235 protein-coding genes and 8 pseudogenes (2 of these 243 running past the window's edge) are annotated in these 217575 nt (G+C 63.9%); 142 read left to right on the top strand and 101 right to left on the bottom strand.

Annotated features, from left to right (window positions below):
• The 4 genes from ACSQ9A_RS39400 to ACSQ9A_RS39385 form a co-directional block, all read left to right on the top strand.
• Nucleotides 1–68, top strand: the final stretch of a protein-coding gene (locus tag ACSQ9A_RS39400) for an ISNCY family transposase (protein WP_436308250.1). It extends 1345 nt beyond the left edge of the window; 68 of the gene's 1413 nt are visible here — the last part of the coding sequence; the start codon falls outside the window, past its left edge; the stop codon is at nucleotides 66–68.
• A 184-nt stretch (nucleotides 69–252) separates the two neighbouring features.
• Entirely contained in the window at nucleotides 253–564 is a 312-nt protein-coding gene (locus ACSQ9A_RS39395) for a DUF1090 family protein (protein WP_436308108.1), read from the top strand.
• Nucleotides 565–713: 149 nt separating this feature from the next.
• Complete coding sequence (locus tag ACSQ9A_RS39390; RefSeq protein ID WP_436308107.1) at nucleotides 714–1973, top strand: putative Na+/H+ antiporter; 1260 nt, start codon at nucleotides 714–716, stop codon at nucleotides 1971–1973.
• A 57-nt stretch (nucleotides 1974–2030) separates the two neighbouring features.
• Nucleotides 2031–3074, top strand: a complete 1044-nt coding sequence (locus ACSQ9A_RS39385) for a serine hydrolase (protein ID WP_436308106.1) — start codon at nucleotides 2031–2033, stop codon at nucleotides 3072–3074.
• Between the two features lie 521 nt (nucleotides 3075–3595).
• Here the strand turns inward: ACSQ9A_RS39385 and ACSQ9A_RS39380 are convergent.
• From ACSQ9A_RS39380 to ACSQ9A_RS39370, 3 genes are all read right to left on the bottom strand, one after another.
• Nucleotides 3596–4048 carry a DUF302 domain-containing protein gene (locus ACSQ9A_RS39380; RefSeq protein ID WP_436308105.1) on the bottom strand — a complete coding sequence of 151 codons (453 nt, stop codon included), beginning with the start codon at nucleotides 4046–4048 and terminating at the stop codon, nucleotides 3596–3598.
• Nucleotides 4049–4060: 12 nt separating this feature from the next.
• The gene (locus ACSQ9A_RS39375; RefSeq protein WP_436308104.1) at nucleotides 4061–4783 is read right to left on the bottom strand and encodes a haloacid dehalogenase type II; all 723 of its coding nucleotides are present in this window, start codon (nucleotides 4781–4783) and stop codon (nucleotides 4061–4063) included.
• 319 nt (nucleotides 4784–5102) lie between these two features.
• Nucleotides 5103–5639 carry a peroxiredoxin-like family protein gene (locus ACSQ9A_RS39370; RefSeq protein ID WP_436308103.1) on the bottom strand — a complete coding sequence of 179 codons (537 nt, stop codon included), beginning with the start codon at nucleotides 5637–5639 and terminating at the stop codon, nucleotides 5103–5105.
• 85 nt (nucleotides 5640–5724) lie between these two features.
• Here ACSQ9A_RS39370 and ACSQ9A_RS39365 point away from each other — a divergent pair, with 85 nt between their 5' ends.
• From ACSQ9A_RS39365 to ACSQ9A_RS39335, 7 genes are all read left to right on the top strand, one after another.
• Nucleotides 5725–6549 (top strand): AraC family transcriptional regulator, encoded by an 825-nt coding sequence (locus ACSQ9A_RS39365; RefSeq protein ID WP_436308102.1) that lies wholly within the window; start codon nucleotides 5725–5727, stop codon nucleotides 6547–6549.
• 389 nt (nucleotides 6550–6938) lie between these two features.
• A complete protein-coding gene (locus tag ACSQ9A_RS39360) occupies nucleotides 6939–7382 on the top strand; it encodes a hypothetical protein (protein ID WP_436308101.1) in 444 nt (147 codons plus the stop codon).
• Nucleotides 7383–7439: 57 nt separating this feature from the next.
• Nucleotides 7440–8849 carry a TolC family protein gene (locus ACSQ9A_RS39355; RefSeq protein ID WP_436308100.1) on the top strand — a complete coding sequence of 470 codons (1410 nt, stop codon included), beginning with the start codon at nucleotides 7440–7442 and terminating at the stop codon, nucleotides 8847–8849.
• A gap of 2 nt (nucleotides 8850–8851) precedes the next feature.
• A complete protein-coding gene (locus ACSQ9A_RS39350) occupies nucleotides 8852–10516 on the top strand; it encodes an efflux RND transporter periplasmic adaptor subunit (RefSeq protein WP_436308099.1) in 1665 nt (554 codons plus the stop codon).
• The gene (locus ACSQ9A_RS39345; protein ID WP_436308098.1) at nucleotides 10513–13683 is read left to right on the top strand and encodes an efflux RND transporter permease subunit; all 3171 of its coding nucleotides are present in this window, start codon (nucleotides 10513–10515) and stop codon (nucleotides 13681–13683) included. The genes ACSQ9A_RS39350 and ACSQ9A_RS39345 overlap by 4 nt, the downstream gene beginning before the upstream one ends.
• Nucleotides 13684–13700: 17 nt before the next feature.
• Entirely contained in the window at nucleotides 13701–14033 is a 333-nt protein-coding gene (locus ACSQ9A_RS39340) for a hypothetical protein (protein WP_436308097.1), read from the top strand.
• Nucleotides 14021–14404, top strand: coding sequence for a hypothetical protein (locus ACSQ9A_RS39335; protein ID WP_436308096.1), 384 nt, complete (start codon nucleotides 14021–14023; stop codon nucleotides 14402–14404). The genes ACSQ9A_RS39340 and ACSQ9A_RS39335 overlap by 13 nt, the downstream gene beginning before the upstream one ends.
• A gap of 227 nt (nucleotides 14405–14631) precedes the next feature.
• Here ACSQ9A_RS39335 and dsbD read toward each other — a convergent pair whose 3' ends face one another.
• From dsbD to merR, 16 genes are all read right to left on the bottom strand, one after another.
• A complete protein-coding gene (gene dsbD, locus ACSQ9A_RS39330; RefSeq protein WP_436308095.1) occupies nucleotides 14632–16611 on the bottom strand; it encodes a protein-disulfide reductase DsbD in 1980 nt (659 codons plus the stop codon).
• Between the two features lie 19 nt (nucleotides 16612–16630).
• On the bottom strand, nucleotides 16631–17182 hold the full coding sequence (locus tag ACSQ9A_RS39325) for a PCYCGC motif-containing (lipo)protein (protein ID WP_436308094.1): 552 nt from the start codon (nucleotides 17180–17182) through the stop codon (nucleotides 16631–16633).
• A gap of 40 nt (nucleotides 17183–17222) precedes the next feature.
• A complete protein-coding gene (locus ACSQ9A_RS39320) occupies nucleotides 17223–17702 on the bottom strand; it encodes a TlpA disulfide reductase family protein (protein ID WP_436308093.1) in 480 nt (159 codons plus the stop codon).
• 47 nt (nucleotides 17703–17749) lie between these two features.
• Nucleotides 17750–18460, bottom strand: coding sequence for a DsbC family protein (locus ACSQ9A_RS39315; RefSeq protein ID WP_436308092.1), 711 nt, complete (start codon nucleotides 18458–18460; stop codon nucleotides 17750–17752).
• 3 nt (nucleotides 18461–18463) lie between these two features.
• The gene (locus ACSQ9A_RS39310; protein WP_436308091.1) at nucleotides 18464–20044 is read right to left on the bottom strand and encodes a multicopper oxidase family protein; all 1581 of its coding nucleotides are present in this window, start codon (nucleotides 20042–20044) and stop codon (nucleotides 18464–18466) included.
• Nucleotides 20045–20086: 42 nt separating this feature from the next.
• Nucleotides 20087–20221 (bottom strand): hypothetical protein, encoded by a 135-nt coding sequence (locus ACSQ9A_RS39305; protein WP_436308090.1) that lies wholly within the window; start codon nucleotides 20219–20221, stop codon nucleotides 20087–20089.
• Entirely contained in the window at nucleotides 20214–20420 is a 207-nt protein-coding gene (locus ACSQ9A_RS39300; protein WP_436308089.1) for a hypothetical protein, read from the bottom strand. The genes ACSQ9A_RS39305 and ACSQ9A_RS39300 overlap by 8 nt, the downstream gene beginning before the upstream one ends.
• Before the next feature lie 52 nt (nucleotides 20421–20472).
• Complete coding sequence (locus ACSQ9A_RS39295) at nucleotides 20473–21066, bottom strand: SCO family protein (protein WP_436308088.1); 594 nt, start codon at nucleotides 21064–21066, stop codon at nucleotides 20473–20475.
• Nucleotides 21067–21069: 3 nt separating this feature from the next.
• Nucleotides 21070–21648: a TlpA disulfide reductase family protein gene (locus tag ACSQ9A_RS39290; protein WP_436308087.1), complete on the bottom strand. Its 579-nt coding sequence runs from the start codon at nucleotides 21646–21648 to the stop codon at nucleotides 21070–21072.
• Complete coding sequence (locus tag ACSQ9A_RS39285) at nucleotides 21645–22322, bottom strand: c-type cytochrome (protein WP_436308086.1); 678 nt, start codon at nucleotides 22320–22322, stop codon at nucleotides 21645–21647. Before ACSQ9A_RS39285 ends, ACSQ9A_RS39290 begins: the two co-directional genes overlap by 4 nt.
• A gap of 15 nt (nucleotides 22323–22337) precedes the next feature.
• Nucleotides 22338–22934 carry a ubiquinol-cytochrome c reductase iron-sulfur subunit gene (gene petA, locus ACSQ9A_RS39280; protein WP_436308085.1) on the bottom strand — a complete coding sequence of 199 codons (597 nt, stop codon included), beginning with the start codon at nucleotides 22932–22934 and terminating at the stop codon, nucleotides 22338–22340.
• Between the two features lie 45 nt (nucleotides 22935–22979).
• On the bottom strand, nucleotides 22980–23234 hold the full coding sequence (locus ACSQ9A_RS39275) for a DUF2933 domain-containing protein (RefSeq protein ID WP_436308084.1): 255 nt from the start codon (nucleotides 23232–23234) through the stop codon (nucleotides 22980–22982).
• Nucleotides 23235–23294: 60 nt separating this feature from the next.
• Entirely contained in the window at nucleotides 23295–23636 is a 342-nt protein-coding gene (locus tag ACSQ9A_RS39270; RefSeq protein WP_436308083.1) for a P-II family nitrogen regulator, read from the bottom strand.
• Nucleotides 23637–23782: 146 nt separating this feature from the next.
• Nucleotides 23783–24232 carry a hypothetical protein gene (locus tag ACSQ9A_RS39265; RefSeq protein ID WP_436308082.1) on the bottom strand — a complete coding sequence of 150 codons (450 nt, stop codon included), beginning with the start codon at nucleotides 24230–24232 and terminating at the stop codon, nucleotides 23783–23785.
• A gap of 184 nt (nucleotides 24233–24416) precedes the next feature.
• A complete protein-coding gene (locus tag ACSQ9A_RS39260; protein WP_436308249.1) occupies nucleotides 24417–24758 on the bottom strand; it encodes a MerR family DNA-binding protein in 342 nt (113 codons plus the stop codon).
• Nucleotides 24759–25248: 490 nt separating this feature from the next.
• The gene (gene merR / locus ACSQ9A_RS39255; RefSeq protein WP_436308081.1) at nucleotides 25249–25653 is read right to left on the bottom strand and encodes an Hg(II)-responsive transcriptional regulator; all 405 of its coding nucleotides are present in this window, start codon (nucleotides 25651–25653) and stop codon (nucleotides 25249–25251) included.
• A 66-nt stretch (nucleotides 25654–25719) separates the two neighbouring features.
• Between merR and merC the strand changes: the two genes are divergently transcribed.
• Both merC and ACSQ9A_RS39245 read left to right on the top strand, forming a co-directional pair.
• The gene (gene merC / locus ACSQ9A_RS39250; RefSeq protein WP_436308080.1) at nucleotides 25720–26142 is read left to right on the top strand and encodes an organomercurial transporter MerC; all 423 of its coding nucleotides are present in this window, start codon (nucleotides 25720–25722) and stop codon (nucleotides 26140–26142) included.
• Nucleotides 26139–26414: a GDCCVxC domain-containing (seleno)protein gene (locus ACSQ9A_RS39245; RefSeq protein WP_436308079.1), complete on the top strand. Its 276-nt coding sequence runs from the start codon at nucleotides 26139–26141 to the stop codon at nucleotides 26412–26414. Before merC ends, ACSQ9A_RS39245 begins: the two co-directional genes overlap by 4 nt.
• A gap of 95 nt (nucleotides 26415–26509) precedes the next feature.
• Here ACSQ9A_RS39245 and ACSQ9A_RS39240 read toward each other — a convergent pair whose 3' ends face one another.
• Nucleotides 26510–27121 (bottom strand): phosphatase PAP2 family protein, encoded by a 612-nt coding sequence (locus tag ACSQ9A_RS39240; protein ID WP_436308078.1) that lies wholly within the window; start codon nucleotides 27119–27121, stop codon nucleotides 26510–26512.
• A 260-nt stretch (nucleotides 27122–27381) separates the two neighbouring features.
• On the opposite strand from ACSQ9A_RS39240, the gene ACSQ9A_RS39235 reads away from it, so the two are divergent.
• Nucleotides 27382–29454 (top strand): VTT domain-containing protein, encoded by a 2073-nt coding sequence (locus ACSQ9A_RS39235; RefSeq protein ID WP_436308077.1) that lies wholly within the window; start codon nucleotides 27382–27384, stop codon nucleotides 29452–29454.
• Between the two features lie 172 nt (nucleotides 29455–29626).
• Here the strand turns inward: ACSQ9A_RS39235 and ACSQ9A_RS39230 are convergent, their stop codons facing one another.
• The 5 genes and pseudogenes from ACSQ9A_RS39230 to ACSQ9A_RS39210 form a co-directional block, all read right to left on the bottom strand.
• Nucleotides 29627–30010, bottom strand: a complete 384-nt coding sequence (locus ACSQ9A_RS39230) for a YkvA family protein (RefSeq protein ID WP_436308076.1) — start codon at nucleotides 30008–30010, stop codon at nucleotides 29627–29629.
• 19 nt (nucleotides 30011–30029) lie between these two features.
• Nucleotides 30030–30287: pseudogene (locus ACSQ9A_RS39225) on the bottom strand (YkvA family protein); the annotation flags it as partial.
• 339 nt (nucleotides 30288–30626) lie between these two features.
• Nucleotides 30627–31811 (bottom strand): FAD-dependent monooxygenase, encoded by a 1185-nt coding sequence (locus ACSQ9A_RS39220; RefSeq protein WP_436308075.1) that lies wholly within the window; start codon nucleotides 31809–31811, stop codon nucleotides 30627–30629.
• 320 nt (nucleotides 31812–32131) lie between these two features.
• Nucleotides 32132–32440 (bottom strand): DUF2917 domain-containing protein, encoded by a 309-nt coding sequence (locus tag ACSQ9A_RS39215; protein WP_436297549.1) that lies wholly within the window; start codon nucleotides 32438–32440, stop codon nucleotides 32132–32134.
• Between the two features lie 130 nt (nucleotides 32441–32570).
• Entirely contained in the window at nucleotides 32571–33665 is a 1095-nt protein-coding gene (locus ACSQ9A_RS39210) for an alpha/beta fold hydrolase (protein ID WP_436297550.1), read from the bottom strand.
• 263 nt (nucleotides 33666–33928) lie between these two features.
• On the opposite strand from ACSQ9A_RS39210, the gene ACSQ9A_RS39205 reads away from it, so the two are divergent.
• Nucleotides 33929–34375: a DUF6966 domain-containing protein gene (locus tag ACSQ9A_RS39205; protein ID WP_436308074.1), complete on the top strand. Its 447-nt coding sequence runs from the start codon at nucleotides 33929–33931 to the stop codon at nucleotides 34373–34375.
• A gap of 74 nt (nucleotides 34376–34449) precedes the next feature.
• On the opposite strand, the gene ACSQ9A_RS39200 is transcribed toward ACSQ9A_RS39205, so the two are convergent.
• Together ACSQ9A_RS39200 and ACSQ9A_RS39195 are read right to left on the bottom strand one after the other, a co-directional pair.
• Nucleotides 34450–34998, bottom strand: coding sequence for a hypothetical protein (locus ACSQ9A_RS39200; RefSeq protein WP_436308073.1), 549 nt, complete (start codon nucleotides 34996–34998; stop codon nucleotides 34450–34452).
• Nucleotides 34999–35010: 12 nt separating this feature from the next.
• On the bottom strand, nucleotides 35011–35361 hold the full coding sequence (locus ACSQ9A_RS39195; RefSeq protein ID WP_436308072.1) for a hypothetical protein: 351 nt from the start codon (nucleotides 35359–35361) through the stop codon (nucleotides 35011–35013).
• Between the two features lie 311 nt (nucleotides 35362–35672).
• Between ACSQ9A_RS39195 and ACSQ9A_RS39190 the strand changes: the two genes are divergently transcribed.
• Both ACSQ9A_RS39190 and ACSQ9A_RS39185 read left to right on the top strand, forming a co-directional pair.
• Nucleotides 35673–35951: a GIY-YIG nuclease family protein gene (locus ACSQ9A_RS39190; RefSeq protein WP_436308071.1), complete on the top strand. Its 279-nt coding sequence runs from the start codon at nucleotides 35673–35675 to the stop codon at nucleotides 35949–35951.
• A 427-nt stretch (nucleotides 35952–36378) separates the two neighbouring features.
• Entirely contained in the window at nucleotides 36379–36951 is a 573-nt protein-coding gene (locus tag ACSQ9A_RS39185) for a hypothetical protein (RefSeq protein WP_436308070.1), read from the top strand.
• Between the two features lie 47 nt (nucleotides 36952–36998).
• Here the strand turns inward: ACSQ9A_RS39185 and ACSQ9A_RS39180 are convergent, their stop codons facing one another.
• The 5 genes from ACSQ9A_RS39180 to ACSQ9A_RS39160 all read right to left on the bottom strand — a co-directional run bounded on the left by ACSQ9A_RS39180 (nucleotide 36999) and on the right by ACSQ9A_RS39160 (nucleotide 40460).
• Nucleotides 36999–37595 (bottom strand): hypothetical protein, encoded by a 597-nt coding sequence (locus ACSQ9A_RS39180; protein ID WP_436308069.1) that lies wholly within the window; start codon nucleotides 37593–37595, stop codon nucleotides 36999–37001.
• Between the two features lie 308 nt (nucleotides 37596–37903).
• On the bottom strand, nucleotides 37904–38365 hold the full coding sequence (locus ACSQ9A_RS39175; RefSeq protein ID WP_436308068.1) for a hypothetical protein: 462 nt from the start codon (nucleotides 38363–38365) through the stop codon (nucleotides 37904–37906).
• Between the two features lie 51 nt (nucleotides 38366–38416).
• The gene (locus ACSQ9A_RS39170; RefSeq protein ID WP_436308067.1) at nucleotides 38417–38722 is read right to left on the bottom strand and encodes a hypothetical protein; all 306 of its coding nucleotides are present in this window, start codon (nucleotides 38720–38722) and stop codon (nucleotides 38417–38419) included.
• 2 nt (nucleotides 38723–38724) lie between these two features.
• Nucleotides 38725–39114, bottom strand: a complete 390-nt coding sequence (locus tag ACSQ9A_RS39165; protein WP_436308066.1) for an HU family DNA-binding protein — start codon at nucleotides 39112–39114, stop codon at nucleotides 38725–38727.
• Nucleotides 39111–40460 (bottom strand): replicative DNA helicase, encoded by a 1350-nt coding sequence (locus tag ACSQ9A_RS39160; protein ID WP_436308065.1) that lies wholly within the window; start codon nucleotides 40458–40460, stop codon nucleotides 39111–39113. Before ACSQ9A_RS39160 ends, ACSQ9A_RS39165 begins: the two co-directional genes overlap by 4 nt.
• A 271-nt stretch (nucleotides 40461–40731) precedes the next feature.
• Between ACSQ9A_RS39160 and ACSQ9A_RS39155 the strand changes: the two genes are divergently transcribed.
• The 12 genes from ACSQ9A_RS39155 to ACSQ9A_RS39100 all read left to right on the top strand — a co-directional run bounded on the left by ACSQ9A_RS39155 (nucleotide 40732) and on the right by ACSQ9A_RS39100 (nucleotide 50527).
• Nucleotides 40732–41619 carry a hypothetical protein gene (locus ACSQ9A_RS39155; RefSeq protein WP_436308064.1) on the top strand — a complete coding sequence of 296 codons (888 nt, stop codon included), beginning with the start codon at nucleotides 40732–40734 and terminating at the stop codon, nucleotides 41617–41619.
• Nucleotides 41616–42221 (top strand): hypothetical protein, encoded by a 606-nt coding sequence (locus ACSQ9A_RS39150; protein ID WP_436308063.1) that lies wholly within the window; start codon nucleotides 41616–41618, stop codon nucleotides 42219–42221. The genes ACSQ9A_RS39155 and ACSQ9A_RS39150 overlap by 4 nt, the downstream gene beginning before the upstream one ends.
• A 3-nt stretch (nucleotides 42222–42224) precedes the next feature.
• Nucleotides 42225–42614 carry a hypothetical protein gene (locus ACSQ9A_RS39145; protein ID WP_436308062.1) on the top strand — a complete coding sequence of 130 codons (390 nt, stop codon included), beginning with the start codon at nucleotides 42225–42227 and terminating at the stop codon, nucleotides 42612–42614.
• Nucleotides 42615–42724: 110 nt separating this feature from the next.
• Nucleotides 42725–43285, top strand: coding sequence for a DotI/IcmL family type IV secretion protein (locus ACSQ9A_RS39140; RefSeq protein ID WP_436308061.1), 561 nt, complete (start codon nucleotides 42725–42727; stop codon nucleotides 43283–43285).
• Between the two features lie 94 nt (nucleotides 43286–43379).
• Nucleotides 43380–43622, top strand: coding sequence for a hypothetical protein (locus ACSQ9A_RS39135; protein ID WP_436308060.1), 243 nt, complete (start codon nucleotides 43380–43382; stop codon nucleotides 43620–43622).
• 381 nt (nucleotides 43623–44003) lie between these two features.
• Entirely contained in the window at nucleotides 44004–44864 is an 861-nt protein-coding gene (locus ACSQ9A_RS39130) for a DotH/IcmK family type IV secretion protein (RefSeq protein WP_436308059.1), read from the top strand.
• A gap of 14 nt (nucleotides 44865–44878) precedes the next feature.
• Entirely contained in the window at nucleotides 44879–46252 is a 1374-nt protein-coding gene (locus tag ACSQ9A_RS39125) for a DotG/IcmE/VirB10 family protein (RefSeq protein ID WP_436308058.1), read from the top strand.
• An 89-nt stretch (nucleotides 46253–46341) separates the two neighbouring features.
• Nucleotides 46342–47379, top strand: a complete 1038-nt coding sequence (locus tag ACSQ9A_RS39120; RefSeq protein ID WP_436308057.1) for a hypothetical protein — start codon at nucleotides 46342–46344, stop codon at nucleotides 47377–47379.
• A gap of 11 nt (nucleotides 47380–47390) precedes the next feature.
• Nucleotides 47391–47885, top strand: a complete 495-nt coding sequence (locus tag ACSQ9A_RS39115; RefSeq protein WP_436308056.1) for a hypothetical protein — start codon at nucleotides 47391–47393, stop codon at nucleotides 47883–47885.
• A 78-nt stretch (nucleotides 47886–47963) separates the two neighbouring features.
• A complete protein-coding gene (locus ACSQ9A_RS39110; protein WP_436308055.1) occupies nucleotides 47964–48371 on the top strand; it encodes a DUF6750 family protein in 408 nt (135 codons plus the stop codon).
• Nucleotides 48372–48548: 177 nt separating this feature from the next.
• The gene (locus ACSQ9A_RS39105) at nucleotides 48549–49244 is read left to right on the top strand and encodes a hypothetical protein (RefSeq protein WP_436308054.1); all 696 of its coding nucleotides are present in this window, start codon (nucleotides 48549–48551) and stop codon (nucleotides 49242–49244) included.
• 20 nt (nucleotides 49245–49264) lie between these two features.
• Nucleotides 49265–50527 carry a hypothetical protein gene (locus ACSQ9A_RS39100; RefSeq protein ID WP_436308053.1) on the top strand — a complete coding sequence of 421 codons (1263 nt, stop codon included), beginning with the start codon at nucleotides 49265–49267 and terminating at the stop codon, nucleotides 50525–50527.
• Nucleotides 50528–50541: 14 nt separating this feature from the next.
• Here ACSQ9A_RS39100 and ACSQ9A_RS39095 read toward each other — a convergent pair whose 3' ends face one another.
• Complete coding sequence (locus ACSQ9A_RS39095; RefSeq protein WP_436308052.1) at nucleotides 50542–51588, bottom strand: RNA-guided endonuclease InsQ/TnpB family protein; 1047 nt, start codon at nucleotides 51586–51588, stop codon at nucleotides 50542–50544.
• Between the two features lie 28 nt (nucleotides 51589–51616).
• Here ACSQ9A_RS39095 and tnpA point away from each other — a divergent pair, with 28 nt between their 5' ends.
• The 3 genes from tnpA (at nucleotide 51617) to ACSQ9A_RS39080 (ending at nucleotide 56082) form a co-directional block, all read left to right on the top strand.
• Nucleotides 51617–52033, top strand: a complete 417-nt coding sequence (gene tnpA, locus ACSQ9A_RS39090; RefSeq protein ID WP_436308051.1) for an IS200/IS605 family transposase — start codon at nucleotides 51617–51619, stop codon at nucleotides 52031–52033.
• 64 nt (nucleotides 52034–52097) lie between these two features.
• The gene (locus ACSQ9A_RS39085; RefSeq protein WP_436308050.1) at nucleotides 52098–52922 is read left to right on the top strand and encodes a hypothetical protein; all 825 of its coding nucleotides are present in this window, start codon (nucleotides 52098–52100) and stop codon (nucleotides 52920–52922) included.
• Nucleotides 52923–52986: 64 nt separating this feature from the next.
• A complete protein-coding gene (locus ACSQ9A_RS39080; RefSeq protein ID WP_436308049.1) occupies nucleotides 52987–56082 on the top strand; it encodes a hypothetical protein in 3096 nt (1031 codons plus the stop codon).
• 4 nt (nucleotides 56083–56086) lie between these two features.
• Here the strand turns inward: ACSQ9A_RS39080 and ACSQ9A_RS39075 are convergent.
• Nucleotides 56087–56254, bottom strand: a pseudogene (locus tag ACSQ9A_RS39075) (TIGR02391 family protein); the annotation flags it as partial.
• Between the two features lie 481 nt (nucleotides 56255–56735).
• Here ACSQ9A_RS39075 and ACSQ9A_RS39070 point away from each other — a divergent pair.
• The 7 genes from ACSQ9A_RS39070 to ACSQ9A_RS39040 all read left to right on the top strand — a co-directional run bounded on the left by ACSQ9A_RS39070 (nucleotide 56736) and on the right by ACSQ9A_RS39040 (nucleotide 61507).
• Nucleotides 56736–56909 carry a hypothetical protein gene (locus ACSQ9A_RS39070; protein ID WP_436308048.1) on the top strand — a complete coding sequence of 58 codons (174 nt, stop codon included), beginning with the start codon at nucleotides 56736–56738 and terminating at the stop codon, nucleotides 56907–56909.
• 196 nt (nucleotides 56910–57105) lie between these two features.
• Nucleotides 57106–58686 (top strand): glycoside hydrolase domain-containing protein, encoded by a 1581-nt coding sequence (locus ACSQ9A_RS39065; RefSeq protein ID WP_436308047.1) that lies wholly within the window; start codon nucleotides 57106–57108, stop codon nucleotides 58684–58686.
• A gap of 232 nt (nucleotides 58687–58918) precedes the next feature.
• Complete coding sequence (locus ACSQ9A_RS39060; protein ID WP_436308046.1) at nucleotides 58919–59425, top strand: SHOCT domain-containing protein; 507 nt, start codon at nucleotides 58919–58921, stop codon at nucleotides 59423–59425.
• Between the two features lie 40 nt (nucleotides 59426–59465).
• Nucleotides 59466–60011 carry a gamma-glutamylcyclotransferase family protein gene (locus ACSQ9A_RS39055; protein ID WP_436308045.1) on the top strand — a complete coding sequence of 182 codons (546 nt, stop codon included), beginning with the start codon at nucleotides 59466–59468 and terminating at the stop codon, nucleotides 60009–60011.
• A 128-nt stretch (nucleotides 60012–60139) separates the two neighbouring features.
• Complete coding sequence (locus tag ACSQ9A_RS39050; protein WP_436308044.1) at nucleotides 60140–60475, top strand: hypothetical protein; 336 nt, start codon at nucleotides 60140–60142, stop codon at nucleotides 60473–60475.
• Nucleotides 60476–60518: 43 nt separating this feature from the next.
• Nucleotides 60519–60857, top strand: a complete 339-nt coding sequence (locus ACSQ9A_RS39045; protein WP_436308043.1) for a hypothetical protein — start codon at nucleotides 60519–60521, stop codon at nucleotides 60855–60857.
• A gap of 152 nt (nucleotides 60858–61009) precedes the next feature.
• Entirely contained in the window at nucleotides 61010–61507 is a 498-nt protein-coding gene (locus tag ACSQ9A_RS39040; RefSeq protein ID WP_436308042.1) for a hypothetical protein, read from the top strand.
• Nucleotides 61508–61576: 69 nt separating this feature from the next.
• Here the strand turns inward: ACSQ9A_RS39040 and arsH are convergent, their stop codons facing one another.
• The 8 genes from arsH to ACSQ9A_RS39000 all read right to left on the bottom strand — a co-directional run bounded on the left by arsH (nucleotide 61577) and on the right by ACSQ9A_RS39000 (nucleotide 66385).
• Nucleotides 61577–62311, bottom strand: a complete 735-nt coding sequence (arsH, locus tag ACSQ9A_RS39035; protein WP_436308041.1) for an arsenical resistance protein ArsH — start codon at nucleotides 62309–62311, stop codon at nucleotides 61577–61579.
• Complete coding sequence (locus ACSQ9A_RS39030; RefSeq protein ID WP_436308040.1) at nucleotides 62292–63023, bottom strand: aquaporin; 732 nt, start codon at nucleotides 63021–63023, stop codon at nucleotides 62292–62294. The genes arsH and ACSQ9A_RS39030 overlap by 20 nt, the downstream gene beginning before the upstream one ends.
• Before the next feature lie 9 nt (nucleotides 63024–63032).
• Nucleotides 63033–63527 carry an arsenate reductase ArsC gene (locus tag ACSQ9A_RS39025; RefSeq protein WP_436308039.1) on the bottom strand — a complete coding sequence of 165 codons (495 nt, stop codon included), beginning with the start codon at nucleotides 63525–63527 and terminating at the stop codon, nucleotides 63033–63035.
• Nucleotides 63528–63530: 3 nt separating this feature from the next.
• The gene (locus tag ACSQ9A_RS39020; RefSeq protein ID WP_436308248.1) at nucleotides 63531–64028 is read right to left on the bottom strand and encodes an arsenate reductase ArsC; all 498 of its coding nucleotides are present in this window, start codon (nucleotides 64026–64028) and stop codon (nucleotides 63531–63533) included.
• Nucleotides 64029–64037: 9 nt separating this feature from the next.
• Nucleotides 64038–64514, bottom strand: coding sequence for an ArsI/CadI family heavy metal resistance metalloenzyme (locus tag ACSQ9A_RS39015; RefSeq protein ID WP_436308038.1), 477 nt, complete (start codon nucleotides 64512–64514; stop codon nucleotides 64038–64040).
• A gap of 22 nt (nucleotides 64515–64536) precedes the next feature.
• A complete protein-coding gene (locus tag ACSQ9A_RS39010) occupies nucleotides 64537–64863 on the bottom strand; it encodes an ArsR/SmtB family transcription factor (protein ID WP_436308036.1) in 327 nt (108 codons plus the stop codon).
• Between the two features lie 295 nt (nucleotides 64864–65158).
• Nucleotides 65159–65659, bottom strand: coding sequence for a hypothetical protein (locus tag ACSQ9A_RS39005; RefSeq protein ID WP_436308035.1), 501 nt, complete (start codon nucleotides 65657–65659; stop codon nucleotides 65159–65161).
• Between the two features lie 18 nt (nucleotides 65660–65677).
• Nucleotides 65678–66385 (bottom strand): hypothetical protein, encoded by a 708-nt coding sequence (locus ACSQ9A_RS39000; RefSeq protein ID WP_436308034.1) that lies wholly within the window; start codon nucleotides 66383–66385, stop codon nucleotides 65678–65680.
• 389 nt (nucleotides 66386–66774) lie between these two features.
• On the opposite strand from ACSQ9A_RS39000, the gene ACSQ9A_RS38995 reads away from it, so the two are divergent.
• The 18 genes from ACSQ9A_RS38995 to ACSQ9A_RS38910 all read left to right on the top strand — a co-directional run bounded on the left by ACSQ9A_RS38995 (nucleotide 66775) and on the right by ACSQ9A_RS38910 (nucleotide 85935).
• A complete protein-coding gene (locus tag ACSQ9A_RS38995) occupies nucleotides 66775–67518 on the top strand; it encodes a bactofilin family protein (protein ID WP_436308033.1) in 744 nt (247 codons plus the stop codon).
• 217 nt (nucleotides 67519–67735) lie between these two features.
• The gene (locus ACSQ9A_RS38990) at nucleotides 67736–68137 is read left to right on the top strand and encodes a hypothetical protein (RefSeq protein ID WP_436308032.1); all 402 of its coding nucleotides are present in this window, start codon (nucleotides 67736–67738) and stop codon (nucleotides 68135–68137) included.
• Nucleotides 68138–68140: 3 nt separating this feature from the next.
• Nucleotides 68141–68722: a hypothetical protein gene (locus ACSQ9A_RS38985; protein ID WP_436308031.1), complete on the top strand. Its 582-nt coding sequence runs from the start codon at nucleotides 68141–68143 to the stop codon at nucleotides 68720–68722.
• Nucleotides 68707–69204 carry a lytic transglycosylase domain-containing protein gene (locus tag ACSQ9A_RS38980; RefSeq protein WP_436308030.1) on the top strand — a complete coding sequence of 166 codons (498 nt, stop codon included), beginning with the start codon at nucleotides 68707–68709 and terminating at the stop codon, nucleotides 69202–69204. The genes ACSQ9A_RS38985 and ACSQ9A_RS38980 overlap by 16 nt, the downstream gene beginning before the upstream one ends.
• The gene (locus tag ACSQ9A_RS38975) at nucleotides 69096–70724 is read left to right on the top strand and encodes a secretion/conjugation apparatus DotM-related subunit (protein ID WP_436308029.1); all 1629 of its coding nucleotides are present in this window, start codon (nucleotides 69096–69098) and stop codon (nucleotides 70722–70724) included. The genes ACSQ9A_RS38980 and ACSQ9A_RS38975 overlap by 109 nt, the downstream gene beginning before the upstream one ends.
• Nucleotides 70725–70754: 30 nt before the next feature.
• Nucleotides 70755–71852: a thioredoxin fold domain-containing protein gene (locus ACSQ9A_RS38970; RefSeq protein ID WP_436308028.1), complete on the top strand. Its 1098-nt coding sequence runs from the start codon at nucleotides 70755–70757 to the stop codon at nucleotides 71850–71852.
• A gap of 39 nt (nucleotides 71853–71891) precedes the next feature.
• Nucleotides 71892–72644, top strand: a complete 753-nt coding sequence (locus tag ACSQ9A_RS38965) for a hypothetical protein (protein ID WP_436298140.1) — start codon at nucleotides 71892–71894, stop codon at nucleotides 72642–72644.
• A 71-nt stretch (nucleotides 72645–72715) separates the two neighbouring features.
• Nucleotides 72716–75925, top strand: a complete 3210-nt coding sequence (locus tag ACSQ9A_RS38960; protein WP_436298141.1) for a TraM recognition domain-containing protein — start codon at nucleotides 72716–72718, stop codon at nucleotides 75923–75925.
• 179 nt (nucleotides 75926–76104) lie between these two features.
• Complete coding sequence (locus ACSQ9A_RS38955) at nucleotides 76105–77265, top strand: hypothetical protein (protein ID WP_436298143.1); 1161 nt, start codon at nucleotides 76105–76107, stop codon at nucleotides 77263–77265.
• Nucleotides 77234–78268: a hypothetical protein gene (locus ACSQ9A_RS38950; RefSeq protein ID WP_436298144.1), complete on the top strand. Its 1035-nt coding sequence runs from the start codon at nucleotides 77234–77236 to the stop codon at nucleotides 78266–78268. Before ACSQ9A_RS38955 ends, ACSQ9A_RS38950 begins: the two co-directional genes overlap by 32 nt.
• Nucleotides 78269–78279: 11 nt before the next feature.
• Complete coding sequence (locus ACSQ9A_RS38945) at nucleotides 78280–78963, top strand: hypothetical protein (protein ID WP_436298145.1); 684 nt, start codon at nucleotides 78280–78282, stop codon at nucleotides 78961–78963.
• A 15-nt stretch (nucleotides 78964–78978) separates the two neighbouring features.
• Nucleotides 78979–79470, top strand: coding sequence for a hypothetical protein (locus tag ACSQ9A_RS38940; RefSeq protein WP_436298146.1), 492 nt, complete (start codon nucleotides 78979–78981; stop codon nucleotides 79468–79470).
• A gap of 625 nt (nucleotides 79471–80095) precedes the next feature.
• Nucleotides 80096–80395 carry a hypothetical protein gene (locus ACSQ9A_RS38935; RefSeq protein WP_436298148.1) on the top strand — a complete coding sequence of 100 codons (300 nt, stop codon included), beginning with the start codon at nucleotides 80096–80098 and terminating at the stop codon, nucleotides 80393–80395.
• Between the two features lie 75 nt (nucleotides 80396–80470).
• Complete coding sequence (locus ACSQ9A_RS38930) at nucleotides 80471–80818, top strand: hypothetical protein (RefSeq protein WP_436298150.1); 348 nt, start codon at nucleotides 80471–80473, stop codon at nucleotides 80816–80818.
• A gap of 684 nt (nucleotides 80819–81502) precedes the next feature.
• Complete coding sequence (locus ACSQ9A_RS38925; protein WP_436298151.1) at nucleotides 81503–83806, top strand: DotA/TraY family protein; 2304 nt, start codon at nucleotides 81503–81505, stop codon at nucleotides 83804–83806.
• 122 nt (nucleotides 83807–83928) lie between these two features.
• Complete coding sequence (locus tag ACSQ9A_RS38920) at nucleotides 83929–84291, top strand: hypothetical protein (RefSeq protein WP_436308027.1); 363 nt, start codon at nucleotides 83929–83931, stop codon at nucleotides 84289–84291.
• A 14-nt stretch (nucleotides 84292–84305) separates the two neighbouring features.
• Entirely contained in the window at nucleotides 84306–85589 is a 1284-nt protein-coding gene (locus ACSQ9A_RS38915; RefSeq protein WP_436298153.1) for an RNA-guided endonuclease InsQ/TnpB family protein, read from the top strand.
• Complete coding sequence (locus ACSQ9A_RS38910) at nucleotides 85582–85935, top strand: hypothetical protein (protein ID WP_436298154.1); 354 nt, start codon at nucleotides 85582–85584, stop codon at nucleotides 85933–85935. The genes ACSQ9A_RS38915 and ACSQ9A_RS38910 overlap by 8 nt, the downstream gene beginning before the upstream one ends.
• Before the next feature lie 28 nt (nucleotides 85936–85963).
• Here ACSQ9A_RS38910 and ACSQ9A_RS38905 read toward each other — a convergent pair whose 3' ends face one another.
• Nucleotides 85964–86677, bottom strand: coding sequence for a hypothetical protein (locus ACSQ9A_RS38905; protein WP_436298155.1), 714 nt, complete (start codon nucleotides 86675–86677; stop codon nucleotides 85964–85966).
• Nucleotides 86678–87050: 373 nt separating this feature from the next.
• On the opposite strand from ACSQ9A_RS38905, the gene ACSQ9A_RS38900 reads away from it, so the two are divergent.
• The 10 genes from ACSQ9A_RS38900 (at nucleotide 87051) to ACSQ9A_RS38855 (ending at nucleotide 99936) form a co-directional block, all read left to right on the top strand.
• Entirely contained in the window at nucleotides 87051–87644 is a 594-nt protein-coding gene (locus ACSQ9A_RS38900) for a TcpQ domain-containing protein (RefSeq protein WP_436298156.1), read from the top strand.
• A gap of 53 nt (nucleotides 87645–87697) precedes the next feature.
• Nucleotides 87698–89272, top strand: coding sequence for a type II secretion system protein GspD (locus ACSQ9A_RS38895; protein WP_436298158.1), 1575 nt, complete (start codon nucleotides 87698–87700; stop codon nucleotides 89270–89272).
• Between the two features lie 71 nt (nucleotides 89273–89343).
• Nucleotides 89344–90783: a hypothetical protein gene (locus ACSQ9A_RS38890; protein ID WP_436308026.1), complete on the top strand. Its 1440-nt coding sequence runs from the start codon at nucleotides 89344–89346 to the stop codon at nucleotides 90781–90783.
• A gap of 5 nt (nucleotides 90784–90788) precedes the next feature.
• A complete protein-coding gene (locus tag ACSQ9A_RS38885) occupies nucleotides 90789–92078 on the top strand; it encodes an RNA-guided endonuclease InsQ/TnpB family protein (RefSeq protein WP_436298160.1) in 1290 nt (429 codons plus the stop codon).
• Between the two features lie 109 nt (nucleotides 92079–92187).
• Nucleotides 92188–92949 carry a hypothetical protein gene (locus ACSQ9A_RS38880; RefSeq protein WP_436298161.1) on the top strand — a complete coding sequence of 254 codons (762 nt, stop codon included), beginning with the start codon at nucleotides 92188–92190 and terminating at the stop codon, nucleotides 92947–92949.
• Between the two features lie 228 nt (nucleotides 92950–93177).
• Nucleotides 93178–95031, top strand: coding sequence for an ATPase, T2SS/T4P/T4SS family (locus ACSQ9A_RS38875; RefSeq protein ID WP_436298162.1), 1854 nt, complete (start codon nucleotides 93178–93180; stop codon nucleotides 95029–95031).
• Complete coding sequence (locus tag ACSQ9A_RS38870; RefSeq protein ID WP_436298163.1) at nucleotides 95032–96141, top strand: hypothetical protein; 1110 nt, start codon at nucleotides 95032–95034, stop codon at nucleotides 96139–96141.
• Nucleotides 96142–96238: 97 nt separating this feature from the next.
• Nucleotides 96239–97513, top strand: coding sequence for an RNA-guided endonuclease InsQ/TnpB family protein (locus ACSQ9A_RS38865; RefSeq protein WP_436298164.1), 1275 nt, complete (start codon nucleotides 96239–96241; stop codon nucleotides 97511–97513).
• Between the two features lie 140 nt (nucleotides 97514–97653).
• Nucleotides 97654–98247 (top strand): type 4 pilus major pilin, encoded by a 594-nt coding sequence (locus tag ACSQ9A_RS38860; RefSeq protein WP_436298165.1) that lies wholly within the window; start codon nucleotides 97654–97656, stop codon nucleotides 98245–98247.
• 75 nt (nucleotides 98248–98322) lie between these two features.
• Nucleotides 98323–99936, top strand: a complete 1614-nt coding sequence (locus ACSQ9A_RS38855; RefSeq protein WP_436298166.1) for a type II secretion system protein — start codon at nucleotides 98323–98325, stop codon at nucleotides 99934–99936.
• 532 nt (nucleotides 99937–100468) lie between these two features.
• Here the strand turns inward: ACSQ9A_RS38855 and ACSQ9A_RS38850 are convergent.
• The 3 genes and pseudogenes from ACSQ9A_RS38850 to ACSQ9A_RS38840 all read right to left on the bottom strand — a co-directional run bounded on the left by ACSQ9A_RS38850 (nucleotide 100469) and on the right by ACSQ9A_RS38840 (nucleotide 103702).
• Nucleotides 100469–101413, bottom strand: coding sequence for a helix-turn-helix transcriptional regulator (locus tag ACSQ9A_RS38850; RefSeq protein WP_436298167.1), 945 nt, complete (start codon nucleotides 101411–101413; stop codon nucleotides 100469–100471).
• Nucleotides 101414–101659: 246 nt separating this feature from the next.
• Nucleotides 101660–102474, bottom strand: a pseudogene (gene dkgB, locus ACSQ9A_RS38845) (2,5-didehydrogluconate reductase DkgB).
• Nucleotides 102475–102499: 25 nt separating this feature from the next.
• Nucleotides 102500–103702 (bottom strand): MFS transporter, encoded by a 1203-nt coding sequence (locus ACSQ9A_RS38840; RefSeq protein WP_436298168.1) that lies wholly within the window; start codon nucleotides 103700–103702, stop codon nucleotides 102500–102502.
• Between the two features lie 103 nt (nucleotides 103703–103805).
• On the opposite strand from ACSQ9A_RS38840, the gene ACSQ9A_RS38835 reads away from it, so the two are divergent.
• A complete protein-coding gene (locus ACSQ9A_RS38835; protein WP_436298169.1) occupies nucleotides 103806–104687 on the top strand; it encodes a LysR substrate-binding domain-containing protein in 882 nt (293 codons plus the stop codon).
• A 488-nt stretch (nucleotides 104688–105175) separates the two neighbouring features.
• On the top strand, nucleotides 105176–105463 hold the full coding sequence (locus ACSQ9A_RS38830; RefSeq protein ID WP_436298170.1) for an AraC family transcriptional regulator: 288 nt from the start codon (nucleotides 105176–105178) through the stop codon (nucleotides 105461–105463).
• A 21-nt stretch (nucleotides 105464–105484) separates the two neighbouring features.
• Here ACSQ9A_RS38830 and ACSQ9A_RS38825 read toward each other — a convergent pair whose 3' ends face one another.
• A complete protein-coding gene (locus ACSQ9A_RS38825) occupies nucleotides 105485–106402 on the bottom strand; it encodes a LysR family transcriptional regulator (protein WP_436298233.1) in 918 nt (305 codons plus the stop codon).
• A gap of 161 nt (nucleotides 106403–106563) precedes the next feature.
• On the opposite strand from ACSQ9A_RS38825, the gene ACSQ9A_RS38820 reads away from it, so the two are divergent.
• The 11 genes from ACSQ9A_RS38820 to ACSQ9A_RS38770 all read left to right on the top strand — a co-directional run bounded on the left by ACSQ9A_RS38820 (nucleotide 106564) and on the right by ACSQ9A_RS38770 (nucleotide 116105).
• Entirely contained in the window at nucleotides 106564–107283 is a 720-nt protein-coding gene (locus ACSQ9A_RS38820) for a pirin family protein (protein WP_436298171.1), read from the top strand.
• 129 nt (nucleotides 107284–107412) lie between these two features.
• Complete coding sequence (locus ACSQ9A_RS38815) at nucleotides 107413–108066, top strand: hydrolase (RefSeq protein WP_436298172.1); 654 nt, start codon at nucleotides 107413–107415, stop codon at nucleotides 108064–108066.
• An 11-nt stretch (nucleotides 108067–108077) separates the two neighbouring features.
• The gene (locus ACSQ9A_RS38810) at nucleotides 108078–108383 is read left to right on the top strand and encodes a XapX domain-containing protein (RefSeq protein ID WP_436298173.1); all 306 of its coding nucleotides are present in this window, start codon (nucleotides 108078–108080) and stop codon (nucleotides 108381–108383) included.
• Between the two features lie 100 nt (nucleotides 108384–108483).
• The gene (locus tag ACSQ9A_RS38805; protein WP_436298234.1) at nucleotides 108484–110373 is read left to right on the top strand and encodes an amidohydrolase; all 1890 of its coding nucleotides are present in this window, start codon (nucleotides 108484–108486) and stop codon (nucleotides 110371–110373) included.
• Nucleotides 110373–110786 (top strand): DoxX family protein, encoded by a 414-nt coding sequence (locus ACSQ9A_RS38800; protein WP_436298174.1) that lies wholly within the window; start codon nucleotides 110373–110375, stop codon nucleotides 110784–110786. Before ACSQ9A_RS38805 ends, ACSQ9A_RS38800 begins: the two co-directional genes overlap by 1 nt.
• Nucleotides 110783–112378 (top strand): MFS transporter, encoded by a 1596-nt coding sequence (locus tag ACSQ9A_RS38795; protein ID WP_436298175.1) that lies wholly within the window; start codon nucleotides 110783–110785, stop codon nucleotides 112376–112378. The genes ACSQ9A_RS38800 and ACSQ9A_RS38795 overlap by 4 nt, the downstream gene beginning before the upstream one ends.
• 25 nt (nucleotides 112379–112403) lie before the next feature.
• A complete protein-coding gene (locus ACSQ9A_RS38790) occupies nucleotides 112404–112931 on the top strand; it encodes a Dps family protein (protein WP_436298176.1) in 528 nt (175 codons plus the stop codon).
• Nucleotides 112932–112975: 44 nt separating this feature from the next.
• A complete protein-coding gene (locus tag ACSQ9A_RS38785; protein WP_436298178.1) occupies nucleotides 112976–113797 on the top strand; it encodes an alpha/beta fold hydrolase in 822 nt (273 codons plus the stop codon).
• A 164-nt stretch (nucleotides 113798–113961) separates the two neighbouring features.
• Complete coding sequence (locus tag ACSQ9A_RS38780) at nucleotides 113962–114111, top strand: hypothetical protein (RefSeq protein ID WP_436298179.1); 150 nt, start codon at nucleotides 113962–113964, stop codon at nucleotides 114109–114111.
• Nucleotides 114108–114545 carry a hypothetical protein gene (locus ACSQ9A_RS38775; protein ID WP_436298180.1) on the top strand — a complete coding sequence of 146 codons (438 nt, stop codon included), beginning with the start codon at nucleotides 114108–114110 and terminating at the stop codon, nucleotides 114543–114545. The genes ACSQ9A_RS38780 and ACSQ9A_RS38775 overlap by 4 nt, the downstream gene beginning before the upstream one ends.
• 144 nt (nucleotides 114546–114689) lie before the next feature.
• On the top strand, nucleotides 114690–116105 hold the full coding sequence (locus tag ACSQ9A_RS38770) for an alginate export family protein (protein ID WP_436298181.1): 1416 nt from the start codon (nucleotides 114690–114692) through the stop codon (nucleotides 116103–116105).
• 615 nt (nucleotides 116106–116720) lie between these two features.
• On the opposite strand, the gene ACSQ9A_RS38765 is transcribed toward ACSQ9A_RS38770, so the two are convergent.
• The 3 genes from ACSQ9A_RS38765 to ACSQ9A_RS38755 form a co-directional block, all read right to left on the bottom strand.
• Nucleotides 116721–116933: a hypothetical protein gene (locus tag ACSQ9A_RS38765; protein ID WP_436298182.1), complete on the bottom strand. Its 213-nt coding sequence runs from the start codon at nucleotides 116931–116933 to the stop codon at nucleotides 116721–116723.
• 365 nt (nucleotides 116934–117298) lie between these two features.
• On the bottom strand, nucleotides 117299–117727 hold the full coding sequence (locus tag ACSQ9A_RS38760; RefSeq protein ID WP_436298183.1) for a hypothetical protein: 429 nt from the start codon (nucleotides 117725–117727) through the stop codon (nucleotides 117299–117301).
• Between the two features lie 99 nt (nucleotides 117728–117826).
• The gene (locus tag ACSQ9A_RS38755) at nucleotides 117827–118339 is read right to left on the bottom strand and encodes a hypothetical protein (RefSeq protein ID WP_436298184.1); all 513 of its coding nucleotides are present in this window, start codon (nucleotides 118337–118339) and stop codon (nucleotides 117827–117829) included.
• A 289-nt stretch (nucleotides 118340–118628) separates the two neighbouring features.
• Here ACSQ9A_RS38755 and ACSQ9A_RS38750 point away from each other — a divergent pair, with 289 nt between their 5' ends.
• The gene (locus tag ACSQ9A_RS38750; protein WP_436298185.1) at nucleotides 118629–118904 is read left to right on the top strand and encodes a hypothetical protein; all 276 of its coding nucleotides are present in this window, start codon (nucleotides 118629–118631) and stop codon (nucleotides 118902–118904) included.
• A 783-nt stretch (nucleotides 118905–119687) separates the two neighbouring features.
• Here the strand turns inward: ACSQ9A_RS38750 and ACSQ9A_RS38745 are convergent.
• Nucleotides 119688–120023: a hypothetical protein gene (locus ACSQ9A_RS38745; protein ID WP_436308025.1), complete on the bottom strand. Its 336-nt coding sequence runs from the start codon at nucleotides 120021–120023 to the stop codon at nucleotides 119688–119690.
• Between ACSQ9A_RS38745 and ACSQ9A_RS38740 the strand changes: the two genes are divergently transcribed.
• Nucleotides 119926–120213 carry a transposase gene (locus ACSQ9A_RS38740; RefSeq protein WP_436308024.1) on the top strand — a complete coding sequence of 96 codons (288 nt, stop codon included), beginning with the start codon at nucleotides 119926–119928 and terminating at the stop codon, nucleotides 120211–120213. The two genes, ACSQ9A_RS38745 and ACSQ9A_RS38740, sit on opposite strands and share 98 nt — an antisense overlap.
• A gap of 139 nt (nucleotides 120214–120352) precedes the next feature.
• A complete protein-coding gene (locus tag ACSQ9A_RS38735; RefSeq protein WP_436298187.1) occupies nucleotides 120353–120814 on the top strand; it encodes a hypothetical protein in 462 nt (153 codons plus the stop codon).
• A gap of 588 nt (nucleotides 120815–121402) precedes the next feature.
• Here ACSQ9A_RS38735 and ACSQ9A_RS38730 read toward each other — a convergent pair.
• A complete protein-coding gene (locus ACSQ9A_RS38730; RefSeq protein WP_436308023.1) occupies nucleotides 121403–122056 on the bottom strand; it encodes a helix-turn-helix domain-containing protein in 654 nt (217 codons plus the stop codon).
• 431 nt (nucleotides 122057–122487) lie between these two features.
• On the opposite strand from ACSQ9A_RS38730, the gene ACSQ9A_RS38725 reads away from it, so the two are divergent.
• From ACSQ9A_RS38725 to ACSQ9A_RS38715, 3 genes are all read left to right on the top strand, one after another.
• Nucleotides 122488–123357, top strand: a complete 870-nt coding sequence (locus ACSQ9A_RS38725; RefSeq protein WP_436298189.1) for a fumarylacetoacetate hydrolase family protein — start codon at nucleotides 122488–122490, stop codon at nucleotides 123355–123357.
• Nucleotides 123358–123368: 11 nt separating this feature from the next.
• Nucleotides 123369–124151 carry an alpha/beta fold hydrolase gene (locus ACSQ9A_RS38720; RefSeq protein ID WP_436298190.1) on the top strand — a complete coding sequence of 261 codons (783 nt, stop codon included), beginning with the start codon at nucleotides 123369–123371 and terminating at the stop codon, nucleotides 124149–124151.
• A gap of 61 nt (nucleotides 124152–124212) precedes the next feature.
• Nucleotides 124213–125553: an amidohydrolase family protein gene (locus ACSQ9A_RS38715; RefSeq protein WP_436298191.1), complete on the top strand. Its 1341-nt coding sequence runs from the start codon at nucleotides 124213–124215 to the stop codon at nucleotides 125551–125553.
• 141 nt (nucleotides 125554–125694) lie between these two features.
• On the opposite strand, the gene ACSQ9A_RS38710 is transcribed toward ACSQ9A_RS38715, so the two are convergent.
• Nucleotides 125695–126234 carry a 2'-5' RNA ligase family protein gene (locus tag ACSQ9A_RS38710; RefSeq protein ID WP_436298192.1) on the bottom strand — a complete coding sequence of 180 codons (540 nt, stop codon included), beginning with the start codon at nucleotides 126232–126234 and terminating at the stop codon, nucleotides 125695–125697.
• Nucleotides 126235–126664: 430 nt separating this feature from the next.
• Between ACSQ9A_RS38710 and ACSQ9A_RS38705 the strand changes: the two genes are divergently transcribed.
• Nucleotides 126665–127105, top strand: a complete 441-nt coding sequence (locus tag ACSQ9A_RS38705; RefSeq protein WP_436298193.1) for a hypothetical protein — start codon at nucleotides 126665–126667, stop codon at nucleotides 127103–127105.
• Nucleotides 127106–127166: 61 nt separating this feature from the next.
• Here the strand turns inward: ACSQ9A_RS38705 and ACSQ9A_RS38700 are convergent, their stop codons facing one another.
• The 4 genes from ACSQ9A_RS38700 to ACSQ9A_RS38685 form a co-directional block, all read right to left on the bottom strand.
• Nucleotides 127167–127784: a LuxR C-terminal-related transcriptional regulator gene (locus ACSQ9A_RS38700; RefSeq protein ID WP_436298194.1), complete on the bottom strand. Its 618-nt coding sequence runs from the start codon at nucleotides 127782–127784 to the stop codon at nucleotides 127167–127169.
• 88 nt (nucleotides 127785–127872) lie between these two features.
• Entirely contained in the window at nucleotides 127873–129042 is a 1170-nt protein-coding gene (locus tag ACSQ9A_RS38695; protein ID WP_436298195.1) for a CAP domain-containing protein, read from the bottom strand.
• A gap of 298 nt (nucleotides 129043–129340) precedes the next feature.
• Nucleotides 129341–130231, bottom strand: coding sequence for a metallophosphoesterase (locus ACSQ9A_RS38690; RefSeq protein WP_436298196.1), 891 nt, complete (start codon nucleotides 130229–130231; stop codon nucleotides 129341–129343).
• A complete protein-coding gene (locus ACSQ9A_RS38685) occupies nucleotides 130231–130686 on the bottom strand; it encodes a hypothetical protein (protein ID WP_436298198.1) in 456 nt (151 codons plus the stop codon). Before ACSQ9A_RS38685 ends, ACSQ9A_RS38690 begins: the two co-directional genes overlap by 1 nt.
• A 359-nt stretch (nucleotides 130687–131045) precedes the next feature.
• Here ACSQ9A_RS38685 and ACSQ9A_RS38680 point away from each other — a divergent pair, with 359 nt between their 5' ends.
• Nucleotides 131046–131417, top strand: a complete 372-nt coding sequence (locus ACSQ9A_RS38680; protein ID WP_436298199.1) for a hypothetical protein — start codon at nucleotides 131046–131048, stop codon at nucleotides 131415–131417.
• Nucleotides 131418–131421: 4 nt separating this feature from the next.
• Entirely contained in the window at nucleotides 131422–132156 is a 735-nt protein-coding gene (locus ACSQ9A_RS38675; protein WP_436298200.1) for a hypothetical protein, read from the top strand.
• 22 nt (nucleotides 132157–132178) lie between these two features.
• Here ACSQ9A_RS38675 and ACSQ9A_RS38670 read toward each other — a convergent pair whose 3' ends face one another.
• The 7 genes from ACSQ9A_RS38670 to ACSQ9A_RS38640 form a co-directional block, all read right to left on the bottom strand.
• Nucleotides 132179–132832, bottom strand: a complete 654-nt coding sequence (locus ACSQ9A_RS38670; RefSeq protein ID WP_436298201.1) for a hypothetical protein — start codon at nucleotides 132830–132832, stop codon at nucleotides 132179–132181.
• 105 nt (nucleotides 132833–132937) lie between these two features.
• Nucleotides 132938–134050, bottom strand: coding sequence for an ATP-dependent DNA ligase (locus ACSQ9A_RS38665; protein ID WP_436298202.1), 1113 nt, complete (start codon nucleotides 134048–134050; stop codon nucleotides 132938–132940).
• A gap of 14 nt (nucleotides 134051–134064) precedes the next feature.
• Nucleotides 134065–134451 carry a hypothetical protein gene (locus tag ACSQ9A_RS38660; protein ID WP_436298203.1) on the bottom strand — a complete coding sequence of 129 codons (387 nt, stop codon included), beginning with the start codon at nucleotides 134449–134451 and terminating at the stop codon, nucleotides 134065–134067.
• Nucleotides 134448–135053 (bottom strand): VRR-NUC domain-containing protein, encoded by a 606-nt coding sequence (locus ACSQ9A_RS38655; protein ID WP_436298204.1) that lies wholly within the window; start codon nucleotides 135051–135053, stop codon nucleotides 134448–134450. The genes ACSQ9A_RS38660 and ACSQ9A_RS38655 overlap by 4 nt, the downstream gene beginning before the upstream one ends.
• A complete protein-coding gene (locus tag ACSQ9A_RS38650; RefSeq protein WP_436298205.1) occupies nucleotides 135050–135367 on the bottom strand; it encodes a hypothetical protein in 318 nt (105 codons plus the stop codon). Before ACSQ9A_RS38650 ends, ACSQ9A_RS38655 begins: the two co-directional genes overlap by 4 nt.
• 46 nt (nucleotides 135368–135413) lie before the next feature.
• Nucleotides 135414–136070, bottom strand: a complete 657-nt coding sequence (locus tag ACSQ9A_RS38645) for a hypothetical protein (RefSeq protein ID WP_436298206.1) — start codon at nucleotides 136068–136070, stop codon at nucleotides 135414–135416.
• Nucleotides 136071–136093: 23 nt separating this feature from the next.
• The gene (locus tag ACSQ9A_RS38640; protein ID WP_436298207.1) at nucleotides 136094–136393 is read right to left on the bottom strand and encodes a hypothetical protein; all 300 of its coding nucleotides are present in this window, start codon (nucleotides 136391–136393) and stop codon (nucleotides 136094–136096) included.
• A gap of 129 nt (nucleotides 136394–136522) precedes the next feature.
• On the opposite strand from ACSQ9A_RS38640, the gene ACSQ9A_RS38635 reads away from it, so the two are divergent.
• Nucleotides 136523–136969 carry a hypothetical protein gene (locus tag ACSQ9A_RS38635; protein ID WP_436298208.1) on the top strand — a complete coding sequence of 149 codons (447 nt, stop codon included), beginning with the start codon at nucleotides 136523–136525 and terminating at the stop codon, nucleotides 136967–136969.
• A 16-nt stretch (nucleotides 136970–136985) separates the two neighbouring features.
• On the opposite strand, the gene ACSQ9A_RS38630 is transcribed toward ACSQ9A_RS38635, so the two are convergent.
• Together ACSQ9A_RS38630 and ACSQ9A_RS38625 are read right to left on the bottom strand one after the other, a co-directional pair.
• On the bottom strand, nucleotides 136986–137624 hold the full coding sequence (locus ACSQ9A_RS38630) for a hypothetical protein (RefSeq protein ID WP_436298219.1): 639 nt from the start codon (nucleotides 137622–137624) through the stop codon (nucleotides 136986–136988).
• Nucleotides 137625–137679: 55 nt separating this feature from the next.
• Nucleotides 137680–138774 (bottom strand): hypothetical protein, encoded by a 1095-nt coding sequence (locus ACSQ9A_RS38625; protein ID WP_436298220.1) that lies wholly within the window; start codon nucleotides 138772–138774, stop codon nucleotides 137680–137682.
• A 1130-nt stretch (nucleotides 138775–139904) separates the two neighbouring features.
• On the opposite strand from ACSQ9A_RS38625, the gene ACSQ9A_RS38620 reads away from it, so the two are divergent.
• Nucleotides 139905–140507, top strand: coding sequence for a hypothetical protein (locus ACSQ9A_RS38620; RefSeq protein ID WP_436308022.1), 603 nt, complete (start codon nucleotides 139905–139907; stop codon nucleotides 140505–140507).
• 251 nt (nucleotides 140508–140758) lie between these two features.
• Here ACSQ9A_RS38620 and ACSQ9A_RS38615 read toward each other — a convergent pair whose 3' ends face one another.
• Genes ACSQ9A_RS38615 through ACSQ9A_RS38595 form a run of 5 tightly spaced genes read right to left on the bottom strand, consistent with a single transcriptional unit; the run spans nucleotide 140759 to nucleotide 142673 of the window.
• Nucleotides 140759–141049 carry a helix-turn-helix domain-containing protein gene (locus ACSQ9A_RS38615; protein ID WP_436298223.1) on the bottom strand — a complete coding sequence of 97 codons (291 nt, stop codon included), beginning with the start codon at nucleotides 141047–141049 and terminating at the stop codon, nucleotides 140759–140761.
• A 28-nt stretch (nucleotides 141050–141077) separates the two neighbouring features.
• A complete protein-coding gene (locus ACSQ9A_RS38610; RefSeq protein WP_436308021.1) occupies nucleotides 141078–141689 on the bottom strand; it encodes a hypothetical protein in 612 nt (203 codons plus the stop codon).
• The gene (locus ACSQ9A_RS38605) at nucleotides 141686–141949 is read right to left on the bottom strand and encodes a hypothetical protein (protein ID WP_436308020.1); all 264 of its coding nucleotides are present in this window, start codon (nucleotides 141947–141949) and stop codon (nucleotides 141686–141688) included. The genes ACSQ9A_RS38610 and ACSQ9A_RS38605 overlap by 4 nt, the downstream gene beginning before the upstream one ends.
• Nucleotides 141950–141975: 26 nt before the next feature.
• Nucleotides 141976–142464 carry a hypothetical protein gene (locus tag ACSQ9A_RS38600; RefSeq protein WP_436298227.1) on the bottom strand — a complete coding sequence of 163 codons (489 nt, stop codon included), beginning with the start codon at nucleotides 142462–142464 and terminating at the stop codon, nucleotides 141976–141978.
• Nucleotides 142461–142673: a hypothetical protein gene (locus ACSQ9A_RS38595; protein ID WP_436298228.1), complete on the bottom strand. Its 213-nt coding sequence runs from the start codon at nucleotides 142671–142673 to the stop codon at nucleotides 142461–142463. Before ACSQ9A_RS38595 ends, ACSQ9A_RS38600 begins: the two co-directional genes overlap by 4 nt.
• A gap of 588 nt (nucleotides 142674–143261) precedes the next feature.
• Here ACSQ9A_RS38595 and ACSQ9A_RS38590 point away from each other — a divergent pair.
• The 3 genes from ACSQ9A_RS38590 to ACSQ9A_RS38580 all read left to right on the top strand — a co-directional run bounded on the left by ACSQ9A_RS38590 (nucleotide 143262) and on the right by ACSQ9A_RS38580 (nucleotide 146190).
• Nucleotides 143262–143657, top strand: coding sequence for a hypothetical protein (locus ACSQ9A_RS38590; protein ID WP_436298229.1), 396 nt, complete (start codon nucleotides 143262–143264; stop codon nucleotides 143655–143657).
• A gap of 165 nt (nucleotides 143658–143822) precedes the next feature.
• Nucleotides 143823–145010, top strand: a complete 1188-nt coding sequence (locus ACSQ9A_RS38585; protein WP_436291898.1) for a hypothetical protein — start codon at nucleotides 143823–143825, stop codon at nucleotides 145008–145010.
• A 187-nt stretch (nucleotides 145011–145197) separates the two neighbouring features.
• Nucleotides 145198–146190, top strand: a complete 993-nt coding sequence (locus tag ACSQ9A_RS38580) for a S1 family peptidase (RefSeq protein WP_436308019.1) — start codon at nucleotides 145198–145200, stop codon at nucleotides 146188–146190.
• A gap of 164 nt (nucleotides 146191–146354) precedes the next feature.
• Here the strand turns inward: ACSQ9A_RS38580 and ACSQ9A_RS38575 are convergent, their stop codons facing one another.
• Nucleotides 146355–146582, bottom strand: a complete 228-nt coding sequence (locus tag ACSQ9A_RS38575; protein ID WP_436308018.1) for an autotransporter-associated beta strand repeat-containing protein — start codon at nucleotides 146580–146582, stop codon at nucleotides 146355–146357.
• Nucleotides 146583–146823: 241 nt separating this feature from the next.
• Here ACSQ9A_RS38575 and ACSQ9A_RS38570 point away from each other — a divergent pair, with 241 nt between their 5' ends.
• The 4 genes and pseudogenes from ACSQ9A_RS38570 to ACSQ9A_RS38555 all read left to right on the top strand — a co-directional run bounded on the left by ACSQ9A_RS38570 (nucleotide 146824) and on the right by ACSQ9A_RS38555 (nucleotide 151769).
• A complete protein-coding gene (locus ACSQ9A_RS38570) occupies nucleotides 146824–148605 on the top strand; it encodes an IS1634 family transposase (protein WP_436308017.1) in 1782 nt (593 codons plus the stop codon).
• 231 nt (nucleotides 148606–148836) lie between these two features.
• Nucleotides 148837–149481, top strand: coding sequence for a glutathione S-transferase family protein (locus ACSQ9A_RS38565; RefSeq protein WP_436308016.1), 645 nt, complete (start codon nucleotides 148837–148839; stop codon nucleotides 149479–149481).
• Between the two features lie 40 nt (nucleotides 149482–149521).
• Nucleotides 149522–149626, top strand: a pseudogene (locus ACSQ9A_RS38560) (hypothetical protein); the annotation flags it as partial.
• Nucleotides 149627–151091: 1465 nt separating this feature from the next.
• On the top strand, nucleotides 151092–151769 hold the full coding sequence (locus tag ACSQ9A_RS38555) for an EAL domain-containing protein (protein ID WP_436308015.1): 678 nt from the start codon (nucleotides 151092–151094) through the stop codon (nucleotides 151767–151769).
• Between the two features lie 358 nt (nucleotides 151770–152127).
• On the opposite strand, the gene ACSQ9A_RS38550 is transcribed toward ACSQ9A_RS38555, so the two are convergent.
• The 7 genes and pseudogenes from ACSQ9A_RS38550 to ACSQ9A_RS38520 form a co-directional block, all read right to left on the bottom strand.
• Complete coding sequence (locus tag ACSQ9A_RS38550) at nucleotides 152128–152748, bottom strand: response regulator transcription factor (RefSeq protein WP_436308014.1); 621 nt, start codon at nucleotides 152746–152748, stop codon at nucleotides 152128–152130.
• 177 nt (nucleotides 152749–152925) lie between these two features.
• Nucleotides 152926–153384 (bottom strand): annotated as a pseudogene (locus tag ACSQ9A_RS38545) (transposase); the annotation flags it as partial.
• Nucleotides 153385–153667: 283 nt separating this feature from the next.
• Nucleotides 153668–154204 (bottom strand): annotated as a pseudogene (locus ACSQ9A_RS38540) (IS5 family transposase); the annotation flags it as partial.
• 452 nt (nucleotides 154205–154656) lie between these two features.
• On the bottom strand, nucleotides 154657–155664 hold the full coding sequence (locus ACSQ9A_RS38535) for a Csu type fimbrial protein (protein ID WP_436308013.1): 1008 nt from the start codon (nucleotides 155662–155664) through the stop codon (nucleotides 154657–154659).
• Nucleotides 155661–157979, bottom strand: a complete 2319-nt coding sequence (locus tag ACSQ9A_RS38530) for a fimbria/pilus outer membrane usher protein (protein ID WP_436308012.1) — start codon at nucleotides 157977–157979, stop codon at nucleotides 155661–155663. Before ACSQ9A_RS38530 ends, ACSQ9A_RS38535 begins: the two co-directional genes overlap by 4 nt.
• 53 nt (nucleotides 157980–158032) lie before the next feature.
• Nucleotides 158033–158896: a fimbrial biogenesis chaperone gene (locus ACSQ9A_RS38525; protein WP_436308011.1), complete on the bottom strand. Its 864-nt coding sequence runs from the start codon at nucleotides 158894–158896 to the stop codon at nucleotides 158033–158035.
• Nucleotides 158893–159393 carry a Csu type fimbrial protein gene (locus ACSQ9A_RS38520; RefSeq protein WP_436291876.1) on the bottom strand — a complete coding sequence of 167 codons (501 nt, stop codon included), beginning with the start codon at nucleotides 159391–159393 and terminating at the stop codon, nucleotides 158893–158895. Before ACSQ9A_RS38520 ends, ACSQ9A_RS38525 begins: the two co-directional genes overlap by 4 nt.
• Before the next feature lie 433 nt (nucleotides 159394–159826).
• On the opposite strand from ACSQ9A_RS38520, the gene ACSQ9A_RS38515 reads away from it, so the two are divergent.
• From ACSQ9A_RS38515 to ACSQ9A_RS38505, 3 genes are all read left to right on the top strand, one after another.
• Nucleotides 159827–160207, top strand: a complete 381-nt coding sequence (locus tag ACSQ9A_RS38515) for a hypothetical protein (RefSeq protein WP_436308010.1) — start codon at nucleotides 159827–159829, stop codon at nucleotides 160205–160207.
• Nucleotides 160208–160318: 111 nt separating this feature from the next.
• Complete coding sequence (locus tag ACSQ9A_RS38510) at nucleotides 160319–160651, top strand: hypothetical protein (protein WP_436308009.1); 333 nt, start codon at nucleotides 160319–160321, stop codon at nucleotides 160649–160651.
• A gap of 248 nt (nucleotides 160652–160899) precedes the next feature.
• Nucleotides 160900–161103 (top strand): hypothetical protein, encoded by a 204-nt coding sequence (locus tag ACSQ9A_RS38505; protein ID WP_436308008.1) that lies wholly within the window; start codon nucleotides 160900–160902, stop codon nucleotides 161101–161103.
• 79 nt (nucleotides 161104–161182) lie between these two features.
• Here ACSQ9A_RS38505 and ACSQ9A_RS38500 read toward each other — a convergent pair whose 3' ends face one another.
• Nucleotides 161183–161731, bottom strand: a complete 549-nt coding sequence (locus ACSQ9A_RS38500) for a hypothetical protein (protein ID WP_436308007.1) — start codon at nucleotides 161729–161731, stop codon at nucleotides 161183–161185.
• Nucleotides 161732–161814: 83 nt separating this feature from the next.
• Here ACSQ9A_RS38500 and ACSQ9A_RS38495 point away from each other — a divergent pair, with 83 nt between their 5' ends.
• Entirely contained in the window at nucleotides 161815–162102 is a 288-nt protein-coding gene (locus ACSQ9A_RS38495) for a hypothetical protein (protein WP_436308006.1), read from the top strand.
• 422 nt (nucleotides 162103–162524) lie between these two features.
• The gene (locus tag ACSQ9A_RS38490) at nucleotides 162525–163016 is read left to right on the top strand and encodes a hypothetical protein (protein ID WP_436308005.1); all 492 of its coding nucleotides are present in this window, start codon (nucleotides 162525–162527) and stop codon (nucleotides 163014–163016) included.
• A gap of 1198 nt (nucleotides 163017–164214) precedes the next feature.
• Here ACSQ9A_RS38490 and ACSQ9A_RS38485 read toward each other — a convergent pair.
• Nucleotides 164215–165096, bottom strand: coding sequence for an ATP-grasp domain-containing protein (locus ACSQ9A_RS38485; protein ID WP_436308004.1), 882 nt, complete (start codon nucleotides 165094–165096; stop codon nucleotides 164215–164217).
• Between the two features lie 210 nt (nucleotides 165097–165306).
• On the opposite strand from ACSQ9A_RS38485, the gene ACSQ9A_RS38480 reads away from it, so the two are divergent.
• The 9 genes from ACSQ9A_RS38480 to ACSQ9A_RS38440 all read left to right on the top strand — a co-directional run bounded on the left by ACSQ9A_RS38480 (nucleotide 165307) and on the right by ACSQ9A_RS38440 (nucleotide 171684).
• Nucleotides 165307–165660, top strand: coding sequence for a hypothetical protein (locus tag ACSQ9A_RS38480; RefSeq protein ID WP_436308003.1), 354 nt, complete (start codon nucleotides 165307–165309; stop codon nucleotides 165658–165660).
• Between the two features lie 5 nt (nucleotides 165661–165665).
• Nucleotides 165666–166421, top strand: a complete 756-nt coding sequence (tmk, locus tag ACSQ9A_RS38475; RefSeq protein ID WP_436308247.1) for a dTMP kinase — start codon at nucleotides 165666–165668, stop codon at nucleotides 166419–166421.
• A 71-nt stretch (nucleotides 166422–166492) separates the two neighbouring features.
• Nucleotides 166493–167095: a hypothetical protein gene (locus tag ACSQ9A_RS38470; protein WP_436308002.1), complete on the top strand. Its 603-nt coding sequence runs from the start codon at nucleotides 166493–166495 to the stop codon at nucleotides 167093–167095.
• Nucleotides 167092–167316, top strand: a complete 225-nt coding sequence (locus ACSQ9A_RS38465) for a hypothetical protein (protein WP_436308001.1) — start codon at nucleotides 167092–167094, stop codon at nucleotides 167314–167316. The genes ACSQ9A_RS38470 and ACSQ9A_RS38465 overlap by 4 nt, the downstream gene beginning before the upstream one ends.
• The gene (locus ACSQ9A_RS38460) at nucleotides 167313–167930 is read left to right on the top strand and encodes a hypothetical protein (RefSeq protein ID WP_436308000.1); all 618 of its coding nucleotides are present in this window, start codon (nucleotides 167313–167315) and stop codon (nucleotides 167928–167930) included. Before ACSQ9A_RS38465 ends, ACSQ9A_RS38460 begins: the two co-directional genes overlap by 4 nt.
• A 575-nt stretch (nucleotides 167931–168505) precedes the next feature.
• Nucleotides 168506–169999, top strand: coding sequence for a hypothetical protein (locus ACSQ9A_RS38455; RefSeq protein WP_436307999.1), 1494 nt, complete (start codon nucleotides 168506–168508; stop codon nucleotides 169997–169999).
• Complete coding sequence (locus ACSQ9A_RS38450; RefSeq protein ID WP_436307998.1) at nucleotides 169996–170340, top strand: hypothetical protein; 345 nt, start codon at nucleotides 169996–169998, stop codon at nucleotides 170338–170340. The genes ACSQ9A_RS38455 and ACSQ9A_RS38450 overlap by 4 nt, the downstream gene beginning before the upstream one ends.
• Nucleotides 170304–170720, top strand: coding sequence for a hypothetical protein (locus ACSQ9A_RS38445; RefSeq protein ID WP_436307997.1), 417 nt, complete (start codon nucleotides 170304–170306; stop codon nucleotides 170718–170720). Before ACSQ9A_RS38450 ends, ACSQ9A_RS38445 begins: the two co-directional genes overlap by 37 nt.
• 334 nt (nucleotides 170721–171054) lie before the next feature.
• Nucleotides 171055–171684 carry a hypothetical protein gene (locus tag ACSQ9A_RS38440; RefSeq protein ID WP_436307996.1) on the top strand — a complete coding sequence of 210 codons (630 nt, stop codon included), beginning with the start codon at nucleotides 171055–171057 and terminating at the stop codon, nucleotides 171682–171684.
• A 31-nt stretch (nucleotides 171685–171715) separates the two neighbouring features.
• Here ACSQ9A_RS38440 and ACSQ9A_RS38435 read toward each other — a convergent pair whose 3' ends face one another.
• A complete protein-coding gene (locus ACSQ9A_RS38435) occupies nucleotides 171716–172396 on the bottom strand; it encodes a hypothetical protein (protein ID WP_436307995.1) in 681 nt (226 codons plus the stop codon).
• A gap of 352 nt (nucleotides 172397–172748) precedes the next feature.
• On the opposite strand from ACSQ9A_RS38435, the gene ACSQ9A_RS38430 reads away from it, so the two are divergent.
• The 11 genes and pseudogenes from ACSQ9A_RS38430 to ACSQ9A_RS38380 all read left to right on the top strand — a co-directional run bounded on the left by ACSQ9A_RS38430 (nucleotide 172749) and on the right by ACSQ9A_RS38380 (nucleotide 184968).
• A complete protein-coding gene (locus ACSQ9A_RS38430; protein WP_436307994.1) occupies nucleotides 172749–174776 on the top strand; it encodes a DNA gyrase/topoisomerase IV subunit B in 2028 nt (675 codons plus the stop codon).
• Nucleotides 174777–174808: 32 nt separating this feature from the next.
• Entirely contained in the window at nucleotides 174809–177280 is a 2472-nt protein-coding gene (gene gyrA, locus ACSQ9A_RS38425) for a DNA gyrase subunit A (RefSeq protein ID WP_436307993.1), read from the top strand.
• Nucleotides 177277–178158 (top strand): NADAR family protein, encoded by an 882-nt coding sequence (locus ACSQ9A_RS38420; protein WP_436307992.1) that lies wholly within the window; start codon nucleotides 177277–177279, stop codon nucleotides 178156–178158. Before gyrA ends, ACSQ9A_RS38420 begins: the two co-directional genes overlap by 4 nt.
• A 48-nt stretch (nucleotides 178159–178206) precedes the next feature.
• Nucleotides 178207–178878, top strand: a complete 672-nt coding sequence (locus tag ACSQ9A_RS38415; protein ID WP_436307991.1) for a hypothetical protein — start codon at nucleotides 178207–178209, stop codon at nucleotides 178876–178878.
• 4 nt (nucleotides 178879–178882) lie between these two features.
• Nucleotides 178883–179836, top strand: a complete 954-nt coding sequence (locus tag ACSQ9A_RS38410; RefSeq protein WP_436307990.1) for a hypothetical protein — start codon at nucleotides 178883–178885, stop codon at nucleotides 179834–179836.
• A gap of 2 nt (nucleotides 179837–179838) precedes the next feature.
• On the top strand, nucleotides 179839–182325 hold the full coding sequence (locus tag ACSQ9A_RS38405) for a helix-turn-helix domain-containing protein (RefSeq protein WP_436307989.1): 2487 nt from the start codon (nucleotides 179839–179841) through the stop codon (nucleotides 182323–182325).
• A 52-nt stretch (nucleotides 182326–182377) separates the two neighbouring features.
• Nucleotides 182378–183207: pseudogene (locus ACSQ9A_RS38400) on the top strand (thymidylate synthase).
• A 10-nt stretch (nucleotides 183208–183217) separates the two neighbouring features.
• Nucleotides 183218–183487, top strand: coding sequence for a hypothetical protein (locus tag ACSQ9A_RS38395; protein WP_436307988.1), 270 nt, complete (start codon nucleotides 183218–183220; stop codon nucleotides 183485–183487).
• A complete protein-coding gene (locus tag ACSQ9A_RS38390) occupies nucleotides 183484–184122 on the top strand; it encodes a hypothetical protein (RefSeq protein ID WP_436307987.1) in 639 nt (212 codons plus the stop codon). Before ACSQ9A_RS38395 ends, ACSQ9A_RS38390 begins: the two co-directional genes overlap by 4 nt.
• Nucleotides 184119–184472, top strand: a complete 354-nt coding sequence (locus ACSQ9A_RS38385; RefSeq protein WP_436307986.1) for a hypothetical protein — start codon at nucleotides 184119–184121, stop codon at nucleotides 184470–184472. Before ACSQ9A_RS38390 ends, ACSQ9A_RS38385 begins: the two co-directional genes overlap by 4 nt.
• Before the next feature lie 7 nt (nucleotides 184473–184479).
• The gene (locus ACSQ9A_RS38380) at nucleotides 184480–184968 is read left to right on the top strand and encodes a hypothetical protein (protein ID WP_436307985.1); all 489 of its coding nucleotides are present in this window, start codon (nucleotides 184480–184482) and stop codon (nucleotides 184966–184968) included.
• Here ACSQ9A_RS38380 and ACSQ9A_RS38375 read toward each other — a convergent pair.
• The gene (locus tag ACSQ9A_RS38375) at nucleotides 184965–185570 is read right to left on the bottom strand and encodes a DUF6036 family nucleotidyltransferase (protein WP_436307984.1); all 606 of its coding nucleotides are present in this window, start codon (nucleotides 185568–185570) and stop codon (nucleotides 184965–184967) included. The genes ACSQ9A_RS38380 and ACSQ9A_RS38375 overlap by 4 nt on opposite strands.
• Entirely contained in the window at nucleotides 185551–185859 is a 309-nt protein-coding gene (locus ACSQ9A_RS38370; RefSeq protein WP_436307983.1) for a hypothetical protein, read from the bottom strand. Before ACSQ9A_RS38370 ends, ACSQ9A_RS38375 begins: the two co-directional genes overlap by 20 nt.
• A 51-nt stretch (nucleotides 185860–185910) precedes the next feature.
• On the opposite strand from ACSQ9A_RS38370, the gene ACSQ9A_RS38365 reads away from it, so the two are divergent.
• Nucleotides 185911–186045: a hypothetical protein gene (locus ACSQ9A_RS38365; protein WP_436307982.1), complete on the top strand. Its 135-nt coding sequence runs from the start codon at nucleotides 185911–185913 to the stop codon at nucleotides 186043–186045.
• A gap of 131 nt (nucleotides 186046–186176) precedes the next feature.
• Here the strand turns inward: ACSQ9A_RS38365 and ACSQ9A_RS38360 are convergent, their stop codons facing one another.
• Entirely contained in the window at nucleotides 186177–186416 is a 240-nt protein-coding gene (locus ACSQ9A_RS38360) for a hypothetical protein (RefSeq protein WP_436307981.1), read from the bottom strand.
• 159 nt (nucleotides 186417–186575) lie between these two features.
• Complete coding sequence (locus ACSQ9A_RS38355) at nucleotides 186576–187499, bottom strand: SOS response-associated peptidase family protein (RefSeq protein ID WP_436307980.1); 924 nt, start codon at nucleotides 187497–187499, stop codon at nucleotides 186576–186578.
• A 111-nt stretch (nucleotides 187500–187610) separates the two neighbouring features.
• Between ACSQ9A_RS38355 and ACSQ9A_RS38350 the strand changes: the two genes are divergently transcribed.
• Together ACSQ9A_RS38350 and ACSQ9A_RS38345 are read left to right on the top strand one after the other, a co-directional pair.
• A complete protein-coding gene (locus ACSQ9A_RS38350) occupies nucleotides 187611–188069 on the top strand; it encodes a hypothetical protein (protein WP_436307979.1) in 459 nt (152 codons plus the stop codon).
• Between the two features lie 9 nt (nucleotides 188070–188078).
• Nucleotides 188079–188267 (top strand): hypothetical protein, encoded by a 189-nt coding sequence (locus ACSQ9A_RS38345; RefSeq protein ID WP_436307978.1) that lies wholly within the window; start codon nucleotides 188079–188081, stop codon nucleotides 188265–188267.
• Nucleotides 188268–188438: 171 nt separating this feature from the next.
• On the opposite strand, the gene ACSQ9A_RS38340 is transcribed toward ACSQ9A_RS38345, so the two are convergent.
• From ACSQ9A_RS38340 to ACSQ9A_RS38330, 3 genes are all read right to left on the bottom strand, one after another.
• Nucleotides 188439–188750, bottom strand: coding sequence for a hypothetical protein (locus ACSQ9A_RS38340; protein WP_436307977.1), 312 nt, complete (start codon nucleotides 188748–188750; stop codon nucleotides 188439–188441).
• Between the two features lie 131 nt (nucleotides 188751–188881).
• Nucleotides 188882–190237: a type II toxin-antitoxin system HipA family toxin gene (locus tag ACSQ9A_RS38335; protein WP_436307976.1), complete on the bottom strand. Its 1356-nt coding sequence runs from the start codon at nucleotides 190235–190237 to the stop codon at nucleotides 188882–188884.
• Entirely contained in the window at nucleotides 190227–190559 is a 333-nt protein-coding gene (locus ACSQ9A_RS38330) for a helix-turn-helix domain-containing protein (protein WP_436308246.1), read from the bottom strand. Before ACSQ9A_RS38330 ends, ACSQ9A_RS38335 begins: the two co-directional genes overlap by 11 nt.
• Nucleotides 190560–190731: 172 nt before the next feature.
• Here ACSQ9A_RS38330 and ACSQ9A_RS38325 point away from each other — a divergent pair, with 172 nt between their 5' ends.
• Nucleotides 190732–193920 (top strand): error-prone DNA polymerase, encoded by a 3189-nt coding sequence (locus ACSQ9A_RS38325; RefSeq protein ID WP_436308245.1) that lies wholly within the window; start codon nucleotides 190732–190734, stop codon nucleotides 193918–193920.
• Here ACSQ9A_RS38325 and ACSQ9A_RS38320 read toward each other — a convergent pair.
• Together ACSQ9A_RS38320 and ACSQ9A_RS38315 are read right to left on the bottom strand one after the other, a co-directional pair.
• Nucleotides 193869–194255: a hypothetical protein gene (locus ACSQ9A_RS38320; protein WP_436307975.1), complete on the bottom strand. Its 387-nt coding sequence runs from the start codon at nucleotides 194253–194255 to the stop codon at nucleotides 193869–193871. The genes ACSQ9A_RS38325 and ACSQ9A_RS38320 overlap by 52 nt on opposite strands.
• 68 nt (nucleotides 194256–194323) lie before the next feature.
• Nucleotides 194324–194707, bottom strand: coding sequence for a hypothetical protein (locus ACSQ9A_RS38315; RefSeq protein ID WP_436307974.1), 384 nt, complete (start codon nucleotides 194705–194707; stop codon nucleotides 194324–194326).
• A 214-nt stretch (nucleotides 194708–194921) separates the two neighbouring features.
• Here ACSQ9A_RS38315 and ACSQ9A_RS38310 point away from each other — a divergent pair, with 214 nt between their 5' ends.
• The gene (locus ACSQ9A_RS38310; RefSeq protein ID WP_436307973.1) at nucleotides 194922–195311 is read left to right on the top strand and encodes a hypothetical protein; all 390 of its coding nucleotides are present in this window, start codon (nucleotides 194922–194924) and stop codon (nucleotides 195309–195311) included.
• Nucleotides 195312–195323: 12 nt separating this feature from the next.
• Here ACSQ9A_RS38310 and ACSQ9A_RS38305 read toward each other — a convergent pair whose 3' ends face one another.
• Together ACSQ9A_RS38305 and ACSQ9A_RS38300 are read right to left on the bottom strand one after the other, a co-directional pair.
• Complete coding sequence (locus ACSQ9A_RS38305) at nucleotides 195324–196280, bottom strand: HNH endonuclease (protein ID WP_436307972.1); 957 nt, start codon at nucleotides 196278–196280, stop codon at nucleotides 195324–195326.
• A 42-nt stretch (nucleotides 196281–196322) separates the two neighbouring features.
• Nucleotides 196323–196586 (bottom strand): hypothetical protein, encoded by a 264-nt coding sequence (locus ACSQ9A_RS38300; RefSeq protein WP_436307971.1) that lies wholly within the window; start codon nucleotides 196584–196586, stop codon nucleotides 196323–196325.
• A 146-nt stretch (nucleotides 196587–196732) separates the two neighbouring features.
• Here ACSQ9A_RS38300 and ACSQ9A_RS38295 point away from each other — a divergent pair, with 146 nt between their 5' ends.
• Complete coding sequence (locus ACSQ9A_RS38295; RefSeq protein ID WP_436307970.1) at nucleotides 196733–197866, top strand: hypothetical protein; 1134 nt, start codon at nucleotides 196733–196735, stop codon at nucleotides 197864–197866.
• Between the two features lie 27 nt (nucleotides 197867–197893).
• Here ACSQ9A_RS38295 and ACSQ9A_RS38290 read toward each other — a convergent pair whose 3' ends face one another.
• Nucleotides 197894–198421, bottom strand: coding sequence for a hypothetical protein (locus ACSQ9A_RS38290; protein ID WP_436307969.1), 528 nt, complete (start codon nucleotides 198419–198421; stop codon nucleotides 197894–197896).
• Between the two features lie 51 nt (nucleotides 198422–198472).
• On the opposite strand from ACSQ9A_RS38290, the gene ACSQ9A_RS38285 reads away from it, so the two are divergent.
• Together ACSQ9A_RS38285 and ACSQ9A_RS38280 are read left to right on the top strand one after the other, a co-directional pair.
• The gene (locus tag ACSQ9A_RS38285; protein ID WP_436307968.1) at nucleotides 198473–199216 is read left to right on the top strand and encodes a hypothetical protein; all 744 of its coding nucleotides are present in this window, start codon (nucleotides 198473–198475) and stop codon (nucleotides 199214–199216) included.
• Between the two features lie 166 nt (nucleotides 199217–199382).
• Nucleotides 199383–200120: a hypothetical protein gene (locus ACSQ9A_RS38280; RefSeq protein ID WP_436307967.1), complete on the top strand. Its 738-nt coding sequence runs from the start codon at nucleotides 199383–199385 to the stop codon at nucleotides 200118–200120.
• A gap of 93 nt (nucleotides 200121–200213) precedes the next feature.
• Here the strand turns inward: ACSQ9A_RS38280 and ligD are convergent, their stop codons facing one another.
• Nucleotides 200214–202685, bottom strand: a complete 2472-nt coding sequence (gene ligD / locus ACSQ9A_RS38275; RefSeq protein WP_436307966.1) for a DNA ligase D — start codon at nucleotides 202683–202685, stop codon at nucleotides 200214–200216.
• A gap of 416 nt (nucleotides 202686–203101) precedes the next feature.
• Here ligD and ACSQ9A_RS38270 point away from each other — a divergent pair, with 416 nt between their 5' ends.
• Nucleotides 203102–203359, top strand: a complete 258-nt coding sequence (locus tag ACSQ9A_RS38270) for a hypothetical protein (RefSeq protein ID WP_436307965.1) — start codon at nucleotides 203102–203104, stop codon at nucleotides 203357–203359.
• A gap of 200 nt (nucleotides 203360–203559) precedes the next feature.
• Here the strand turns inward: ACSQ9A_RS38270 and ACSQ9A_RS38265 are convergent, their stop codons facing one another.
• On the bottom strand, nucleotides 203560–203862 hold the full coding sequence (locus tag ACSQ9A_RS38265) for a hypothetical protein (protein ID WP_436307964.1): 303 nt from the start codon (nucleotides 203860–203862) through the stop codon (nucleotides 203560–203562).
• A 309-nt stretch (nucleotides 203863–204171) separates the two neighbouring features.
• Between ACSQ9A_RS38265 and ACSQ9A_RS38260 the strand changes: the two genes are divergently transcribed.
• Both ACSQ9A_RS38260 and ACSQ9A_RS38255 read left to right on the top strand, forming a co-directional pair.
• Nucleotides 204172–204447, top strand: coding sequence for a hypothetical protein (locus tag ACSQ9A_RS38260; RefSeq protein ID WP_436307963.1), 276 nt, complete (start codon nucleotides 204172–204174; stop codon nucleotides 204445–204447).
• Between the two features lie 371 nt (nucleotides 204448–204818).
• Complete coding sequence (locus ACSQ9A_RS38255) at nucleotides 204819–205262, top strand: hypothetical protein (protein WP_436307962.1); 444 nt, start codon at nucleotides 204819–204821, stop codon at nucleotides 205260–205262.
• 25 nt (nucleotides 205263–205287) lie between these two features.
• On the opposite strand, the gene ACSQ9A_RS38250 is transcribed toward ACSQ9A_RS38255, so the two are convergent.
• Entirely contained in the window at nucleotides 205288–206040 is a 753-nt protein-coding gene (locus tag ACSQ9A_RS38250; protein ID WP_436307961.1) for a tetratricopeptide repeat protein, read from the bottom strand.
• Between the two features lie 108 nt (nucleotides 206041–206148).
• The gene (locus ACSQ9A_RS38245) at nucleotides 206149–207072 is read right to left on the bottom strand and encodes a Ku protein (protein ID WP_436297917.1); all 924 of its coding nucleotides are present in this window, start codon (nucleotides 207070–207072) and stop codon (nucleotides 206149–206151) included.
• 182 nt (nucleotides 207073–207254) lie between these two features.
• On the opposite strand from ACSQ9A_RS38245, the gene ACSQ9A_RS38240 reads away from it, so the two are divergent.
• Nucleotides 207255–207518: a hypothetical protein gene (locus tag ACSQ9A_RS38240; RefSeq protein WP_436307960.1), complete on the top strand. Its 264-nt coding sequence runs from the start codon at nucleotides 207255–207257 to the stop codon at nucleotides 207516–207518.
• Between the two features lie 973 nt (nucleotides 207519–208491).
• On the opposite strand, the gene ACSQ9A_RS38235 is transcribed toward ACSQ9A_RS38240, so the two are convergent.
• Both ACSQ9A_RS38235 and ACSQ9A_RS38230 read right to left on the bottom strand, forming a co-directional pair.
• Nucleotides 208492–208833 (bottom strand): hypothetical protein, encoded by a 342-nt coding sequence (locus ACSQ9A_RS38235; protein ID WP_436307959.1) that lies wholly within the window; start codon nucleotides 208831–208833, stop codon nucleotides 208492–208494.
• A complete protein-coding gene (locus ACSQ9A_RS38230; protein ID WP_436307958.1) occupies nucleotides 208818–209288 on the bottom strand; it encodes a helix-turn-helix domain-containing protein in 471 nt (156 codons plus the stop codon). Before ACSQ9A_RS38230 ends, ACSQ9A_RS38235 begins: the two co-directional genes overlap by 16 nt.
• Before the next feature lie 19 nt (nucleotides 209289–209307).
• Between ACSQ9A_RS38230 and ACSQ9A_RS38225 the strand changes: the two genes are divergently transcribed.
• The 6 genes from ACSQ9A_RS38225 to ACSQ9A_RS38200 all read left to right on the top strand — a co-directional run bounded on the left by ACSQ9A_RS38225 (nucleotide 209308) and on the right by ACSQ9A_RS38200 (nucleotide 216020).
• Nucleotides 209308–211218: a phospholipase D family protein gene (locus ACSQ9A_RS38225; protein ID WP_436307957.1), complete on the top strand. Its 1911-nt coding sequence runs from the start codon at nucleotides 209308–209310 to the stop codon at nucleotides 211216–211218.
• A gap of 100 nt (nucleotides 211219–211318) precedes the next feature.
• Entirely contained in the window at nucleotides 211319–212074 is a 756-nt protein-coding gene (locus ACSQ9A_RS38220; protein ID WP_436307956.1) for an ABC transporter ATP-binding protein, read from the top strand.
• The gene (locus tag ACSQ9A_RS38215; protein ID WP_436307955.1) at nucleotides 212071–212784 is read left to right on the top strand and encodes an ABC transporter ATP-binding protein; all 714 of its coding nucleotides are present in this window, start codon (nucleotides 212071–212073) and stop codon (nucleotides 212782–212784) included. Before ACSQ9A_RS38220 ends, ACSQ9A_RS38215 begins: the two co-directional genes overlap by 4 nt.
• Nucleotides 212785–212810: 26 nt before the next feature.
• Nucleotides 212811–213689: a branched-chain amino acid ABC transporter permease gene (locus ACSQ9A_RS38210; protein WP_436307954.1), complete on the top strand. Its 879-nt coding sequence runs from the start codon at nucleotides 212811–212813 to the stop codon at nucleotides 213687–213689.
• A 3-nt stretch (nucleotides 213690–213692) separates the two neighbouring features.
• Nucleotides 213693–214709, top strand: a complete 1017-nt coding sequence (locus ACSQ9A_RS38205) for a branched-chain amino acid ABC transporter permease (RefSeq protein ID WP_436307953.1) — start codon at nucleotides 213693–213695, stop codon at nucleotides 214707–214709.
• Between the two features lie 132 nt (nucleotides 214710–214841).
• Entirely contained in the window at nucleotides 214842–216020 is a 1179-nt protein-coding gene (locus tag ACSQ9A_RS38200) for an ABC transporter substrate-binding protein (RefSeq protein ID WP_436308244.1), read from the top strand.
• A gap of 118 nt (nucleotides 216021–216138) precedes the next feature.
• Here the strand turns inward: ACSQ9A_RS38200 and ACSQ9A_RS38195 are convergent, their stop codons facing one another.
• Entirely contained in the window at nucleotides 216139–216531 is a 393-nt protein-coding gene (locus tag ACSQ9A_RS38195; RefSeq protein WP_436307952.1) for a helicase SNF2, read from the bottom strand.
• Between the two features lie 249 nt (nucleotides 216532–216780).
• On the opposite strand from ACSQ9A_RS38195, the pseudogene ACSQ9A_RS38190 reads away from it, so the two are divergent.
• Nucleotides 216781–217575 (top strand): annotated as a pseudogene (locus tag ACSQ9A_RS38190) (ABC transporter ATP-binding protein) (its annotated part continues 846 nt past the right edge of the window); the annotation flags it as partial.

Raw genomic sequence — 217575 nt, 5'->3', positions numbered from 1 at the left:
GACTCGGCGTCATCGCCGACAACCTGATCAACATCGGCATCGCCCTGGCATCGCCGGCCGCGCCATAGACGGCGTCATCGCACCGCCCCCCAAACAATCCCGACTCCCGATGCAGCCCTCAGATGGCTGCCTTCACCTGCGCCCGCTCACCCCCTCAGCGCCCGCTCGGATTTTTGCGCCGCAAAGTAGCTAAGCTAGCAAACTCCAGGCCGCATCAGGTCTACGTCTGGCATGTTCGTGAAATCAAGCTTGATGATCGTCCCGCTGGGATTGACCGTCGCTGCGTTCGCGCGACCGATCGGGCAGATAGGCGAATCCGATTGCAAGGTCGAAGAGGCCGCTCTCGAGCGGAACATCGATCTCGCGCGCTCCAAAGGTCAGCTGCTCGGGCGACGGCAACTTGCCGAAGTGTTGAGCGCGCTGCGGGCCCGCTGCCAGACCCTCGCTCCGCCGCAGACCCGCGCGGCCGGCGTCGAGAAGCTGGAGCAGGAGATCCGTGACCTGCGGCTCGAACTCGATCGCGCAGAGGAATTGCTGCGCAAGCTGAAGGCGCAGGGGCCGTGACGGCTCGCTTCGCCGTCGGGCAGAACTCCGCCAGACGGAGCCGCTGGTTTCTCAACGTCGTTAAACTGCCCATGGGTGTCCGCATGGGGTGGTCGGACAGGTTCAGCGCTGGTCGGGCCGCCGCGCGGCCGTTCTACGCCTGAGAACCGATGCCTCAACACACGATTGAGCTGATTGCCGCCGGCCTCTTTGCAGTCGCGCTCATCCACACCTTCGCAGCCAAGCAGTTCGAGAAGCTGTCGCACAGCTTCCCCCGCCATGCAGGCGTTTTCCATCTCTTGGGCGAGGTGGAGGTTGTCTTTGGCTTCTGGGCTACCGTCCTGGTGCTGGCCATTGCCGTCATCAGTGGCGGCGACCAGGCATTGGCGTATGCCGAATCGCGACAGTACACGGAGCCCTTGTTCGTCTTCGTGGTGATGGTGGTTGCGGCCTCTCGGCCGATCCTGCAGGCTGTGGTGAGCGCCGTAGACCTCGCCGCTCGCCGTCTGCCGGTGCGCACATCAGTGGCCACAGCCTGGCTCGGGCTGGCCGCCGTCCCTCTGCTGGGGTCCGCTATCACGGAGCCGGCGGCCATGACCATTGCAGCGCTGATGCTCGCCCCGCAGGTTTTCAGGCCCGACGTCCCCGAGCACGTCAAGTACCTTGCCTTGGGGGTGCTGTTCGTGAACGTATCGATCGGCGGCACGCTAACGTCCTTCGCAGCGCCGCCGGTGCTGATGGTCGCTTCGACCTGGGATTGGGACTCCTCCTTCATGCTGGTCACCTTCGGCTGGAAGGCGGCCATTGCCGTTGTTGTGAACGCGAGCGTCGCGACGGTGGCGCTTCGCCGCCACCTTGATGCCAAACTGGCGCCGCCCAATCAATCCAAGCAGGAAGCGATTCCGATGGCAGTGGTTGCCGTACACCTGGGTTTTCTTGTCGCTGTCGTGGCGCTGGCTCACCATCCAGTCGCGTTCCTGGGACTGTTTCTGTTGTTCCTCGGCTTTACCCAAGCCTACGAGCGTCATCAGAATCCGCTCATCATCAAGGAAGCGCTTTTGGTGGCTTTTTTCCTCGCAGGTCTGGTGGTGCTCGGCGGAATGCAGCAGTGGTGGCTTCAGCCTCTCGTGTCGAGCATGTCGCCCCAGGTGCTCTTCTTCGGAGCGACCGCTCTCACCGCGGTGACCGACAACGCGGCATTGACGTACCTTGGCTCTCTCATCACGGGAATCCCCGAGGAGGCGAAGTACAGCCTGGTGGCTGGCGCGGTAGCCGGAGGCGGATTGACCATGATTGCGAATGCGCCAAACCCCGCCGGGGTGGCGCTCCTGAAGCGAGGGTTTTCCGACGAGACGATTGGCGCGGGCGGGCTATTTCTGGGAGCTTTGCTTCCGACGCTGGTCGCAGTGGCTGCGCTTATCCTCCTGTGATCCGGCAGAACTGGCATGGCCTTGTCGAATCATTGCCGCAGTCGCTCAGGGCGGAGCATGTCGCAATTCCTCATGGCTGCAGTTCTCACGCTGGCGGCCGCGGGCTCGGCGCATCCGCAGTCGCGCAAGGAAGTGCGAGACGGTTGGCAGCTGTCGTCGCCGAGCGAGCAGGGACTCGACGTTGAGCATCTGAACGAGCTGGTGCGTGGGCTCGAATCGAAAGAAAAAGCTATCAGGAGCGTGGTCATCGTGCGTCACGGTCGGCTTGCCTTTGAATACTACCGAGCCGGCCTGGGACCCTCGAGCTTGCATGACATGCGCTCCGGGACCACGAGCGTGGTGTCAATGCTGGTGGGCGTCGCACTTCAGAAGGGGTTCATCAGAAGCGTCGACCAGCCTATTGCTGACTTTCTGCCGGAAGCGCTCGACGAAGGCGTCGACGTCAGGGTGCGGACGATGACCCTTGCGCACATTCTGACCATGACAGCCGGGTTCGACCCTGCGATCAAGCAAGTCGGCAAGTGGGCTTTTCCTGTGGATTTCGCTCTTCAACGACCTTTGGTCAGCGACCCCGGTACCACGTTCAGCTTCAACGCGGGCACGGCTCATTTGGCGGCAAGGGTGTTGGTCAGCGCAACGAGGACGAGCGTTTCGCAATTCGCGCGGAAGGAGCTCTTCGGACCGCTTCGGATCCAGCGCTACTTGTGGCGAATCGATCGGCCAGGCGGCGAACTCGGCTACAGCGGTCTGGAGCTCACTGCGCGCGATATGGCGAAGCTCGGCCAGTTGCAACTGCAGATGGGTTCTTGGGAGGGCGCGACACTGATGGCACCCGATTATGCCGAGGCAGCTACCCGCAAACAGTCCAACGGGGGGCCGCCGATCAACTGGGGTTACGGCTATGCATGGCGGGTCGCGCCTACGCTCAGCCTCCCGGCGCCGTACATGGCGGGAGCAGACGACGGCCAGCGGATCTACGTGAATCCGGGCATGAGACTGGTAGTCGTCGTGACGTCAGATTCGACGGAGCAGCGTGGAAAGAGCCAAGGTCAAGCCGATGACGCCATCACCGACATTGTTCTTCGTGCGGTCAAACGGTGAGCGCCCGTTCAGGTCCGATGCTTCTCGAATGGAGATCCCGATCAGGCGCCGGCCCCGACGGTTGCAGAGACAGCAGCGAATGCCTCGCGCAGCTCACTCGCGACGATCGACGCGTGAACTCGGCGGGGCAGACTGTACGCCTGGGCTTGCAGGTCTCCGAAGACATGTGGCCGCCGCCGCACCACGCGGATCGCTGACGCTTGCACTCAAGGCCGAGAACTTGCGTATCGGCTACGACCTGCCGCTCTCGAAGGCGCGGGAATGGGGCCTGTACATCAGCACCTCGCGCGGCACGACGTCCATCGGGATTGAGGAGCCTGCGCTTTTCGCCGAGCCTGGCGTCTTCATCGTGCGAGCCGACGGGACGCTGTATTACGCTTCGGTCCAGACCATGCCCTTTGCGCGCCCCGCATTTCGACGACTTGCTCGGCGCGCTCGACTTCGCGCTTGCGAAGAACTACCCGGCTCGCGGCGAGTACGTCGGCGCCGTCTGACCGCGCAGCAGCATCGAACGGTGATGCCTATGGTGTCGTGGCCGCCGCGCCCAGGCCCGACAAGGCCTTGGTCAGGCCCTCGACCGACGGGCAGGCGTCCGCCCCATGCCGTCGGGCGAGCCAGGCAGGGTCGTTGTAGCCGAACCAGGTCTGCTGGTTCGCGTCCTGCCAGATCAAGGCCTTGAGCGGGAGGTCGATCCCCACTGTTTGCTGGCACGCCATGAATGGCGTACCTGCCTGGGCGCTGCCGAAGATGAACACCTCGGTCGGGCGCAGCGTCTTTCCAACCGCTGATGCACCTGTGGCGTGATCGATACGCGCAAACACGGTCAGTCCTCGTTGCTTGATCGCAGCCTCGAAGCGCGACGCGGTTTCTGCGGGCGAGTGCGGGCTCTTGATGGCGATCAGGCCCTCTGCAGCCAAGGCGGCGAAGGCGCAGAGCGCACACGCGGCAGCGGCGGTGATACGAGCGAGCTTCATGTTTTCCCCTGCTTATGGGCCAATTTCCGGCTCGCCGAGTGCGCGCAGCACGCTGCGCGACAACCCCTCGAACCCGTCCTCCACGAAGTCGTAGTCCATGTTCGGATGCGGGTCCGGCGGTCCTTCGGGTCCCCATTCATCGGGTCGTCTCACGAAAGCGGTTCGATAGCCCGCCGCGTGGGCGGCGTTGAGGTCGAAGTTGTGGCACGCCACCATGAGAATCTCGGAAGGCGGAAGGGCCAGCCATCGCGCGGCGGTTTCATACGCCTGCGCATGCGGCTTGTAGACGCCGATCATTTCGCACGAGATCACCGCATCCCAGCTCAGGGCGTTCCTGCGAGAAACATCGATCACCAAGGACGTGGGCAACATCGTGAACGACACGACGGGCAGGACCTCGCGCAATGTCGCCATGGCAGCGGGAAGGTCGGGCCAGGCGTCCAGTTCATGCCACGCACGCCAGACGTCGTGTCGCTGCGCCGGTGTCAGCGCCTGCAGGCCGAAGTGAGTCAATGACTCGTCGAGGGTCCGGCGATGTACGTCGTCCATATTGAAAGTCGGCCGGTTGAGCCCGACGATCGCGGCCATGGTGCGTCTGCGCCAGTCGTTGGCAATGGCATGCCAATCGGCTTGCGAACCCTGTTGGGGAGCGACCCGGCGGAGAGCTCGCACGACACCGCTGTGCCAATCGAGCACAGTTCCACCGGTGTCGAAGGTGATGGCACGAAGTTTCATATGGGCTCGGTGTCCTTGAAGGTTCGCACGGCCGCTGCGATCTTGCTTGTCGGATCCGTAAGCGCGCTGCCGAGTTTCTTACAGATACGCAGCCCATGCCGTAAGAACGGCCATGCGCACCGTCAGAGCTGCCCCCCGCGCAGTTCAGGATCTGTTGGACGGCGCGCCGAGAAAGCCAGCAGCACTATGCAAGTGGGCGCTTAGGCGGCGAGCGCTCGACGTGAACTTGCTCGGCCACGATGTCTTCGGAGGCGCATGGTATTCCCGCGCCGCGCTTAGCGAACTTGATCGCGTCGGTTCAGCTACTCCAAGACATGGATCACACAGCGCCGACATACTCGCCGCGCGCCGGGTAGTCGTTCTTGATGATGAAATCCAAGGCCTGCACCATCTCGGCAAAGTTCGGGCGTACGAATGGCATCGACTGCACGGACAGGTAGTAGATGGTGCGATCGGGTCGGATTAGGAAAACACCAGGTTCAGAAAACAGGGCCGGTTCCTCGATGCCAATGGACGTCTTGCCGCGGGATGCGGAAATGTAGAGACCCCATTTCCTCGCATCGGCAAGAGCGAGGCCGTATCCAATGCGCAGATCCTTGGCGCCCACCTTTTCCGCCATCGCCCGTGCGCGCGCTTCATCGTCTGAACTGATCGCGATCGTCGTGACCCCGCGCTCCGCAAACGCAGCCGTCTGCCGCTCCAGTTCCTTCAGATAGTTGGCACAAATCGGGCAATGCAGCCCTCTGTAGAAGCAGACGAGCGTCATGAGGCCTGGGCGTTCTTCCGCCAGATCGAAACGTCCGTGCTCGAGCGTGTCGAGCGCCAGCGCGGGGGCTTGTTGTCTGGGTATGAGCATCAGTTTTCCCTTCAGTGCCTGGTCGCAGAAGTTGCAACCGAACCCATAAGATCCCATACTTTGGGAAACGAATGTTCCTTGATTCATGATCCAAAGTCCGAATTCGCTCCGAAAAGTTGACCGACTAACGGCCTTCGTCCAGACGTTCAAGCTGGCGGCCGCGGTCGTCCCGCTGCCGACGGTGGTGAAAGGGCCGACGCTCATCGTCGCCGGCACTGCGGACGGGCTCGCGGGCCAGGTGGTCTTCCGCTCCGTAGGGTTCGACCGGTATCCGCAGGACGTGCTGGTCGCGGCGCAGGTCGAATTCGATAACGACACGAATCCGTTGATGATTGCGATGCCCGAGGAACTGTCGATCCAGTTGGATGAGGTGCCTGCGCTTCGGGCCACCGTGGCTGCTTTCCTGGCTGAAGCGTTCGACCGCCGGTGCGGACGTACCGCCGCCCTGGACCGTCTGGCCGAGGTCATCGTGCTGATGGTGCTGCGAAAGGCGATCGACGCCGGCACAGCCGAATCGGGCCTGCTTGCCGCGCTCGCCCATCCAGCACTGCATCGAGCGCTCGTCTCGATCCACGATATGCCGTCGCGCGCCTGGAGGGTGGACGATCTCGCCATGCGGGCCGGAATGTCCCGCAGTCACTTCATGGCGCTCTTCCGTGCAGTCGTTGGCACAACCCCGATGGCCTACCTATCTGCTTGGCGCCTGACCTTGGCACGTCGATATCTGCAGTCCGGCGACACCGTCAAGTCGGTGGCCCGGCGCACGGGCTTCGGTAGCGCGGCTGCGTTTTCACGCGCGTACTCTCGAACGTATGGGTCTGCGCCCGCAGCGGTGAGATCGAGCGAAGTACCAGGAAAACGAGGTGATGCGCGCAGCACATCGGCACGGGTCCAGCCTGCATCTTCTTAGGCTCCCGCGATGACCAGGACGGCGACCTGCGCGATGGTGGTCTCGGCCGACGGGTACACGCCAAGCACCACAACCCAGAAACAAACGTCCCATGCATCTGCATCCCACGATCGAAATGACAACGATTTCTCGGTCATCAGATCGACATTCGGTAGCGGCCGGGAACCGGTCAATTGGCAACTCGCGAGAATGCCTCCCAGTATTCTGAGAACCTACGAGCCTCAGCCGGCCCAATAGATTTGATCGAGAATTGAACTTTGCCGGCTCGGGCCCCTCAATCTCCCGCCACCTATGTTTGCCAGTTCAGTCACCGCCCACCCGCTCGTCAGCGCATCTCGCGCTGACGATGCGTTGCCGCTGGTTTGCCGGGCTGCTCTGGAGGCGCGTCCATGAAGCGCCGATGGCTGCATAGGGTAGGTCGCGCGCTGATCGGCGTGCTTCTCTTTGCGCAAATGGCCATTGCGGCCTACGCCTGCCCCGGACTCCTGCCGGGCACTTCGACCGAGATGCAGATGCTTTCGGGCAACGCGGCGACGCTCGAGGTCAGCAACACCGCCATGTCCACGGCGGCTTCTCAGGCCACCAGTCCCTGCGCCGACATGGCCGGGGCGACGGACCCGTCCCCCAATCTCTGCGCCGAGCATTGCCGCTATGGCCAGCAGAGCGACCATGCCCCGACGCTGACGGTGCCCGTCGTACTGCTTACAACCCTCTTCATCACCCCGTACGCGACGGATGTCGCGATGCGGCCGCGCCCTGCGGCAGCTGCGTCGAGTGCATTGGCTTCGGTGGATCCGCCGCACGCCATCCTGCACTGCTGCTTGCGAACTTGATCTCTCAGACGACGCTGCGCTGACGACCCTCAACGGGGTCGGCTCGGCGCATCGGTCGTGTCCGTCTGCGCCGGTGAGTTCCTGCTCGCCCTGGCGCAGCGGGCGCTACACGAAGCCATTGTTTCGTTGTCTGGAGATTTCATGTTCATCGTTTCATTCCTAGCTGCGCCACGGGGAAGGCGACCTCGCCTGTCGATCGCGACAGCCGCGTTGTGTCTGACCCTCACAACCCTGAGCGCGTACGCGGAGCCCGCGCTGACGCTAGCCCGGGCACTCGAGCTGGCGCAACAACGCTCGCGCCAGCTCACTGCACAGGATGCCGCCGCGTCAGCCTCGCGCGAGATGGCAGTCGCCGCCGGGCAGTTGCCAGATCCAACGCTCAAGGCCGGAATCAACAACCTGCCCGTCAACGGTTCCGACCGATTCAGCTTGACGCGCGACTTCATGACCATGCGCTCGATCGGCGTGATGCAGGAGTTCACGCGCGGTGACAAGCGCCAGGCCAGGTCGACCCGCTTCGAGCGGGAGGCGGAGGCGGCCGAGGCAGGACGCGCCGTCGCACTCGCCAGTCTGCAGCGGGACACTGCAGCCGCCTGGCTGGAACGCCACTACCAGGAACGTGTGCGTGCCATTCTGGTCGCTCAGCGTGACGAAGCCGGCCTTCAGATCGAGGCTGCCGACGCCGCCTACCGGGTGGGCCGCGGCTCGCAGGCCGATGCGTTCGCCGCGCGTTCGGCCGTCGCACAGATCGACGACCGCATCCGGCAAGCCGACAGGCAGATCGCGACGGCCAAAACGAAGCTTGCGCGCTGGGTCGGCGACGACGCCAACCAGGAACTGGCCGCGCCGCCGGATCTGGCCGATCTCCATCTCGATGCATGGAGCCTCGAAAGTCAGATCGCGAATCACCCGCAGATCGCCATGTTGGCCAGGCAGGAGGAAGTCGCGCGCGCCGAGGCCGAGGTGGCCCGAAGCAACAAGCACTCCGATTGGAGCGTGGAGCTGATGTACAGCCAGCGCGGCTCCGCCTACTCGAACATGGTCTCGCTCAATGTCTCGATCCCGCTGAAAGTCGACCCGGCGAAACGGCAGGATCGCGAGCTTGCCGCCAAGCTGGCCCTGGCGGATCAGGCACACGACCAGCGCGAGGAAGCCATTCGCGAGCGCCTGGCAGAAGCGCGCAGCTGGCTGCAAGAGTGGAAGAGCAACCGGGACCGCCTGACTCAATACGACAAGACGTTGATCCCACTTGCCTCAGAGCGCACGCGCGCCGCGATGGCGGCGTATCGGGGAGGCGGGCTGCTCGGCAGTGTGCTCGAGGCCCGGCGCATGGAGATCGACACGCGCATGGAACGGGTTCGTCTCGAGATGGAGACGGCTGGCCTCTGGGCGCAACTCAACTATCTGATTCCGACCGAACGCCGTTCGCCTCTGCAGGGTCGTGCATCTGAAGTGACGGAGAAATGAACATGAAGCTCAAACCCCTCTTGATCGGCTTGATCGCCGCCGGCGTCCTCGGCGCGGCGGGCTTCGGCTTGTACACCCTGGGCATGCAGCGCGGCATGGGCTTGGCGGGGTCGCCGGCCGCACCTGGGAGTGCAGCGACTGCTACCGCGCCGCCTTCCGCAGCACCGGCGGCACCGAGCAATGAGTCGGGCGAGGACGCCACTCGGCGCCATATGGCCGCCGGCCTCAAAGCCGGCGATACCGACCCCGCGAACGGCAAGAAGATCCTCTACTACCACGACCCCATGGTGCCGGGAAACAAGTTCGACAAGCCGGCCAAGTCGCCCTTCATGGACATGATGATGTCGCCGGTCTATGCCGGCGGCGACGGCGACCAGAACAAAGTGACCGTCAGCCCGCGCGTCCAGCAGAACCTGGGTGTGCGCACCGCAGTCGTGTCGGAAGGCACGCTGTCCCCGCAGGTCGCGGCGGTCGGCAGCATCGCTTTCAACGAGCGCGATCAGGTCATCGTGCAGGCGCGAGCGACCGGGTACGTCGAGCGCCTGCATGTGCGTGCCACGCTCGACCGCGTGGCCAAGGGACAGGCCCTCGCCGAACTCTACGTTCCCGATTGGATTGCAGCCCAGGAGGAGTTCCTGTCGGTTCAGCGCATGCGCGGCACCGACCTGGCCCCATTGGTCGATGGCGCTCGCCAGCGCATGCGGCAGGTGGGCATGAGCGAGGGGCAGATCGAGCTCGTGGCACGCACCGGCCGCACGCAGCCTCGCATAACGCTGATTGCGCCGATCGGCGGCGTCATCACCGAATTGACGACGAGAGAGGGGATGACCGTGATGCCGGGCGCCACGCTGTTCCGCATCAACGGGCTTTCCACCGTTTGGGCCAACGCCGAGGTGCCGGAGAGCCAGGCTGCCTTGCTGCGACCCGGCGCCAAGGTGCAGGCAAGGAGCCCGGCTGTTCCCGGCGAAGCCTTCGACGGCAAGGTGCAGGCCATCCTGCCCGACGTCAACCCGACGACGCGCACCTTGAAGGCGCGGCTGGAGTTGGCGAACCCGGACGCGCGGCTGGTGCCGGGCATGTTCGTGTCGATGCAGTTCATGGACATGCGCGCCGACAAGGTGCTGCTGATTCCGACCGAGGCCGTCATCCAGACGGGCAAGCGCACCGTGGTCATGCTGGCCGAGGAGAACGGCCGCTTCAGCCCGGTGGATGTCGAAATCGGTATCGAGAGTGGTGGCCAGACCGAGGTCAAGCGTGGGCTGCAGGCCGGCCAGCGCGTTGTGGTGTCTTCCCAGTTCCTGATCGACTCGGAGGCCAGCCTCAAGGGTGTCGAGGCGCGCTTGAACAGCGTGCCAGCATCGGGCGCTACGCCTTCCAGCGCCGCCACGGCGAGCGCTCCAAGGCATGTGGGCGAAGCCAAGGTGGAAAGCATCAGCAAGGACGCGATGACCTTGTCGCATGGGCCCATCGCCACGATGAAGTGGGGCCCAATGACGATGGACTTCAAGCTGCCGGCAGGCGGCACGCCGCGCAACGTCCAGGTCGAAGACCGCGTGACCTTCGAGTTCTTCATGGACAAGGACGACCTGCCGCAGCTCACCCGGGTGACGCCGATGGCGCCCGAGCCCAGGGCGGCAGCGCCCGCTGAAAAGGGAAGCAAGCGATGATCGCGAGGCTCATCCGATGGTCGATCGCCAACCGCTTCCTGGTGTTGCTGGCCACGCTGTTGGTCAGTGCCTGGGGCGTGTACTCGGTGACGCGCACGCCGCTGGATGCGCTGCCCGATCTCTCAGACGTGCAGGTCATCATCCGCACCACCTACCCGGGCCAGGCGCCGCGCATTGTCGAAAACCAGATCACCTATCCGCTGACGACGACGATGCTGTCGGTGCCGGGCGCGAAGACGGTGCGCGGCTATTCGTTTTTCGGCGACTCGTTCGTGTACGTGCTGTTCGAGGACGGCACCGACCTGTACTGGGCGCGCTCGCGCGTGCTCGAATACCTGAACCAGGTGCAGTCGCGCCTGCCGGCCGGCGCCAAGGCCTCGCTCGGCCCCGATGCCACCGGCGTGGGCTGGATCTACCAGTACGCGCTGGTCGACCGCAGCGGCACGCAGGACGCCTCGCAACTGCGCGCCCTGCAGGACTGGTTCCTGAAGTACGAGTTGAAGACGGTACCCAACGTCGCCGAGGTGGCCTCGGTGGGCGGCATGGTGCGCCAATACCAGATCGTGCTCGAGCCCGACAAGCTTGCGGCCTACAGGATTCCACACACCAAAGTGGTCGAAGCGATCCGGAAGGCCAACCAGGAGACCGGCGGCTCGGTGCTCGAGCTCGGCGAGGCCGAGTACATGGTCCGCGCCTCGGGCTACCTCCAGAGCCTGGATGATTTCCGCAAGGTGCCGCTCATGACGACCGACGCCGGTGTGTCGGTGCATCTGGGCGACGTGGCGCGTATCCAGGTGGGGCCCGAGATGCGCCGCGGCATCGGTGAACTCGACGGCGAAGGCGAAGCGGCCGGCGGTGTGATCGTGATGCGCTCGGGGAAGAACGCGCTGGAAACCATCGCAGCCGTCAAGGAAAAGCTCAAGACCTTGCAGGCCAGCCTGCCCAGGGGCGTGGAGATCGTGCCGACCTATGACCGGTCGAGCCTGATCGAGCGCGCGGTCGAGAACCTGAGCCACAAGTTGCTGGAGGAATTCCTCGTCGTCGCGGTCGTGTGCTTCGTCTTCCTGTTCCACCTGCGCTCGGCCTTCGTGGCGATCGTTTCGCTCCCGATCGGCATCCTGGCCGCCTTCATCGTGATGCACTACCAGGGCGTCAACGCGAACATCATGTCGCTCGGCGGCATCGCGATCGCCATCGGCGCGATGGTCGATGCGGCGGTCGTGATGATCGAGAACGCCCACAAGCACATCGAGCAGTGGAACCACGAACATCCGGGCCAGACATTGCGCGGCGAGCCCCATTGGCGCGTGATCGCCGATTCGGCGGCCGAGGTGGGTCCGGCGCTGTTCTTCTCGCTGCTCATCATCACGCTGTCCTTCATTCCGGTGTTCACGCTGGAGGCGCAAGAGGGGCGGCTGTTCTCGCCGCTGGCCTTCACCAAGACCTACGCGATGGCGGCGGCGGCCGGCCTCTCGGTGACCTTGATCCCGGTGCTGATGGGCTACCTGATCCGGGGCAGGATTCCCGACGAGAAGACCAATCCCCTGAATCGCTTTCTCATCGCGGCCTATCGGCCGTTGCTGAACGCGGTGCTGCGCTGGCCGAAGCTGACGCTGGTGGGCGCCGCAATCGTGCTGGTGCTGAGCCTGTGGCCACTGCAGCACATCGGCGGCGAGTTCATGCCGCGGCTGGACGAGGGCGACCTGCTCTACATGCCTTCGGCACTTCCGGGCCTGTCGGTGGGCAAGGCCGGCGAGCTGCTGCAGCAGACCGACCGCCTGATCAAGACCGTGCCCGAGGTGGCCAGCGTGTACGGGAAGGCGGGGCGTGCAGAGACGGCCACAGATCCGGCACCGATGGAGATGTTCGAGACCACGATCCAGTTCAAGCCTCAAAACGAATGGCGTGCCGGCATGACGCAGGACAAGCTGGTCGAGGAACTGGACCGCATCGTCAAGGTGCCGGGCCTGAGCAACATCTGGGTGCCGCCGATCCGCAACCGCATCGACATGCTGGCCACCGGTATCAAGAGCCCGGTGGGCGTCAAGGTGGCGGGCACCGACCTGGTGACCATCGACCGCATCACCGGCGAGATCGAGCGTGCGCTGAAGGATGTTCCAGGCGTGTCGAGCGCGTTGGCCGAGCGGCTCACCGGCGGACGCTATGTGGACGTGAACATCAAACGCGACGAAGCCGCCCGCTTCGGCATGAACATCGCGGACGTGCAGTCCGTCATCGCTTCGGCGGTGGGCGGCGAGAACATCGGCGAGACGGTCGAAGGCCTGCAGCGCTTCCCGATCAACATGCGATATCCGCGCGAGACGCGCGATTCGCTGGAGAAGCTGCGGACCCTGCCGATCGTCACGGAACGCGGCGCGCGGCTGGTGCTGTCCGACGTCGCGGATATCCGGATTACCGATGGGCCGCCGATGCTGCGCAGCGAAAACGCGCGCCTGTCGGGCTGGATCTACGTCGATATTCGAGGGCGCGACCTGCGCGGGGCGGTGCAGGACATGCAGCGCGTGGTCATGAAGGAGGTGAAGCTGCCTCCGGGCTACTCGGTCTCCTGGTCGGGGCAGTTCGAATTCCTCGAGCGCGCCACCGCGAAGCTGAAGGTGGTCGTGCCGTTCACGCTGCTCATCATCTTTGTGCTGCTGTACCTGACTTTCAAGCGCTTCGACGAGGCGCTGCTGATCATGGCCGCGCTGCCCTTCGCCCTGGTGGGCGGCATCTGGCTGCTGTATCTGCTCGGCTACAACCTGTCCGTCGCCGGGGCGGTTGGATTCATCGCGCTCGCAGGGGTGTCCGCCGAGTTCGGTGTGATCATGCTGCTGTACCTCAAGCACGCTTGGGAGGACCGCATCGACGAGGGGCGCACCGAAAACGCCGACCTGCTGGATGCCATCCGCGAAGGAGCGGTGCTGCGCGTGCGACCCAAGGCGATGACGGTGGCCGTCATCCTGGCCGGCCTGTTCCCGATCATGTGGGGCAGCGGCACCGGCTCCGAGGTGATGCAGCGCATCGCGGCGCCGATGGTGGGCGGGATGATCACTGCGCCGCTGCTGTCGATGTTTGTGATTCCGGCGGCGTACTTGCTGATGCGCCGGCCGCGTGAACGGCACGCACCCGGGTTTGCGTTCTGGAGAAGGCGCCATGGCACGAGCTGAATGCCTCCGACGATGGCGTGCACGCTTTTGGCGTCGCGCTGTTCCTGTGTCTGGCGCTGCTCGGCGCGGGAGCGCGGGCATCGATCCCCGTGATGCAGGAGGCCGGGCCGCAAGCGATCTCGGTCATGGCCTCGGAGTCGATGCCGATGGCCTCGGACCGCATGCCCTGCGCGCGCTGCTACGTCGCTCCGGCACCAGCATCGCACGGCTTCAGTGGCGAGTGCAGGGAGCATGAAGCGCCGATTTGGCGGGTTCATGCCCCGTCGATTCTTGATGCAGAGTATTTCGACACGGGAGGCCAGCTTGTACGGTTGCCAGTGCGCATCCTGTACTGCCGGTGGCCGGATTGATCGGTAGCCGCGAGCTTCATCGCTCGCGCTCGCTTTGTACCGATCAACTTCAGGAGCTCATCATGAAAAGGCTACTCATCACCATCATCGGCGCTCTTGCGCTGGGGGCCACTTTGCCGGCCTTCGTCGGCCCCGACTTCCAGGCCATCGAGCAAGCACGCAAGGCGAAACAGGTCGCGCAGATCGAACGCCGAGCTGACCTCCAAATGGCCCAGAGACCCGTCGGGGTGAGCTCCCCGAGCCGCCCGCCCGCGCCGCTCGTGCTGCCGCTGGACCACGGCCCGCGCGCGCAGACCAGATCTTCCGAGAACCAATCGCGCAAGAACCGCTACGCGGCGCGGTTGAAGGCGTGCAACGAGGCGACGAAGTGAATCCAGTGCGCCGACGATCAACCTTGAGGTCGGCGCTTGCCGCGGTCGCTACCCCCAGGCCCTCGCTTCTCTCAAGCCATCCGGAATGCGTGGGGTGATGGCGACCAGCGACGGTCACATGGTGGTACAGGCCGTGGCGAGCCGGCTTGGGATCAACGAAGTGCACGGCGAGGTCGAGCCGGCGGACCAGCTCGCGCTTGTCGAACGCCTGCAACGAGAGTTGCCGATCACGGCGAAAGCGCCCGGTTTAACGATGCGAGGAATTCTTCAGGTGGCTGGTATCCGATCACGCGGAAGTTGATGGCGCGCCCCTGCGGGTCGAAGAACACGATGCCCGGTGGCCCGAACAGCGAAAAGCGCTCGAGCAAGGCGCGATGGTCCGCGGTGTTGGCGGTGACGTCGGCGCGAAGCAGCACCGTGTCCTTCAATCGGGCCTGGACGCGCGGGTCGCTGAATGTGAACCTGTCCATTTCCTTGCACGACACGCACCACTCGGCCCAGAAGTCCAGCATGACCGTTCGGCCTTGCGCCGTGCGCAGGCGGCTCTCCAGTTCGGCGACGCTGTTCACGGGCTGGAACGCGAGTTCCCGGCGCTCCACGCGATCCGCACCACGGAAGCCGGCCAGCGGCTGCAAGATCTCGCGATGGCCCGACAGCGCGCCGACCAACAAAGCGATGCCCGTTACCAGCGCCAGCACGGCTGCGCCTTTGAACAGGCGTCTATGGCCCGGCGAGTCGGCGGGCAACGGGTCGAGAGCGTGCAGGTAGATGGCGGGCACGATCAGCAACGCGGCCCAAAGCAGCTGCTGTACAACAACCGGAATGACTGGCGACACCGTGTAGACGGCGACGGCCAGCATGATCCCGCCGAAGACCCGTTTGACCGACGCCGTCCACGCGCCGGCCTTCGGCAGCAGGGTACCTGTCGTTGCCCCCACGACGAGCAGCGGCAGGCCCATCCCGAGGGCCATCGCAAACAGCGCCGTGCCGCCCAATACGATGTCGCGCGTTTGACCGATGTACAGCAAGGCCCCCGCCAGCGGGGCGGCAACGCAGGGCCCCACGATCGCCGCCGAGAGCACGCCCATCAGGAATGCACCCGCCACCCTGCCACCCTTGTGCCGGCTGCCAACGTTGGCCAGCCTGCTCTGTATCGCAGCAGGCAGCTGCAGTTCGTAAAGGCCGAACATCGACAGTGCCAGCAGCACAAAGATGGCTGCAAAGCTGCCCAGCACCCACGCGTTTTGCAGATAGGCCGAAAAAAGTGTGCCGGCGAGCCCGGCCGCCACGCCGGCCAGCGCGTAGGTGATCGCCATCGCCAACACGTAGACCGCTGACAGGCCGAGGGCGTGGCGCCGTGTCAGTTGCTGCCCCTGGCCCACGATGATGCTGGACAGGATAGGAATCATCGGCAGCATGCACGGCGTGAACGCGAGCAGAACCCCGAAGCCGAAGAACGCCGCCACCAGGGCCCAGGTGCCGCCGCGCGCGAACAGCTGGCGAATGCGGCCTTCGTCCGACGTATCTGCCGCTGGCAAAGCCGTTGCACCGGCAAGCTGCGCTGTCGAAGGGCCGCCGACGGCGGTCGCGCCGGACAGCGCCACCGTCACGGTGTTCTCGATCGGCGGATAACAGACGCCCAGCGGCTCGTTGCAGCCCTGGTAGGTGGCGCGCAGCTGGACCTGGTCCGCCTGCCCCTGTGCGTGCCGCAAGGCGATGATGGCCTCGACGGGGCGGTGGAACACCTCCACCGTCCCGAACGTCGGATCGGCCTTCGGGTCGCCCTTCGGCAACGACACGCTGGCGACGGACACCGTCGGCGGATCCGCGATGCTGAAGCTGATGCGATCGCGGTAGAGGTAGTAGTTCTTGGCTGGCGTCAATTCGGCGACGAGCGTGTTCGCATCCTTCGCCCGCACCGCAAGGCGGAACGCCTGCTCCGGTGGCAGCAGCTCAGGCTGAGCGCCGGAGCCGCCCAACCACTTCCGGATCGAATCCAGCGTGCCCGGTGCTGCTGGCGCCGTGCTGGACTGCGGCGCCGGACCGGGGCCGGGCGTATCGCCTTGCGCGAACGCGATGGTGGACCCGGCAAAAATCAACCAGACTAGGCCACGCATCGCACTTGCCCAAGCACCGCGGAATAGCGGTGCAGAGGGTGCCGGCGGCGCGATCGAGTCTGCGCAGTGCCGATGTGTGCCGGTCGTCATGCCACTATCGTCATCGAGTTCACCGGTTCGGTCCCCAGTGGACGTCGACTGCGGCCTGAATCTTCGCGGCATCGGTGATGCCCTTTTTGGTCATGTCGTACGCGATCTCGGCGGTCCCGAGACACACGGGGCAATCCTCGGCCATCCGATCCTCGAAACACTGGAGGTTGGACCGGTGGACGCCGCGGTTCTCGCAGCCGCACCAGCAATACAGCTTGTTCAACACCGCCGGGATCTGGGTGGCGATCCAGTAGCCGTGGCGGACCTCCGCCTGCGAGAAGTGTTGCGGGTCGAGGACCGCCGACGCGTCTTCCCGTCCGGTCGGAATGATGCGCAAGCCGTCGGGACGCAGCATGCCCACGGTCCAGCCCGACTCGACCGATGTCTGTGCGCGGTCGGTATTCGCAGCCTGTTGCGGCGCCGGCCGGACCGGAACCAGCCAGATCACCAGCAACAGAACACCGGCCAGTCCCAGCATCATGGCCGCGATGACCGCGCGGTGGCGTCGAGGTCGCTGCGTAGCGCGCGGTTCTGGTGATCGAGCCTTGGATAAATTGCGGCGATGTTTCATGGGGTCGTCTCCTTCATGAGGTTCTGTGCCGGGGGTGACCTCAGCTGGCCAGCTCGCGCTCGATTGCGGCGTGGAGCGACGCAAAGTCGGGCTCGCCCACGAATCGGCTCAGGATCGTGCCGCGCTTGTCGATAAGCACTGCGGTGGGCGTCAGGTTCACGCCGCCGAACGCCGCGGCGATCGAACCGTCCTTGTCGAGCACCACCTTGAAGGGCAGCCCGTGCTTGCGCGTGTAGTTCGCTACATACTCCGGCGGGTCGTATGCCATCGCGACGGCGATCAACTCGAAGCCGCGCGGCGCATACCGTTCGTACGTTTTCACGAGGTCCGGCATTTCCTTGATGCAGGTGGCGCAACTCGTGGCCCAGAAGACGACGTACACGACCTTGCCGCGCAGACGCTGCGTGCTCGTCGCTTCGCCGTCGAGCGTGACGTATCCGACCTCCGGCGCCAACGGCCGGGACAAGAATACGTAGGCAGCGCCGGCCACCAATGCGATGCCGAGCATGATCGCCAGCACCCTGCGGCTCATGGCAAACCCGTTCATCGACTGCTCCTCGTCATGGCTCATCGTTTCGCCGCCTGCTGCAGCTGTGCTTCCAGCTCGGTGCGAGGGACAGCGCCGACCAGTCGGCGCCCGTCCGCAAGAATCGTCGTCGGTGTGCCGGTGATGCGGTGCCGCTTCGCAAATTCGACGATCTTCCCGATCGGGTTGTCGCAGTCCGCGGCGGCGGGCGCGATGCCGGTGCGCATGACCTCGTCCCATGCCTTGACCCGGTCTCTGGCGCACCAGACCGCCCTGGACCTCGCGGTCGCGTCCGGATGGATCTGCTCGATGGGATACAGGAAGACATACACCGTCATGTTGTCCATACTCGCTAGCGTCTGCTCCAGCACCTTGCAGTATGGACAGTCGGGATCCTCGAAGATGGCGATCCTGCGCGCGCCACTGCCCTTGACCCGCTTGATCGCCCACTCGAGCGGGAGGCTGTCGAAGGGAATCGCATTGATCTGTTCGAGCCGGACTTCGGTGAGGTTGCGGTCGGCTCTGACGTCGAGCAGCGGGCCGCCAAGAATGTACCGGCCGTCCTCCGTGATGTAGAAGACCTGGCCCTCGATCGCAGCTTCGAGCACGCCGGGGATCGGCGTCTTCGAAATGCCCTGGATAGGGCTTCGCGGAAATGCGCGCTGCAAAGTTGCGCGCGCTGCGGTGTCGTCGGCGCGCGCTGCCGTGACCACGGTCGCCGCCGCGATGATCATCAGCAGGCGCTCCATCATGGTCTACGCCTTCACGAGGTAGTTGCGCATCATGCCGGTGTCCTCGTGCTCCAGCATGTGACAGTGGTAGAGGAACAGCCCCGCATAGTCCGCAAAGCCGAGCAGGATGCGAACGCGCTCGCCCGGCATCACGAGCACCGTGTCCTTCCAGCCTTCGTCGACAAGGCCGGCCTTGACGGTGTCGTGACTGCGTGCGAATCGGCTCGAGACCGAGCGCCCGATCACGCGGAACTGCAACCCGTGCACGTGCATCGAGTGCGGCATCGCCATGCCCATCATGCCCGCCTGGCCCTCGTTGCGGAACTCCCAGACCTCGTGCGTTCCCAGCTTGACAGTCTCGAGCGGGCTCGCGCCGAGCATGTCGAAGCCTTCGCCATTGATGCCCCAGACCATCATGCCCATCGTGAGCTCGAACACCTTGGGGCGCGCTGCGTTGACGGCCATTCGCGGCTGCGGCGCCGGCAGCGTCGAGAGGCGCCGCGGCAGCGTGGCGCCCATGGCCGCGCCGTCCCGCACCCTCAGCCGGAGCACCGAGAACGGCGCGCCATCGGGCAACGCAGCGGCGCCTCCCATCATGCCGCCCATGTCCATGCCGCCTTCGAAAGCCAGGCTTCGCAGCGCGAGCTCGGTGCCGACCTGCCGGCGGCCGAAGTCCACCCACAGGTCGACCCGCTCGGCGGGCGCGAGCATGACGTAGTCGCGTTGCACGGGCGCAGCCAATAAGCCGCCATCGGTGGCGATCACAGTCAGCGGCGAGCCGTCGCTCCACGCCAGCTTGTACATGCGTGCGTTCGAGGCATTGAGCAGCCGCAGGCGATACGCCCGCCGATCGACCTCGAGGCTCGCTTGCGGCCTGCCGTTGACGAGGACCTCGTCGCCGAGCACGCCCATCATGCGGGCCATCATCGAGCCCATCCCGCCGCCCATCATCCCGTGGCCCTGCGTGCCCGCACCGCCGCCGTCTGCCTCGAGATAGACGAACTGGTTGTCGTTGTCGAAGTTTCGATCCTGGAGGACCAGCGCAAGCTCGTGCGGACCTGTGGGCAGGTCGAGCGCAGCCTCCTCCTCGTCGCTCACCAGGAACAGTCCCACCAGCCCGGCGTAGACCTGCTTGCCCGTCCTGCCATGCGGGTGAGGATGAAACCAGTAGCTGCCGGCGCGATTGACTACGGTGAACTCGTAGACATAGCGCGCGCCCGGCGCGATCGCGTGGCGCGGATGGCCGTCCATGTCCTGCGGAACATGCAGCCCGTGCCAATGAATGATGGTGGACTCCGGCAACCCGTTGATGAGATCGATGCGTACGCGCTGGCCACGGCGGACGCGGATGATCGGCCCCGGGAAGGAGTCTGCCGACGCGTCGAGCGCGTTCGTCTCGCCGCGCAGCAGCCTGCCGCGGTAGCGCCACACGCGCGTCTTGGCGCCCGGACGAACGGCAACCTGGTCCGGCACCGCGTGCAGTTCGATGTGGACATCGATGTCGCGCTCGCTGCCGGTTCCGGCCCTCACGCCAGGCAGGCCGAGCGCGGCCGCAGCCGCAGAAGTCGCGGCACGGATCAGGATGCGGCGCCGTTGAGGGTTCACGGTGGCTCTCCGATGTAGCGTGGCGGCGGGGACTCTGGCCCCTCAGCAGACCAGACCACCCATCATTCCGGTATGCATCAGCGCCATGCCGATGACGCTCAACACCGCGATGCCGCCGATGACGGCAAGCACGTTCACCACGATCTTCATCGCCATACCATTCTTGGAGTCATTCATGGGTCACTCCGTTCTGCGCAAGCTGCGACCAGGTGCGGCCCTGGTCCTTGCTGAGAAACACGCTTCGCTTGAAGGTGGCCATCGCGATTTCGCTGCGCCGCACGGGGTTCTGCGCGATGTACGCCACCGCGTCCTCGGTCAGGGCCGGGATCGGCAGCTCTTCCGGTTTGGAGCCGGCCTTCAAGGCGATCCGCGCCAACGTCGCCTTGCCGGAATACGTGCCGAACCACAGGTGCTGTCCATCGCGTTCGTCACCCCCGCAGCAGCCGCGCGACGTCGGCCGCCATGGTGTCGACGGTCCTCTCGGCGCCCATCAGCAGGCGCAAGCGGCCGTGGGGGTCGTAGACATAGATGGCGCTTCCGTGCGTGACCGCGTAGTGGCCCTGGGCGTCCGCGGCCTGCGCGTCGTGGAAGAACTTGAACTCCTGGGCCAGCGACGCGGTCGCGCCCGCGTCGCCGTAAAGGCCAAGAAAGCTCGGGTGGAAGACGGTCACGTAGCTCGCCAGCACCTGCTGCGTGTCCCGCGCGGGATCCACGGTAACGAACAGGCCTTGCACGCGCTGGCCGTCGGGGCCGAGCTTGTCGACCACGCGTGCCATGTCGGCCATCGTCGTCGGGCACACGTCCGGGCAGTGCGTGAAGCCGAAGAACAGCAGCACCACCTTTCCCCTGAAGTCGGCGACGCTCCTCGGCTGGCCGTTGTGGTCGGTCAGGTGAAAGTCCTGTCCCCATTCGACCTTCGAAATGTCGGTCGACTTGAACGGCGATGTCGGGCCGCTCGCGCGCTCGCCACAGGCAGCAACAAGTAACGCGAGCACGACAATGAGAAATGCTCTCAGGACCATGGCCTACCCTCGCGCTGGTTGCGATGGCGCTGAATCAGCCGCCATGCGGCCGCGTATCAGCTCGACCATCCGCGGGTCGTCCCACGCGGCCGGACCGGATTTGCGGCCTATTTCGCGCCCCTCCCGATCGATGAAAAGCGTCAGCGGCACACCGGCCACGGCGAGATTCGACAACGTGTCGCCGAACGTGTCCATGTACGGCTGCAGGTGCTTGATGCCCGTGCGATCGAAGAAGGCCCGCACGACCGGCAGACCGCCGCGATCGACCGAGAGTGCGACGACTTCGAAGCCCGGCCCGCCCAGCGTGGCCTGCAGGCGATCCAGGGTCGGCATTTCTTCCACGCACGGCGGGCACCAGGTGGCCCACACATTGAGCAGCACGAAGCTGCCGCGGAAGGCGGCCAGGCTCGTCGGCCTTCCCGCGCCGTCCGAGAAGCGCAGGTTCGCCACCTCCCTCGGGTGCGCGTGAAGCACGAGGTCGGGATCGGCGGGCCGTGCATCCCGCGTCAAGCGCAGCGCTGGGAAGGCACCGAGGGCGGCCGCCAGCGCGGCGAGCACGAACCATCGCTTTCGGATCATCATGGGCACTCCCTGCGAATGAACGCCGAGATCTCCTCGGGGCGCGAGAAGACGACCGCGGCCCGGTCTCCCTGCATGCCGCTGGCGACGATGACTGGCTTGCCGGCCGACGGGCCGTCGGGGCTGCCGTCCGTCTTGAAGCGCAGGTTGAATTCCCACCAGATGCGGCTCTTGCCGTCGCCGGTGACGACGCGGTAGGCATCGCCGCAGTAGCGGATCGCGGCAACCTCGCGGGACGCGTCGACGCGCTTGAGGTTCGGCAGCCCTCGGTCCGGCGCTGGCACCCGGCCTTCGGACACGGCCTGCAGATAGGCCAGCAGATCGTCGCGCGTGCCGCGGTCCGGGATGCCGGCGAAGAGCATCGTGTTGTTCGGAATCAATGCGGCCGGGTTCCGCAGCCACGCATCCAGGGTCTTCTCGGTCCAGACGATCTCAGAGCGCTTCAGCTCTTCCGAATAGCGGCCGAATCCGGAGACGGTGCCGGCCCTGCTGCCCCACACGCCGGCGAGGCTCGGGCCAGTCAAGTGGCGCCCTGGCGCGAATGAGTGGCAGGCCATGCAGGCACGCGACGCCCGAGCGCCGCGCTCGACGTCTCCGGCGCCATGCGACGGAGCGACCCATGAGAAGCCCCCGACGACTCCCAGAAGAACAACGCGGCCGAAGCTGGCAAGCATCATCTGGCACCTCCTCGATCAGGCCACCGGGCCCTCGCCGATGCGCAGGCTCGAGTCGCCGGTGTAGTGATGCGGCGGCACTTCGAGATTGCTGGGCGCGGGCACGTTCTTGAAGACGCGGCCTGCGAGATCGAACTTCGATCCGTGGCAGGGGCAAAAGAAGCCGCCGGGCCATGCCGCGCCGATGTCGGGCGCGCCTGGTTCCGGTCTGAAGGTCGGGACGCAACCCAGGTGGGTGCAGATCGCCACCAGCACGGCGATGTCGGGCTTCACCGAACGCAGGTCATTGCGTGCATAGTCCGGTTGCTGCCCCTGCCGGGTCGAACGCGGGTCGCTCAAGAGGCCGTCGTGGCTGCGCAAGGCTGCGAGCATGTCCGCGTTGCGGCGCAGCACCCACACCGGCCTGCCGCGCCACTCCACGGTCCTTAGCTCGCCCGGCTTGACGGTTCTGACGTCCACCTCCACGGGCGCGCCGAACGCGCGCGCGCGCTCGCTGGGGGCCATCGAAGCGACGAAGGGCACGCTTGTCGCGACAATGCCAACGCTGCCGGCCGCGGAGCAGGCCGTGACCCACCGGCGACGTGCAGGGTCGCTGGGGTTTGCCGTCTGTGGCATCTGGGGCCTCCAGGGTGGGCGCGAACGCGCACTCCGACGCGCTCGCTAAGCCCTGTCCGGGTCGGCATCGCCGACCCCGGAATTCATCTTGCTTTCGTCGAGCTTGGACCTCTCATCGTTCTTGCTGCCGTTCATGCCCTTCATCATGAGGATCATCGCAATGGGACAGACAAGTGCGAGCAAGAGCGGTGCACTGGCCAGAATGAATGCGTGGGCCGCGGGTACCGCGAAGTAAGCCACCGCGAGCGCAGCGCCCAAGCCGACAGCGATCTTGATCATCGTCTTGAAATCGCAGTTCATGATTGAATCCTTTGAGATGGGGCGTCGCAGTGAGGGATTGAGCCTCTTTGTGTTCGCCGGTTAGAGGGCCTTTGGAGCAGACCGGACTGGCAAGACCTCGGTCCCGGTGCGAAGGTGGAGGAACCTGTCCACCGGCATCACCGCCACGATGCCTGCGCCGGGAATATCGGCCTTGCCAACTTCCAAAAAGGTGCCGAGCAGCGACTCCACCTTCGAGTCCTCCGTGAAGATCTCGATCTTGATGTGCTCGCTGAGCAGGTCATCGGTAAAGAAATTCTTGTACTCGCCGAAACCCTTTACCTTCGTCAGCGTGATCCCTTCGACGCCAATGCTCCTGAGCTTCGCGCTCAGCGACTTCATCGCCTCGGGCGGGACGATTGCCACGACATACTTGAAATTCATGATTTCCTCGCTGTTTTCGGCTGTCTGATCGACAGCAAGAAGTGGCGGAAATTCGGATGGGCCAATCGACCCTCGCCGGCCCGAGCATCGTACGGACGCGCGTGCCGACGACCGGTCAGGTCGCCAGCACACGCGTCAGATGCGGGTCAAATGCGCCAGCAGCAGTGCAAGATGGCGTGCGGCGGCTCCGCCGCGGCAGGTGCACGCCACAGCCCAGGGGGAAGTCCTGCGTTCACGGCAACCTCACCGAGCGGTGGGAGCGTGTAGAGATAGGTTGCCAGAACCGCAGGCATGGCAAGCACTTGGGCGTGGTCTGCACTCTGTGGTCCGTATTGGCAGTGCGCGACGCAAAGATTCGACAGCTTGGGGTCCATGCCGTCGCCCTGATCTGCAGCGGCGCCGAGGTCCGGCGTACTCATGCCGCCGACCATGCCACTGCCGGCCATCGCGACGGCGGCATCGGCGTTCCGGTCCCGCGCAGGCATGTCCATGCGCGACAAACCGACGCAGGCATGGGCGGCGATCGCCAGCTGCGTGAGCATCAGCACACCGATCAACAGCCGACAGATCGAGCGCCAGGAGGGCAGGGTGGTCATGACGATCATTTGAGCAACGGCAAGGGGAGCAGTTCCCAGCCTGCAACGATGTTGCACTGCGTCAATCCGCGGAATGGAAGCGCCACCGGCGAATAAGCCCAAAAGCGACGGCGACAGCGACGATCTCCACCACCACCACCACCACCACCACCTCCGCGGCGCGCCCACATCCACCGACGCTCGCTCATTCGGCGCGTTCATCGAGGATCGGACACGCTGGCCGCTCGATGCCATGACAGGATGCGGCCAAGGCCTCGAGCGCACGCTTCATCGACTTCAACTGATCCACCCGGCACTCGAGCTCGGCGATGTGGGCCAGAGCGATGCGTCTGACATCGGTATTCGCTCGGCGATGGTTCTGCCAGAGCTTCAGCAACTCGGCAATCTCATTCATGGCGAAACCGAGATTCCGGGCCCGGCTGATGAAGTGCAGCGTATGAACCTCGTTGTCCCCGTACAGCCGGTAGCCCGCCTCGGTGCGGGCCACCGGGGGCAGCAGGCCCATGGACTCGTAGTAGCGGATCATCTTGGCCGTCACGCCGGAGCGTGCGGCCGCCTGACCGATGTTGAACCGCTTCGCGTTGGTTGGTGCCGGCGCTCGGTGGCGGTGTCCCCCTGACCAGCTTGCGGCCCGTTCGCGCCGCGGTGCGCTGTTATGCATCAACATGGTCGACCTCCTTTCCAGCGCGGCAGCTTCGCCGAACAAAGTCTGAGCCTCGCCACCATGGGAAAGTCAAGACGCACCGAGTCAAATCCATGGGTACCTTGTGGGAGTTGTTCGCACTGTTGGATAAGTTCGCCGACAGCAAGGACGTTGAGTTCGAATTTGCCAAGGAAGGCAAGACCTACGTCGTCAAGTCCGTGAAGTAGGCCGGCCATTCGGCCAGGCATCGCGCCGAGGTGCCTGCGATACCGGTCTGCCGCGGCGCGCCGCGAGGACCGGTTCGATCGGGCGTGGCGCCCAGGAATCGAGGTCCGCAGGGGGCCGCAGCGTAGCCGATCGTTGCCCGCTATGGCTATTCCTGCAGCGCGGCGATCAACGGGCAGGACACCCTGGCACGGCTCGCGCAGCAGTCGTCAATCAAGGTGGCCAGGACCGACTCGATGCGATGCAGGTCCGCCAGCTTGGCACGTACATCGGCGAGTTTTTGCTCCGCGAGTTGGCGCGCCTCGTCGCAATGCGCGCCATCGTCCAGGGTGAGCAATCCGGCGATCTCGTCGAGGCTGAAGCCCAGGCGCTGGGCAGACTTGACGAATCGGACCCGCGCCACATCGGCCTTGCCGTAGCGCCGGATGCTGCCGCATGGCTTCTCTGGTACCGGCAGCAGTCCCTTGCGCTGGTAGAACCGGATGGTCTCCACATTGACGCCGGCGCTCTCAGCGAAGGCGCCGATGCTCAGGGTGTCAAGCTCCTGTTCCATACCGCTTGACTCCGTACTTGAGTACGGGAGTATTGTGGGCTCATCGAAGAGACAAGGAGTCGATCAATGGAATGGATCATGCGTGCGGCCGACAAGGCCGGCGCTCTGGGCAGCGTTGTCTCGGCGGCCTCGTGCCCGGCCTGCTTTCCGGCCCTGGCGAGCCTCGGCGCCGCCGCAGGCCTTGGCATCTTCAGCGCGTACGAGGGCCTGTTTCTCAGCACCCTGCTTCCACTGTTCGCGGCCGTCGCGCTGGTCGCCAACGCCGTCGGCTGGTTCAGCCATCGTCAGTGGCATCGCAGCCTGCTGGGCATGATCGGCCCGGCGATGGTGCTCGCGGCCATGCTGCTGTTCTTCGGCCAGTGGTGGACCGCCAGGCTGCTGTACACGGGGCTGGCCTTCATGGTCGGCGTCTCGCTGTGGGATCTTTTGTCGCCCGCGAACAAGCACTGCAGCACAGATGGCTGTGGGACCGGGCAGGCGCGCCCATGACGGGAGGACAGAACTCGCGCAGCGCCTTGGTTCTCGACTCGGTGCTGACATGCCCGCACTGCGGCCACGCGAAACGCGAGGACATGCCCGTCGACGCCTGCCAGTTTTTCTATGAATGCGAGAACTGCAAGACCCTGCTGCGACCGCAGCCCGGCGATTGCTGCGTGTTCTGCTCATTCGGCTCGGTGAAGTGCCCGCCGGTCCAGGCGCGGAGGCAATGTTGCGGGGAAGGCCTGCTCGCCATCCCCGCAGGTCGCGCCCAGGTTACTTGATTGCCGTCACGAGCATAGCCTCTGGGCGCGGTCAAGCGGGTGCGCTTCATAAGTGCGCGCAGATGCTCGGACCTAAGGCCAATTGAATGAATTGTTCATGGCGAATCTCCACGCGAGGGGCCGGCCGTTTCGACCTCCGAGGCCAGCGGGCCTTCACGGCAGTCATCGCGCGCGATGAACCGGGCGATGGAGCGGCGACCCAGCCACTGAACGACGGAGAAGGCCGTACCGACCGCCACGGCGACCAACAGACCCGCAGCGATGTCCAAGGGAAAATGGACGCCGACGTACACCCGCGCCCATCCGGTGATGGCGGCTGCAGCGACCATCGCAAATCCCAAGACCCGAAGTCGAGGGCGCAGCAGAAAGATCAGTGCGACAGTGAACATCACGGCTGCGTGCGCACTTGGCAGCGATCCGCGAGCACCGTGTGCGATGTAGACAGGGCTCAGGCCCAACATGAAAGGGCGTGGCAGGTCGAGCAACCCCGCGATGGCATGCGCAATGGAGGCGGTTGCCGCGGAAACCACCAAAGCGGCTATTACATAGACGCGCTCTGAAGGACGCTGCCATACCGCCCACCCCATCAGGCCCACGGTCACCCAGGCCCCGCCGAGCGCGATGGCGGAGGCGAGAGGCAGTAGCCAGGGATTGGGGTCATAGCCCGCGGCGATCCACTGGAACAGGGCGAGATTCACTGCCCTCATGCGGCCTCCCGCATTCGGTGCGCACGCAAGCTGCATAAGGTCACGGATAGCACCCCGCGAGGGCCGCTCGACGCTTCACCCAAGCACCCCGGACGGCGGCGATTCACGTCAAAACCGAGGTGGCGTGGGAGCAGATGGTGGAAACATGAACCCAAGGCTTCAAAGTCAGCATGGCGCGATGTTCGGTTTCGCTTATGAACGCAAGCTGAACCTGGTACTCAATTTGATAGTTTTGTGATCGACGCCAAGCTACTGCCGCAATGACGGCCAAGTCCAATCACGACGTTCGATCACCCGTAAACGGTCCGGGCGCCGACAATGGAGCGCTGGTGGAATCACATCTTCAAGCGCTGATCGGCTATTTCTCCGAGCACCCGCAATTGGCGCTCGCTGCGGTGTTCGCGGCGGCCTTGCTCGAGGCGCTGGCCTTGATCGGTACGGTTGTTCCGGGCAGTTCGATCGTCTTCGTCGGCGGCATGCTCGTCGGCCTCCAGGCACTCGACCCGGCGTGGACGGCAACTGCGGCAGTGAGCGGTGCGGTCGCTGGCGACAGCATCAGCTACTGGCTCGGCCGGCGCCATCGCGATCAGATTCGCGCGCTGTGGCCGATGAAGGCCTATCCCGCCCTTCTCGATCGAGGGCAAGCGTACTTTGCGAAGAATGGCGGCAAGAGCGTTTTTCTCGCACGCTTTCTCGGCCCGCTGCGAGCCATCGTGCCCATCATCGCCGGCATGTCGGGCCTGCCGGCCCCGCAGTTCTACGTGTTCAACGTCCTGTCGGCGTTGGTATGGGCGGCGGCTCACCTCGCTCCCGGTTTCCTCTTTGGCGCCTCGCTTCAACTGGCCGGCGCCGTGAGTTCACGGCTCGCCGTCCTGGTGCTCCTCGTCGCCGGCGCCCTGTGGCTCGTTGCTTGGGTCGTCGCCCTCCTGCATCACCAGGCACGGCCGCGCATCGAAGGCTGGCGAGATCGCGCCGTGGCCTGGGCCAGCACAAGATCGAACCTGCCCGCCCGCATCGTGCTGTCCCTGTTCGATCCCGCCCGAGCCGAGTCCAAGGTGCTGCTGGTCACCGCGTTGATGCTGATCGGCAGTGCCTGGCTGTTCTTCGGCGTGCTGGAGGACGTGCTGTCCAACGACCCGCTGGTGCAGGTCGACCGCACCGTCTACGCGATGCTGCAGGCGCTTCGCACGGCCTGGGGCGACAGCGTCATGGTGGCCGTCACCGAACTGGGCAGTGCCCCCGTCGTGATTTCCGTCATCGCCGCTGTCTCGTTGTGGCTGGCAGCAAAGCGCTGCTGGCGCACACTGGGGTATTGGCTGGCGGCCGCCGGTTTTGCCCAGCTGCTCGTCTGGACGCTGAAGTTCACTCTCGGGCGCGCGCGACCGACCGAGATCTACAGCGGGATCGATCCCTTTTCGTTTCCAAGCGGCCATGCCGCGATGAACATCGTGGTCTATGGCTTCCTGGCCTTCCTGCTGGCGCGTGCCAAACCGGTCGGAACGAAGATCGCCATCACGCTGTCGGCCGCGATGGTGATTGCGCTGGTCGCGTTCTCACGGTTGTACCTGGGCGCTCACTGGTTCTCGGACGTGCTGGCCAGCTTGAGTCTGGGCCTCGCCTGGGTGGCGTTGCTGGGCATCGCCTACCTCAACCACGTGCGACATGAGAAGGTGTCTGCCTTGCCGCTGTCGATGGTGGTCGGGATGACCTTGGCGCTCGTCGGTGGTTGGGTTGTCGGCGAATATCACCGCGCCGATCTGGCGCAGTACGCCTACCGCCCACGAAGCGACACGGTACCTGTCGCCGACTGGCGAGCGGAGGGATGGCGTGGTCTTGCCTCTGCCCGAACCGACCTCGGGGGCGACGCCGAAGAGCCGTTTTCGGTTCAATGGGCAGGCCCGGCGGAGGACGTTGGGGGCGTTCTGAAGCGGGCGGGCTGGCATGTCCCACCGCCCTGGGACGCGAAGACGGCGCTGCTGTGGTTGTTGCCGAACACGCCCATCGAACAGCTCGCCGTGCTGCCAAAGCTCGACCATGGCGAAGCGCAAGGGATGACGTTCATGAAAGCGCTGAACGCCGACGAACGCATCGTGCTGCGCCTGTGGCCGTCGCCCTATGTCGTCGAGAGCGACGGGGCAGGTCCGCCGCGCCCGTTGTGGATCGGCATGGCGACCACCGAGCGCCTGCGGCACCCTGCCGGCTTGATCACGCTCGCCGCAACGCAACACGACTTCACGACGCCGCTGCGGCGGCTGGCTCAGGATGTTCGCGCTCAACAGGGCTCGGCGCACCTGAGGGAACGGACCGGTCGGGTCGTCCTGCTGGTCTGGTGAGCTGCGCACTCGGAGGCGTTGCCGAAGCGACCGCATTGATCGTGGAGAGCCCAAGCGCCAGGACATGCGAGCTCATGTGCCATGCGTCGCCAGCAAGACCGTCGAGCGAAATCAACGTCCTGGTCGAATGATCCCTCTGGCGTGCCCACCGCGGCCGCCCTGCGGCGTCGCGTCACCCTCCGAACCAGAACCTTAACCACAGGGCGAGCGCTGCGAGAACGATGCACAGAATCACATCGTCGTTTCTGACTTGGACCCACGCGATCGCGTGTCTCAGCCAATGATCCCCTTGGACGCAACTTGCATCCCAGACGTTTGCAGGAACCAGGTGGATCGCCGCCCAGGACAATCCAGCCAACATGACCAGGTCGTCCAGATAGCTCGGCAGCGGCAGCAACTCCGGTGTCAGGTCGACCGGCAGCGCTGCATAGAGGACAACGACAAGCGCGATGGCCTTGGCCGATCGCGGCGTCTCCCGGTGAAATCCTGCCGGCCACAGCGCAATGAGATTGCGTGCCGAGCGGAAGGCCCATGTTCTGATGCGCTCGATGTTCATCGCCGCCGCATTTTGCGCGTTACCGCAGCCACTGCCAAAGGGCCACTGCGAAGCCGATCCAGATCGCGACGATGAGCACGGCGCCCCATACGCTGCGCGGTTTGCCGTTGTCCCGGCTCATCCACGCCGCCGCTTGTGCGCGGCAATCCTCGACAACGTCCGGGGGCAGCATGCGGATCGCCACCCAGATCAACGCGGGCAGCAACAGCGCATCGTCCACATAGCCGAGGATGGGGATGAAGTCCGGGATCAGGTCGATGGGACTCAAGGCGTAGGCGGGGCGGCCTTCTGCATGATTGCATTCGTGGGATTGGCTCGGCAACCGGTCGAGGGGGCGGCCAAGGCCTGATGGGAGATTTTTGCGGGCTGGCGATCGGCGCTGAACAGCCTATATTGACCAGGCGAAAGGAAAAGGGGCAACACCATGCAGAGTTCTCACCGACTACGGCATCGGGGTCCGCGTAAAGCGCCGCAGGGCGCCATCCGTGGCATGGCCGTACTGCTGGCGATAGCGGGCGTTGTGGCCTTGGGCTGGGTGGCAGTGCAACTCTATGTCTTGGTGGTGACGGCCGTCATCGGCAGATCAGCATCGCATCCCGCAGGCGCCGAAAGAAATCTATTGCAGCAGCGCGGCCGCGGCGGCGCGCGCATCCGCCACCACGTCGTAGGCATAGAGGCGCTTGCGGAATTCGGCGTGCGCGGCGAGCGCCGCGTCACGGGCACTGAGATCGATGTCGGTCGAGTCGAGACGCAGTCCATTCTGTCGGGCACCAAGCTGAATCTCCGCCACGCGCTTGCGACGCAATCGCTCGTAGGCAAGCAGCGACGCCGGTACTCCCGATGTGTCCACCTGGGCCAGGATCGTGGCGAGCGCCATGCCGTCCTCGATTGCCTGGTTGGCCCCCTGACCCAGATGCGGAAGCATCGGATGTGCCGCGTCGCCGAGCAGCGTCAACCGGCCCTTGGTCCAGGTCGGTAACGGCTCGCGGTCGTAGAGTGCCCAGCGAAATGTCTTGTCGACCTGCTGAAGGACATTGGCGATGCGCGGGTCCCAGCCTTCGAACTCGCGGCGCAGCACCGCTGGATCGCCGGGCGCGGACCACGATTCCTTCATTTCCTCATCGGTTGGCACGAACCCGACATAGTTGACCATCGTTCCGTGACGAACAGGGAAGACCAGGAAATGCCTGGACGGACCGGCCCACATTTGCCAGCGGTCCATCGGCCAGTTCGGCAGGCGCTCGCGCGAGACCAGACCTCGATAAGAAATGGTGCCGTGAAAGACGGGCTTCGAGGGCGGAAAGACGTAGGAACGCAGTTCGGAATGTATTCCGTCGGCGGCAACCACAACGTCGGCCTCGGCGATGGCGCCGTTGGCAAATTCGACGCGGGCTACGTCGTCGGTCTGCTCGAAGGCAATAGCACGATGGCTGGTATGGACGATCCCGGCGGGCAGGTTGGCAGCGAGGAAATCGACAAAGTCGGCGCGGTGCATGCCAAAGGTCGCGTTCCAGCCGGAGGCATCCGACACCTGCACCGGGGCGATCGGCGTACCGTCGCGGCGAAAGTAGTAGGAACCGGGACCGACTCGCGCGCCCCATCTTTCGACGGCGGGCCCGAGACCCACACGCTCCAAGTGACGCACCGCATTGGGTGTCACAAACACACCAGCGCCGATCTCACCCAGTGCGGACGCCTGTTCATAAACAGAAACGCGCAGCCCCTGTCCGATCAGCGCATTGGCGGCGAACAAGCCGCCAATTCCGCCTCCGATGATCACCACGTTTGGTCGAGATGCCATTTCAACCCAATCGAAAATCCTTCAACAGGGCATTGTGCGAGCGTGACGGGCAGAGGGCAACGGCAATTGACGAGGAGCTGATTCTCGCTATGCCGGGTGAGGGCGACTGAAGTGGGTCGGGAAGATCGCGAATGGCCGCTGATCCGCCGCCCTTGACTGTTTTGGGCCCCGACCGGCTACAGTCGGCCACTAACGGACATTCGAGATCTGCTGCAAGCAAGTCTGTCGCTGAGCTTGCGACATGGGATGCTCCTCAATATCGAGCATCCGCCGTGTTGGGCCGGACTGGGCCGTGCGCTCGAAATCGACGCGCCGACGCCTCATCCCCCGCGCGCCAAGCGCACCTGCGCCTCATCCAGTGCATGCACGAGCATGCGCGCAACGCGGTCGGGCCGGTACGTCTCGCCGGCCACGAGGATCACGTCGCGGGGATCGCCGTCCTGCGTGATCCACACGATGCCGACGAGGCATTCGACCCGGAAGGGTCGCGGATCGTCGATAGTCCAGGTGGCGTGTCGCGCGAGCGCCCGGGTAGTCGGCGGCTGTGCGGACGCGACGCGCCCGGACGCCCGCGATGGGCGATGCATGGTGCGATCGAAGAAAAACCAGGCGTCGAGGGCGATGCTCATGTCGGCTGCTCCATCCGTTGAAGACGCCGCCAGTCTCACCGACGCGCGCTCGTCGCGAAAGACGGTCCACTACGGGCCCGGGATCGCAGGCCCCCCCGTAGAACTACGGTAGGGTCCTTGCAGACCCGGCTCATTCCAGCATGCCGCGCTGCAGGGCCTGCCGCACGGCTTCAGCGCGCGAGCGGCATCCAAGCGACTGCATTGCGTGCGCGGCATGCATCTCGACCGTGCGCGGACTCAGGCCGAGCGCCTTGGCGACCTGCTTGTCGGTGTGGCCATGGCTGACCAGACGCAGCACCTCGATCTGGCGCGCCGTCAGCGTCGCGGTCGGCGCGGTGCGCAGCGGCGAGCCCGGGTGTACGCCCTCCGTTCCGCCCCAGCCGAAGAACGCGCTGAGTTCGGCCGCGACCGCAGGCCAGTTGGCGTCGGTTTCGAGCGGTAGATGATGATCACTTTCGAAGGGAACGAAGCGCGCCTGCGGCGCTACGGCGGCGAGTCGGCTGCCCTGCTCGAAAGGCACGACGAGATCGTTGCGTGCGTGCATCACCAACACCGGACAGCGAAGGTCGTGCGCGGGCTGTTCGACGTCGGCGTCGAAGCTCATGCGCGTGTAGGCCGTCGCGGCTGCGCGGGCGATGCGATCGATGACCGAGGCGTCCACCAGGTCCATCTGCTGCGCTGTGGCATGGGGATAGATGCGCGAGGTCATAGCGCGAAGGAAAGCCGTGCTATAGGGCACCCGTTCGCCGAAGACGACCTCGATCGCGTCGAGCACGGCCTGTGTTTCCTTGAGGTGCGCGGCATCTTCATTGCGCCGCAGACGGCCGTGGAGGTAGCCGCCGTAGACGAACAGCCGGCTGACGCGCTCCGGGTGACGTGCCGCATAGGCGATCGCCAGCGGCGCACCGTGCGTCAGTGCACACAGTGACACCGGTGCAGAGGGCTGCGCAGCGACCACAGCTTCGAGGTCCTCGATGCAGGCATCGAAGCTCAATCGCTCGGGTTCGCGCGCCGACAGGCCGCACCCACGCACGTCGTAGCGAACGAAACGGCCGTGCTGTGCGAACAGGCGGATCCAATGCTCGGTGCCGACGGTCGGCGCGTCCATCCAGTCGCCCAAGTGCATCGAGACGCAGACCGTCACCGGCCCGCTGCCCCACGTCGCCATTGCGAGCCGTGTGCCGTCGAGACTGCTGACGTAGCGGATGTCCGGCTGCGTAGGCATGCGAGGCTCTCCTTGATGGCGTGGACAGGGAGATTTTGCACCCTGGGCTATGGAACTTCTCGTAGGGATGAGCACCGCAGCGCGAACCAGGAGCAGCCCGGCCGGCCACGCCGGGGACGCCTGTCATCGAGGTCATCGATCCGTCGAAAACGGCCAAGAATTTGACGACGACCCGCGGCTAACTTCGGCGCATGACCTCCTCGCGGCTACAGTCGGCCAGATGCGGTCATCGGGGCCTCGCCACGACCAAGCACTCTACGTCTATGAAACAACCTCCCGAGACCGAAGTCGCAGAGTTCCTGTCCCAAGTTGACCGGCTCGTTTCTCTTCTTGATGCGGAGGGAGAAACCTTTTGGCGCACGCGTATTGCCGGCGCCGCTTCCAAGGTCCGGAACTCCGACTGGCAGGGCTTCGACGATTTCTTGTCGGGGTATGGAACCTCCGGTTCCTTCAACGAATGCTCAATCCGCACGGGCGAATGGCAAGGCGACAACCATGTCTGGAAGCCCGACGACAAGTTGAGATACCAGGAGTTCGAAGACTTGAAGGGCTCCGCATACGGTCTAGCTCGCAGTCTCTCCCGCCTTACCGCCCCGTCTGTCGGCGAGTCGCTCGCCGGTGTATATCGCCTTGCATCCATTCGGACAAAGGCACTTTTGTGGCTGATGTTGTTGCTATTGCTCGGCGCAATTGTTCTCGGGCGCCCCTGACGCACCGCACAACCCTGTCGGTCCGCTATGGAGAAATCCGTACAGCCGGGCCCTAAGCCGACCTCCAGATTTCTCTAGAGCAGCCGCTCGTTCCAATCTCGTAAAAGCTCCGCGTCGATGCGAAGCATCACCAAGCCGCCGCGATTCGGGTTGCTCACGCGCCACCAAGAACCGTCATGTCCCTCGTAGTAGCCCATCAGGTGCTCACCGTCTCGCTGCCCGAGGTAAGGCGAAGGATGTCGGTCGGAAATACGAGATGGGTCAACCTGTCGCAGGTGATGACGAATCAGCCACTGCACTCGGTAGTAGTCAAGGATGCATCTCTCGTCAGGCGACGGCGGTAGCTGCGGCTCCTCAAGCCGAGCAAGGCGCTCGGCCGCCGACGGAGGAAGAGTTCCATCGTCGACATAGGTAAAAAACCCAGCCCAGCTCCGCGGTGCGGGCCACGAAGTCTGATAGACGCTACGTTCGCCTGAGGGAAGTGCTCGATAGAAGGCAAGCCAGCGTTGCATATACGGCTCGCCGTGGCCCATGCGCCAACCGGCGCTACCCATCGGAATATCGGGAAATTCAACCCAAGGCGGATTCATAGCGCGTGATGAAGGTCTGGTGATGGCCGGCAAGCGCTGTACGCCCTACTGCCAAAACTTCCAGGACGGCTTTGAGACCTGAGGGGCCTTCTCAGGCCGCTTGTAGTTCGCATTGAACTTCCACGTTCCCCCTTCCTGATAGAACTCGACAGTCGATTCCAACCAAGCGTCGCCGTGCTCCTGAAAGACCGCCCAGTACTGCTCGCAGAGCTGCGCTAAGCCTTGAGAGATGTTCGCCCTTTCGTTCGACTTGTCGTTTTTGAGGCCGTAGTTGATGCGATGACCATCGCACTCAATCGTAAGCACGCCCCGGGTCCACGACTCGGGCGAACAGCGAATCGCCTCATGCAGAAGTGCCGTGAGAGCGTCGTTGTATTTGTCTAGCTTGTCCGCCATGCTTCGATTTCCACGAGGTGGGGTGTTGGTTGCTATCGACTGAATCTAGCTGCCGCCCGGGCCGGTCGAGCTATCAGAGCGCTGAAAGCCGCGTGCGACGTGACGAAGTTCCGCTTTCCGCCAGATTGGGCGCGAGCTCCGACCGTCCGGTTCTGGCCGACATGAGTCATCGGTCGGCGCGCGCCTCAGGAGTGCTCCCGCTGCAACTGAGACACTCGTGACCACCTGCGGCAGGCAACTGAAAAGATGATGATCCGGAGCCCGGCTACTGCAATTTGACTGAAAACTTGAATGATTGACTGAAAAGTTCGATGAGTTCCTACACCTGGTGTCTGTATCTGCTCGAATGCAAGGGTGGAGTCATGTATGCGGGCATCACAAATCGGCTCGCTGAGCGTTTCGCAGCTCACCTGGCCGGAAAGGGCGCCAAGTTCACGCGTGCGAATCCACCGCTGCGAATCCTGGGCGCGAAGCCCTTCGCAGATCGTTCTGAGGCCTCCCGGGCCGAGTACGCGATCAAGAGGTTGCCTCGTAACCGCAAGCTTGCGTTCCTGGCTGCGGCCGTACCTCTCTGCGCCGCCGCGGCATAGCGGCGAGGCGGGACAATTGGGCGATGAAAACCTGGACACTTGGGAAGAAGATCGCGGTGGGCGTCGCGTGAGCGGCCGAGCCGCCGGCGCATCCGTTGGGGTAGGGCGGTGGGCAGGCGGCTCGGCCGCTCACGCGACGATCAGGCGCTTGAGCGTTCTCTGGCCGAACGTCATGGAGATGCCCCAGGACGACCGAGCTTTGCTCGCCTGGCTGTCCATCAAGTGCGAGCTCCTTCGCCAGCCAGAAAACGAAGGCTCAACCGTTCGATGCCTGCGCCAGGCAGCCGCCAGCGACACTGCCAGCGAAGCGTTCCAAGCTCCGGCCGCGCAGCTCGAGCACCTGCTTCGCAAGGCGCAACGTGTGCCTGGCGCTTAGATCGGTCCTGCGGACGCGATCGACAATCATTGGAATCGAGGAGGGAAGTACATGACGAAAACCCAGGCATCAGGCAAGAAACCTGTGAGATCGAACCCGTCCCAGCCGAAAGGGCCCAAGGCGGCGGACTCCTCCTCGCGTACGGCCCTCTGGGCGGGCGCAGGGGCGCTACTTCTCGTCGTTGCCGTCGGCCTGTTCGTCTATATGGCGAACAAGCGCGGCGCGGAGATTGCCGCGGAGCGGGCCAAGGTCGAGCAGGCGGTCGCAGCGGGGAAGCTTGTCAAGGCGTTCAAAGCGTCGAGGACTCCGCTCGTCATGAAGGATGGCTCTCGCGAGCTGCTCGAGGGCGCTACGTCCGTTCTGCTCTCAACGAAAGCGGTTGCTGGAGAGCCGGCAACCTGGTTCGCACTGGGGCGCACGAGCGGTGGCGTCTACTTCGGACAGCGCTTCGGACAGGGCCCGGGTGGGGCGATGAAGCCGCTCGCCGAGGCGCATGAAGTCTCTTCGGACGTCGCGCTCGGCGAGCTCCGTTCGCAAATCGCTGCCAGCGGTGCCGAAGGGGCGGACGCCCAGGCATTTCTGCGAGCGGTGAGCTCCGGGCATCCCGTCGCTGTAAGCCGCTGAGCCGCTGCCACATGCTCTGGGCAACACGGACTTGAGTTCTCGGTTCGTCAGCGGCACTTCTCGCGAAGCTTCTCCACGACGCTGTCCTTGCTGAGCAGGTAGTCGTCGATGTACAGCCTGCCGTCTCGACCGTTGTCGTACAGCACGTCTTTCATGCCGTATCCCGAAAGATCGCCGTAGATGCCGTCGCCCTGACTCGGATCGTGACCTCCATACCATTCGAGAAGGTAGTAGCCCTGTGGACCGTCCGCCACGAAATAGTCACAGCTCCGAGCGCGCAGCGCGACGGTGATCGGGGCCCTTGTTGCTTGCCGGCTCTCCCGCGCCCTGTCGCCGTTCTTCATTCCTTCGAAAGGTGCGGATCTGCGAGGCGCTGGCTGCATGGCCACTACGCCGACGGTTTTGCCTTGGATCAACATTTTTCCCTGCCCAGGGCAGATGGTGACGCTGGGGTAATAGGCATAGAGGTATTCGTAGGATCCCACGACCTCGAAGAGGGCACCCTGCGCCGTGCGAAAGACCTCGCCGTGATTGCCCATCAACGGGCTTGGTGACATTACGGAAGTCGTGAAGCACGCCTGCGCGTTCGCTGCTCCGCATACAAGCAATAGAGCCGACGCCAAGATTGATTTCAGGCGAGTCACACGATCGCTCTACGGTTGAATTGGTCCGGTGCAGTGTCTGCTGCCGATCCTGCATTCTGACGCAGCCTTGCTCTGGCCGGGACGAGACTGCCCTCACGAGTGCGATGTCCCTGGGCCAGGCGGCTCCGGTCAGGACGATGTCATGAGCTTAGGCGAGAGAATGGCGCCACCATCGGCCGCGATGGCGCTCCCTACGACGCTTTGACTGGCGGAGCTGGTGTCGCCGCGGACCACTGATCGCACGAGCTGTATCAGCTTCTGCGGGTCGAGGAAGCGCCCCGGCTGGCAAAGGCCCGGGTGAAGCGCGCTCAACCAGACCGGCCGGGTGATGATCGCCTTGGCGTTCTTGGTGCGGTAGGCGATGTAGATCCAGTGGCCCGCCAGGCGCGGGCATGGGTCTTCGTCTCGTGGAAGGCAGCAACCGTCATGCTGATTGCCGCCGCCACCTCGGGAGCCGCAGCGTTCGCTTGAGCAGCACCGCACATGCAGATCGCCCTTCCAGCGACATCCGCCAGGTTGAGGGAGCCGTGGGTGAGGATGGAGTCCTGATCCTCCAGAATGGATCGAGACGCCGCGAGGATCCTGGCTGCGTCGATAGTGTTCGTCGCGCCGGCGCCGAACCAGCCATTCGCGACGTCGACGACGTAGATGAAGGAGTGGTTGCCCGACAGATTCGCGGTCTGCCCGGAAGTCAGGGGGTCCACGCGGATGGTCCAGCCGGGATTGATTGCGCTCGTTACGTCCTGCCAGAATTGCTGTTCGTGTTTCATCTGGTCAAGATAGCGGCCAGGTGCCGAGCCGCGCAAGGTGCGTATGCAGATTCAGCTTCGGAACGGCGTTGGCCCGCCCGCGAGCACATAGCCCGCAACGACGAGCCCGACCACGAACGCGACGATTGTCCAGAGGTAGGCGTCGGTGAGCCGGTCGCCTAGGTCGTCGAGATCTGTTCGGAAGAAGTTCATGACCGACCGCCGGAATCCGAGCGACAGCGCCATTCCCAGGCCGGCCGCAACGGCCATCCTCGTTGCGTCCGCAGGCCTGTTGATCCCGGCCAGGGAGAACGTCCAGAGCCAGCCGGCGCCGATCAGCAGCAGCTCCGTGCGTGTTTTGATGGTTCCGAAGGTCATGGCTACTTCATCCTGTGCACTGAGGTCGCGCCGGGCTGGGCGCGCTTGCGCGCGCGCGGGGGCGGCCCTTCTTCGGCAGTTTTGACCGGGGCCTTCGGCTTCCGGGGCTTGATGGGGTGGAACGTGACCTTTTCGCCGCCCGGGATCAGATCGATGCTGCCAGTGCGAGGGTTGTGCCGCCGGCGTGCGGCGTACTCGGTTCGCTTGAACGTTCCGATTCCCTGCACCCAGCACTCTCCGTTGACCATCGCGCTGCTGACGACGCGGTTCATGAGGTTAAAGAAGAACGCGACGCTGAACTCCGGCGAGATGTTGAGCAGCTCGGCCTCCTTCCGAACCACGGCGTTCGCGCTGTAGCGCAGGCGTCGCTTGCGAGGCGTCGGCGCCGTCATTGCAGGTGGTCCTCGTACAGCGACGATGCCAACTGGTGGGCAAGCTTGACGGTACCCGTCGCGCCTTCGCGCTGCTTGGCCACGATCACTTCGGTAATTCCGGGCTCAGGTGTTTCGGGGTTGTAGACCTCGTCGCGGTACAGAAACATGATCACGTCAGCGTCCTGCTCGATCTGACCGGATTCCTTCAGGTCCGACATCATGGGCCGTTTGTTCGCGCGCTGCTCGACTGTCCGGCTGAGCTGCGCGAGGGCGATCACGGGGCATTTCAGTTCGCGAGCCAGCAGCTTCAGGCCCTTCGAGGCCTCGCCCACGATCACGCGGGCGTCGGTGCCGGGCTTGGCCGCGGCGCTGGCGGCGATCAACTGCAGGTAGTCGACGCCAATGATCAGTTTCTTTCCTGGATTCTGTGCCTTGAAGAGGCGGGCGCGTGTGCGGATCTCCGCCAGCGATAGGCCTGGAGACTCGTCAATGAAGATGGCCTGGTTGCCCAGTTTTTGCGCTGCCTCGTAGATCGAGTCGAGACGCTCGCCCAACTGCTCGGCGCTCGTGAAGACCGAACCCGGTATGCGGCCTGCACGCGAGATCATGCGCTTGGCCATCGAGGTGCCGCGCATTTCCATCGAGAAGAGGAGGGCGGCGCGGCCCGCATCCGCTGCGCCCAGCATGAAGTTGACCTCGATCGCGGTCTTGCCCATCGAGGGGCGCGCGGCCAGGACGATCAGATCTTCGTCAACGAACCCACCGCCCAGCAGATTGTCCAGGCGCGGGAAGCTGGTGGTCACAGCGGATTCCACTTCGTGCCCGTCGAGTCGACGCTCGATCTGCTCGAGAAGGACCGAGATGTAGCCAGCCACGTGTTCAGGGCCGGACCGCGAGGACTTTGACGACGTGCGCGCATTCCCCGCTGCGTCTTCCAGCATGGTCGTGAGCGCCTCGACAGACGTCTGTCCGAGTGCGGCCTTCTCTACCACTAGCTTGGCCGATGCGAGAACCGTGCGCGTCACGCTCAGCTCCTTGATGCGGGTCGCGGCGGCCTGAATGGCTTCGACGCTCGCAGTCAGGTAGGTCGGATTGGTCGCGAGATTGATCAGGTAGTCCTCGCCGCCCGTGAACAGGTTGTGCGTGCGCGAGGCGTCCACCAAGGCGGCAAGGTCGCGAGCGTGGCCGGCCTGGCCGAGGGTCTGCCAAAGGCGAAACAGGTTGACGTGGATTTCCTCGCCGAAGTCCTGCGCGTTCAGGATTGCTGAGATCTGCCCGGAAAGGTCGTCGCGCCCGTCTTGCATGACGGAGCACAGCACGGTGCGTTCGCTGATCTGCGATACGAGCGGGTCATTCGCGGCCACCGGAGCCACTGCTGCCTCATTGGCTGCCTCATTGGAGGTCTGTTGGTGTTGCGCACGTGGGAAGCCAAAAGGTGCGTTTGTTGCTGACATCGAAAGTTTTCTTCCTCAACTTTTTGAAACCGAAACCTAAAGATTCTGTTTTTCGAAAAACTGACCTTACGGATCGCGTTTCGTGTTGATATTCTGGAGACAACTTGCAGCAACCGTCAATGTAAAAGCAAAAAGATTCTCGGATTGCACCGGAACGGACTAACATCGCGGACGAAAAAATATGATCAATTCGCTCACACACTCAGCGCTCGATATCCGATGGATGACAGAGGCCATGTGGTTCCACTCGGACGATGCTTCGGTCGTCCGGGCTGGAGTGCTCCTTCTCGAAGCAGCGTTTCGATCGACACAGCCGGCGACGCTTCCGGGTGACCCGCTGATCCTCTCGCGTTTGAGCGGGTTGAGCGCAAATGTTTGGGCTGAGAAGGGGCGTTCCGTGCTCCAGGGCTTCGACGAGGTGGAGGGCGGCGCTTGGCGCCACCGCGCGATGGCCGAGTTGTTCGACGCCGTGAACGACCGGTTCGGCGGCCAAATCCAGGAACTCGTTGGATCGTCGGTTCTGGCGAGCCTGGCTGTGGAAGAGTTCCCCCTCGTCGGCGAGATCAAGCCGGCAGGTCGAAGCAAGGGGAAGCGTGCACTTGCCAAGGACTTCCAGTTCAACGACGCGCTCCTCAAGAAGGCGGAGGCTGCGGGCTATATCACTGACGAACACAAGGCTTGGCTGCTGGAGAAGTTCAAGGACTTCGCCACTTCGAGCACGCGCCTCTATTCGAACTGGGACGCGACGGCGAGAAACTTCTTCTCGAGCTCGATCACGCAGCGTGACTTCCTGACCTGCTTCGGATACTGGCCGCGGGACAGTCGCGCGCGGCTCACGCCTGCCCAGGGCGCGCCGGCACCGGTGCGCTCCGGTCCGCAGTCGTTCGAATCTGCAGCGCTGAACGGAAGCAAATCCTCCGTGGACCGCGTGCTCGCGAAGCGGTTCGGTACTCAGAACGAGGTGCAGGACGCGGAGGCAAAGCCGGTCACACGGGCGGCGCCAGGCGGTTTTCCTCCTCGCGGGTTCGGATTCAGCCGCGGCGCCGGCGCGCCGGGAGCTGCAGCATGAGCCGACCGCAAGCCGAGATGACCGCCCAGGAGGAGATCGCCAGCGTCCTCGAAACGGCCGTTCAGGCTTGCGCCGCGTGCCGTCACGAACTCAACGACCTGGAGGTCACTGCGTGGCTTGCCGCGATCGAGGCGTTTGGACCCACCGCGACCACGAAGTTCTTGCTGAACTGGGTCTCGACCAACAGCCGTAAGGCGCCGACTGTCGCGGATCTGCGCAAGGCGCTCGACCCCACGTTCGTCGAGGAGGAGACGGCCCTGGAGCGCCTCTACCTCCTGGTGTCCCGCGTTGGACCGTACGACGCCCCGAATCTGGATGCGACGGGCCCGATGCTCTGCCGCGCGATCGAGAACATGGGTGGATGGGCTCGCGTGAACGAGATCATGCCGGACCGTGGAGATCGTTTCGCCTGGAGCGCGTTCGCCGACAGGTTTGCGACCGCTTTCGGGACGGCCCGCACCCAGGAGTTCCAGGACTCGCTGTTGCCCCCCGACCGCCGCACCGCGCTGCCGTCGCCCAAGGGGATCCACCAGATCAGCGTGAGGTCCGCGCATACCGATGGCGACCTTCTCCTCACGGATGGCACTGCGCCACGAGGCTGAGTGATGGACATTAGGACCCTGAACCCTATGGGCTCGGACGCGCTCGCGCTGGCCGACGTGATCGCCCCGCAGATGACCGCGACGCTCACAAGGATCGCCGAACGGGTCGGAATCGCCGTCGCCGGAATGTCGGTTGCGGTCCTCGTCGCTGTCGTTTGGGCGGTGCAACTCGACTACGAGGTGGTCGCCGTCACGCCAGGCGGGGCCATGGTTCCGTTGATCCAGCTCGACAAGAAGAACGAACGGGCGCAGCGGGCACTTCTCGCGGCAAATGCGCCGGCCGCCCAGGCTAGTCCCGAGGCGGCTGGTGCTGACAAGACGGGGACGTCAAACCCGAGCCCCGGTAAGGCTTCCCCAAACGCAACGACCCCCAAACGATCGACCCACGAATGAGTACAGCAGCATTGAAGAAAGCCGTGGCCACAAAGGCAGCGGCAGTGACCGGAGCGTCTGCCAGCTCGGGCGGAAGCGCTGCGGCCCAAGTCGCCAAGCTCACGCGCCTGGTGTTCTGGCTCGGCATCTCGGTGGTTGCGCTTGCGATCGCCATGGTCATCGCCATCGTTTTCATCACACGCACCCATCGCGAGGTCATTGCCGCGACGAACGATGGGCGCGTGGTCCCCGTGATCCCACTCGACAAGCCCTATGTGAGCGATGCGCGGGTGCTCGGCTATGTCGACGAGTGCGCCCGTATGGTCTTCAGCCACGACTTCCTGCACTGGCGCACCACGCTCCAAGGCTCGAAAACCTGCTTCACCGAGAAGGGCGGTGATGCCGTGGAGGAAGCGTTGGCGCCATGGGTACAGGACATCGTAGACCGTGAACTGACGATGTCCGTGAGCCTGGCGGACACCCCCGTGATCGCCAAGCGAGGCGAGTTCAACGGGGCATTCGCATGGCGCGTGCAGGCTCCGATCTCACTGTTTCGTCGGGGTACGAAGGTGAAGGACACGCCGCGACCCTTCCTGCTGCATGTGGTGGTGCGTCGCGTCGGTCTGGATCAGAACCCGCGCGGCATAGCAATCGACAGCCTGCAGCTCGTTCCGGACGGATCAAGAAGCTAGCAGGGGTTAACCGGCGATGGGCCGTACCCACAACCAACCTATTTTTCAAGCAAAGAGCAAGAGGCGAGAAGCAATGAGCGCGAATCAACCCCAAATGAACATCGACCCGGAAGCGATCGGAATGGCTTCTGCCACGGTCGAGATGGACGCCCTGGAGGCGAAGTACCCCGACTGGATGGCAACCTACAACGAAGTGCTTCCCGACTCTCTGGCCACCCGCGCCGAGCTTTCAGAGCTGTGGGCGACCGCGCCGACTCCTTTCGCGCAAGGCCTCATCTACGGCAAGTTCGCCATGCGGCTCGAGATCGCCGCGCACACCGGTATCCCATTCGTCTAATTTGCGCCACGCCGTTCTGAGGCTGTGAATGATCAAAGTATTAGTTTGCAGCACAATACTAATATGAACGAAAAAAGCGATGCCGCCACGCTGTCGAAAACGCGAGCGGCCCTCTGTCTCCGGCCGCGAACGGCTGCGGCCGCCGTGGTGTTTCTCGGCTGCGTTGTGGCCAGCGCGGTCCACGCACAGGGCGTAGCCCGCGTCTCCAATCCGGCGGCACCAGGCGGCCCAGCGCTGTCGCAGCAGGCCCAAGGGCCCGCGCCCGCTGGCGCGCTACCTCAGAACGGTCCGTCTCCACTCGGAGCGCCTGGGGCAGCAGCGTTGCCCTCGCCGGCCACTCCGCCCACGCAGGCCAGCGCCGCCGCCATGCCGACACCCTACGTGGCGACTTCGCAGGCGGTGCTCGACAAGGTCGCCCCGCTCACACCCAAAGAGATCGTGAATCTGCGCAAGCAGATAGATGAGCGCAAGGACGCCTTCACGGAGAACATCACAGGTCGCCCGCCGGCGCGTCCGACGAGTACTCAGACCACGATTGACCTCTCGCCAGGAGGCACGCCGCCGATGTTGCGCGTGTCAATGCGTCAAGGCGCAACGATCATGTTCGTGGATGCGGCTGGCCGTCCTTGGCCCGTCGAAGCCGCAGACAACTTCAACGATGCCGGCTATGCGGTCTCGCAGATGGCGGAGCATGTCTTCTCCGTGGGCATGAAGCAGCCGCAGATCGGCAACATCGCCTTCAAGCTCAAGGACATCGCACGTCCGGTCACCGTGACCGTGATGCCGGCGCAGGATTCGACGGACTACAACCTTGACCTCGTGGTGCCCAAGTTCGTGGGGGGCGTGCCGCCAACGGCCATGGCAAGCGCCGCACCGGCGCCGTCGCACATGTCCGATGAGCTCATGGCCTATCTGTACCGCACGCCACCGCGCGAGGCGCGTCGCCTCACCATCGGTGGCAGTGGTACCGACGAGATCATGGCGTGGCAGATCACGCCCACAAGCATGGCCGTTCGCACGTCCGCCCAGATTCTTTCGCCCGCATGGATGCGCCGACAAGGCTCGTCCGATGGCGTTTTCGTCTATCAGCTGCCGATCACCCCCGTGGTCGTTATCTCGCAGGGCGGCGAGCTGCGCAATGTGGCGCTCGGTGGCATCAGCGTCGAGCCGGCCGGCTCGAACGCGACCTCAGTTTCAGGAGCCATGTTGTCGAGCGCGCGGCTTCAAGGATCCACCAAGTGACGGCAGAAGCGCACATGAACGACGAGCAACAGCAACACGGCCCCAGCGGGCCCGAGTTCGACGGAACGGACAGCCACGAGATTGCAGCTGAGCCCGCCGAGGGCGGAAAGGGTTCGCGCCTGGATCCGGGCGCCAAGCGAGTGATCAAATGGGTCGCGGTCGCCTTCGGCGTTGCGTTCGTTGCCGTCGTAGGCCTCGTTCTGATGGCGACCGGCAGGAAGGACCAGAGCGCCAACGTCGCGCTGCCGGCGCGCACCACTGGCACGCAGGCGGATGTCGTGCAAACCGACTACGAGAAGGGCCGCCTCGCGGAGCTTCAGCGCCAGAAGGCGGAGGAGAGCAAGAACAAGGGTGGCGTGTACGTGCCGCCGCCGGCGGGCGCGCCTGAGTCCCAGGACAAGCTCGCAGGCGCTCTGGGCCCCGGGGCAGGTTCGTATCAAACGTACGTGACCCCGCCTCAAGTTGCCGTTCAGCCCGGCACCTACCAGGATCCCGCCCGTCAACAGGCTATTCAGGAGGGTCTGAATCGCCAGCTGGGACAGCTTCTCGCGGACACTCCCTCGGGGGCTGCCATCGTTCGTGTGCAAGGCTTCGAAGACAAGAAGGCAGCTGCAGCGCAGATTCCTCAGGCCGGCGGGCAGGGCGTTGCCGCGACCAACGTCGCGTCCGAAGATCTGGACCTTCCTGGCCCGCTCACGATCCAGGTCGCCCGGACCACCTCGCCGATCGATACCGCGAAGTCTCCTTACGTCTCTGCTGAGATCGTGGGCGGCAAGTTCGCGGGCGCGTTCCTGAAGGGAACCGCTGTCCTGAATCAAGGCGAGGGCCTCCAGGTCACCTTCACCGACATCCGCTTCAACGGAAAGGTTGCGAAGATCAATGCCGTTGCGCTGGACGAACAGACGTCGGCTGACGCTCTGGCCGGCAACATCGACCGCCACATCCTCTCGAAGTACGTGCTGCCGATCACGTTCGCCACGGTGAGCGGCGCGGCCGGCGCTATCGCACAACGCAGTTCGCAGGTGGTAACCAACGGGCTCACCTCGTCGGTGGTGGTTCCAGAAGCCACGAATCGTCAAGCCGCCGCGGCGGGCCTCTCTTCGGCCACCCAGATCGGGCAGCAGGTCGTGCAGAGCCTTGCGCAGCAGCCGAACACGGTGACGCTGGCTGCGAACACCACCATCGGGATCCTCTTCAACACGGTGCAGACGCCGACCTCCTCCGCAGGTGGTGGCCAGCAGCAGACGCAGCAGCAACAGCAGCGCGCCCCGCAGGTGGTTTACGTGCCACCTCAGCAAGTGCCCTCGGTCAACTTGAGCACTGGCATGAACTACGGCACGTTTGCCCCGACGGTGACCCCGATGAACCAAGTGCAGGTGCGCTACTGATGAGCAATCACGAACACGAGCGCGACGAACGCGCGGGCGAGCCGTCGCTCGAAGACGCGTTGTGGGGCGCCGAGGGTGGGGGCGAATCCTTGGTCCACGACGCCGACGAGCCGGGCTTCGACAACCGAGAGGCGCGCGATACCCTGAGCGAGTCTCTCGATGACCCGATCGATGTGGACCCGAAGGAGGGGCTCGAGGGCGAGGCGGCTCCGACGAAGAAGTCGACCATGCCGTTCTACGCCGCTGTCGGTGCGTTCGCGGTCGTCGCTTTGGGCTTGGTCGGCTACAAGTCCGGCTTGATCGGTGGCTCGGCGCGCAAGCCCATCGAGCCGACGGTTGCGATGGCCATGGCCGAAACCCCGAAGAAGCCTGATTCGCTGATGGGTGCGACTGGTGCCAGCACCGGCGGACGCCCCGATCTGCTTGGAGGCGACGCAAAGCCGCGGTCGGACTTCGATGTCGAGGCAGACCTTCTGTCCGGGAAGGGGCCTGGCTCAGGGTCGGCACCATCTGCCGCTGCGGCTCCGGTCGTGGCAGTGGTAGAGCCCGCGAAGCCGGAGCCGGTTGTCCAGGCTGCCGCAGTTCCTGCGCCTGCGCCAGCGCCAACGCCAGCAGCTCCTGCCGTCGTGGAAAAGCAGAAGCCAGTCGCCCCGCGAGTCGAAGTCGCCAAGTCGGAGCCTGTGACGCCCGCGGCCGCGGCGCCGGTGCGGCCGGCACGCACCGAAACGAGTGAAGCTGGCGCGGCAGCGGCCAATGCAGCACCTGGGGCCGCCAAGCCCACGCGCATCGCGGCCGCGCGCGACGGAGTTCCGCGAACGAAAGTCGCAGTTGCGCGCAGCGTGGCGGCAAAGCCCGTCCGCGTTGCCGAGGTTCGGAAGCCTTCAAAAGGCAAGCGCGCCAGCCAGGTCGTCAAGGACGCGACACCCGAGTCAACAGAGGTGCTGGCCGGCTGGAAACTGCGAGGAACCTGGCCAACCCATGGCCCGAGTCAGTTCGCCTGGATCGCGGACGAGAACGGCCGTCTCTCAACGGTGTCCGTGGGCACGCGCGTTTCGGGCGCGCGGGTCGTGTCGATCGGCAAGCGCGGTGAAGTGGTGCAGACCACCGCCGGCCAGATTCTTCCCTGAGTCGCTGAGCCATGCCAGACTTCGCCGCATTCCTGAACGAGTTCGCTGCGCTCGGCAAAGCGTTCGTTCCGCTCGTCTATTGGGGCGCGCTTCTCGTCGGGGTCTTCTTCACTGGTTCCGCGCTGCTCAAGATTGCCAAGATGGGGCACGACTCTCCGGGTGGGAAGCCCCCAACCTGGGCCGGCGTCGGTGGCAACCTGCTCGTGACCGTCGGCTGCACGATGCTCTCGGCGTGGGTGGATTCCTTCACCAAAGACTTCGGAGGTCTTGGCGAGGGCGTGGCCTCGCAGATGGCATACATGCGCGACGCGAGCTCGGGCTCCCTGAAGCCCTTGTGGAACGCCATCTACGCCTGGCTCTTCCTGCTCGGCATATGCGCGATCTTTCGCGCCTTTCTTCTCTTCAACCGCGCCGCTCAAGGCGATGCCCAAGAGGGCGACGGCTTCTGGCGCGGGTTCTGGCACATCGTCGGCGGGGCGATTCTTTTGAACATCGCCTCCCATTGAGCCGCCCGCCTTCAGTTTTTTGATTTTCCCCCAACCCGTTCATTCACCACCACCCATCACCAGTCCCGAGGAGCTATCTTGAAAAAGCTGATTTCCAATCTGAACGTCCGCATCGCCGTGGGCCTTGCCAACACGAACGGCTTCGGCCGCAATGTGGCTGTCGCGGTTGCCACCTCCGTTCTCGCGAGCCAGGCCTTCGCGCTCGATGCGAACACCTCGGTGCAGGGCCTGATCAATCTGTTCAAGTCCGGCGTCCAGCTGTTCCAGTGGGCCATGGTCCTTGCGGGCATGGCATCGATCTGCTACGGCCTGCTGAAGTGGAAGAAGAAGGGCCAGGACAACGGTGGCGACCAGGTCGAGGCTCGACAGATCTGGATGCCCATCGCAGCAGGCGCCGCGATGATCTGTATCTGGGCGATCGTGGAGTTCGCAGTGACTGCAGCTGGCGGCAACACTTCCGACATAGGTAGGGTCCAGAGTTTTTAGGACCGAGTTTTCTGCGAATTTAAATCCGCAGAAAACTACTGCTACAACGGATAAACTGTAGTAGCGCGTAGCGAGTTCCTCGCACTCTTCGGAGTGCACCATGCTGGTCGACGTCGGGGAGGGCATTCGCTCTCCTGGCGGTCGGCCATTTTTGTGCGCGAAGTGGCAACCTAGAACATGTTCAAGCTGATCCCTGGTATCAAACGCAGCGTCTTTCGAGACAACGACCCGCGCGCTACGCAAGCCGATGCGGTCTTCGTCGCGCGCCGCCCCCAGGTGCTTGAGAAGTCCAAGTACACGTGCCAGGGGTGTCTGTACCGTTCGATGCAGACCCCGAAGAAGCCGACGAAGCTGCAGGTCCATCACCAGGACGATGACCACCACAACAACGACGACAGCAACCTCGCGCCGATCTGCGGCCTCTGCCATGGGTATCCGCACCTGGGCTGCAAGACGACGTCTACCGGCGGCGGTGGAGGCCTGGCGTCAGACGCGCAGCTCGCGGCGATCCCCGAGTTGTCTGCGGCCGACCTGAACAACCTTCTGCGCGCGATCGGCGCGGCAATGGCCGACCCGAACGAGGCAGCGGCAGCCAAGCAGATCTACGAGATGCTCTGTGAGCGCGTGCGGCCCGTGCGCGCAGCCTTCGGCACGTCTCACGCGCTGGATTTCGCCGGCGCCATGTCGAAGCTGAACTCGATCGACTATGCGAACCGCGGCGACGCCGTGTTCGACCTGCGCCTCGTGTGGAAAGCCGACGTCCTGAAGAGGGCGGGCGCTGACATGCTCGAGGATCACCCATCGATGAAACCGAGCTCCTGGGCCGCCTCGTACGGCGACCTGGTGGACGAAGCGCTGGCCGCGCAGGTCTGAAGCGCAGAGAGAAGCTCGACATGGCAATCATCACTTCCCGTCCAGGTTCGCACCGGAACGCCACCCCCACCGAGGAGGAGCTGCCCACGGCCGTGGGCACCGCGCCGGACTTCGGCGTCGCTCACTTCGACCTTCAGGACGTGACCTCGGGCGGCGTGTGCTACTCGACCAAGGGCGGCTTTCGGCGCTTCCAGTCTGGTGGCGACCTCATGAACCTGATCTGGGTGACGAACCTGGACATGGTGCCGAAGCAACTGCCGAGCCTGCGCTCGAACAAGTTCCTTCAGACCAAGCTCACGACGCTCGCCGAGGATCTCGGCGTCGAGCTCACCGGCTTCAAGCAGGTGAACGGCGTCGACAAGGGCGGGATGGTGGACGTCGCCCGCGTGCTGAACCACACCCGCGACCTGGTCGTCGCGGCCTATCCGTGGAAGGCTCCTGATCGCGAGTGGAACAAGCCCCGTCTGAGCGAGTGCATTTCCGAGCTGTTGCCCTCGGTGGAGCGACCGGTGCCCCAGATCGAGGTGGCGCTGCGCGGGGCGTACCAGTCCTGGAGCAGCCCACAGATGCAGCAGAAGATGATGTACGACCGTGGATCTCGGATGATCTACTTCCGTCGCAATCGTCTCCAGCACGCATTGGACATCATGCGCACGCCGCTTCCGGCGAACGGCTGGTCTATCGCATCGACCTCGCTCGACAGCCTTCTGGACCCTGGGCAGCCGACCTTGGCCGAAGTGGCCATCGAATGGCGCCATGCAGATGCCGACCTGGTGTCGCTCATTGCGTTCGGCGCAGACGCCTCGAACACCCTGATCCGGCGGTGGGTCTCCCAGATCGAGCTGACGTGGCTTCTGCAGTACGCCCGCATCACCGTCCTGTCCGCGTACGCGGCGAACGCGGCCGCGCAGCTTCCTCCCCAGCTTCAACTGCCGAACGTGATCGCCGGCGACCCGGTCTACCAGCTTTCGATCCCTCACGGGCTTGTCGCGGAGGCGCACTGGGCCGGCCTGGCCAGGCCCGTCTACAACCGGGTGAAGCGGCAAGCCGAGATCACAGCGACATCCGTCTGGTATCGCGCCATGGATCGCGCAATCTCGTTCCAGATGGCCCTCGCGGCCAAGGAGCTGGGCGGCAACGTCACGGGCTATGGCTCGGGTGGGGTGCAAGTGCGCCTCGAAAATCTTTCTGTACAGCAGCTACTCGAAGTGTCCGATGCAGTCGGAGCCAGCCACCCGTGCCTGGCTTCGGAGATCGTGGGCCGGGAGAGGGGGGACACTTGACATCCTCCCACACCCTAAAGGGCGAGGATTCCCTCTGCAGGGGTTCCATGTCCGGAACCGCGCAACAGGATATTGCGGGCTGCGTTCACGTCGCGATCGTGCTCCGCGCCGCAACCACAAATCCAGTTGCGCTCATTCAGTCCTGCACGCCCTTTCGGGCCGGCGATCACGCCACATGCGTTGCAGGTCTGGGTACTCCACGCTTCGTTCACTTCCTCGTAACACGCGCCATTCGCAATCGACTTGTACGCGAGCATTTGACGGAAGGACGACCAGGATGCGTCGTTGACGCTTTTCGCCATCTTGGTCTTGGCGAGCTTCTTGGACGACACATTGCCGACCGCGATGTAATCGAACTGTCCGACGATGCGCGTCGACAGCTTGTGCAGGAAGTCGCGCCGCGCGTTTGCGATCTGAGCGTGGACATTGGCGGCTTGGCGCTTCTTGTTTGCGCGCTGCGCGATGCCAAGCGCTTCTTCGAGGCGGCGGAAGTGACGTGGGTTGTCGATCACCTCACCTGTGGACATGGTCGCAAAGGACTTCAGGCCCAGGTCGATTCCCACGCCGGTGGCGATCTCACGCGGCGCAACGTCGGGCAATTCGATGCAGACGTTCAAGAACCAGTTGCCACGCGCATCGCGCGAGAAGTTCGTGCCGTCCTTGATCTTTGCGCTGACCGGAAGGTCGCGGCTCTTGAACACCTTGAACTCGCGTCCGTGGAAATGGAAGCCGTTGGGCGTTTCCTTCACGTCACGGCCCTTCATCGGCACCCAGCCGAGGGACTTCTTTCCGCGCCAGCGCAGGTAGGGACGCTTGAACTGGCTGCGGGACTTGGCGTATTGCTCGCAGACGGCGTTGACGGTTCCGGAGTGCAAGCCGAGCTCCTTGCTGCTGCCGGCCGTCAACTTGTTGAGATCGAACCCCGATGGCCAGCGCTTAGACCACTTGAGCGCATGCCTCTGCGTCTCGTTGCAGAAATTGAAGACGTAGTTCACCGCTCGGGCCTGCTTGTTCAGCAGCCCGGCAAGGGACTTGACCCTATAGCGGTAGATGACCATCATGTGCCTAATTCTATATTGGTCTGCACCTATGTCCGAAGTGAAGCCGCGCAGGGAAAGACATTCAGTCTCCCGACTTGTAGTGCATTTGGTCTGCGTCACGAAGTACAGGCGCAAGTTGTTCGACGCGAAAGCGTTGGGCTGGCTGCAGCTGCACTTCGCCAAGGTGTGCAAGACGATGCAGGCCAACCTACTGGCCTGCGACGGAGAGGCCGACCATGTGCATCTTCTGATCGAGTACCCGCCGAAGCACTCGGTGTCGGTGCTGGTCAACGCACTCAAGGGGACGTCCAGCAGGTTGCTGCGTGTGGAGCGCCCCGACATTGCCGAGCGCTATTGGAAGGGCGTGCTGTGGTCGCCGTCGTACTTCGCGGTCAGTGCAGGCGGGGCACCGCTCGAAGCCATCAAGCAGTACGTCGAGAACCAGCGCGCCAGTTCAACCCCTTGAACGGCTCCTTCGGAGCCGCCATCTACCTCCGCGGCCTGCAGGCCGGGGTATCACGGGAGTTCTGATGAACGACACGATGACCATTCGCGAGTCTCGACTCGCGGATACTTTCGCTAAAGCGCCCGCCGCGGCTGGCCCTGACTTCATCAACTGGCTGACGATGTGGTCTCAGAGTGGCGTGCGCGAGGAGGGCGGTCCGAGGAAGCCCTTCGCGTTCGTTCCGTTCAAGGAGCGCCAGAAGCGCGACATCCTGGACGAGGACAACACGCACCCCATGCGCAGGATGCTGTCACATCATCCAGGCGCTCCCATGGCGTTCGCCGAGATTTGCCGGCAGCCGTCGGCATTCCTGCGCTTGCGCGCGCTGATCGAATACCTGAAGGTCCAGTCCGATCGACCCTCGGTGACGAACGCGAGCGACGAAGGATCTGTGACGGCCTACGTGAGCCCTCTGCACATCAACGAAGTGATGCGTGGATTCGACATCGAGGATTCCGACGAGGCTGAACAGGAGATCACGCGCCTGCGCGCGATCGCGCGGGAGCGGGTGATGCAGGACCTGTTCGGGATTGCGGGCTCGACCTCCGAAGAGGCGTTCACCGCGGCGGCGGGCACCTGGCTGCGGAAGGAGTACACGCGGCGCCAGGCGGCCGAGAAGCAGCTGCGCGGGGGCGCGGCGGCCGCGTCGTCGTCCAGTACCGCCGGTTCGAGCCGTGAGCGGGCGAACGACCAGGCGATTGCCCTTCCCACTGAGCGGCCGGGGCACCTCGCTTTCCGCGGGGCGCCGACCCCGGAAGACCGGCAACCCAGCGAAGCAGCGGCGGCGAGCGCAGGCCCTCCTGCTGCTGAGCGACCGCTTGGCTTCGGCTTCCGGCGGCCTGCTGGCTGACGGGCATTGCTCGAGAAGTTCCAAACCTTCCACGCGCACCAAGCGCACCAGACGTCAGGACATCATGTCGCTCATCAATGCAATCGAGGCGTTCATCTACTGGGCTGGTTCCCAGCTCACCATCGGGGATTCCGACCTCGCATGCGACTGGCGTGCGCCGGTCCAGACCGAAACAGACGTGCCAGCCGAGGTCATGGCGCTCAAAAGCGGCAGCGTGGTCTCGTTCATCGAGATCAAGGGCATCCGTCGCTACGTCGGCGCCCATGAGTTCGAAAGGCTTGCCGAGAATCTGGCCACGATCCTGTCGAACCGGATGAAGGCCGGCAACGGTCGGAACCACAGCATGACGTTCTGCTTCCGCAGCGACCCTGCCGGCTCGGTGCGCCTGGCGCGAGAGCTGATGGCTCCCATGTCCACGACCGCCAAGCGCCTCGGCATGACCGAAACGGCGTTCTTCGATGCGCGGGTGGACGAGCTGGCGCGGGCTTGCACGGATGAAGCGGTGTACCTGGCCGTGTTCACCCACCGCGCAGGCATGAACGCGAACGAGCAGACCAACCTGGTCGAGCGTCAGAAGAAGGCGGCCGCCGAGCTCCGCAATCGCAAGGTCACGGTGGCCTACAACGACACGTTCTCCCAGTCGCTCGCGCAGCCCTCCAATCTTCTCGTGACCCGGCACAAGTCGATGGTCGAGAACCTGGTGAAGGATCTCTCGGTGGAGATCAACACCGGCGGCACCTACCTGCTCGCCAACACGATGTCGGTTCGCGAGGCCGCGAACATGGTGCGCCGCGTATTCGATCACACCGACTTTCCGTCGACCTGGGCACCGCGGTTCCTCGGCGACAAGGGCGCCATGGGGGCCAGCCCGATCAAGCGCGCGGACGAGGCCACCGTGATGCCGGTCGCACTGTCGCGCCAGATGATTCCCGCCAGCTTCAAGGAGGAGTTCAAGGCGTTTGAGTTCGCGCGCCAGGGCTCCAACCTGATGGCCAGCGTCGTTGTCGAGGTGCTGCCGGAGGAGGGATCCCAGCCCTTCAACAAGCTCATGGAGAAGCTAGGCCGCACGTTGCCGCTGGCGTATTCGCAGGATGTGTTGCCGTCTGGCCTCGAGTTTCGCAAGGCCGACCAATTCTTCGGCAGCTTCATGGCCGCGATGGGTGATTTCAACAAGGGCATCAAACGCGGGTGGGATCAGTTGAAGAACCTCGAGAAGGAGGGCGGGTACGTCGCGGCGACGCGCATGACGCTGACCACTTGGGCGAAGACGGAGGAGCAACTGCAGTTCCAGGTCGAATACCTGCGAAGCTCCATCGAGGCCTGGGGCTCGACCGTGTGCACCAACGAAACGGGCGAGCCCGCGCTTGCGGCCATCTCCACTGCGGCCGGCTTCTCGCGCGCCAGCTCTGCCCCCTACTTGCCGGCGCCGATCGGCGAGATCACCCGCATGTCGCCAGTTGTGCGTGCAGCCTCGATCTGGAAGACGGGCCAGCTGATCGCGTCGACCCTCGAGGGCCGGCCGTACCCGATCGCGCTGGGCTCTGGCCTGCAGACCTCCTGGGCGACGGTAGGCTTCGCGCCGACTGGTTCGGGCAAGTCCTTCTTCATGAACCTGCTCAACTCGGGCCTCCTCATGGCGCCAGGCGCGCAGGACGTTCCCTATGTGACGGTGGTCGACGTTGGCCCGAGCTCGAGGCTCATCATGGACCTGTACCGCGCGATGCTGCCGGCGAGCAAGCGCGACCAGGTCGTTTCCATTCGAATCAAGAACTCACCCGAGTACACGGTCAATCCCTTCGACACATTCCTTGGACTCGACCAGTGCACCGAGCAGGACCGGGACTTCATCGTCGCGGTCCTGGGCACCATCTCCCCCGGCCTGGGCGCGGAGGCCGACAAGTTCTTCCAGAAGCTGATCGCCGCGGCCTACGAGCGCTTCTCGCGCGCGTCGGCGGATGCGAAGCCCTGGCAGAACGCCATGGATCCCGAGGTGGGTGCGCTCTATCAGCAGCTGGGCAACGAGATCATCGACGGTCGCACCCGCGTTTGGGACGTGGTCGACGCGTTGTTCAAGGCCGGACACACCGTCATGGCCGAGCGCGCGCAGCGCTATGCAATGCCGATCCTGAAGGACCTGTCGAAGGTGGTGTCGCAGCCGGACATCATGCTGATGTACGGCGAGGCCCTCGCTGCCAACGGCGTGGAGACCATGGTCAAGGTGTTCCAGCGCAACCTGAGCGCAGCCTCGACGGGAACCTATACCTTGCTGAGCAGCTATACCCAGGCGAACCTGGGATCGGCGCGTGCCATCTCGATCGACCTCGAGGAGGTCGTGGGCTCGACGACCTCGGAGGAGGGCCGCCGGCGCTCCGCCCTGATGTTCCTCTTCGCGCGCCGCCTGGGTGCCAAGAACTTCTTCGCGCGCTGGGAGGAGATCGCGCCGCTGGTTCCGGATCTGTACCGTCGCTACCAGAAGGACCGCGTCGAGAAGATGTGGGAGCAGATGAAGTTCCTGGAGTACGACGAGGTGCACTACGCCTCCGGCGCCGAGTCGTTCCAAATGTTGCTGCAGCAGGACTTGCGGGTGGGCCGCAAGTTCAACATGGTCACCATGATGATGAGCCAGCTGATCTCCGACTTTCCGGAGGCGATCATGGCCAACTCGACCAATTTCTACGTCTTCGGCCTGGGCGACGGCAGCATGGCCGACCAGGTGAAGGCCGCGTTCAAGCTGAGCGATGCGGAGATGCAGGCGATCAGCACGCATTGCCGCCGGCCCGGCACGCTCTTCGCGCGCTTCGCCACCACCGAGGGCGTGCTGGCGCAGGTGCTGAAGACCACCGCCAGCCCCCTGGACAAGTGGGCTTTCACGACCAACGCCGCGGACGCGCCGGTGCGCGCCGCGCTCGCCCTCAGGCTGGGCGGTACCGACGACAGCTACTGGCAGGCCCTCCAGCTCCTGGCGAGGATGCTGCCGGCCGGCACGGCCAAGCCGATGATCGCGGCGCTGATGGCGGAGAAAGGCGAGTTCGACGTGAACGAGGAGTCGGTGTCAATGGACGTTGCGGCACGTCTCATCGTGCGTGCACAGAACGAGGGGCTGCTGTCGAGCGAGGGGCTTGCTGAGAGGCGAGAGACTGCTGAGGAAGTTCCAGCCTAAGCCGTCAGACCTTGTGGCCGTGTCCAGCTTGCGATGGACGACAGGTGCAAACGCGAAGAATTTCCATCGCGTCTTGCTCAGGCATCGGCCAAACGGTCTTCGGCGCATGAGCAGTTGGGTTGCGGACCGCCCCGAAGAGACCGATCAGCAAACTGGCGATTCGATGCCCTTCTCCTCGCTTATCCTCGGACCATGTCTAGCGTCTTCATCGTCATCCTCTCGTTCCTGGCCGCAATCGTTCTCCCCTGGTTCATCGGGGTCCCGTTGGGGCTCATTGGCCTCGCCTACGTGATGTGGCCGCGAGGCAGCAGGGAGCGGCCCCTGCCAGATGCAGCGCAAACCGGTCCAGGAGACGCGAACGGCCAGTAGCCGATACCACGTAGCGCGGTAGCGATCTCTGGAGTGAGGTGCTAACCGGGCGGGTTCATCCGCCCGCTGTAGGCCTTGCCAGGCTCATGAGCGGCACTCTTGCGCCGGTCTCCACTTTGCAGACGCCACTGCAGAACCTGTCTACTTCTTTGTCAGCAGCAGTTGTCCCATTTTCTACAGCCTTTCCTTGAGGCCGCTGGCGATCACGCGGAGGACATCGGGCAGCTCAATTTCCATCGTTACTGTGGCGTCGAGCACCTGGATGACGCCGGAGACAGGTGGGCATGGCTATCAAGGTCATCGCAAATCAGGCCATTGCAAGCAAGGATGAACCCATTCGTCTTGCGCGTGGTGAACTACGGATCATTAACCTAAAAAATCTGCACCCGGTACTAGCTTCGGCTATCAAGGGCGACATGCTCAAAGGCGCGCAGTTGAACCGGGAACTGTGTCAATAGCTCGTACCTTGAGCCAGCGTTTCGCTAGCCCGATCGTAAGATCTAGCCGCCGTTGGAGACTTCAGGCGTGGTCGTCACTCAGAATGTGCCGTGCGGGTGCCACGATGGATGTATCTCGTATGGCCAATGGCTGTGAGCCTCTTCGCGTGGCACTGTGCACTTCCCCAAAGGGTGCGCATACGCGAGGAGATCTCTCATGGCGATCAATGGCATCTCGACAAACCGGCTGTGCGAAAGCTCAGGCGCTTGCCTGAAAGCGCAAGGTAAGAACTTCGTCTTTCGCTACTACTCGCGGACCACCCAACAACCTGAAAAGCAGCTTCGCCCCCGTGAAGCGGCCGAGCTAGCGCGCGCGGACATCGATATCGCAGTCGTGTATCAAGACAACGCGCGCGAAACAGGAGACTTCGGATTCGGGCGCGGGAGGCTCGATGGAGCGAGTGCGTTCGCGGCTGCCGGGCAAATCGGGCAGCCCGCCGGCACTGCGATCTACTTCGCGGTGGACACCGACTTCAGCCAAGCCGAAGTAAGGCAGTTCGTGGTTCCCTATTTCAAGGGCGCCAAGGAGGCGATGGATGCGGCATCAGGCGGCACCTCGATCTATCGCATGGGTGTTTATGGTTCCGGCCTCACTTGCCGGCTGCTGGATGAAGCGAAGCTGGTCGAGTTCAAGTGGCTTGCCGAGGCAACCGGATGGCGCGAATCCAGGAACTACAACGACTGGGACGTAAAGCAGTTCGTTACCGACCAGAACCTCTGCGACATCAGCAATCGTTGGCAGCGCTGTGAGGCGAAAGGGGACTTCGGAGGGTTCAGGCCCGTCGGCTTCGAGCTGCGCGCCGGCGAAGGCGTCTCAATGCGCGTTTCCGCCTCTGTCCTCAATCTCCGGTTCGTTCCCACATCTGACGGCAACGAGCCGATTGCCCGGGTGCCGCATGGAACGCTTGTTCGTGTTCTGGGCGATTCTGCCCCGGGCTGGGTTCGCGTCCGGGTGGTGCTGAATGGCGCGACCTTTATCGGCCATGTTCGCTCTTCTTTCTTAGAGCCGGCCGCCACCATCCCGCCACAACCGCCGGCGGCATCCGCACCGGCGCTCACCGCAATTCCGGCGGCGCATTTTCGGGAAGGAAATCCGAATGCCAAGCGCAGCGGTCTCGGCGGTATGGCTTCGCCGATTGGTGAGGCCGGAAGACCGGCACGGAGCGCGGGTGGTGACGCGGCGGCACAAGTTGCCGAGCTCACCGCTATCGGCGACTGGCTCGAGGTCAGCCAAAGCGCTCGCTATGCGCCGAGGGACGGCAAGACTTACTGCAACGTCTATGCCGCAGATTACTGCTACCTGGCCGGCGTATACCTGCCCCGCGTATGGTGGACGGGAGGCGCGATCGCACGGATTGCTCGCGGCGAGCAGGTGCCTGTCGCGCCGGACGACACGGTTCGCGAGATGCGCGCGGACGACCTCTACCGCTGGCTGTTGGATTTTGGCAGCGTGTTTGGATGGCGCCGCGTGTCAGATGCGACAGCGCTTCAGAACACTGCGAACGACGGAGGAGTCGGTATCGTCTGCGCCGATCGAGAGGCCGCTGGGCGCCCTGGTCACATCACGGTGGTGGTACCAGAGGACCCCAATCATTCGGCAGTGCGCGACGCGGCCGGCAATGTTGACCAGCCTTTGCAGAGTCAGGCCGGTAGCACAAACTTCCGCTACGGTAGCGCCGGTCGCAATTGGTGGAAGGGACAGCAGTTCATCGGACACGTGTTCTTCGTGCACGATTGACCACCATCAGCATCCGGACGTCGCTAACACCAACCGTTGCGTAATTCAGGAGGAAGAGCCGCTACGCTTGGGGGCCAACGGCTCAGAACGGCCAATACCGGAAGTACGTCACAGCCGCTCAATATTCATGAGCGGCAACCTTGAACTCCTACTTCATGCAGATACATTCGTTCCGAGCGGCTGTTCGGCCTGGACGCGGGCAGCCCCAACAACTCGAACATAGAGGTGCGAAGTGCTACCTACGATAGCAAGGGTCGCGGTTGCGACCTTCATCGCGATAGCCCTGGCCGCGTGCGGGCAGACGTCAGCCATCCAGGCGACGGACAAATCGAAGTCGCATTTCGCCGATGCAGCCTTCAAGGGAGAGACTGTCGTACTGAGCCTGCCAACCAAAGGCAACGAGCAGTATCGCCTGTTCCAGCAAGGGGCCACCGGCTACGTGTCGCTTCAATCGGTCAGGGATGATGTCGAACTGCGAGCCGGCCAGTTCTGCGAGCGAAAGGGCCAATCGCTGAACCCGTTGCAGGAAACCACCTCTACGCCCCCACACATCTTGGGTAACTTCCCCCGAGCCGAACTCGTCTTTGAATGCGTTGCAAAGGCTGCTTCGCCTGGAACGCCGCCGACGGAGGATGTCAAGTTCACGAAGTTGAGCAACCTGAAGAAGCTCCTCGACAGTGGGGCGCTGACGCAAGCCGAGTTTGAGCAGGAGAAGAAGAAAGTGCTGAGCCAGCCATAGCATCGTTCTCGAGCCAGCCAACAATTCACATTTGCCGCTCATGACGGACACCCTTCCTATCGACCCCGTTGTCTATTGCGTCGCCTACGGCTCAAACCTCCATCCACTTCGAATTCAAGAGCGAGTACCCTCGGCGCGCGCTTTGGGTGTCGTGGAGTTGCCGGGGTTCGATTTGGCGTTCCGGAAGCGAAGCAACGACCAGTCGGGGAAGTGTTCCTTGCACGCAGCGCCTGCGACCAGCAAGGCTTATGGGGTGCTGTATCAGTTCAATCCAGGTGACAAAGCTGGACTGGATGTCGCTGAAGGCAGCGGAAAGGGTTACTTCGAACAGCAGGTGAGCGTGCCGCTCAAGGGGGCGAACTACAACGCCTACCTGTACATGGTGTCGTCGACACATCTAAATTCCGGTCTGGCTCCGTATCATTGGTACAAGAACCTAGTGGTTGCCGGTGCGCAGTTTCACGGTCTGCCAAGCGAGTACGTGGCAGCTATTCAATCTGTTGTCTCGGTTGAGGACTCAAACTCTCAACGGAGAGAAGAAAACGAAGCGTTGCTTCGTCGGATGGGTTGGTACGACGTTGGATGAACCTGGCAAAAGATGGGCGTGAGAAACTGTTCAAGGTGCGCCGCTGCGACCACCGCCAATTATTGAGTCGAGGTCGCGAGTACGCACGATGTCGGCGAAGCTGCACTTGAAGGAAACACGAGGTGACGATGAAGCTTCGAGACGGCTTTCACAGTCGTGACGCACAGCCAGACAAGCGCTTGTGGAAGAACCTTGGATACGGCGGCAAGACCGCTAACGAGGACACGTGGAGGTACTGGCCACAGTCGGGGCTCGGTCCTTGGACAATCGCCGCGCCCCTAGGCGCCGCCGAGTACACCCAGGACAACCTGCGCCTTTTCTACGAAGGCGAACTTATCTACGAGGCGAAGGACGGCGAGGGGCAGTGGGACGTCACATGGCAAGCGCTCGCGCATTTCTATGGTGTTCTTGCTCGAAAGGTCGCAAGGGACATTCCGTTGAGCGATGCGCCGACCGGCGCATGACGGCCAGAACCAGACCTTCGACCTCTGGCCCAGAAAGTTGAGCATGAAGCCTGACCCGCGTGACGACGAATGGCAAACGCTGTATCGCTCCCTAGGCGCGGCGCTATCGCAGTTTGGCGAAGAGGATGCCTACGGCAACGGTGACTACTGGGTCGTCGACGACGACTATGGCGATACATCCCACAAGGTTTGTGTGTCGCGGCTCGCGTTCATCACGCCAGAGCTTGTTGCAGCGGTTCAGCGCTCGCTCGCTGACATGCCGCACTGGAGGGTGCTGCTGCAGCTTGACGAGGAGGTCAACGGCTCACCTGCCTCATCGACCGGCCTGACAGTATGCTTTGACAGCGTTGAGCCGCACCCGAGTTCTCGAACTCGCTCGTAGTTCAGAATGCGGCCAAAACCGGAAGTTCGTCACAGCCGTCCAAAATTCCCGCGGCAGTGCCTCGAAGGCGCTCACTCGCTGGTTACAGTCGCCAGAGCATCGGCTCAGGTCCAGCCGGCAACCCTTAAAACTGAAGCGCGAGGTATCGCAAGGTGAGCATCCCGCAATCAATTCCCGAACTCACGGCTCTCTTCGAGCGGCTGGGAGCTCGCGACGCAGAGAGTTGGGCGACCTCCCAGGTCACCGAGGGCATTTCTCAGCTACACCGCTTTCTGTTCCTGCGCCAATGCTGGGCTCATGTCATTGGAGAGGAGCAGGTGGGCTGGGTCGACTATCACATTGAGCAGGCCGATGAACACCCGCGAGACCCCTTCGCAGGCATGGGCGCTGCACTGAAGCGCGCAGTCGCCGCAGGAGTCACGCGCGAAGACCTTTCACAAATCGCTCGTGGAGTGCAGGCGGAACTCCTGTGCCAGCTCTGCTACATGCTTGAGGACAACGGGCTAAGCGAACCCGAACTCAAGGGAGTTGGTTGGGGCTTGTTCCAAACTGACGAGGACGGCAACGCCGTTGCACCAATCTATTCGCTCCACGAGTCAGTTCTCGACGCGGACCCTAGTGGGAGGGAAATGAGGCCGAAGGTCGGGTAGCCGACCGACTACAGACGGCCAACTCCGGACGTTTCGTGAAGTCTGCTTTGGAGCTCCGAACTTGCAACGCTAGATTGCGCGCTGATTCACCCGTTTGGACAGCTCTTCAGCGCTTTCCTTGCGCTCGCTGTATCTATCTACCAGGTATGGGCTGATGTCGCGCGTGAGCAGGGTGAACTTGAAGAGCTCCTCCATCACGTCGACGAGGCGGTCGTAGTAGCTCGATGGCTTCATGCGGCCGGCATCATCGAACTCGAGGAAGGCCTTCGCCACGGACGACTGGTTCGGTATGGTCAGCATCCGCATCCATCGGCCGAGCACGCGCATTTGGTTGACCGCGTTGAACGATTGCGAACCGCCGGAGACTTCCATGACCGCAAGGGTCTTGCCTTGCGTAGGCCTCACAGCGCCCAACGCCAGTGGAATCCAATCAATCTGCGCCTTCATGATGCCGGTCATCGCGCCATGGCGCTCGGGCGAGGTCCATACCATCCCTTCAGCCCACTCAGCGAGGTTGCGCAGCTCCTGAACCTTCGGGTCTGTGTCCGGAGCGCTGTCGGGTAGGGGTAATCCTGCCGGGTTGAACACCTTGACTTCGCCACCCATGGCCTCAAGAAGGCGCGCGGCCTCGAACGTCAGTAACCGACTGTATGAGCGCTCGCGCAGCGAGCCGTAAAGCATGAGGAAACGTGGCCGATGAAGGGACGGCTCACGTGCGGCCAGGCGGTCCGATGTGGGGACGTCGAACAGCTCCGCGTTGAGTGCTGGGAAGGTGGGCGGATTCTCAAACACGGTGCGCCCCATCGTCGACCACGATTCCTCCGTCTGGCGTCGAGGCCTCCTGCGACGAGGGCACAGGGACCGCAACCGCCGCTGGGCTCAACGCCCTATGGATGGCGACGCCGATGCCCGCGCCGATGAGCTCGGCGACCACGAAGCCCGGCGCGCTGGCCGGGGCAATGCCGGCGAAGCTGTCGCTGAACATCCGGCCGAACGCAGCCGCAGGGTTGGCAAAGGACGTCGACGCCGTGAACCAGTAGGCCGCACCGATGTAGCAGGCCACCATGGCGGCGACGCGGCTCGCAGGCGCTCTCAGGATGACCAGGAGCAGGCCTGCGGTTGCCACCGCCTCGGCGATCCACTGGCCCATGCCGCTGCGGACCTTCGTCGAGAACTGGAAGATCGTCGCGTCGAACATCGCATGTGCAAGCCAAGCGCCGAGCATCGCACCCGCGAGCTGGGCAACGATGTAGGGGGCGGCCAGGGCCCGGGGCATCGCGCCGCGCGCTGCCATGACCAGCGACACGGCGGGATTGAAGTGCGCGCCGCTCACGGGTCCGAACACTTCGATGAGGATGTACAGGCCGCCGACCGTCGCCAGCGTGTTGGCCAGCAGGGCGATGGCCACGTTGCCCCCCGCCAGGCGCTCGGCCATGATGCCCGAGCCGATGACCACGGCCAGCAGCAGCGCGGTACCGAGGGCTTCGGAAAAGAGCTTGCGAGATGTGTCGCCCAAGTTGCTCACCTAGTTCCTGGAGATGTCTTCAAGAGCCTGCTGCAGTTCCGCATCGCTCAGCCCACCGAGAGGCAGTTGCAGGAGCTGGAGCATCCGGTAGCCCACCGCCTGCCGCGTGAGCTCGAAGGCCACGCGCTTTCCTTCATCGCCGCCGGCGGCGTTGGAAGGATCCGGGTAGCCCCAGTGCATCTTGACCGGGCTCCCCGGCCAGTACGGGCAGACTTCTGCCGCCGCGCTGTCGCACACTGTGATGACGATGCGCATCTCGGGCGCGTCCGGCCCGGTGAACTCGTCCCAGCTCTTGCTGCGGTAGCCCGCGATATCGACGCCGGCGTTGCCGAGGGCCTCCAGCGCGAAGGGGTTGATGCGCCCGCTCGGTGCGCTGCCGGCGCTGTACGCGCGGACGTCCTTGCCCAAGGCGTTCGCCCAGTGATTGAGCATGCCTTCGCTCAGAACGCTGCGTGCTGAGTTGTGCGTACAGAGGATGAGAACGTTGGTCGTCATGGCTCAGCGCGTTCCGATGTCCTTGATTTCACGGTGGATGGCCATGGCATCCAGGCGCGCCAGAGGCAGGGAGAGCATGAGCTCGATGCGGCGCTTGAGTGTGATGGCCGCGTCGCGGAACTGCTGCCGCTTTGCGTCGTCTGTGCCCTCGAATGCTGCCGGGTCCGCCACGCCCCAGTGGGCGGACATCGGCTGGCCTGGCCATACTGGGCACACCTCGCCTGCGGCCTTGTCGCAGACCGTCAGGACGAAGTCCATCTGTGGGGCGTCGGGCTTCGCGAACTCATCCCAGTCCTTGCTTCGAAAACTATCCGTGGGGATGTGGAATGACTTGAGTGTTTCCAGCGCAAGTGGATTCACGGTGCCGTTGGGATGACTCCCGGCCGAGTACGCCTGGAAGCGTCCCTTGCCAAGGTCGTTCATGAGCCCCTCGGCAAGGATGGAGCGGGCGGAGTTTCCGGTGCAGATGAACAGCACGTTGTAGGTTTTGTCAGCCAAGATGGTCTTCCTTCAGCAGCAGGATGAGGCGGGTTTGACGGCAACGCCCACTGGCTTGCCGCGCGTCGTGGGAGCGCAGCAGGCGGAAGCCTGTGCTTCGGGCTGCCGGGTGCCCTCGCCAAACACCGGGATGTTGTCGAGGGTGTGAAACTGTTCCCAGGCGATGCCCTGCGGGTCGGTGACCCAGTGCTTCTCGCTGCGTGCATAGCAGCAGTTGGTCTCGCCCTGGTCGAGGAGCGCCATGTCTGCGTCTTGGGCGCGCGTCTTCAGCTCGGCCAGTTCTTCCGCGTCGTCGGTCTGGAATCCCAGGTGGTCGACGCCTGCGGCATCGCCCCGCGTCGAGATCGCAAAGTTGATGCGCGGGTCCTCGAGCATCCACTTGGCGTAGTCGGCCTCGACGCGGGTGGGCTCGGCGGCAAAGAGCTTGGAATAGAAGGCGATGCTTGCCTTCAGGTCGTTGACGTGCGCGTGGACGTGGAATCGCTTCATCGTGGGCTCCTAGTGGTGAGGGTCAGCACTTGCAGGCATCGCCAGTGGTCTCCACCTCGCAGGCGGCACCCTGGCAACAGTTATCGGTGAGATATCCGAGTAGCGCGTTCATGTTGTCGTACGCAGCTCGGTATATGAGGTTGCGGCTGGCGCGCTCCTGCGTCACCAAGCCTGAGGTCGTCAGCTCCTTGAGATGGAATGACAAGGTGGCGGGGGGGACGTCCAGAGCGGCTTGCATCACGCCTGGGGTCAGCCCGCTCTGACCTGCGACGACCAACGCACGAAACACCTCGAGGCGCAGAGGATGTGCGAGTGCGGCGAGGGCTTGAACAACTTCTTTTGATTCCATGTTTCGAGAATACTCGAATCAATGAGGCGGCGCAAGCCACGAAGCTGAACTAAGGGTTTCCTGCTCGCTCCGTCTGTCGAGCAGCACAGCGAGAACCAATGGGCAAGGGAACGGCCGCTTTGCGCCGATCAATCTCGACAGCTCAATGTCGGTTCAGGGCCCATAGGCGTCATCCTCACCAAACGCGTTGAGCGCTGAAGCATGGATGCCCATCCAGTCCTGACCGTTGACTGGAGCAGACCGGATACGCTTACATGCTGACAGTATGGGGAGAGCAAGGGGCTGGCGCGCTATGTCACCCTGGCAAAGACTGGCGCCGGAGGCGCCGGAGCATGTCGCTCAGCCCGAACGTGTAGCGGTCAAGCACGCCGGCGCGCAGGAGCGTGAAGCCCCATTCGAATGACTGCTGCACGGCATCGGCCGCGCCGATCGAGCCGTCGTTGTGCATGATCGCCAGCGCGCGCACAAGCACCGTCGCGGTCAGCTCCTCCTCCCGGGCGATCCTGAAGAGGGTTTGCAGCTCGGGTCCGATGGAGGTGTGAAACTCTTCGCAGAGGTATTCCTCGACGGTCCCGAGATCGCCGTGGCCTTCCATCGAACGCACCGGAACCAGGATGGGGTCGTCCTGGTCGATTCCATCGATCCATCCCAGATCCACGCCGTCCACGTTGATGACCGAGAAGATGCAGTCCACCTGGAGCAGCTGCTGCTCGATCGGCAGGGTGAAGTCGTTCGCGTAGGGCGAGTAGAGAGCGCAAGCGACGCGTGTGGCGTTGCGAGAGTGAGGTGTTCCCAAGGTTTGCTCCTTCCTACCTCAGCGGGGGGCCCTGGGGGGCCTGTCCCTGAGCATGCTGTTGAGGCCGATGCGCCGCCCCTGCACGGAGCCGGCAAGCTGAACCGCCCGTGCATTCGAGGCTTCGAACTGCTGGCGCGCGGCCGCGGCGAACTGCTCGGCGCCGTCCGCCTGCAGCTCGGCAACACTGTCCTGTCGCGGCATCACTTCCTCTCGATCCTCAAACCGTCGGCTTCGGAGTTCGACGCTCAGACCTTCAGCCTCGTTCAGCCGTGCCAAGGCCCCCATCGCTTCCCCATGGGCCTCCGCACAGAGCTCGAGCAGGGCCTCGCGTTGAAGAACTGCACGATCCCGGGCCGCACTGGTCATGGGGCGATCGGGATCTGAGCCCAGCGGTGCACTGCCCTCGTCTGGCAAGGGGGTGTCGGCCTGCCAGACCTCGACGGGAGGATCGTCGCGGCGCCGCTGAATGTCTTCCGGGCGCGTGCGTGCGAAGCGTTCCTCGGAGGCGTCCTTCGGCTTGCCTTTGGTTGAGACGGCCGCCTGGCTGAAGTGCGCCCGCTCCACGTCACGCTGCATCTGTTGAAACAGCTCAAGGCCGACCGCGTCGAGGCGAACGCTGCGGCGGTCCCCGCTTCGACGGGCTGACTGCTGAACCATGACATGGTTGCGCTCTCGCAGCTGGACCAGCTCGACCATGTTCAGGGCGTTGCCGGGTAGGTGCTTCATGTCCGCATGGCGGCTGCCGTCCCGTCCAGCGCCCGCCAAGGGATCCACGTACTCGTCTACGCCGAGACCCGCCGCTGCCTCTTCTGCGCCTGCCGCGCCCGCCGAGCCCGCAGCACCAGAAACGCCGGATGCCCCGCTGGTTGAGGTGGCGCCCGTCGAGCCAGCTCCGGTGGCGGAACTCCCGCGCCCCAGGTTCAGTGCGTCTTTGAGGGAGGGGCGGAAGGGGGGGGTGTGACTGTCCATCTAGTCCGGCCAGGTCGGTTGATCGTTCGCAGTGAGCCGTATCGATTGCGCCTCACATGCGTGTAGAAGTTGCGGGTTACATTGACGTTTTAAAGTTCGCGCCGATATCATAGTGCGGTGTAAATAATTTCAACGAGGGTTTGAGCATGAACAGCAGCAACAATTCGCATTCGAGCGACACCGGTGCCATCCCGGCATTCCTGTCGAAGGGCGAACCCACCCGGACCGTGATCGGTGCGGAATCCAACTTCATGGGCGACGTCAGCATTCGTGCCGGCCAGGACCTGCACATCGAAGGGTGCGTCCTGGGCAACGTTTTCCACGGTGGAAGGGTCGTGATCGCCGATACCGGCATCGTGATCGGGTCGATCTTTGCGGCGCATCTGGAGATCCACGGCGTCGTCGACGCGCCCGAAGGCGAGATCCTGGCTGCGAACCTGGTCGTGCACGGCACCTCGCGCGTCACTGCGAGCGAAGTGACCGTTACCGCCGGCTGCATGAACTACGAGCGCGGCGGCTACATGAGCGCACAGATGGGCATGCTCACGGAGTCGGAGGTGAGTTCGCGCATCGAGACGCTGCTCCAGAAGGAGCTCGATCGCGCACAAGAGCGCCGAGTCGCCATCGAGCAAACCCGCAACGCGGCGCGCGATCTTCGTGAAGCACGTGTCGCCGCTGCACCTCAAGCCGCTCCGGCCGCCGCAGCATCTGCCGCGGCGGAGCTCACTGACCAAGCAGTCGTGTCCGAGTCGGCTGTAGCCCAGGCTCCCGCTGCCCCCGCACCCGTCGCAGCGCCCTTGGCCCGCCCGGCGATGGCTCTGGTGCCGTCGATCGTCGAGCCCGACGATTCCGATGAAGCGCGAGAGCCGGCGCGCGCGTACGCCGGCTGAGCGTTCCGCATCCTTTGCCACCTAACTGTTAGCGAAGGCTCGGGGCAGTTGTCCACAGTCGCAGGGGAAAAGTGCCCCCCAATTCGCGCCCGAGCCATTGCCCATGCGGGGCCGGCTGGGTTGCTCGCGCAATAAGCACCTTCCCCGCGGAGGGCACGCTGCTTTACCACGACTTCAAGAGATTTGACGGCCGCCGATGCATTCAACGATCACCAACATGCCCAAGGGCACCTTCGAGCGCGAACTCGCGAAGTTGGTGTTCGGCGACGACGTCACGCGACAGCGCGGTCCGATGACCGATGCGGAGCAGAAGGACTGCTCGGACAAGCTCTTGCGCTGGCTCAACGACACCCCGGTGCTCGTTGTTGCCCAACATGCGCGTTCCATCGATCGCCAATGGATCTCGAAGCTGCACGGTGCTCATCTTCGGGTGGTGGTGCAGTGGTTCGCAGAGAACGCGCCGACTGTCGTCCGCCTGATGCCGAAGGTGACCCGGTACACGGAAGCCATGGTGCGAGCTGTTGGCTACAACGCCCTGTACCAGCCCGGGCCGCTCCTGCGATTCCGCCTCGCGCTCGAGATGGACAACCAGAGCGGTGCGACCGCCACGAAGGGCTGAGGAATGGGCACACCTGTGAACGGCAAGATCAGCACCGAGCAGCCTCGCGGGCGGTTGCGCCGTGCTGCAAAAGTGGCCAACACGGTCCTGGTGCCCAAGGGCGTCGGCCTGGCGCTGGGGCAGTTCGGCAAGTCCAAGCAGAACCTCGGGGAGGCGCTGGAAGCGGCGCGCGAGACGCGTCGACGCTTGCTTGCCGATTCGAAGCTTCCCGTTAGTACGGTGATCCTCAAGGACGGGACGGAGCGTGCGCTGCCTGCCGATCCGGCGGAGCGCTTCGAGTTCCTCTACCAGGTGATGGACTGGAATCCGCAACACCACACGAGCCAGATCCGCGCCGCGCGCCGCGCCAAGTTCGGCTCGATCGTCATGACGGCACTCTCGTTCGCGCTGGTCTGTTTCATGATCTTCGTCGTGCCGATGTGGATCGCATTCATCCTGATCCCCACGAGCCTCACTGTCCTGGCCGTCGGTGCTGCCACCACCTTCCGATGGGCGCTGGTCGAGCACCAATACACGAAGCGCTCCCTGATCAACTTCAAGACGTTCCTCGTCCAGCCTGACTTCTTCCGATGGATTTTCTGCTGATCACCGTCATGGCCGGGTCGCTCGGGATGGGGCAGCCGGCCCAGACCAGCCAGGTCAAGGTTTCCTTGCCCGCGCAGCTGCCAGCAAACTGCGTCCAAGCGGCGGCTGATCGCTACAGCGTGCCGGCGATGCTGCTCCTGGCCATCGTGAAGTGGGAATCACGAGGCAAGCAGGCGGTGAACTGCAACAACGCTGGAGGTGGCTGCGATCTGGGAATCGCGCAGATCAACACGAAGTGGTGGGCGCCGCATCTGATGAAGAACTACGGCATCGTTCCGGAGCGCCTCCTGAATGACAACTGCCAGGCGCTGATGGCGCAGTCGTACATCCTGCGCAAGGAATCCCGCGCTGCACAGTGCAAGGGCGACCTCTGGTGCGCGGCTGCCCGGTACCACTCGCCAAACTCGGCCGAGCTTCAACAAAAGTACATCGCCAAGGTGTGGGACGCACACGTTGGCATCTTGCAGCGAGGGGCCTTCTGATGGCCAGAGGAAACAGTGCGAGCTCGAATGCCGCGAACGCGGAGAGCCAGGCCATTCAGATGGTGCTCGGCATGGGCCTTGTCGTCCTGATTCTGGGCGGCGCGCTCTGGTTCACGGGGTCCAATCGGATCGTCTACTACTGGTCTCCGGTTTTTAAGGCTTGCGGCTGGCTCTACAACCTGATCCCTGGTGGCGGGGAGGCGTGGGGACGCGTGAGCTACCTGTACGACGCATTCCGCGCGCGGCCGAAGGACGTGCCGTTGATCGAGTTCCTTCGATTCGCCGACCTGGCGCTTTCCCCGCTCGTCGTGCTGACTGCGGTCGTCATGGCCGGCGCAGTCGCCTGGACCTTCACGCGCAGTGCGAACAAGCTCGCGCGCAGGCCCGCCCCGGAGACACTGACCCAGATCCTCTCGCGGCGCTTCTCGGGCGTTGTTCCGGTGATGCACCTGGGGTCGCAGCTGATCATGGACAAGCTCCCCAAGTGGCGGCGCCAGGTGTGGCCTGAAGAGGTCCTCATGAAGGAGAAGATCAATGGAAAGCCGATGTTGACGGACAACAAGGTCAACCTCGACCAGGTCCGCCTGTACTTCCAGGGCGAGCCCAAGCTGATCAAGGGCACGAACCGACTCAAGAGCCACATGCTCGGTATCCAGCTCGTCTCGATCCTCCACGATCGGGGCAAGAAGGTGGTCTATCCGGATCGCATGAGCCCGGCCGGCAAGGTGATGTACGCGCTGCTGGTCGCGCACGCCTTCGGCGGGAAAGAAGGCAAAAAGGACTACGAGCGCGCGATGAACGAGCTCAACTACTCGTGCATGAACCACGCGCAGGGCCTGCCCAACCTGAAGGTCGCACAGTGGATCTTCGACAAGTATCGGTTGCATGAGCGGGCCGCCAACCTCTTCGCTGTTCACCACTGGGAGTACACCTACCTGTACGCGCTGTTCTTCATGGCAAAGCGGCAGGGCAAGGTCACTCACCGTCAATGGATCTGGCTCAAGCCCCAGGACCGCATCCTGTTCTACGTGCTGAACACGGTCCTGCGGAAGGTGCCCCATACGGAATCTGCTGCGGTGTGGTGCCAGTTCGATTTCGAGCGCAAGGCGGCGAAGGCTGGCCTTGTACCGGTGAGCCCCCAGGGCCACCCGCAGATCGTCGTGCAGCCGGCCGAGGAGGCGATGGTTGAAGCGTGGAACCACCACGTCAACGGGACGGACGACGACGAAGACCAGTGGTGGGCTGACGGGCAGATCTGGCTCCGCGCGAACAACGTGAAGCTACAGGCTCCACCGCTGCCGCCGGCGGAAGCGCTACACGTCGCCAACGCGGACACCCGCTTCGACGACGAGGCCCGCGGCGAACGCGAGGAGTCGTCTCGCCGATTCAACAGCAAGGCCCGCGATGGCGCCCAGTCCCTGATGGGCACCGGCGAATCCATGGCGGACTTCGCCGCGTTGGCAGCCGCGGCTGGCGGAGCAGGCCGCGGTGCCTTCGGCACTGGTGCAAGCGACTTTTGACCAACTCAGCCCCCCTTTCGAGAAGAACCCATGCAATCGCGACTCATGACCAGTCACCAGACCCATTCGTCGGCAGTGCCGTCGGCCCCAATCCTGGACCTCGCGGGCGCTGGCGCCTTCAATTTGACATACGGTGACGAGCCGTTGCCTTTGGAGCGACCGGCTGCGATTGCAGCCCTCATGGTTGCCATCCGCGGCGTGGACGTTTGGAGGATCGTTTGGCTTGGCCCCGAATCGTCGCTTGTGCTGTACCAGGGCGAGAAGGAGATCTGGCGCGCTGAGATGAACGTCAACGCGGAACTGGCTTCCCTGAAGCTGACCGCGCCGTTCAAGGTGGTGGCCGGGCAGTTCCGCGATCACAACGAGCGGAGCGCACTTCACATCTACAGGGCGTGGCCAAGCGTCGCCGCTCGACTGGTTCGCGGTCTCAAGGCAAGGGTCTCCAGCCCGGCCGCAGTTGGCCGCTCCCTTCTCGTACTGGGGCGCTGGTTCCTGATGCTCATGGGCTTCGTGCTGTGCTCGACGATGTTGGCGCAGTGCATGGGCAGAGACACTGCAGCAGGCCCGGCGAAGAGTGCGCAATCTGCGGCCGCGGGAGCTGTGCCTCCTGAGCTGCGCGACCGGACCCTCGGTGAAACGTTGTCTCCCACCGAGATGCAGGTGGTGGCGAATACGACGCGCGAAATGGGCATCCAGATGCGCCCGTCGGGGCAGCCGTTCGTGATCTTCAGCGATCCGAACTGCCCGTCGTGCAAGGACCTCGAGGCGAAGCTGTCGCAGGTGGACCCGCGCTTCGTTCCGGTGATCGTGCCCGTGTCGTTCAAGCCCGGCTCGGAAGATCTGGTCAAACGCGTGCTGTGCGCCAAGGACACTGTCTCGGCCTGGTCTGCCGCCATCGGCGCCTACGAACCCTCGGGCGACGCCGCGAGTGACGGCAGCTGCGCGGGTGCTGCGGACAAGATGGTGAAGGCGAACGCCGCCTTCGTCGCACTGAACTTTTCGGGCACGCCGACCCTCGTGTCGGCCACAGGCAAGGTCGTGGCCGGTTCTGGCTCGCTCGACGACATCAACAAGTGGCTGGTGGCCAACGGCGGCTTGAGGGCCGACGCTCCCCCGGCGGCTCGCTGAAGCAACGCGCCCCAACTTCCCTCGCCTGTGGACCTTCGCATGTCAGCAAACCCCTTCAGCGGCTTTCTCGCGCGCATGCGCGGCTTGGTGAATCGCTCGCCCGCACCGGAGCCCGCTCAGGGCGATGTGCCATCAGAGCTGTCGCCGGAGGTGGCTGATTGCGTGACCGCATTCGACGACGGCCTGCGCGCTGCGGCCAAGGCCTGGGCGAGCGGCGCTTTGCTTCCGAAGGTCAACCCACGTCGGGTCGAGCGCGTCCTCGAGGCGTTGGAGTCGCGCGAGACGCTTTCGATCGCGTCGCTGATCGTGGAGATCGCCGCGCCTGACAACGCGGTGTCTGCCGTCGCTGTTCACACGTCCACGAACAACGTCATGCGCGAGCAGTTCGTGCGCGGGGTGATGGGTGCTGTCATGGCGGCGATCGTGGACGTCGAGAAGGCTCACCAGGCTGGAACACTCCAGGCCGGCGCGCTGCTCGAGCGCACCCGCAACTGGATCGCCCATCCGCTCCACCGTCAGAAACCAGGTTCTGGTACGGCGGATGCGAAAGAACTGGAGGACGCGAACGACGTTCTCTGCAGCATCGCAGCTGACATCCTCAAGGGGAGCGACGAGCAAGTAGCTGCCATGGTTCGGGTGGGCATGGTCGGGCCGCTGGGGGTTGCGCTGCAGATCACGCAGAAGCTCCAGGAAACGCCGCCCTCGGTGCTCGGCCTGCAAGTGGCGGGGTTTGAGTTCGCCTCGAGCACCGCCGACCCCGAGGATCCCGGCAAGGCCGGCGCCGCGGTGTAGCCGCCGCGTTGCTGCGACAGACGCCTCCTCTTCACCTTCACGTCCAGCGCGCGCGCTGAATCGGACCGCACATGGCTCTCATCGAACAGCACCAGGAAGTAAAGCTCTCACGCAACATTGCGGACGTCCGCTCGTGGGGCGAGAAGTACGCTGAGAAGCTTTCCAAGCCCTCGTTCCTGGCGGTCAATGTCGGATTCCTCCTTCTGGCGATGATCGCTCTCAAGCCTCTCTGGATCATCTGGGTGGTGGCTTTTCTTTTCCTCTTCTTCACGCACCTGAGCTATCGCGTGATCCTGCCGCTGCGGTACCCGCCGGACGGCCAGGACGAGAAGGGCAAGGAGGGCGACGGGATCATGTACGTCGGGCATGTGCGGTCGACCAACCCATACGAGAACTTCCGCGAGGTGTGGATGGCGGACTCGGACCTGCGCACCCACTTCTTGATCCTGGGCTCAACCGGTTCGGGGAAGTCCGAGACCCTCAAGGGCATGTTCTACAACGCCCTCTGCTGGGGCTCTGGCTTCTTCCTGGCCGACGGCAAGGCCGATAACAAGATGCCGCTGGACCTCATGGCCATGTGCCGCATGCTGGGTGCTGACGATGACTTTCTCGCGCTCAACTTCCTGATCGGCGGCAGCTCGCCGGAGAAGATCCGCGCGTCGCGGCGCCGGCGGACGAACATGATCAACACGTTCTCGGACTCGGACGCGGACACGCAGATCCAGATGGGTGCCAACCTGCTGCCGAAGGCGGAAGGGGATGGCAAGAGCTGGCAGGAGAAGGCGCTGAACTTCTGGCGGTCCCTGGTGGCTGCCCTCTGCTACAAGCGCGACACCCAAGGCTTCGAGATCTCCGTCGGCACCTACATCGACTACATGGGCTTGCCCAAGGTCGAGGAGCTTTACGCGGAAGGCTACAAGGAATACATCGCCAAAGGCGAGTGGTCCTACGGCTTCGTTGGCATCAAGAGCTACTGCGAGTCAGGCGGCTGCCCGGGCTTCATGGTCGATCGCGTGATTGCCAAGTACAACCTGCCGCCCGATCCGAACTCGGCAAGCCGCACCGGTCTCCCGAGTGATCGTGGCGTGGGGGGGCGTGGAGCGCCGACGGCGGCGGCCGGCAAGCCTGCCCAGAAGACCGAGCAGGACCAGGCGACCTACGACCAGCACGGCTACCGCATCGGCCAGCTCATGCCGGCGCTCAACCTGCTGGACAAGACCTACGGCCACATCTTCCGCGCGAAGTACTCCGAGATCGACATGGTCGACGTGGCGCTGAACAACCGCGTGCTGGTGATGATGATCCCGTCGCTGGAGAAGTCGGCCTCCGAAGCCGAGAACCTGGGCAAGCTCGCGATCGCGTGTCTGCGGGTGATGATGGGACGTAACCTCGGCGCCGATATCGAAGGTGACCGGTCCCTGGTGCTCGACTCGAAGGCCACCGAGGCGAACTACCCGTACCTGGTCGCACTGGACGAGCTGGGCTACTACTTCTCGGACGGCATCGCGGTGATGTTTGCGCAGGCCCGTTCGCTCGGCATGTCGATGATCGCTGCGGCCCAGGACATCGAGAAGCTCACCGAAGGCAGCAGGGCGGCGGAAGCCGGCGCGATGCTGGCCAACGCAGTGGCCAAGTACTTCATGCGGATCGACGATGCGCAGAAGACCCAGAAGCTCATCTCCGACTACGTGGGCAAAGCGCGCGTGGCCGTTTACAACCAGTACGAGCTCAACGCCGGCGGATTCCGACGCGACAAGGCTGTGTCGGTCGAGACCGTCGAGCGCGTGACGATCGACGACATGCAGAGCATGAAGACCGGGCAGGGCCTGATCAACACGCGGGGCAAGTCCTTCGGTATCGCCGGCTTCTATGTGGGCGACTACCTCGACAAGTACAAGATGAAGACGTTCCGGCTGAACCGGTTCCTTCAGGTGCGCCCCGTTTCGATGGCGGAGGTCGAGGCAAATGCAATCAAGGCGGACGCGCTAGACGACAAGGTATCGCGCGGGTTGAAGCTCATCGACATCCTGACCTACAAGACGAGCCCCAACCTGCAGGTCGAAGACGACATGTTGATCGGCCGGGTGTCCATGGTGGCCCAGGGCCTGCCTGCGAGCATCACTGGCGCTGAGCGCGGCGCTGCACTGTACGTCGCCGCTCGCAGGGCCGCAGAGGACCTGGGCATCATCGTCGGCGGAGCAGCAGGTGCTGGCGGCTCGCTCGGCGGCGGCGACCGCCCCCTTACGGACGCGGGCGTCGGCAACACCGCTCAGCCAGGCGCCGGCCTGCCCGGCGGCCAGGCGGCGGCATCCGGTGATCCTGAGGAGAGCGTCGGCCTTCCGTCTTCGGGCGAATTCGCATCGTTCAGCCGGCCGGCCGGGGCGCCAGCAGCGCCGCCGGCCTCGGCCGACAGCGCCGCGCCGCCGCCCGCGGGGCCCCCGGCGCCACCGGCGGCCGCTGCCGAGGTGAATGACGACCCCTTCTCCTACCTGGACGATGCGATCTTCGAACGCAGGCCGGTGGAGGAGGTAGCTTCGCCAGTTCGCCGCCCGCCGCCCGCGGTGCCCGCCTTCCCGGTTGCGCCTGCGAAGGCCGCTGCACCTGTGGCCGCGTCAGCACCGGTTCGTCCGCAGCCCGTGGGCCTCGATGTCGACGCATTCATCGACGGCGCCATGGAGCCTTCGGGAGCCGTGCCGCCAGTGCCCGAGCCGCAATCAACGCCGGTCGATCCTTTGGCCCTCTTCGCGGAGCTCGACGGACAGACCTCCTCCGTCGCGCCGACGCCGCGCCCGACCAACGCTGAGCAGCGGGTGTCGGCTGGCGACATCTTTGCCCCGGACATTTTGTCGTCAGCCGTGAAGGCAACGATCGTGGCGATGTTGTCCACGGGGAAGGTCGTGCACGAACAAAACCATGGCGCTGGTAGCGGAAAATCGCCCCATCCCACGCATAATGGCGCCGCCGGCGAAGGAGCACCTCCGAAGGTCCCAGCCTCAGCTACCCTGGGGCAGAATCAAGGTTGGGTCTCCAACGCCTTGGCGGGCGCGGAGACGACGCTCAAGAAGGTGGGGCCCGATGCGATCGGGTTCGACGATCGCACTCGTAACCTTGTGGTTTCGGTCGAGGCGGCACTTGGCGGGCCAGACCCCGTCGCCGCAGCGCAGATCACCGAGCGTATTGTTGCCGCGCAGGTGACGCCGGTCGAGGAGGACGAGCTGCCGACCGATGGCAAGGATCAGAGCGTCGATGAGTTCCTGGCCAGTCTGGGTGACGGCATGTAGGCATGGCTTGATTCGTGCTGTAAGTTCTGTCGCTTCCTGGCGATACGACAGAAATCCCTAGTTGATAAAATCTGGCGTAGTGCATATATTCGTTTGTGCAGCACTTATTTCGTGGAAAATTGGAGGGAGCCGCGTTGGATTTCTGATGCGGTCTTTGGAATGACAATAATCCACGCGCCATGACCGCACTGAAAACCGCTTCGAATCTGTCCTTCGCAAAGAGCGCCGTGGCCGCAGCCGCTGGCGGCCAGGCGCACGCTGGCGACCCGGAGCTGGCGCACGGCCTGCAGCCCAAAAACTCAATCTCGCTCGAGGATGCCGCGCGCCTCATTCGGGAGACGGCGGAGAAGCTCTGGCGCGGTTCAACCGCTTCAGTGCAGTCGCTGATCGACATGCTGCTGAACTTCTTCAGGTGGATTACGCGCCCGTTTCGGGTTGGCCTTTCCGGAAATGCGCCTGCGGACGGCACCACACATTCAGATTCGAATGGTCCGAAGTCAGCAGTTCTCGATCGCAACAACGTGATGTCGCCGGCCCACGGATCGCCTATCGAGCCTGTGGACGCATCCGGCAGTGGTCTTGACGACGACGACAGGGTGCCCTCGTCACCTGAAGAAGGCGGCCCCTCGCCGGTGAAGCTGAAAGGGCCTTTTGGCTTCCCGAAGTCCTACGTCGGCCCGAAGACGGATGGTGGCCAGCTCCCGCTGGACGCCGACACCGTCCGGAGCGTGATGCAGGACGTCTCCAACGAGTTTCCGGACCCTGAGGATATGGATCTTCACGAGGCGCCTACTACGATGGCGGTTTCCCTCCTCAAGAACCTCGTCTCCAAGGTGGCCGAGTCCGAAGCAAAAGCACGCGTCATTGACGAACAGATTCAGACCCAGCTGGTCGCGTTGGCTGCGGTGGGTGACAAGCCCGCCGATCAGCTGCTCGACCAGGTCCTTGCAAGTCCCGATGCGGGCGGTTTGCCGGGCGCCGAGATTCGCCGACTCCATGTGGAGCGCGGCGCCCTCGCGCTGAATGCCGCCGCGCTGCGAGGAGAAATCGAGAACTCTCTCCTGCACCTCAAGCAGCAAGGCATGGACGTCGCCAGCATCGCCGCTCGCGCGCAGGTTGTTGACGCATTGCCCGACTGGCCTGCCAGGCTTGATCGCGTGGCGACGGCGGAACCCCCAGCGCCGACTGCGGCCGAGCGCCATGCACTTGCCATCGAGGTTGAGCCCGATTCCGGCATTGACCTACCGAGCCCCTCGCCGGAGCGCATCGCCCGACTGAAGGCCGCACTGATTTCAAAGAATTCGAACGATGAGCATGAACAAGACCGCCCTCGCGGCTAAAAAGGCCCCCGCCAAGTCCGCTGTGAAGCCTCGGGCAAAGGCGGCGGTCAAGAAATCCCGGGGCGCTCCAGCGAAGAAGGGCCTCCGGAAGCCTCGTACCCTGTCCGAGATGAAGTTGCTCGCTCGCACACAAGCGCGCGAGCAACGGGAACAGGAAAGGGCGCAGCAGCGCGCCGAGCGACTCCGCGAGCAGGAAGAAGAGCGCGCGGCTCGAAATCTGGAGCGAGCGGAGAAGAAGAAGGCTCGCGAAGCCGCGAGGGATGCCGAGCGCCAGGCCAAGAAGGAAGCCAAGGCCCAGGCGAAAGCATTGCGCGGTCGACCAAAGCGGCCGGGCCTTCCCACGATCAAGAAAGACATGGAGATCGATCATTCCGAGCTCCTGAAGCCGTGGACGGATCGGCCTTTCACCGGGCGCGACCTGGACATCCTGGGCAAGCGCTTCGGCCTGAACGCCGCGGAGTTCGCGTCTGCGCTTGGCCTGCAGAACCGCTTCGCATTCACCGTGCTACTGCGCTCCTCGAAGGTCGTGCCCTTTGACGTCGAGCTGCTCGCCCGGCTGTATGAGATCAGCCCCTCGCCGGCGCCGTGGCGCCCGTACACCGCGGACGAGGTCTTCAAGACGTTGTACGAGCCGTTGATCAAGAAGTTCGGCACGAGCGAGACCGATCGTGCCTTTGCGGAAACGCACTACTCGGTCCGCTTCACCGCCGCGCTTGATCGCTCTTCGTCTACCGCCTACCGCTGGATGGACAAGACCGAAGGAGGTTCGCGCATGGTGGTGGCCCTCCTGTTGCGAAAGGTGATGTCGATGCCGCACCCGAGAGAAACCCTCGAGCGCGTGTCCGCGATCGTTCACCAGGTTCGCGGCGGCGATTTCGAGAAGCGCGCTCCCGTGCCTGTGCCAGGCATGCAGCACAACCGTCGCGGCCGCGTTCCTGGCGCGTCGCGCACGGCCGCTCGTGGAGCTGCAATGCCACAAGTAATCCGTCCCTTGACACTCTGATCTGCGCCGAAATGAAGCATCCATTTGTCCTCCCGTCGAAGATGGAGAAGCGCATCGGGCGCGCGCAAGGCGCGACCTTCTTCCGGTCCTTCTATCTGGCTGACCAGCGTCCGACTGTTGTCGACTACCGTGATACGTTGGTGCACATCGAAGGCACCAACCCGAAGGAGCTGCCCGACGAGTTCTCCTGGGGAATTCACGGGACGCGATCGATTGCCGATGCGAGCATCTATTTCTCCAAGGCCTCGATCGACGAGGGCAAGCTCCTGTACGAGCTGGACCTTTGGATGTTCTTCGACAACCTGAAGGAGTCCACGACCTCCGTGACCGAGGAACTCGTTCGTAGCTCGGGAATTCTTTCGTCGGGCCGCATGCGCGCTGACTACGAAAAGGAAGTGAAGGACATCGTGCTCTCGTACCTGGAAGGTCGCGTGACTTCGAAGGAGTACAAGGCGGCGACAGAGCTGAGCCTGGAGTGGCTACTCATGAAGTACCCGTCCGCGGTGTGGCGGTTCATGCGCGAGCGCCCCTATGTCAAGGCCTTCGTCCACTATGCGATGGTTCGGGTTGCGCCAAAGACGAACAAGCGGGAGGCGGTGGTTGCGAAGCTGAACGTCATCACCTTCCGTCCCGACCCCAAGAAAATCGTCGAAGCTGCTGTGCGGCAAGACAATGAGATCAAAATCACGTTTTAGGCTGCGAGAGAGATGATGCTGGACTTCGCCATGATGAGCGCCGACGAGGCGCTGGGACAGACCTTGGTGCTGGCCGCCAAGGCCAAGGAGGTGCGTCGGCTGGGCGCGCCGCCCGCGCGCGAAATCTCGCTGTCGAACGAAGATCTCGAGCGGCTTCGCGACTGTCTCCTCGCGCACGTGGAAAACATGGGCCGAGTGGAGCTCTCCTCGCCATCGATGATCGACGTCTACCTCAACACCGCGGCGCGCGCCTTGATCGAAGAGGCGCAGGCCGCAGGTGTCTGCAGTTCGCCCGGCGCGCACTGGATCATGCGGCTGGGCGACGTATGCATGGCGCTGTTTGCCGACGAGGCGCGTCTCCCGTCTGTCGGCGCCGACTTCCTGGTTGCACTGGCCCATGAGCAGGCGATTCGATCGGCGCAAAAGGCTGGCCAGCCGTTCAACAGCCAGGCGCTTGCAGCGTACGAGGCTCGCGCCAGCGCGAATCAGGGCGAGCGGATCGCCTGATCTCCCCACGCCGCCTACCTCCTGCATTCAATGTCTGGTCAGCGGCGCGGGTGGCGGATCGTCGACTGACGCGTACACCTCCGTGAAGGCGTAGACGGCGCAAGGGTTGCATGCGCAGGGCGCGGCAGCGCCTCCGCAATCGCACCCGCCATCGGACACAAGCGCGGATGGCCGGCCTGGGTGTTCTTCGCAGACCCACCCCGACCCCCGACATCTGCCGCACTTGATGCGCAGTTGGTGCTGGCCGTCAACAGTCTTCTCGTCTGGCATGGTGGTGTCCCCCTGGTCTGACAGGGCAATGGGTGCTTATGCTTTATAACGTTCTCGGCCTTCGTCTGAGCGAAGCGTCGGCTACGAGGACGAACGAAACGCATGAGACGTCAGTCCTTCTTCACCGCCGCGTCGGCTGTCGAATGACTGGAATTTGACCCCATACTGTGACCTTTGAACAGCTGCACCTCGCGGGGCAGGACCTATCAGAATACGAACTGGGCGAGCTCATGCTCGTCTACGACGAGGTCGCCTTCTTGGCATCCTGGATCCGGTCGAAGTGACCTCGGATGGGTCGGAAGTTCGCATCAGTCGCTTTCGACCATCGCCTTCATTCGGGAGGCTCAATCGCATCTTGGGTCCCCTCCTGCTGGTCGAAGTCACGATGTTCCTGACGTCACGATTTCCGCGAACCGAACTGCTCAGGAGCATCGGTGCCACTAATGTGCATGCGCGACCGAAGCCCGACGTGAGCATGCCAGGCAACTTCGTCGTGCAAGGTGTATGGGCGTACACGGAACACAATCTCGGCGCGCTGCGGGGCGCAGTGGCCACGCAGCGCGCGCTCTATCGTGAGCGGCTCGACCGCATCAAGGAGGAGGAGGGTCCCATGCGCTTGCTGCGCCGCCTGAAGCAATGGTGGACGCAGTGGTGAGTCTGGGCTGGGCTCTCCCGAAAACGACAGCCCCCGCGGTTGTGTTGCACCTCGCTCACTGTTCAAATGGCTCGGATGGATGAAACAGTCTTTACGGGCGACGCGCCGACAAGCGAGGCCGGCAAGGAGATCCGCTTTCCGAGCAGCGATATATGGGTCGCCCTGCACGAATGCATCACATCCGACGTGTACCCCGACCTTCCCTTCTATCCGCTCATCGACGCGAGGGATGCAGAGATCTTGGCCACCGCCATCCATGGCGCGCTGGCTGACGGCACTTGCGAGCGGCACTTTGAGGAACAGGCGCTCTTGGATGCCGTGGGCACGCCGAAAGAGGAGAAGCTCGCCGCGGAGAAGCACCTCGCTTGGATGAAGCGTTTTGCGGCCTTCCTTGAAGGCTGCGGCGGCTGCCGGCCGGGCTGATCCCTTGCCTTAGAGGCGCTCGACTTGGGGAGGCTCGACCAGCTCATCGGTGGCCGAGGGCGGCGTCCGCAGTAGGAAGGCAAGTGAAACAACGAGAGCGCAGAACAACACAAAGGCTGTGACCCAGAGCCGATTGATGATCTTCCACAGCCTGGCGTTCTCTCTCAGAAGGTGGACGCGCTCTGACAGATGCGCTGCGATCTCAGCTTGCCGATAGCTCGATGAGGACTCGACCGGGGTGTGTCGACGGTGGAAGGCTTCATAGGCGGTACTCGAGTTGCTGCGGACGAAAGAATGCCACAGGCGGAGGACCTGCGCCTCCGGGTACCCAACCGTTGGCTGTTGCGCGGCCCCAGCACCGAGTTCTAAAAATCCGGTCTCTTCGTAAAACCCACTGATACCATCGGCAAGAGCCCGTTCGTCCGTGACAGTAGTGCTGTACGGATTAAAACGGCAGGCAATCGACGTCCGAGGTAGATCACCAGTCGCGCCGAAGATGCCGAATCCCGACGTGAGTCGGCAAGAACAACGGTTGAGTCAGGATCCTCTATGCGTTTCGCCCACGCTGCCATCCCAGTATCTGCAGGTCCGAAATCAAGCCGGGCCGGCCGGATGATGCACCGGCGCGTTCGATCGCGATCGGTGGCGCAAGTCCTCGGAGGGTTTCTCGCGGTCCTGGGCTCCATGCTCTTCGCCGGCATCGCCGCGGCGCAGAGTAGCGGTACCGGCCAGCTGACTCAGCCTTACTTGGACGCGACCAAATCGTCGGACATGTCGACGCAGGCATTCACGGCGCTCCTGGGCACCTTCTTCACGAACCCCTTCGCGGCGATCGGTAGCGCGTCGACGCTGTTGGGATCCATGTTCCTGGTGTTCAACACGTTCATCCTGGTGGCGGGCACCATCTGGGCTACCTACGGAATCGGCGTGGCGATCGTCCAGACGGCTCACGAGGGCCAGCTGATGGGCAAAAAACTCTCCCAGGTGTGGCTGCCGATCCGGATGGTGACGGGCGTGGCCAGCCTGATTCCCGCCTTCGGCGGCTTCTCGCTCTCCCAGGCTGTCCTGGTGTTCGCGACCACGCTCGGAATTGGCGCTGCCAATCTTGGCTTCGATGCCATGGTGAACGGTACCAACAACATGACGACGCTCGTGTCGCCGTCGTTCGTCAGTCCCAAGGCTCAGGGCGGCGCATCGTTGGAAGAAGCTGCGTTCGCCGTTTTCCGCGCGCGCATCTGCATGAACGCCCAGAACGACTACGCGGCCGCCCAGGAGGCGAACGGGCTGGATATGACGGCTGAGCGAGTGACCGCGACCACACCGGGCGGGATCACGGGTGTCCAGTATGGCAAGCCCGATGCGCGCGACTTCTGCGGTGGCGTCAAGGTGACCGCCACAGTCAGTGACGGCAGCCGCTCGGGGAGTTCCGCGGTCGGCTACCGTGTTGCCTCGGTCGACTACGACGGAATCGCGCAGGCGATGCAGGCGCGGGCGACAGGGAACTTTGGCAACTACGTGAACCAGATCGCGACGCTGGCAGATCAGTGGTATCGCGACTACAAGACATATCAGACCACCGGTGGCGCGCGGCCTGTGGTGCCCGTCCTTCAACTGGAAGGCATCGCGACGACCTACTACACCGCGATCCAGCCTCAAGCAGGGGAAGCACAGCAGGGAGCCAAAGCACTCTCTTCCCAGGCGGTTGAGTCAATGAAGAAGTTCGGTTGGTTCGGCGCCGGCGCCTGGTACGCGACCCTTGCCGAGGTCAATGCTGCAGTTGCTCAGGCAGCTCAGTCGGTGAGCTTCGCGCCGATCCCCATGGGCATGAAGAACACCGACGGGGGATTTAACACGGCGCTGGAAGCCGTTCTCACGGGGCTCAACACGTCGAGCGCCGCGGCGTCATCCGATGCGTCCAACGCAAACTCTGCCGCCGGCGAGTCGTCCTGGCAGGGGCTGTGCCGGATTGTCGCTGGCGCTATCACGCCGCCCGGCTATCGCCCGACCGGCAACTGCAGCCTGGGGCAGACCTTCGCCATGGATCTGATCGATATGTCCACCGCGGGTGCTGGTGGCGCGACGTCGACGGCAAATGGCGGCATGAGCACCAACGGCGAGCTTCGGATGATCGATCCGATCATTGCCATGAAGAACATAGGGGACTACCTGATGGTCGCAGCCGAGTCCCTCTTCACCGTGTACTCGTACGTCAACGAGCTCACGGACAGCAGCACCGGCACCAACATCATCTCCAGCACGGTGATGAAGATCGGCGGGAGCACCATCGGCAAGGTCCTCGCCCCCCTCAAGGCGCTTGGTCCGCTGCTGCCCGCGATCGTGGGTGGCCTCTTCATCGTCGGCATGATCATGAGCCTGTGGATCCCGATGATTCCGTTCGTAAACTGGTGGGGCGGCCTGGTCCAATATCTGACGATCTTCTTCGAAGGCGTCGCAGCGGGCCCGATCTGGGCCTTCGTGCACTTGGATGCCAACGGGGAGGGGATGGGCCAGCGGACGGAGACCGGCTACTTGTTCATCATCAATATGCTCTTTCGCCCGTTCCTAATGCTGCTAGGGTTCGTCGCCGCGGCCGCGCTCATCATGGTCATGGGCAGCTTCCTTTTCTGGTTGTATCCCTCAGTGATGTCGAATGTGCAGGGCAACTCGATCACGGGCATTTTCTCGGTCATCGGGTTTCTGTTCATCTTCTGGATCCTGATGCATACGCTAGTTACCACCCTGAGCAACTTGTCGGTGATGTTGCCCGACCAGGCCTTGGCCTGGGCCGGCAAGGCGATCGGGGCGCAGCTCGGACGCGAGGCGGAACAGAACACCCGCGGCCAGTTCATGGCGTTCGGTCGGTTCGGGCAAAACGGTATGTCTGGTGCGATGGGGCCGAAGCGGGGAGCTGCGGCGGACGGCCCTCAGCTGCCACAGGTGGGATCAGTCGGTAAGAAACCACGAAGGCCGAAGCCGGAGCAGGAGTAGTTCATCCGAGGCGGTCTAGATGAACCTAGCGCGGAAACTGTTGCTTTCGGCATACTGACAAGTAATTGCTCTGAGCACCCGGTTCGGGGCGGCTACGCTTACAAGATAGAAGGACGATCACCGTGGCTGGAATGGATGACTTTTACGCAGATATGCACCGCGGGATCGAGCGAAACCGCAACGCGGCAGACCAAATCGAGACGGCGGCCAGGTATCAACAGGCAGTCAACCAGATAGCGGCCGAGCGCGACGAGATTCAGAAGGATTACGACACCCTCATTGGTCAGAATGCGGGCAACTTAGCACTTCGGTATTCGTATGCGGCCGAACTGGCAAAGTATGTGCCCGATCACCCCTTGGTCAGGGACGCCGCCTTGCGAGACCGTATCGTTCGCCACGCAAAAGACACGATCAGGGCGACCAACGGAAACTGGGACGCTGTCCGAGAACTTGGCGCGACGTTCACCATGCCCCGCCGTTCCTAATTTGCCGTTCTCAGATGCCCGACACCCTCCGAGCGTATCGCTTCCAGCTTCGCCCGCGCCCAGCGCAGGAGAAGCAGCTGGCCCGCTATGCAGGCATGCTGCGCTGGCTCTGGAATCGTGCGTTGGTAGAACAGCAGGCGAGGCGGGAACGCGGTGAGCCCTATGCCAACTACGTGGCCATGGCCAAGTGGCTCACGGCCTGGCGCAACGCCCCAGAAACGCGGTGGCTGGCCGAAGGCCCCGTGCATCCCCAGCAGCATGTCTTGAAGCGATTGGAAGCGGCGTTCCAGAGGTTCTTCGACAATGCGAGGGCGAGGAAGACGGGGAAGGCGCCCGGCTATCCCCGCTTCAAGAAGCGGGGCGATGAGTCGGGCATCCGGTTTCCGGACAACCAGAAATTCAAACTGGACGCGAGCAACGCTCGCATCCAGCTGCCCAAGCTCGGCTGGGTGCGCATGCGCATGAGTCGGCAAGTCGAGGGCGAGCTGCGCAATGCCAGCGTCACCCGTGAGGGGGAGCGCTGGTATGTGGCCATCCAGACGCTGCGGCCGGGCGTGCTGCCTGGTGCTGGCGTCGCGCCGACGCTCGGCATCGACCTTGGCGTCGCGAACTTTGCGGGCCTCTCGGATGGACGGCTGATCGCACCGCTCGCGGCCCTGGCCGCGCAGCAGCGGCGCCTGCGGCGCTATCAGCGCAGCGTCAGCCGCAAGGTGAAAGGCTCGTGCAATCGCAAGAAGGCGGCGGTCAAGCTGCGGAAACTGCACAGGCGTATCGCGCAGCAGCGCAACGACTGGCTGCACAAGCTCACGAGCGGCCTGGCGGCCGAACATCCCGTCATCGTGATCGAGGACCTTCATATCGCCGTGATGAGCGCCTCGGCGCGTGGCAACGCAACGCAGCCGGGCAGCAAGGTGCGCCAGAAGGCGGGTTTGAATCGCTCGATCCTCGACCAGGCCTGGGGCGAATTCGGGAGACAGCTCGACTTCAAGACGGCGGCCGCCGGCGGCGCTGTCGTCAAGGTCGCGCCCGCTTACACCAGCCGCACGTGCCGTATATGCGCCCACGAAGCGGCCGAGAACAGGAAGACGCAAAGCATCTTCGCCTGCGTGGCCTGCGGGCACGTTGAGCATGCCGACGTGCATGCGAGCAAGAACATTCTGGCCGCGGGGCACGCGGCCTGGGCTTCTTTGACGAAGCCCGATGCCTGTGGAGGGGTGGTCAGACGCGCAGCTTCCGCAAGGACGAAGCGCGCAGCCCCGGCGAAGCAGGAACCCTCCGAAGGAGTGGCATGTGCGTAAAGCGCAGTCTGCCTCAGCAGGAATCCTCGTCCTTCAAGGGCGGGGAGGATGTCAAGGGAAGCTTCCTTTTCTCGCATTGAACGGCAGGGCGAACAGACCTTCCCAGGCGGGTTTCATCGCCCTGATTCGGCATAAGTACCTGACGCTGGATGGCGAGGCCGGCCTGTCCATCGCCGAGGTTTGCGACTACCTTGGCTTCGAGGCATTCGCGCACAGCACAGGCAATTCGCCGCCCGACTCGAGCCGTCGTCCCAACCTTGCGGCGATGGCGCCGAATGACGCGATCGCGCGGGAGCATATCCAAGGCCTGCCCACCAAACTGGGCACGGCCACCGCGAGCGCCTAAGCGTCCTGGTTCGACCAGGCCGACCGCGTCAGCCGCGCGGCGCCGCCGCGGCTTCCTCGGGCTGCTGTTCCAGTTCGAGCTGCTCGAGTTGCGAGTGGCGCTCGATCTCGTAGCTCGCTATGACCGCCTCCTCTGCGGACAGATCTCCGGTGTGAAAGACCAGGTGGAAGGTCATCGGTGAGGTACCGGCCAGGTCGCGGATCGGCAGATAGACCATGGGGCTGTCGCCAATGCGGAAGTCCTGCAGGCCCGAGCGCACTCGTTGGACGAAGGCGTCGAGGCTCTCGCCCACGGCGGCCATCTCCGGAGCGTGCCGGTAAATCCGGGCGATGAATCGGCGGAACTCGGTCGAGTCGTCGTCCAGAAGTGTCGGCTTGTCCCGTCGCCCGAATCCGGCTTGCACCCGGACAGGTGTTGCCAGGAAGGCGAACTCCTCTTTGCTCATCTCGCTGACCGGCCGCGCCGACAGGAGCGCGAACCGGGCGTCCTTAGCCGCCTCGCGCTTGCCATCGGCCTGGCCAACGACCTTTCCTTGCGGATCGACGCAGTACCACACAGCGATCGCGCCTGACCTGCTCGAGCTCACCTTGAAGGCGTGCCCAACCAGGTCGGGATAGAAGTCAGTCGGTTGTTGGGAGTGATAGCGCAAGGCGATCTCTGCCGACGCCGCAGCATGGGCTTCGCTGGGCCCGGAGCCCAGGACGCGATAGCCATAGCGCTCGTAGATCTCGTCGGTCGCCATCACCAGAAACTGCTCTTCCGGATTGCGCAGGGACGTGGATCGTCCGCTTGCGCCCAGGTCAGCGCCTCGATCTCGGGGGAAGGCCTAAGGCGGCCGGGATGTGCGGCACTCCGAGCTCAGCGTCCCTGAGAGGTTGTCATGCGCAGATGGCCCTCTGTGGGGGATCGGCCGACTCAATACGTTCGTAACGGAAGTCGGGCGCGGATTTGCAAAATTGCATCGCCAACATCGATCGTATCCTTGCAACGCAAAGAATGACCATGTTTTAATCCGTGCACATTCTTTTGTAGCGACCTTCTTACGGGGAACAAAAAACGGATCAAAAATGCTCGCGAGACAGATGACACAGCCGCAAGGCCGTCCAGTCGCAGCCATGTTCTCCATGTTCTCGGGCCATCTCCGCTTCCGTCGTTCCCCCATCCACCCGCAGCCGATCGGCCTCCTTCCTCCTCAAGCAATGTTCATGACCGCACCTCGACGCGCCTCGGCGCGGGCAACGACCAGCGCACATCGCGCGATTCTTCTCGCACTCGTCCTGGCGGCCTCGACGGGAAGCGCGCTTGCTGGCTTCGTGGACAACCGGCCAGCGCCGGCCCCTGTCGCCCCCAAGGGCGCCGCCGCGGGGGAGGGTGCGGTGGCAACTCCGGTGGGAGGCGCCGTACCGGCGGCACCAGCAGCTGCGGTGGCGCAACCCTTCACCATCTCTCGAAGCGACAGGACGATTCGTGAGGCGCTGGTTAGCTGGTCCAAGCGTGCTGGCTGGACGCATGACGCCGAGCACTGGACCGTCCCCTTCGATCTGCCGGTTCTCTCCTCCGCCGATCTCGGCGTCGACTTCAAAGGCGCCGTCCGCGCGCTGCTGTCCAGCACGGACCTGACAAACATGCCCCTTCAGCCCTGCTTCTATTCGAACAAGGTGCTGCGCGTCGTTCCCAGGGCCGAGCTCTGCGATCGGATGAGCAACTGATTCGCGCGCGAAGCCGCCCATCCCGCACAACGATCGCTCAGGACTTACAGAACATGATCTCCATTCGCCTCACACTTCTTCCTTTGGCTGTCGCCGTCCTTGCAGGCTGCGCGTATCAGAAGAGCGTTCAGGTCGACGCCGGCGTGGCCGACAAGGACATTGCCGCCAAGCGCAATCCTTTGGTTGACCAGATCCGTGATTCAGAGCGTGTGCGAATCGCTGCCCAGGACGTGCAGCGTCCCTTCATCGCTGGCAATCAGGAGCCCCTTGCGCGCGAGATCAAGATGCCTGCGGCGCTGCGCCGCTCGGTGCCGATCACGGCCAATTTCCAGCGCGGCTCGGTCGACCTGCAGACCGCGCTGAACCAGGTCGCCGAGGCCTCAGGCCTGATCATCACGGCAACGCCTGATGCGCTGCTCCCGCCCAGCATGTTCGCGCCAAAGATGGCCGCCAAGGATGCGCCGATCCTCGGTCCGTCGCGTGTGCAGCTCCAGGCGTCGAACGTGCCCTTGTGGCAGTTGCTCGACGACATCGCTCGCCAGGCCGACGTCTCCTGGCGTCCGGTGACCACCGGAGCCGAGTTCTATCGAGTCGAGACCAAGATCTTCCATCTCGCAGCCATTCCGCAGGTGGCGACCACGTCCGCGACGCTCGGTCGCAACGGTGGCTCGAACAATGTGTTCGAGTCGCAGAGCAAGACCGGCTTCACGACCAAGGATCAAAACCTGATCACGGGCATGAAGGACACGATCGACGCGCTGCTCAGCGCCAGCGGCAAGGCCGTGATCAGCCAGGAAAGCCAGACCCTCGTGGTCACCGATACCGCGCCGGCGCTCGTGCGCGTCGGGAAGTACGTCGAGGACCAGAACAAGCTGATGTCGCGTCGCGTGCGGGTCCTGATCGAGTCCATCGAAGTGACCACGAAGGATGACAACGACTACGGGATGGACTGGAACCTGATCTACAAGGCGGCGAACAGCGCGATCTCGGTCACCTCGCCGGCATCCCTTGTCGCATCCCAGGTCGGGACCACCGGCTGGGCCCGCACGACCGGTTCACTCACGGGAAGTGACGCGGTGGTCCAAGCTCTGAACGAGGTCGGCACCGTGGTGAACCGTCGCTCGTTCCCTTTCACGACCACTTCGGGCCGCCCTGTGACCCAGGCCATCCGCACGACCTTCAACTACGTCGACCAGGTGCAGGCGACGGCCGTGAGCTCGTCGATCATCAGCACGAGCGCCCAGGCGCCGACGGTGACCCAAAAGGAAGAGACGGTGGGCACGTTCGTGACCCTCGTGCCGACAGCCAAGGCTGACGGAACGATCTTCCTGTCGGTGAGCTTCGACGTGACGAGTGCGCAGCCGCTGAAGGCCTTCACCGTGGGCTCGGGCGATTCCGCTGTGACCGTTCAGCAGAAGACCATCGACGGCCAGGGCGTGATTCAGGAAGTGCCGGTGCGCTCGGGCCAGACCGTCGTCATCGGCGGCATCGAATCCAACTCCAACTCGGTCACGAGCCGCCGCCTCGGCGCAAACCTGCCGCTGATCATGGGTGGCTCTGATCAAGGCCGCCACACCAAGAGCCGGATGGTTCTGCTCGTGACAGCGATCGCGGAGGAAGGCATCTGAACGCATGTGAGCGCGACGTTTGTCGCCGCCTCGCCTGACTGACCAGACCTCCAGCGAACCAGGAATCCTCTGTGGACTTTTTCAAGAAGAAGACGAGATCGAATCAGGACAGCGGCCGTGCACCGCTGGTGGTTGCGGTTGACGAAAACGAACCGAAGGCGATCGCCTTCGGTGTGAGCTGGCGCGCGGTCGCGTCCCGTTCTTCCGGTCGTCAGGACGCAATCAAGATCGCGCGCGGGGGTGGTGCGACCCACCTGATCTCCACGCTGCAACAGTTCGGCTACGGCTTGGTGCCGGCGAGCGCTGCGCCGGAAGGAACCACGGTTTTCGCAGCAGCTCGCGTCGCCGCGCGCCAGCACGGCGGCGATGCGATCTACGCTCTCAAGCTCTTCTCCGACAGCAACGAATACTGGTTCGCAGTGATCCGGGGCGGACAGCCGTCCTCGATCGATCGCATCATCATGTCCGACAACGACATGGAGCTGATCGAGGCTGCTCGGCAGGAGATCGAGAACGGCGTTGAAGACAACGTCGCCTACACGATCTTCACGAACCTTGAAGATCACGACCTGAGCGATAAGGCCCGCAGCCTGACTGCCGCCGATCTCCTGCTCGCCGCGACAGGGGAGGAGGACGTACTCCAGCCGCTGCCCAAGAAGAGTGGGCAGATCCCGACGCCGGTGATCGCAGTCGTCGGCGTGGCCGTCCTGGTCGCCTTCGGCAACAAGGGTTCGAGCCTCTACAAAGAGAAGGAACGCCAACGCCTTGCGCGCCTCAGCCAGAGCGCAGAGGAGCCGCCTGAGCAAGCCTGGGCGCGCGCTACCAAGGCATGGGCCGATGCGCACCGTGCCGCCGATCCGCAAGGGCTCGCCGCCGTGCGGGTGTCGCTCGGCTCCGTGCCGCTGGTTTGGGGCGGATGGGACCTGCAGAGCGCCACCTGCAATGCAGCTCCGCCGGTGGTGCCGCAGCCCGGCGCGGCTGCCCAGGGGGATCAGCGCTGGGGTTGCGCTGCGACCTACACCCGGAGCCAGGTCGGTCACCTGAATCGCGAGATGAAGGAGAACATTCCCGCTGGCTGGACGGTGCAGTACCGGGGCCTGGACACCATCGTCGCGAGTTGGAACGCCTCGCAGGCGTCGCAACCCTTCAAGTACGAGGCGCTGCGCTCGATCGAGACCCACATGGTGGAGACGGTCAGCCGCCTACAAAGGCTTCAACCCGCTTTCGGCCAGGTCGGCGACCTGACGTTCGTGCCGGTCGAGATCACGCCGCCTCGCAAGGGCGATGGCACCGCGGTGCCCATGGTTCCATCGGTGCCCCAGTTGCGCGCCGCCACGTTCACGTTGAAGGCCCCGCTACGGAGCGTCGACGCCCTCATCGATGCGGGTGTCGAGGCGGACTGGCAACAGATCAGCATGTACTTCAAGCGGGCTGACGGCGAGAAGGTGGATCTCAAGTCCTCTGCTTTGACCGCGGACATCAAGGCCGTGATCTACGCCAATGCGCGGTGACCAGAATGACCGTCGAACCGTCCCTCCGAGCCTACCGTTTTCAGCTTCGCCCTCGCCCGGCGCAAGAGAAACAGTTGGCCGGCTATGTTGGCATGCTGCGCTGGATCTGGAACCGAGCTTTGAGCGAGCAACAGGCCAGGTGCGAACGCGGCGAGCCCTACGCGAACTACGTGGCCATGGCCAAGTGGCTAACGGCTTGGCGCACGGCGTCGTCGCAGACCCAGTGGTTGGCCCAAGGCCCCGTGCATCCCCAGCAACAGGTTCTGAAACGCCTCGACACGGCATTCCAGAGGTTCTTCGCCAATGTCAAGGCGGGGAAGAAACCTGGCTACCCGCGATTCAAGAAGCGGGGAGACGAGCCAGGCATCCGATTTCCTGACAACAAGCGATTCAAGCTGGATGCGAGCAACGCTCGCATCCAGCTGCCCAAGCTTGGCTGGGTGCGCATGCGCATGAGCCGAGCGATCGAGGGCGATCTGCGCAACGCCACCGTCATCCGAGAAGGGCACCGCTGGTTTGTAGCGATCCAAACGCTGCAGCCTGGCGTCCTACCGAAGGGCGGCGTCGCACCGACTCTCGGGATCGACCTGGGCGTCGCGACTTTCGCGGGCCTGTCGGACGGACGCCTCATCGCACCGCTCGCGGCGATGAAGACGCAGCAACGACGGCTTCGGCGCTATCAGCGAAACGTGAGCCGAAAGACGAAGGGTTCGTGCAACAGAAAGAAAGCCGTCGAAAAGCTGCGCGCGCTGCACAAGCGCATTGCGCAGCAGCGCAGTGACTGGCTGCACAAGCTCACGAGCGGCCTGGCAGCCGAGCATCCCATCATCGCGATCGAGGACCTGCGAGTCGCGGCAATGAGCGCCTCGGCGCGCGGCAGCGCCGCGCGGACCGGCAACAAGGTGCGCCAGAAGGCGGGATTGAATCGTTCGATTCTGGATCAGGCTTGGGGCGAGTTCGCGCGCCAACTCGAGTACAAGCTCGCTGCCGTGGGCGGCGCTGTCGTACGGGTCGATCCGGCATACACGAGCCGCACGTGCCGAGTCTGCGGGCATGAGGCGGCCGACAACCGGAAGACGCAAAGCGTTTTCGCCTGCGTGGTCTGCGGCCATGCGGAGCATGCCGACGTGCATGCGAGTAAGAACATTCTGGCCGCGGGGCACGCGGCCTGGACCTCGGACGCAAGTCCCCGATCCTATGCCTGTGGAGGGGTGGTCAGACGCGCGGCGTTCGCAAGGACAAAACGCGCAGCCCCTGCGAAGCAGGAACCCACCGAGGGAGTGGCCCGTGCGTAACGCCCAGCCCACCTCAGCAGGAATCCTCGACCTTATAGGCCGGGGAGGATGCCAACTACGCCAAGCAGTGATCAGCCCCCGACCTCAATCTCTCAAAGGCACCTCTTCCATGCAAATCCTTCGTCTTCGTCACGTTGCAGCGCTGGCCGCAACCGCGCTCGCCGGCCTGGCGCTTACTCACGTCGCACATGCTGCCGATGGCCCCGCCGCGCTGGACAAGGCGCCGCAGACCCCAGCGATGCGCGACAGCGTGATCACCGTGGATTCGCTGATCACGAGTGAGAACCGGTTGGCACTCGCTCATTCCAAAGAGCAGTCAATCGCTGCTGGCCTGACCCAGCCGGCGCCGAAAGCAGCGGCGCCGGCGGGACCACCGCCGGGCAGCATCAGCGTCGTATCGATCTATGGCATCGAGAACGATTTGCGGGCGAACATCAACTTCAACGGCGAATCGTATGAGCGAGTGCGCGCCGGCGCTCGGCTTGGAAGCTGTGTGATCACCGCGATCAACGGCCGCTCGGTTGTTCTGAAAGCCGCCCGCAAGGGCGTACCAGCCGCAGCATGCCCCAGCGGCAAGTGGACCGGAGTCACCCCGGTTCCCACCGGCGAACAGATGGCAGATAGGGTTAGGGCCACTTTGGGCGCTATGCCGTCGCCCGCCCTCCCGACGCCCTTCAGCTCGGTCGGTAGCCCGACCTTGCCCCTGCAAGCCAGCGCTCGTGGTCCGGCCCCACTGAGGGTGAACCAGCCGACAGTGCAGCTCATTCCGGGCGGACCGCTGGCGCCTGGCCAGACCTCCATCCCCTTGATCCCCCGCCAGCTCGAGCCGGTGCTGGACGAACGTCTGCAAACGCCCCCCGCTACCAACTGACCAGGATCGGACCCACATCAGATGTTCGGACTCGGCAAATCGAAGCAAAAGGCTGCGCCAGCAGCGCGTACCGTCGCGGGCACCCGGTCGGTGGCAAAGCCGGCGCCGGCCGGCGGCGCTCCTCGTCGCATCGCTACGCCTGGACAGCCGGCGGGTCCTGCGGCCGTGACGGAAGGTCCTGACGTCGCCAACTGGGGTGGCGTTCGCTTCAGCCGCACGCCAATCGCCATGGCAGACGACCTGGCGAAGATCGTTTTCGAGAAGGTCGTGAACGAGGAGGTGAAGCTCGCGCCTCACCTGTACGCCTCCATCGCGGTCGCCAAGGTGCGCGCCACGGACAAGATCGTCATGCTCTTCGTCGACAAGGAAAAGGCGAAACGCGAGGAGGTCGAGGCGGTTGTCCAGCAGCTCGCCAAGCGCGACTACCGCCTGACCGAGACCCCCGTGCAGGGGCACTTCGCCAGCTCAGGCCTGGTGATGGCACTGTCGCAGGGCGACATCACGCAGTCGAGCCTCCAGTTCGAGCGCGACGTATCGCGCGATCCAACGAAGAACGCGCTCATGTCCGCGTTCACCGACGTTGTGTCCTGGGCCTACGCGAACAAGGCGGACGACATCGACTTCGCCGTGGACCGCGAAGCCGCGAAGAGCCAGATTTGCTTCAAGATCGGCGGCCGGTACATTCGCCCGGAACGGTTCCTACTGCCGACTGACACGGTGATCGCCATGCTCGGCATTGCTTGGCAGAAGTCGGGCGGCGGCGCGTCGCCGCAGTTCGACATGAAGGTCGAGCAGCAGGCCCTGGTGAAGATCAATCTGCCGCGCAGCCCAGCCATCCCCGACGGCGCCCGCGTGCGCCTGCGCTGGAGCGGCATGGCCATCGACAAGGGTGTTGTGGTCACCACCCGGATTCAGCGCCTGGGCGAGTCGGCTGCGATCCGCTCTCTGGACGCCGCCGGCTACCTGGACAGCCAGCTGGACATCATCCGCCGAGTGATCAACTCCGAAGGCGGAATGGTCGTGCTCGCCGGCGTGGTGGGCTCGGGCAAGTCGACATCCCTGGTGCAGATGATCAACATGCTGCCCACGGACATCAAGATCCAGTCGTTCGAAGATCCCGTCGAATTGGAGCTGAAGAACGCCTACCAGAAGACCATCACGCGCGATCTGGCGCAGGCAGGCGACGACAAGTCCTTCCTGTCGGCCACGCGGGCTCTGTATCGCTCGGCGCTCGACGCGCTCTATCTCGGTGAGATCCGTGACCGCGAGACGGGCCTGGTTGCCCGCCAAGTGGTCGAGTCGGGCCACAGCGTCTATACGACGACCCACGCCCGCTCCAGCCTCGGTATCGCCGAGCGTTTCGCGTCGCCGGCGATCGCAATCAACCGCGAGGTACTGGCCACGCCGGGCATCCTGAAGCTGTTGGTCTACCAAGCCCTCCTGCCCACGAATTGCCCGCATTGCGCGCTGTCACCGAATGACTATGCGCACGCCTTCACGCTCAATGCAGAGAAGCTCGAGGAACACAACCGCTACTTCGATCGGTTGGAGCGCCTCTACCACATCTCCCGCGACGTGTATCGCCTGCGCAGCTCGCGCGGCTGCAAGTTCTGCATCAAGGAAGAACTGCCCGAACTGAACGGCTTCTCCGGCCGCACGGTGGTCAGCGAACTGGTCGAGCCCGACGAGCAGATGCTCGAATACATCGGAGCGGCCGATGGCGCGCTGAAGCTCTACAAGTACTGGCGCTCGATGGCATCGGACAGGTTCGACGACCCCAACCTGGTGGGCAAGAACACGATGGAGTGCGCGATCTACAAGGGAGTCCGGGGCACCACCGAGGACGGAAAGTCCGTCGGCTTGATCGACCCTCGCGAGATCGAGCCGCGATTCATGAGCTTCGAGACGGTGGAAGGCCGGCGCGACCATGAACGAGCTGTCGCCGCGCGCCGTAACACGAGCCATATCTCCGTGCCGGAGAACTACGTCGCAGATTCGCCTTCGGCTGCTTCGCTCCTGCGTGCGCCCTCGGCCGCTGTGGTCCCGCTTCACACTGCCGCGGCCGTAAGGGAGGGTGCGTAAATGACCGTCAAGGTTCCGTTCGGTATTCGCCAGGCGGCGGCGAAGTTCGGGCGCCAGCGCGCGGACTACTACACCTACATCGCCGACAAGCTCGAGGGTGGAAAGGGTGACATCAAGCTCCTCGGCATCTTCGAGAAGGATGCCGATCGCTACGGCTCGACTGCGCGCGCAAAGCTCTCCACCTATTGGGCCGAGCAGTACTCGACCAACGGGGCAAACCTGTCGGCCGCATGGCGCGGGACGCTCCCGGACGACGAGGTCGCGATTATCGACGTGGCCCAGGACGCCGGAGCAGGGGCTCTGCTGGCCGCGTTGCGCGACGTCTCGCGCATCGCGCGGCTCTCGGACCAGGTGCGCAATGAGTCCGTGGGGACGCTGGCCGCCGCCGCCGTGGGCCTGACGATTGCAATCGGGATGCTGACGATCTTCCCGTGGTTCTCAGCACACAAGCTGCAGGAGATCTATTCGTTCATCCCGCTGGATCAGTGGGGCCCCAAGGGCACGTTCTTCAACAACTGGGCTGCCAACGTCCAGGGCTATGGGCTGTACCTGGTCCTGCTGCTCGTCATCGCGATCGTGACGATCCACTGGACGGTGAACAACCTGACCGGCCAGGTGCGCGATTGGCTCGATGAGCACGTGGCGCTCTACAGGGTGGTGCGCGATGTCAAGGGCGCTCTCTTTCTGGCCACGATGGCGACGCTGACCCGCAAACGGGGCAACACGATGTTCACGTTGAGTGAGTCGCTCAGCACCTTCGCGCGCTCCGTTCGATCGCCCTGGCTGCGTTGGCGCGTCGAGCAGATCGCCGAGGGTGTTGACGCTACGGGTGCAGTTGGTACCGAGGCGTTCCGGACGAATTTGCTCTCGATGGAGATGTACTACTTCCTGCAGGACATGCAGGAGGCACGAGGCTTCTCCGAGGGCTTCGAGGAGACAGGCCGCTACGTCGAAAAAACGATGCTGGAGAAGATCCTGAAGCGCATGGCCATCTATCGCTGGGTGCTGCTGATCTCCGCCGTCTGCATCGTGATCGGCGTGATGGCGACTCAGTTCGGCGTCATCTACGAGATGAAAGGCGTCATGTCTGCCTACTACAGCACGAAGTGACCGCGTCATACATCGTCTTTTAGGCGGCGAAGGCAAGCGTGAATTTCTCATGGCGACCTAGCGCAATGAGTCCCTGCTTCTACATACTAGTTTTCACATGCCCGACATCCTTCGAGCTTATCGCTTCCAGCTCCGCCCGCGCAAAGCGCAGGAGCGGCTTCTTGCCCGCTACACGGGCATGATGCGCTGGCTCTGGAACCGCTCGCTTGCCGAACAGGAGGCTCGTCGCGAGCGCGGCGAAAAGCACGCACGATACGTCAGCATGTGCGCTTGGCTCACGGAGTGGCGTAACGCGCCAGAGACGTCATGGCTGAGCGAAGGCCCCGCGCACGCACAGCAGCAGGTGCTGAAGCGACTAGATGCGGCATTTCAGGCGTTCTTCGCGAACGTGAAGGCGGGAAAAAACCCGGGCTACCCCCGCTTTAAGAAGCGAGGCGAGGAGCCTGGCATTCGCTTCCCGGAACGCAAGCAATTCAAGCTGGACGAGCTCAATGGCCGCATCCATCTTCCAAAGCTTGGCTGGGTGCGAATGCGCAATAGCCGGCAGATCGCAGGCGAGGTGCGCAATGCGACCGTCACCTGCGAGGGTGACCGCTGGTATGTGGCGATTCAGACGCTGCAGCCTGGGGTGTTGAAGGAGACTGGGGTCGCACCGACGCTCGGCATTGATCTGGGCGTCACGAACTTTGCCGGGTTGTCGGATGGACGACTCATCGAGCCGCTCGGTGCGATGAAGGCGCAGCAGCGACGTCTGCGACGCTACCAGCGCAGCGTTAGCAGGAAGGTCAAGGGCTCGAATAACCGCGAGAAGGCGGTCGTAAAGCTGCGAGTGCTGCACAACCGCATCGCGCAGCAGCGCAACGACTGGCTTCATAAGCTCACGAGCGGGCTGGCGGCGAAGCATTCGGTGGTCGCGATCGAGGACCTGCGCGTGGCTGCGATGTGCGCCTCGGCGCGCGGGAGCGCGCAGAGGCCGGGCACGAATGTCCGTCAGAAAGCCGGCCTCAATAGGGGCATCCTTGATGCTGCTTGGGGCGAGTTCAGGCGCCAGCTCGAATACAAGCTTGTTGCCAATGGCGGTGCGCTTGTCGCGGTGAACCCGGCCTACACCAGCCGCACGTGCGCTGCTTGCGGCCACGAAGCGGCGGAGAACAGGAAGAGCCAGGCGCTCTTCGCCTGCGCGGCCTGCGGCCACACAGACCATGCGGACATCAATGCCGCAAAGAACATTCTGGCCGCGGGGCACGCGGTCTGGGCTTCTTCATCGAAGCCCGATGCCTGTGGAGGGGTGGTCAGACGCGCGGCGTTCGCAAGGACGAAGCACGCAGCCCCGGCGAAGCAGGAACCCACCGAAGAGGCAGGCGGTGCGTAACGCGCAGCGCGCCTCAGCAGGAATCCTCGTCCTTCAAGGGCGGGGAGGATTTCAATACAGCACCAAGTAGCCGTTCTGCTCGACCTCGACCAGAACAAACCCAATCCAAACCCGATTCCAACCTGAAGGAACCATCCGAAATGCAAACTCGCACCAACCGCACCGTTTCCCTGAAGAAGGCCAAGGGATTCACCCTGGTGGAGCTGATCGTTGTGATTGCCATCGGCGCGCTGCTTGCGCTGTTCGCGGTGCCCTACGCCCGCGGCGTGATCATCAACGGCAAGGTCGAGCCCACGGCGAACGACATCAACAAGACCGTGACGTCCATCCGTGGCAACTTCGCCGGCCAGGGCGTCACCCCCTACAACAACCTGGGCGTCGGCGCCGCCGCCACCGCGATCTTCGCGAACACCGCGCGCGGCCTTTCGTCGGCGCTGACCGTAGCTGGCAATGGCGCAGCTGCCACCGTGCAACACGATCTTGGCGAGACAGGGTCGCAGATCACCGTCGCGGCCGCCACGATCACCACGCCTGGCGACTCTTTCACTGTCACCCTGCCGACCGTGAACAACGCGGCCTGCCCCGGCCTGGCCGCGCAGTTGTCGCGCGTTGCAGAAGTGATCTCGATCAACGGCGCGGCAGCGAAGGCCGTCGGCGGCACCTACAACGGCGGAATCGCGCAGAACGCGTGCACGGAAGGTGACACGAACACCTTCATCTTCACGTTCCGCTGATCTGCTTGGCCGGGCTCCCCGGAGCCTGGCGCGGCGGCGGAAGCCGACCAGTCCTGCCCAACCCTCTCTCGAACCATGACCCATCGCACTTCGCCGCTGACCGGGCGTGCGCGCCGCGCGCAGCAGGGCTTCACCCTCGTCGAGCTGATTGTCGCGATCAGCATCGCCGCGATCCTCTCGATCTATGCCCAGGCCCAACTCGCGAAGCTTTCCGAAGAGCAGATCGGGGTGTCCGCAGGGAGCTATCTCAAGCAGGTTGCCGGTGCCGCCGAGCAGTACGCGCTCAGCCATTTCGACGATCTGGGCAACGGCGTCGACATTCCTGGCGTGGCAAACGACATCGCTCCCACCATCGCGGAGCTGGTGACGGATCAGAAGCTGCCGAGCGGGTTCCCCACTACGGCCGGCGCGATGCCGACACGTCAGAGCCTGCGCATCGATGTCGAGAAGACAAACTGTCCTGGTGCCGGCTGCAACATCGTCACACGGGTCTGCACGACGACCGGCGTGACGCTTGGCGGCCCGAACGTTCGCTACGACCTGGCACAGGTGATGGTCGACCAGCAGGGTGGTACGGGCGGGCAGTCCTCGTACACGACCCCCGCCGTGATTCGAGGCCCCTCGCTGAACGTGGCGAACCCGAACGGGGCGGTGCCGGGCACGGTCTGCGCCAGCGCCACTCTCAATACTGCGATGTTCCAGCAGTTCGTGCGGGTCCGCGATACCCGCAATCCCGACCTGCGGGGTGACCTGAGTGCGGTGGGCAACCTCGCAATCACGGGGCAGTCCACCCTGACTGGCAACGTCGCTGCGGCCGGAAATGTCAGTGTGGCCGGCAGCGGCGGGTTTGGGGGCGCAGATCCGGTGGCCGTGCCCGCGGGTCTGACGGGCGTCAACACGTCGGATATGGTCGCCAGCGGAAACATTGTGGCCACCGACCTCGGCGCTGGATTCACTGGCAATAACGGCAATTTCGTGGCGATGACCACAAACAGTGGTGGTGAGGCGGCCGTCGTGACCTCAGGCCGTATGTCGGGCCGGCGCCTGATTCCGACCGGCAGCTACACGAAGGGGACAGCGTGTGTCGAAGCCGGCGCGCTGGGCCTGTCGGCAACGGAGGCTTCCGGGTCGCTCGTGGTGTGTTCGTCCGGGCGATGGACGCCGCTCACCACGGCAGCCGTCGATGGCGGCGCGTGTGCACTGGAGGGTCAGGGCGCATCCGATCCCGATGGCCTCACCCTCTACTGCACTGGCGGACGTTGGACTTCGATGAAGCAGTATCTCGCGCCGGCGGTCGACAACACGGCGTGCACGACCCCTGGTCAGGTCGGCTTCTCGGCACTGATTGCCGGCTTCAAGAAGGCGATGCTATGCCGCGTGAACCCGCAGGGCGGTGGTGCGGTGTGGAAGCGGATGGAGGACATCACGACGAACCTGGTATTTGTTCGGTCGGTTGAAGTAGTCGACACGCAAAACGTCCCTAAGCCGACCTGCGCGAATCCGGGGAACCCGACCGCGACTCCGATTATTCAGCTCATCCCGAAGACCGAATCCACGAGCGACGGTGGCCTGGCCCGCTTCGCCAATGATCTGGGAGCCGTCTGGCAAGTGAGGCTGCTGACGGGAGCATCTGGGCCGATGCCGGCCGGATCGGCCGCAATCGCGCACGTGTTCTGCTACTTCCCCTGAAAGGCCACACAAAAATGACCGTAGGTTTCCTAAAGTTGTGGTCAATTTCTCCCTGTGAGGCCCCCCAGATTTACTAAAAAAATGAGTTGTGGTCATTTTTGACTAAGAGAACTGGGTTGTGCTCGTTCCGCCAAGGAAAGGGTCGTCCGCTCAAGCAAAACCAAGTCGGAGTTGGCTCCGGGGCAACACGCGTGGAACGCTCGGACTGCCATAAATTAAAAGCGGGCCTCAGGTAACCAAGCGCCTGCTGTGATGCCGTAGCTACTTCGCGAACCAGGTCAGGCCCATCATTGCTAAGACGCTCGCTAATGCTGGGTCGCTCCGTGGGAGCAACAACAAGCAAGCAACAAGGGGCCATCGTGGTGGCGCTAATGACCTATGTCCTGATACCCCGGGTCACGCGCCGCGCCCGGCTGGCTGTACCGCTGACGACTCGGCGCGCCGACGGCAGCATTCGGGACGATGCTCAGCTCAGAACGTCGACTTGCGTGTTGAAGACGTAGCCGGCACCACGCTCCGACTGCCGTTCCTTCTATTCGCCGAGCCGTATCGCTCTGCGCCAATGGCCCGGCGGCATGCCAACGTGGCGGGTGAAAACGCGCGTGAAGTGGCTCTGGTCCGCGAACCCGCAATCGGCCGCGATCTCCGCCAATGGCCGTTCTAAGTCCCTGAGCAGCGCGCGCGCGCGCTCCAGCCGTTGCGCGATCAGCCATTGGTGGGGTGTCTGGCCGGTAGTTTCGCGAAAGGCATGGATGAAATAGCTTCGCGACAGGTGGCAGGCGTCGGCGATGTCGAGGATGGAGATGCTGCCGTCGATCCTGCTGCGCAGCAGCTCCTTCGCCCGCGCCTCTTGCGAGCGCGAAAGAATCCGCTGCTTCCTGGGCTCTGTCCGCACGGCTTGGCCATAGTTCTCGACGAGATGGGTTTCGACGGCGGCGCACACCTGATCGACAAAAAGCATGCTGGTTTCGCCCAGACGTTCGAGCGCCGGGGCCAGCGCGCACGCAAGATGGGAGAGCACCTTGTCGCTAACGCCTGTGACAGGGTCGAGGCCGCCGACTTGCCTGCCCGCCTTTTCTTTGATGGTGCGCTTAAGGACATGATGCGGTATCTCGAGGAGCACGAAATCGAACGGGCTCTTCATGTCCGCTCGATAGCTGTCGGAGAAATCGCGGATGTAGATCGAACCTTCGGCGAAGTCATGGCATGACGCATGGTGCGCATGCAGGATCCGCCGCCGGTGGCCGTCGCGCATCGAGATGCCGAGCAGCATGCCGCGTCCGGTCGCTTCAGTCGCCACGTGATCGATCTGCGCGCAGTCGGAGGTTTTGCGGTAGATCTTGACCCCGTTTGCACTGAGCCCCTGGTTCTTTTGAAGTTGGCTGGACACGCAGCCCAGCGTGTCCTTCGCCGCGGGCGAGAGAACACGGCAGGCAAGTGGATCCTCGAGTGGCTGAAGGGCGTTACTCTTCTTCATGGGGAGGCTGCTTTCGGCGCGCATGGGGATTGTCGGGGCAGGAGCCACGGTTATCGGGATCCGGGGAGTACGGCATCTTCATCGGCGCCGACGGCCACCTGCTCGGGCTCACCGTTGGCACCGGCTCCCCCAAGATCACGGCAATGCTGCATCCGCAGCGCCCGGAGCGTTTCGTCGACGCGGCCATCGGTGCAATCGTGCGGGGCCTGCACGCTGGCGCCAGATGAAGGAAAGGGAAGGCCTGCATCAGTCCCACTGCGGTGCAAGGCCTTCGGGGCTGGTGAGCCGCTCGCCGCGGTATCGAGCGCGGCGATCTGCGCCATCTCGGCATCGCCCAGCTTCAGGCGCTGCGCCTCGAGGTTGCTCGCGAGGTTGGCGCGCTTCGTCGACGACGGGATGACCGCGTAGCCGAGTTGCATCGCCCAGGCCAGCACCACCTGTGCCGGCGTGGCTTTGCGCGCGGCGGCGATCGCCACGATCACCGGATCCTTCAACACCTTGCCGTAGGCGAGCGTCATGTATGAGCTGATCGCGATGCCCTGGCTTCTTGCGAAGTCGGCCACCTTGCGGTTCTGGAGGTAGGGGTGCAGCTCGATCTGGTTGGTCGCGATCGCTCCGGCGCCGGCGGCTGCGATCGCCTCCTTCATCAGCGCGACGGTGAAGTTCGACACGCCGATCTGCCGGGTCAGGCCTTGCGCCTTCGCTTCGGCGAGCGCGCCCATGAGTTCGGCGACCGGCACCGCATCGCCCGGCGAGGGCCAGTGGATCAGCGTGAGATCGACGTGAGGGGTGCGCAGCTTCGCCAGGCTCTCCTCCAGGCTGGGAATGAGCTTGTCGCGCGCGTAGTTCGCCGTCCAGATCTTGGTGGTGATGAAGAGCGCATCGCGCGGCACGCCGCTTTCGGCGATGGCCTGGCCGACCTCGGCCTCGTTGCCATAGATCTGCGCGGTGTCGATGAGGCGGTATCCGAGGTCGAGCGCGTTCTTGACGGAGTCGATGACGGTTTGGCCCTTGAGGCGGAAAGTGCCGAGGCCGAAAAGCGGAATGTTGTGCGTAGTCATGTGAAGGTCCTAGCCAGTGAGTTGTTCAGTGGCCGATCGGAATGGGCCCGTCGGCGCGTACGGGGATGCCGCTGCGCCGGTCCAGCACGCCGCTCCACTGCGTGAGTGCCAGCGAGACCAGCACCACGAGCGCACCGATCCACGGCGTGTGCATCAGGCCCAGGTGCGTGACGATCAGGCCGCCAGCCCAGGCCGCACCGGCGATGCCGAGGTTGAAGGCCGCGATGTTGAGGCCCGAGGCCACGTCCACCGCCTGCGGCGTGAAGCGTTCGGCCTGCTTCACCACATAGACCTGCAGGCCCGGCACGTTGCCGAAGGCGACCGCGCCCCAGGCGAGCACCGTGGTGAGCGCGAGCCACTTGTGCGGCGCGGCGAAATTGAAGACCAGCAGCACGGCGGCCAGCAGCGCGAAGATGATCCTGAGCGCGGGAATAGGGCCCATGCGGTCGGCCAGCTTGCCGCCCCAGATGTTGCCGGCCGCGACGGAGAGGCCATAGACCAGCATGACCCAGCCCACGGCGCCGGCGCTGAAGCCGGACACCTCGGTGAGGATCGGCGCGAGGAAGGTGAACGGAATGAACGAGCCGCCGTAGCCGATCGCCGTCTTGGCGTAGACCAGCAGCAGCCGCGGCTCGGCCAGCACCTTGGCCTGCTGCGCGAGCGAAGCGGGCGGCGTGTGGCGGATGCTGGCGGGCACGAAGAGCCAGCTGCCGACGAAGGCGACCACGCCCAGCGCCGATACGGCGAGGAAGGTCTCGCGCCAGCCGAAGTGCTGGCCGATGAAGGTGCCGATCGGCACGCCGGTCACCAGCGCAACCGTGAGGCCGGTGAACATGATGGCGATCGCGCTCGCCGCCTTTTCCTTCGGCACCAGGCCGGTGGCGATGGTCGAGCCGATCGAGAAGAACACGCCATGCGCGAGGCCGGTGAGCACGCGCGCGGCGACCAGCGTTTCATAGCTCGGCGCCTGCCACGCCAGCAGGTTGCCGGCGGTGAAGAGCGCCATGAGGCCGAGCAGCAGCGCCTTGCGCGGCACCTTGCCCGTGAGGGCGGTGAGCACCGGCGCGCCGACGGCGACGCCGACCGCGTAGAGGCTGACCAGCAGGCCGGCCGAGGGCAGGCCGATGCCGAGGTCGGCCGCGACGGTGGGGAGCAGGCCGACGATCACGAATTCGGTCGTGCCGATGGCAAAGGCGCTGAGCGTCAGCGCCAGGAGGGCGATGGGCATGTGGGAGGTTTCCTGTTGAGGCAGGGCTCGAGTGTGAGTCAGCTCTTCTTGCAGAAACAGCGCATAGTCATCACTACACTATTGAATCGAAATCAAGAATGCCATGAAGACCACCCTCGAGGAACTGCAAGCCTTCGTTGCTGTCGTCCATGCCGGCTCCATCACGGCCGCGGCGGAGCAACTGGAGCAGACCGTCTCGGGCGTGAGCCGTGCGCTCGGCCGGCTCGAGAAGAAACTCGAGACCACGCTGCTGCGCCGCACGACGCGCCGCATCGAGCTCACGGAAGAGGGCGCTGCATTCCTCGCGCATGCGCGCGCGATCCTCGCGTCGATCGACAACGCCGAGGAGCAGATGGCCGCGCGCCGCCAGCAGCCCGCGGGCCAGTTGCGGGTGAACGCCGCCACGCCGTTCATGCTGCACGTCATCGTGCCGCTGGTGCCGGAGTTCCGGCGCAGCTATCCCCTCATCACGCTGGAGCTGGACACCGACGAGCTCAACATCGACCTGCTGGAGCGCCGCACCGATGTCGCCATCCGCATCGGCGAGCTGCGCGATTCGACGCTTCATGCGCGCCCGCTCGGCACCAGCCGCATGCGCGTGCTCGCCAGCCCCGGCTACCTGGAAAAGCATGGCCGGCCCCGCAGCGTGGTGGCGCTGGCCAAGCACACGCTGCTGGGCTTCACGCAGCCGGATTCGCTCAACCGCTGGCCGCTACGCGGGGAGCATGGCGACGAGTGGCAGATCGCACCGAGCATCAGGGCGTCGAGCGGCGAGACGCTCAGGCAGCTGGCACTCGAGGGTGCAGGCGTTGTGTGCCTCTCCGACTTCATGACCGCCGGCGACCGCAAGCGCGGCGACCTGATGCAATTGCTCGTGAACGACACCGCGGACGTGCGCCAGGGGATCAATGCGGTGTACTACCGAAATACGAAGCTGGCGGCGCGCATCGCGTGCTTTCTGGACTTTCTGGCTGCGCGTGTATGAGGGCCGGAGTCAGCGCGACCGCGGCGACCGATGGCATGCGCCTCAGCGCGTTGCCATGCCGCTCTTGCGGGGTTGCCAGCCCCGCATTGCATACTTCCCGCACATTTCAACCGCCCTTCGCTCCGACTGCTGGCTCGGCCGACGGCTGGAATCTCAGTCCGGACTCAGTGTTGTCCAGTCACTCGTAAGCACGTCGCGCTGGGGTTCCGAACTCGGTGTTGCGCGAATGCACTACGAGCTTCCGCATCTGCTCGTGCTGGCACCGCTTCCGACCGAAGATGCGTTCCTGCTCAGCGTGGAGATCACCGCGGGCGGCACCCGGCGCATTGTCAGAGATGGCAGATCGTTCCAGTTGGGTCTGCAGCAGGAGGGCTCCTTCCACATCGCGGATCTGTCGCAGCGCGCCTCGGCGTATATCTGCGGCCCCTTCCACTGGATGTTCTTTCACCTGCCGCGCGCAACGCTCGATTCATTCGTAGGCCTTCCTGATGGAGCACCTCGCAGCCGATGTATCGCTGGCCGATGTCGCGCGCGAATGCACGCTGTCACGCAGCCACTTCAGTAAGGCCTTCAAGCAGACCACCGGGCAGACGCCGCATGCGTGGTTAGTGGGCCAGCGCGTCGAGGCGGCGCAGCGCCTGCTGCGCAACCCCGAACTGTCCATTGCGCAGGTGGCCTCGGCTTGCGGCTTTGCCGACCAGAGCCACCTGACGCGGGTGTTCTCGGCGCGCACCGGCACATCGCCGGCACGCTGGCGCCGCAGCCGAGCCGATTGATCCACCCGCCGCGCCGCGGCGTCAGGAGATCCAGCCGGACCGTGGAAGCAGCGCGGGCACCAGCGGGCGGTTCAGCTGCTTCACCCACCATTGCAGCGCCTGGCCCTTGGCGCCTGTCCTCCAGGCGAGCCAGAAAGCCTCGGGCGCGCGGGGCTCTTCCGTGGCGAGTTCCACCAGTGTGCCGCGCGCCAGTTCGCCCTGGATGCAAGCGCGAGGCAGAAAGCCGTGTCCCAGGCCGGCCATCTGGCAGGCGATTTTCGCGGCCATCGACGGCACCGCGATGCGCTGTTGGCCGGAGAGCAGTCCCACCGTGCGGTCGGACAGGGTGCGCGCGCTATCACTCACCACGATCGCGTTGTGCTCCAGCAAGTCGCCGCGGTGCAGCGGGCGGTCGAGCCGGGTCAGCGGATGCGTCGGGGCGACGCAGAACGCGAACTCGAGGCTGCCTACCATGACGCACTGGTAGCCACCGCCGGCAGGTCCTTCGCCCGCGGCGATGACCACGTCGGCTCGCCCCTCGCGCAGTGCCTCCCAGCTTCCGGTGAGCGCCTCGCAGAAGATGCGCAGCCGCGTGCCGCAGCGAAGGTCCTCGAAGGCTCGCACGTCGTCGATGAGCGCCTGCGTCGGGATCAGCGAGTCGTGCACCAGCCGCAATTCCGATTCGAAGCCGGTGGCGATCTGCCGCATGCGCGATTCCAGATCGCTGGCGGCGCCGAGCAGCCAGCGTCCCTCCTTGAGCATTTCCTCGCCGGCCGCGGTGAGGGTCACGCGCGGCCCGTTGCGCTCGAACAGCAGCATGCCCAGTTGCTCCTCCAGCTTGCCCACGGCGTACGAGATCGTGGAGGGCACCTTGTTCAGGCGCGCGGCGGCGGCGGCGAAGGAGCCGTGGCGCGCGATGGCGTCCACGACCTCGATGGCTTCCAGGCTGAGCTTCAGCACGCGATACCTCGAAAGCTGATGATCGAAAACTTCGATCATAGACTGCGAAAAGGTTCGCCATCCGGTGTCGCGAAAAGAAAGAAGATTCAGCCATGGCTCGGGATCTCGCTTCGAAGCCATCATGAATCCCATCGAATCACCGAACCAGAAAGGAATGAATCATGTTGGAAGTTCGCAGTGCCAACGACCGGGGAAACGCAGATTTCGGCTGGCTGAAGTCTCGCCACACCTTTTCCTTCGGCCACTACCGCGATTCCGCGCAAGAGGGCTTTTCGGACCTGCTGGTGATCAACGACGACCGCGTGCATCCCGGCCGCGGCTTCGGCACCCACCCGCACCGCGACATGGAAATCTTCTCGTACGTGCTCGACGGCGCGCTCGAACACAAGGACTCGATGGGCACGGGCTCCGTGATCCGCCCGGGTGATGTGCAGATGATGAGCGCGGGCACCGGCGTGCGGCACAGCGAGTTCAACGCGTCGTCCACCGAAGCGCTGCACTTCCTGCAGATCTGGATCGTGCCGAATGCAAAGGGCGTCGCGCCCCGCTACCAGCAAGTGCACTTCGCCACCGAAGAAAAGCGCGGGCGCCTGCGGCTGATCATTTCGCCCGAAGGTACCGAGGGCTCGCTCGCCGTGCACCAGGACGCCCGCGTCTACGCCGGCCTGTTCGACGGCGAAGAGGCCGCGTCGCTGAAGCTCGGAGCCAAGCGCCACGCCTACGTGCACGTGGCGCGCGGCAGCGTCGAAGTCAACGGACAGCGCCTGACCGCGGGCGACGGTGCGCGCGTGCGCAACGAACAGCGCCTCGACCTGGCGCGCGGCGACGGTGCCGAGGTGCTGGTATTCGACCTGCGCCCGAACGAACTGCCCTCGTTTTGAATCATGCGCCGCCGACGCAGGCGGCAAATGTCCAAACGACCTCAAAAATCGACAAGACGTGCATCTGCCCCGAAGCGAAGATACACGTCGCGGCTCCCCCTTTTTTCCATCGTCAACACGGAGTACTTCATGTCCCTCAAAGCCACCCCGACCGCCGGCGCCAAACTGCTCACGCCCACTGACCACACGCTGGTCATGATCGACTTCCAGTCGCAGATGGCCTTTGCCACCCACTCGATCGACGCGGTCTCGCTGCGCAACAACGCTGCGCTGGTGGCGCATGCGGCCGCCGGCTTCGGCGCCTCGACCATCCTCACCACGGTGGCCGAGAAGAGCTTCTCGGGCCCCATGTTCGAGGAGATCACGGCCGCCTTCCCCGAGCAGAAGATGATCGACCGCACCTCCATGAACACCTGGGAGGACGCCGCCGTGATCAAGGAGGTCAACCGGATCGGCAAGAGCCGCATCGTGCTGGCCGGCCTCTGGACCGGCGTGTGCATCGTCGGCCCGGCCCTCTCGGCGCTCGACCAGGGCTTCGAGGTCTACGTGATCGCCGATGCCTGCGGCGACGTCTCCGCCGAGGCCCACAACCGCGCCATGGACCGCATGGTGCAGGCCGGCGCCCGTCCCATGACCTCGCTGCAATACCTGCTCGAGCTGCAGCGCGACTGGGCCCGCACCGAAAGCTACGACATGACCACCGGCATCGCCAAGAAGTTCGGCGGCGCCTATGGCCTGGGCATCATCTATGCCAAGACCATGTTCGGCGCCCACGAGGGCTGAGGGCCCGCGCGATGAAGCCTTACATCGTTTCCCTGGCGGTCGGCCTGCTGGTCGGCGCGATCTATGCGCTCTTCAGCGTGCGCTCGCCGGCGCCGCCGATCATTGCGCTCGTCGGGCTGCTCGGCATCCTTGCGGGTGAACAGCTGCCGCCGCTGGTCAAGCGGATGTTCGACCGCAACCCCGCGACCACCTCGTGGCTGCACCACCAGGTCAAGCCGCACATGTTCGGCGAGCTGCCGCAATGCGCGAAGCCGACCGAGCTCGCGGCAGCCAAGCCGGTGGCGCCCACCCGCGCCTCACCTCATGACGCCGCCTGACGTCGATCTGCAACGCCGCCAGCTGTGCCTCGGCACGCTCGGCGCCGCCATCGCCGGGCCGGCGATGGCGCAGCAACCCCATACCTCAAGGACATCCCACATGGCCGATGCCCAGCCGCCCGAATTCATCCTGCACCACGGGCTCATCACCACCCTCGACCGCGCCAATCCCACCGCCAGCGCGGTCGCGATCAGCGGCGGCCGCTTCACCCATGTGGGGCGGGACGAGGACATCCTGCCCATGGCCGGCCCCGCGACCAAGGTCATCGACCTGCTGGGCAAGCGCGTGCTGCCGGGCCTGATCGACAGCCACACCCACATCATTCGCGGCGGCCTCAATTACAACCTCGAGCTGCGCTGGGAGGGCGTCAGGAGCCTGGCCGATGCGATGGGCATGCTCAAGCGCCAAGTGGCCGTGACGCCGGCGCCGCAGTGGGTGCGCGTGGTGGGCGGCTTCACCGAGCACCAGTTCGCCGAGAAGCGGCTGCCGACCCTCGAGGAGCTCAACGCCGTCGCGCCCGATACGCCGGTGTTCATCCTCCATCTCTACGATCGCGCGCTGCTCAACGGGGCGGCGCTGCGCGCGGTGGGCTACACCCGGGACACGCCGGCCCCGCCGGGCGGCGAGATCGTGCGCGACGCCAGCGGCAACCCGACCGGGCTGCTGCTGGCCAAGCCCAATGCGGCCATCCTCTATGCGACGCTCGCCAAGGGACCGAAGCTGCCGATCGAGTACCAGTTCAATTCGACGCGCCACTTCATGCGCGAGCTCAACCGGCTCGGCGTCACGGGCGCCATCGACGCCGGCGGCGGTTTCCAGAACTATCCCGAGGACTACCAGGTCGTCCAGCAGCTCGCCGATGCCGGCCAGCTGACGATCCGCCTGGCCTACAACCTCTTCACGCAGAAGGCCAAGCAGGAGAAGCAGGATTTCCTGAACTGGACCGCGACATCGAAGTACAAGCAGGGCGACGACTACTTCCGCCACAACGGCGCCGGCGAGATGCTGGTGTTCTCGGCCGCCGACTTCGAGGACTTCCGCCAGCCGCGGCCGGACATGGTGCCGGAGATGGAAGGCGAGCTCGAGGAGGTGGTGCGCATCCTGGCCGAGAACAAGTGGCCCTGGCGCATGCACGCGACCTACGACGAGACCATCACGCGCGCGCTCGACGTGTTCGAGAAGGTGAATCGCGACATCCCGCTTCAAGGCCTCAACTGGTTCTTCGACCACGCCGAGACCATTTCCGAGCAATCCATCGACCGCATCGCCGCCTTGGGCGGCGGCATCGCGGTGCAGCACCGCATGGCCTACCAGGGCGAGTACTTCGTCGAGCGCTACGGGCCCGGCGCTGCCGAGGCCACGCCGCCGGTCAAGCGCATGCTGGAGAAGGGCGTCAAGGTCTCGGCCGGCACCGACGCCACGCGCGTGGCTTCCTACAACCCGTGGGTCTCGCTCTCCTGGCTCGTCACCGGCAGGACGGTGGGCGGCATGCAGCTCTATCCGCAGCGCAACTGCCTGGATCGCGAGACCGCGCTGCGCCTGTGGACCGAGAACGCCACATGGTTCTCCAACGAGGTGGGCAAGAAAGGGCGCATCGAGGTTGGGCAGTTCGCCGATCTCATCGTGCCGGACCGCGATTTCTTCGCCTGCCCCGAGTCGGAGATCGCCGACACCACCGCGCTGCTCACGATGGTGGGCGGCAAGGTGGTCTATGGCGCGGGCGCGTTCGCGGCGCACGACGAGGGCAGGCCGCCGCCGGCCATGCCCGACTGGTCGCCGGTGCGCGCCTTCGGCGGCTACGCGGGCTGGGGCGACAAGGAGGGCGCGCCGTTGCAGAAGACCTTGCGCCAGGCCGCGATGTCCTGCGGCTGCGCCAACGACTGCAATGTCCACGGCCACCGGCACGCGACGGCGTGGAGCAGCAAGCTGCCTATCGCCGACCTCAAGAGCTTCTGGGGCGCGCTCGGCTGCGCCTGCTGGGCGGTGTGATGGCTGCGATGCGCAATCTCTTCACCGCGCCCTGGGTGCGATGGCTCGCGTTGCTGGGCCTGTGTGCGGCCTACCTGCAAGGGGGCTTGAACAAGGCGATCGATTTCCCGGCGGCGATCGCCGAGATGAATCACTTCGGCCTGTCGCCCGCGGCGCCGCTCGCCATCGCTGTCATCGTGCTCGAGCTCGGCGCGTCGGTGCTGATCCTCACGGGCTTCTATCGCTGGCTGGGCGCGTTGGCGTTGGCCGGCTTCACGCTGTTCGCAACCTTCGTAGCGCTGCGTTTCTGGGAGATGGCGCCGCCGGAACGCTTCATGGCCGCGAACTCCTTCTTCGAACACCTGGGGCTGGTCGGCGGCTTCGTGCTCGTTGCATGGCATGACCTGCAGCAGCGGCACGAGGGGCGCGCATGAGCTCGCCCGCGTCCGCCGCCGCCAAGCCCCCAGGCAGCTTCGCGCCCTTGCGCCAGCCCGTGTTCGCCGTGCTGTGGGCGGCCACGGTGCTCGGCAACATCGGCAGCTTCATGCGCGATGTCGCCAGCGCCTGGATGGTGACCGAGCTGTCGCCCAGCCCGACCGCCGTCGCGCTGATTCAGACCGCCGCGACGCTGCCGATCTTCCTGCTCGCGATCCCCGCGGGCGTGCTGTCGGACATCCTCGACCGCCGGCGCTTCCTGATCTTCGTGCAGTTGGTGCTGGCCGCGGTCAGCGGCACGCTGCTGGTGCTGGCGCAGACCGGCACCCTCACGGTCGGCTACCTGATCGGCCTGACCTTCGTCGGCGGCATCGGCGCCGCGCTCATGGGGCCGACCTGGCAGTCCATCGTGCCGGAGCTGGTCCCGCGCGCCGAACTAAAGAGCGCCGTGGCGCTGAACTCGCTCGGCATCAATGTCTCGCGCGCCATCGGCCCGGCCGCCGGCGGCCTGCTGCTCGCGAGCTTCGGCGCGGCGCTGACCTATGGCGTCGATGTGCTGAGCTACGTGTTCGTCATCGCAGCGCTGCTGTGGTGGCGCCGGCCCGCCGCCACTGAAGCGAACGGGCTGTCCGAGCATTTCCTCGGGGCCTTCAAGGCCGGCCTGCGCTACACGCGTGCCAGCCGCGAGCTGCACGTGGTGCTGCTGCGCGCGGCGGTGTTCTTCCTGTTCGCGAGCGCCGTGTGGGCCCTGCTGCCGCTGGTGGCGCGGCAGATGCTGGGCGGCTCGGCCGGCTTCTACGGGCTCCTGCTCGGCGCCGTGGGCGCCGGCGCCATCCTGGGCGCGGTGCTGCTGCCGCGCCTGCGTGCGCGCCTGGATGCCGACGGCCTGGTGCTGCTGGCCTCGCTGATCGCCGCTGCGGTCATGGGCGCCCTGGTCCTTGCCCCGCCCCAATGGGTGGCCGTGGGGCTGCTGTTGCTGCTCGGCGTGGGCTGGATCATCGCGCTCACCACCCTCAACGGCGTGGCGCAGGGCATCCTGCCGAACTGGGTGCGCGGCCGCGGGCTGGCGGTCTACCTCACCGTGTTCAACGGCGCCATGGCCGCCGGCAGCCTGGGCTGGGGCCTGGTGGCGCAGCAGATCGGCGTGCCGATGGCGCTCGGCGTCGGCGCGATCGGGCTGGTGGCGGTGGCCATCGTCTTCCATCGGATCAAGCTGCCGGCGGGCGAGGCGGACCTGCAGCCCTCCAATCACTGGCCCGAACCGCTGCTCGCCGAACCGGTGGCGCACGACCGCGGACCGGTGATGGTGCAAGTCGAGTACCGCGTGCGCAAGGAAGATCAGCCGGCCTTCGTGCAGGCCATGCAGCGCCTGTCGCTCGAGCGGCGGCGCGACGGCGCCTACGCCTGGGGCATCACCGAGGACACGGGCGACCCCGAACGCCTGATGGAGTGGTTCCTGGTGGAGTCATGGGCCGAGCACATGCGGCAGCACCGCCGCGTGTCGCACGCCGATGCGGATCTGCAAGCCGAAGCCATCCGTTTCCACATTGGGCCGGGCAAGCCCGAAGTGCATCACTTTCTCGCTCTCTAGTCTCTGCCAATCCAAAAGGAAAAACATGGCCGACCCCACGACCGTCAACACCCCCAAGAAGCGGCGCCTTGCCCCGCTGCACACCCCGAGCGACCTGGGCGCGGACGCCACGCGCGACATCTCCGCGGGACTCAACGTGCTCCTCGCGGACACCTTCGCGCTCTACTTCAAGACGAAGAACTTCCACTGGCACATGTCGGGCCCGTCGTTTCGCGACTACCACCTGCTGCTGGACGAGCAGGCCGACCAGATCTTCGCCACCGTCGACCCCATTGCGGAACGCGTTCGCAAGCTGGGAGGCACTACGCTGCGCTCGACCGGCCATGCCGCCCGCTTGCAGCGACTCTCGGACAACGATGCGGACTTCGTGACACCGATCGGCATGCTGGCCGAGCTGCGCGAAGACAACCAGCGGCTGGCCGGCTTCATGCGCACCACTCATGCGCTGTGCGACGAGTACGGCGACGTCGCCACCGCCAGCGTGCTGGAGAACTGGATCGACGAGGCCGAGCGACGCACCTGGTTCCTGTTCGAGTCGGTGCGCCAGGGCTGATGCCATCCACCTTTTTGCCTTCCCTTCATTCAACTGTAAAAACCATGACCACACTCACCTTGCGCGACGGAACAGAGCTCTACTACAAGGACTGGGGTTCGGGCCAGCCCATCCTCTTCAGCCACGGCTGGCCGCTCAGCGCGGACATGTGGGACGCCCAGATGCTGTTCTTCGCAGAACGCGGCTACCGTGTGATCGCGTTCGACCGCCGCGGGTTCGGCCGGTCGAGCCAGCCGTGGACAGGCTATGACTACGACACCTTCGCCGACGACATCGCCGAGCTGGTCGAGAAGCTCGATCTGAAGGAAGTGATCCTCGCGGGCTTCTCGATGGGCGGCGGCGACGTGACGCGCTACATCGCGCGCAAGGGCAGCGCCCGCGTGGCCAAGCTCGCACTCATCAGTGCCGTGACGCCGCTGTTCATGAAGACGGCCGACCACCCCGTGGGCCCCGACGCATCAGTGTTCGCAGGCATCCGCGCCGGGCTGGCTGCCGATCGTGCGCAGTTCCTCGATGACTTCAGCACGCTCTTCTACGGCACCAACCGCCCCGGCGCCAAGGTGTCGCAGGGCATCTTCAAGCAGACGCTGCAGATTGCGCTGCAGGCCTCGATCAAGGCCACCCTCGACTGCGTGACCGCGTTCTCGGAAACCGACTTCCGCCCCGACATGGCCAGGATCGACGTGCCCACGCTCGTGATCCACGGCGACGACGACCAGGTCGTTCCCATCGAGGCCACCGGCAAGCTTGCGGCCGAGATGATCAAGGGCAGCCAGCTCAAGGTCTACGCCGGCGCGCCGCACGCCACCTGCACCACCCACAAGGACCGGGTGAACGCTGACCTGCTCGCGTTCATCGAGGCGTAGGCGTTTCGCCGGCCGCACGTATGCAGCGCGCCTATGGTGAGCGACTGGGACGGTACTTCGGTTTGCCGTCCCCCACTGGAGGTCGAAGGTCTCACTGTTGGCGAAGGTACGCGTAAGGGGCTAGCAGAGTTGTCCCCAGCCTTGGACGGATGGTGGGCTGCGCAATGGTTCGCAGCCTCCCCACGCTTGGCTCCAAGAGCGTGCGCCGGTCGAACGGGATGACGTCCATTCCGGCTTCGGTCCTCAACGTTGCCCGCGCCGATCTCTTCATCATGAAGGCTGGTCCCGGAACGATGGCGCAGGTCTTTTTTTGAAACTACTGGAGTTCGATATGAAAACATTTTTCTGGGCATTTAGCACCGTGATCATGCAGCTGGCCGCGTTCGGCGCCAATGCGCAAACGGTAGCGCCCGTGCCAACGGACAAGGCAGCCGCGCGCGCAGAACGCCAAGCCCAGGGCACCCAAGCCGCACGCGAGTTCACTCCGGGCGAGGGCAATCCAAAGCCCGAGCCGAGGGCCAAGGTCTCTAGTGCGGAGCGCGCCGCGGCAAGGCAGGCGAGGAAGCCGGAAGGTGCGGAGGCTGCGCGTGAGTTCAAGCCCGGCGAGGGCAACCCCGAGCCGGAGGCCAGGGCGAAGGTGCCGCGCGCCGAACGCACGGCTGCGCGACAGGCGCGCCGCGCCGAAGTCGCGAAGGCGAATAAGTCGAGTCAACTGCCCTCATATGGTGAAGGCTACGGCGGTAAGTAGAAATCCCCGTCGGGCGCGCGACGATCGCCATCGGGATGACATGGCTTGTCGTGCTGGCGCTTGCCTTCGCATCCGACTCGGTGCTCTGGGTCGCCATTCCCACCGTTGGGGCTCGGTCGAGGGTGAGCTGATTCCGAGAAATTGATGGCCTCTGACGTAAAACCGTCCGCGCGAGTGGCGCTGTTGCTGGCAGCGCTGTCGATGGGCTTCGGCCCATCGGCAGTGGCGCAGGATCCAGACTCGCGTCCAACCTACACGAGCTCCCGGTTCGACGAGGATTGGACCGCGATGCGCGATCCTGCCAGACGCACTGGTGTTCTCGACCGCTTCAAGTGGGTGCCCTTGAACCACGAGGGAACATGGTATGCGACCTTCGGTGGAGAATTGCGCGCAGGGTACGAGTACTTGCGGAACCCGGTTTTCGGCCTCGAGTCGCCGCCACGCGATGGCTACTTCCTTTACCGGGCATTTCTGTTCGCCGACCTTCACCTGGGCCCGAACTTTCGAAACTTCATTGAGCTCGCGAGCGGTTCTGCACCGGGGTGGGCCGGCACGCCGCCACCCACGCAGGAGGACGATCTCGACCTTCTGCAAGGATTTGGCGAGCTCACGCTTCCACTCGATGGAGCACAGGTTGTGCTGAGAGCAGGGCGCCAGGAGATGAGCTTCGGATCTTCGCGGCTCGTTTCTGTCAGAGAGGGCCCGAACATCAGGCGCTCCTTCGATGGGGTGCGTGTCTCATGGGTTGGGTCCCAAGATTTCCGGGTCGACGCCTTCGCGGTGCAACCCGTTGCGCCTCGATCCGGGACATTCGACGATCGCCGCGATCGGAATCAGGACTTCGGAGGTGTCTACGCCACGACGGCGATCCCCGCCGTCCCTGGATTGAAGGCGGACTTTTACTACCTCGGGCTCGATCGCAAGAATGCCCGTTTTGCACAGGGAACCGCAACGGAGCGTCGTCACACCATCGGCGCTCGTTTGTTCGGGCATCAAGCTGGCTTCGATTGGAATGTAGAGGCGGCTTTTCAGTTCGGGTCTTTCGGCAGGTCCGACATTCGCGCCTGGACCATCTCGTCGGACACCGGCTACACCTTCGCGAATGTGTCTCTATCACCCCGGCTGGGGCTGAAGGCGGACGTCATCAGCGGCGACAAGAACCTACGTGACGGAACGCTCGGCACCTTCAATCCGCTCTTTCCGAAACTTCCCTACTTCTCCGACGCGAATGTTGCAGCGCCTGCAAACCTCATTGACATCCAGCCGAGCATCGCCTTGTCGATGACGCGCACCTTGAGCCTGACGCTCGGCTGGAATCCACTGTGGAAGCAGTCGAAGGCCGACGCGTTCTACGCGCCACCCTTGTCTCCGGTGGCTGGAACCTCGGGGACGCGAGGACGCTTCATCGGGCACCAGTGGATCGCCACGATCGGGTGGTCGCCGACGCCGCGTCTTGCGCTCTCCGCGGCGTATGTCCACTTCGTGCCTGGGGAGCCGCTGAAGGAAGCCGGTGGTCGCTCCGGGGACTTTGTGGGGGCGTACGTGCAGTACAGGTTCTGAGCGCTCACTGCGCGTTGTGACGGCCCGACCGAAGGCCCAAGCGGCGGCTCACGTGGCAAACACCTGCGGAAACGCAACGGCGGGGTGCACCGGTTTAGTCAAAAATGACCACATCTTTAGGAAACCTACGGTCGCCGTAGGTTTCCTAAAGATGTGGTCATTTTCTCCCTGTGAGACCCCCCAGATTTACATTAAAAATGAGTTTTGGTCATTTTTGACTAAGAAAACTGGGTTGTGCTCGTGCCCGCGGCGGAAGGGGCGTTCGCATAGGTTTGGCCAAAGGAACTGGTGGAGGGCCCGGGCGCTTTGCAACTGGACAACCCACGCTGGACCTCGTCGCTCTCATGAGCGCGTCGAAGTAGGCAATCTCGGCGGCCGGCCCTTCCTGGTGGGTTGCCATCGCATGCCTAGCACCATGTCCTTGATCAAGCACTCTTGGGCTCCTTCACGAACTGGTCAATCAGCTCCTCGGGGATCGACGGCAACGCCGCCGCGGCGGCCGCTGCCGCCTTCGTCGTCTTCCTGCTCGGCATACATGCTCCTGGTCGTCATGCCATGCCTCGCACAAAAAATTACGGGCAGGCTCGCGTTGCCGCAGCCAGTAGTTGCCCGCACCTATTTCTTGGGGACCATGATGCCGAGCATCAGCTCCGTATTGAGCGAGGCCAATTGCTGCACCAGCCCCCACTGCTTCGTCATGAGAGCCACGAATTCAGGGTTGGCAGGTACAGCTCTGGCCGAGAGCGCCAGCTGGGACATCGACTGCGCGAGGCTCTGCTGCTCCGCATAGATTTTCTTCGCTGCTTCCGTGTACTCATCGAGCGTCATGCAATGTCTCCATGTGGTGGTGTCCAAATCTTAGCCGCATAGAAGCTTGGCGCAAACGCTGGGCTGCCACTATAGGCCATGAACAACGAAGGTGTCATTCGAGGTGGGTACGAATAGGGACGTCTCCCCGACTCGGCTGAATCGATGTTCTTTGCCGTTAATCACAATGGATTTCATGTTCGTCCATACCCGGTATTCGTAGCCGCCCGCGATGGGCGCCGCTTGAAGGACGCTGAACGCCGGTGGCACATTCACCTGAAAGCTGAGATGGCCTGTTGCACGACCTGCTCTCACGCTCGACTCCGCCGCGCAGAGCATGGGCAGCAGGAGCATTGTGAAAACAATCTTCCTCACGTCGGCATAGCCTATGCACCGCTCGGGGGCGCACTGTCTTGACCTCCGGGGCCCTCATTCGCAGCAGGATCTGAAAGAACGAGCGCCGCGCGGTAGGCGGTGCGACCTGCTATCTTGGCATCGGAGGCCAGCTTCTTCCACCGCCGTTCGCGTTCGCGCGGCGACTGGGTCGTTGGTTGCTCAATCAGTGACTGGCAAATGGCAAGCATTGCCATGGACGATGTCAGGCAGAAATGGATGGCCGACAGCGTGGGCCGTGTCCGATAGCTTGCCTCCTCCTTGCTGCGGATCCGCTCTCCTTCATTCGGGCTAAGAGAAAGCAGATCGGTCGATGCAGTGAACGGTACATCGGGCTCGCTGTCCAAAATATCTTGGGACGCCTGCTCAATAGCATTTACCGCCTTTTCCAACAAATCCAACGAGCTCGAGGATGTAGCCATGAGTTCCTTACCCTTGTTCGTCAAGGTATCGTGAGCCCTTGATCGGGTCCACCGCAACCGCTAGTACTCCCAGGATTTTGCGAAGCGCCCTTTCAGTGCCTACTCCAACTCGATGAAATTGCTCTCGATCCAGACCTTGCCTTCTTCATTCAAGGCGAAGGAGAGCGCCTTCTCTCTGGAGAGCTTGTTTTCGCGGATGGCTCGCGAAAGTGGATTCTCATACGAGGAGTCTTCGCGCCTGTGGTTGTAGACGTGCTCCTTGCCAGCTTCGTCGCTGTAGGCGTACGAGACCGTGATGCCGTCCAAATCGGCAAGGGGCTGCAAAAACGCGATGAACTCTGAGGCCGTGACGCCGTCGGCGTTGATCGCGTCCCAGTGCCTGTAAAGGATCGACTTCGACACTGTTTGCTCGCGCTGGACGAACTCCGGTGCCCGCCCAGATGGCAGGACCGTGGCGACCATCGATTCGCGAGTGTCCGCGCTGCCGTTCGTGCGGAAGAAGTTGGCCACGGTGTTCGCGAACGTCCTCGCGTCCGTTTGGACTCTAGGCCCCGAGGAGTAGGCATCCAAGTCGTGGGGCACCGTCTCCAGCTCTTCGCTGCGTTTGCTCATGCTTCAATCCCTCCGCGTTCTCATTCGAACTTAGGTCTTATCGTACGGTTGTGATGGGCGGCGCATCTGTATTTGGGGTTCGGTCCTACACGAAAACGTGCGTTTCTGGCGAAATTGGCCATGGTCAGCGCGCATGCTGGGAGGGCTGCATGACGGCATGAAGTCCAAAGTCTTCAGATCACCCGACTCCAGCCGAGGAGGGCCATTGAGTGGCTCAAGCCGCAGGTTGCGCTGAGTAGAGAAGCCTGCAGAATGAGTTCCCTGAGCACCAGAGTGAGTTCTGCCGACCATGACCATTACGAGTTATGAGATCACGGCTCTGAGAGCTGACTTCAAGCGATCACACCGCCGGCCAGCGCGAGCCTTGGCTGAGCTCTTGATGCTCGGGAATGCCGTTCTGGAAGATCATGAGATGCTTGAAGGCGAGGTGGGAAATGCTTTCGAGCGGTTTGTCTTGGAGTCCTTAAGCCAGCAAGGCGTCGAGTCAGGCGAGTTCGCAGCGGCGGTGCTGGCGCTCGGCAAGCTTCGCACGACCCTTGCCGAGCTTCAGAGCATTCCCGACTAAGTGCAACCATGGCCGTCCTAGTCGGCACAGCATCCTGGACCGACGAGACGCTGACAGCGCGCCGGCTGGGCGACGATATCGCAGGCCACGGAGACCGTGCGCGTGTTCCTACATACAACATTGAGCTAATGGCGCTTACTGCGATGAACCTTCAGCCACTTGGCTTTCTCCCCTAATTTCAGATGCAAAACTTAAGCACTCAACGGCCAACAGCACCCGAATTTTCGCGTGAGACCTATCAAGGGCTCGCAGAGGATGCTGGGGTACTGGCGCCGGGAGCGCCGATCTCGGATGAGCTCATGGCCTTCGCCGAAGCCATCGGTCGGCTACATAGAGAATGGGAACGGCGTGAACTGCAGAAGGGTTGGGCCTCACCCATCTGACCGCTTTTGCTGGCCAGTCCTGCACGGGTCAAGATCGGGTCCACAGGAGGAAGTTTGGGGCACGCGGGCGTAGGCCAGCGCTGCCACGACAGGCCGCGAGCACCAGCGCGTTGAATTGGTCGCGCGTGAGGGTGAGCTGGGTGGTGGCGCTCGCTGCTGGCCAAGCGAAGCGGGCCTTCATGCAGGCGCCGCGCGCACAGCCAGAGACCGATCCCGTCGTGGATGAGGGCCTTCACCCGATATTGGCGCGTCGATTCGCAAACAGGTAGGCGTGATGCGCCCGCGCAGCGCCGAACGCCGTGACGACCCTCGCCAGCGCCGAGTCGGTGCCGGCGTGCCGGCGCTCATGTCCAGCGGCTCTGTGGCCAGCCAAGTGGCGTCGATGCGGATCATCAACCGCTCACCTGAGCCACTCGCGAAGCCAGGCAGCGCAGTCGCCTGCGGCCTGAACGGGCCAGCCGATCTTGATCATCGTCGCCCCGCGTTGTAGCTCGATGTGGATGTCGCGCGCCGGCGCCTCGGGTGGTGGCAACTGCAGGGCGACGAACTCGCCCGCCGGCTGCGGCGACACTTGCTGCCGCTTGGCCGCCGTAGCCGCGTCGGAAATCGGTGGACACGTGCACACTAACGAAGGAGCGATGCCGGCGCGGCGCCGCAGAACACGCGGCGCCGAGTTCAAGGCGCAGGCTGTGCAGGCCTGCAGGGAGCCCGGGATGTCGATGACAGCGGTGGCCATGGCACATGGGGTTAACGCCAATCTCCCGCGGCGCTGGGTGACGGAGCAAGACGACGCCTCAGATCAACATGACTTCACTGGCTGCTTACCTCCCTCTAGGTATTGGCGCCGGATCAGCGCCACCAAGTGGATCGAATGGCTAGTTGCGAGCTCGTCACCGCTTCGTTCTCGAGGCGGTGTTTGTGAATGAATGTGCCTGACCCGTTTCTTTTCCTAAGCGACCGACTTACGGGCACACGTTCGATATCCCCACCCAAGCACGACTATTCCTCGGCCACTAAGATTCGAGTTGAGCCTCCTGCGCACGCCGCCTAGAACGAAATTCCCCGATGTCTGAGTTTGATTTGCCCGTGCAGGCGGCTGCGGTTCGCCGCGCGCTTGCTGCCCATGGAGTTCGCCATGCTTTGGCGATGCTCAATGACAGGACTCAGTACCGATACACTGCCATTTACAAACTGAGCGGCGATTCATTGAAGGCGCAGCACGTTTTTGACCGTGCCTCTGAATACCGCACTTGGTTGCAAGCAGTCCCCTTGCAGAAGAGTTTCTGCCAGCACGCGATCGAGCAGGGCGAGTTCGCGACCAGTCACGTCTCCAAGGATAGGTCCTTGGTCAGCTATCGCCCCTTTGTTGGCTTGGTTGAGTCGTACTACGGGCGGCTGCTGACACGTGATTCCGGGGCGCCCTATGGCACGTTCATCCATTTCGATCTGGAGCCACGCGTAATTGATGCGGAGGAGGTCGCCTTCCTCCAGCAAGTGACTCCGATGTTTCTTGACTACTTGGACTAACTTGCGCCCCCAGTAATGGCGAGCCAAGCTTCAGCCTGCACCTCGACCAGGCGCGTCGAAGTAGGCAATCTCGGCGGCCGGCCCTTCCTGGTGGGTTGCCATCGCATGCCTAGCACCATGTCCTTGATCAAGCCATAAGGCATGTACCCTCGCTATCAACCGTGTGCAGAAGGCGTACCAACGAGTCGGCCGTCCTGGACCACCTGCTCGAGCAGCGCTCGTGCAACATGGGGAACCTCCAGCGATCGGGCGTGGCAGAGCTTTTCAAACGCGGCATAGAGTTTTCCATCGACGCGAACGGTGAGCGTGAGGCATGGCCTGGAGAAATGCTGCGACTCTTCACGCCGACATGGTAGGGCAGCCACTACAAGAGCCGCCTCTATCGGCAACGTCAGTTGTGCGCCGGCCTGGGTGGATCTAAGCGTCAGCTTGCTGGAGGGCGGGAAGGACTGTTCAGGGCCCGTTGCTGCCGCTCGCCATCGACTGTCGTATGGCCGGTATGCTGGCGAAAGCAGCCACGTCAGTTGGTCCGATTCGCACCGAAACAAGATTTGGGATTGCGCCCCGACTGCATCGAAGCCGCCAGCCCTAGAGCTGCTGCTCCCTGGGGACGCCGGTAACAGTCACAGGCGACGGATCGCGCGCCGCCCGCTTGAAGATCGACGGCGAAACGCCGGTGTGCTCCTTGAAAAAGCGCGAGAAATTGCCTGGCGCCGAAAAACCGAGATCCATCGCGACCTCGGTCAGCGCGCCGCCTTCGGCAACGCGGCGCATGGCTTCCTCAACCCGCACGCCGCTCCAGAACACCTGAGGCGTCGTGTTGAGCTGGTCGCGAAAAAGAGCGAAGAAGTGCGCGCGCGACAACCCGACCTTCGCCGCGATCTCATCGATGGTTGTGATCTCGGAAACGTGTTCACGCATGTGGGCAATGGCGCTGCGCAGCCGATGGTCAAGCATCACGCCCACGGAACTCGCAGGCGATTCGGCGCTGCCGGTGGTCGAAGCCGCAATGGCCGCCTCCAGAAGCCGCTCCACTTCGTCGTCGATGGCCGGGCGCGACTTGTCGGCGGAGATGATCAGGTCGAGCACCCGCCAGCATGAGCGGCGCATGGCGGAACTGATGGGAACGCGCGGCGAAGGAAATCGGAAGCTGCGTCCGGTTGCGCTGCCCAGCGCGTCCAGCCACTGCTTGGAAATCATGAAGACGAGGAAGAGGCAGGAGCCGCTGCCCTCCATCACCATATCGTGCGCCTCGAAGGCGTTGACGCCGAGCGCGACGTTCTCGCTGTAGGGCACGACCTCAGCGCCCACGTTGGCGACTGCGCGACTGCCGCCGAGCCACATCGCCAGTTGCGATTCGGAATGGGCGTGCGATACCAGGTTGGCGCGGGATTCGAGAACGATCGCCGTGCCAAAAGCCCCCTCGTGCAGCGCGTACGCCTCCGCCATCTTCAGCTCCTTCCAACGTGGGTTGACGGTGCGATTGTTCGCGTTGGCGAGCCCTGATTTGACGGCCACCCGGGTAAGTACCTAGCACTGTACCGGACTCCCTGATACGTCGTCGGATTCGTCGATAAGCGCAAAAAGAGCTGCGTTTTTAAAGTTGCTTCATCCCCGCGGTGCCTTGATCGGAACCGCAAAACTGCAGAGAGAAAACACAGGAGCAAACTGAAATGCGCATCGCAACTTACATCGCCGACGGCACCCGCCGCGTGGGACTTGTTTCCGACGACGGCCTGACCATCCAACCGCTCGACCTGACGCCGCAGCGAGCGGCCGTCGGTGCCCTGAGCATCATCGAATCCATGGCCGAAGGCGGAGCGGCGCCGATCGCGACCGGCGCCGCCGTCAAGGTGGCAGATGTCGCGCTCGACGCGCCGCTGCCCAAACCTCGCCGAAACGTCTGGTGCGTCGGCCGCAATTACCACGCACACGCCAAGGAACTCTCGGCCTCCGTCTTCAAGGACAGCGGCGCGAAAACCGACGAATGGCCCATCGTCTTCACCAAGGTGCCCGAATGCGTGGTCGGCCCGCACGACGACGTGCTGGTCCCCAGCGAGATCTCGACCCAGATCGACTACGAAGCCGAACTCGCCGTGGTCATCGGCAAGGGCGGCAAGAACATCACGCGCGCCGCGGCGATGGAACACGTGTTCGGCTACACGGTCGTCAACGACGTGACGGCGCGAGACGTGCAGGTGCGCCACAGCCAGTGGGACATGGGCAAGTCCTTCGACACCTTCTGCCCGATGGGCCCATGGATCGTGACGGCCGACGAGTTCGACGGCACCAAGACGCGCGTGCGCTGCTGGGTCAATGGCGAACTGCGGCAGGACGGCCCGACCGAGAACATGATCTTCGACATCCCCACGCTGATCGAGACCATCTCGCGCGGAATCACGCTGTATCCGGGTGATGTCATCGCCACGGGAACGCCAGCCGGCGTCGGCATGGGCATGACACCGCCGCGCTACTTGAAGGCGGGCGACGTGGTGCGTGTCGAGATCGACCGCCTGGGCGCAATCGAAAACAAGTTCGTCTGAAGCGCAGCACGATGACGACACAAGTTATCAACGGGCTGGCCGTCGAGATCGACGGCAACGGCGAAGCGCTTCTGTGCATTCACGGACTCGGCGGTTCGTCGAACACCTGGACGCCATTGCTGGCTGCCTTGTTGGACTTCAAGGTGATTCGCCCGGACCTGCCCGGAAGCGCACGCTCGCCGCTGCTCGCGCACCCGCTGTCGATTGAAGGCTATGCCGCATCGCTCGAAGTCCTGCTCGCCGACTTGGGCGTCGAATCGGTGCACGTGATGGCGCATTCGCTCGGCACCGTCGTTGCGCAGCATCTCGCCGTACGCAATCCCGGAAAGATCAAGTCGCTGGCCCTGTTCGGCCCGCTGGTCGCACCACCCGAAGCGGCTCGGCCGAACATTGTGGCGCGTGCAGCGGCGGCGCGTGGTGGTGCGGCGGGCATGCAGGAGATTGCCGACGCCATCGTCAAGGGCGCCACCAGCCCGGAGACGAAGGCCGAGCAGCCCGCCGTGCTGGCACTGGTGCGCGAAAGCGTGATGCGCCAACCGTCCGAAGGCTATGCGCAAAGCTGCGAGGCACTGGCCAAGGCACAGTCGGCGGAGATCGAGCGCATCGGCGTGCCGACCTTGCTCGTCACCGGGGACCAGGACGGCGTCGCGCCCCCCGCCAACGTGGCCGCCATGGCGGCGCGCATCACCGGATCGCGGCAAGTGGTCTTCGATGGCTGTGGCCACTGGACGACCTTCGAGAAGCCGCAACGCTGCATGCAGGAACTTGAGCAGTTCTACGCATCGCTGCGCTGATCTCTTTTCTCAGCATCTTTCATCAACCCATTCCGGCACCACGGGCCGGAGGAGACAAGCCATGACCCGCATCGCATTCACAAACGTCCGCATCTTCGACGGCACGGGCGAAGACACCTACACCGGCGACGTGCTCGTCGAGGGCAAGCGCATCGTCGAGGTGACCCGCGCGCCCCAGAGCGTGAGCACGGACGACGCCCGCGTCATCGACGGCAAGGGCCGCTTTCTCTTGCCCGGCATGACCGAGGCCCACACGCATTTCTCGTGGAACGACCAGCCGAGCCTGGCCGCCATCCAGTTCATGCCGCCCGAGGAGCACACACTGTGGTGCGTGCGCGTGGCCAAGCGCTATCTGGACATGGGGTGGACCTCCGCCATCGGAGCCGCCGCCGCCAAGCCGCGCCTCGACGTGGTGCTGCGCAACGCGATCGAAGCCGGCGAATTCCCCGGCCCGCGCTACCTCGCGGGCAGCCAGGAAATCACCACCATCGGCGCGCTGGGCGACAACACGCTGCCGCACATGAACTTCGAGGAATTGAGCTTCGGCAGCGTTTGCAGCGGACCGGAGGAAATCCGCAGATCGGCGCGCACCTTCATCAAGTACGGTGTCGATCACCTCAAGATCAACCTGTCCGGCGAGTACATCGCCGGCCTGCCGGCCGAGATGTCGCCATTCTCTGAGGAAGAAGTGGCAATGCTTTCGCAGGAAGCCAAGCGCTACGGCAAGCGCATGGCCGCTCACGCGCGGTCGAGCGAATCAGTGAAGCAATGCGTTCGCCACGGCATCGAGATGGTCTACCACGCGAGCTTTGCAGACGAAGAAGCGCTCGACATGCTTGAGGCGGCTAAGGATAAGCACTTTGTCGCGCCGGGCATCGGCTGGCTCATCCGCACCACCTTCAACGCCGCCGAGTACGGCATCACCGAGGCTGTTGCGACCCAGATGGGCTACAAGCGCGAACTGGAGATCGCCTCGGCATCACTGCGCAAGATGCACCAGCGCGGCATCCGCATCCTGCCGGGCGGCGACTACGGCTTCGCATGGATGCCGCACGGCACCAACGCCAATGACCTGCAGTACTTCGTCGATTACATCGGCATGACGCCCAAGGAAGCACTGCTGGCGGCGACGAAGCTAGGCGGCCAGATCATGCTGCGCCCGGATGAACTCGGCCAGTTGCAAGCGGGCTTCCTGGCGGACATCGTGCTGGTGGATGGCGATCCGCTGGAGGATCTTTCTCTCCTGACCGATCCGGCGAAGATCCAGCTCGTCATGAAGGACGGCGTGATCTACAAAGATTGCGCGACCCCCGTGCCTGCGGAGGCTGCGCTGCATCTGGAAGGGGCCGACTTCCCGCTTCGTGAGGAAGGCGTCAAGGAGGCGCTTGCTGAAATGCATTGAGCGAGAGACGAGCGAACGGGGCGGCGGCAATGCCCCTGTTCGCTTTTCTTCGACCGCAATGCAAACGTAAGCCGACGCTGAAATTGACGCCAAGTACGACGGCTCCTGGCCGCGAGCTGCCTCAACATACCGTCCCACGATTCACCCCGAAGCGTCGCGCGAAAGATGGAAGACATGCAGCTCCCTCCATCGCCCAGACGAATTCTCAATCAGGGCGACGGAACTGCATTGCGCTCTCACTTCGGCTCCTTGTTCAAGCCCCAGCTGCAGCGCTTCCGCTGCCTCGTCTGCGTCGGCAGCGCTTCCATGCGCGACGGTGAGGTGTGGGATGACGCGCTGGTGTTCGCCCGCATACGGCCGAAAGCCGGGGAAGGCTTCGACCAGAGCCTGCGTCATGGCGATGAATGGCGCAGTGGGCTCAGGTTCGAGATAGGCCGTCGTCGGAAACCGGCCGACTGAGCGCAGCGAGAAGGCAAAGGCCGTGGTTCCCATCAGGGCGCGCTGCGCCTGCTCCAGCACATCAGCGGTGATGTCGCCGGGGTCCATGAAGGGAACCAGCACAGTGATGTGGGCAGGGACACCAAGCTTCGATGTGGCATCGAAGCGCTCACGCAATGCTGCCACTACGGATTCGGCGCTGGGAACCTTCACGATAAAGGCTGATATGGCCATGGTCGTCATCGTACGGGCACTTCAGCCGAACGCGCCGCTCCTGGCCGGCTCCTGGACTACCAGCAGCATCTAGGCAGCGGGGAATCGCCGCAACATCGTGGTGCTGAGCGGATATGGATCTGCAGCGATGAGCCGGTACGAACCCATCTCGATGCTTCCAACGTCATTGAGGCTGCAGAAAACACGGCCTGCCTAGTCGCTCCGTACGGGAACTTTCTGCGGCGGCGCGAGGGTCTGGAGGTGAGGGGAAGGCGTGTCGCTGAGAAAAAGCCCAACACGAGGTTTAGGCAAAAATGACCACAACTTTAGGAAACTTACGCCGACTAAGTATCATGAGCGTTACACTTCGTGTATGGAGTACGTCACAACGGAATGGCCCTGAAAAGTACATCCGATGAAAAACGCTGCACGCCACCAAGGATAGGGTGAAGGGATAGAAATGCTCAAGTTGAAAATTGTCGCTCGAACGCTCCAGGTGCTGGCCGCCGGCGCCCTTCTCTGCGCCGCGCTCCCCGCCGCAGCCCAGAGCTTCCAGGTGGCCAATTCGACAGCTGGCAGCCAGGTGGCGGCCGCGCCGATCAACCAGATCGTTGCCAATCTGAACAACGGCATCAACAACGCGCAGTGGACCGCTACGGTGGCCAACAACCAGGCCAACTATGCGGTCGCGGTGGGAAGCAACGCTCAGAACACGGCCAACTGGGCCGCAGGCACCGCGAATGACGCTTGGAACCGAGCGAACAATGCCCAGGCCACTGCGAACACGGTCGCCTGGCGGGTCGATGTCACATGGAACCTTGCTATCGCGGACTGCGCCATGGCAATGGGTGGAGTCCAATGGACGGGGTTCTGTCAAGCGGTGAATCCGCGTCCATGGTAAGACGATTCTGGCCTGCGAAAAAGCCGCCCTCGAGGCGGCTTTTTCTATTCGTGCGGCCAGGTCACTCGATGAGCCGATTCTTCATGGCGTAGTACGTGAGGTCACTGTTGCTGGTCAGCTGCATCTTCTCCATGACCCGGCTCCGGTAGGTCGCCACGGTTTTGACGCTGAGGGTCAGTGCCTTGCCAATTTCGCCGGCGCTCCTCCCCTGAGCCAGCTTCATGAACACTTGGAACTCTCGTTCCGAGAGCGTTTCATGCGGAGACTTGGCCGCAGGCTGTTCCTTGCCGATGAGCTCCGCGGCAAGTGATGCGGAAAGGTAGGTGCGGCCGCTGGCGACAGTGCGGATGGCATCAACGAAGTCGGCGCGGCGGGCGTCGGTCTGGAGGTGACCCTTCGCGCCCATGCGTATCGCCTTCAGAACCAGTTCGTCCGCGGGGCCGTCCGAGAGGAGGAGGATCGCGAGATCGGGCGCTTCTTCACGCGTCGACATGATCGCGTCCACCGAGCTCTGAAGCGCGCAGACAAGTACGTGAAGCCCGTGGGCCTGCACAAGGCGGCGCATGTCGTCTGAATCGCCCGTGTGGCCGGCGAACGTCAGTTCCCGATCTTCGCCCAGAAAGAGTTCCAGTCCCGCACGAACGATGGGCCGTTCATCCAGGATCCCCACATTGATCATTTCGTTGCTCCAATGAAATACGCCATCCGCGAGAAGGTATTCGACCTTCTCAGGGATGGCGACAGACGGTGAAGGGCGGCGCGGCCGCTTAGCTTCCCGTGGTGAACGTGAACGTCTTGCTGAAGGCACCAGTCGAATTGGAGGTGATCGCCGGGTTCGTGCCAGTGCTGTTCCAGTTCGTGCCGTCAAAGGTCAGCGTGGTGTTGTTGCCGACCAGGCTGACTTCGTACTCGGTGTTCGGCGCCAGCGGCGCGTCAGGCATGAGCACGGCCTGGCTGGGGTTCAGCATGCCGTTGGGGTCGTTCTGCTTCGTCATGACCGGTCGGAGTGCGACGACCGCGCCGCTCGACTTCACCTTCAGTGAAGCGCTCGAGATTGCGATGCCCTGGCCCGGACGCACCGCCACCATGATCGGCTGTCCGATCGGAAGGGCGTTCAAGTCACGACCCGGAATCGGGTTCGGGCTCTCGTTACGCAGCGTGTGTGCGGTGCCGACCGTACCCTGGCACGGGAAGGTTTGCACCGCCGCGCTGTTGGGCTTCTGCGATGACGAACCCGCAGCGAGGGCCAGGTTGAACTGTGAAATCGAGCGAGGACCGTGGGTACCGGTCGTGCCGGTCGTGTCGCTGCTCATGATCGAGATGCCGACGTCAAGCTCCGGGCTCAGGAGGCTCAGCGAGTGGTACGGAGCGCTCAAGAGGCCGCGGAGGGCTTCCAGGCCACGTCCCGTGATCACATTTGCGCCGGCGCCGGTGGTGTCTGAATTGTCGTCCAGCACGAGTGCCGGCGAATAGCCAGCAGCATTGGCGCGGTCGAGCGCGTTGTTGCCGGTGAAGAACGGGTCGGCAGGGTTCTGGAAATGACCGGCCATGTTGTTGCGGAGCAGGTAGTTCGCATGACCAGTCGCGGCAGTATCCAGTTGCGTGCTCTGTTGCAGCAGACCGAAGCCGCACTTCTGACGCTCGGCGTTGAGCTGCGTGAAAGCTGCCAGCTCTTCCGAACCGCCGGTGTAGCTGGCGGCATTGATGCTCGTTACGAGCGTGGAGTCACCGGACGTCGGCTCGGGTGGGACGGCCGGCTGTTCGCCGTTCGGATTCTGCGGCTGCTGGGGAGTGCCAGCGGGGTCACCAGCTGGAGCTGTCGGGGTCGCTGCGATCGGAACACCGGCGAAATCACCGCCACCACCACCACCGCCGCAAGCAACCAGCGCGAGGGTTGCCAGAGCCAGAACGATGGGGGAGAGAACCTTCTTCTTCATGTAACCATCCAAAAGAATTAATGACGATTCATAGTATCGGTGCGGACATAAAACGCGAAAGGTCACAGCTCAAAAAAGTTGCACAGATCGTGTAGTTTGCATCTCGCGCATATTCACTTAGTAGTAGTCGGCACCTGCCGGTGCAGCGAATTCTCGTTGTTGATGCGCTGCGTCCCGACGCCGGCTTGAAGTCGAAATTGACCCGCCCATGCATCGCTGCAGTAGAACCGCGGGCGGCGCCTGGCCGTATGAGCGCCCTTGGCCTGAGGTCTAGATGGCTGGAAAGAGAGGGAGCAGCTCAGCCTCGTTGAGGGCTGGCTTGCTCGACCTCGGCATAGGCCCCGAACGGCGCATCAGTGACCTGATCGTTCAGACGCACGATGCCCTGCGAGCGCGGGCTCGCCAGCGTGCTCGTCTGGAACGCCATGTTCGCGATGGTGAGCGCGGCGCCAGGCCTGTCCGCAACCTCGGCGAATACAGCGCCAGTGTCGATCGCGTACACATTGCCCAGGCGCGCGGCGCCGCCGAACTGGGGCGTGTGGCCCGCGAAGATCCGTCCGATGCCCGGCACGCCTCGCGTGTCTCCATGCTTCAGACGCTTGCGCCCGCGAAGGCAAGACTCGAGCACCGTCGGCTCGCGATCCTCCAGACCTGACACGAACTCCTCCCAATCCATGCCGCGGGGGACTTCGCCGTGAAGGATGCCGACGGTTCCGCGGGCGGTCTGGACTTCGATGGCATAGGGCAGGGCAGCGAAGCGCTTCAACAACTCGACGCGGCCCAGCGCGCTCAGCTTGGCGAGCCAGCCCATCCCGTTGAAGTTGATGCGGGTAAGAACTTCCAGGATCTCGTCCGGGTCGTCGCTCTTCAGGTGCAGGTCGACTAGGTCATCCTCGTGGTTGCCCCGCACCGCATGGACGTAGGGCTGGGCCAGAAAACGGCCGGCCCGGTGAGAGCCCTCGCCGCGGTCCACCAGGTCGCCGACGCTGGCGAGGCGGTCACGGGTAGGGTCGAAGCCGGCGAGCTTCATGGCCCGCCACACCAGGTCGAAAGCGCCGTGCGCGTCTCCGATGACGAAATCACGGCCGATCCGGTTCTCCGCCAGGCGCACGAAGCGCGGCGAGGCCGCAGCGATCGTGGCGAGTTCGACGCGCAGCTGCGCCAGCTGGGCGGGTTCGAGGTGCTCCATCAGCGGGCAGCGCCGTCGCTGACAGGAAAGGGGGATTCGCCGGCCAGGTGGCGCAGGTCGATCTGTGGGCCGAACTCGCGGGCTGCCGGAATGTCTCCGACGTCGATGCAGTGGCTCTCGATCAGACGCAGCGCCAGGTCCAGCTTGTCGTTGAGGTTGCGGTGGCCCGACAAGACTGCCTGAGCGCCGCCGGCAGCGCGCCTGGCCATCAAGGATTCATGGCGCGCGATCGCATAGTCCCACAGGGCGCGCACGAGCTCAGCGCTGGAAGCGGACGTCAGCGACTTCCGATAGGCCTTGCGGTTGGCAAAGACGATGTCCAGCGTGTAGGGACCCCATTCGGGAGGTTGCCCAGTGCCGGTCAGGGTCATCGAAGACGGCCGGCCTTCTCTGGCAGGGGCCGGTGCGCCGGCCGTTTCGGGCGCGCCGAAGAGGTCGAGGCTCGTTGAGGTCATGAGGAAATCCTTGGACGCAGTGCTGGGCGGTCCAGCACGATGGCAAATATCCGTTCGCGGGGGCGTGCGTTTACGTTCGCGCAAATAGACTGTAGCGAAATAAAGGGCCGCTGGGACGGCAGATCTTGGCGCTCCCTCTGGGACGTCTCGGAGCGTCAACGCGTTCATTTGTTGTGTGGGAGGAACACTGCACCCGCGGCGGGGCCCCTTGGTGACTTTGGTAGATTCGCGCCCATGAACGAGGCGCCCCATTGAGATACTCAGCCAAGCCGATCGAAGCGTACGGCCGAACCATCGATGGCGAGTTCCGGGGGCCGAGCACAATACCCGCCCTCAAGCATGACCTGGAAGCCTGGAACTTGGCCTACCTGTCGTTCAACTTCGACGCGAAGCCCGTCTGCCCGTTCCCTGAGTTCGGCCATCTGGTCGCAAGGACGATGCGCACGGATCTGACGACCGGCATTGCCCATCCTGCCGGCGTGCATCTCCCCAGGCACCTGACCATGCGGCCCTTTCTGCGCCAGCCGCCACGCGAGTTCGTCTCGACGATGCTGTCGCACCCGAACGTGCGGATGCTCCCGCTCTACAAGGGCTTCGGCGAGGTCTGGCTGAAAGTCATGTTCGAGCGCAGCTGGATCGGCGGCGAGGTCGCGGACGACGGGCTCGAGGAGGAGGCCGGGCTGCTGGAGATGCGCCGGCTGCTCGACCGCGTTGCCGGGAAGGTGGAGTAGCCCCATGCATGTCGATGCGATGAACCCCCGTACCGCGCCGACTGACTCCGAGCCGGGGGCCACTGCAGACAGGGCGGAAGCCATGAACGCGCTGTTCGATGAATGGCGCCCGCTGGTCCTTGCCGAGGCGGGGCATTTCGTCGGGGACGGTATTGTTTTGGAGGAGGCGTGGCGCGCATCGAAACGCAGGATCCTGTTTGTGCTCAAAGAGACGAATGGCTACGAAGGAGAGAAGGGCCCAATGGACAAGCTCTTACGGGACGCGGCCAAGCCAGGGTCAACAAGCAAGCTGTGGGATCGGCCGACCTTTCACAACCTCGGGCGCTGGGCCCATGGGCTGCTCACGTACACCGGCGAAGTGCCTGGATACGAGGAAGCCCATCGCGCGCGGAGGTCTGCAATGCTGGCGTGCGCGTTTATCAATCTCAAGAAGTCCTCAGGAGGGCGCACTGCTACCGAGGAAGTGGGAGTGCACGCAGGCAGGTATGCCGAGCAACTGAGGCGGCAGGTGGAGATCATCCAGCCAGAGATTGTGGTGCTTGGTGGCACATACCCGATGGTGAAAGAGCACGTCTTTCCGGGGCTCGAGAAGGTGTCGAGCCGAGTTCACAAGTTGGGGGACCGGATCTTCATCAACGCTTTTCACCCCGCGTGCACCAAAGACCGGCGGGAGGGGTACCACCAAGTGGTTCTGAGCTATCACCAGTACATGATCGGCGGGCCCAGCGAAGGGCGGTAGCGGCCCGACTCCGTCCCAGTGGCTACCGATTGGCTTGGGGTGCCCCGGATTGCTCGCGTGAGCGGAACGGACTTGTGGGCGGCTCCGCCGGAGGTCGAGGCGGAAAAAGCTGATCGCTTGGCGACATTCCGATCAGCCTATCGGCTTGGCCCATGCCCATAAGGTCCTCCCGCATCGCGTATAGGACGCGATCCAATGACTCAGGTGACGATTCAGCATGAAAGCGCAGCATCGCCTGTACAACCGCCTCCGACCCGACCACCCAGCTCCTCAAAATGGCTGTCTTGAAGGCGTCCTCGGATTTGTCTTTGTCGTAGTCGGCCTTGTACAAATACGGGGCAAGCGCGGTGACGACTGCAACGTAGTTTTCCTGCTTGGTCTTGCGCTCGGTAGCTTCGAGTTCGCGAGCTCTTTGCACGCCGGCCAGCTCAAGGTCCTTGCTCCTCTGGAACGAGTAGGTGAAGACCGCCGTGACCAGCCCGCCCGTCAAAGTGAGAGCTGCGACCAGCATCTCTTTCGCGATCCCAAGTACGACGATCAGGCCGTAGCCCAACAAGCCGAGGAAGGCGGCGAGGACAATGACCAAGATTGCCGCAGTGGCGATTCGATCGCTGAGGCGTGGACCCGGCGGAGCGGAGGAGCTATCCGGATAGAAGGCCCTGTAAAGATACGGCATCGGCTACTCCAGTGTTCGAGCACCTTCTGATAGCAGGCGGGCAGGCGCCCGCGCATCATTGCACCTGAAGAGCCGGACGTCCAGTTGAGGCCGAGGCACCAAGGCTCAGCAGCGCGGCCTAACGACCTCCTCCTCGGGCTCGACGGCTTCGTCAGATTCCCCTCGTACCTTGATGCGAGTGACCTGCGATAGCACGGCCGCCTCCTCGGTCATGTCCGGCCGCGGGCTCTTGTAGACCGGCTGCTCGAACTTGCCGCCATCGTAGCGATAGAGGTAACGCACTTCGACCAGGCTGCCCACGATGGGCATGGCAGCACTGGGCGGGATCGTGACGTTACCCAATTCGATCAGGGCGCCGGTGTCGTCGCGCAGGCCGACGGCGACGGAGCGCTGGGCGTTCTGCTGCAGGACCTGGCATGTGGCCGACTCGGTGAACTTGAACTTCAGGCAATCGGCGCTGCGCCCAGCGGCGAAACTCGCGTCAAGGCGCTTGAACACGAAACCCTCGCCATTCGCCGCGAGGATTTCGGCGGCGCGCCGACGCTTGCCCTCGGTAGTGACCTCGAGCTCAATGACTTCCATCCAGGGGACGTCGCGGGCCATCATCTGCAGCTGGTCGAATCGCTCCAGGAAGGACATGCCGCGGAAGTCCTGACCCATGCACTCCAGCAGGTCGAACGCCATGAAGCGGTCGCCTACATGCTCGCCCGGGATGACGGTGCGGCCGGACGAAGCCAGGCCGACCCAGTGCTGGGGAATGTCGACGAAGAGGCCGCGCCGGTTCGTGCCGCGCACCGCACCGTCCTCGCACAGGACAAAACGGTTCTCGCCGTCCTCCTTGCGTTGCAGGCCCCAGGCAGGGTCACAGAATAGGGCCTCGGCTTCTTCCTCGCTGATCGCTGATGGGAGCTGTGGCAGCTCGCCGCTCTTTCGGCCGGCCAGGTCGCTCGACGTGTAGAGGGTCCCGGACTGGTCAGTGGTGTAGCCATCCCGAGTCTTCTCCTTCACGAGCTTCTCGTAGAGCTTCTTGGCGGCTTCGAACTGGACGGGCGACGCGGTCTTGGTGCCGGTGCGCAGCGTGCCACCGCGGGGGCCGTTGCCATAGTCGACGACCCAGCCAGCATCCTTCTGCCGAAGATGGGCCTGGTAGACCTTGTCCGAGCCGTTGCCCGTGAAGTAGAGGAAGCTGGATTGAGGGGTTTGCTCGAGGGTGGACATCGTTTACCGGGGTGTCAGGTTGGTTCGGGGAAAAGGATGGCGGCGAGCGCGATCACTACGGTTTCGCCACCGAGCATTCGGGTCTCGAGGTTCTCGCGGCCGGAGCAGTCCAGCTGCATCAGCCCCCAGTTGATGAAGCGTGCGCCGGCGCTGGTCAATCCCAGGTAGTTTGGAAAAACCTCGACGGGCTTCGCGTGGAGCCCGGCGCCGCGCTTGTATTCCGGGTGGAGCTTGTTGCGCTCGGCGACCCAGGCCTTGCAATCCTTCTCGGGCAGCTTGGAGTTCGTCCGGTTGAACTCCTTGGCGCAATGCGTCTCCTCGTGATCCATGACGCGCCAGACGACGTCAGGGGGTTCGTTCATTGCCTCGCCGATGCGCCTGCGCGCATGCTCGTCGATCACGTTCTGTTTGCGATCCATCTCATCACCACTGCTTCAAATTCTTCGCTGGAACGGACGACCGCGGTCAGCCAGCCGGCCTCGGCTGAGTCATCCAGAAATTCTTGCTGCTCGTCGCTCACGGTTCCGCGGTGCGACTTCACCTCGATGGCCAGGCCGGGATAGCGACCGGTCGGACTGGGAAACGGGAGGATCCAGTCCGAAACGCCCTTCCGCACGCCCATGGCGCGCAGCTTCCCGGCCTCTCCGCGTTTTCTCAATCCACCGTTGGGCACATGCATCAGCCACCGCAGGACCGGATAGCGCCCCTCATGCGCAAACACCCAGTCAGCGCACGCCCGATGGATGTCCTCTTCGCTCGGTTGGCCGCTGACGAGGGAGACCTTCCTGCGCTTCTTGGCGGAGTCGGGCGCTTGGGCGGGCGAGATCTTGCTGGCGCTGGCTGCGAGCGCGGATGTGAGCGCGTCGAGAGCGCCTCCTTGAACGCGCTGATTCGCGCGAGATGCTGGCGCGTGCCCAGTAGACCCGGCGGGGGTCAGGCCCATCTCCGCCCGGTAGCGTTCGACACTCCACCGCTCGAATGCGCGGCCTGTGCCGGCGCTCACTGCGTGTCCTGCCATGGCCTGCGGGCCTTGGCCGGCACCTTGACGTCCTTGTCAGGCCCCTTGAACTGGACCACCAAGTCATTGTCGTCAAGCCAGTCCTGGACAACCGACGCCTCGAGCGAGTTCATGCGAACCGTGTGGTCCGTCTTCGCAACGATGCGATCGCCTTTGCTATTGAACTCCACCGAGACCTGGAGACTGTCCAGCGCGATGACGCGGCGCGGCAACTCGACGGCGCGAACCTCGATGCGGCCAGTGCGCAAAGATCGGATGACGAACGCGCCACCGACAAGTGCGCCGATGAAGCCGCTCACGACCGCTGCCGTGAACATGGCGATGACGGGGACGTCAATCACCGGTTCAACCGCGCGGCGCTTCGCTGCGCTCGTCGTCCTGGTCTTCCTCGGCCGCCTGCTGAGCGGCCTGAGCGTGAAGTTCGCCCAGCAGGGCCGCGCCCACCATGCTTCGGCGCTCGCGCTCTTCTTCGGGCATCGGCGTGTTGCCAATCTTCAGAGAGTCCGGGCTGGGGTTGTTCTGCATCTCCAGCGTCTTGCGGTCCCACACGACGAACACGAACGAGTATTTCGTCACAACCTGGATCGATCCGAGCTCGACGAGGCGATGGGGGTAGCCGTCGCTGTCGAAGAGCGGAAGAGACCAGTCGACGGTCTCGTTCTTCTTGGTCGGCTCGTATGAGGCGGCCACGACTTCGGCGTTCGGGCGGGCAGGGTCCGCTGGCGCGTCGCCCGGCTTGCGGACCTCGCGGTGGCTCTCCAGGTGCTGCAGCGCGTCTTGCACCAGGCCGCGCACGTGATCGCCGCCCCACTGAAAGCCGTTCCAGGCTGCGTCGATGTGAGCTTCGACGTAGCCGGACCCGGTGCGCTCGAGCAACTGGCGACTGGTCTCTTCAGGCAGCCCCTGCAGCAGGTTGGTGCGCAGTTGGCTCTCGAACGCGTCGCGAAGGGCCTCGATCTTCGGCGTGGGAAGGCTACGGAGGTTCAGGTTCAGCAAGGTCATGCGATTCGGAAAGGTGGGGACGGTCAACTAAGGGCGGTCGCGACGGCGTTGGCTGCAGTCGCTCCGTCGGCCCTCATCGCCTTGCGGCAGGCGAGGTAGCCTTTGATGCTCGTCCAGAAGAAGAAGGCGTTCTGTGCAACAACGCCCCAGACGGGCGCGGCCGGCGTTGTGAACGCCCAGACGATCCAGAGCACGTTCGCAGCCAGCCAGCACAGCCAACCGAGATAGGACCACCGGTCGTAACGAGCCACAAGCAGGCTGCCGATCATGCTGATGGCGGCGCAGACGATATCCATGCTGATGGTGAAGTCGAAGATGGTCATGGTGGCGCTCGATGCGATGCGTACTGGGGAGGTGGCTTGATCGGGTCGAGTTCCGAGAGGATTCTGCTCGATATCAGAAATCTGTTGAGAAATGTTTAGTTCGCAACAGAATACCGATACTGAGATTAAATGCGCAAGACAATGTACCGATTCTCAAACACCACGGGCCGCGACGTTCCTCGACAAACGCGGTCTGCCGCGTCCGGCCCTACGCCGATCCTGAAGACTGTGCACTGCATTGCGGTGGACCCAGGCTCGCCCTCGGGCAGCATGTCGGCCTGTTGGTTTCCGACGGCGGCCGAGGCCGACGGCGCCTTCCTGAAAATGTCGAACTCGGAAGCGATGGAATCCCGGACGCTTGAGCGGTTTAAGCTGTCGGTACCGGCCAGCGCGACCCGCGAGAAGATCGACGAACTAGCGCTGACGGCCGTGCAGTGGGATGCGTATTTGCCGATCGTGCGCAGGGCCGGCGATCGGCGTGCGGCGAACGATTCAGCGCCGGCGCCGCTGGGCAGCTACGAGCTGGGCTGGCCGTACGACGCGGACCCGGAAGTGGGGATCAGGCCGCGGGGCTGATGGCGTGGCAGCTTTATCACTGCTGGAAGAACGCGCTGCCCGGATTCACTAGCACCATCGTTGCCAATGCAAGCGGCGCTCCCGCCGCCAGCCGCTCCTGAAGAATCTTCACGTCAATGCCCTTGCTTGAACATATCTGCCTGGCAAAAGCTTTCGCCTCGCCATCGACGAATTGACTCTCTGCCTTCATCATCTCCATGCCGCCCTCCGTCCACTCGTTGGCGTCGAACGTCTTGGACGCGGTCGTCGACAGCGCCCTTCCAAGCGATACGTACAGGACCGCCGGCCAGCCGGGGAACTCTAGATCTGCCGCTAGTCGACGATGAAGTCTGGCAAGCATTTCGGCGCTGTCGGCATGCGCCTCTATTCCTCGCGCAAGGAAGCGTTTGCGAACGTCCTCCGGATCGTCTTTCCACATGGCCGCATGGGCGAGACGCACGTAGCCTCTTGCAAATTCAGCAAAGGGCCGTGAATGAACCAGGGGCTGGGCCATCTTGGCGCCCCATTCAATGGGGCTGGGCGGAGTGCGCCGGTGAACAGCCACTCTGAAAGACAGAAAATCCCGCTTCAGCTCAGACTCGAAAAGAAACTCTCCGGCCAGGGTCACCTGCTGTGTCGCCACGGATGCGTCGAAAAATGGGGTTTGCTCTTGCATTTGAGAACCCTACACACCAGGACGCTCTTCGGCAAGCGATGGCGGCCAGCAGCTGCTATGGGGTTCCCAGTTTCTCCCTGATCGCGCGCGCGGTGAACGTCGTCTTCATCCCGAGCTGGTCGGACAAGTCGGCGTCATTCATCCCGCCCAAGATCAGGCGCGCCGCGTAGGCGTTGCGCACGAACTGCGGGCCGTGGAACGCGGCTTGGTGCCCCAGCTCCTCCAAGGTCCGCTTCACGCAGCTGGTGACCACCCGTTCGGCCAGGTCGGGCGCGATCGGGCTGCGTGCTGCGCCCAGGCCGCCGCCGATCAGGTCCGACGACGGCGCGACGTCGGCCTGGCCAAGGAATAGGCGATTCGACGTCCGGGTGCCTTCGGCGATCGCGCGCCGCGAGCGGACGATCTGCAACCCGGATCGCTTCTCGATCCAGCGCTTCAGCGCCGCGGCCAGGTCCCGCTTCCCCACAAGAACTCGAGCTGCGACCTGCCGATGCCCGGGTGAGCGAATCACGACAGTGCCGTCGTCCTTGATCGACACGTTCCGCGGGATGAGCTTGCAGACCTCGGACAGCTTCAGGCCGCATTCTGCGACGATCAGCCGCAGCGCGAGATTGCGTGCTGGCGTCCAGCCGCGGCGGAGGACGGCACGCTCTTCCACGTACATCTTGGCGGCCATCGTCTCGTACGCGACCAGGAAGGTCGGGCCCGGAGGGAGCGGCGGATCGGTTTCCAGCCGCGTCTCGTGTTTACTGCGCATGTGCTCGAGCACGACCGCTGCCGGATTGGTGCCAAGGACACCGATTGCCTGGAGGTGCGTGAACACGCGGTTGATCTCTGCCAGGTAGGTACGCATGGTGCGGACGCTGGCCGGTGCGTTCTTGCGCCCGCGCAGTGATGAGAGGAACGCCTCGATGTGGGCCTGCTTGACCTGGTCGAGCCGAAGCGACTGGCCAGCGAGCCAGCGGCAGAACTTCCCCCAGAACGACTGGTATAGCTTGTTGCTGTGGTCCGTATAGAGCGGCGCGTTCGCGTCGTTCTCGTCCTCCACGCGTTTCCAGCTCAGCGTCGAGCGCCACTGCTTGTGGGCCTGCAGCGGGTTTGACAGCCAGGGGAGGCTGCCGGGGGCGGCGATGGCGATCGTGCGGGACATGGGGGTGTCTTGAGGATAACTGCGCGTCAATGCGTGACGGCCGGGAGACCCCTCCGCGACGTTGCCTGCGCGCATCAATGAGGCGTCCGACCTCGCCACCGCGACGCCGGTTGATCGGCCATCTGTTCGATGGTGCCCTTCACCATTGGTGGATGTACAGACCCGGCGCAGCGGTCGACCATCCTGACCGAGGGACCTTCACGATCTAAGGCTGCCGGAGAGATACCCAGCATGGAATGCCGAACTGACGCCCGGCGCCTCTTCCGCCACACACTTGCGTGGTTCGTCGTGGTCTGCCTGAACGCCCCAGCGCTGGGCCAACAGAGAGTGCCCCCGCCGAATCCAAGGGACCAAAACCAGGAGACGCCAGAAGTCGAGCAGGCAAAGCAGCAGCTTCGGGACGCGCTCGAGGACGCCGCGCGCCGAATGAGGCAGGCGCGCCGCCCCCCGTCACCACCTCCGGCGGATCAGCCCCCTGTTTCGCCGGATCCCGCGCCTCCTCAGCTGGAGCGTCCTCCGACAGTTCAGCCTTTGCCGCCGGTGGCCCCACCAGAGCCCGACCAGGTCCGGATGGTGGAAGTGCCAGACGTGCGGGACAGCGGCCGGCGTGAGGCGGCGATCGGCATTGAAGGGAGAAAGCTCAAGCCGATATTTGAACCCGACCTTCCGGCCGATTTCGACGATCAACGTCGGTATGTCGCAATGCAGGAGCCGCCCCCCGGCAACTTGGTTCCAATCGGGTCAGCAGTGACCCTCACTATGGCCACGCGGACACCCCCGAGCGCGCCGCCCGAGAGTTCGGCGCCAGTCCCATCGCATCCCCGGTCGTCCGCGAACCCGCTATGGCCGGCAGTACTGGGATTGCTTGTCATTTCATTCCTGCTGGCGAAGCTGATCAGACGTGGGAAGGGTGAAAAGGGAGAGGCAAAGCGGAATCTCGCAGCGGCGAAGGACAGTACTGCGGCCTGGCGCTTGGAACGCGACCCGGCGCCAGGGGTGACGGTGCACGTCTCGAACCAAAAGGGATCTGCCAAGGACAGTCGGTCGTTCGCTGCCGGCTGGCGTGTTGTGCCAGCCGAAGCAGAGGTGACCGTGCACGGACCAGGAACACGCCAAGGAGGAGCGCGATCATGAAATCGATTGAGCTCAAGGAGAATGGATCGATCTACCAGATACTCGGCTTCGATTCCACCCAAGTTGGCCTGGAGCAGCTGCACAACCGGGCAAAGCTATGCGTGCAGGACGTCGACTTCGAGGACGCAAAGATCATGGGGAAGAAGGTGCGCGAGTTGCCTTCCGTTGACGTCCAGCAGAAGCTCGCGGAGGCGCTCTCAGGCAATCCATTCGAGCTGCTGGCGCGCGGCTGGGGCCAGATCAGGCTGATTCGAGAGGCAGTGGCCAAGAGCCGGAACCCTGCAAAGCCCGAACTCGCGCACTTGGCTCAACACGACCTGGAAGCCTCACTTGAGCCGCGGCTCGTTCTAACGATAGACGGGGTTGACTGGTGCTCCGTACGGCTAAGCATAGTCCTGCGGCTGCGCGTGCAGGCGGCAGACTTTGTGTTTTACGACGGTTCGTTGACTGGTGTGACGTTCGGGAACCCAGTCGGCAGCGTGTCACTTAAGGTTGAGGGGCGAGAGGTCGCCGCTTGCAAGCGAGAGCTCGACATCAGCACCTCCCCGTACAAGCCGCCGAGTATCAGGATGCCGGGCGCTCAGCTGAGGGGGTCATAGGGAAAATTGCCGCGCCCGTCAATCTGCTGACTACGTCGGTTGTTCGCCTGCGGCCGCCCCGCGGATCTTGGCCAGAGCACGCTCTGCACTTCTGATGTTCTGGCCGTATCCGTCGCCGAACCTGGCGGCGCGCCGGACGGCCCACGCGAGCGATTTTAGTTCGCGCTCGTTGAGCAGGCCGGTGTGGCGCTCCGTGGACTCAGGAAGGGAGGGCCTTGGACATCCCTCAGATTCGCGATTCATCGGGGCCTCTACAACCTGGTGGAGGAATCTGTGGAAGCGCGGCGGGCGGGATCGACTCGCTCGGCCTCGAGCACGATGGTCGAAAGCCGCACGCCGAGTGTCGCGCAAACGCGAGCGACCTTTTGGAAAGTCAGCTTCTCCCCCTGCTCCAGTTCCGAGAGCGACGATATGGAGAAGCCGGTCTGCTCGGAGAGTTCGCGCAGGGTTAGCTTCCGCGAGAGGCGACGCAGCTTCAGTGAAGCGCCGAGCTGCGCGGAGTTGAAGGCGCCGGAGGAGCGCCGATCGGTCGGGCGTGACATGACTGGGAGAGGGGAGGGGCTTGACTGTTCAGATCTGGCTGCGCAGCGCGCGGGCCATCTCAGTCCAGGACGCGCCCATGAAGTCGTGCACGTCGACGGCGTAGGCGCGCCACTGGCGGGTGAGCTTCGATTTGACGGCAATCAGCGGACCCTGGCTCGCGAACAGATCCATGCCTGCCCAGGCGAGCACCGTGCGCGGCAGCAGCAGGCCCTCGCCCATGTAGCTGGCGCCCTCCGTCTGAAGAGGCGCCATGCCTGAATGCAGCTCGCGATGCAGCTCGCACAGGATGCCCAGCGCCGAGTGGCGGCCAGTTCGGTCCTTCAGGCGCCGCGCGCCGCGCTTGTACTTTCCGGATTCGAGAGCATCGGCCCAGAGCCGGGCGATCTCGACCTTCATCTGGGTACCGGCCTCGGGGACGCCGGCGTTGCGCACGCTCGCGCAGTTCAACGAGCGCATCGCTGGGGTGATCTCGGTGGCCGGGTGGCGGTGCAGGCCCGGACGCTCGCGCCTTATCGTTGGCAGCCCGTCCGCGCTGTGGATGGTGCATTCAGAGCCGGCTGTGCTGGAGGCGGTTGACGGCGCGACGGGTGAGCGTCCGAATAGGTGGCGCGAGAGGAGAGTGGCGGCGCTGGAGCTCAATTCAGTTGTCCAAGTTGGGTTGTTTGGAAGGCCGAGTGGTCAATCGTGTTGGCCGAGGCGGAAGATCCGCGCGCGCCGCTGCGGCCGCGCTGGATGCCTTCGTCGTAGGCGCGCAGCGCAGCGACAAGGACGAGGACGGGGGTTGCGAACCAGAGGCTCGCGCTCACGAACTGCTTGGCGTCCTCGTGGCTGGCCACGAAGGACAGTAGGAAATAGGCGATCCACGGGCAGAGGGCGAGGAGGGCGATGAACTTCTTCATGAGGGACGGACTTTCCTTCCGACGGGCTAGCCCCGCGGGTGATGGGCCGCCAGCTCGGATGGATGGCGGCGAGCCTTGCGGGAGGGAGGCGACGCCGGCGCGGGCGCGGGCAGGCTCGCGATCGGGATCGAGTAGAGGCACTGGCCCGCGTGCGACCAGAGGTCGAACGTGTACTGAAGCCACTTCGTCCGGCGCTCGAGTACGACGCCCGGCAACTGCTCGGCGCAGACAGCGGCCAGTTCTTCGAAGGTGATCGGTTCGCTCTTGCCTGAGACCCTGAAATCAACGCACCCCTGGTTGATCTCTGCCGTGACGTGAAAAGAGCGCTCGATGGGGGCTTGGTGATGGCCCAGGTCCAGTTCGGGCTCCCCGTGAGGGGCCGGCCTCTTGCGGAGGCGTCGGGCATCCCGGTCCTCGACCGACTCGTCCTCGTCGGCGATGAGGTGGCGCGTGGAGACCGGCGCGTCCTGGATAGAGGGCACGGGCTTGCGCACGCGTCGGGTGGGCGCGGTCATTTGCGCAGAAGCTCCCGACCAATGAGCCCGGCCAGGACGAGCATGGCCACGGCGGCCAGTGGCCAGAGCACGAACGCAGCGAGCACCAGGAGGGAGCAGCCGACGAGCACCAGGAACAGCAGCTCGGGCCATTCCCCCGGCGCGGAAGCGCGTGCGCGCAATGCTGCTGCAGCGCGGCATGCGACCAGGTGAATCAGTCCAGCAAGCATGGTTCTCTATCGGAGCCCTCGTACTCGTTCGGTCGCGCCTCACACCGTTTCGAGGTGATGCGGCGCACCGGGTTCTGTGCGGCGGACTCAAAAAACATCCTTGAGCCGCTTTAGTTTGTGCCGATACTATCGCACAGACAAATAAAAACGCGCAAGGTTTCGCAATGACGGCTTGGAGGAATAAAGATCGTCGCGAGCCGTCCCGACAAGTACCTCGACCGAAAGTTCGTCGAAACCTGCGCACGGCGCCCCGCGATCGATGGTCAACAATGCCGGAAAGTTCGTCGCTGCCAGATGAGGAGCGGCAGGCCACGCCGGGCGTTCATTGCCGCGAAAACTTCGACGCGTTTCGGGCGGCGGCGGCAAAGGCACCTTTTGTGCGCTTCGGGGCGGATATGAGCTTGTCCATCGACGTGTACTTTGGGCCGGTACCATGACTCCTACTTGGCCGAAAATGCGTAGCTCGGCTTGCGGCCAAGACCGGCCCTTGGGGCATCCGAGAAGAATCACCACAACTGGAGTTGATGACGCATGGACGGTTCAGCATGGATTTCCCTCATCTCTCTATTCGTGTCGGGAGGTACCGCCGTGTACACCTACAGATTCAGCCGGACGCAGCAGCGGCTGAACGAGATGCTTATCAGGGAGAAGCAAGCCGAGCAAGAGGACGCGAAGAGGGCCGTCTTCCAGGTAGAAATTGAGGGGGCGGCGCCGCAGTACTCGCTCTCAATTGAGAACGTGGGCGCGGCGCCCGCCGTCGACGTGTTCTTTACGTCTGAAGGCCCAGATAACGAGTTCGCAAAGGGCATGGGAGCCGTGAGTCCCCTCACTCACTTTCCTCATGCCGTTATCGAGCCGGGAAAAAAGCTGACTTATGCCTACGTTCGCTTCCTCGAGCATACGCACGAGCCATCCTTCACTTTGAGATGGCGCGACAAGAAGGGGCAGCACGAGAAGAAATTTGAACCAGTGCTGCCAAGATGACTACAGTCGGCTGCCAAAAGCAGCGGGTCGGCAGCGCCTCAGCATTCTCGGGATGGCGGACGTTCGTGGCCATGAACAATCGGCCACAACAAGTCGGTGGCCAATCTCAGCTTCCGCGCAGGCCGGCACCGCCTCAGCCGGATTGAGCAACTGCTATCGTGCTGCATGGCCACCACTCGCACCATTGGACCCCTGCACTTCGAAGACCTGGACCCGAAGAGATTCGAAGACCTCGTGCGACAGCTGGCGTACGAGTTCAAGCCCTGGCGGCGACTCGAGGCCACGGGGCGCGCAGGCAGCGACGATGGGTTCGATGCCCGAGGTTACGAAATCGTCGCCAAGGAGGCTCAGCCCTCTGCTTCAACGGAAGAAGGCGAAGCGGTCGAGGAGCCATCGACCCTCAACGAGGGCATCGATGACAGGCTCTGGCTCATCCAGTGCAAGCGCGAGCGGGCCATTGGGCCGAAGGCCTTGGTCAAGTACTTGGACGACACCGTGCTCGGCCCGGATGAGAAGCTTCACGGACTTGTGTTCACGGCGGCCTGCGATTTCTCGAAGAAAGCCCGCGACGACTTCGCCAAAAAGTGCCGCGAGATGAATTTGGAGGAGTGGCACCTCTGGGGCAAGGCTGAGCTCGAGGACCGGCTCTTCCGCCCTGAGAACGACCACCTTTTGTTCGCCTACTTCGGCTTTTCACTGACCATCCGCCGGCGCTCACAACGAGCCGACCTGCGGGCCCGTTTGGTGATGAAGAGGAAGGCGAACCGCATGCTGAAAGACCAGTCCCACGCCTCGTTATTGCTGCGCTCGCCCGATGCCACGGAGTACCCGGATCCGGGCGACCTCGCTGATTTCAGGAAAAGCCCGCTGTGGATGGTGTGGCCGTATCGGGGCATGTCGCACGACGGGCTTAAGTTCTGCGTAGAACGCTACTTCGCGTACCTATCGGACGACGGCAAATCGTGGGATGCCGCGATGGCTGCGAACGACGCTAGAAGCCGTACACACGACGACCCTTGGCTGGGCGACGACCGGCACGACGATAGGCGGCAGACCATCTACGAGTTCTGGAACGAGATTCCGGAGGCGAACCGAGCGTGGCTCGAAGTTGTCGGTCTGGTGCCGTTCGAAGATGTCTTGGACATCGATGACCTTGGCGACGAGTACGTGCAAGCGCCTCACATCTACGCGCCGTTTGCACCAGGAAAGCGTGGTCCTTTCAAAGGCTTCATCGCCGAGGTCGAGACCATCGGTCGGTGGGACCAGCGCTCTCTCTACATCAATGAGATGACGGACGGCCGCATCGAGTACTTCCCCACTGAGTTGCGCGAACTCATCGACGACAGCCAATGAACAAGGGCACGGTGTGGGCCATGTTGTAGGAGCACGTGGTTTGTCGACAGGCTACAGTCGGCCAGAACCAGCCGGTCGTCCCGTCGGGAAAACTTGGTCAAAAGCGGTCATCTGGCGCATCCTAGACGTGCGACCTCTAGGGCAAGGTGACGTCTATTAATCGCGTGATCTACGGAGGCTTGCCCTAGTGAACCCACTATCTCTCGCCACGACCTACATCGAAACCTTCTTCTTTCGTGCAGACAACGGGCAACCCGAACCTCGTTCCTACGCCACCGGATTCTTCGTACGCGGCCCAGATCACCTATTTCTGGTGACCAATTGGCATGTCTTCAGTGGCTTGGATCCTGCGAATCCGTCCACCGCGAGCAAACCCCCGCCCAACTACGCGAAGCTCTCTCTGCGCTCAAAGGACGGTTGGATCGTCGAGCTGACTGTGCCGCTGTATGACGAGCAAATGCAACCATTGTGGAAAGAGCATGACCAGCGCTTCGCGGTGGACGTCGTTGTCTACCCCCTTCCACCATCGCTCGCTCAGCATTTCCAGATGGTCGACATTCGCACGGCGGCGCATGACAAAGACATTGCAGAAGCCGTTGCCAAGGATGTCTTCGTTCTGGGCTATCCCTTCAGCCGCGAGGAAATGAAATCCAGCTTTGGCGACGATGCCCCGTTCTACCTTCCCGTATGGAAGCGAGGCACCATTGCATCGGAGCCCCGCGTTCGTCTGGGCAAGAAGGTGATTCTCATCGACGCGCTTAGCAGACCCGGAATGTCAGGAGCTCCGGTTTTAATTTCTGAGGAGCGGGGAGTCATTCGCTTGGACGGCGCAAATGCCGACGTCTGGCCTCGCTTGGAGCAAGGCACTCTCAGTGCGCTTGATGCCATCTCCCACCTGGATACGACGGGCATGTCTGGTGGAATGGAGAAACGGTTCAGGCTGCTGGGGGTGTACTCGGGCGTCATCGGAAACACCCGGCTCGAGCAGGTCGCATTGGGCAAATGCTGGCATGCGGACGTTCTGCACGAGCTGACCAAAAGCCATCAACCTGGGGCGATGCCGTTCCACGCGCCTTTACCGAATGCCTTCTACAGCCGCTTCCTTTCTGACCTGGGCACAGGTCGGCTCACCCGTAAAGACGCCCAAGGTCAGACAACCGAGGTTGTCCCGTTTCGTTGACGTGCTTACCCCGATTGATCCGCCGTGGTGCATGGCGCCTTCACGCCCTCCTTGTGCATGCCGGCGAGGACCTCGTTCTGGAAATGCGCCATGCGGTAGTCTTTCTGTCTTGCGAACAGACATCGCTTGCTGAGAGAGGGGAACAGGGCGTGGCCGAGTGGCCGCTATCTGCCGCCGCCGATCGTGCCGGCGCCGCCCAGCGTGGCACCGGCTGCCACCGACGTGGCTCCGGCAGCCGCGGACTGGTTGCCATTGACGATCAGGGTGCCGGCATCGACGGCGGTGCTGCCGCCATAGCTGTTGTTGCCGGTCAGCACGGTGATGCCGGTGCCTTGCTGCGTGACGGCACCGCTGCCCGAGATCGTTGGCGATGAAGCGGGCTCGCTGATCACGACGAACTTCCGCCCGGCGACGACGCCGACAAGCGCTGAGCATCAATCGCGCGCGCCTTCGGCATCAATCGCGAGGCGGACGGGCGCTAGCCCATCTTTCTCAACCCAACCCCGATTTCGACGATTTTTCGGGTGTTGAGCGACGCAAGTGCTTGATGCGTATAGGGGTGACGCCGCAAAACGCTTGTGGTGGAGACCTTGGTCCTTGGCGTGCAGGCGAGGGGTTCCTAAACTGCGGCGCATGTTTCTGCGCTGCAACCGACGCCTGAAGGACGGCAAGACGCACGAATACTGGAGCGTGGTGGAGAACCGCCGACTGGCCGATGGGCGCGTGGTGCAAAGGCAGGTGCTCTACCTGGGCGAGATCAACGCCAGCCAGCGCGAAGCCTGGCGCAAGACCATCGAAGTGCACGACGAGGGAACGAGACGCCAGGTGGCGCTGTTCCCGGCCGGCTCGATGCCCGCGGACGACGCGAATGCGGTGGGCATCCGTCTGGACGAACTGCGCCTCGAACGCCCGCGCCAGTGGGGCGCGTGCTGGCTGTCATGCGTGCTGTGGCAGCAACTCGAGCTCGACGCCTTCTGGAGCGCTCGGCTGGCGCCCTCGCGCGAAGGCACCCCGTGGCTGCAGGTGCTGCAAACGCTGGTGGCCTACCGTCTCATCGATCCCGGCAGCGAATGGCGCCTGCACCGCCACTGGTTCGACGCCAGTGCGATGGCCGACCTGCTGCACGCCGACTTCGCGCTGGCCGAGAAGAACACGCTGTACCGCTGCCTGGACAGGCTCACAGCGCACAAGGACGAACTGTTCAAGTTCCTGTGCCGGCGCTGGGGCGAGCTGTTCGCAGCGAAGTTCGACGTGCTGCTGTATGACCTGACAAGCACCTACTTCGAGAGCGATGTGGAACGCAGCGAGCACGACAAGCGCCAGTACGGCTACAGCCGCGACAAGCGAGGCGACTGCCGCCAGGTGGTCATCGCGCTGATCGTCACGCCCGAGGGCTTCCCACTGAGCTACGAGGTGCTCTCGGGCAACACGGCCGACGCCACGACGCTTGGCGACTTCCTCGATCGCATCGAGCAGCGCTACGGCCGAGCCAACCGGATCTGGGTCATGGACCGCGGCGTGCCCACCGAAGACAGCCTGGCGAAGATGCGCCGCATGGGAGCGTCCTATCTCGTGGGCACACCCAAGGGGCGGCTGACCAAGCTTGAGCAAGGCTTCCTCGCACAGCCGTGGCAGCGCGTGCGCGAAGGCGTCGCTGTCAAGCGCCTGGGCGCTGACGAAGACACCTACGTGCTGGCGCAAAGTGCGGCACGCATCGACAAGGAGCGTGCGATGCGCCGCCGCCGGCTCGGCCGCTATGTGCAGCGCCTGCAGGCCTTGCAGGGCCAGACGCTCACGCGCGATCAACTGCTCATGAAGCTCGGCGCCGCCAAGCACGACGCCGGGCGAAGCGCCCAGCTGATCAAGGTTCATCTGCCCGAGGCCAGCAGCAGCGCCAAGACAGCGTCCTTCGAGTTCGAGCTCGATCGCGCCCGGCTGCGCCAGGTGCGCCGCCGTGAAGGGCGCTATCTGCTGCGCACCAACCTCGCAGCCCACGATCCCGCGCAGCTGTGGACGTTCTACATCCAGCTAACCGAGGTCGAGCAGGCGTTCAAGGAGCTCAAGCACGACCTGGCCGTACGCCCGATCTTCCACTCCAGCGAGCAGCGCATCGAGGCCCACATCTTCGTGGCCTTCCTCGCCTACTGCCTGCAGGTCACCTTGAAGGCCCAGCTCAAGCGCCTGGCGCACGGCATCACGCCTGCGGAGGTCATCGCCAAGTTCAAGACCATGCAGATGGTGGACGTGCACGTGCCCACCACCGACGGCAGAGAACTCGTGCTGTCGCGCTACACCCAGCCCGAGGCCGATCACCGCATGCTGCTGGACCTGCTGCGGCTGAAGCTGCCCGATCAACCCCCGCCGAAGATCACCGCCAAACACGCCCGCATCACTGCCCACCCCATCCCGCTGTAGTGGAGACCTTCGAGGTCGTGCTGAATCAAATCAAGCACTTAGCCGGCTTCACACCTGTCAGTTGAGAAAGATGGGCTAGCATCGACGGTTTTTCGTCGAGCCAATCACCGGAGGTCGCGATGCTCAAGATCTATATCGGCAACAAGAACTACTCGTCCTGGACCGACGACGCGCTGGTGGAGAAGCGCTTCGTAGTCGTCGACGAGCCCTATCGGGCGGAGCGCTGAAGCGATGTACCGGCTGCACTGCTTCGCCCAATCGGGCAACAGCTTCAAGGTCGCCTTCCTGCTGTGCGCGCTCGGCCAGCCCTTCGAGACCGTGTTCGTCGACTACATGCAGGGCGGCGCCACGCGCGACCCGGCCTGGCGCGAGACGCTTAACGAGATGGGCGAGGCGCCGGTGCTGGAGGACGGCGCGCTGCGCTTCACGCAATCCGGCGTGATCCTGACCCATTTGGCCGACAAGCACGGCGCTTACGGCGGCCGCACGCCCGAGGAGCGGCGCGAGATCCTGCGCTGGCTGCTGTTCGACAACCACAAGTTCACCAGCTACTTCGCGAGCTACCGCTTCGCCAAGGCCTTCGGAGCCACGGCGCCCGACCCGGCGGTGATGGCCTGGCTCGCGGGCCGCATCGAGGCGGCCTACGGCGTGGTCGAGCGGCACCTGTCGGCCAACGCGTTCATGGTCGGCGCCGAGCCGACCATCGCCGACTTCTCGATGTCGGGCTATCTCTTCTACCCGGCCGAGGAAAGCGGCATCGACGTGCCGGCGCGCTATCCGCATATCGCCGCCTGGGTCGAACGCCTCCAGTGCCTGCCGGGCTGGGCGCCGCCCTACGAGGTGCTGCCCGGCGAACGCATCGCACCGCGCTGGTGAGCCGGCGCCGCAGAAGGCCCCAGCGCCTAAACTGCGGCGGATGCAAACCTATCTCGTCGGCGGCGCCGTCCGCGATGCCCTCCTGGGCCGGCCCGGCAGCGATCGCGACTGGGTGGTGATCGGCGCGACGCCCGAGCAGATTGTCGATCTACGCCCAGCTTTGAGGCCGAAGGCGTTGCGAATCAATGATTTAGGGCAGATTGACCAAGCTAGCCTGAACTCTCTGATAAGGAAGACGACCTGCCTTTCCATCGGTCGTGATTGAAGGCCTAAGACGGAGCGACGGGTCGGAAGCGACTTCAGTCAGGCGGGAAGTCCGCTGATGAGCGGCTGCTCTGGAGCGGAGCGTACAGCCGTTATGGGCCCAGAGCCGCTGTTCCCATTTCTAGGAAGCTGACGTTCAACCCCGTCGTGCACCAGCATGCGGGGTCGGTCCGTCGGCTCACCACCAGCTGGCAGGTGGAGGCGTGCGGCACCTTTGCTCTGGCGAAGTTGGGTGCAAGTGGTCGCCAAACGCATGGCCCCGCAGTGCCAGCAGCGGCGGGCCGAAGTTCCGAGTAGGCCTCCCCCGACCATCTTTATTCTTTTCGACGCACTTTATTCTTCCCCCAATGAAGGCTTGGAATAAAGACCGTCGATGCACCGTCCATGAAGTCGTTTCAGAGCAACCACATCTCGGTTGGACACTTCAGCGGAAAGTTCGTCGAATACTGCGCAAGGTGAGCGCGGGAGTTTCAGAGAGGCGGTCGAAGACGTGCTCAGTGCGCATCGCATCGCCGCTCAACTTGTAGATGGCCGTGTATCGGTATTGCGTCCTGTCATTGAGCAGCGCTAACGCAGGCGAATCCCATGGGTGTCAAGAATGCAGCGAACCGCCGCTGTTTGCGCAGGCAGTTCAATCTCAGGCATTGGGGTCCGAGGCTAGGGTGATGTGAGCGGGCCTTGCGGGGGCGTCGACCGGGATTTTGTTGACGACTCCCAAAGCCTGTGACGCAGCGGACGAGTTTCCCCGGTTGGTTGGGGCGATTGACCGTCGAGGCGCCGAGCGCTGCGTCCAACGGGTATATGTGAGTCCCGTGCAGATCAAGTCCAAGTCTCGTCGTCTAACGCTCCGAAGAGACGGGCGCCTTGGGGCCTTTGCGGAACGCGTTAATGACTAGGCCAAGCAGCACCAGATCGCCGGCAACTAGGGCGCCATCGCCAAGTTGCTCGCCGCGATCCCGTCGTGCAGGTCGTCTACATGAGTACTACCAATGGCTTCATCGCGATCGGGTGCTCGTGGGCGCCGCTGCCGGCAAGCAGGTCCGCTGCGAGAAGCCTCTGACTCGCAATCTGTCGAGCTTGACTGACACGCACCCGATGTTTCACGTGCAAAACTTGTTTACTTCTTCGACGACTTGGAGGCCTCATGGAGTTACCTATCTACCTCAGCGGGGGATTCCTGGTCCTGGGCGTCGGTTGGGTGCTCGCAGCTCTCGGAGAGCCGGCGCCAGTTCTCAACCAGCTCGCGGAAGGTGTGAAGCGATCCGCCGAGTTGATCGATGCCATCTCCGGCACGCCATTGCGATGAAATGAAGTTGCCAGATTTCGGGTCTGTGACGGACTTCACGATGGCATTTCAGCCCATCGTGGATGTGGCACGCAGGGAGATTTTTGCGCACGAGGCGCTGGTGCGTGGAACTCAGGGTGAAGGTGCGGCGGCGGTTTTCGCACGCATCGAACCTGAAGAGCGCTTCGCCTTTGATCAGGCCTGTCGCGCCAAGGCGATCGAACAGGCCGCCATGCTCGGTATGCAGTCGAAGCTCAGTCTCAACGTGCTCCCCAGAGACGTATGCGGCCACGAGGAGTGCTTCAGAAGCGCCATGGTGGTTGCCGAGCGCTGCAATTTTCCAGTTGATCGATTGATCTTTGAGATTACGGAAGCCGAGCGCACCGAAGATATTCCTCGTCTGGTCTCGGTTTTCCAAACCTACAAGCAGTACGGATTCACCTCGGCCATCGACGACTTCGGCGCCGGTTTTGCGGGCTTCGAACTCTTTGCGGGCTTCCAGCCCGACATCATCAAGATCGACATGCACTTGGTCCGCAACATTCACACCGATCGTGTCCGTCGGGCCATCGTGAAGGGTTTTGTCGCCATCTGTGAGGAACTCGATATGAAGGTGATTGCCGAAGGCGTGGAAGCGCCTGAGGAAGTTCATGTGCTGCGGGAACTGGGGATCGTTTTGTTCCAAGGCTATTTCTTCGCAAGGCCCACTGTCGGGGCATTACCGGTGGTGGAGTGGTAGACGCAAATAGCGCGATCGGGTCACGCACCTCATCACGACAGCGATGGTGACGTTGCTCGTCATTCGAGACTTCGGAAGGTGGACAGCAACCTGGCAAGCGAAGCCCGCACAAGGCGCGAGATGTATTGCGCAGAAAAGACGAGGAGAGCATTCGCCGCGCAGAACCGGTTCATCAGTGAAAGGGCGAAAGAGAAGAGAAGTGTCAACGCACGCTTCGACGAAGAGCGCGCCCGTCTCGCCCCGCTTTTGGGCCCGAGGCTCAAGGCCCTTATAAGAACCGCCAGCTGCAGTCGCGAAGGCGCATTCTTTCGGTGATGGAATTCGAGACAAACAGTCGACGCCGTCATGTGCCGGCGTGTCAACTTGAAAGCACGCCATTCTGCCGGGCGAAGTGAAGCGCCTGGGTGCGGCTCTTGACACCCATTTTTCGGAATAGCCTCCACATGTGCACCTTGACGGTGTGCTCGCTGATGTCGAGCTCTTCCCCGATCTCCCGGTTCGTCAAGCCGCGTTCCAGCATCACGATGAGCTGGGTTTGACGCTTGGACAACTTGGTACTGGCCTCGTGGTCTTCTGCCGCTGCATTGGAGGCAGCGCCAAATTCCGAGGTCGGGTCAGCCAAAAGAAGTCCGCGCAGCGCGGCGGCGAGTTCAGTCGACCCTGCTGCCTTTTCGATGTAGATGTCGGCACCGGCCTCGATGCAGGCCTCCTCGAAATCGCTCGCGGGCGACGCTGAGTACACGGCCAGCGGGACACGCGGAAAATGCGCTCTCACCGCGTTCACTCCCGTACATCCTTTGGTATCTGGAAGATTGAGATCCAGGCAGATCATGTCGGGAGCACCGCTTTCTGCGACAGCGGGCACAAGCTTGTCGAGGCGATCCAGCTCTACGATATTTTCCCCAGGGCGCAACCTTCGCAAGACCATCGTGATGGCGTCTCGCATCATCGGATGGTCGTCGACTACGTAGATGTTCATTCCGTTCAGTCTACGCCGCGTTGCCCTAAGGTGCTGCCTAGGGAGACGCTGAACTATGAGCATCGCAGCCAGAGTTGAGGACATGACGAAGGAATGCAGCCGAGAAATCCGTCGACTTCGCGATGCGCGGCCTTCGCCGCATAGGTTTTGCGCCTCGTTCGAGGCCACTTGCGCTGTTCAAGACGCACCTCGGGCTGCGACCCGCAGGAGCGACCTCTTGGCGATGACCAGGTTGGCCAGCCCGAATAGGCTGAACAGCTGCGCTTCGTTCTTGGCCAGGCCCTTGTAGCGCGCCTTCTTGTGACGAAACAGATTCTTGATCACGTGGAACGGGTGCTCGACCTTGGCCCGGATGCTCGCCTTCAGTTGCTCGGCCTTCTCGAGCAGTCGCGCCCACTTGCGCGTCAGGTCCAGCTGCCGGCGCTTGCCCGGCTGCATCGCCACATGCCACTTCGGCCCCTGCGCTTCTTCGCGCTTGTGCACGCCCCGGTAGCCGGCATCGCCGAAGGCCACCGACTCCTGGCCGTGCAGCAGCGCGCCGGCTTGCGTCACGTCGTTGACGTTGGCCGCGGTGCTCACCACCGTGTGCACGAGACCCGATTCGGCATCGACGCCAACGTGGGCCTTCATGCCAAATGTGGCGCTGGTCCATATGTGGCGTCCGGTTGCCTCGGTCCTCTGGAGATCGCTCGCTGAGCGCCACATAAGATTCACCACCGCGCAGCACGGTCCTCTCAGCCCACACAGGACGGCGAACTCTCTTCGACTCCCCAGTCGAGCAAGCGCTGGCATGCCCAACCGAGCCACTATGGATGGGCCTGAGGTCGCTGTGACCCGAATTTATGTGGCGCTCAGCGACAGGTCTCATAGGCGGGTATCCGCCGGGCGCCACATTTGGCATGAAATGTGGTCGACCACATTTCATGCCAAAGTGCCACTGGTTTCCCTTCTTGGTCTGGTGCATCTCGGGATCGCGCGCGTCGCCCTCGTTCTTGGTCGAACTCGGCGCCGCGATGATGGTCGCGTCCACGATGGTGCCCGCGCGCATCAGAAGCCCTTGCTCGGCAAGATGGGCGTTGATCTCCTCGAACAGGGCCTTGGTAAGGTCGTTGTCCAGCAGCAGGCGCCTGAACTTCAGCAGCGTGGTGGCGTCGGGCACCGACTCGCGCGACAGATCAATGCCCACGAAGTCGCGCAGCGCCTGGCTGTCGTACAGGGCATCTTCCAAAGCCTCGTCGGCCAGCCCGTACCACTGCTGCAAGCAGTACATGCGCAGCATCCTGGGGACGCCGATCGGCTGGCGGCCGACGCGCCCGCTCGTGGGGTACAGCGGCTCGATCACGCCGATCAAGCGCGCCCAAGGAACGACGCGCTCCATGTCGGCCAAGAACTTCTCGCGCCGCGTGCGCTTCTTCTTCAATGCGTATTCGGCGCTGGCAAAACTGCGTTGGCTCATGTCTGTCATGCCCTCAAACGTGGTCCTCTCACGCATGCATACACCGTGCCGGGATCGATCAATTGTTCAGCGTCTCCCTAGGCGGCCAGACGTACTTGCGAAACCGGTTGCGAAGCCGCCAATGAAGTACAGGGACTCGGCTCGCCAACCGCTACGGCCTAGAAACGATGAACTGCTGTCCGTTCGGCGATGCTGGGAGCGTCAGCGTCGTCTGCCCAACCTGGCTGAATCGGTACTCACGACCTTCAATGAAGATCGATTTCGTGTTGCTCCAGATGCGGTATTCGCTCCCGCCCTTCACAGGAGTCAACTGCAAAACCCGGAATACTGAAGGAATAGCCGCCGCGATGTTGAGGCTGGTCGACGCACGGTGATCCGTCGCAGATGACTCTGCGACGCAAATTAGAGACGGGAGGAGCCACCGGCGCGTTGCGCGGCGTCATCGGCATTCCCTAGTAAGTCACCGTCACTGTGATCGTGTCGCTGTAGCTGCCGGCAGGCACGTTCTGCGAGGCGGGCACGTGGCCATAGACGGTTTGCGATTGGGCGCTGCCCGTGCCGGTGCCCGTCGCGGTATCCGTTCCGATGGTGCTGCCCCAAGCGAGGTTGTGGCTGCTGTCGCGGAAAAGCTGGTAGCTGACGTAGTTGCCAGTGATGCCCAGCCGCATGCGGCGCGTGCCGCCATCGTGGTTCTGGCCGTTGTCCAGTCCGAGGTTCCAGGCGGTGCGGTTGCGGCAGATCATGGTGACACTGGAGGTGTTGTCCTGCGCGCTGGTGATCGGGCCGGCATGACTGCCGAAGCTCAGGTCGGTCGCGGATGAGAACTGACAGCTCGCCGGAACGGTGGAGGTGACTTCGAAGCCGAACGTGCCGGTGGTGCCCGCTGTGCCGCCGGTGGTGCACGACACGGGATACGTGGCCGCTCCTGTGGTCGACGTGTTGTACTGGAAGGCCAGGTCCGTGTTGTTGCCGAAATAGCTGTCGGTATAGATGCCTGCCGCAACGCTCACTTGCGGCGGAATGCGGCCATACAGGGTGTAGGCCTGGGTGCTGCTTCCTCCCGTGGAGATCGGCACTGCGTAGTCCAGGTCCACCTGCAGGGGTTCGTTGGCCGGCGCCGAGCCCAAGCTGCTGCCCCAGATGGTGCTGTAGGCAGGGTTCTGGTACATCTGAAAATTCAGCGTGTCGCTGGTTGCGTTGAGCATGGCCCTGGGATCAGCGGCCTTGCCGATGCCCAGACACATCCTCACCTTGGCGTTGCCCGACTGAGGCAAGGCGCTTGTCGTACACGTGACGGACAAGCTGGCGGTCGCGGCGGTGTAGCCGGTGACATCGATGCTTCCAAAGACGAGACTGCTCATGGTGGCGCTGCAGGTGGTCGCGGCCCATGCCTGGGGCGCGAACAATAGCCCGCCGGTCAGCCACAGGGCAAACAGGGCGGCGGTGCGCAGCCGGATCATGGTGTCGTCTCCACCGTGCAGGTCAGCGGCCCGATGCGCGGGATGCTGTCTGTCGCTGCCGGATAGTCGAAACGGACGTGGCACGCGCGGCCTTCGGGAGACTGAACGAGCAGGTGGTTGTGCATTTGCAATGTGTCCAGATAGACCTCGCCATCGTAGCCCACGATCGATTCCACGCCCGTGCCTTCTGCATGTTGCGCGCGACTGGCCAGGGCCAGCGGCTGGCCGCTGGCGTCGTGCAGCACGATGACCGCAGCGTGCACCGGACTGATGGCGAAGCGAACGACGGTGCCCGCGCGGTCGCTGGGCGTGGCGTTCTGGTCCACTTGGCTCACGCGCACATTGGCGGGCAAGTCCATCGGGTCGATGGACAACTTGTTGCGCTGCCAGGCGTTCAGGCGTGTGAGGAGCAGCATCCCACGATCGTCGGTCGATCCGATGACACGGTTTTCAAGCTTGACGGGGACGCCCGCAACGCCATCGGTGCTGACCACGGCGAATGCGCCGTTCACGTCGCGACCCGCGAACATGTTGCCATTCATCAACACCAGCGAGCCGCTGGCATTGCCATAGCCGTACGTGTTGCCGCTGGAGTTCGCGATGCCGAGGTTGGCTCGCCCGTAGCGCCCCAGCCAGCCGGCTTCGGCTTGCGCGCCGCGGTCGCCACCGTCATCGCGAAGCTGCGTGCGCCAGCCCCAGCCGCCATCGCTCGGCACGGGGCTGGAAACATCCACGCCGACACTGGTGCGGCCCTGATTGCGCTGCATGGAGGTGCTGGCGGTCACGCGCGCTTCGAGGCTGTAGCTCAGGCCGAAGAACAAGCCGAGGTCCTTGCGGCCGGTCAGGCTGCGATTGAGCGAGGCGTTCAGCAGGAGCCGGTTGCCGAACTGGCGCGACCAGGAGAGGCCCGCGTAGCGAGCGTCGTCCCCACGCGGATAGGCCAGCCGAACATAGCTCACGCCCAGGCTGCCCATCCACGGCACGTTGTAGCCTGCGCTGGCGCGGTCGCTCACACGCGCCGGGTTCTGCCCATAGATGGATGCGATGTCGCGGTACTCACCGCGTGTACGCTGGGTATTCAGGTCGAGAAAAAGGTTCGCCCGATTCCAGCGGTAGCCCAGCGCCCATTGGGTTCCGTGTTTGCCTTGCGCCGCGCCGTAGGCTGCCGAGGCGCTAATCACGCCGGCCGTGCCGAGCAGCCACAGGCCGCCCAGGCCGCCGTTGCGAACATCGGTGCTTCCTTCCGCGTGGGCTTCCAGCGTAAAGCGGTCGCTGATGCCTCGGCGCAAGCTCGCGCTTACAACAGGGGTACCGTCGTAGGAAAAGGACTCTCGTCCGTACTGCAGGCGCACGGCACCCATCGACGCCGACCAGTCGGTGAGCCCTGCGGAGAGCAGCTGCTGGGTGTTATAGAAGGGCAGCGTCATCATGCTGCTGCGCCCGAAGGCATCGGTGATGACGATCTGCGCATTGCCCGCGCCGCTGATGCCCGGATTGCTGTTGAGCCGGAACGGGCCGGTCGGCACCTGGCCGCTGTACTGCTTGAGTCCGTTGACGTAGAGCTCGACCGTCGACGGCACCGTGACTTCGCCGAAGAAGGCTGGCTGAGGCGTGGTCGTGCGGTAGGGTTGCAGGCCGAAGTCGCTGCCGATCCTCACGCCGCCCAGGCGCACCGAACGCGTCCAGCCCAGGCTGCCGGTGACGCTGTCGCCCACCTGGAGCGTCAGCATGCTTTCCGGCCACGAGGCCTGCCACGAGGTGTCCAGCCGCACCGACTCGCCGTGCCAGCCATCATTTGGGGTGCCGCCTCCGTTGCTCAGAAGACGCGTGATCATGGTGTTGCTCACGACGCCTGGGCCAAGTCCGAACAGACGCGTTTCGTGGGCCGCGCTCAACTGGCTGCCGTCGCGGCCGTGCGCAGCATAGAGGTCATAGTTGAACAGCAGGCCCGGCGCGGTGGGACTGAGGGGCAGCGTCGTGGTGCGTGCGCTCTCGAGACGGGTGGTCGCCAGCGACAGAAGGGCCAGCGGCGCATCCAGGTCGATCTGTTGCAGCCGACTGTCGAATCGGACCTTCAGACCCGGCAGTTCGGCCAGCGCCAGCATCTGCTCGCCGGGCTGGTCCGCCAGCGCGAATCCCAGCTGCCGCAGATCGGCCGCGCGGGCGAACAGCGCGCCGCCGCGAGAGATGAAGGGCAGCAGCTTGCCGGTGGGCGTCTGGTTGAGCGTGACCTGAAGGTAGAGCTCGGTGCCAGCGGCGGGCTCGGTCGCGACTGCGAGTGGCTGTGCCTGTGCACATGGCTCGCCCAGAAGCATCAGGGCCGCGAGCAGGGGCGCCGCCCCTCGAAAGGGCGGGCCGGTATGGCGGTTCAGCGTGGGACACCGGATGTCGTCGCGGCGGGGTCGCGCGACAGCAAGGTGCGTTCGGTAAATTCGCCATTGACGCGGGCTTTGAACACCCCGCTGGCGGACGCGCTCGGATGCAGCGTGACCGGCAGATTCCAGCGCCTGCGCTGGCCCGGCAACACGTAGCCGGCGAGTCCGGCGCGTACCGTTTGGCGCTCGCCCGCGGCATCGACAAGCACCAGATCTTCAATCTGGGCATGTGCAGGGCCATCGTTTGCGACTTCCAGTTGGGTCTGTTCGCCTGTTCGCACCAATCGAATCTGCAAGTCAGGCTGGAGCGCGGTCTCAGGCGGACCCACCGCTCCCGGCGTCCGGGGCGTTGCCGGCAGCAAGAACACGGGCAGCGAATAGCGCAGCACGAATTGCAGTCCGGAATGCTTGGTGGCGCGGCCATCAGCGGCGGCGGACCCCACAGCAGGCGCCGAAGCCGGAACCGGGAGTTCGTCGACGATCAAGCGATAGCTGGCTTCGGCCCCCATTGGCGGCGGGCCGAGGCGAATGACTCGCACCAGTTGCCTCTCGCCGGCGGGCACCTGCAGCATGGGCGGGCTGACCGTGAGATCCCGCGTGGGCTCGAGCCGATCCTCGCCGTCTACCTGCGTCCAACGGTAGACGCGCACTTGCGCATGCAGGGGTTGGCTGCCCGTGTTGCTCAGCCAGAGACCGTCAGCGTTCTGGCGCGCCTGCAGCGTGAGCGAGGTGGGTACGACCTGCAGGCTGGCGCCGTTGGCCGGCGAAGTCAGGGTTGCCAGGGCCAGCAGCACCGCTGCGGCAGCGCCCCAGGCGCCCCTCGACTTGTGCTGGCGCCGTGACAGATGGGCGATCAATAGGTGACCGTGGCGGTGATGATGTCGCTGTAGGCGTCCGCAGTGAAGTTGGTGCCGGCGACCGAGCCGTAGACGTTGACCGTCTGGACCACGCCGGTGCCGGTGCCGCCTACTGTGGTGGTGCCAACGGTGTTGCCCCAGTTGGTGGTGCGTCCGCTTTCACGGTACAGCGCGTAGGGCACCTCATCCGTGTTCGCGCCGGTGCCCTTCATCGTGCGTGCGGTCACGGTCGCCAAGGTGCCACTGCCGGCGCTCAGCCCGATGTCGTAAGTCGTGCCCTTGGTGCAGTTAACTTTAAGGCTGCCGGCGCCAGTTGCGCTGCCGGCCGTGGATTGCACCGAGCCGAAATTCACGTCGGTTCCGCCCGTTTCGAAGTTGCAGGCCTTCGTCACGGTCATTTGGACGTTGAAGGTGGTGGTTGGCGTATCGGCCCACGACGGCACAGAAGCTGCAGAAGCCGCAACGATCGCAAGAACAAGAAGGGCGCGTTTAAACATGAACATGATTTTCAGACGTAATGAGAGAGAGGGTTTTCGAGTCAACACAGAAGGAGGTGGCAGCTGCCGAGTCTTCTTCGTGCACGGCTGAATAGTGAGGCTTGCAGAATTAATATGTGGGAATTGGTGGACAAAGATATTGCATTCGTTAAGTAGAGCCGTGCGTGCATCGAGTTGCGGCTGCGTCGGACGACCGTTGAGTGGGTGGACTGGGCTGCGTGTGTCGAGCGCCTACGAGCGAGATCACACGTCGTTCATTTCGAAATGCTTTGGTACTTGGCCTTTGATTCGCAAAGACGTGAACCTTCGACGTAGGACAGAACCCCCAACTTGGGCCGCATTGACTTTGGCCCCGCGCTCTCAGATATAACAAAGCGTCCGGGGATCCGATCAATACCCAGCTTCTGGGAGATCGCCATTGAACGGGTGAAGGATGGACGAAATTAGTACTGAAGAAGATTTGATTCAGGCTGCGATCGCATCCGTCGAGAGGGCAAGGGTGTACATCGAAGGCGGGCGCGAACGCGTTCCGTCCTTCAGCCCAACCGATCTGGGTGCACTGACGCCTGCCGCCCAGGATGAAGCGCTGCGCGTCGAGGCGAAAGCCCATCGGGCGCGCCCCGAATGGGCAGCTATCCAGTGCTGCCTGACCTCATCAAGTCAACTGCTCGAGGTCAGCCGCTCGCTTCTCCAACGGCCCGCCCCTCGCGCGCTGCCGGAGCAGATGGGCGATCGCAAAAAACTGGTGAATGAGGTCAAGGTGGCAGGCCGTACGGCCTACCGTGCGGCGCTCATACTGTCCGGCACGGACTGAGGCGCAAGATGCAATCGAAGTCCACGCCATTCGTTGACGCCGTCACCAGCTTCCAGGGCAAAGCGATTCGACGCAACGCACGGGTTCGCAGGCGATCGGCAGAGGGAACCCATGAGCACCGAGAGGCTGTCTGATCTAAGGCTAAGGGCCTACCTCCAACTGGTGGTGATGGGTGCACCTGACAATTTTCCGAAGTCAGGGCCGTTCACCGGCAATGCCGCACTGGACTTGGAGCATGCGTTCCGGGACCTTCGCGAAGCGGCTCGGCACTTTGAAGCCGAATATGGTGCTGAGCGCCTGGACATCGTCGACGCCCTGTTGGTGGCAGCTCATGGGTGCTACGCGGCCGGAGAGAAGAACAAGGGCGTGCAGCTCTTGCGAGACGTCATTGAGATCCTGTTCCCGAACCGCTTCGCGGGGGAGGATGCGCCGAAGGGGACGTGAGAAGGTGCTCTGTTCGCCGCATGGTGGCGCTTGCGCCCTCCATTCCTTACAACCCTGCACGGGCCATCTGTGGATGGCAGGTAAGAACGGACAGCGGTTCACCGGCGGCGCGCACTCGGGAAGACCGCCGGTCCGAGACGCTAGTAGATGGGAGGGAGTGCAGGCGGGCGAAGGCCGCGGCCAGAAGCAGCGGAATTCCGTGTGGTTTGCCACTTGGAGTTGTGAGTTTCCCGGCGCAAGATGAGCTCATGTACAAATCTCTCGCTCTGCTCCTGAGTCCCCTGATCACCGTGGGTCTGGTGTATGTGTTCGGCATCGCCGCCGTGATTGTGTGCTTCGTCCTCGCGCTAGGGACGTTGATTTACTCGACGGGAGAGAGCAACGGCCAGACGGCGAGAGAACGGGAACAAGGCCCATCCTTCGCAGGGACGACGCTTGCGGGTAGTCTTTGAGCTCGGGGTCGTCGAGGTAGCGCCGACGCAACCGCCGAGGGAGATACACGCCCGGAACGGGCGAGTGCAGAGACCGTCCTTAGCCGCGCCTGATCTCCACCGATTCGTCTACAGGTGGGGTCTCGCGGCCCATCAGCACCAGGCTTGCGTGATGCGCCGCTTCGCTCGCTGCTTCAGCGCCGTTGGCAAGCGCCATCAACTTTCGCGCGCCGTCGCGATGGGACAAGTTGAGGTCTTCGTCCATGAGCGCCAGCGTCACTTCAAGGGCAGCGTGCGCCGCAGTGAGGCACATATAGATCGATGCCCGCGTACGGTTGAACAGGGCAGTGTCGTCACGAACCCGCAATTCCGCCTCCTGTTTCATCGGCGGAAGGCCAGCCAAATCAGTCGGGGCGAAGTACGGAACGGGGTTCTTGCTAAGCGCCCGATTGGCGAGGACCGCTTCGATCGCGGCGCGGGCATCGTCGATCGTTTTTGGTTCATCTGAAAGCATTTCGATGCTCCGAAAAAGTGGTTGACGAACGCGATGACGAACAGTCTGCCCCTCGCTCGCATACACGGTATTGTCCTCGCTGGCCGGGCGAAAGCGGCGGCCTCCTACGCCCACGACGTAGGACGCGCGCAGCATGAAGCCCGCACAGTGCATCCTTGACGTAGATGGCGCACTGCGTGAGCCGACGGAACACCAGACCCCATCCCCATGAGGTCCAAATGAGAACCTTCATTTGCGGATTGCTTCTCCTTCCTCTGATTTGCAATGCAGAGTCAACCTCGACGGCGAACAGCGCGACGGCCAGCCTTGGTTTCCGGGTGATCGTTCCTGTCGAATACCGTGTCCTACAGGTGACTCGCGTGAAGGATGGATACGAATACCGCATCTGGACCAACGCGAGATCGGTCGTCATCAATGGTCGCGAGTACCGGTTCAGCCGGGTCGGGGAGACGAGGCTGACGGTCCCGGAATCGCCGAATGAGTTGTTCATCGTTCACGGGCTGTAGTAGCGTACGAGCGGCAGGCCGGGCCGCGAGGCGAAGCAGGTATGCGTTGTGGGCCGTCGACTAGACGGCCCCGTCATTCAGGAAAACGAAAGGATTCTTCGGCGTCGAGGCATTCTCGTTCACTGCCAACGAATAGACGCACGAACCAACCCCTGCGCCGTCGTCTCTTCGCATGATCGTAGCGACCTTGAAGGAATTCTCTTGCCGCCGCAAGGCTGGCCCAAAGGCGTAAAGTACTCGGAAGCGTATTGGTCGTTTGTCCTCGGAAGGCGTGCGTGTGGCAACTATCCTACTGGCGATGTCGCCACCGACTCACTGATGCGGGCACGTGAGGGGGATAGTTTGCGCAAACTGATGCGAACGCGCGGCGCCTTCTACGGCTTCCCTGCCAGGCCGCGAGGCATTAGCGAGATGGGACTGGAATGGGACAAGCTCTAACCGATCGGGAAACCGTGGCTGGCGTTCTTGCCCTGCTGGTGCGTGAGCGTTGCGCAACAGCCAGTGGCCGCAAGACTTCGCGCACAGGGCTCCAATCCAGCATTCCAGTGAGCGAGCGCCCTTCCGTGCGACGCGGCCTCGATGCCCTTGTCGAGCGAGGCATTTTGGCGATGAACGGCGAGGACATTGGGTTCACATCGAAGGGGAAAGTGTTCCTTGCCCACGTTCAAAGCGCGAACGACATGGCCCCTACGAATTACGAGCAGGACGAAAGCGATCCAGCGGTGCTGGCGCACTTTTTGACGTTGATCGAAGACGACCCGCGCTTCGAGCCGGGGAGACCCTTGGACGAGGTTCGAATGCTGCCAGCGAGGATTGACGGCTTTCGTAAGGCCCGTAACTCACGCCTTGGTAAGAAATGGCTCGTGCTCGGCGGCGTGGCCGCTGCCGTGGCCGCGTTCACGGTAATGCGATAGCCTAGATGCGGCAGCCGTTGTGATCGTCGGCAATGATGAAAAACCCACGGTCGCGATTATCTCCTTGGGATGTTGGCTCCCGATAAACCTTGCAGGAACTGATGTCCCAGAAGTCCTGATCTTGAAGTGCCCGGGCCGCCTCCACGTCTGTAACGCCAGCGGCGTCGAAGCACAGCCTGGGCTGCAGCGAGGCCGCGGGCCAACTCTTTCAGGCTCGCGCCCGGGACCTTGAGGATCATCGTCATGGGCCGCATTCTCGCGATTTCTCACGACACGCGTATTGGCGTAGGACCGCGAAACGCGACGGGAGACTTGGGGCAGTGCACCGCGCGCTGGACGTCCGAGCTCAGTCGGAGGCCCATCGCCAGTCCGTGTGCGAGCGGCTACGCCTGACTCAATAGCCCGGGGCGCGACCAGGAGCCGAAGCGGGCCAGAGGTAGGCCTCACCGACGATCTTTATTGTCATCGACGAACTTTATTCTTCCCGTACACATACACACACACAATGGTGGACGCGCCGCCCTCTTCTCTGGGGCGTGCGGTATATCATGAGCAAGCACGCTCAGCCGACCTCTCCTCCTCTCGGCCACGCTCCCCGTGGGCTCCGTTCCCACCCGCCTCTGCTCCCGCACGATCAGGTCCCCGCGGGACATCCCCCTCCAGGGCTCCTCAGTCCTGCTCGAGCTCGATTCGTGAATGAGCCGATTCCTGATGGAGCTTCTTGCTTACTGCGGCGCGGCCGGCCCGACGCAGCGGGAGGAGGGGCGTGTCCTGACATGACAGAGACAGGTTCCGACGGGGGTGTGTGCAGACGGCGCCTGGTATCGACGGTGATGAGCCGGCCAAGCTGAGCGATGCGAAACCGGACCCAGATGGATCAAAGTTCCTGAGGAAACTGATCTGGATGGGAGTGAACCCCAGCTCGGCTCGGCCACCAGCTCGTCGTCGCGAATGTCAAACTGGGAGGGCATTGCCGCGCGGGGGGTGTGGCCTGGCAAGCGGAATGATGCGCGCGAGATCAGATCCGGCTCGAATCGAGCGCCCGGTGGGACACAGATCCGGCCTGGCCCCGGCTCTTGCGAGGCTGGGTTCCGGTGGGAACGTGGGTCTACGGGGGTGAGGCTGGGACGGTAGGCGCGGCTGGCGGACTGTCTGCTTCATGATATACCGCATGAGGGCAGATTCTGCGCAGATTTTTTCAGGAGGGCCCCACTGCCCTTGCCGGATTTCCTAACAGAGACCTAAGATTGGCCGCCTTGCTTGGAGCATTGGCCGCAGCGCCAGCCTCGACCAGGCGCTGCGCGACTTCATTCGTCGCATGCAGCTGCGCGTAGGCGACGATCGAGCGCCAGCGCTGCTGCAGGAATTCGATGTAGTCCTGGGCCTTCCAGGCGGTACCAGCCGGCGTGCGGGCGTGGCCGTAGAGGCCCAGGGCCCAGGCATCCGAGAGCTCCACGATCGCGGTGCGTCCGTTGGCCAGGACACCGACGTCGACGGCAAAGGGGTGGGCGTTGCCACGCGCTTCGAGGTGCGACACCGTGGCGTTGATTGCGTTCTGGACGACCTCGGCCGTCGGCTCGGGCGCGTCGTCCGCTCCATCGGCGTCATAGCGCGCGCGAGAGAGGACTCGGCCAGCGGCGTCCACGTAGTAGCGCCACTCGCACACGAACTCGACCACCTCGGAGAACCAGACGCGGGTGCTGGTCTTCAGCTGCGCGATCGCCGCAAGCTGCTCGGCCTGGTACTCGGTTGTCTGCGCGCCCGGGCGGGGGTCGTAGACGAAGCCGGAGAAGGCCTTGATGGCCACCGGCTTCACAAAGATCGGCTCCTTCAGGGCCTTTAGTTCGTAGAGGACACCAGGTCGGATCTCGCGGCGCAAATAATCCGTGACCGGCCCGTATCCCATGGGCTCGGGCTCGGGGAGGCCCCGCACACCCATGGCAGCGCGCACGAACTCGACCGTGCCCACCGGGAGGATCTCACCCGTGTAGCTGGCAAGGGCTGCGCGGGCTTCTGGGTTCGCTTCGAGGTCTTTGAGCGAGATCCGCCGGGTTGGCATGCCGGTGAGCGTGGCCGCCAAGAGCGCCGCTCGCACCTCAGCCGTCGATTCCTGCTGCAGGACCGCCAGAACGGGCGAGCCAGCGGGGGCCGCAGCGGCAGGGAGTCCGAAAGCGGTGCGATGAAGAGTTCTCACGTCCTAACCTTGCGCAATCAATTGTTTGTGTAAGAAGATTGCTGCGGATAATAGATCGAGTAGGCCACGCAGGCCGCCACTTCTCGAGCTTTCCGCATGAACTCCGCATCAAAGACGCCACACCGCCCCCCTTCCTCCGGCATCGTCCACGGCGTCATATCCGATGGCGGTCCGACCATTCCAGGCTCGTATGAGGCCTTCAGGGCCCTCTGCGCGGAGTTCCTGCGCGCTTCGGACACGGCCAACTCCGATGAGCTCGAGGCCGGTGCCAAATGCGTTGGCCTCGCCTACGCGGGCATCCAGTGGGACGACGAGAACCCCTTCCACAAGATCCACCGCGCGGCCGGCGCGCCCGCTTTGATGCGGATCGTGACGAAGAAGGTGATCGAGCGTGAGGTGGTCCTCGCACGGGAGGAGTACGAGGCCGAACCCATGAGGTGCGCACCATGAAGACGATGCACACCGATCTCGCGGCCCCAGCGAGTGCCAACAGAATTCCCGAGGGGCCGGGGCTCTTCATTACGGTGGAGGGGGTGGACGGGGCAGGCAAGAGTGGCCACATTCCGGCGCTCGCCGACGCATTCGAGCGCGCCGGCCGGACGGTAGTCGTCACCCGGGAGCCCGGCGGCACCACACTGGCCGAGCAGCTGCGCACGATGATCCTCTCGCAGGCCATGGACCCGCTGACCGAGGCGCTCCTGTGCTTCGCGGCGCGCCGGGACCACATCCTGTCGGTGATCGCGCCGGCGCTCGCAGCCGACAAGGTCGTGATCTGCGACCGCTTCACGGACTCGACCTTCGCCTATCAAGGCGGCGGCCGGGGCTTCGACTTGGCGACCATGAGCGCGCTTGAGGCGATGGTCCAGGGAAGCGACATGCTGGCCGCTGCGGGCCGCACTCCGCGAGCGGGCGCGCGTGGGGGCCTGATTGAGCCGGATCTGACCTTCTTCTTCTACCTCGACCCGGCGATCGCCGCCGAGCGGCTCACCGGTGCGCGCGCACCGGACAAATTCGAGCGCCAGCCGGTCGATTTCTTCCACGAAGTGAACAACGGCTACATGTCCCGACTGCGCGCCGATCCGGGCCGATTCGCACTCGTCAACGCTTCCCTGCCGCGCGAGAAGGTCTGGGTGGACCTCCAGGCCATCTTGAGAGCGCGATATCTGCTGAGCAGCTCGGTCACTTCGTCCGCGATGGGCGATGCCCAATGAGGGCGACTGAACAAGACGATGGCTCCAAGGATGGGGTCTCCAATCCGAAGCAGCCGGTCGACGGGGCCAGCTTGTCCGAGAACCCGCTGTGGGACTTGCTGAACGCCGTCACCGATGAAATGAACCGGCGCGCTATCCCGGGCCCTTGGCTCTCGATCGCCTACGCGACCGGAAGCAAGTTCATCACGGACCGCCGGACCGCTACGCCCGCGCCAGCGCTGCCCGTGGCGCAACAGATGCCCGTCATCTACGTCGACACGAACGGGCAGCTCGTGAGCCGGGTGAGCGCAGAACAGGTGGAGACGGTGCTCGGCCCCGTGGTGGACAAGATCCGCAGCACCGTCCTGCGCGAGCAGGAGTCCAGCCAGTACGCCGGCGAGGGCCCGATCAGCGCCCTTTATGGCGTCAAGTACTCCGCCCAGAGCCTTGCCGAGGCCAAGACGATCGCCAGCGACGGGATGGCGGCTTTGCACCGGCGCGCGGCAACACCGACCCGGCCGAGCCAGGTTTCGAAGGCACAGGTTCTGCCCGCGGAGCCGCTTTGGGATCGCAAGGGCAACGTCATCCATGCGGCAGTCGATCGGCTCGGCGCCGCCCAGCGAGCTGCTGCAGCAGTCGGCACGGGTGATCCCGGCGACCAGGACGAAACGCACCGCGAGGCACCGCGCGCATGAAGCTGTCGAAGACCCAGCAGGAACTGTTCGACGCCATGAAGGCCGGCGTCGTCGTGCACATGGCGTGGACCCGAGCGACTGGGGGCTACTACTTTCGTGCGGACAACATGAAGAACTGCACCGCTGCCGCGCTCGCTCTTTCCAAGAAGGGGTTCGCGAAGAACGAAGGCCGCTTCGAAGACAAGGTACTGGTGCTGACCGGCACGGAGCCGACCGAATGAGCGCGAACGAGATCGATGCGTCGCTACTGCTCGAGCTGACCAAGCGCTACGAGCCCACGGTGGTTCCGCCATGCCGCGTATGCGGCGCTTCATTGGAGGTCGCGGCGGTCGGAGGCGGAAGCCCCACGCGTTATGCCTGCTCGACACAGAGCGCCACGGGCGTGCCCGCTGACTGGGACCACTATGAACGCAGTCGATGGGAGGACAGGCGCCAGGGCGGAGATGAGCGAGTGATGCAGCTGATCACGGCATACCGCGCGCTGCTGGTGCCCGGACAGGCCGCCGAAGCAGAGAAGGGCGGGGCGCGTGGTTCGCATCAACAGCCGCCGCGCGTGCCCGGCTCCGCTAAAGCTGCCGCAATGAAGCTTCTGCCCGCGCGCACCATGTGCTCTCGCAGGTTCAGGGATGGCCGCTGGTACTTCGGCGTGCTGCTGCCAAGTGGTCAATGTGTAGGCGCGGGAGGCAACGCCGGTGCTGCCTGGAACGAGGCGCTAGCATGGGCCGAGCGCAACGTGACTCGGTCAAGGAGCGAACAGCGCGGCGCCGAGCAAGGAGACGCCGATGTGGGCTATGGGGTCCGATACCAGGCGGCACGCGCAAGGCAGATGCGTTGAAGGTCCTGCCCGCCGGGACCGCTTGCAAACGCATCCACGAAGCGATAGACATCGGCGGACTTGACAACCGACCGATAGGCTGACAGTACATCGCCGTCGTCGGCCACCTTGGGGGAGCGTTCCAGACCCTGCGCCGACGTGCCAAAACCCGCGCCAGCAAAGGCTCTCGGGTGTCGGGTGTCGGGTGTCGGAGCAAACCGTATCAAACACGGAAAGGACGATTCCCCCATTGGTGTCTTCTCAGGTGCCGCGCTGCCATGGACTGTGCGGGTCACAGAAGTACACCCGTGTTGGCGGCGAGTTCGGCTGGCGCGCCATCTCCTTGCCTTGGTCATAGGTCTTCAGAGCGTCGATAGCGTCCGGCGCAGCGTGCGGCGGCGAAAACTCCACCACGGCACCACGGCACGCATGTGCAAACTTCGCGGAACGTACTCCACCCACGGCCTGCATGCTCATCACAAGTAGGGTTGCGGTCCAGACGGACAGAGCACATCCTCCGCCTTCCGTTGGGCTTGCCAAGCATGCCAAGCGTTTGAACTCCAAGGATTGACTGAACGTCACGGAGGACTTCTGCCATGAAACGCTTCTCACTAAACCACATGCTCGCGTCTTCGATGGTTCTCGCGGTCTTCCTAGCCGCGTGTGCGTCGCGCCCTTCGCAGGACTTGCCGGAGATGGACGGAATCGCGGCCGAGCCGGGCTCGCTGGACAACACGTTTGCGCGCATCGGGTTGAGGATCCCTGGCTTCGCTGGCATCTACGTCGATGCGGAGGAGGTGGTCCATGTGAAGTTGGCCGGCACGGCGGCAGACACCGTACCACTCAACCAGGTCGTGGCTGCAATCGATAGCGTCGGCCTGCTTGCGCCCGGCGAAGTGCAACAAAGGCGCGTCCTGCTCGAAAGATCAAATACACGCTACACCTGGTCAGATCTGTTGGCCTTCAAGTCCGGCATGCGCGACGTACTCGCGCTTCCGGACGTTACCTTCCTCGACGCAGACGAGAGAGCGGGGGTCGTAACGGTCGGCATTGCGAAGCCAGAAGCGCGCTCGAAGGTGCTGGAGTTCGCAGGCGCAGTAGGACTCCCTCCAGACGCGTGGCAGATCGTCGTTTCACCATACCGGGATCGCTACGCCGACCTCACTGATCAGTTTCGGCCAATGGTGGGTGGGATCCAACTCAAGAATGACGCCGGGCCTTTGGCATTTCTCGGCTTCTCCGGCCTATGCACGTTAGGAGTCGTAGCGGATCGCGGCGGCGCAACGGGATTCATCACAAACTCCCATTGCACGCGTGTTCAAGGCGGGACCGAGCAGACGAATTACTACCAGAACGGCAGAGTACCCTTCAGCTTGGACTACGTCGCTCACGAGAGCACCGACCCGGCCTGGACTGCATCCTTGGCGGGATGCCCGTCGGGGTCGCTCTGCCGTAGGAGCGACGCTGCGTTCGCTGTCATCGACATCGGGAATCAGAACGGCATACTGGGTTCCGTCGCGCGACCGACAACGCTCTGCTCGAGCGGGTTCCCCTGCAGCATCGCCATGGGCTCGCCGACCGCGCGAATCACGCTTACTGGCGCAAGCGCTGCGCCACTTCTGGGCACCTTCGTCTCCAAAGTAGGGCGCACCAGCGGCTGGACCGGCGGCCTGATCGTGCGCACTTGTGTGGACGTCGGACAGAGCGGCTCGAGCTTTGTAGTGCTCTGCCAGAGCGAGTTCGGCAACGGCTCGGCGCCTGGGGATAGTGGCTCTCCGGTAGTCGCGGTCCCGGCAAGCACCCCTAGCGGATCGTCGCCAGTGAACGGCACGCTTGTAGGCATCCTCTGGGGCGGCATGGGCCTCACTTCTACCTTCAGCCCAATCAGTGCCGTGGTCGCGGAACTGGGAGGCATTCGGCTGTTTCCCGTTCCCGTCTCGAGTGGCCCGCCATCGCCGCCTGTCCCGGCTTGCGTCCAGGACTGTCGCACGCAGCGCGACATGTGCATGCGCAGTGTTGCAACCGCCGGCGGGCCCCGGCCCCAGGAGTGCATCAGCGAGCTGAGGATGTGTCTCATGGGATGTCCTTGACCCTCACGCTGGGATCAGCCGCATTCCGAGTACAACAAGGGAGGAACCTGCCCGAGGGGCTGGGCAGCGACGACCGCACGATCGAGCTTTCTTTCACCGGAGAGGGCGCGCCGGCGCTGAACTGGCGCCAGGCCGCCGCCGTGTGCCAAGCGCTGCCGGGCATGAGCTCGTACTTCAACTCCGTGCGGTACTGCTTCTCGGGCCTGGGAGCTGATCGCGTGCTGGCCAAGCTCGACGGCGGCCCGATCCCGACCAGCCGATCCCGACCAGGCTGCAGTTCTCGCTCCATGCCGCGCGAGAGGCCGTGCGCGACCGCCTGGTTCGACACAGCTCGCCGCTGACCGCGGTCCTGGCCGCGCTCCAGTTCAATCAGGGTCGATTCGCGAGTGTCGAGCTCAATGTGGTGCTGCAGAACGGCTTGAACGACTCCGAGGGCGACCTGGCCGCGCTGGCGAGCTGGGGCTCGCCGGCGTGGCCTATCCTCCTAAACCCGCTGCTGCGCGACGGCGCGGAGGTCATGGGGGACCGGGTGGGTCACTTCGAGCGCGTGTTGCGTGGGGCCGGGCGCAGGGTCAATCGGTACCAGCAGATCGGAGCTCGGATCAGCCGCAGTGGGATCTATCCGTTGATGATGGCGCGGCCTGCGCGGCCAGGCCATGTGCAAGAACGCAACGCCCACCATCTGGAGGATTTACTCACGACCGCGGTGGGTGGAAAGTAGCGGCTCGGTCGACTTCGGAGCAGGCCATGACTTCAGCAATCATCATCCTTGGCGGCCTCGCCGTGCTTGTGGCGGCGGGCTGGATCATCGAACTCATCGTTCACCCTTCATCAGACACGGCACTCCGACACTCGGACAAGCGACTCCCACGCTCAGCTCCCTCCAGGTAGGCCGAGGCGATACCCGCAACGCGCCGCGCCGAAAGGCGCCGGCGTAGGTCCCGCGGTCGTTGCTTCGGACGGCGCAACTCGCGCGGGCCCCGAATGCGCCTGTTTCACGCTGGCGGAAGGCTGTACGCTTCGGAGCGCACGACCAGGTTTAGGAAGAAGGAAGAATGTCCAGAGCAAACGACCCCCGGCGGCTAACGCCATCTCAGAGAAACGCCTACGCCCTTACAGCGCTTCACCGTGCGAAGGACCTCGCGAGATCGCTGCCGCAGGGGGATGCCATCGTGCGAGCCTACGGCGAGTTGCTGAAGTACGTGGTCAAGGAGAGGTATTGCGGTGCCTGCCATTCCGCGTCTGCCATCCTCCACATGGTGCTTGCCGAGCTTGGTGTGAACTCGACCTTGTACATTGGGGAAGTAGGGATTGGAAGGGTGGCGTTCGATCACTCTTGGCTCGAGGTCGACGGCAAGATCTTCGACGTGGCGGTGTGCATGCCAGATGGTGCCGGTGAACTTGTTGGGGGGCCGGTGTTCGCATCGACCGATTTGGCAAGCGGCGAGCGGACACGCCTCGTCTACGGCGTGGCCACCTCGCACGGCCTCGGCCCCGAGGCAGGGACAGTTCTCGGCGTTGATCTGTCAGCGTATGCGGCCATCCAGCCGCAGCCCAACATCTGGGTGCTGGGCGTGGCATTGGCAGCCCGGGCTGGAATTGAAGATCCAAGGTTCCAAGAGTTTCAGGTGCGCTATGGGAACGTGCGTCGGACCCTGACACCCAACGATACAACGAACAGCTGAGGGCTCAACGGGAAGCGGTTGTCGAAGGTCGTTACCTGGTCCCGTTGGCAAACGGTGTTGGCATGGGGCTGAGCGACGCCGGCGTCAGGCCGCCGCTGCGCACCGGCTCTGCGCGCACCGGCGGCACGAACGGGCTCGGCATCGCCTTCAGATTCGCGCCGGAGTAGACGATAGGGGGAGCGGCTGCGGCCACCGCTGTCGGCGCTGCAGGAGCTACCTCTTCGACTTGGGACTTGATCGGCGCCGTTGGAATCGCCACGACCAGCGGCGCCTCCTGCTTCGACCCCACCAGAAGTATCCCGGTGCCTGCCGCGGCCGCCGCGTCGCCGCTGACCACCCAAGAACCCGTGTTCGCGACGCGCGTGAGGCTGATGCGCTCTCCGGATTCCCAGGTGCAGTTGAAGACGACCGGCGGCGGCGGAACATCGGCCTGTGCGAAGGGGTCCGGTTCGGGCGCTTGCCGCTCGTCGCAGCCACGCAGCGCCTGGCGATGCGCGAACTCATTGATCTCCGCGACCTTGTCTCCGCTGAGCGTGCCGGGTAGGCCTGCGGCGATCAGACGGCCCACAAACGCGGTAGCAAAGCGGGCATAGGCTGCCTGGGCGTCCTCGTTCGTCGGCGGCGCTGGCGCCTCCCCCGCAGAGGCAGCGGCGAATCGGAGGCCGGCGGCCAGGCACAGCACCGTCGCGCGGGCAGATCGGATCAGGCGCATCCGCGTTCCCTTTTCGCTACGGATTCGAGCTCGCACTCTTCTGGTCCTTGCGCCGGCTGAGTCCAGTGTGCCAAGAGGAGGCCACCATCCCTCACGCAGACGCCGGAGATGAAGCCAGCTGCGCCTGGCAACTCGTCGCACGGGATGCCGATCCCTTGCAGAAACTCGGCCACCCCGCTCCAGGAAATCGCTCGGGCCCTGCCCCGAGTTGAGTGTGTTCTTCTCATGGTGTTCTCAGATTCTGAAGCAGATACCTTGCGCATTTTTATTTCGCGTTTGTATTATGGTGCGGACGATAAAATACCATCGATCATCCGCACGAGTCAACGTGCACCCCAAACGAAAGGTTTAGATGTCGAGCACCCCAGCCGCCTACGACGGCAATCAGATCAAGGTCCTGCGCGGGTTGGAAGCGGTACGCAAGCGCCCTGGCATGTACATCGGCGACACGGGCAAGAAGGGCTTCCACCACATGGTGTGGGAAATCCTCGACAACTCGATCGATGAGGCGCTCGGCGGCAACTGCGATCGCATCGAAGTTCGTGTCCACACGGACGGCTCCGTCTCGGTGAAGGACAACGGTCGCGGCATCCCCGTCGACATTCACCCTGAAGAGAAGATCGCCACCGCAACCGTGGTCATGACCGTGCTCCATGCGGGCGGGAAATTCGAGAACGAAACAGGCGAAAGCGCTTACAAGACCAGCGGCGGCCTGCACGGCGTCGGTGCGTCCGTGGTGAATGCCCTCTCGACCCGCTTCGAGATGACCATCGAGCGCGACGGGGGCCAGTACTTCCAGGCGTTCGAGAACGGCGGCAAGCCGGTGGAGAAGCTCAAGCGCACCGGCAGCTCGGCCAATCGCGGCACCACAATCCGCTTCTGGCCCGACCTGACCATCTTCAAGGCGGAAGAGGGTGAGGGCGAGCTGACCTATGAGCACAGCATCATCACCCAGTCGCTCTCCACGCGCGCCCACCTGAATCCCGGCCTCCAGATCGTCTACAACGACGAGCGCACCGGCCTCGCCTCCGAATGGAAGGCAGAGTCCTTCGCGGAGATCCTGGACGTGGTCAGCACGAACCACAACCCACCTGTCCTCCAGACCCTCTCTTCGCACCAGAAGATCGCCACGAACGCGGGCGAAGTCGAAGTCATGCTCGCGTTCCGTGTGCATGCAGAGCGCGCCAGCACCATCGTGTCGTTCGCCAACGGCGTCACCACACCGAATGGAGGTAGTCACGACGCGGGCTTTCGCTCCGCGCTGCTTCGGGCGTACAACAAGTACGCTGACGACAACAAGCTCACGAAAGAAGCGTTCATCGCGGAAGACGTGCGCGAAGGGTTGACCGCTGCAATTTCGGTTCGCCTCACGGAACCCCGCTTCTCGGGCCAGACGAAGGACAAGCTGGCGAACACGGAATGCAATGGCGCCGTGTCCACGGTGACCTATCAGCTCCTCATGAAGTTCTTCGAGGAGAACCCGAAGGAAGCCAAAGCCGCGATCATGCGCGCGGACCGCGCCGCCCGGGCACGCGCCGCGGCCGACAAAGCTCGTGACCAGGTCGAACGCAAGAACCCGCTCTCCGTGGGCACGCTCCCCGGGAAGCTGGCTGACTGTCAGGAAACCGACCCTGCGCTCTGCGAGTTGTACCTGGTCGAAGGCGACTCCGCCGGCGGCTCTGCCAAACAGGGCCGCGACCGCAAGACGCAGGCGATCCTCGCGCTCAAGGGCAAGCCGCTGAACGTCCTGCGCCTCGATGACGTCGCCAAGGGCCTCAAGTCCGAGGAAATCGACAACATCGTGCAGGCCTTCGGCTGTGGCGCGGCCAGCGCGTTCGACCTTTCGAAGCTGCGCTATCACAAGCTGATCCTGATGACCGACGCGGACGTCGACGGCGCGCATATCGTCACGCTGCTGCTGACCCTCATCCACAAGTACATGCCGGGCCTGATCGCCAATGGGCACATCTACGTGGCCATGCCGCCGCTCTATCGCGTGCGCAAAGGCAAGGGCGAACCGATCTGGATCCGCGACGATGCCGCGCTCGAAGCCTTCTTTGCTTCGCACGGCGGCCGCGACGGGTACGAGGTGCAGCGCTTCAAGGGCCTCGGAGAAATGTCGGCTGAGCAGCTTTGGACCACAACAATGGATCCGAGTACCCGCACGCTCATGCAGCTGCAGTACGCGCCTGCCTCGAACGGCACCGAAATCGTCCTCGGCTCACAGGGCGCCGAAGGTGACGACACCGCACCCGTTGCCGCCGGCGGACAGGTCGGCGAGATCGAGGACCAGGTGTTTGAGCTCCTGATGGGCAACGAGGTCCCTCCTCGCCGAGCGTTCATCGAAGAGCGCGCCACCTACGCCCAGCTCGACGTCTGACCGCCCGACCCAGTTCAACCTCCTTCCTGACCATGACCACCCTGATTCCCCAGTTCGTGCAGCCCTTGATGGAGCAAAGCTTCATCGACTACGCCATGTCCGTCATCACCGACCGCGCGCTCCCCGACGTTCGCGACGGCTTGAAGCCGGTGCATCGCCGCATCCTCTTCGCAATGCACGATTCCGGCAACACCGCCAACAAGGCTTACCGCAAGTCCGCCCGTACGGTCGGCGACGTGATCGGTAAGTACCATCCCCATGGCGATCAATCGGTCTACTCGGCCATGGTCCGGATGGCGCAACCGTTCTCGATGAGCCAAGTACTTGTCGACGGTCAAGGCAACTACGGCTCGATCGACGGCGACATGCCAGCCGCCATGCGGTACACCGAAGCCCGCCTCACGAAGATCTCCGGCGAGTTCTTCCACGACCTCCACAAAGAGACGATCTCGTGGAACCCGAACTACGACGGGTCGGAGAAGGAGCCCTCGGTCCTGACCGCGCCGTTCCCGAACCTGCTGGTAAACGGCGTCGAGGGTATTGCCGTCGGCATGGCCTCACGCATGCCCCCGCACAACCTCCGGGCGGTCTGCTCGACCGCGCTCATGCTGCTTGATCGCCCCGACGCCACGACCGCCGAAGTGGTGGCCGTCCTGCAGGCCCCTGATTTCCCGACGGCGGCCATCGTGCACGGCCTGGACGGATTCGCCCAGGCGGTCGAGAACGGCACGGGGCGAATCAAGATCCGCTCGCGCTGGCACGAAGAAGACCGTGGGCGCGGCTCCAAGGCCATCGTCATCGACGAGCTGCCATACCAGGTGAACAAGGCTCGCCTGGTAGCCACCATCGCCGACCTTGTCCGCGAAAAGAAGATCGAAGGCATCGTCGACCTGCGCGACGAGAGCAACAAGGATGGCATCCGCGTATGGATTGCGCTGCGAAAGGACGAGTCGACGGACGCTGTCTTCGCTGACCTCGCGTCCAAGACCGAGCTGGAAGTCGCCATTTCCTACAACTGCGTCGTGCTCGACGGCGGCCGGCCGAAGCAGCTGGGCCTGAAGGACATCATCCTGAAGTGGATCGCGTTCCGCGAAGAGGTAGTTCTAGCCCGGCACGTCTACGAGCGCAAGCAGGCGCTGGCGCGGCTCCACATCCTAGAGGCGTACATGGCCGCGCTCGGCATGCTCGACCAGGTCATCGCCCTCATCCGCGCTGCGGAGAACCCGGCTTCGGCCAAGAGCGGCCTCATGGCGCTGCTATCCGTCGATGAGCTGCAAGCTCAGGCCATCCTCGACCTTCGCCTGCAGAAGCTTACCGGCATGGAGCTCGAGGGCATCCGCGCGGAGCATGCCGAAGTCGTTTCGAAAATCGCCGCTCTGACGGAGATCATCGAGAGCCCCGAGCGCATCCGGGGCGTTATCCGCGAGGAACTGAGCGACATCTCGAACCGCTTCGGCGCGGACCGCCGCACAGAAATCGGCGTCGGCATCTCTGACATCACACGCGAGGATCTGATCCCGCGCGAGGACGTCCTCATCACGATGACTCAGGGCGGCTACGTGAAGCGCCTTCCAGCGAATGCGCTGCGCAGCCAGAACCGCGGCACGCGCGGCAAGACCGCGATGGCGCTGGGCGACGACGACAGCATTTCGTTCCTTCGCCAAAGCCACAGCCATGACAGCCTGATGGTGTTCGCCAAGAGCGGCCAGGTCTACGGGATCAAGGCCTACCGCATCCCCGAAGGAACCCTGACCACCAAAGGTCGCCACATCCGCAACGTGATCGACGGCCTGGACGAAGAGATCTCTGCCGTGCTGGCGCTGCCCGAGAAGGACCCTGAGACCACCGTGCTGACCGTGACGCGCAGCGGCCAGGTCAAGCGCACCTCAATCGAGGACTACGACGGCGCGACCCGAAAGGGCGGCGTGAAGGGCGTCGGCCTGGACGACGGCGACGTTCTGATCGGCGCCTTCGCTGTCCGGGACAGGGACGATGTGATGCTGGTGTCCGATTCGGGCAAGGCCATACGCTTCGAAGCGTCCGACGTCCGCGTCATGGGCCGCACCGCCGGCGGCGTTCGTGGCATCAAGCTGGACGAGGGCGAGTCGCTGGTCGGCGCTGCGATCGTTCCGGACGGTGGCTCCAAGAGCCTGCATCTGCTGTGCGTCGGCAAGAACGGCGTTGGAAAGCGCACACCGGTCGATGAGTTCCCGGTCCAGGGCCGCGCCGGAGGCGGCGTGATCGCTTTCAAGGCGAACAGCAAGACGGGCATGCTGGTCACTGCGATGGGCGTGACCGAAGCGCAGGATCTGATCATGCTGGCGTCGAATGGCGTCAGCAACCGAGTCGCGGTCAAGGACATCCGTGAAACCGGCCGAGCCGCCTCCGGGGTCATCCTGATGAACATGGACGCCGGGCAGCGCCTGGTGAGCGCAACGACGGCAGTGAGGGATAGCGAAGGCGAGGTGCCAGAGGCAGCTGAGGCCGAAGGGAGCGCGGCATGATCCAGACGAGCGACCAACACGTACGGCTGCCCGAGCCGTTCCACCCAAGTGCCTCACATGTACAGCCCGACTATCGCGATGGGTGGAACGCTTGTCACAAGGCTTTGATGCACGCCCTCGCCGCGCAGGTCGCCCGATCCGACTTTCCTCGCCGGATCCTGGCTGTCATGCAGGAGATGGCCCAGCGCTCGAGCAGTGGCCATCACGGCCCGTGGGAAGACGGCGCCGGGGAGCCCTTGCAACAGGACGCGGATACGGCACTTACCTGGCTCGCTGCGCGCTCCAGCGCCGGCGGCCATAACCCCGATGCTCCGCGAGCGCGATCGCATGCTGATCTTCAGGAGCCCGGCGAGTATCACAAGCTTGACACGCCCACGCACGTGTTCTTCTACGAGCAGGACTTCTACGTCCTCTCGAACTTCAGCGCCTTTTCGTTGGAATGGAAGGGTGGACGCTACGACACGTCGGAAGCGGCGTATCACAGCGAGAAGTTCCCCAACTGGCCCCAGATCCGCAGTGCGATCGCCGAGGCGTTCTCCGCTCACGACGCATTCAAGATCGCAGAGCTCAACAAGGAGCGTCGTCGGGCGGACTGGGACAGCGTGAAGGTCGGGATCATGCGGAACATCCTGCGGGCGAAAGCCAACCAGCACGAGTACGTTCGGCGCAAGCTGCTCGCCACTGGCGATCGCGTGCTGGTCGAAGACTCCTGGCGTGACGACTACTGGGGGTGGGGCCCGAACCGCGACGGACAGAACATGCTCGGGAAGCTATGGATGGAGGTCCGCGCCGAGCTCCGTGCGGCACCCGATTCCAGCGGCCCGCTCAGGTCCGGAAGAAGCACCAAGCCGGCTTCGCATCGAGTCGAGGAATCCTGACCGCATCGCGCGCGTCGACCTATCGCGATCATGCATTGCGATGCCATCATGAATCGCAAAACGGAAACGCACCGGCAAATGAACCACATTCACCCCCAGGCCTTGGCCGCAACCAGTGGCCATCACTTTCTTCCGCCACAGGCCACCTCGCGCCGAGCCGGGCAGAAGTGTCGTCTCTGTCACTTCTCACTCAAAAGCGAAGACGGTGACGACATCGCCGCGGGCCTGTGCGCGTCATGCAAGACCAATCCCGAAGCCCAGGAACTAGCGCCCGTGTCAGGCACCTTGAACACTGCAAACGCCACTCAACCCTTCGCAAGCATGGTCGCGGCGGTGACGGGCGAGAAGGTGCCGGTGCCGCCAAGGGCCTTCAGCGAAGCTGACCTCTCCCTCATCCGGAGGATCGGCGCATTCATGTCCGCGCCGAAGTTGCTCGACATCCTGAACGAACGCCTGGCTTGTGATCTTGGAAGCGACGACAGCCCGTACACCCTGGAGCAGCTCAACATGGCTATTCAGGAGGTTCATGGTGCCGGCAATCCCGCGTCGTTGGGCCGTGACTGGCCCAGCGTGCGCAAGTTGCTGGCCCAGGCCCGCCGCGCCGGTGTGCTGGACCAGATCAACGAGCAGGTGATCAACGACTTCGCCGTGGTCTTCCAGCTCAATGCCAAGCAGGTGGTCGAGCTCAAGGACATTGTTCTCGGCGCGAAGGAGGACTGAAGCGATGGCACTCGAAACGAAGCACCCAGTGATCCGGCGCGACGAGATGATGCACGCCGTGCTCAAGCTCGGCGGGCAGGCGCTCGACCTGTCGGAGTACGCAACGACCGGTCTCCTTGCGGTGGGCGTAGGCCCCCGCGGCTGCGGAAAGACCAACATCGGGCAACTGATCGGCGAACAGCTCGCCGATCAGGGCTGGGTGACAGTCGTCTTCGATCCGGAAAGAGAGATGGAGCTGATGTATGGCGACGCGGTGAAGGACGAGGAAGAACTGCGGGAATGCCTGGAGAATCGGGATCGGAGAATCGTCGTGGTCAGGGCGGCCAACGCCGCCGAGTTCGTGCCCTATGGCCGAGTCGTCCTGGATGTAGCCGACCGAATCCGGAAGCCGTTGTTCGTTGTCATCGACGAAGGCCAGCTCTTCAGTGCGTCGCGCAAGCGGTCGGAGAGCATCGGCGAAGCGGCGGACATCATCAACGAGTTCGTCGGCCGGGGCCGCAAGCGTGCACTTGACCTGTACGTCACGGCTCTGCGTTACACCGGAAGCGTACATCGCCTGATCTTCGCCAACAAGAACCTCACGTTCATCGGGTGCCAGGAAGACGCCGCCGCGTGGTCGGCGCTGGCGCCGCAGTTCAAGGCCTCCGGCATCGACTTCGGCGATCTGAGCGCATTGGCGCCCGGCGAGTTCTTCTGCATCAGCCGTCGAGGCATCGAGAAGGTCAGAACGCCGATGGCCGAGGCCCTCAAGCGCGTGGCCCCAGCGGCCAAGGCCGTCAAGCGCGCGCTGCCTGCGACCTTCAGCCAGTGGGACCGGGCGATGCGCAGCATCCCCAAGGAGCGACTGCAGGCCTTGACCGACCCCGTGATGACTCTACTGGGCAAGGTGGCGGGGCTGTCACAGAAGCAGATGCTGGCGGGTCAATCGGCGCTGCAAGACGAGCTCGAGGCTCGCTGACGGTGGCCAAGAACGAGGTCGGTCTGGGCTTGGACCTGCAGGGGACGCCACGAGGTGGCGATTCGACCGCAGACGAGCAGTTGGCATGGCAGCGCTTCGTGCTGATCCACGGTTCGGGAGCGCTGAATCGGGACCTGGCACAGGTCCTGGGCCGCACGGTCGCGGAGATTGAAGGCGTGAAGCAGGCGCTCGGCGGCACTGGCGGGCGTGCAGCGCGCGGGGGGAAGAACGGGTTTGAAGAACTGTTCGAGTTGTGGCATGGCCGCCCGCCCACGGATGCTGAGTGGCGCGCGCCGGCGTTCTATGGGCGCAGGCGATCCTACGAATGGTTGCCGCCCGAGGTGGCGATGCTGGCCACACTTGTCGGCCAGATGGGCCCGGTCGACATCGCCGGGATCCTCACAACGCGCCTGCGGCAGATCACCGGCGATCCCACGGCGACACGAGACCGCATGGCTGTGCAGAACCAGGTCGCACGCATGGGTCTGACTTTCTCCGACGTGCTCGGCGGAATCTCAGTCGCTGAGGCCGGCCGTGAGGTGGGGTCGTACAACCTGGTGCACCAAGCCGTTCGGAACGGCCTTCTGAAGGCGCGGCAAGTCGGTCGCCACTTGGTCATCCCGCACAAGGCCTGGACGGAATGGAAGGAAAAGATCTCGGCACCACCGGAAGGCTATGTGCAGCTGAGCACATTGAAGGGTCCCCTCAATATCGCCAGCGATAAATTGAGTGAATTTTCTCGGATGGGCTATGTGCCTCGCGCCGTGCAGGTGAAGCCCTACGGCACCAAGAATTTGCGCACGACGCAGTTCGGCAGTTGGTACGTGCCCGAGGAAGTTGCAGAGCAGCTGTTGGCGGATCGCCGCGCGGGCCGGCCGATGCCTTGGCACGGGAAGCCGCTGCTGGACAACCTCAAGGTGACCTTCCGTCTCTGGCAGAAGCGCCAGCACCCCAAGGGCTGCGCGGCATGCGCGCAGATCTGGGGCCAGGACGGCCCACCGAGGAACTTCGAAGACTACGTCGCTCGCTATCCCGCACTCGACCATGGCGCAAAGCGGCATCTGACAATGGTCTGGAACCCGGGCCTGACCATCGCAGAAGCTGCTCAACAGGCCGGCCGCACGGAGCAATCGGTGCGGCGGTCGATCGCCAATGGGATGCTGGCTACGACGAAGGTCGGCCGCACAACCTACATCACACGCACTGACGCCACTCGGTGGATCGCCCGCAAATGCCCCACTGGAGACAACGAGAAGTCATGGGTCTCCATCGAGACCGCGATGAAGCAGTACCTTTTCACGCAGGCTGAGCTAGACGACTTTGTCGATCGGGGGGTGCTCAAAAACAAGATCGGCACGGACGGAGCCATGCGCGGGATTCTCTATGTGTCACGACACCAGTGTGCTCAGCTGCGCGAGAAGCTCGGCTTCTCGGAAGAACAAGCGGCGGCGCGCGCGCGGCTGACAGTGCCTCAGCTGCGAGCGCTCCTCAAGGGTGTGAACTGGCGCGGCGCCAAAGGAATTCCCCTTGCCACCTTGCAGGCGGTGATCAAGCGTTCCCAGAGTCGCCAAGGGCTCACCGTCGAGGAGGCCGCCGAGGCGCTAGGGTCGACGGCCGAGTGCATCACCGCCTGCATCGCCGACGGCACGATCACAGTCAAGCGCAACAAGTGGGACGAGCGGCTCTATCTCACCCCGCCGTCGCTGGAGCGTTTGCGCGAGGTCCAGTTCCAACCGACCAAGCGCGTGCGACTCGGCGACGATTGGGCGCGCCTCTCCGCGGCGGCGGCACTGGCCGGTGTTTCGACAACCACGCTCATACGGTGGGGCGAGGCAGGTGATGTCCGGCGCGTGTCCGAAGCGAGCGGTTGGCACTACCACCTGGACGACGTCCGCGCGCGGGCCCGCTTGTACTGGCAGACGGTGCGCTTCAAGCGCGCGCGCGCCCCGGCTTGGCTGCGCACCGAGCGACAGGCGACCTGCAGTTCCGAGCCTGTCGCCGCCGCCGCGAGCACTCCCGGACGGCAACCAGCGACCGCCGCCGCAATCGCGAAGGATGGCGATGTCGCTCCGACATCAACCCTACCTTCGACTCCGATCTCGGAAGCTCTGATCGCATGGATTGGCGCGACCAAGATCTATCTGAGCCCTCTCAAGGCATTGCGAGCGCAACGAACGGCGCTCGATGGTTTGCCGAGCGAGAAGCCCTCGGCAGTTCGCAACGCACTCACCAGGCAGTACGCCAGGCTGAGCGACCTCGACCTCGTTTCGTTTGCCGACCTCGATTCCGCGGACTGCAGCGAAGCGATCCAGCAGGCCCTGTCGTTCGTGGGGGTCGCAGACCGACACCTCGATACGGGGCAGCGGGATCGCGTCCTGGTGGCCATCAGGGCTCGCTTGAACCAGGCCGAGGCCGGGAGCCATCGCATTGGAGCCCGCCGCCAGCCCCCAACGTCTGCACCGCTCAAGATGCCTGCTTTCGCGCGCTGAAGCCGCGCGCGTCTCCAACCTCCTTACCCATTGCACCACTGAGAACAGGACGATGAACCCCATCCAGACCCAATACGAAGACTACCTTCGCCACGTCGACGCGCATGGCGTGCACAAGAGCGATCGCACCGGTACCGGCACGAAGAGTGTGTTCGGTTATCAGATGCGGTTCGATCTCACGCGAAAGGGTTCCCGCTCGTCACGACAAAGAAGGTGCACATGCGGTCAATCATCCAGGAACTGCTGTGGTTCCTGACCGGTTCGAGCAACAACAACTGGCTGAAGGAGCGCGGCGTCACCATCTGGGACGAATGGGCGCGGGAGGATGGGGAGCTTGGCCCGGTGTACGGCGTGCAGTGGCGGAGCTGGCCCACACCGGACGGCGGCCACATCGACCAGATCCAGCAGGTGATCGACACGCTTAGGAGCAACCCCGACTCGCGCCGCATCATCGTGAGCGCCTGGAACGTTGCTGACCTGTCGAAGATGGCCTTGATGCCTTGCCACGCCCTTTTCCAGTTCTACGTCTCGCCTGCACAATCGCCCGGCGCACGCGGCAAACTCAGCTGCCAGCTGTATCAACGGTCGGCGGACTCGTTCCTTGGCGTCCCCTTCAATATCGCAAGCTACGCCTTGCTCACGCACATGGTGGCGCACCAGTGCGACCTCGACGTCGGGGACTTCGTTTGGACCGGGGGCGACTGCCACGTGTACAGCAACCACGCGGAGCAGGTGGCGCTGCAGCTCTCGCGCGAACCGTACCCATTCTCGACGCTGGTGATCAAGCGCAAGCCCGCCTCGATCTTCGAGTACGAGTTCGAGGACTTCGAGGTGGTTGGTTACGAGCACCACGCCGCCATCAAGGCGCCGGTCGCGGTGTGAAGGAGCCTTCATGCGAGAACTGTTCATCATCGTCCCCTTGGTCATGCTTGCTCTGTTGATCGCTTGGATCATTTCAGATCGATTGAAGCTCATGAAGAAGCGCCGCCGCGACTATCAGTGGTACGTAGGCGAGCACCCCAACGCCCTCAAGAATGGGCGAGTGCATTGCCACAGTTGTGGAAGTCCGCGCCTGACGGTGCAGCGCCTCATGAACCGGACCTTCCTTCGGGCCCACGTGTGTAGCCAGTGCGGCACCACGCTCTACCACTCCAAAGAATGAAGGTCGCTCGCACATACTCAGGCATCGGCTCGCGCTCGACGCCGCCCAAGGGGCTACAGCGCCTGCGCGACCTCGCAGCGATGCTTGCCCGCGAAGGCTACGAACTGCGCTCAGGCGGCGCCAACGGGGCCGACCTGGCCTGTGAGGAGGGCTGTGACGTGGCCGGCGGGACCAAGGCGATTTGGCTGCCCTGGCCGGGGTTTCAGAACAGGCGGCCGAACCCGGAGGAGTCGACGTTCCTCCCTGCACCAAAGGCATTCGAAATGGCCGCACTGCTGCACCCGCGATGGGCCATGCTCACCCGCGGTCCTCGCGCGCTACACGCGCGAAACTGCCACCAGCTCCTTGGTCACAGCCTTGAAGAACCATCGGAGTTCGTCCTCTGCTGGACGGCTGATGGCGCCGAAAGCGCTTCGGACGTCAACTCGAAGACCGGCGGCACGGGGACCGCGATCCGCTTGGCCTCCGAGCGCGAGGTTCCGGTGTTCAACCTCACGCGCGATCGCGCAGAGGAGCGCCTTCTATCGTTCCTGGCGCAGCGGCGCTCGGAGCGCATTGCGGCTCCCGACGATCAGATCGAGCCTGAGCCGGATGACTCGGCGCCCCGTCGCATCGTCCTGAGGTTTCCGGGATGAGCGAGTCCGCCGTCTACCTGACGGACGATCGGGACCTGCCACACAACGAACTGCGCACCCTGGTGATCTTTCAGGGGGGCAATGGCGATTGGGTTGAGGTAGCCAACCGCCATGGGCGCGCGACGGAAGGAGTTCGCCTCTGCACCTCCGGCGGTGCATCGAGCCATGCACCGGGCCTGACGGTGGCGATTGCCGGCGCCTACCGTGCCATCCGGGCGGCGCAGCGCGGCGATCCCCAGCCCCCATCTCAGCTCGACCTCGAGGAGGAGGTGGCCGCCTGGCGGGCCAAGTACCCCCAGCACCACTTCGAGTTTGGAACCATCACCCGCAAACCCATCGAGAGCACTTGAGGAAATGATGAGCGAAGAGAACAGCATCGCAATGAGCGGCCAAGCCGCAATCCTGAGCCGAAAATCCTGGCTCGCCTACGTCGGGCCGGTGCTCGCTTGTTCTCTCATCCTGGTGGTAGCGGTCCCGCTGCTCGTCCAGATCTTCTCTTGGCGAGTGGCCATCGGCGCCGGCGCACTGGTCGTGGCGTACTTCGGGTATCAGATGCTGATGATCCGAAGCGTGAAGCTCTACGTTGATGAGGCCGGCGTGTGGGTCTACGCCGGCGTCTTCCCCTGGAGCCGCGGCGTCGCCGGCGTGAAGTGGCGCGATCTGGACGAGGCCGTCTACTTCCAGGGTCTGGTCGCTTGGATCACCCGGGCCTACGGCGTGAGAATCGGCCACCGGTTCACGAAGTCGAGCGAACTGTCGCTGAGTGCCATGTCGCACGGCGACCAGGCGGCTATCGAGATCAACCGGCGACACGTAGCCATGATTCGAGGAGGCGCCTTCAACTAAGTAGTCCCGGGCGCTGCCGCCGGCGGGGGCTCCAGGTCTTCAATGTCTTTGCACACGATGTCGATCGTGGTCTGCAGACGGCGCAGATTGCCGACGAAATAGCTCGCGGCCGCTTCGGCGCGCTGGCGGAACTCGTCCACCGTAAAGTAGCCGTGCTTGGCCAAGTCGAGGATGTCGCCTCGGTCGTTGCCTTCGAAACGGCCGAGTTTCGAAACCGCTACGTCCACCGGAGAAAGCACCCTCAATTTGATCAGACGCCGCTCGTTACCAATGCCAACCCACTCCTGAGAATCGGTTTCATAGTCCTCATGCATCGGACCCAATGTTGGAGAGTACGTTGTATCGAAGTACAGCTGAGTAGGGGACCCCATGGCGTCAGCAAAATCGATGACTAAGTCGTTGTAATCAAGCGCCATCCGGCGCGAGAAGCTCGCGTCCACGTCAGCAGTAACACGGCTTCCGCAGTAGTAGTTCACGGCCAGCCCACCTGCCAAGTACATGATGATCGGCTCGCCTTGATAAGAGTTCTCGCGCAGCGTCGCATCGATCCTGTCGAGCATGGTCGACAGTGCTGCTGCGAGTTCAGGGGTGGCGTGATTCATGGGCGATCCTGGTCTTCAGCATATGGTCGAATCGGCTGCAGTTGAACTCGACCGCCCTCGCGCGCTCGGAAAATTTGCCAACCGATCGCGGATACAGGCGCTCAGCGACCCGGAAGAGCGCGTCCTTGTGACCGTACCAGTATCCTCCTGCAAGAAAAAGAGCCGCCGCCGCAACCTCCTCACGGCTGACTGGGCCGGTTGCCGCGAGCTGCATCCAATCCTCCTCGCGAAAGCGAAGGCTCTGAGCGGCGCTGAACGCCAGGAGCTGTTCCTCATGGTCTCGTGTCATCGCTCCAATATTAGGGGAGATTGCGAGCGCAGCGCTAGGTGATTGACATTCGTGGTCAGCGCCCGCGGCTGCCGCTTCCCGCGCCTCGGCCTCGGCTTCAAGGAGGCCCTGTGCTCCGCGGGCTTCGATGCCTTGCGGTACCCCAACCTGATGGAGGACGCTGGACCGCTGGCAGCGGAAGCCTGATTGCACTGGATGCGACACAGATCACTCCTATCGACCAGGTGGGCGGGAGCTTCCCGGGTCTGCGCGCCTGACCACTGTAGCGCCGGTGCCGCAGACTTTGGCTGCCGCATCCGCAGGCAGGCTGCTCGCAGTCAGATCAAACCTTCGCTGCGCAGCTGCCGGGCGACGATCGGGATCAGCTCGCGCCATTGCGGGCCGGTGCGATCAATCGCCTCTGCCAATGTGTAGTCGATCTCCGAGAGCCAGTCGGCATGGTTGAGGATCAATGCGACCGCCACCTTCTCGCCGGTGGACTGAACCGCCCAGGCATCGCGGCCGCCGCGCGCGGCATCGCGCGCCTTCCCTAGCAGGTGTCGGAGTTCGGCTTCCATCTTCAGGGCGCGATGAGATTGAATCCCGAACCTGCAGAACCGTCGGGAGTGATGAGCGTGGCGAGATCCATGAGGGTAGTTTGCCGCAGATCGTGCCCCTCGTGATGGTCGGAGGCCGGACGGCTCGGCGGTCGACCCCACCTTCCAGGCCGCAGCCATCTACGCCGCCAGCCGATGCTCGTAATACGGCCGCGCGCGATCGTCGAGGATCGCGTACTGGGCGGCCAGGTTCGATCGATCTGGCTTCAGCCAGGCGTCGACGTTCTCAGGCTTGATCGGGACGATGCAACGGTCATGGCCCGCAGCTGCGACCTCGGGCGGCGGTTCGTCAGTGATCGCAGCGAAGGACAGCAGCTCGGGCTGTCCAGGCGCTCGCCAGTGTGACCAAAGGCATGCCACGAGCATGTCCTGCTCCGGCTGCGGCCTGAACTCGAGTACGACGTTCTTTCCATCGCGATCGACGTTTTCGAAGAAGGCGTTCACGACCATGATGCCGTGGGAGAAGCCGTACAGGTCCTTCCAGAATCCTTCGAGATTGTCCCGCCTGGCGTTGTAGGTCCCGGGGTATTTCGTGTCGTAGAAGGCCGGCTTGCCCGCCGGCCGGCACTGGTACCGCATGGGCTTGACCACGCGCTGACCATCCTCCCAGACCATCACGGGCGCATACACGCCAGGGAAGATCCGGGCGTCGCGCGCCTTGGGCTCAATGCGATTGAGGTCTGCGAGCTTGCCGCGGGCCCTCTCGATCTTGTCGGTGGCGATACGAACGTCGTCGGTGGCCTTCTTGGTCGTCTTGACGAGCAGGCTCCGCTCGCCATCGGCCAGGCGTTTGCGTTGCTTGAAAAGATCCTGCTCGAGCAGCGAGGCCTGCTCGGCGTTGAAGGCGTCGATGAGTGCCTTGATCTCGCGTTCGTCGTCGGTCTGCGGGTTCAGGAAGAGGTCGTCGACGGCCTTCGGGATCTTGATCTTCGGGTCGCTCTGACGCTCGAAGTAGAGCTTCGAGAAGGCTCTGATGCTGAGGACGCCGCCGAACATGCGGACGAACTGCTTGTACTCGGCTCGGATCTGGGCGGAATAGCACATGCGGAAGAGTCTAGTCCGAAGCGACTTTTGAGGCGAGGCCCCGCGGCGCACCCTTTGGAACAGGCTCGTGATAGAGGCACAATGCGCGAAACTCGAATCCAAGGGCAAGCCATGGGCGAAACAAAGCGGACAGGATCTATTGACGATCGAGGGGCCGAAGCCATGAGTGCGTCCACACCCCTGCTCGAAATGGTAGCCAGCGGTGCAGCGCCGCACTACGCCTTTGTTCTTGATCGATCGGCAAAGGCGAACGGGGTGCTTCGCGCGATGCGCAAACTGCCAGAACTCAAAGCTCGCACCGAGAGTTCAGGGTTCAAGACTTGGGAGGAGCTGGACGCTCCATACCTGGTGATGTGGGGCACATGGGGGTTTACCGGCGGCCTGATGATCCCGTGCTTCAGCCTTGAAGCGATGCTGGCGGAAGCGCTTCCGAAGGTCATGGAGCGCGTCCTCGAAAAGGGCGGCTTGTGTTCCTTCCTTCCCTGCGTCGACGATTCCATCTCGGAACGCGTTCAGGCGCGGATCGCAGAGCTTCAACCAACAAGCGGGCCAGAAGGCGTTGCGCAATAGGATCCCCGTATGCCTCGCCTGATCGTTGATTCGCGCGAATCGCGCAGCGGCCTCACGCAAATGCTGGCGCAGCGCGGCGCGGCCATGGGCGTGTTCTCGGCAACGCCCGAGCAACTGCGCGCTGTCGCCTGCGTCGGACCCAAGACGATCACTGCCATGAGCGAGGTGTTGGAGTTTGAGACGAGAGAGTTCAGGTAGCCAGGCGCCCTACCTGAGGGCCAGCACAGCCAATGTGCAGGCTCCGCCCAAGAGCACCTGAATGACGGCCAACTTCTGCCGTCCTTTCCACATGGACCATAGGACCGTTCCAACCGTGCCGGCGAAGCATGCCGCCGCGAGTTCATTCAATGGCATGGGCTGTTCCTTGTCTTAGTGAGAGAGGCGGTTGACCACGGCGCGCCAACCAGGCCAGCTGGCCGTATCGATCGGGGTCGCGCTTTCGAGGGCTTCCTCCGCCCATTCGGCCAGCGCTGCGCGCTCTTCATCCGTCATGTTAGGGGCCATGCGCACGATGCGCTCGAGGTTAAGCATGTACGGGTGGGCAGCGGTCGCTTCAAAGGGTTCATTCATTTCGAGTCGTGCAGCACACGGAAAATTGAGGAAGCTGAGGCGGCGGCCATCGGCGCCGTGGGAACTGGCGCCGAACACACCATTGAGGCGCAATCGGCGGGGAGAACGCACGCCGCTCCAAGTAGCGGGCCTTCAGGGCCTTCGGCCAGCTTCAAAGCTTCGATCCGACGAGTCTGTCATCTCCGATGCTGATCGCGCTAGGTCGAGCGTGCAGAAGTTCTCGCGAAAGGTCGCTCAAGCACTCAACCGCCGCTCGTGCGCTCCTCTCGTGGTCTTCCTTCATCTTCCTCGGCATCTGCCAGGCCAGAGCGAGCCGCTCGGCTGACGACCTGTTTCAGTGACGGCGGAAAGCAACTGGAAAACTTCTCGATCGCGGCCTCACTCAGGCCGCTTTGGGCGAAGCATTCTCGCCAGTTCTGTCGAACGGCCGCCTGGATTCTGTCGTGGATTTCGGCCGCCTGTGTTCGCGACAGGTCGAAGCTCGCGCACTCGCTGAGGATGTTGTCGCGGGTCGGTTCGGCATCGTCGCCCACGCGCATTGCCTGTACGCGCCTCTGGGTTGTCGGAATCCGAGGGACCATGTCGTAAGCACCGGACAAACGGAATCCAACGCCCATTTCATCGGCGACGAAGCCGTGGTTGCGGTCGTGGTCGTCCGTGTTTGACACGACGCAGTTGAACACCATTCGTCCGAACAATTCGTGCTTGTCCGCGAGCGGCTTGGCGCTCCACCGCGTCAGATCGCGCGCCAGGCCGGGATAGCTTCCGGTGTAGGAGTTCTCGTTGACACCGGAGGACCTGAGGACCGTCCGTCCGCTGACGAATGCGTCGCGGCACCACGCTGTGGCGCCGTCCTCGCTCTTCACGGCCGTTCGGTCGAATCGCTTCACGAGTAGGAGCTCGGCGCCGTCGATCGTGACGATCTCCGAATCCACCGTAGCGATACCGCAGCGCCTGGCGAGCGCGTGCATCGCATGCTCGAGGCGAGCCACCGAAACTTCAGGGTCATCGTGGCGAGATGGAAACTTCGCAAGCCACTGGAACGCTTCGTCCGCGATAGTCAGCTTTGGTCTGGCTCCGCCCATCGCCGTATTCGGTCGGACCCAGTTCTCCAGCGACGGGTCCTCCTTGCGTCCACGTTCTATCCCGGCAAGAACACCGACCGCGGCCTTGAGCACGTCGCGCCCCGGAAGGCCGCGTTGCACTGGTGGCACGTCTGGCGCTTCGCTGAAATCGAGATTCCCCACCCGGTCACCCTGGCTGCGCAGTAGGTATCCGACCGGCGATTCGGGCTTGCCGTACATCAGGTCGATCACCCCACGGCCCCAATCGTCGGGCGATGCGTCGACGAACACGCCAAAGAACCCGAGCTGCGCGGTCGTCTGATGCTCGCCGGCCCGCAGCGGAAGCATCACGGGATCGATCGGACGCGCGTGGGTCAGGGCCAGATAGGACTTGGCGTAAACGAACTTGCCGACGCCGCCGGCGGGGGTCTTTTCATTGTTGAATCGCCCGCACAAAGTTGGATGGACGTCGCCTGGGAGGTACACCCAAACGTATGCCTGGTTCGGCGGAGGCTGGTTGTGCTTAGAAGTCATCGTCGACCTTCGTTCCCACGCGCACCCGCTTGGTCTGGGTCGAGAGTTCCAGCGCCAGGCCGTCGCGGTCCAATCCAGGATCCGCGAGGAGATCAACCTCTTCGTCGAGACCGAGCGCCCACAGCGCTTTGACGTATGCGCCGATTCCCGTGCTCAGCTCTCCGCGCTCGATGGCTTCCATCGTCGATCGGGAAACGCCCGCACGCTGCGCAAAGTCTTCGCGCCGCAGCCGCCGGCGCGTGCGCGCCGCACGGATTCGCTGACCGAGTCGCTGGACTCGATCCACGACCGCATCGGGATCTGAGGTTGGAGTACTTGCCATAAAAGGCATTATCAGAGGTTTACGCCTGGCATGCAATGTTTTCACCGAGATTGGGCCACGCCACATAGTGCGCGAACCCCGAGCAATCGGGGCGAAAAAACCCGACATTGGCATAGGCAGGACGCCATCCGGGTCAAAAACCGCGACAGGGACTCTCTGCGATACTGGTTTTATGTACAGTACCGAGCCGCCGCCCTTCGCCGAGCTCCACTGCCGGTCGAACTTCACCTTCCTTGTGGGCGCCTCCCAGCCCGAGGAACTGGTCGAGCGTGCGGCGGCCAAGCTGTACTCAGCCCTGGCCCTGACAGACGAATGCTCAGTCTCGGGCGTGGTGCGCGGCCACCTGGCAGCGCGCGAGGCCAACATCCATTTCATCTGCGGCAGCGAGATGCAGCTCACCACGCAGAGCGGTCACAAGCACGCCAGGATCGTGTTCCTGGCCCAAACGAAAAGCGGATGGGGCAACCTCTGCGAATGCATCACGCTCGCGCGCCGGCGGGCGGCCAAGGGCAGCTACAGCGCCCTGGTGACGGACGTCGAGGGCAAGAACATCCAGGCGCCGCACCTGGCCGGCATGCCCGGTTGCCTGGCGCTGCTCTTGCCTGAGCCCGACGCTACTGTCGAATCGTTGTTCGCGCAGGCGATGTGGCTCAATACCTGGTTCCCGGACCGCGCCTGGATCGTCGCGCCGCGGCCGCTTTTGATGGACGACGAGCTGCGCCTGTGGATCGTCGAGCAGGTTGGCCAGCGAACCGGCATCCGGATCGTGGCCAGTTCGAGCCCCGTCATGCATACCAGCAAGCGCAAGAAGGTACAGGACGTGCTCACCGCAGTGCGCATCGGGAAGACGGTCGCGACGGCAGGCTTCGCGCTGCAAGTAAACGCCGAGGCATATCTGCGCGGGCGCGCGGCGCTGATGGCCCAGGTGCCGGGCGAGTGGATGGAGGAAACCGTCAGGGTCGCCAGCATGTGCACCTTCTCGCTGGAAGAGCTCAAGTACGAATACCCCCGCGAGGTCGTACCCGACGGCGAGACGCCCGCGTCGCATCTTCGCAAGCTCACATATGACGGCGCGGCACGTCGGTACCCGAACGGCCTCCCTGACAAGGTTCGCAAGCAGATCGAGCACGAGCTCAGCATCATTGCGCAGCTAGAGTACGACAGCTACTTCCTGACCGTTGCTGACATCGTGCATTGGGCGCGCGACCGGAACATCCTCTGCCAGGGACGCGGGTCGGCGGCCAACAGCGCTGTTTGCTACTGCCTCGAGGTCACAAACGTGGACCCGGATCGCATGAGCGTTCTCTTCGAACGCTTCATCTCAGTCGAAAGGAAAGAGCCGCCCGATATTGACGTCGATTTCGAACACCAGCGACGTGAAGAGGCGATGCAGTACATCTACGACAAGTACGGTCGCGATCGCGCCGCGCTCACAGCCGTCGCCATCAGCTATCGCACCAAATCCGCACTGCGCGACGTGGGCAAGGCGCTGGGCATCCCGATGGACAAAGTCGAGGCTCTCGCGAAGACAGCCTACGGCACCGATGAGAAGTGGATCAGCGAGGCGTGCCTCGTCGAGAACGAGATCGACCCCAACGATCCAGCCGTGATCCAGTGGCTCACGCTGGCCGATACCATTCGCGGCTTCCCGCGCCACCTCAGCCAGCACCCAGGTGGCTTCGTCATCGGCCGCGACAAGGTGAGCCGCCTCGTTCCGGTCGAGAACGCTGCGATGGAGAACCGCAGCATCATCCAATGGGACAAGGACGACCTCGATTCGACGGGTCTCATCAAGGTCGACATCCTCGCGCTCGGCATGCTGAGCGCCATACACCGAGCTCTCGACATGGCCGGCGAGAAGGCTGGCGGCCCTCCGATGCGCATGCAAGACGTGCCGCCCGAGGACCCTGCCACCTACGAAATGATCTGCAAGGCCGACACCGTCGGTGTGTTCCAGATCGAAAGTCGCGCGCAGATGAGCATGCTGCCGCGCATGCAACCGCGCACCTTCTATGACCTGGTCATCCAGGTGGCGATCGTGCGGCCAGGCCCGATTCAAGGCGGCATGGTTCACCCCTATCTGCGCCGGCGCATGGGTGAGGAAGCGGTGGAGTACCCGAGCGATGAGATCAAGCAGGCGACAGAGCGAACGCTTGGCATTCCACTATTCCAAGAGCAGGTGATGGCCATAGCCATGGTTGCCGCCGACTTCACCGCCGGCGAGGCCGACCAGCTGCGCCGCGCAATGGGCGCGTGGCGAAAGCGTGGCGGTCTCGAGGTCCACCAGCGCAAGCTCATCGAGCGGATGCTGAAGAAGGGCTACAGCGAGGAGTTCGCGCAGCGCCTGGCCAAGCAGGTGGAGGGTTTCGGCAGCTACGGATTTCCTGAGTCGCACGCGGCCAGCTTCGCCCACCTGGTCTACGTGAGCTGCTGGCTGAAGCGCCACCACCCCGACGCGCTGCTCGCAGGCCTGCTCAACTCGCAGCCCATGGGCTTCTACGCGCCTGCGCAGCTAGTGCGCGATGCGCGGGAGCACGGCGTCGTAGTTCGCCCGGTCGACGTCACTATCAGCGGATGGGAATCGACCCTCGAGGAACCGGCTCAAGCCGCGGCATCGCCCCGCTGGGACAGCACCTACGAGCAACCGCTGCGCGCCGTGCGCCTCGGCCTGTCGCGGATCAACGGCATGCGCGAGGAGGCAACGAAGCGGATCGTCGCCGCGCGCGCACAGTCGCCCTTCGCGTCCGTCGAGGACCTGGCCATGCGCGCGCAGCTCGACGCGCACGACCTCAAGTGTCTTTCGAGTGCAGACGCGTTGCTCACTCTTGCCGGCCGGCGCCCCGATGCGGTGTGGGCAGCGAAGGGCGTCGATACGCGGCCGACAAAGATGCTACGTGAGGCGCGAACCTTCGAGGACGCGATCAAGTTCGCGACGCCGGAAGAGGGCTCCGAGATCGCGGACGACTACGGCTCCGTTGGGCTGAGCCTGCGTAGGCACCCGCTTGCGATCATCCGGCCCCAGCTCGCTGAGTGGGGCATCAAGACCTCCGAGGAACTGCGCACCGCCGCCAAGGACCGCCAGAAGGTGCGCGCCAGCGGGATCGTGACGCACCGGCAGCGCCCTAGCACCGCGAAGGGCGTCGTCTTTGCGACGCTCGAAGACGAGACCGGAACCGTGAACATCATCGTCTGGCCGCAGGTCGCGGAGCAACAACGCGGCGTGCTGCTCGGCGCCAAGCTGCTCAGCGTCGAAGGCACGTGGCAAAGCGAGAAGGGCGTGCAGTCGCTTGTGGCCATGAAGCTGGTGGATCACACGCCGTTGCTGGGCAAGCTGCGCGCGCCGAGTCGAGACTTTCGCTGACGCCCGGGCGTTTCGGGGACGGCGTCAATGTGGTCCAAGGCAGCGGCCTTTTCGGTGAGCGAGAGCTGGGTCAGCACGTGGCGCATGTGCCATTCAAGACGCGCTCGCGTGAAGTGGTCCATGTAAGTCGGGAAGCCGGAAAACAGCACTGGGACTTTTCGATCGGCAATGACATCGATGTGACAGCCCAGATCTTCGTTCGCGCGCACGGTGGCGCTACGCACCTGCAAGTAGAGACGGCTGGCCAGCGCATTGACGATGACAAGGATGCGAGGCCGGGCAGCCACCAGCAGCTGCTCGAACAATTTGAACTGAGCTTCTCCAAAGTGGGTCATGGTTAGCGGCTGGTTACGAAACTGACGCGCTAACACGCGACCCTTCAATTGAAGACTGTCAGTCTCCCTCACGAAGAACAAGTCAAGGTGGTTCCAAGCCATCTGATGAGTCGCTCTGATCTTGTCGCGGAGGCTGCGCATAGGCGCGTAGAAGGAATGATGCTCACGAGCGCTTCTCTCAGCACGTAGCGCCGTGGCCAAGTCGAAGTTAGATCGGTCGGCAGCATTCCACGTGAAATGCGCACGGGGCCTTTCCACAACTGCGCCAGCTCAGGATCGCTCCTGAGGTGAGCCCAGCCCTTGGTTCCATCCTCGGAAAACGATGGATTCAGCCCAACGGACACGAAGCCGTCTGGCGCGATCTCTTCGTGCATCATCGGCCAGAGCGTCGGCTGCGGATTCTGCCGCTCCCAAAGTTCAAGGAGCGCGGCATTGACGGCGGCGGCGGTCAACGAGCCACCTCGCTGAACTGGCGGGGACCTACTTCGAGAGAGCTCGGGAGAGATAGGTTCATGGAGTGTTCGTACACGTCACAGAGGCGGGAAGCTCGCGATGCTATCCGCTGCGCGCCGACGCGATTGCGCGATCGACCTCCGTCCGGCGAAAACAAATGGGCGATTCTTGCGTGCTGGTGGCATGGTTGAGGCTTTTATAAGGACTTTCGAAGTGAATCCGGCCACGCCCATCCAAACCCTCTTCGTCAGCAAGCTGGTCTCCCTCGGCTGGTACCCCGACCGCGTGCGCATCGACGTAGCAAGCAAAGACTTTGACACCGCCGCCGGCGGCAGGACCGCCGTTGTCTATTGCCGGGTGAACAGCGATGGCGATCACGTGCTGACAGGCGACTACCGAAGCGAGGGCAACAACGCACTCTCCACCTGCTGGGCCTTGCTCCGACCAGGGACAGATGAGGCGACCGTCGCCGGCGAGATCGACAGGTTTGCCACTTCAGTTGAGAAAGCGGTCGCAGAGACGTACGCCATGCGCATCAAGGCGCTCATGGCCGAGCCTGACGAGGAAACTTCTACCGGCGACGCGCCCAGCCTCGGGATGTGATTCGAACCGCAGTCAGTCGCGCACCTCGAGCTTCGCAACGCGCCACCGAAGTGATTCGGCTTTTGGCCACATCCGTTGCTCTCTTGGCACTAGCACACGCTTCCCCTCCAGTTCGAGGAAGGGTCTGTGATCGGCGATGCGACTATCCAGTCGCGAGGCGACGCGCCACTTGAAATCTGGCCCTGGCGCAATCAGAAAATGATCCATCGCCCAGTGCATGTTCGGGGTAAGCGCTAGACCGTTGCGCGGGTCGTCGTCCTGCGCTTCGCTGTACGGATGAATGTGGGCTGCTTCGACCATCGCCGTGCCGTCCGGAAGCACCAATCGCTGGCCGGTCGCCGCGCATTGGTAGTCGTAGAGCTCGGTCACGACACGGCGGAACGCCGGATCGCGCACGTACGCCGGCGGAGTCTGCGGGCGGACCTGCAGCGCCGGGCCTGCGCGCAACTGGTGCTCGTAGCGGCTGATCACGCTTGCCTGGGCGACCACGGCGCGCAGCTCGCTCAGCCCGCGATCGAACCAGGATGTTGAAAGTGCGTCCCCCAGGGCCTCGATGTTGATCGGCGACTGAAGCAGCTCGAACAGCTCTTTGTCCAGCGACGCGAAGGCGATGTTCTCGAGGATCGCTGCATTGCTGCGCGCCGTAGTCATTGCATCCAGCACCGTCTCACGCCCGGGTAGCGCGTGGAGGTGCCAAAAGCTCTCGCCACCACCGCGCAGGAGCCCTGCCAGATGGAAGAATGGGAAGTAGGGATTTCGATGGTCGGTGGGCCCGCGCACGGCGTCGAAGAAGCGTGCGTATCGCTCCAGAAGCGGAGGCGCGTAGTAGATGCGGTTTTCGATCAGCGCCCCGCCGCGGGCGAGGTCGAGGACGGCCAGCAGCATGCAGATCTTGTGTGGGCTGGCCCGGCCAGCCACGGCATTGACGTTCAGCCGCGCGAACCTCTGTTGGTAGGCTTCGACGGACATCAGTGAGAGAGCGCCCGCTGACGGCACATCCGATCGTCCGGTTCAGTCGAGGTCGAAGAAGAAGCGAAACGCGAAGAGAGCGGCGATGCCATGCAGCGAAAGTACAAGGCATGTGCCCATCCCCATGACGCTCCACATCGGGGGAGCGAGGTGATTCCCCAGCAGAAAACCTGAGAGGAAGAAGCCTGCTGCCGCGGCCAAGGCAAGCATCGTCACGGCAAACACGACACTGTGCAGCGCCGGCAGGAATGGGGGACTTCCCGCAGCCGCGGGAACGCTCGAGGTAGACGCAGGGCTCATTGTCATGGCCCGGATTCTGACATCTGACTGCTTCGCTTGGATAGGTCACCTCCCCCAGCAGTTCGCGTGCAGCCGGCAGGCAAGCCATTACCATCCGGCCCGGAGCTGCGCCGCCTTGCATGGCTTCCTACGCGACAAGAAAGGCTCAACCAGTGGAACCATCGTCCCAGAACTACGTCACCGAGAAAATCCTGGCGATTGTGCGCGCCAGTTCGAGCTGGGATGCCGCTAAGCAGCGCATTCTTCGCAGCTTCGGCGACACCTACCTGGAACTCGCTCGCGAGGAAGGCCGTCGGGTACACGGATTCGATTGGGTCACCGACCCGCTCCCATCATCGACGCCCACGGGCGACCTTAGCCTCTCCGATGTCGTGTGGATACAGAACCTCGTCCACGACAGCGGCAGCTGGTCCGACGTCATGGCTCAGGTCCGCAAGCGTCTCGGCGCCAGCCGACTCCACGACGCGCGACGCATCGCAAAGGAGACGAGGGGCATCGCCTGGGTGCATGAACAGGTTGACCCGAACGATCCCCACGAAGAGCGCGTCCGGAAAAAACTCATGGCCTTGGACGACTCAACAGAGGAACTGCGCGCCGCTGGCCTTGAAGCCTCTCCGTCATCTGGGAACGAAGAGGCGCCAGATGCACTGGCGTCCAGGCCGGCGCACAGCCCAGCTGCCGCCCGGGCCGCAGCGCCTTCACCAGAGCCGAGCGCTGCCGCTGATCCGCAGGCGCAGTTTCTTGAACGGAGCAAGCGTGAGCAGGACGACATCCTCCACCGGCGCATTCCCGAACTCGGCTTTGAGATCCATGCAGCCTCAGCGGGTACTGCCGTCAACTGGTCAGCTGTGCAAGAAATCGCCTCGCAGACCGCCGCCGGCAAGAAGCTCCTCTTGCGCTCTGCCATCGAAAAGGCCGTCGCCTTTTTCATAGGCATCGGCCTGTTCTTCACCTCCGCAGCTTGGTGGCTGTGCCTACTGCTGTGTGTGCTCCTTGTGGGCTACGCGTTCTGGCATCACGTCGTGCTCACGCGACGCGCGGCAGGGCGCGCAGCAAGCTCGGATGTCGATGCGTTCGGCACGCTCTGGAACATGGGAGCGATCGCGCTCTACCGTCCAGCGGTCAATGATCACTATTCGAACCGACCAACCCCCACGCGTTGGCAAGACGTCGTTCTCTACGCGTTGGATTGGGATGCCCTTGCGACTGATGCGCCGATTGGGCGCAAGGAGGCGATGGCAAAGGTTCTCGACGGCATCCTGCCGCAGCGCGAGCCCACCGCTTGAGCAGCCGCGGGACCGCTTCAACTCACCTTAGGACGAGATGAAGTTCCGCTGTCTGGCGATGAACGATCGAACGTACTTCCCCGGGTCACGCTCGGAGGCAGGCCACTCGCTCTGCCAGCGCGCGAGGCGCGAAGGTAGGTCGAGATCCTCGCTCGCCGGGTGCAGGCGAGACAGCAGCGCGATCCCTTTGGGCGAGACGAGCAGGCGCTTTGGCGATCCCATCTCCCAAAGGAGCTCGTCCTTCACCATCCGGTCCAACAGTTCCGGCACTGCACCGGAGGGCTTGAACGGGATGACATCATTTCGGCCTGTGCCACGCCATTGCGCCATCGCTCGAAGCATGTCCGGCCTCGTCAACGGGTGCTGCGAACGCAGCCAGTAGAGGACCTGGAGGCCGCTCAACGAGATCGCCTCGGCGCCGAGGCCCACGTCGCGCGCGATCGGGCCAACGATGCCCAATCCTTCGGCAGCGAACACGGCATCGAGGGACCGACCAGCAAGGCCACTTTCAACCCGAAGCGGCATGGGGCTGGACGAAGAGATGGTGGTCATCATTGTTTCGATGGATCGGGCGGCAAGCAGTTTATTTTCGCCTGTCCTTGACGGATGAAGATCCGCTTCCGCAAGATGGTTTGCATGAACGCAGATGCCCTCAATTGCCCTCGCACCTTGAACGCCTGGGTCAAGGCCGACGACAAGAAGCTCCTCACCGCGATCGATGGCGGACTGACCGTTCACGAGGCCTCGGAGGCACTGCAACGCGAGCCGGTATCGGTTCTCCGGCGCGTCAGTTCCATCGGTGCGTTCGAGTTCGAGTCCGGATCGGAGGAGTGGGTCGAGATCATGTCGCTTGCTCTCTCGGGCGTGCCGCTGCAGGACGTGATCGCCTGGTGCTCGGCCTCGGACGAGCGGATGCCCTACGACTTGCTCGATGCAATGCGCTCTGGCCCGGATCAACGACCGGCGTTCGAGCTGGCGCGCGAACTCGCGATCGAGGTCCCCAACGTGGATGCGCTCGTAGACTTGGCTTGGCTGCTCGAGCGGCCTATTGAGATCAGACTGGGTTACGCCGCGGCCGCTGGGCGGGTCCTCGCTCGTTTCGATGCACTGACGCCGGCGTCGTTGAAGAGCGAAGTGCTCGGGATCGCGCCGGCTGATCTCCGCTGGATGGGCGGCACCGCGCCGAAGACGCGCCGAGGATCGAAGGCCGCCAAAGCAGGCACCGCAAACGCTCGTCCGCCACGCAACGCTGCTTCAACCTCGCGCGCGCGCAAGCCAAAGATCAGAAACCGTTGGGCCTACGCCAACTATCTGAAGAAGAAGCGCGCCTCTGCGAGCGGAAAGTACTGATAAGCAGCTTTGAGGCTTCAGCAGCCGGTTAAACCCGCCGGGGGTCCCGGCCACGAGCCACCCCCCAATGAGGCAGCTCCCCGGACTTGTCTATGACTGCCGTCCCTGCCACACTGGCGTGAGACAGGTCACAGATCCTATCCCTAAGCCTTCGGTCGGAGGTCTAATGCCGAAACGCGAATCAAGGTCCGACGCGTTCCTGCGCGTCCTGAAAGAGCTGTGGCCCGTGCTGCAGGAAGGCGTGTTGAAGAGACTGGGTGCGGAAGGGAAGCCAGACGTCTATGTCGACATGACCGATGATTGCCCGTTTATGCTTGAGCCGCGGGATTACTTCAAGCTGGACTACTACGCCAAGTATGTGCGTCGCTTCAAGCCTGTTCAGATGAGCGTGCGAAACGCAGGATCCTCTGCACTAAGAGTCCGCAGTGCGGTCCTGATCGCAATTCTCGACCCTATACATCACCAAACCCTCGAGTTCTACGCGCCCGGTGAACCTTCGAGTTTCAGCGTTACCAACTGGTCATCCACGCTGAACTTTCAGGAGCGCAACAGGCCCAACGTCCCCAATGTCCCCTATGCACTGACTAAGCTCGACAGTGGCTCTGTTTTGCCACTGGAGTTCCCTGCAGCTGCTGTGATCGAGTTTTCCAAGCTCGCACACAGGTATCACAGCGGCGCCATTACAGAGAATCTTGATGATCCGTATGTCCCTGATCTACGGCTGGAACCTCAACTCGACGCCGAGGTTCGGGCGGCCCTGCCGAACCATCTTTGCGATGTTGCGCAGATCGGACTTCAGATCTGGACCGATAGGAACGATCTCGTGCCGTTCCTCTGGGACCGTGAAAGAAGGAGTTTTTTCCTTGAGTTCTGGTTCTCAGGCGTCGTTCGGTTCGGCAAGTAACCACAGACATTGGAACAACCGCCCGCTGGCCCCTCTCCCAAACCGCCGAGTTGCTCGCATGGTTCCGCCCAGCGCATGGCCCCTTTTTTGTCGCTAGGCCGACAATATTCTTTTGCCCTGCCCCAACGAGCATGCCGATTTCGCATAGCCGGACCACGGCTCGTTTCCCTTGTCCAGCCTTGTGTGGATGTTCCGGACGTTCCAGTGGGCCCCGCTGGTCACCTTCGTCAGCTCGCTCCACGCGATCGGCACCGAGACCCCCAGCCCCGGGCGCGCGCGCGCCGACCATGCGGAGGCTGTCGTAGCGCCGAACCCGTTGCGAAGGTAGTCGATGAAAATCTTGCCCACCCGGTTCTTCGGGCCGCTCTTGGCAACGAAGAGCTGAGGGAGCGTTCGCGCCAGGTGCACGACGATCGCCTGGGTGAAATCCTTGACGGTGTCCCAGTCGTACAGCCGCTTGACCGGCACCACAACGTGCAGCCCCTTGCCGCCACTGGTCTTCACGAATGAGACCAGCCCGAGCTGCTCGAGGAAGACCCGCACGAGCTCGGCGGCCTGCTGGATCTGCGCCCACTTCACGCCGTCGCCCGGGTCGAGATCGAAGGTCATGCGGTCGGGCTTGCCGATGGCTGTCTTGACTGCGTTCCAGGTGTGGAACTCGACCACGTTGAGTTGGGCGGCCGAAAGCAGCCCCTGCGCGGTGGCCACCTCGAGCAGCTGGGCGTGCGCGGGATTGAGGGCCGGGTCGAGCTGTCGCACGCCGGGGATCTCGCCTTTGTCCAAGTGCTTCTGGAAAAACAGTTCGCCCGTGATGCCTGCCGGCGCGCGCACAAGCGACACAGGGCGGCCTTTTAGGTGTTCGAGGATCAACGGCCCCACCAGGCCATAGAAGCGCACCAGCTCGATCTTGGTGACGCCAGTGGAGGGGTCGATTACACGCTCCGGGTTCGATACCCGAAACTTGGCCGGCAGTGTGTGCTGGACCGCGGCGCCAGCGGCCGGGCGCAAGTGCTGAGGGACCTCTCGAACGACGGCATTCGCCGGCTTGTCCTCCCGCAGGCCGTGGAAGACCGGGTGACGGACGTGGCCGCTCTTCGTCCATTCGGCGAAGCTCACTTCGACGACCAGGTCGGGCTTCACCCATTGGGCGCCGCGCGCTGCGGCATCCGTCGCAGCCTTGAATGGGCTCTTTGGCTCAGCCAACGGAGCAAGCAGTCCCTGGAGGACGGGGATAACCTTGCCGCTGACCCCAGAGCCCACGCTGCCGGCATAGACCAGGTTGCCTGCCTCATCGTGCACGCCGAGAAGGAGAGACCCGATGCCGGACTTCGTTCCGCGTACGTAGGTCCAGCCGCCGACCACAAATTCCTGGCGCTGCCGACACTTGAGCTTGATCCAGTCGGGGGAACGGCTCGACGTGTAGGCGCTGTCCTTGCGCTTCCCAATGATTCCCTCCAACCCCAGCTTGCAGGCGGAGGCGACAACATCCCGCGGCGAACCGGCGAAGGCCTCGCTGAACCGTAGCGAGTCGGGCGCGTGTTTGAGAAGCAACTTCAGCCGCGCGCGCCGCTCGACCAGTGGCACGTGGCGCAGGTCCAAGCCATCGTGATGCATCAGATCAAACAAGTGGAACGTGATGTCCTTGGTCTTGGCGTTGTCGAACGCGTTCTGGAGGGCGCCGAAGTCGGGCAGCCCATACTCGTTGAGGATCACGATTTCGCCGTCAAGCCAGCACGGCGCCAGCTTCATGGCCGCCAGGTCGCGCGCCAGGTGCGGCAGCTTCCTTGTCCAGTCGTGGCCGTTGCGCGTGAAGAGCCGCACGCCGGCGACATCCACCCGCGCCAGCAATCGGTACCCGTCGAACTTGAGTTCAAGGACCCAGTCGTCGCCCGTGCTCGGCGGTCCGTCGACGAGGGTGGCGAGCTCGGGCGTAATCTTGGCGGGGAGGGCGGTCTTCTTGGCGCCTTCCAGCACGCCGGTCGCTTCGGTCGGGGCGGCAGCGCCGGCGGGAGGCGGGAGCCCGGCCACGCTGTCCGGCATTTCGTCGACCACGCTGAACTCGCTGGCGGGGCGGACGTACTGATCACGCTCCTTGAGCAGCAGCCAGGCGTCCTGCTTCTCGTCCTTGCTCTTGATCCGCACCAGCGCCCACTTGCCGCGCAGCTTGTGCCCGCGTAGCTCGAATTTCAGGTTTCCGTCCTTGTAGCCTTTTCGCGGATCGCCGACGGGCACCCAGATGCCCTTGTCCCAGATGACCACCTTGCCGGCGCCGTACTGCTTCGGAGGAATCGTGCCCTCGAAGGTGTTGTACGAGATGGGGTGGTCCTCGACGTGCACCGCCATGCGCTTGTCGGCGGTGTCGTAGCTTGGGCCCTTGGGGACCGCCCAGCTGAGCATCACGCCGTCCAGCTCGAGGCGGAAGTCGTAGTGCAGCCGCGTGGCCCAGTGCTTCTGGACCACGAACTGCAGGCCGCCTGCTGCCGATTCGCCGCCCTCGGCCGGCTCGGGCGTGACCGCGAAGTTGCGTTTCGCCTTGTACTTTGAAAGTGGGATCGCTTCGGCCATCCGCGGAATGTACGGGCGCTGGGGCGGCGCCATGCAGGCGATTTCCGCCACGAAGAGTCGGCAAACCCAGTGGCGCGTGCTCTTCGGTTGCTGCGGCCGCACCGCAGTCCGAGTGCGCGATAGAGGTCAGCAAGCGCTGGACACAGCCCGTCGATCAGGAAGTGGCCGATTCCGTCTGTGGGCCGCCGATTTTGCCCCGTCACCTTCATGAGGTCTGCGAAGTGAAGAGTGCGCTTGGCCCTCTTGCTCTGCCACGTTTTCCGTCTCCTACCCTCAGGTTCGCTGCGGATGCAGGGTGCGCGCAGAATCCGTCCATGCTTGTTGTTTGAACGCGCCGCCAGGCATGTGTCAGCCATGCCTGGATGGCGTTGATCCGCTGACTCAACTTCAGACATGGAGAGACCATGGCTACTTTCATGTTCATCAGGCACAAGGTTCAGGACTACAAGACTTGGAAGGCTGCGTTCGATGCCCATGCGTCCAGGCGCACCGAGGCCGGTCTCACCGAGAAGTACCTGCTCCGGAGTTTGGACGACCCGAACGAGGTGTTCGGACTCTTCGAAGCGACGGATCTCGACCAGGCTCGAGCTTTTTCCGAGTCAGCAGACCTGCGTCAGAAGATGCAGGAGGCCGGGGTCGTCGACAAGCCAGACATCTACTTCCTGAATAGCTGAGGTGCCACCGATGGAGTGCTGCTCACTCCTTCGCCTTGAGGCGGCACAAGTTCCCATAGAAGCAGTCGTTCAACGTTTGACATGAGCGGCGGGCCAAAAGGCGCGAAGCGGCCTTTGGAACGTCCGCTCGATTGAAGTGTAGGGCGTGCTAGGGCGCCTCCCGGAGTGCCAGTACTCAACAACTGCAAGGGCGCACCGATTCAGAGCTTGACGCGCTTATGGTGGCTGCATATGAAGCCCGGTATCTTCGTGAAGGTGACAGGCTTGTTGCCCATGCCGGGAACCAAAGTCCCGGTGATCATGCCGGGAACGCACGAAACCTCTGAGCCAAGGCCGGCGCAGCCACTGTTGTGGCTAGATGGTTTGCACTGGCTACCCACGTGATAGTGCACCGTATCGGTAATCTCGTAGTGGACATTTCCGGTGGGCAGGTACTGAACCTGTCCGGTGATTCGAACCAGAGGCTGTTTGCTGATGAAGTACGGCGAGTTGTCGGTGGCCATTGAGTTCCCCTCGTTCTGACTAAGCCGGTGATGTTCTGCGGCACGACAGTCTGGCACCGGTTCGTGGAACTGTCGAGGTAGCTGGTTGGCCAAGTGGCGCGCTCACGAAGGTCCAGTGTCGTTCCGCATCGGCCCGGGGCGGCGTGCAAGAATCGCGTCTCGACGCCATAACCTCTCCGTTGCGAGGTAAGGACCCCTGAACCCGTTCCGGGCGAAAGATCCTGCATTGGAAATGACAGAAGTCCCATGAATGCCATTGCGATTCGCAGTAGCCTGACCGAATAGTTCTTAGCTTTTCGAAGGGCATATATGGCTACAAGGATTGCTTTTCCGTCGGTGTTCGCGATCGCGGCTCTATTCATGGCTGCTGTGATTACTCCTGCGGATAGCCACGCAGAGAAGTGTTATGCCCCAGTCGATCCGAAGTTGAACACCAACAACAACAAGCCAGGTACAGCGTGCTACCGCCAGATGGTCAAAGTCCGGAAGCTCGAGTTCGACCCGCGTTTCGACTGCACCAAAAGCATCCGACTGGAGTGGGTGAGGGAAATGGAAATCGCCGATCGCATGGGATGCAAGCTTTGAAATGTTCGCACGTTCGCAACGCTTTTTTTGATAAGCGGCCAGCAAGCCTTTGAGATCGGGAGCCGAGGCGTACGAGTGGCCTGCGGGCTTCCGAAGCGACGCTTGCGAAAGAACAACCGATGAGAATCGTCTCTTGGAACTGCGCTCGTGGTCCTCTGGACAGGAAACTGACAGCGTTGCACTCGCTCCACCCAGACATTGCGGTCGTGTGCGAAACGCCAGCGCCACCAGATCCGAGCGACCGCGTCCTCTGGTTCCCCACCGAAGAGGGACAGTCAAAGCTTGGCATTCAGGTTCGCTCCTATGGGCCATACAGGATCGAGCGGCTGTCGCGCGCGGCGGGGCTACCTGCCTGCGTGAACCCTGTGAGAGTGTCTGGCCCAACCGCGTTCAACCTGCTCGCAGTTTGGACCTGGCCCGCACCGACCTATCTGGGCGCGATCGCGAATGGCATCGAGACATATGCGGAGCTCTTTGCTGAAGGTCCAACGGTGGTGGCTGGCGACTTCAATGGCAACCCGATCCACGACAAGCCCTTCGCACGGGCCAAGTGGGCTGACACGTTCACACGCATCAACGACCTCGGGTCTGTGAGCGCCTATCACCACGCTAGGCAGGTCGACTACGGTGGCGAGCTCGACCCGACGCATCACTTTCTGAGAAATCCGGAGCGCCCGTTCCACATCGACTTCTGCTTCGTCCCGCAGACCTGGTGCAATGAAGGAATCACCGCCAGCGTCGAGTGGGGCGAACCATGGAATTCCATCGGGGACCACTTTCCGGTCGTCGTGGACCTATCTGTTCCGCTCGGCTGACTCGGTTCGTGCGCTGTGACCGGCACTACCGGGACAGCCGCCGGTACGCGCTCCAGTGTCGGATGGCCATCTGCCCGTGGCCCAGCTCATCGTGGATGCGGCCCGAGTTGTAGTGAGCGTCTGCGAGTTCGGGGTCGAGCTGCAGCGCCTTGTCGTAGCTGTCGAGCGCTTCATCGAAACGGTTCAGATCTTCGAGCGCCACGGCGCGGTTGTAATACAGGAGCGGTTCATCGGGGCGCTGCGCGATCGCCTTGGTGAACAGGCGCACGGCCTCGTCGCACTCACCGCTCTCGCAGAGCAGCGCGCCCAGGTTCAGGGATGCGTTGGTGAAGTCTGGAGCTCCTTCCAGCGCCTGCCTGTAGGCGCGCATCGCCTCGGCGTCGTCGACGCCTTCCAGGGCTTCACCCCGGAGGTACAACTCCTCCGGTGAAGCTGCCGTGGCCGACGGCTTGGTGGCCTCCACGTGCCGCAGCACGGTCACGCCCCCGCCCTTGCTGTCCGCGCCGATCTCGAAGTCCATAAGCAGCTGACCGGTGTCGGCCGCCCACTGAGCATCCCGATTGCGCACGGCGATGTCGTTCCCCACCGCGGTGATGCGCAGGCCAGAGAGAGGAGCCTCTGCGGGCAGTTCGTCTTTCAGGCGGCGCAGTGAGCGAAGAATCTTGGCGGTGGGGATGCTCGCGGCGCGCAACTCGTGCGCCGTGCGCAGCAGCACGACGTCCTGGAAGGAAAACAGATAGGCCAGGCGCGGCCCTCTCCTGGGCTTCACGAAGCCCATCTCGACCAGGCGAACGATCGCGCTGCGGGAGAGGCCAAGCATCTCCTGAACGCTGCGAAGCGTGTGCGACTCCAGACCAACCTCCCGTCAACGGACTGAGGGGCGAGCTTACTTCCTCGCGCGGGTGCGGGCCGGCGTCGCCACCGCTTCCTCGGTCTTCGCAGCTCTGCGCACGCCCTTGCGCTCCTTGGCGCCCAGGTCGGCAACGTTGCCCGCGGCGGCGGTCTTAGCCGCAGGCGCCTTCGTCTCCGGCTTGGGCCGCTTCAGGCTCGCCATAAGCGCCTCGGTGAGGTCGATGACCTGGGCGGTCTCCTGCTCGCCCGCATGCGGCGCAGCGACAACCTCCTTGCCCGCGATCTTCGCGTCGATGGCGGCCAGGATGCGCTTCTTCTCTTCGTCCTCGAACATCGTCGGGTCGTAGGTGTCCTGCGAGATCTGGTCGATGAGCTGCAGCGCCAGCTTCAGCTCAGCCGAAGACGGTTCGACGTTCTCGATGCCAAGGTCGGCCATTGAGCGCACCTCGTTCGCGTACAGCAGCTGCTGCAGGACAAGCCCATCCTCGGCAGCCCGCACCTGGACAACGTACTGCTTGCCCTTCCAGGACCACTTGGCCAGCGCGCACCGGCCGCTCTCGCGCATCGCAGCGCGCAGGAGGCTGTAGGGCTTGCCGCCGCGCTTGTCGGGGGCCAGGAAATAGGCCTTGTCGTAATAGATCGGGTCGACTTCCTTCTCGGGAATGAAGGCGACGATCTCGATGACATGGCTTGTGCCTTCTTCGAGCGCCTTCAGCTCTTCGGGCTTGAAAAGGACGTACTGGTCCTTCTCGAACTCGTAGCCCTTGACCATTTCCGAACGCTGCACGACCGTTTTCATGTCCTTTTCGGCCACGTATTGCTGCTTCACACGCCCGCCCTCAGGCGTCAACATGTTGAAGCGGATGGCCTCCGAGGACTCGGTCGCAGAGTAGAGCTTCACCGGGATCGAGACCAGGCCGAAGCTGAGCGACAGTGATGCGATGGAACGAGCGGCCATGGTTTCCTCGTGTCGGCGGCGCAATCCGGCCGCTGGAAAGGGGAACTTGCCATGTTTTTCCTCTCCGCGCTAGAGGCGGAATTCGTCCACTTTCCACGCCCTGAAACGTCGCATAGCATGCGGCAGATGGAGCCCCGGCAAATCGAACAGATGGTCCCAACCGAACTCGTAGTCGGGTTCCCATGAGCGCAACCGAGACCATTCCCTTCGTCTATGCGCCGGAGGACTTCGAAGTCAACGACGCGAGGATCCTGCGTTCCGTGCGCACCCCTGGCGTCGAGGGGACGGCAGTTTTCGGGAAAACGACCGACGGTTGGACCAGGGTTGTCGTCACGATTTCTGGCGAGCCCGAGCCAATGCGAATCGCGCGCGCCGGCCTACCGATGGAGGCCCAGGACCTCGGCTGCGATAGGCGAAAGGCGATCAAGCCGCGCTCGAAGAAGTGACTGGACTGGCCATGGATCGCGCATACCGCCTGATGTCGGTGCTCAGCTGGGGCGCAGCCGCCGGCGAGCCATCTCCGCACTCGTCACCTTCTTCCGCCGCCGGAGCCACCCGCCTCCGAGGGCGGCGATTCCCAGCATCAGACCTCCGCCTACCCATCCCAGGTGCCTCGTACCGAACGGCAACGGGGCGCCAGAGGGATCGGCTGGGGCCGGTGCAGACGTAGTCCCGCCGGCGCTCGCCCCTTCCGCGGCAACGGGTCCGCTGGGGGGCGCGCTCCCACCGGTAATTGGAGCCGGCGGCGGCGCAACTTCCGATGGGGTGCTCGCCTCGGATCCAACAAGGGGCGCGACGCTCAGGTTCTGCAGTTGATGGGAGACTTGCCGGCGAGGCCTGGTCGGCGTGGACGGCTCCCTTTGCTGCGCCACGGCCGCGGGCAGCTGCGGCAGCGCGGCTACTGCAGGCAAGTCGACCATCTCGGGAGCTCCGGCACTCTCGCTGCCTGAAGCAGCCTTCGGGCGGCCCAACGCGGTGAAGTGTTGCCATGACGCGGAGATCACGGCCGCGCGGCATTCTGGGCCAGCCGGCAGACCCTGCAAGCGCGTCTCGAACCCGTTGATCGATGCCTGCTCGTAGCCCAGGCTCTTGAACACCAGCTGTGCGTCGTTCAAGCGGCTGCGAGAGGTGGGCGAGATCTGAGCCAGGTCAGCATCTGCAGGCCGGGCGCTCCCGCCGCACAGCTCGGCAGCTACGTCACGCAACAGGATCGACGCGGATGCTTCAAGCTGGGCTCGATTCACGGCTTGCGACCACGAGGGCGCAGATAAGGAAGCGAGGAGGAACAACCAACAAACGGGGCGAGGCGCGAACATCGAACCTATCTTCGCCGCAGGCACCCACCTTGCGCCACGAGAGTTACTCGCCGACACGCCGTGCACGAAGGGCGCCAGCTGGCGAACGGCCATGCAGCGGTCGTCAGGGCGAGGGTCGCGCCGGGCCGAGTCCCACGCGCGCGAGCAACTCGCCGGTCATCTGTCCAGCTTGCTCGACCTGTCGCACCCGGTCATTGATGACGCTCAGCAACTCGTGCTCGCCGCAAACCAGAGTGTCGCCCGAACCCGGAGTTCCATCGGTCATCTCGCCAGGGAAAGAGAGGTTCCAATACGGCCAGCCCACAGGAAGCACCTCGATGCTGTAGGCGTCCGCCAGCGCGAACGCCGGCCCGGCGACCGATTCGAGGAACCCATGGTCTGGGGAGGCGAGCGGGACCGCGCGGTACGGCGTCACCGTGAATGCGAACCTCACGGGCGCATCCATGTCGAGGATCCCGGTTCGAACGAGAGCACCGAGATCGCCCGGGGCGCTGTTCGACCAGGCAGCTGCTTGGCTGCCCAGGAATGCAAAGGCGTCGCCGGAATCACAGAGAGCCAACAGCCGTTCCGCGCACCCAGGCGATTGCCCGTATGTGCGAAGCAGCTGACCCACGAGCGGGCGCCGATGGGCGTCGGCGTAGAGCCGGTGCCCAGGTCGCGCTCTAGTCGGACCACCGCCTTGCTTGCGACGGAGGTGTTCAGGCCGAGCTGTTTTGCCGCGGCGGTGAAGCTGCGGTCTCGGCGACCCGCGCGAAGATGGACAGGTCGTTGAGGTCTGTGGGCCGGGTAGTCTGCATGTGGCAGCCATAGGCCAAGTTGCCGCAGGTGCTTCGCCCCTCTGTCCTGGGCGGGGGTCGAGGCGCGGCTGAAGCGCAGGGCTTCGATCAGGCGGACGGGCATCGCGTTGGCGCAGCGAGTCTTGCAGCCGACGCGGCAAATTTCGCCGCAAAAAAAGCCGGTCCAGCGCAAGAAACGCCGAATCTGGCGCCCCGCCGATGATGCGGCCCGGCGTGGCACTGCGCACAATCCAAGTCGCCGAGTGCGCCAATGGTCCCATTGGCGATGCGGCGGAATCCAGATCCTGGCCCATTTACAGGACGCTGCCATGAGCCTTTTGAAGTCTCTCACCTACTCCGCGGTGCCACATCGGGCTCGTCGACGCGAAGGGCCCCATTCGCCGCGTGCCGGCAGGTCGCGCTGCTGCGCCGGCTTGGCGAAAGTGGCCGGGGCCATGGCGCGTGCGGGCGCTTGGACGCTGCTTCGCACGGTTGCGGCCTTGCTTGCGGTATGGCTGGCGACCGGTTGCGCCGCGCTGCCGGTGCCGGAGTACCGCGCAATATCACACGCCTTGCCTCCGGTGTCCTCGAGCCCGCTTGTCCGCCTGGCGCAGGCCTCGACCCCCGATCCCGAGCTCAGCGGCTTTCGTCTCCTGCCGACCGGCCCTTACGCGCTCAGCACGCGCGCGGCGCTGGCGAGGCGCGCGCAGAGCTCGTTGGACCTGCAATATTTCGTGTTCCAGAACGACGCGACCGGCCGCCACCTGATGCGACAGATGCGCGACGCGGCCGCGCGCGGCGTGCGCGTGCGCCTCCTGATCGACGACATGCACACCATCGGCCTGGATGAACTGCTGGCCGACCTGGCGGCACACGCCGGCGTCGAGGTGCGTCTGTTCAATCCGTTCTCGGCCGGGAGACAGACGCTTGCCACGCGCTTCGTTTCCTCGGCGCTGGACTTCTACCGGGTCAACCACAGGATGCACAACAAGTTGTTCATCGCCGATGGCGCGATGGCGGTGACTGGGGGCCGCAACATCGCTGACGCGTACTTCACACGCGATCCGAACCAGAACTTCGCAGACCTCGACGCGTTGGTCATGGGTGCCGCGGTCACCGAACTCGCCAGCGCGTTCGATGACTACTGGAACAGCGAGTTCGCCATTCCGATCGAACATTTCACCGGGTCGGCCACCTCGCCGGCGGAGCGTATAAGTCGTTTCGACGAGGCCGTGCGGGGGGACCCGATCCCGCATGAGGTCACCGAAGAAAAGACCGACATCCTCGGCTACGGTCCTGTCGTGGAGGAACTTGACGATGCGCGCATCGGACTCATCTGGGGGCGCGCCAAGGTCTGGGTCGATCCGACGGAGAAGGTCTGGAATTGCAGGCCGACGCCGGACGGGAGCACGGCGGAGCACCTGCATACGGTGCGCCTGCAGGTAGAGCAGTTGATGCACGGCGCGCAGCGCGATGTGACCCTGAGCTCGCCGTATCTTGTGCCGGGGGGTACCGGGATGCGGATGTTCCAGGAAGGATTGCGCCGGGGGGTCGGTTTCAAGGTGCTGACCAACTCGCTGGCGGCCACCGACGAGCCGCTGGTTCACTGGGGATACATGCGGTACCGGAGGTCCATGCTGAACATGGGCGTGGAGCTGTACGAGCTAAGCCCGACCCGTGCCACCCGGGACCGCAGCTTCGGGTTGTTCGGCAGCCAATCGCTCGGACGGTTGCATGCCAAGACAGCCGTCATCGACGAACAGTACGTTTTCCTCGGCTCGATGAACTTCGATCCTCGTTCGGACGCTCTCAACACGGAGATCGGCATCATGGTCGAAAGTCCCGAGCTCGCCAGGGAGGTGCTGCGCCTGATGAGCCTGGACAAGTTGCGCGGGTCCTACCGAGTGCGGGTCAACGAACACTCCCAGGCCATCGAGTGGGTCGGCATCGACGAGCTGAAGGAAGTGGTGCTTGACCGCGAGCCGGACGCAGACTTGGCGACCCGCGCGTACTTGTGGCTGGTGGCGCCTTTTATTTCGGAAGGCATGCTCTGACGCGAGAGTCGTCCGCGGGCTCGCGCCCCCTGCGTTGCCGCGGCGATACTCGGGGCCGATGGCCGACTTGCATTGCTCCGATGAAGCTTCGTTCTTAAGCGTGCGCGACCTCGCCGTGCGATTCGGTGGCGTCGAGGCGCTGGCGGGCGTGTCGTTCAATGTGCAGCGAGGTCAGGTCTGTGGCGTCATCGGTCCCAACGGCGCAGGCAAGACGACGCTCTTCAACTGTCTGAGTGGCCTCTATGCGCCGCTACGCGGGATGATTCGCTTCGAAGGACGGGACCTCCTGGCGACATCGAAGCATGCCATTGCAGGCCTCGGCATCGCCCGCACCTTCCAGAGCGGCGCGCTGTTTCCGGCCATGACGGTGGCCCAGAACGTGATGGTCGGTTGCCACAGCCGAGGCGGCTCAGGCTATGTGGCCACCGCGCTCGGGCTGCCGTCGGTGCGCCGCGAAGAAGAGAAGATCCAACGCCGCACGTTCGCGTTGCTCGACGACATGGGGCTGCTGAACCTGGCACGGGTGCCGGCGGCAGAGCTGCCCATGGCGATGCGCAAGCGTGTCGAACTCGCGCGCGCCCTGGTTGGCGAGCCCAAGCTGCTGATGCTGGACGAACCTGCGGCCGGCCTCGATCACGACGAGGTGCAGGCCCTGAGCCGGCTGGTGGCGCAGGTACGCGAGCAGTTTCGGGTCACCGTGCTGCTGGTCGAGCATCAACTGGACTTCGTGATGCAGCTGTCCGACCAGGTCGTGGCGCTGGACTTCGGTCGCAAGATCGCGGACGGATCGCCGGCTGCGGTTCGCACCGATCCTGCGGTTCTGCAGGCCTACCTCGGGACGGACCGGGCGCCATGAGTGTCCTGCTGCAGGTCAAGGGCCTGGAAGCCTTCCATGGCGCTGCCCGGGTGCTGCACGGCATCGACTTCGAGATCGCTGCAGGCGGCGTGACCGCGGTGTTGGGTGCCAATGGCGCAGGCAAGACGGCCATCCTGCGCGCCATTTCGGCGCTGATCCGCACCCGCGGCGAGATCTGGCTCGAGGGCCGGCGGATCGAGCGTTTGCCCACCGAGGCGATTGCCGCGCTCGGCGTCGCGCATGTGCCCGACGACCGCGGGACGCTGGTCAATCTGACGGTCGAAGAGAACCTGCGCGTCGGTGCCTACCTGTGCCGCGAACGGGAGATCGTCCAGGAGCGGATCGAGCGCGTCTGCGGCTACTTCCCCCGGCTGCGCGAACGCCTGGCGCAGCAGGCAGGCACGCTCTCGGGCGGCGAGCAACAGATGTTGGCGATAGGCCGTGCCCTGATGATGCAGCCTCGCCTGTTGTTGGTGGACGAGCCTTCCTTCGGACTGGCACCGCATGTCATCGACGAAGTCTTCGACTTCATGCAGCACGTCAATCGACAAGAGAGCGTGGCCATTCTGCTCGTGGAGCAGAACGTGACGCGCGCGCTCTCGTTGGCAGACCATGCACTGCTGCTCGAAACAGGGCGCGTGGTTCTGGCCGGAACTAGCGCGGCATTGCGTAGCGACGAGCGGCTGCGACGCGCCTACCTGGGTGGTTGAACGAACACGCAAAGGAAGCTCACGCAATGACGTACCTGTTGCAGCAGATCGCCTCGGGCCTTGCCATGGGGGGCATTTATGCCTGCCTCGGCCTTGCGCTGGTCATGATCTACCGGTCGACGCATCACATCAATTTCGCGCAAGGCGAAATGGCGATGTTCTCGACCTTCGTCGCCTCCATGCTGCTGAAGGCGGGCATGCCCTACGGTGTTGTGTTTTTCCTCACGCTTGCCTTCGGCTTCGTCATGGGCATGGCCATCGAACGCGTGGTGCTTAGGCCTTTGAAGGATGCACCCGAAGTCTCGATCATCGTGGTGTTCATCGGGCTCTACCTCGGCATCAACTCGCTGGCGGGCTGGCTCTTCGGCCACCAGTTGCAAGGCTTCCCGAGCCCGTTCGCTTTCATGGAGCATCAGACGGCGCCCACCACCTGGATGTCTGCGCACGAGATCGGCACCCTGTGCGTGGCCCTTTCCGCGATGGGACTGCTGCATGTTTTCCTGCGGCGTACGCGGCTGGGGCTGGCCATGCGGGCTGCTGCCGAGCACCCCTTGGCGAGCCGTCTCGCCGGCGTCCCGGTGTCGCTGATGCTGTCCCTGGGATGGGGCGTGTCGGCAATGATCGGCGCCGTCGCCGGGATGATGGTGGCGCCGGTGCTGTTCCTCGATCCAAACATGATGAACGGTGTGCTGATCTACGCCTTTGCGGGCGCTCTGCTGGGCGGCATCGACAGTCCATGGGGCGCGGTCGCTGGCGGCTTGATCGTCGGCGTGCTGGAGAACCTGGCGGGTGTCTACGTCGTCGGCACGGAGCTGAAGCTGTCGGTGGCCCTGCTGGTGATCGTCGGAGTGCTTCTGTTGCGGCCGTCCGGGCTGTTCGGACGAAAGCTCGTCGCGAGGGTCTGACGCATGAGTGCATACCTTGCCGACATGCGGACGGGACCCTGTGCCGGCCCGGACCGCTTCGAGACCCGGGGTGCAGCGCTGGTGCTGGGCATGGCGCTCGTGCTGCCGCTGGTCGTTTCCGACTACCGGCTTTTCCAGGCCACCATGGCCATGAGCATGGCGATCGCGGTGCTGGGGCTGAACCTGCTGGTGGGCTACAGCGGACAGCTCTCGCTGGGACACGGTGCGTTCTTCGCGTTGGGCGCCTACACCGTCGCGGTGTTCGTGAAGCATGTCGGCCTGGCCTGGTGGTGCGCGCTCCCGATCGCCGCGACAGCGTGCTTCGTCTCCGGCTTCCTCTTCGGCTGGCCGGCGTTGCGTCTGAAGGGACATCACCTCGCGCTCGCCACGTTCGCGCTTGCGCTCGCGGTGCCGCAGCTGCTGAAGTCCCGTCACCTCGAAAGATGGACCGGCGGGGTTCAGGGCATCTTGCTCCCGAGGCCGGAGGCGCCTGCCGGCTGGCCGCTGTCGGCCGACCAGTGGCTGTATGCGATCACCCTCTCCATCGCGGTGGCCATGTTCGTGGTGGCCAGGAACCTCGTGCGCGGGCGAATAGGGCGTGCCATGGCCGCGATCCGCGAGCAGCCGATCGCCGCGGCCGCGATGGGTGTCAACGTGCCCTACGTCAAGGCGATGACTTTCGGCATCAGCGCGCTCTACGCGGGCGTCGCGGGCGCGCTTGCGGCGGTGGCGGCATCCTACGTGGCGCCCGATAGCTACGGCATGTTCATGTCCATCCTGTTCCTCGTCGGCGCGGTGGTGGGCGGGCTCGGCAGCGTCGGGGGCTCCCTGGCCGGCGCGCTTTTCATCCAGTTCGTCCCTGGCGTGGCCGACGACCTTTCCAAGTCGGCGCCGTCGGCGATCTACGCGGCCTTCCTGATCCTAGCCATCTACGTGATGCCGGCAGGCTTCGCAGGGCTCGTGCGAAAGGTTCGTCGCTCCCTCAGCGCACGCCGTGTAATCAACTGCAGCGTCGATTGAGAAAATGTCATGTGTAACTCGGCCCTTTACGCTGTGTCGCGGGTCGGCGCCGACATAGGATCGAAATTCCTTTTCCGGTACTCGGCTTGTGGAGACAACGGCATGAAGCGAAAGTCACTCCTGTTGGCGACGATGCTGGCGCTGGTGCTGGGCGCCACCGCGCAAGCGCAGAAGCGCTACGACCCGGGCGCGTCCGACGCCTCAATCAAGATTGGCCAGACGCTGCCGTACAGCGGCCCCGCGTCGGCCTATGCCGTGATCGGCCGGGTTCAGGCGGCCTATTTCCGCAAGGTGAACGACGAAGGAGGCGTCAACGGGCGCCGGATCGACTTCGTGAGCCTGGACGATGGCTATGCGCCACCGAAGACTTTCGAGGTTTCGCGGCGGCTCGTGGAGCAGGAAAAGGTGCTGCTGCTGTTCCAGACCGTCGGCACTCCCACCAACATGGCCATTCATGAGTACGTCAACGCTCGCAAGGTCCCTCATCTGTTCGTCGCGACAGGGGCATCGAAGTGGAATGATCCCGTCGGTCATCCCTGGACGATGGGCTGGCAGCCGAACTATCAAACGGAGACGCAGGTCTACGCGCGTGACATCCTGAAGGAGCGACCCAATGCCAGGATCGCCGTGCTCTACCAGAACGACGACTACGGCAAGGACGCCCTCAAGGGACTGCGCGACGGGCTGGGCGCCAAGGCGGCCGGGATGATCGCCGCCGAGGCAAGCTATGAGGTCACGGACGCCACCATCGACTCGCAGATCCTGCAGCTCAAAGCATCGGACGCAGATGTGCTCGTCAACATCGCGACGTCGAAATTCGCCGCGCAGGCGATCCGAAAGGTGCATGACATCGGCTGGCAGCCGCGGCATTACCTCAACAACATCTCGCAGTCGGTCGGTGCGGTGCTGACTCCCGCGGGGCTCAACAAGTCGGTCGGACTGATCACCAGCATTTACAACAAGGATCCGACCGATCCCAAGTGGGCGGACGACCCTGCCATGCAGGAATGGCGCGCATTCATGCGCCGCTACTATCCGGAGGGCAATGTAGAGGACGCCCTCAACGTCTACGGCTATGGCGCGGCCCGCGCGCTGGTGCAGGTTCTCAAGCAATGCGGCGATGACCTGACCCGGCAAAACGTCATGCGCCAGGCGGCCAATCTGCGCAATTTCGAGACGGGTGTCGAACTCCCCGGAGTACGCCTCAATACATCGCCCACACGCCACGCACCGATGCAGGCCATGCAGCTGGCGCGCTTCGATGGCAAGTCCTGGGTCGAGATCGGCCACGTCATCAACGTGGCGGACTGAGCCAGGAGCAAGCCGCGTCGCGGCTCATGCACGTCGATGCGGCCGCTCGGGCGTGCCGGACGGCATCTGCCATGCCCGCGAGTGCGATGGCGGCGGCCGTCCGGAGCAATCCAAGGGGTCACAGGGATCCCACGTCGAACTGGCCACGTGCAGCCGCGCGGGCTTCTTCGCGGACGGTGGCGCGGGCGAGCGTGCCGCCCGTGGCGAAGGCGGTGCCGCCCGATGCGCCGTCTCCATAGACATTGCCAGCACGTGCGATGGCAACAGCGCCGGCACGCACGTCGCTGCGCGAAAGGGCGCTCGCAAGCTGCGTCGGGGCGCCGGATGCGGCGCCTTCCGCATAGGGGTTCTCGCTGCGCGCGGCAGCAATGGCCTGGGTACGCACTTCGGCGCGGCTTTGCGTCGACTGAAACTGCAGCACGCCGTGGTACTCCTCGGCGGCGGCGCCGACGGAGCCCAGCGATGCGAGCAATGCGAGGGTGGCGGCGGCGGTGATCTTCGAGACTTTCATTTCGGTTTCCTTTCGATGAGGGCTGGTAAGAAGAGTTGCTGTGGCCGGCTGCCAGCCCGGGGATGCAGCGACACAGTGGGGTCAATGCTAGGTGCCGACTCGTTGCTTGATAAGCCAGCCGACTCGCCGAAAGCTTTGAAGCGTTCCTTCAGGATCGACTGGTCAGTTTGACTTCAAGGTCCATGCACCGATTGCCGGCTTATCGCGCGCGCCGTCGCCTCCTAGTATGCGGAGCAGCTCGCACCCGCCATGAACTCCACCGTCCATCCCTCTTCCGACACCCCATCCGCTTTGCCGGATGCGACGCCCGACAGGCCGCTACGCCTGGTGGCCGGTCTTTGGCGACGCCACTGGCGGCTGTTCCAGGGAGGCCTGGTCCTGACCCTGATGGCCACGGGCTTCGAACTCTGCCTCCCGCTGGCAGCGGCCAGGCTCGTGGCCTCTATCTTGGCGCCGGACTCCGCCACCGGCGCCGTCTGGTATTCCTGGAGTCTGCTCGTGGGCGCTTTCGCCGGCGCGGCACTGCTGCGCAATGCGGGCTTCCGTTTGCTGCTGGTGGTCGCGGCCCGCAACATGGCGTTTATCGCCGATGCGACGCATGCCGCAGTGCAGCGGCTGGGTCCGGAATGGCATGCGGCCCAGCCTGCCGGCGCCACCATGCGTCGCCTCAGCCAGGGCATGTGGGGCTACGACAGCGCCACCGATGCCATCGGTCTGCGGCTGGCGCCGGCCTTCGTGATCCTGGTCGGTCTGTGCGGGCTGATTGCGTGGCGGCTGCCGATCGCGGGCGCGTGGGCGGTTGCCGTGCTGGTGCTCTTCTTGCTGCTCAACGCCTGGGCGGGCCGACGCTACCTGCGCCCTGCCAACCGGGAATCGAGCGCGCTCGATGCACAGCTCAACGCGGAGCTCGGCGACGCGCTGTGGGGCCATGCGACAGTCCGGGCGTTCGCCGCCGAAAGTTACGAATCGGCTCGCATGGCGACGGCAACCGCCCGTTGGCGTGACGCGATCACGTGCACCTGGCGCCGGTTCGTCGACGTCGGC

This window comes from Variovorax sp. LjRoot290 (assembly GCF_964253985.1).
Lineage (GTDB): Bacteria > Pseudomonadota > Gammaproteobacteria > Burkholderiales > Burkholderiaceae_C > Variovorax.
Note: the sequence above shows the minus strand (reverse complement) of the source record. Positions and strands in the feature narration are given on the sequence as shown.

Excerpts from the sequence above, each read along its gene's own strand:
- ACSQ9A_RS38875 (WP_436298162.1), top strand. The coding sequence starts at position 93,178 with ATGGCAGACGACCTGGCGAAGATCGTTTTCGAGAAGGTCGTGAACGAG.
- ACSQ9A_RS38385 (WP_436307986.1), top strand. The coding sequence starts at position 184,119 with ATGAGCGAGTCCGCCGTCTACCTGACGGACGATCGGGACCTGCCACAC.
- ACSQ9A_RS38695 (WP_436298195.1), bottom strand. The coding sequence starts at position 129,042 with ATGAAGAAGAAGGTTCTCTCCCCCATCGTTCTGGCTCTGGCAACCCTC.
- ACSQ9A_RS38460 (WP_436308000.1), top strand. The coding sequence starts at position 167,313 with ATGAGCGCGAACGAGATCGATGCGTCGCTACTGCTCGAGCTGACCAAG.
- ACSQ9A_RS39230 (WP_436308076.1), bottom strand. The coding sequence starts at position 30,010 with ATGAACATCGAGCGCATCAGAACATGGGCCTTCCGCTCGGCACGCAAT.
- ACSQ9A_RS39100 (WP_436308053.1), top strand. The coding sequence starts at position 49,265 with ATGGCAATCATCACTTCCCGTCCAGGTTCGCACCGGAACGCCACCCCC.
- ACSQ9A_RS38345 (WP_436307978.1), top strand. The coding sequence starts at position 188,079 with ATGCCTCGCCTGATCGTTGATTCGCGCGAATCGCGCAGCGGCCTCACG.
- ACSQ9A_RS38800 (WP_436298174.1), top strand. The coding sequence starts at position 110,373 with ATGGCTGCGATGCGCAATCTCTTCACCGCGCCCTGGGTGCGATGGCTC.
- ACSQ9A_RS39105 (WP_436308054.1), top strand. The coding sequence starts at position 48,549 with ATGTTCAAGCTGATCCCTGGTATCAAACGCAGCGTCTTTCGAGACAAC.
- ACSQ9A_RS38500 (WP_436308007.1), bottom strand. The coding sequence starts at position 161,731 with ATGCTGCGCGCGTCCTACGTCGTGGGCGTAGGAGGCCGCCGCTTTCGC.
- ACSQ9A_RS39175 (WP_436308068.1), bottom strand. The coding sequence starts at position 38,365 with ATGAAACACGAACAGCAATTCTGGCAGGACGTAACGAGCGCAATCAAT.
- ACSQ9A_RS39375 (WP_436308104.1), bottom strand. The coding sequence starts at position 4,783 with ATGAAACTTCGTGCCATCACCTTCGACACCGGTGGAACTGTGCTCGAT.
- ACSQ9A_RS38905 (WP_436298155.1), bottom strand. The coding sequence starts at position 86,677 with ATGGCGACCGACGAGATCTACGAGCGCTATGGCTATCGCGTCCTGGGC.
- ACSQ9A_RS39205 (WP_436308074.1), top strand. The coding sequence starts at position 33,929 with ATGAAACAACCTCCCGAGACCGAAGTCGCAGAGTTCCTGTCCCAAGTT.
- ACSQ9A_RS39125 (WP_436308058.1), top strand. The coding sequence starts at position 44,879 with ATGAACGACGAGCAACAGCAACACGGCCCCAGCGGGCCCGAGTTCGAC.
- ACSQ9A_RS38715 (WP_436298191.1), top strand. The coding sequence starts at position 124,213 with ATGACCCGCATCGCATTCACAAACGTCCGCATCTTCGACGGCACGGGC.
- ACSQ9A_RS38605 (WP_436308020.1), bottom strand. The coding sequence starts at position 141,949 with ATGAAGAAGTTCATCGCCCTCCTCGCCCTCTGCCCGTGGATCGCCTAT.
- ACSQ9A_RS39155 (WP_436308064.1), top strand. The coding sequence starts at position 40,732 with ATGATCAATTCGCTCACACACTCAGCGCTCGATATCCGATGGATGACA.
- ACSQ9A_RS38320 (WP_436307975.1), bottom strand. The coding sequence starts at position 194,255 with ATGACCCACTTTGGAGAAGCTCAGTTCAAATTGTTCGAGCAGCTGCTG.
- merR (WP_436308081.1), bottom strand. The coding sequence starts at position 25,653 with ATGGAACAGGAGCTTGACACCCTGAGCATCGGCGCCTTCGCTGAGAGC.
- ACSQ9A_RS38815 (WP_436298172.1), top strand. The coding sequence starts at position 107,413 with ATGTCCCTCAAAGCCACCCCGACCGCCGGCGCCAAACTGCTCACGCCC.
- ACSQ9A_RS39065 (WP_436308047.1), top strand. The coding sequence starts at position 57,106 with ATGGCGATCAATGGCATCTCGACAAACCGGCTGTGCGAAAGCTCAGGC.
- ACSQ9A_RS38955 (WP_436298143.1), top strand. The coding sequence starts at position 76,105 with ATGACCGCACTGAAAACCGCTTCGAATCTGTCCTTCGCAAAGAGCGCC.
- ACSQ9A_RS39360 (WP_436308101.1), top strand. The coding sequence starts at position 6,939 with ATGAAGCGCCGATGGCTGCATAGGGTAGGTCGCGCGCTGATCGGCGTG.
- ACSQ9A_RS39290 (WP_436308087.1), bottom strand. The coding sequence starts at position 21,648 with ATGATGATCCGAAAGCGATGGTTCGTGCTCGCCGCGCTGGCGGCCGCC.
- ACSQ9A_RS38280 (WP_436307967.1), top strand. The coding sequence starts at position 199,383 with ATGCCGAAACGCGAATCAAGGTCCGACGCGTTCCTGCGCGTCCTGAAA.
- ACSQ9A_RS38700 (WP_436298194.1), bottom strand. The coding sequence starts at position 127,784 with ATGATCAATGTGGGGATCCTGGATGAACGGCCCATCGTTCGTGCGGGA.
- ACSQ9A_RS38725 (WP_436298189.1), top strand. The coding sequence starts at position 122,488 with ATGCGCATCGCAACTTACATCGCCGACGGCACCCGCCGCGTGGGACTT.
- ACSQ9A_RS38930 (WP_436298150.1), top strand. The coding sequence starts at position 80,471 with ATGGATGAAACAGTCTTTACGGGCGACGCGCCGACAAGCGAGGCCGGC.
- ACSQ9A_RS38235 (WP_436307959.1), bottom strand. The coding sequence starts at position 208,833 with ATGGATGCGCCCGTGAGGTTCGCATTCACGGTGACGCCGTACCGCGCG.
- ACSQ9A_RS39210 (WP_436297550.1), bottom strand. The coding sequence starts at position 33,665 with ATGCCTACGCAGCCGGACATCCGCTACGTCAGCAGTCTCGACGGCACA.
- ACSQ9A_RS38770 (WP_436298181.1), top strand. The coding sequence starts at position 114,690 with ATGGCCTCTGACGTAAAACCGTCCGCGCGAGTGGCGCTGTTGCTGGCA.
- ACSQ9A_RS38555 (WP_436308015.1), top strand. The coding sequence starts at position 151,092 with ATGGCATTTCAGCCCATCGTGGATGTGGCACGCAGGGAGATTTTTGCG.
- ACSQ9A_RS38860 (WP_436298165.1), top strand. The coding sequence starts at position 97,654 with ATGCAAACTCGCACCAACCGCACCGTTTCCCTGAAGAAGGCCAAGGGA.
- ACSQ9A_RS39000 (WP_436308034.1), bottom strand. The coding sequence starts at position 66,385 with ATGAAGCACCTACCCGGCAACGCCCTGAACATGGTCGAGCTGGTCCAG.
- ACSQ9A_RS38790 (WP_436298176.1), top strand. The coding sequence starts at position 112,404 with ATGGCCGACCCCACGACCGTCAACACCCCCAAGAAGCGGCGCCTTGCC.
- ACSQ9A_RS38750 (WP_436298185.1), top strand. The coding sequence starts at position 118,629 with ATGACCATTACGAGTTATGAGATCACGGCTCTGAGAGCTGACTTCAAG.
- ACSQ9A_RS39080 (WP_436308049.1), top strand. The coding sequence starts at position 52,987 with ATGTCGCTCATCAATGCAATCGAGGCGTTCATCTACTGGGCTGGTTCC.
- ACSQ9A_RS38360 (WP_436307981.1), bottom strand. The coding sequence starts at position 186,416 with ATGGAAGCCGAACTCCGACACCTGCTAGGGAAGGCGCGCGATGCCGCG.
- ACSQ9A_RS38390 (WP_436307987.1), top strand. The coding sequence starts at position 183,484 with ATGAAGGTCGCTCGCACATACTCAGGCATCGGCTCGCGCTCGACGCCG.
- ACSQ9A_RS39240 (WP_436308078.1), bottom strand. The coding sequence starts at position 27,121 with ATGAGGGCAGTGAATCTCGCCCTGTTCCAGTGGATCGCCGCGGGCTAT.
- ACSQ9A_RS38915 (WP_436298153.1), top strand. The coding sequence starts at position 84,306 with ATGCCCGACACCCTCCGAGCGTATCGCTTCCAGCTTCGCCCGCGCCCA.
- ACSQ9A_RS38945 (WP_436298145.1), top strand. The coding sequence starts at position 78,280 with ATGAAGCATCCATTTGTCCTCCCGTCGAAGATGGAGAAGCGCATCGGG.
- ACSQ9A_RS39315 (WP_436308092.1), bottom strand. The coding sequence starts at position 18,460 with ATGATGGAGCGCCTGCTGATGATCATCGCGGCGGCGACCGTGGTCACG.
- ACSQ9A_RS39220 (WP_436308075.1), bottom strand. The coding sequence starts at position 31,811 with ATGGCATCTCGACCAAACGTGGTGATCATCGGAGGCGGAATTGGCGGC.
- ACSQ9A_RS39115 (WP_436308056.1), top strand. The coding sequence starts at position 47,391 with ATGCCAGACTTCGCCGCATTCCTGAACGAGTTCGCTGCGCTCGGCAAA.
- ACSQ9A_RS38855 (WP_436298166.1), top strand. The coding sequence starts at position 98,323 with ATGACCCATCGCACTTCGCCGCTGACCGGGCGTGCGCGCCGCGCGCAG.
- ACSQ9A_RS39385 (WP_436308106.1), top strand. The coding sequence starts at position 2,031 with ATGTCGCAATTCCTCATGGCTGCAGTTCTCACGCTGGCGGCCGCGGGC.
- ACSQ9A_RS38970 (WP_436308028.1), top strand. The coding sequence starts at position 70,755 with ATGCAATCGCGACTCATGACCAGTCACCAGACCCATTCGTCGGCAGTG.
- ACSQ9A_RS38885 (WP_436298160.1), top strand. The coding sequence starts at position 90,789 with ATGACCGTCGAACCGTCCCTCCGAGCCTACCGTTTTCAGCTTCGCCCT.
- ACSQ9A_RS39135 (WP_436308060.1), top strand. The coding sequence starts at position 43,380 with ATGAACATCGACCCGGAAGCGATCGGAATGGCTTCTGCCACGGTCGAG.
- ACSQ9A_RS38495 (WP_436308006.1), top strand. The coding sequence starts at position 161,815 with ATGAGAACCTTCATTTGCGGATTGCTTCTCCTTCCTCTGATTTGCAAT.
- ACSQ9A_RS38240 (WP_436307960.1), top strand. The coding sequence starts at position 207,255 with ATGAGCGCAACCGAGACCATTCCCTTCGTCTATGCGCCGGAGGACTTC.
- ACSQ9A_RS38745 (WP_436308025.1), bottom strand. The coding sequence starts at position 120,023 with ATGGCCACCGCTGTCATCGACATCCCGGGCTCCCTGCAGGCCTGCACA.
- ACSQ9A_RS38780 (WP_436298179.1), top strand. The coding sequence starts at position 113,962 with ATGGTTCGCAGCCTCCCCACGCTTGGCTCCAAGAGCGTGCGCCGGTCG.
- ACSQ9A_RS39095 (WP_436308052.1), bottom strand. The coding sequence starts at position 51,588 with ATGATGGTCATCTACCGCTATAGGGTCAAGTCCCTTGCCGGGCTGCTG.
- ACSQ9A_RS38675 (WP_436298200.1), top strand. The coding sequence starts at position 131,422 with ATGCATGTCGATGCGATGAACCCCCGTACCGCGCCGACTGACTCCGAG.
- ACSQ9A_RS38565 (WP_436308016.1), top strand. The coding sequence starts at position 148,837 with ATGTACCGGCTGCACTGCTTCGCCCAATCGGGCAACAGCTTCAAGGTC.
- ACSQ9A_RS38705 (WP_436298193.1), top strand. The coding sequence starts at position 126,665 with ATGCTCAAGTTGAAAATTGTCGCTCGAACGCTCCAGGTGCTGGCCGCC.
- ligD (WP_436307966.1), bottom strand. The coding sequence starts at position 202,685 with ATGGCCGAAGCGATCCCACTTTCAAAGTACAAGGCGAAACGCAACTTC.
- ACSQ9A_RS38685 (WP_436298198.1), bottom strand. The coding sequence starts at position 130,686 with ATGACCTCAACGAGCCTCGACCTCTTCGGCGCGCCCGAAACGGCCGGC.
- ACSQ9A_RS38520 (WP_436291876.1), bottom strand. The coding sequence starts at position 159,393 with ATGTTTAAACGCGCCCTTCTTGTTCTTGCGATCGTTGCGGCTTCTGCA.
- ACSQ9A_RS38585 (WP_436291898.1), top strand. The coding sequence starts at position 143,823 with ATGGCCACCACTCGCACCATTGGACCCCTGCACTTCGAAGACCTGGAC.
- gyrA (WP_436307993.1), top strand. The coding sequence starts at position 174,809 with ATGACCACCCTGATTCCCCAGTTCGTGCAGCCCTTGATGGAGCAAAGC.
- ACSQ9A_RS38665 (WP_436298202.1), bottom strand. The coding sequence starts at position 134,050 with ATGTCCACCCTCGAGCAAACCCCTCAATCCAGCTTCCTCTACTTCACG.
- ACSQ9A_RS39085 (WP_436308050.1), top strand. The coding sequence starts at position 52,098 with ATGAACGACACGATGACCATTCGCGAGTCTCGACTCGCGGATACTTTC.
- ACSQ9A_RS38330 (WP_436308246.1), bottom strand. The coding sequence starts at position 190,559 with ATGGCAAGTACTCCAACCTCAGATCCCGATGCGGTCGTGGATCGAGTC.
- ACSQ9A_RS38625 (WP_436298220.1), bottom strand. The coding sequence starts at position 138,774 with ATGTCCCGCACGATCGCCATCGCCGCCCCCGGCAGCCTCCCCTGGCTG.
- ACSQ9A_RS38785 (WP_436298178.1), top strand. The coding sequence starts at position 112,976 with ATGACCACACTCACCTTGCGCGACGGAACAGAGCTCTACTACAAGGAC.
- ACSQ9A_RS38880 (WP_436298161.1), top strand. The coding sequence starts at position 92,188 with ATGCAAATCCTTCGTCTTCGTCACGTTGCAGCGCTGGCCGCAACCGCG.
- ACSQ9A_RS38990 (WP_436308032.1), top strand. The coding sequence starts at position 67,736 with ATGCCCAAGGGCACCTTCGAGCGCGAACTCGCGAAGTTGGTGTTCGGC.
- ACSQ9A_RS38755 (WP_436298184.1), bottom strand. The coding sequence starts at position 118,339 with ATGAGCAAACGCAGCGAAGAGCTGGAGACGGTGCCCCACGACTTGGAT.
- ACSQ9A_RS38490 (WP_436308005.1), top strand. The coding sequence starts at position 162,525 with ATGGGACAAGCTCTAACCGATCGGGAAACCGTGGCTGGCGTTCTTGCC.
- merC (WP_436308080.1), top strand. The coding sequence starts at position 25,720 with ATGGAATGGATCATGCGTGCGGCCGACAAGGCCGGCGCTCTGGGCAGC.
- ACSQ9A_RS38950 (WP_436298144.1), top strand. The coding sequence starts at position 77,234 with ATGAGCATGAACAAGACCGCCCTCGCGGCTAAAAAGGCCCCCGCCAAG.
- ACSQ9A_RS39185 (WP_436308070.1), top strand. The coding sequence starts at position 36,379 with ATGACGAAAACCCAGGCATCAGGCAAGAAACCTGTGAGATCGAACCCG.
- ACSQ9A_RS38720 (WP_436298190.1), top strand. The coding sequence starts at position 123,369 with ATGACGACACAAGTTATCAACGGGCTGGCCGTCGAGATCGACGGCAAC.
- ACSQ9A_RS38395 (WP_436307988.1), top strand. The coding sequence starts at position 183,218 with ATGCGAGAACTGTTCATCATCGTCCCCTTGGTCATGCTTGCTCTGTTG.
- ACSQ9A_RS39365 (WP_436308102.1), top strand. The coding sequence starts at position 5,725 with ATGATCCAAAGTCCGAATTCGCTCCGAAAAGTTGACCGACTAACGGCC.
- ACSQ9A_RS39270 (WP_436308083.1), bottom strand. The coding sequence starts at position 23,636 with ATGAATTTCAAGTATGTCGTGGCAATCGTCCCGCCCGAGGCGATGAAG.
- ACSQ9A_RS38840 (WP_436298168.1), bottom strand. The coding sequence starts at position 103,702 with ATGCCCATCGCCCTCCTGGCGCTGACGCTCAGCGCCTTTGCCATCGGC.
- ACSQ9A_RS38870 (WP_436298163.1), top strand. The coding sequence starts at position 95,032 with ATGACCGTCAAGGTTCCGTTCGGTATTCGCCAGGCGGCGGCGAAGTTC.
- ACSQ9A_RS38455 (WP_436307999.1), top strand. The coding sequence starts at position 168,506 with ATGAAACGCTTCTCACTAAACCACATGCTCGCGTCTTCGATGGTTCTC.
- ACSQ9A_RS38925 (WP_436298151.1), top strand. The coding sequence starts at position 81,503 with ATGCTCTTCGCCGGCATCGCCGCGGCGCAGAGTAGCGGTACCGGCCAG.
- ACSQ9A_RS38215 (WP_436307955.1), top strand. The coding sequence starts at position 212,071 with ATGAGTGTCCTGCTGCAGGTCAAGGGCCTGGAAGCCTTCCATGGCGCT.
- ACSQ9A_RS38850 (WP_436298167.1), bottom strand. The coding sequence starts at position 101,413 with ATGAAGAAGAGTAACGCCCTTCAGCCACTCGAGGATCCACTTGCCTGC.
- ACSQ9A_RS39070 (WP_436308048.1), top strand. The coding sequence starts at position 56,736 with ATGGCTATCAAGGTCATCGCAAATCAGGCCATTGCAAGCAAGGATGAA.
- ACSQ9A_RS39170 (WP_436308067.1), bottom strand. The coding sequence starts at position 38,722 with ATGACCTTCGGAACCATCAAAACACGCACGGAGCTGCTGCTGATCGGC.
- ACSQ9A_RS38355 (WP_436307980.1), bottom strand. The coding sequence starts at position 187,499 with ATGTGCTATTCCGCCCAGATCCGAGCCGAGTACAAGCAGTTCGTCCGC.
- ACSQ9A_RS39260 (WP_436308249.1), bottom strand. The coding sequence starts at position 24,758 with ATGATCCGCTACTACGAGTCCATGGGCCTGCTGCCCCCGGTGGCCCGC.
- ACSQ9A_RS38670 (WP_436298201.1), bottom strand. The coding sequence starts at position 132,832 with ATGCCGTATCTTTACAGGGCCTTCTATCCGGATAGCTCCTCCGCTCCG.
- tnpA (WP_436308051.1), top strand. The coding sequence starts at position 51,617 with ATGTCCGAAGTGAAGCCGCGCAGGGAAAGACATTCAGTCTCCCGACTT.
- ACSQ9A_RS38285 (WP_436307968.1), top strand. The coding sequence starts at position 198,473 with ATGAAGATCCGCTTCCGCAAGATGGTTTGCATGAACGCAGATGCCCTC.
- ACSQ9A_RS39390 (WP_436308107.1), top strand. The coding sequence starts at position 714 with ATGCCTCAACACACGATTGAGCTGATTGCCGCCGGCCTCTTTGCAGTC.
- ACSQ9A_RS39025 (WP_436308039.1), bottom strand. The coding sequence starts at position 63,527 with ATGACGACCAACGTTCTCATCCTCTGTACGCACAACTCAGCACGCAGC.
- ACSQ9A_RS38690 (WP_436298196.1), bottom strand. The coding sequence starts at position 130,231 with ATGGAGCACCTCGAACCCGCCCAGCTGGCGCAGCTGCGCGTCGAACTC.
- ACSQ9A_RS38420 (WP_436307992.1), top strand. The coding sequence starts at position 177,277 with ATGATCCAGACGAGCGACCAACACGTACGGCTGCCCGAGCCGTTCCAC.
- ACSQ9A_RS39380 (WP_436308105.1), bottom strand. The coding sequence starts at position 4,048 with ATGAAGCTCGCTCGTATCACCGCCGCTGCCGCGTGTGCGCTCTGCGCC.
- ACSQ9A_RS38765 (WP_436298182.1), bottom strand. The coding sequence starts at position 116,933 with ATGACGCTCGATGAGTACACGGAAGCAGCGAAGAAAATCTATGCGGAG.
- ACSQ9A_RS38375 (WP_436307984.1), bottom strand. The coding sequence starts at position 185,570 with ATGAATCACGCCACCCCTGAACTCGCAGCAGCACTGTCGACCATGCTC.
- ACSQ9A_RS38250 (WP_436307961.1), bottom strand. The coding sequence starts at position 206,040 with ATGGGCTTCGTGAAGCCCAGGAGAGGGCCGCGCCTGGCCTATCTGTTT.
- ACSQ9A_RS39295 (WP_436308088.1), bottom strand. The coding sequence starts at position 21,066 with ATGGTCCTGAGAGCATTTCTCATTGTCGTGCTCGCGTTACTTGTTGCT.
- ACSQ9A_RS38515 (WP_436308010.1), top strand. The coding sequence starts at position 159,827 with ATGGACGAAATTAGTACTGAAGAAGATTTGATTCAGGCTGCGATCGCA.
- ACSQ9A_RS38595 (WP_436298228.1), bottom strand. The coding sequence starts at position 142,673 with ATGCTTGCTGGACTGATTCACCTGGTCGCATGCCGCGCTGCAGCAGCA.
- ACSQ9A_RS38730 (WP_436308023.1), bottom strand. The coding sequence starts at position 122,056 with ATGGTGATGGAGGGCAGCGGCTCCTGCCTCTTCCTCGTCTTCATGATT.
- ACSQ9A_RS38630 (WP_436298219.1), bottom strand. The coding sequence starts at position 137,624 with ATGCAAGAGCAAACCCCATTTTTCGACGCATCCGTGGCGACACAGCAG.
- ACSQ9A_RS38350 (WP_436307979.1), top strand. The coding sequence starts at position 187,611 with ATGGGCGAAACAAAGCGGACAGGATCTATTGACGATCGAGGGGCCGAA.
- arsH (WP_436308041.1), bottom strand. The coding sequence starts at position 62,311 with ATGGGGCGCACCGTGTTTGAGAATCCGCCCACCTTCCCAGCACTCAAC.
- ACSQ9A_RS38290 (WP_436307969.1), bottom strand. The coding sequence starts at position 198,421 with ATGATGACCACCATCTCTTCGTCCAGCCCCATGCCGCTTCGGGTTGAA.
- ACSQ9A_RS39145 (WP_436308062.1), top strand. The coding sequence starts at position 42,225 with ATGGACATTAGGACCCTGAACCCTATGGGCTCGGACGCGCTCGCGCTG.
- ACSQ9A_RS38370 (WP_436307983.1), bottom strand. The coding sequence starts at position 185,859 with ATGACACGAGACCATGAGGAACAGCTCCTGGCGTTCAGCGCCGCTCAG.
- ACSQ9A_RS38600 (WP_436298227.1), bottom strand. The coding sequence starts at position 142,464 with ATGACCGCGCCCACCCGACGCGTGCGCAAGCCCGTGCCCTCTATCCAG.
- ACSQ9A_RS38805 (WP_436298234.1), top strand. The coding sequence starts at position 108,484 with ATGGCCGATGCCCAGCCGCCCGAATTCATCCTGCACCACGGGCTCATC.
- ACSQ9A_RS38645 (WP_436298206.1), bottom strand. The coding sequence starts at position 136,070 with ATGACCTTGCTGAACCTGAACCTCCGTAGCCTTCCCACGCCGAAGATC.
- ACSQ9A_RS38510 (WP_436308009.1), top strand. The coding sequence starts at position 160,319 with ATGAGCACCGAGAGGCTGTCTGATCTAAGGCTAAGGGCCTACCTCCAA.
- ACSQ9A_RS39215 (WP_436297549.1), bottom strand. The coding sequence starts at position 32,440 with ATGAGCATCGCCCTCGACGCCTGGTTTTTCTTCGATCGCACCATGCAT.
- ACSQ9A_RS38960 (WP_436298141.1), top strand. The coding sequence starts at position 72,716 with ATGGCTCTCATCGAACAGCACCAGGAAGTAAAGCTCTCACGCAACATT.
- ACSQ9A_RS38710 (WP_436298192.1), bottom strand. The coding sequence starts at position 126,234 with ATGACGACCATGGCCATATCAGCCTTTATCGTGAAGGTTCCCAGCGCC.
- ACSQ9A_RS38795 (WP_436298175.1), top strand. The coding sequence starts at position 110,783 with ATGAGCTCGCCCGCGTCCGCCGCCGCCAAGCCCCCAGGCAGCTTCGCG.
- ACSQ9A_RS38505 (WP_436308008.1), top strand. The coding sequence starts at position 160,900 with ATGTACAAATCTCTCGCTCTGCTCCTGAGTCCCCTGATCACCGTGGGT.
- ACSQ9A_RS38985 (WP_436308031.1), top strand. The coding sequence starts at position 68,141 with ATGGGCACACCTGTGAACGGCAAGATCAGCACCGAGCAGCCTCGCGGG.
- ACSQ9A_RS38615 (WP_436298223.1), bottom strand. The coding sequence starts at position 141,049 with ATGTCACGCCCGACCGATCGGCGCTCCTCCGGCGCCTTCAACTCCGCG.
- ACSQ9A_RS38435 (WP_436307995.1), bottom strand. The coding sequence starts at position 172,396 with ATGCGCCTGATCCGATCTGCCCGCGCGACGGTGCTGTGCCTGGCCGCC.
- ACSQ9A_RS38570 (WP_436308017.1), top strand. The coding sequence starts at position 146,824 with ATGTTTCTGCGCTGCAACCGACGCCTGAAGGACGGCAAGACGCACGAA.
- ACSQ9A_RS38210 (WP_436307954.1), top strand. The coding sequence starts at position 212,811 with ATGACGTACCTGTTGCAGCAGATCGCCTCGGGCCTTGCCATGGGGGGC.
- ACSQ9A_RS38325 (WP_436308245.1), top strand. The coding sequence starts at position 190,732 with ATGTACAGTACCGAGCCGCCGCCCTTCGCCGAGCTCCACTGCCGGTCG.
- ACSQ9A_RS39285 (WP_436308086.1), bottom strand. The coding sequence starts at position 22,322 with ATGATGCTTGCCAGCTTCGGCCGCGTTGTTCTTCTGGGAGTCGTCGGG.
- ACSQ9A_RS39370 (WP_436308103.1), bottom strand. The coding sequence starts at position 5,639 with ATGCTCATACCCAGACAACAAGCCCCCGCGCTGGCGCTCGACACGCTC.
- ACSQ9A_RS38760 (WP_436298183.1), bottom strand. The coding sequence starts at position 117,727 with ATGGCTACATCCTCGAGCTCGTTGGATTTGTTGGAAAAGGCGGTAAAT.
- ACSQ9A_RS38865 (WP_436298164.1), top strand. The coding sequence starts at position 96,239 with ATGCCCGACATCCTTCGAGCTTATCGCTTCCAGCTCCGCCCGCGCAAA.
- ACSQ9A_RS38230 (WP_436307958.1), bottom strand. The coding sequence starts at position 209,288 with ATGCCCGTCCGCCTGATCGAAGCCCTGCGCTTCAGCCGCGCCTCGACC.
- ACSQ9A_RS39050 (WP_436308044.1), top strand. The coding sequence starts at position 60,140 with ATGAAGCTTCGAGACGGCTTTCACAGTCGTGACGCACAGCCAGACAAG.
- ACSQ9A_RS38305 (WP_436307972.1), bottom strand. The coding sequence starts at position 196,280 with ATGTCCGTCGAAGCCTACCAACAGAGGTTCGCGCGGCTGAACGTCAAT.
- ACSQ9A_RS39275 (WP_436308084.1), bottom strand. The coding sequence starts at position 23,234 with ATGAACTGCGATTTCAAGACGATGATCAAGATCGCTGTCGGCTTGGGC.
- ACSQ9A_RS38810 (WP_436298173.1), top strand. The coding sequence starts at position 108,078 with ATGAAGCCTTACATCGTTTCCCTGGCGGTCGGCCTGCTGGTCGGCGCG.
- ACSQ9A_RS38740 (WP_436308024.1), top strand. The coding sequence starts at position 119,926 with ATGCCGGCGCGGCGCCGCAGAACACGCGGCGCCGAGTTCAAGGCGCAG.
- ACSQ9A_RS39150 (WP_436308063.1), top strand. The coding sequence starts at position 41,616 with ATGAGCCGACCGCAAGCCGAGATGACCGCCCAGGAGGAGATCGCCAGC.
- ACSQ9A_RS38480 (WP_436308003.1), top strand. The coding sequence starts at position 165,307 with ATGAACTCCGCATCAAAGACGCCACACCGCCCCCCTTCCTCCGGCATC.
- ACSQ9A_RS38380 (WP_436307985.1), top strand. The coding sequence starts at position 184,480 with ATGAGCGAAGAGAACAGCATCGCAATGAGCGGCCAAGCCGCAATCCTG.
- ACSQ9A_RS38260 (WP_436307963.1), top strand. The coding sequence starts at position 204,172 with ATGGCTACAAGGATTGCTTTTCCGTCGGTGTTCGCGATCGCGGCTCTA.
- ACSQ9A_RS38530 (WP_436308012.1), bottom strand. The coding sequence starts at position 157,979 with ATGCTTCTGGGCGAGCCATGTGCACAGGCACAGCCACTCGCAGTCGCG.
- ACSQ9A_RS39345 (WP_436308098.1), top strand. The coding sequence starts at position 10,513 with ATGATCGCGAGGCTCATCCGATGGTCGATCGCCAACCGCTTCCTGGTG.
- ACSQ9A_RS38430 (WP_436307994.1), top strand. The coding sequence starts at position 172,749 with ATGTCGAGCACCCCAGCCGCCTACGACGGCAATCAGATCAAGGTCCTG.
- ACSQ9A_RS38940 (WP_436298146.1), top strand. The coding sequence starts at position 78,979 with ATGCTGGACTTCGCCATGATGAGCGCCGACGAGGCGCTGGGACAGACC.
- ACSQ9A_RS38535 (WP_436308013.1), bottom strand. The coding sequence starts at position 155,664 with ATGATCCGGCTGCGCACCGCCGCCCTGTTTGCCCTGTGGCTGACCGGC.
- ACSQ9A_RS38415 (WP_436307991.1), top strand. The coding sequence starts at position 178,207 with ATGAATCGCAAAACGGAAACGCACCGGCAAATGAACCACATTCACCCC.
- tmk (WP_436308247.1), top strand. The coding sequence starts at position 165,666 with ATGCACACCGATCTCGCGGCCCCAGCGAGTGCCAACAGAATTCCCGAG.
- ACSQ9A_RS38835 (WP_436298169.1), top strand. The coding sequence starts at position 103,806 with ATGAAGACCACCCTCGAGGAACTGCAAGCCTTCGTTGCTGTCGTCCAT.
- ACSQ9A_RS38820 (WP_436298171.1), top strand. The coding sequence starts at position 106,564 with ATGTTGGAAGTTCGCAGTGCCAACGACCGGGGAAACGCAGATTTCGGC.
- ACSQ9A_RS38965 (WP_436298140.1), top strand. The coding sequence starts at position 71,892 with ATGTCAGCAAACCCCTTCAGCGGCTTTCTCGCGCGCATGCGCGGCTTG.
- ACSQ9A_RS38620 (WP_436308022.1), top strand. The coding sequence starts at position 139,905 with ATGAAATCGATTGAGCTCAAGGAGAATGGATCGATCTACCAGATACTC.
- ACSQ9A_RS38300 (WP_436307971.1), bottom strand. The coding sequence starts at position 196,586 with ATGACAATGAGCCCTGCGTCTACCTCGAGCGTTCCCGCGGCTGCGGGA.
- ACSQ9A_RS38265 (WP_436307964.1), bottom strand. The coding sequence starts at position 203,862 with ATGGCCACCGACAACTCGCCGTACTTCATCAGCAAACAGCCTCTGGTT.
- ACSQ9A_RS38465 (WP_436308001.1), top strand. The coding sequence starts at position 167,092 with ATGAAGCTGTCGAAGACCCAGCAGGAACTGTTCGACGCCATGAAGGCC.
- ACSQ9A_RS38635 (WP_436298208.1), top strand. The coding sequence starts at position 136,523 with ATGCGCAAGACAATGTACCGATTCTCAAACACCACGGGCCGCGACGTT.
- ACSQ9A_RS39195 (WP_436308072.1), bottom strand. The coding sequence starts at position 35,361 with ATGGCGGACAAGCTAGACAAATACAACGACGCTCTCACGGCACTTCTG.
- dsbD (WP_436308095.1), bottom strand. The coding sequence starts at position 16,611 with ATGACGACCGGCACACATCGGCACTGCGCAGACTCGATCGCGCCGCCG.
- ACSQ9A_RS38200 (WP_436308244.1), top strand. The coding sequence starts at position 214,842 with ATGCTGGCGCTGGTGCTGGGCGCCACCGCGCAAGCGCAGAAGCGCTAC.
- ACSQ9A_RS39235 (WP_436308077.1), top strand. The coding sequence starts at position 27,382 with ATGACGGCCAAGTCCAATCACGACGTTCGATCACCCGTAAACGGTCCG.
- ACSQ9A_RS39055 (WP_436308045.1), top strand. The coding sequence starts at position 59,466 with ATGACGGACACCCTTCCTATCGACCCCGTTGTCTATTGCGTCGCCTAC.
- ACSQ9A_RS38440 (WP_436307996.1), top strand. The coding sequence starts at position 171,055 with ATGTCCAGAGCAAACGACCCCCGGCGGCTAACGCCATCTCAGAGAAAC.
- ACSQ9A_RS39265 (WP_436308082.1), bottom strand. The coding sequence starts at position 24,232 with ATGACCACCCTGCCCTCCTGGCGCTCGATCTGTCGGCTGTTGATCGGT.
- ACSQ9A_RS39325 (WP_436308094.1), bottom strand. The coding sequence starts at position 17,182 with ATGAAACATCGCCGCAATTTATCCAAGGCTCGATCACCAGAACCGCGC.
- ACSQ9A_RS39015 (WP_436308038.1), bottom strand. The coding sequence starts at position 64,514 with ATGAAGCGATTCCACGTCCACGCGCACGTCAACGACCTGAAGGCAAGC.
- ACSQ9A_RS38830 (WP_436298170.1), top strand. The coding sequence starts at position 105,176 with ATGGAGCACCTCGCAGCCGATGTATCGCTGGCCGATGTCGCGCGCGAA.
- ACSQ9A_RS38900 (WP_436298156.1), top strand. The coding sequence starts at position 87,051 with ATGTTCTCCATGTTCTCGGGCCATCTCCGCTTCCGTCGTTCCCCCATC.
- ACSQ9A_RS39245 (WP_436308079.1), top strand. The coding sequence starts at position 26,139 with ATGACGGGAGGACAGAACTCGCGCAGCGCCTTGGTTCTCGACTCGGTG.
- ACSQ9A_RS38245 (WP_436297917.1), bottom strand. The coding sequence starts at position 207,072 with ATGGCCGCTCGTTCCATCGCATCACTGTCGCTCAGCTTCGGCCTGGTC.
- ACSQ9A_RS39165 (WP_436308066.1), bottom strand. The coding sequence starts at position 39,114 with ATGACGGCGCCGACGCCTCGCAAGCGACGCCTGCGCTACAGCGCGAAC.
- ACSQ9A_RS38895 (WP_436298158.1), top strand. The coding sequence starts at position 87,698 with ATGATCTCCATTCGCCTCACACTTCTTCCTTTGGCTGTCGCCGTCCTT.
- ACSQ9A_RS38550 (WP_436308014.1), bottom strand. The coding sequence starts at position 152,748 with ATGAACATCTACGTAGTCGACGACCATCCGATGATGCGAGACGCCATC.
- ACSQ9A_RS38410 (WP_436307990.1), top strand. The coding sequence starts at position 178,883 with ATGGCACTCGAAACGAAGCACCCAGTGATCCGGCGCGACGAGATGATG.
- ACSQ9A_RS38270 (WP_436307965.1), top strand. The coding sequence starts at position 203,102 with ATGTTCATCAGGCACAAGGTTCAGGACTACAAGACTTGGAAGGCTGCG.
- ACSQ9A_RS39045 (WP_436308043.1), top strand. The coding sequence starts at position 60,519 with ATGAAGCCTGACCCGCGTGACGACGAATGGCAAACGCTGTATCGCTCC.
- ACSQ9A_RS39190 (WP_436308071.1), top strand. The coding sequence starts at position 35,673 with ATGAGTTCCTACACCTGGTGTCTGTATCTGCTCGAATGCAAGGGTGGA.
- ACSQ9A_RS38335 (WP_436307976.1), bottom strand. The coding sequence starts at position 190,237 with ATGACTTCTAAGCACAACCAGCCTCCGCCGAACCAGGCATACGTTTGG.
- petA (WP_436308085.1), bottom strand. The coding sequence starts at position 22,934 with ATGCCACAGACGGCAAACCCCAGCGACCCTGCACGTCGCCGGTGGGTC.
- ACSQ9A_RS39350 (WP_436308099.1), top strand. The coding sequence starts at position 8,852 with ATGAAGCTCAAACCCCTCTTGATCGGCTTGATCGCCGCCGGCGTCCTC.
- ACSQ9A_RS38205 (WP_436307953.1), top strand. The coding sequence starts at position 213,693 with ATGAGTGCATACCTTGCCGACATGCGGACGGGACCCTGTGCCGGCCCG.
- ACSQ9A_RS38640 (WP_436298207.1), bottom strand. The coding sequence starts at position 136,393 with ATGACCATCTTCGACTTCACCATCAGCATGGATATCGTCTGCGCCGCC.
- ACSQ9A_RS39305 (WP_436308090.1), bottom strand. The coding sequence starts at position 20,221 with ATGAATGACTCCAAGAATGGTATGGCGATGAAGATCGTGGTGAACGTG.
- ACSQ9A_RS39395 (WP_436308108.1), top strand. The coding sequence starts at position 253 with ATGATCGTCCCGCTGGGATTGACCGTCGCTGCGTTCGCGCGACCGATC.
- ACSQ9A_RS39010 (WP_436308036.1), bottom strand. The coding sequence starts at position 64,863 with ATGGAATCAAAAGAAGTTGTTCAAGCCCTCGCCGCACTCGCACATCCT.
- ACSQ9A_RS38995 (WP_436308033.1), top strand. The coding sequence starts at position 66,775 with ATGAACAGCAGCAACAATTCGCATTCGAGCGACACCGGTGCCATCCCG.
- ACSQ9A_RS38195 (WP_436307952.1), bottom strand. The coding sequence starts at position 216,531 with ATGAAAGTCTCGAAGATCACCGCCGCCGCCACCCTCGCATTGCTCGCA.
- ACSQ9A_RS38735 (WP_436298187.1), top strand. The coding sequence starts at position 120,353 with ATGTCTGAGTTTGATTTGCCCGTGCAGGCGGCTGCGGTTCGCCGCGCG.
- ACSQ9A_RS38980 (WP_436308030.1), top strand. The coding sequence starts at position 68,707 with ATGGATTTTCTGCTGATCACCGTCATGGCCGGGTCGCTCGGGATGGGG.